This is a genomic window from Neobacillus sp. plas4 (assembly GCF_057221695.1).
In genome coordinates this window covers 866,897-1,097,582 of sequence record NZ_CM170152.1, presented here as the reverse complement: position 1 = coordinate 1,097,582, position 230,686 = coordinate 866,897, and the positions used below count along the sequence as shown (strand labels likewise).

Genomic DNA, 230,686 nt, shown 5'->3' with positions numbered 1-230,686 from the left:
TTCATCCAGCTCATGAAGGACATATCTTCGATTCGAGCCTTGGGATTTGTCCTTCATCCAGCTCATGAAGGACATATCTTCGATTCGAGCCTTGGGATTTGTCCTTCATTCAGCCTATAAAAGACACCCCCTACTCCTTCCTTATACCAATTTAAAAAACGGATTACTCTGCACTGGCACCCATAATTCAGATTGTTCAAGCATCCCAGCCATAGAATATAAAAGGTCTTCCCTTCCTTTAGCAGCCATAAATTGAACACCCACTGGCAGTCCCTCTTGTGTGAGATGGAGTGGTACTGTCATCGCCGGCTGTCCCGTAAGATTTGCTAATTGTGTAAATGGGGTTCTTTTTAAATTATTTTCAGCAACTTGTTCAACAATACCCGCCTTTTTCAAAATCCCTCCAAATCCCAAGCTTCCGCTAACCTGCATAGCAAGTTTTTCGTATGGACTTGGATCGAGCTCACCAATTTTTGCTGGTAGCATTGCGGTTGTTGGTGTCATATAAAAATCATATGTTTCATGAAAAATTTCCATCTCAAGTGCCGCTTTATCCCATTCCCTTAGGCTTAATACAAACTCCTTCGCAGACGTTGCCTTTCCAATTAAACCTACAATCCATGTGGTCATTTCCACATCATTCATTTTTACTTTACGCCCCAGTATTTCCTCAAGGGAAGCTAGGTGTGCTGCAACTTCACCAAAATACATCGTTAAAAAGCTATAAACTATTTTCCTTCCATCAACAGGAGCTTCTTTTTCAACGACATGATGTCCTAGTGATTCCAAAAATTTTGCTGTTTTCATAACGGCTTCTTTACAATCTGGGTCTACCTTATTTCCTAATGGTGATTGAACAGTAAAGGCAATCTTTAACCTTTTATCTACATTCATTTGTAATTGTGAAAGGTAATTTCCTTCAAATGGGAGGGCGTGGAATGCAGCTCCTTTTTCATACACACTTAATGCATCCAGCATTGCTGCACTGTCGCGAACGGATCTAGATAAGATTAAATCCACTGCTGCGCCTTGCCAGCTCCTGCCGGCTAAAGGACCTACAGGCGTTCTTCCTCTTGTTGGTTTCAAGCCAAAAAGTCCACAAAATGAAGCTGGAATTCTGATAGATCCTCCGCCATCATTTGCTCCCGCAATCGGAACCATCCCACTAGCCACTGCCGCTGCAGACCCTCCGCTCGATCCGCCTGGAGTATGCTCCGTATTCCACGGGTTTCTTGCAGGTCCATAGATGGCGGGTTCTGTGATTCCCATTAATCCAAACTCTGGTATGTTCGTTTGTCCTATCAATACAGCTCCCGTTTTTCGAACCTGTTTTACGTAGTTAGAATCAACCTTTGCATAGTGGTCTTGATAGACTTTGGACCCAAAAGTAATTTTCTCACCCTCCATTTCCTGTGCTAAGTCTTTTAACAACATAGGCACGCCGGCAAAACTCCCATTTAAATCGATTTTTTCTGCCATTGCTTCAGCTTTTTCATACAATTTATTTATGACTGCATTCAATTTTGGATTATGCATTTCAATTACTTTAATCGCTTCTGCCACTATCTCTTTGGGATGCACCTCTTTCCTTTTCACCAATTCCGCAAGGCCCAGCCCATCATACTGCTGATAATTAAACCCCTCCACTCTGCTCACCCTCTCCATTATTTTTAACCTATAATTTCTATTTACGATTGCGTATTTCCTTTTATGAAACATAGGCACACTTTATGGCCTTAGCAAATTTTATTGACATATTTTTAAATAGGGTGTAATATTATTAATTGTGCTTTAGATTTTATGTAACTTGTAATAGATAGATAACGCAATGTAAGAATTTTTTCTGGCATTCTGCTTATGTTTTAAAAGTAAAACTTATTCACGCTGGATCGGCTTCGGAGCCGTAAGGATGTAAGAGAGGTAGGGCTTACATCGTTTAGGTATAAAACCATCAGGTGGAAGAGTAACCGCGGCAATTTGGTCTTTTAATACCATTTATTATATATAAATACTTACCTTGCGATGGCTGATAGTAGAAACAACCATTCACAAGTTACAATAGTGATCCACTTGGATTAAAAGCAAAAGAAGGCAGAGGAATTAAATCCTCTGCCTTCGTCTAATTTTAAAGTGTTTTATTTTTGTTCGACAGCCCCATTAGAGTTGATTAGTACTTTTACAGATACATTGACATCAGATTCTGCCAATGCTTCTCCCCAATTATTACCCACCTTTTTAAAATGAGTATATTGGTACGCACGGGCGTAAAGACCGAGTCCAATCGGATCAATTTTCTTTTTTTGGATTTTCTTTATGAGGTCTTCAATTTGTTTTTTTAACACTCTTTCAATCGCCTTTGTTAACTGATCATTATTTAGCTTCTCTTCCGGAAATATACGTTCTACAATATTGATGGTCAATTTAATGTTAATATCAAATTGAAATTTATTCTGCTTATATCCAGACTTTATCTTCGTTTTTACTTTGTTAACTGCAAAACTTATCACATTATTATGGAAGATGTTTTTCTTATCTTCATTAGGAAGAACGGGAATCGTCAGGGTGATTTCATGCCTCTTTTTATTCTGTACCATCAATAGTAGAGTTGATTCAGGCACATTAAGAAATTGAGCATATTTCCCTTTATTATCAAGAAGAGATATTCCTGCCAGCTCAATATTTTTTTCTTTTTTCACTTCCGAAATAAAAGGGGTCATACCCTTCTCGTAAATCTCCCTATGCAGTTCTTGAAGTGTACCTTTTACCGCTCTCGTTCGATCATAGTTTTTATCGATCAATGATTTCAGATGTAAAGATAATTGTGGTTTCTCCCCTGGATTATGAAAAATAACTTTTGAAACAGGACCATCAACCGTCACTACTCTTGTACTCATGGAAAATGTAGGATTTCGATAAACAGTATCCAATATTGGAAACCAATCTTCATGTTGCAAGACACGTTTTCCCACTAATAATACTTGAATTTTCCCAGCCGTTACCTCTCCTGTTGTCAAAGCGTCAAAAAGTCTTCTTGAATCTCGTATTGTTTTCGCCTTTACCTCATATGATTCAGTTCCTTTCTTTGCTTCTTTACTAAAAACTGGATTAATTTCATAAAAGACAAGGTTATTTTTATCATCTAGATCAATACCAAGGATTAAAGCAAGCGTCAAATCCTCTAAAGGAGCTTTCTTGCCGCAGCTAGAAAGGATGACGATAAGGAAAATCAAAAGAGTCGCATATAACCACCGTTTCATTTTATCGCCCTCTTTTTTAAGTGAGAATAAAGCAGGAGATATACCCATAAGCATATTGGAAAAGCATATCCAAGTAGGAAACTAATGGGTTCGCCCATTTTTTGAAGCTGAGTATTTTTGTCAAAAGATTGAGGTAAGAAAAAAACATAGACCAGGTTAAGAAGCAATAACCATCCTACATATTTACTGTGATCTTGCTTACCAAATAATTGACTGGCAGAAAATACAGTAACAAAAAAGATTGGCAGGACCGTCGTAGATATGACAAATATATACAAAGATAAATAGATAATTTCCAACCGTTCCAAAAATTTGAATTCAACTATTTTTAATAGATTTATGGTTGGTTCTTTATACTGGGTAATTTCATCTGGACTATAAAATGTAAAAGCAACGATCGTTACAATTAAAAATACGACCAATGTAAGTGTATTAGCAATGACTATTCCGATGGATGCTTTATGTTTTTGTTGCAAAAAAGGATACAGGAAAAAAGCAATTTCAAATCCTAAATAGGAAAAAATCGTTGTTTTTACTGCTGTAAGTATTGGAAACCATCCTTCTTTTATAATAGGAAGCAGGTGAAGCCAGTGAGCCTCTTTTAATGGATTGAAATAAAAGAAGAACATCCATATCGTCATAAAAAAAACCAATTCAGCATACCTGCCTACTATCGTTATATTATTTCGAACAATCAGGTAGCTGGGAATGGATAAGAGCAATAGTAAGATAACCATATTTGTTTGTGGCAAAATCCAAAATTGGATAAACAGACCTTCCCGAACAAAAATGGTAGAGCCTATAAAAGCGTAATACAAAATAAAAATAGCAGCCGCGATTTTTCCACACCATTTTCCGAAATAATTGGTGATTAGATCAATAATCGTTCCATTAGGGTAATTCTTCATCACTTGTATAATGATTAAACTCGCTAGTGTAGAAAATAACCAGCCAATAATAAGAGCGATCCAGCCATCTGTCCCTGCTTTTTCAGCTAATTCACGCGGCAATGTTAAAAGACCGACCCCAACCTGGACACCATGAATTAAAAAGATATATTGCATGAACGTAATTGGATTTTGTGTATATTTCATCAATGTTCGTCACCCTTTGGACGATTTGAATTAGCTTTTTTCCTTTGAATAGCTCTAGTGCTTTCAGGGCGCTTGACAATCGACCACTCTGGAAACCGTATAAATAGATCTTTCCAATCTGGAAAACGTAACGGAGCAAATGGACTGCCATAAGGTGTACCTAAAGATTGGAGTGCAATAACATGAGCGATTAATGTCATTAATCCAACTGCGAGTCCCACAAATCCGAATATTGCTGCTGCAATCATCATTGGAAATCGAAGCAGCCGAATGGCTGCGCCCATATCATAATTTGGAATAATAAAAGAAGCAATTGCAGTTAAGGCAACGACAATCACCATGATATTACTTACGATTCCTGCTTGTACAGCCGCTTGACCTATGACAATACCACCAACGATACCAACTGTTTGACCAATTTTTGCAGGAAGACGTATACCTGCTTCACGCAGCATTTCTAATGTTATTTCCATAATGATTGCTTCTATAAAAGGTGGAAATGGAACTCGTTCTCGAGATGCACCAATGGATAAAAGCAGCTTTAAAGGGACGATTTCAAAGTGAAAGGCAATCACAGCAATATAGGTTGCCGGTAGAAATATAGCAATAAAAAATCCAAAATATCTCATGAGGCGAATGAAGGATGCCACGATCCAGCGTGCCCCATAATCATCCATACTCTTGAAAAAAATTTCAAACGTTGCTGGTCCAATTAGGACATTGGGAGAACGATCTACTACTGTCACAATCCTACCCTGTAAAATTTCTCCAGCAGCAAAATCTGGGCGTTCCGTTAAAAATAATTGCGGAAATGGAGAATAGGGGTTGTCCTCAATATATTCTGCTAATGAGGCCGCATTTAAAATACTATCGACATCGAGTTTGTTTATTCGGTCTACAAGCTCCTTCAATACTTCTGGATTTACAACATCAGCTAAATACATTATCGTAAGCTTTAAATTCCCTCTTGTACCAACGGTCATTTCCTTCATTTTCAACTCACGGTTTTGAATATGGCGGCGAATCAAAGCGATATTAGTGCTGCCTGTTTCTGTGAAACCTAGATGTTCTCCTCGTAAGGAAGATTCAATGGTAGTATCCTCAACTGCTCTTTCTGGCCATCCTTGTGTATCAAAGATGAATGCCTTATTCCTCTTATCAATAAATAAGACACTATTTCCTTGTAATATTGCAATTTCAATGTCCTGCCAAGAATTTTTTTCTTTTACTCCCCCAATCGATACCTGTACTTCAAATTCATGCCCCTCCTTATTCACTTCAAATAAAAGCGGGCTTAAAACATGATTATGAATGGTCTTTGTATCTGTAAGACCGCTTAAATAAACAAGGGTGGCTTGGCGCTTTGTTTGTTTTATGACAAAGTTCTTCACAACTAAATCGGGAGTCTCGCTAAAAATCTTCTGAATTTCTGCCGTATTCTCCGATAAAAATGTACTTATGTGTTTGTTTGCAGGGTCATTGTTCTGTATTTGGAATGAAGTTTGTTGATTCCTTTTATTACGATATTTTCGAAAAAAAGCCATAGATAAAACCCGCCTATTATAAAATAAGATAGGTTAGTTTGTATCTTTATATGGATGGATATTCATTGTAAACCATTTTTAACCAGACCAGCTGTCAATCGAGGTTTGGGAGGCTATAAGTTGAGATTGTAATCCCACCAAATCAAAAGAAAAAGAAGGCAGTGGAAATAAATCCTCTGCCTTCATCTCATTTTCGATTGAATTACACCCGCATCGTTTTGCTTGCTCCTTTTATTTTACGGGCCACTTGGTTAATGACTTCTGAAAAAACGAGCCCAAACGCAATGGAGCCAGACAGCAAGATTACTTTTGCACCTAAGGTTAACGCTGTAAAAAAATCATCCTCTACAAATTTCCTCATCGTGTCATAAGCCAGTCCACCTGGAACTAAGGGAATAATTCCAGCGACACTAAAAATAATAACAGGTGTTTTATAAAATTTAGCGAGCTGTTGACTAACGATTCCTATAAAAAGAGTCGCCCCGAATGTTGCGAGAACCACGTCGCCCGTATAGCTTTCAGATAAATAGTAAATAATCCAGCCACCCATTCCAACCAAGCCGCATTTTACTAATGTATTCTTCGGTGCATTAAATATCACTCCAAAGGCAGCTGTTGCAAAAAAGCTTGTGAGTAGTTGTCCAATTATGTCCACTTTATGCCTCCGTTTATATAAGGGCTCTTTTCTTAAACGTTGCTACTTTTTGGAACAAAATTTCATGATTACGCAATGATTCCGCAGAAAATAGCGTGAAATTAATAAGAAAAGAGCCTGCAAACTTAATTTTTAAGCGCAAAATAACTATTTCCACGTTCAAATCGGCTTTAAGATTTTAACATCTATTTTTACAAACAGCCTATAAAAATGATAAAACAACCGCAATCCCTGACCCGATGGCAAATGCCGTTAGAACTGCCTCCGCACCCTTTGATAACCCTGACACTAAATGCCCCGCCATTAGATCCCTCACTGCATTCGTAACTAATAGTCCAGGTACTAAGGTCATTACCGAACCGATGATTATTTTATCTAACTGGTGCCCAATTCCTGATTCAATAAAAATTAATGCGAGTAACCCAATAGTGAATGAAGCTAAAAACTCCGAGAAAAACTTGATCGGGACATAACGGTGAAAGTAGAGAAAACCCAGATATCCCAAACCTCCAGTTATCATGGCTGGGATAAAGTCATTCCACTCCCCCCTAAACATGATCATAAAACACCCGCTGGCAATGGAAGCAGCTGCAACCTGTACCATAAATGGGAAGCTTACATCCAAAGCATCTAATTCTTTTAATAGAGTTAATGCTTCTTGCAGATTGGTTTCACCTGAGGTGATTTTTCGCGAAATGCTGTTTACCATGGCCACCTTTTTCAAATCGGTAGACCTCGATAAGATTCGAATCAACTTCGTTTTAGTAGGTTCAAAGCCCTCTGCAGAAAAGATAATTCCTGTTGGGGTTACATAACTATGTGTTTTTTCAATTCCAAAAGCTGCAGCGATTCTCATCATTGTGTCCTCAACACGATAGGTCTCCCCGCCGCTTTGCAGCATGATTTTCCCAGCGAGTATGCAAACCTCGATAATTTCATATGTTTCTTCTTTTTGAATTTCCATCTACCGTTCACCACATTCATTCTATCTTCCTATGATTTCCTAAGTTTAATCAATAACCGGGTTTTTATCAATTCCAATGCTGGAGGACCAATCAATAGGTGGTATTCCTTTCATTAATTTAAAAATTCGGTATTATTGTATTTAGGTACTCTAAATACCTCCAGAAAGAAGTGAAATATGACATGTCGAAATCAAAGATAGCCAAACGTAATATCGTGATTATGTGGTTTTCTAACTTCTTTGTTGCCGGCAGTATGACAATGGTACTTCCGTTTATTTCATTATACATAGAGACCTTTGGTGATTTTTCGGAAAAATATGTTCAGCACTGGTCTGGCATAACATTTGCAGTAACATTTGTATCCGCGTTTATCTTTTCACCCATTTGGGGCAAGATTGGCGACCGATATGGAAGAAAAAGAATTCTCATTATTACCGGGATTGGGATGGGATGTTCCATTTTTCTAATGGGTTATGTACAATCTGTTTGGCAGCTGTTCCTGCTTCGACTTTTGATGGGGTTTTTCACAGGTTTTATTCCAATGTCACAAGCCTTTATTTCTACCCAAACACCAAAAGAAATTGCCGGCCGTGTCCTTGGGACCTTACAAACAGGCAGTATAACGGGTTCGCTGCTTGGCCCGCTGCTTGGCGGGGTTTTAGCGGATTCGTTGGGTTATGCCTTGACCTTTAAGTGGACTTCCATTGCTATTTTTGTTTCCGGTCTGCTGGTTTTTGCAACAAAGGAATATGTAATGGAAGCGAAAAAAGGAAGCAAATCACATTATTCCAGTAAAGAAGTATTAGCACATATTTTTAAGAATCCGGTATTATTGACGGTATTACTTATTTCTGCACTTGTTCAAATCGCCCACTTCAGCATCCAACCGATTTTATCTTTATTTGTCAGCGAATTGCACGGACCTGCCAACATAGCTTTTTATTCAGGCATCGCTTTTTCTGCAGCTGGTTTAGGAAATCTATTTATGTCAAGGACGTGGGGAAAGATTGCCGATAATCATGGTTATATAAAAATCCTGGTTATCCTGCTTTTTATATCAGGAATCATATACCTTCCTGGTGCTATGGTGACGGATTACTGGCAATTGGTTATCATCCGCTTTGTACTCGGTATTGCCATTGGCGGGATTATTCCTGTTCGGATTGCTTACATTCGTCAAGAGGCGCCCATCGCCATGCAGGGGGAAGTCTTAGGCTACAATACTAGCTTACGCTTCCTTGGGAATATTATTGGTCCGCTGTTAGGCGGATTTATTTCCGGCTATTTTGGATTTTCCGCCGTGTTTATTAGTACAAGTGGATTATTGATCATAAGTGGAATCATCTTGTATATCTCCATGCAGCGTCATCCAAAGCTCGTAAAACATCATACAATATAGAAAACAGCAGGAGGGAGTTCTCCTGCTGTTCTATTTGCTTATATTATTTTTGAGATTTGAAAAATCCAAATCCCGATAATAACTGTTTTTCACCAAAATATTTGGGCCAAGGCAGGAAACAGCTGGACAATGGCAGCTTAATTCCATAGCCGTAGTGGTAGATTGCCAGTTTTCGTATGCATCGGTCAGCTTGGTATTTATGATATTTCCTAATGAAGGCGTATCACCAAAGTCAGTGACAATTATATCTCCATTAAAAATATTTACATTCAATCGTGAACGTCCATCCGGATCATTTCTGACCGTTACATTTTTACTTTGATAGAGTTTGTTTAACAGTCTTAAATCCTCAGGTTTATTACTGCATGCATAAAAAGGGAGCGTTCCAAAAAGCATCCAGACGTTTTCATTGCGGACATCTAATAAGTGATGAATGGCATATCTAATTTCATTTAGAGTTAACGATTCAAGATTACTAGCAAAATCACTTGGGTACATAGGATGAATCTCATGCCTCTGACAGAGCATTTCATCTACAATTTGACGATGTATTTTTTCCAAGTGGTGCTGCGTTCGTTTGTTTAGCATGGTTTCCGCTGATACCATTACCCCCGCCTTTACTAGTTCCCTGCTATTTTCTATCATTCTGATAAAATACTTTTCCCGCTGCTTGAAATCAGGTTTGTTGGCCATCCTAGCAAACCCGCCCTCGACGAAATCATCTACTGTACCCCAGTTATGTGAGATATGTAAAACATCCAAATAAGGAATGATTAGTTCATAGCGTCCTAAATCAAGGGTTAAATTCGAATTGATTTGCGTCCGAACACCTCGTTCATGAGCATATTGCAAAATAGGAACCACATAGTTTCTAATCGAGGACAGAGACAGCATTGGTTCCCCCCCTGTAATACTAAGGGAGCGTAAGGCTGGAATTTCATCTAACCTATTCAAAAGCAATTCAAGTGGAAGCGCCTCGGGGTCTTTTGTTTGAAGGGTGTATCCTACTGCGCAATGCTCACAGCGCATATTACATAAGGTTGTGGTCGTAAATTCGATATTGGTTAGTTGAGGCTTCCCATATTGTTGTATATCATTATATGCTTCCCACGGGTCATATTCTGGGGAAATTTTTTTAAAATCAGACATAGTAAACTCCTTAAACTCAATAATAGAAAAACCACTTCATTATAGCCGAAATACCGCTTTTATGGCTAATTTAAAGCTTTTAAAAATCTTATGTTATGAATATGTTTAATATTCAACATGCATAATTTAATGTTCCCAGAAAAACACTAAGAAAATGCTAACTGTGAATGGTGGGAATACATATATGGAAATGCAGCCGTTAAGTGAAGTGGAAAAGTTAGCCTTAAAGAAGGTAAAAATCTTTAGACAAAGCTTGTTACGATACATTCTAAGAGCCATGCTTGCCAGTATGTTTATTGGTTTTGGCGTGATTGTCGCCTTTAAGACTGGAAACTACTTTTATTTAGAACATTCTCCTTTTGCATACCCAATGGCCGCTCTAACTTTTGGATCTGCCATCATCTTAATCGCTTATGCTGGAGGAGACTTATTCACTGGTAATACCTTTTATTATACCTACACTGCACTGCGCAAAAAGATGGCTTGGAGCGAAGTAACAAAGTTATGGATTAGCAGTTATGCAGGAAATATTTTAGGAGCCGCTCTCTTTGCATTTATTATTTTTACAACAGGTCTATACGAAGAATCATCCGTAAATGGATTTTTATTAAGTGTCGTGGAAAAGAAAATGCAGGTCCCAACGATAGAGTTGTTTTTTAGAGCCATACTATGTAATTGGCTTGTCTGCTTAGCTTTTTTTATTCCACTGGGACTTAAAGGCGATGGCCCGAAAATGTTTTCAATGATTCTTTTCGTTTTCTGCTTTTTCATTTCAGGTTATGAACACAGTATTGCCAATATGTGTACCTTTGCTATCGCTCTTGTGTTGAATCATCCAGGAACAATCTCTTGGGGTGGAGTCATCCATAACCTGATACCGGTAACGATTGGCAATTTATTTGGCGGAAGTATTCTAATGGCATGGATGTATTATTTTGTGAATAAGCCGTTTTTGGATGATTATCAGGAATAAACAAGAGCCCTATTTACTTAATATGGCTCTTGTTTTTCGACAAATTCCCGGGAAATAAGTCGACAGATGACAGGAATAATTTGAGATTCTATTTTTTCTTACTTATAAAATAGAGATAACCCTTTATCATAAAATAACTTACCTCTTCCGGTAACAGCTCTTTAATGGGCTTTAGCCGATCTCTACCTGCCTCTTCAACTGCTTTTTCAATTAATTTGAGATATTCTTCAGGAATAAGCCTGTTGAAATCTACTTCCATCCCTTGTTGAGCACACTGAATTAAATGACTTTCAACAGTGCTGTGCGCCAGCTCTCGTTTATCAGCAATTTCCTCTATGGATAAGTTTTGCTGGTGTAACTGAAAGGTCTCTAGGTGAGAATCTCCAACAGCCTTTTTGGCCGCCTTTTTAGGAGCAGCTCCCTGGATTAACTCTGGCTGGCGATCTGGATGGGCTTCACAAAACTGACGAATAGCTTGTATAAAATCAAGGCCATATTTTTGCAGCTTGTGTTCACCGACACCACTTACACGTAAAAATTCCTCATTCGTCTTCGGTAATTTTGCGCACATATCCTTTATTGCGGCATCGGAAAAAATGACAAATGGAGGCACATTTTCAGTTTCTGCAATCGCTCTTCTAACTTCACGTAACGTTTCAAATAGCGGGTCATCCTTTGAAATCTCTCTAACTTTAACACTTTCCCGACGATGGACATTTTCTTTTCCTACCAAGACGTCTTTCCCTTTAGAAGATACATAAAGTGTTGGAAATTGTCCTTGTTCAATTGCAATTAAATCTTGTGAAATTAGAAACTCCATGAAATCGGTGACTTCTTTCAACCCTTTTTCCTTCATGATTCCATATGTTGTTAGTTTGTCAAAACCCATTTCTGTTACTTTTTTATTTTTTGAACCTGTCAAAACCTGAGCCGTCAGGGTTTTGCCAAATCGCTGCCCCATCCGAATCACACAAGACATTACCATTTGCGCTTCTTTTGTAACATCGACGCTAGAGCGCGAATCGAGGCAATTCCCACAATGCCCGCATGTTTCCGTCTCGGTTTCTCCAAAATATTTTAATATAAATTCTTGCAGGCAGTCCTCGGTATGGCAGTAATCCACCATTTGCTGCAGCTTTTCAAGTTCCTGTGTTGTCCGGATTCGGTCGCTGGACTGATCGATTAAAAAGCGCTGAACCTGCACATCTTGTGAGGAATATAGGAGAATACATTCACTCTCGAGCCCGTCTCGTCCAGCACGCCCCGCCTCTTGATAGTAGCTCTCCATATTTTTGGGGAGTTGGAAATGAAGAACATATCGAATATTGGACTTATCAATTCCCATCCCAAAGGCTGAAGTTGCTACCATAACAGATGCTTCATCTTTTAAAAACCGCTCCTGCTCGTGTACACGCTCAGCATCCCCCATCCCTGCATGATACCTGGCAACATTGATATTATCTTTCTTCAGTCTTTCGTAAAGCTGGTCTACGTTTTTTCGGGTGGCAGCATAGATGATGCCCGCCTCTTTTTCATTCTTTTTTAAATAATCCTTTAAAAAATGCAGCCTGTCTTGGCCTTTAATAACGGAAAAAGTAAGGTTCTCTCGTTCAAAACCTGTAAGAATTGAATTCTCTTGGTCAATATCTAATGTTTCACAGATATCTTCCCGAACCCTTGGTGTGGCAGTGGCAGTAAGTGCCAAGACGTTGGGTTTCTGCGGCAGACTGTGGACCATTTGCTGGATATGCCGGTAGCTTGGGCGAAAATCGTGCCCCCATTGTGAGATACAGTGGGCTTCATCGACAGCAACTAACGGAATGTCCATTTGTTTCAGATCTTCAATAAATTCTCTTGATTCTAACCGCTCGGGGGCTATATATAGGAGTTTGTAAATACCTTGCTTTGCTTCCCAGATTCTTTGATTTGCTTCGCTAAAGCTTAATGAACTATTAATAAAAGCTGCAGGAATTCCTACCTGTACGAGGGCGTCGACTTGATCCTTCATCAGTGAGATTAACGGGGAGATTACAATCGTAGTACCTGGCAGAACAAGTGCAGGAATTTGATAACAAATAGATTTACCGCCGCCAGTGGGCATGACACAAATCGTATTTTCACCGGCTAATACAGATTGAATTGCAAGCTCCTGCCCATTTCGAAAAGATGAATATCCAAAATGAGATTCTAATAACTGTTGGGCTTTCTCAAACAACAAAAACGTCTCCACCCTTCTACTAAATAATCTTCTATCATTATACCTCTTTTTAGATGAGTTCGATGCAATTTTTGATGACCGCAAGTATTTCGCGCTATCCGAGAGTATTTTCCGTTATTCGAGAGTATTTTCCGTTATCCGAGAGTTTTTCTTGCTATCCGCCAGTATTTTCCGCCATCCACCAGTATTTCTCGCTATCCGCCAGTATTTTCCGCCATCCGCTAGTATTTCTTGCTATCCGCCAGTATTTCTCGCTATCCACCAGTATTTCTCGCTATCCGCCAGTATTTTCCGCCATCCGCCAGTTTTTCTCGCTATCCGCCAGTATTTCTCGCTATCCGCCAGTATTTCTCGCTATCCGCCAATATTTTCCGCCATCCGCCAGTATTTTCCGCCATCCGCCAGTATTTTCCGCCATCCGCCAGTATTTTCCGCCATCCGCCAGTATTTTCCGCCATCCGCCAGTATTTTCCGCCATCCGCCAGTATTTTCCGCCATCCGCCAGTATTTTCCGCCATCCGCCAGTATTTTCCGCCATCCGCCAGTATTTCTTGCCATCCGCAAATAATTATAATAAAAAGCTGCCGAGACATATCCCGGCAGCCCTCTCCTATCATCTACCCTGTGTAAACAGCTCTTCTAACTGTTTCCGCAAAACAAATTTTTGGATTTTCCCACTTGCATTCCGCGGCAATGCTTCACAAAAAATGTATTTACGTGGACGTTTATAGTTCGCTAGATTTTCACTGTTTTTACAATAGTCTTCTAGGTCTTGTTCAGTCAGCTTAGGATTTTTTCTCACTACAAAAGCGGTAACCGTCTCACCCCAGCGGTCATCTGGCTGGCCAACGACAGCAACATCGAGTACACCTTCATGTGCATGTAAAATATCCTCAACCTCACGCGGATAGATATTCTCCCCGCCACTGATGATCATATCATCCACCCGGTCATTGACAAATAGAAAGCCGTCTTCATCTAGATACCCTATATCACCAGAATGGTACCAGCCTTTATACAGCGAATTTTCAGTTGCTTCTATACGGTTAAAATAGCCGATCATCATGCATGGGCCCTTCACAATAATTTCACCTGTTTCTCCCACTGGAACGATATCATTAGGATCAGATGGTCCGTCCTCTCTTGTACGAACCACGCGAATATCATGATTATATGCTGCTTGCCCAGCTGATCCAGCCTTTCTAAGCTGATCCTTCTCGGATAAGAAGGTGATAGCGGGACCCATTTCTGTCATTCCATAGGCCTGAACTAAGCGGATACCGAATTGATTGTGGAGAGCGTGGACAAGCGTCGGTGCCATTGGTGCAGCACCATATAAACCAAGCTTAAGACTTTTCGTATTATACTGGCTTAGATCTTCCTGCAACAGCATGTTCCACATCGTTGGTGCAGCAAAAAACTTCGTGATTTTCTCTTGCTGAATTAATTGTAAGATGACTTTTGGATTGAATTGATGGAGAATGACGTTTCGTGCTCCAGCCTGAATTCTTGGCAAAAAGGCACAATGTAGCTCGGCACAATGAAACATAGGAGCGGTAACAAGTCCAACATCCTCCGAATCTACCTTTTGAGCAGCAATACATAGTATACTTTGGTCAACCATATTTCGATGACTATGCATAACCCCTTTTGGCCTTCCCGTTGTCCCGCTTGTATAAATGAACGCATAAATATCATTTTCATTAACATCCGCATGAATCTCTTCAATTGACGAACCCGCAAGTTTATCATGATAACTTACTGCGTAAGCTGGCGTTTCTTCATCAATAAACCAAAAGGCAGTAGAATCATAACGATTTTCAATCGCAGAAATGACAGGCTCTAACGCCTTTTCAAACAGAACTACCTTTGGAGTTGCATCTGATAGAATAAAAGCCACCTCCTCAGGCATTAAGCGGAAGTTTATTGGATTGAAGATGGCACCTATTTTGGCACAGGCAAAAAGTACAGTTCCTAATTCTTCGGTATTAAACATGAATGTGGAAACACGGTCACCTTTTTTTACACCTTCGTTTGACAATGCATTTGCAAGGCGATTTACCTGATCATTCCACTCTTTGTATGTATAACGAACATTTTTTCTAACATCGTAAATAGCTTCCTTGTTCGGGTATCTTTTTACAGTTAGTTCAAAAATTTTCCCAATAGTGGTTGTCATCTAATCTCCTCCAATTTACAAACCTAGATTTTTTGCAATAATGGTTTTCATGATTTCGTTGGTACCAGCATAAATGCTTGAAACTTGAATATCACGGAATCTTCTTGCTATCTCATATTCTTCCATATATCCATAGCCGCCATGAAGCTGCAGGCATTCACCCGCGATTTTCTTTGCAGTATCTGTCAGCTTCCATTTTGCCATTGAAACCTTGGTCACCACATTTTGACCATCCATATGCTCTGCTATTAGTTGGTCTAAAAATGCTCTTCCCATCTCAACTTCTGTCGCCATTTCAGCCATCTTGAACTGTGTATTTTGAAAATGGCTAATTGATTTTCCAAAGGCTTCACGGCTTTTCACATATTCCATCGTCACCTGAACCATAACCTCAGCTGCAGTTTGAGCCGCAATCGCAACCACAAGCCGTTCCTGCTGGAGTTTATCCATCATATATATAAATCCTTTACCTTCTTCACCAAGCAGATTCTCCTTAGCTACTCGGCAATCTTCAAAAATCAACTCAGCAGTATCCTGACTATGAAGACCAACTTTGTTTAGCTTTCTTCCCCGTGAAAATCCCGGAGTATCCCGCTCAACTAAGAGCAAGCTGACACCTTTATGCTTTGGTACCGCATTCGGGTCCGTTTTACACGCTACAAGGATGAGATCGGATTGAATTCCATTTGTAATAAATGTCTTTTGTCCATTTAGTACATAGTGGTCCCCATCAAGTTTGGCAGTTGTTTTAATATTAGCTAGGTCTGACCCCGTTCCGGGTTCTGTCATTGCAATGGCAGTTATCATTTCTCCGGTCACACACCGAGGCAGCCAGCGCTGCTTTTGTTCCTCTGAACCAAACGCATGGATATAAGGAACAACAATATCATTATGCAGCCCAATACCTACTAAGCTAGAGCCTACCCGTTCTAATTCCTCATTAATGACAACGGAAAACCCCCAATCAACACCGCTGCCACCATACTTCTCGTCTAAATCAGGACACAGGAATCCCTGCTCCCCCATCTTTCTCCACAAGGAACGGGGAATCATTCGATCTTCTTCCCATTGATCATAAAATGGAACAGCCTCTTTTTCTAAAAACTTTCTTAATGACTTTCGAAATATTTCATGATCGTCCGTTAAATATGGATGCTTCATGATGGTCGCCTCACTTTCCGCTAGTAAATAAAGCGCTTTCAATAAAAGGGATAGCTTACGTTTTTTCCTCTCCAATCGTAATTACATCTTGGACATTACTTCCCCAACCTATTGTACCAAACGTAAAGAATATTTTGAATATTAAACTAGAAATTTAATACATTTATTTCTTTCTATATTCTTAAAGTCATAGGTCTTTTTGCATAAATTGTAGAATTATACATATTGAATATTCAAAAAACAGGAGATTATAATAGAATTTGGCAATAGAAAATAATAGTTTGGAGGATTTAAAATGAAGTTTAAAAGATTTTCGATTTTATTAACACTCATGTTAGCCTTTAGCACCTTCTTTTCCTCATTTGCTTTTGCAGATGAAAACGTAGAAAAGCCTAATCTTGTTGCATTAGGGGATTCGATTACTTATGGCTGGAATCTTGATGATACAAATGGAAATACAAAAAAATCATCAAAGTCATTTCCAAACTTAATACTAGAACAAGGATTTTTCAATGTAACCAATATTAGCGGCGGAGGATGGACCTCTTCAAACATTTTAGCACAAGTTAATGATCCTGCTAATGAAGCAGCAATTCAAAATGCCGATGTATTTACACTGAATATTGGCAGTAATGATTTAATGGGAGCCGTAGGTCTTAAGACTATTATTGATAATGGAACTCCAGTAGACCCAGCTGCACTTCAGCCTAAAGTTGAAATAGCTGCAGCACAGTTAGGTCAAAATTTGCAATCCATTTTTGGAAAAATTAGAAGCTTAAACACTGATGCACCTATTATCCTATATAATATTTACAATCCTTTTGTTCCAAGTACTGACAACCAATTTAATGCTTTCCTACATAGTATTGGCGAGCAAATTGTAACGGGTGTAAATACAAATATTATTTCGCCTTTTTCAAATGTACCTGGCACTTTTGTTGCAAACGCAAAAACTGTATTTGATAACAATCAAACGACATATATTATTCCCGGCGACATCCATCCTACTTCAGTAGGGCAAGCTGTACTTGCTGGATTAGCAACAGAGATACTCATTCCATTACTTCCTGAAGAACCTACTGTTGAATTAACTCCAGCTCAAACGGAAGAAACAACTGGTCCTGTTACGATCGAAGTTCTTACTAATACAGAAGAAGTTCTTTCAATGATGTGGTTGGAAGGAACCTTAACAGCTGATAATTTCTACAATGAGGATGGTTTCCCAATAGGAACAGCAATCATTGAAAATAAATTCGAGGTAACCAAAAATGGAACCTACACTATTTATATCCTAGATGGAAACGGCATTGAAGTAGTTCAAACGATAACAATTGAAAATATTAAAGAAAAAGTGCCGGCTGAAAATCCAACACCGACACCGCCAGTTAAAGAACCTACACCGACTCCAACACCTGTATCAACTGCAGTAAAAGCAACTGGATATGTTATTCCAAACACAGCTTCTCCTGCCTACAACTTTGTTGCAATAGGTTCAGTAATCCTTTTAGCAGGTTTTGTTACATTACAAATTCAAAAAAGACGTAGACAAGGAGTTTAATTTTAAAAAAAGGTCAGACCCTCTAATTTAGAGGAACTGACCTTTCTTTATTAAATAGAACTTTCCTTTGGAGTGACTCTTTTTTTCCGTACCTCGATTACCGTTAGTATGATCGCTGCTATCAGAAATAGACTTCCTATGCGGAAGAGGCTGGCTGTATCGACGAATTGAGCCAATAAACCAAAAATTACACCGCTTAAGCCAATCCCTAAATCAATCGATGAAAAGAACATCCCATTGGCTACACCTCTTCGATTGGATGGTGTTATGGAAAGGGTCCAGGATTGTAAGGTTGGTAATGCACAGCCAAAACCAAGTCCAAACAACCCTCCAGCTATAGCAAGCATGAAATTGGTTTGCGCGTAAGAAAGAACCCACAATCCAACAAATGTAGCACAAATACAGAAGTAAACAATGGCGACCGGACCCTTTTCATCAAACCACTTTCCTGCAAACGGTCTAGCTGCCGAAGCAATAATCGCATTAAGAATGTAGAATAAAAAGATTTGGTCCATGCCTCTTTCTTCCCCAAAGATAACGATAAAGGTTGAAACCGAGCCATACCCAAGACAAATAATGATGGTAATAAGTGATGGGTACCAGCTCGTTTTCTCCACTAATGAACCAAGGTAGGAAAATTTAAGATTCTCCTTTTTAGTTTTAATAACGGCTTCTGGTGTTTGGTAGCGAACCAGTGCAAGCAATACGACAGAAATAAACCCTAATAGGCTTGAAATTACAATGAGATTCGTAAATGTAGTGACATTATATAGAAAGATTCCTAAACTAGGGGCAATGATATATCCAATCGTGGTTGATAGCCCAAAATAGCCCATTCCTTCACCAAGTCTAGAAAATGGAATGACATCGACTGCCGCTGTACCATTCACGGTTGTTGACCAACCCCAGGCAAGACCATGGACAAAACGGATAAGCAGGAATATCATGACGATTCTTGATAATGGATAAAGAATAGTAATAGCTAAAAGAATAACTGCCCCAATTAAGACAAGTGATTTCCTGTGTTTGTATTCAAGCATATACCCAATAAAAGGTCTAATAATTACAGCACCGAATGCAAACAACCCAGTAACAAGTCCAATTTCTAATCCTGATGCACCGATAGATTTAATATAAGGCGGTAGAGTAGGAATAAGCATTTGAAAAGACATGAAAACAAAAAGATTCCCAACCATCAACATAACAAAAGATTTAGTCCACAAACGCTCCTTCAATGTAACACCGCCTATCTATCTTCCTACTGAAGATTTGAATAATTATGTTTATTTCGTTTCACTAAATAATAGCATACAACCAATTAAAAGAAAATTATGAAATCAGCGAGAATCGTTATCATTTTTTACTAAATTCCGTTATCATGAATATAAGTAAACGATATCAATATGGAGGAACCTATGGGAAAGAGAAAAATAGTCATTACCCAAAACATAGAGCAGAATCTTATCGATCAAATAAAAGAAATTATTCCTGATTGGAATATTATTACTGGAAAAGATAAAGAGATTTGGCAGAATCATTTATCTGATGCAGAAATCATAGCGGGCTGGAAAAAGGGTATAGAGAAAGAATGTCTAGCACCTAATTCAAAGCTTAAATGGCTTCAAACTTGGAGTGCAGGTGTCAATAGCTTACCTTTAGAACTCCTAGAATCAAGAAATATTACTGTTACAAGTGCGAATGGAGTACATGCCTATCCAATATCCGAAACTATTCTTTCCTTCATGCTTGGTTTAACACGTAAGGTTCATACCTATTTAAGAAACCAACAAGCAAGGAAATGGGACCATTCGGGAATGAAGCTGGAAATGCATAAAAAAACGGTTGGAATCATTGGAGTGGGTTCCATTGGAAGAGAAACCGCAAAAATTGCAAAGGCATTTGGAATGAAGGTGCTTGGCGTTCGCCATTCCGGAAGACAGCAGGAATTTGTCGATGAGATGTATACTACAAATCAATTAAATGAAATTCTTCCCCGATGCGATTATGTAGTGGTCACATTGCCTCTTACTAAGGAGACCCACCGTTTATTCGGCTCCGAGCAATTCGACCTTATGAAACCTACTGCGTTCTTTATTAATATTGGACGTGGCGAAATTGTTCATGAGGAAGCTTTGATACATGCATTACGTGAGGGGATCATTGCTGGTGCGGGTTTAGATGTATTTGAACGAGAACCACTCAGTGTGGATAGTCCATTGTGGGAGATGGAAAATGTAATCATTACCCCTCATACCTCTGGTTCAACTGAGCATTATAATCAAAGAGTGATTGAAAATATTCTCATCCCAAATTTACTAGACTATCTCTCTGGTAAACAGCCTTCTGTTAATCTTGTTGACTTTTTAAAGGGCTATTAGAAGAGGTTCAGTACGATGCAGCCAAGCAATATAGAAAAAGTGACAAGAGGGAATAGAGTATTTCTCTCTTTTAAGATGATGGTTTCTGCGATCATTATTTTCCTTTTGGTGATAAATTTATTCCCAGTTAAAACGATTGAACAAAAAAGCTTTTTTAATCAAAAGCGTCCATTAGTCATTGCCCATCAAGGCGGGGAGCTGTTAGCACCCTCTAATACCATGACAGCCTTTAAAAATGCCGTTAACTTGGGGGTTGATGTCCTCGAAACGGATATACATATTACCAAAGATGGTCACTTAGTTGCTATTCATGACCCAACGGTCGACCGAACAACAAATGGAAAAGGTGCAGTGTCAGACCTGACCTTAGCAGAAATTCAAGGGCTTGATGCTGGTTATCATTTTACTGATTTAGAAGGCAACTATAGCTTCCGCGGTAAGGGTGTCTATATCCCAACGGTCGATGAAATGTTTCAAGCATTCGGAAAGATGAAAATAGAAATAGAAATCAAAGACGACAATCCTCCTGAAAGAATAAACGAAATTGCTTCAAAATTATGGAGCCTGATTGAGAAATATCAAATGGAAGATAAAATGATCATTGCAGCTTTTGACCAAGATATTCTAACAACGTTTGATAAATATGCTAAAGGCCGGGTCGCCTTATCTGCCGGAAGACAAGAGGTTAAAAGCTTTGTGATCTTTCATAAATTCTTTTTACGAAATCTTTATGTACCGAAAGTAGATGCTTTTCAATTACCTGTGGAAGACAGTGGCTTTGACTTAACTGACAAAAGATTAATCAATGGGGCGCACCAGCTCGGAATGAACATCCATTACTGGACCATTGATGATCCGAAAACAATGGAAGAACTCATTGACACAGGTGCTGATGGAATCTTGACGAATCGACCTGATTTATTACTAAAGCTTCTTAAAGAAAAGGGCTTATGGAACTAGGTTGATAATACAGATTAACGTTTTATATTGAATTTAACTTATGTTAGAATTCACTGAATACTATAAAGGGGTACTTGGAATGGATTTTTCAAATATAAGTATATTTGCCATTATTTTAGCAGTTATCGCAAATATGATCATTGGAGCACTCTGGTACTCTCCAGTACTTTTTTCTAACATATGGATGAAAGCCTTAGGTAAAAAAATGGAGGATATTGATCCGAAGGGTGCCTACGTGGGTTATGGATTAACCACACTTGGAGGAATTTTCACCGCAGTGGTTATTTCTTTGTTCATTCAATTATTGGACAGAGTTACGATCTTAGATGGAGCATTATTTGGCTTTTTAATCGGTTTAATTGCTGCTTTTAGGGAATTATCCCCAACATTTTTTGAAGGCCGAAACTATACTCTATTCTTCATCAGTGCAGGCTATCACATCGTGTCCTTAACGATTATGGGAATCATCATTGCTGCATTTGTCTAATAGAGAAAGGGTGCCTCATGTATAATCTGAGGCACCCTTTTTCTATTAATTAATACGCGGTTTGTACTCCCTTTCCTGCGACTGTAGTCCATTCAAATTGACGAAGTCTTACCTCAAATAATGTTAACGGATCGCGGAACATTTCGGGATTGGTATTCATTTTTTTCAATACATCTTGATTGGTAGATATATGCAAAAGTGATTCCTCGATTGCTTCATTAAGAATATTCATTGGCTGTCTGAAAAACATGGTGATGTCTCGTTCCAATGATTTTTCAAATAGCTCAAACTGTTGGAAGAACCGTTCCGTGACAATTGCAGTTGGTTCTGAATAGTTATCATTTTTAACAAATGCTTTGTATTTGTTATAAAGCATAGCTTTATTTTGAGATAAGGCGCCAAATAGTTTCCCTGCACTTTTAAATAAAAATTGTGATGGAGTGTTACGAAGCAATATATTGACCTTTTCTAATTGGACCCTGCTCGTCATTCTATCCGTATCACGGCGCCAATCATCCAGAACTTTAAAGTCGCATTCTATCTTAATTCTTTCTTCCCCATACAAGCTATTCAAACCTTCTGCCATTTCATTTAAAAATTCCTGACCTTGCTCAAATTCTTCTTTACTATTAATAATCCATTCTTGGAGTAATGTATAGTATTTTGCCATTACCTCTTTCTCCAAGAAATCTTGTATTCTACTGTTCATTACATCATTGAGCTCCATATGAATCGTGCTAAGATTGCTGTCTTCCTTAATTAACTCGGAACATTCTTGCAGCAGCTTCGGTACAGAGTTCGTAATTTCGTTTTGGATGGATTCTTTAATGGTCCGGAAAGATCTTGTAATAACTTTTATCTTTTGTGACTCCGCATCTTTAAATTGGTTAAGTGCCCCATTTAACTTCATTACCACTTCTTCATTCCAACGCACAGATTCAATTAATTGATTTTCAACATCAATTCTCTTTTGCAACAGTCTGGAAATTGTTGTCCTGATAAAGTATAAAAGCTTCGCCAACCGTTTATCTGCGAGATTTCTAGTATCTTTAATCGATTTAAGGAAATCTTTCATATCGACTAATTGCTGTCCCCTTTCATATTGAGAGGAGAAAGCAAATACTTGAGCCTCAGGTAAATAACTATGAATCTTTGAACTTGTTTCATCGAAAATTCTAATTGCTTCCTGTTCATTCGCAATCGTATCCATTTTATTCAAAAGAAAATGGACTGGAATATCAGGAGCAAGCTCCTGAATTTGTGAAAGAGCAGCTTTCTCTTTATCCGTAAACGAAGCATTTGCATCTAAGACAAATAATAATGTATCTGCCATTTGAAGATATTGTAGCACTTCATAACGATCTCGGTGGTTTCCGCTTAAACCTGGTGTTTCAATTAATGCCAGTTTCTGCTCATACAAAAAAGGAAACGGCTGTTGAAATTCAAAAATCGAATCCAGGGCATTTCGGCGTCGGTCCATTCTCTCTTGAAATTGAGTAAAGTCTTCGAGTGAAAGGGTTTCTTGATCAGTTATTTCTAGTATATTTACGTCCTCGTTGTCCTTAAACATCACGAGTGAAGAAGTAGGGCTATCCTGCAGTTCTTCTCCAAGAATGGTATTAACAAAAGCAGATTTACCACTGCCGGCTAATCCTGTAATGAACAAGTGATGGGTTTCAAAATCGTTCAGTTGGTTTACAACCCAATTCAAGCGATTATTTTCACCCATATCATGCATTTGCGCCCAATTCGTTATTGCTTCAAATAGAGCTAAACACTCTTCTAATTCATCGATATGGCATTCTGTTTCACCAATAAGATTTTCAGCCTCACTGACAATTGCCTTACTAATGCTTGTAGGGAAAAGTTCATTCCATGATAATACTGCAGCTGAAACCATAACGGTATGCTCTCTGACAGATAATCGAAGCCAATTTGTTAATAGTTCTGGTACAAGTTCCTCAAGAGTTTTAATAAAGTAGTTTCCATTTAATAAACTAAAATAGGATTCGTGATGCAGATTTGATAGCAATTGCCATTGATCATTGCGGCTGATATCAAGATTCAGCAGAAGCTGATTCAATTCTTTTAACCACGTAAAATAGGATTCTTCATTTTTGTAGCTGTTCCAAAGGGATGTTGTCAGTTCTTCAAACGTCCCCTTATCTAAATGATAAAGCTCAAATAGGGCTTGTAAGAAATAGGTTGGATGTAAATTGGTTGTAACCCCTTTTTGAACATAAGCATTCACGATATCAAACCATTCAAGAGAGCTAGTTCGTTTCGCTTCATTTACCGCCAGCTCAATGGCATTTTCCCAGTCCTGTTGTTCCTCAAAATAGGCACGGGCAATTGATGTCACATTAGGATAATCTGGGTTTGAATCAATCGTCTTTTTAATAATCTCTACTGATGCCTCTTGCTTGCCTCGTTCAATATAAAGAGAAAACAGCTGAAGTGCCACTTCCGTTTTTAAGGTAAGATTGTTTGTATCAATAGACAGGTAAAGGTCCTCCGCATTAGAAAGAAGCCCTGATTCATAGTAAGCATCCGCTATATTTTTCCGCGCCCAAAGTTCAAGGTCTCCTGCAATGTTTTCCCATTTGAATATAGCTGCTTCAAAATCTCGATTGTGAAAATAAATTTCACCCTGTGCAAAGCGGATTGAAGTTAAATCAGGTAAATCTTTCTGGAGTTCTTCCTGATACGCGTCACCCAACACACGTATCGGCTGCGCCTTTTCATGTTCATTTATATACATTTGATAATATGTTTTGTTGATTAACTGACTTTCCAATGTCATGTCTGATACCCTCCCGTTTCACACTTCTTTGCATTCATATGGAAAAGAGGCAGATTTATTCCTCTATACATTTCGAACAAAGTATCCATTTTTAGTCCTAATTATAAGATTCTACCAAACGTTTTTATTATTCTTATTTCAATTATATATCAATTTGAATACAAAGCCTTAAATTACTTAGCAAGATGGACAAAATAAGCGGAGGCATTTCTGCCTCCATCTTTTACTTTCATCATTCTGTGGCGAGCTTCCTTTCCTCCAGTGGTTAGGGATATAGGTTGCTCAACATAACTTTATATTTCTTATTTATTATGGGCTACTTAGGCGTTGGCCCACACTCTCCGCATATACCTACATAATCTATAGGGTATTAAATCAAAAAGGGAGAGTTGCCCAATGTATCCTTATGGCTATTATCAAGCACCGCCAGTTCAGTATGATTACAATTCGTATGATCCATACGTCCAACAAGACCAGTTTGTCCTACAAGATCAGTTTGATCCTGATCGACAACCACAACAACTTGAGCGCAGAGTCAATCAGCTAGAAAGGGAAAATCAACGTCAAGAAAGAGAAATCAATCAACTTCAGCGCCGCTTGCAACGTGTCAACCAACGTCTGCGTCAAGTGGAAAGACGCTTTAACTTCCCATTCACCCCTTTTGATGGAGAATATTAAGAAAGAAAGTTAAAGAACCGAGCCAAGCTCGGTTTTTTTATTATGAGGCGTAAACCTAAAACAATGTTAGAAAATCTAACATATAATATTGTAAAGATTCAAAATTGTATTAAAATAAACAAAAGGAGAGGTGAGGAAATAAATGACAAATGACTTTTCCTATAAAGATAAAAAGGTGATAACGATTGGGATTGTAAGGGACCTAACCGGCCTTTCAGAGCGGCAAATACGCTATTATGAGGAACGAAGATTAATTTTTCCTGAAAGGTCTGCAGGCGGAAGCAGAAAATATTCGTTTGCAGATGTTGAGTTATTAGTGGAAATTGCGAACAAGATCGAGGATGGTGTTCAAACACATGAAATTAGAAAAGAAATGCTTCGGGCTCAGAAAAAGCAAAATGAGAAGGATATTACAAGAAAGATGATTCAAGGACAATTGAATGCACAATTCGGCATACGAAAAGGTCCATCTTCTTAAGCAGAAGGTGGATTTTTTCTATTGATTTATACATCTCCTCAAAAACCATGGTAGGAAACCTTACATAATTGTAGATTCCCTTCTGCATCCATGTAAAAATACAAATACGCCGAACGGTAAGAATGTTAACACGAATTCAAAGGGGGAAAAAGAAATGGATACTTTATTCTTAATGAATAGTTTATGGGTAATGGTTGGAGCAGTACTTGTCATCTTAATGATCGGAGGATTCATTCTGCTGGAAACTGGATCTACTCGCATGAAAAATGCAGGCCATGTAGCCGGAAAAACGATACTTACGTTTGGAATCTCATCAATCGTATTTTGGGCAGTAGGTTTTGGGTTAATCTTTGGTGAAGGAAATCCACTTATCGGACTTTCGGACTTCTTCTACTCTGGATACGGAATCAAAGGTTTGGCACTTTCCGGTTCTGTTTTCTTTTTATTTCAATTAGCCTTTGCAGGGATATCATTAACCATTGCCTTTGGAGGCTTTGCTGAAAGAGCAAAATTAGGAGCATACCTCGTCTTCGCTGTACTATTTTCCGTCATTGTCTACCCACCGATTGCCCACTGGATTTGGGGCGGCGGCTGGTTAGCAAATCATGGCAAGCAAGATTTCGCAGGTTCGACAGTGGTTCACTTAACAGGTGCGATGGCAGCTTTTGCAGCTACTTTAATCCTAAAACCTCGTATCGGAAAATATAATAAAGATGGTTCTGCCAATAATCTCGCAGGACACAACCAAGTATTCACAGCCTTAAGTGTATTAATATTATGGGTTGGCTGGTTTGGTTTTAATGCAGGAAGCACAGTTTCCGTTGATGGCGCATTCTTTGGTTTCGTTGCACTAAACACAAACTTAGCGGCTGGTGCCGGCGTGATTGCAGCGCTGATAATTTCCTGGATTGTAATGGGCAAAGCAGATGTTCCAATGATGTTAAATGGAGCCTTAGCAGGATTAGTTGCCATCACAGCCTCCTGTGCATTTGTAGATACTTGGGCCGCAGTCTTAATTGGTTTCATTGCAGGATTTTTAGTATTTTATAGCATTCGATTTTTTGAAAGCAAAGGAATTGATGATCCTATCGCTGCCTTATCTGTGCACGGCACAGCAGGGATTTGGGGAACCTTATCAACAGGGTTGTTTGCAACACCAGAATTGGCTGCAGTTGGTAAGCCGGGTTTATTTTACGGCGGCGGGTTACACCAACTTGGTGTTCAGGCACTCGGTGTTGTAACGAGCGGGGCTTTCGCCTTTATTGTCTCCTTTATCCTCTTAACCATTATGAAGGCAGTCATGAATGGTTTACGTGTTACTGAAGAAGAAGAAATTATCGGTCTTGACATGAGTGAGCATGGAAGCTACGGTTACCCTGAAATGGTAAAAATGGATAAAACAATAATTCCTTCAGATTCAAAGCTAAATGCTTAATAAACAGTCTTCTATCCCCTTTCTGAGGGGATAGAAGACTGTTTATTAAAAAGGAGGTACGGAAATGGATGACTAGCTACTTAGAGATTAGAAGATTTCGTGATGACCAAATCAACTGGGTCTCTGATAATCCTATTCAATTAAATCATCTTCACAATGAAATCATACAGCGCGTCATCTCTGTATCCGTAAAACAAACGGAAGAAAAATACGGCTCCCTTCCCTGCCCCTTTACTTTTTTTATGATGGGCAGTGCTGGACGGTTTGAGCAATCACTTTGGAGTGATCAGGACCACGGCATTATCTATCAGCAGCGAGGCACAGAAATAAACGATTATTTTTTGCAATTAGGAAAAGAAATTGCCTGCGGCTTGCTGCTAGCAGGGTATGCTTATTGTGATGGAGGTGTTATGGCAAGTAATCCTTTATGGTGTAAATCACTTCCCGAATGGAGACAACAAGTAACAAACTGGTCCAACAACTCAAACTGGGAATCCATTCGCCATTTATTGATATTTATTGATGGACGATCCCTTTATGGTGAAGCAAGCCTTCTAAACAATGTAAAGCTAGAAGTTTATCAGTTGATCCATAAAGAGGACCTCTTAAAAAAAATACTTAATAATACACTATACCGAAAGAAAGGAATTGGTGTACTTGGTCAAATTCTAGTGGAAACACACGGACCACATACAGGCTCCTTGAATATAAAAGAGACAGCCCTCTTTCCATATGTAAACGGTATTCGTCTATTGGCTTTAAAAGGGAATATAATGGAAACTTCTACTCTTACAAGGCTGGAAAAACTGTCAGAATTTGAACTGTCATTTAATATGAAAGAATTATATAAACAGCAATTTATGAAATTACTTATCCTTCGTCTATCATTATCACAATCTGACAATTACGAAAATAGTCATTATCTGCCTATCTCCCCTCTTTCCAAAAAGCAAAAGGAGGAAATAAAGGAAATACTAAAAAATGGGGCAGCACTGTATCGTTATGTACGAAATTTAATAGAAAAGGAGGATACCTAATGGGAATGAATGAAATGATTCAATTTTTTAGACAGATATCAGGCAGACTTAGTTCCAACATTTATGCTGGTGTACAAGGGCAAACCAATATGCAAAATATTTCCTTCATCAGACATCTTCAAAAAGAAATGAAAGAAAACAACTGCTTAGACACCACCCTCCAAGATTTAGAGGTTGTAGTATTTGATCTAGAAACTACTGGCTTTTATCCCGAAAAAGGAGATCGAGTCATATCCATCGGTGCGATCAAAATGAAAGGCTGCCAAATAGTTAAAACAGAAACTTTTTATTCATTGGTACATTCTCCATACCCTATCTCAGTTGAAATAACTGCCTTAACCAACATTTGCAATGAAGATTTACATCTTGCACCTACAGCCTCAGATGTATTAATAGATTTCTTCAAATTCGTTAAGTATCATCCTCTTGTTGCCCATCACGCCAGGCATGAACAGTCATTTATACAAAAACTAACATGGGATGTATTAAAAACTAGATTCGAACACAGAATCATTGACACCTCCTTTCTGATGCGTTTATCAAATCCTATAATTCGATCAATTCCACTAGAAGAGGCATGCGAACAATGTGGAATTGAAGTAATCAACCGGCACCATGCCCTGGAGGACGCAAAATTGACTGCTCATGTCTGGGGCAATTATTTAGGACTTGCTCAGTCCCTAGGTTATAAGAATTTACGAGAAGTATATGAATACCTGGCAAAAATTAAGTAGCAGCACGTTAAAAAATAAGTATAGTAGTAAACTATTGTTCATATCAATATTTATTCATTAACTGATTAATCCAAGCTGTTTTATCAGTTGATTATAGTAGAATCCCCTCGCTAGATTCCTCCGATTCCCCTGTACAATAAAACCTCAAAAAAAATTTTTTTACTATTTTAATTTCTTCCCAACCTTAATTTATCAACGTTGTAAACGCTACCAGTTTATCCGATTTATTTGAATTGTCAGATTTCTATGTTGACCAAGATTTAGATTGGGTGTAAGATAACTGAAAATATAATTTGTATTAAAAATTCTTACAATCAAATATGCCTCGAAGCATCCCTTACATAGGAGATAAGGCATAGATATTTTTTTACAAACAGTTTTTAACTATCTAATGCGTTTCATCATTAAAAGGAGTGGTTAGGTTGGGAAGTCAATGGATATTCCTTGACGATAAATTTGTCAAGAAAGAGGATGCTGTAGTTTCAGTTTTTGATCATGGATTTTTATATGGAGATGGAGTATTTGAAGGCATTCGTGTTTATAGCGGAAACGTCTTTCGACTCGATGCCCACCTAAAAAGACTGTTCGAATCAGCACAATCCATTATGTTGAATATTCCTTATACAAAGGAAGAAATGACACAATTAATTGTCGATACGATTAGAAAAAATGAACTGGACAGCGCCTATATTCGTGTTGTTATCTCACGAGGTAAAGGAAACCTCGGACTGGACCCTTCCTCCTGCTCAAAGCCAAGCGTTATTATTATCGCTGAGGTACTAACCATGTATCCAAAGGAATTTTATGAAAATGGAATTAAAATTGCTTCGGTGCCCAGCAGAAGAAATCGCCCGGACGTCTTAAGTCCACAAATAAAATCATTAAACTATTTAAATAATATTCTTGTTAAATTAGAGGCCAACCAAGCTGGTGTCCAAGAAGCTTTAATGCTCAATGATCAAGGCTACGTAACAGAAGGTTCTGCAGATAATATATTCATCGTAAAAAATGGAGTAATTTTCACACCTCCTGTTTACTTAGGGGCGTTAGAAGGTATTACCCGAAACGCTATTATTGATGTAGCAAGGGCGAAAGGCTATGAGGTTAGAGAATCTCCTTTCACTCGGCACGATGTGTATGTTGCAGATGAAGTGTTCCTAACCGGAACAGCTGTTGAGGTCATTGCCGCGATAAGTGTCGATGGCCGCAAGATTAGTGATGGAAAGCCTGGAGTCATTACAAACGACCTTTTAGAGGAATTCAGAAAAATCGTAACAACGGACGGAGTGGCTTGTTACCCAGAATCTACAAACCACGCAGTTGTTAGTTAGGAGATAAAACAATGAGAAGCGATATGATTAAAAAGGGGATCGATCGAGCCCCCCACCGCAGCCTATTATACGCAACTGGGGTAACAGTGAAGGACCTAGACAAACCATTTATCGGGGTCTGCAACTCATTTATTGAAATTATCCCTGGACATAAACACCTTAATCATTTCGGTGAAATCGTAAAAGAAGCCATTCGAGAGGCTGGCGGAATTCCATTTGAATTCAACACCATTGGTGTTGATGACGGAATCGCAATGGGACATATCGGAATGAGATACTCCCTTCCAAGCCGTGAAATTATAGCTGATAGTGCAGAAACTGTCATTAATGCACATTGGTTCGATGGTGTTTTCTACATTCCGAACTGTGACAAAATTACACCAGGAATGTTAATGGCTGCAGTTAGAACCAACGTCCCTTCTGTCTTTGTATCAGGCGGGCCGATGGAAGCAGGTGTATCCTCTACCGGAAAGAATCTTTCTTTGACTTCTGTCTTCGAAGGTGTTGGAGCCTACCATAGCGGAAAAATGACTCAGCAGGAGCTGCTTGATATTGAAACTGCAGCATGCCCTACTTGCGGATCTTGTTCTGGAATGTTTACTGCAAACTCAATGAACTGTCTAATGGAAGTATTAGGAATGACGGTTCCGGGTAACGGAACAATCGTTGCAACATCTGAAGAAAGACATGAGTTAATTCGCCAAGCAGCGAAACACTTAGTTGAATTAGTAAAAAAAGATATTAAACCACGTGATATTATCACTCGTGAAGCAATAGACAATGCATTTGCTTTAGATATGGCTATGGGTGGATCGACAAACACCGTTCTTCATACCTTGGCTATCGCTCATGAAGCAGGCATTGAATATGATTTACGAGAAATTAATAAAATTGCTGAAAGAGTTCCATATTTAGCAAAAATTATGCCTGCGTCTGATTACTCTATGGATGATGTACATCGCGCTGGAGGAGTTAGTGCCATTCTTAATGAGTTATGTAAAGTGGAAGGAGCACTCCATCAAGATTGCTTAAGTATTACAGGAAAAACGCTTGCTGAAAATGTGAAGGATGCAACAATAACAAATGAAGCTGTCATTCGGACAAAAGATAATCCGTATAGCCCTGTTGGTGGACTATCCATCCTATACGGAAACATTGCACCAGATGGCGGAGTTATCAAAGTTGGAGCTGTAGATCCATCAATTAAAACCTTTTTAGGTGAGGCAATTGTTTTTGAATCACAAGATGAAGCTCAAGAAAACATTAATAATGGCACAGTAAAAGCTGGGCACGTCGTAGTTATTCGCTATGAAGGTCCAAAAGGCGGACCCGGAATGCCAGAAATGCTTGCCCCTACCTCCGCTATTATGGGTCGCGGTTTAGGTAAAGAAGTTGCTTTAATCACTGATGGACGCTTTTCAGGCGCAAGTCGAGGAATCTCCATCGGTCATATCTCACCGGAAGCAGCGGAAGGCGGACCTATTGCACTCGTTGAAAATGGTGACAAAATCCTAATTGATCTAGAAGCAAGATCTATCGAACTAATTATAGATGATGAGGAACTGGCAGAAAGACGCCGTCAATGGCAAAAGCCAGAACCAAAAATCAAAACCGGCTACCTAGCCAAATACGCAAAGTTAGTTACATCTGCCAACACTGGCGGGGTTATGAAAATTTAAAAAGAAAAGTGGAAGCGCCTTGCCCAGAGGCGACAGGCATAAGCCGAGCCGGCGAGAAGGTTGCTTTTTAACCTTCTTGATGGATTGGCTTATGACCCCGAGCCTCTAGGCGCTGGAACTAGACATTAAAAAAAATTGCTGCCGCTTTAACCTATTCAGGGTTTAGGCTCCCTTTTAATAGCCGAGGTTAAAGACCTATCAGTAGTTTTTGAAAAGTTTATAGTACAAATCGATGACGGGAATAAAGGAATAAGAACATGTATTTTCAGAGAGCTGGGGTTGCTGGAAGCCCAGTAATACACCTTATTCCGACATCATCCCTGAGTATTGAGCTGAACAGTCCTATCTAATTAGGCTCAATCGGGTGACCAGTATGGCACCTGTTACAAAAAGAAGCGGTTTTAGAATGTGTTAATCGCTTCAAGAGGCAGTATTCGTGAGAATGCTGTAAAACCGGGTGGTACCGAGAAATGGAAGGCCATTTCTCCCCGATCTATTCTGCTTTTCTTTTTTGACTGCAGTTTATTTGGGGAGATTATGGCCTTCTTTTATTTTGTTAGAAATCTTACCTTTTTGGTTTTTATCACCAAATTCAAATTTTTTGACAAATTCCGATATTTTTCAGGTATAATCCTAAATATATTTTCGAAAAATTAAAACATTTACAAGGAGGGGTACGAGGTGAAAGTAGAAGCAAAGCCGGACTCCCAAACAAGTACGGCATCAAAAACTGGTGCAGACCTGCTCATTGACTTATTAATTAATGAAGAAGTAGATACCATTTTTGGGTATCCAGGTGGTGCCGTTCTGCCAATATACGATGCAATTTATCGTGCAAGAGGCAAAATCAATCATGTCCTTTTCCGTCATGAGCAAGGAAGTATTCACGCTGCTGAAGGGTATGCCCGCATTACTGGAAAAGCCGGTGTCGTATTAGCGACTTCGGGACCTGGCGCAACCAACTTGGTTACCGGAATTACAGATGCAATGATGGATTCTTTACCACTAGTGATTTTCACCGGTCAGGTTGCACGAAGTGTCATTGGAACAGATGCATTCCAGGAAGCGGATGTTATGGCTATAACAACACCCATCACCAAACATAATTACCAGGTACAAGACATTTCAGACTTACCAAGGATTGTAAAAGAAGCCTTTCATATCGCTTCGACGGGCCGTCCAGGTCCAGTGTTAATTGATATTCCAAAGGATATCTCTGCTGGAGAATTATCTAAGGTGCCTGAAGTAGGAACGATTCATCTTCCGGGTTACCAGCCGACAACAAAACCAAATCCGCTGCAAATCAAAAAACTTGCTGACGCGATTGCAAAGTCAAAAAAGCCGGTCATTCTTGCAGGTGCTGGCATTCTTCACGGAAAAGCATCAAAAGAATTAACCGCTTTTGCAGAAAAGCATAGGATTCCAGTTACAACCACCCTTCTTGGTCTTGGGACTTTCCCAGCAGCCAGCCCTCTCTCTCTTGGAATGGCCGGCATGCACGGAACGTACACAGCTAACATGTCATTGTACGAAGCAGATTTACTTATTAATATCGGTGCCCGCTTTGATGACCGACTCACCGGGAACTTAAAGCACTTTGCTCCAAATGCGAAGGTTGCTCATATTGATATCGATCCTGCTGAAATTGGTAAAAATGTTCCAACTCAAATTCCAATTGTTTCAGATTCAAAAGAAGCATTAGTTGAACTAATGAATCAGACAACGGAATCACCAGATTCTGAGGATTGGTTAGAAACATTAACGAAGCTAAAAGAAGAATACCCATTATGGTATAAGCATGATCCAAACGGAATGTCACCGCAATGGCTGATTGAAGCCATTCATAAAGTAACCAATGGTGAAGCCGTTGTTACGACAGACGTTGGTCAGCACCAAATGTGGGCAGCACAATATTACAATTTTGATAAACCTCATCGCTGGGTAACTTCTGGCGGACTTGGAACAATGGGCTTCGGGTTCCCTGCAGCAATTGGAGCACAAATGGCTTCTCCGGACAGCACAGTAGTAGCCATTGTCGGTGACGCTGGTTTCCAGATGACGTTACAGGAATTATCCGTCATTTATGAACAGAATCTTCCTGTCAAAATCATTATCGTTAATAACGGTGCCCTAGGTATGGTTAGACAATGGCAGGAATTATTACACGGCAACCGTATTTCGGAGTCCATCCTTCAAACGCAGCCTAACTTTGTGAAGCTTGCTGAAAGCTATTCAATTAAAGGCTTAAAGATTGAGAGCCAAGAAGAATTAATTACAAAGCTTCCTGAAGTATTTGCTTATGACGGTCCTGTTTTAATGGATTGCCGAGTGCTTCAGCAGGAAAAAGTATTCCCAATGATTGCTCCTGGCAAAGGTATACACGAAATGATTGGGGTGAAACCTTCATGAAACGGATTATTTCCTTAACCGTTCAGGATCGAAGCGGTGTCTTAAATCGAGTCACTGGTCTATTACTAAGACGACAATTTAATATTTCAAGTATCTCAGTTGGTCCAACTGAAACGGAAGGGATATCAAAAATGACCCTAGTCGTTGAAGTCGAGGATGAACAGCGGCTTGAACAAGTTACAAAACAACTAAACAAGCAAATTGATGTTTTAAAGGTTTCGGATATTACCGATAAAGCCATTGTCGCACGTGAACTTGCTTTAATTAAAGTAGCGGGCAGTTCACAGCTTCGCAGTGAGATCAACGGTATTATCGATCCATTCCGTGCATTGATCATTGATGTAAGCAAAGAAAGCTTAACGATTCAGATTACAGGGCGCCCAGATAAAATTGACGCATTGATTGATCTGCTTCGTCCATATGGAATTAAAGAGATTGCTAGAACAGGACTAACCGCCTTCTTGCGCGGACATCAACCACAGGTTAACGAGTTAACTACCTACTCTCAAATAAAATAAACATTTTCGAAGGGATGATTATAATGGCAAAAGTATTATATAACGGAGATATTCAAGAGGCAGTATTACAAGGGAAAAAGATTGCAGTAATTGGTTATGGTTCACAAGGTCATGCACATGCATTAAACCTAAAGGAAAGCGGATTTGACGTTGTTGTTGGTTTACGTGAAGGAAAATCTTGGGATAAAGCAGTTGAAGATGGAGTTGCAGTTACATCTGTTGCTGAAGCAACTGCACAAGCTGAAGTTATCATGGTTTTACTTCCAGATGAAATGCAGCCTAAAGTATATGAAGAAAGCATTAAACCAAACCTTGAAGCTGGTAACTCATTAGTATTTGCCCATGGCTTCAACGTTCATTTTACACAAATCGTTCCTCCTGCTGATGTTGACGTATTCTTAGTTGCTCCTAAAGGTCCAGGGCACTTAGTACGTCGTACGTATACAGAAGGCGCTGGTGTTCCAGCACTTTACGCAGTATACCAAGACTATACAGGTCAAGCACGTGAACTTGCTCTTGCTTATGCGAAAGGAATCGGTTCTGCTCGTGCAGGTGTATTGGAAACTTCTTTCCAAGAAGAAACAGAAACAGATCTATTCGGAGAGCAGGCAGTTCTTTGCGGCGGTACTACAGCCCTTATCAAAGCTGGTTTCGAAACTCTTGTTGAAGCTGGATATCAGCCAGAAGTTGCTTACTTCGAGTGTTTACATGAATTGAAATTAATCGTTGACCTTCTATATGAAGGAGGATTAGAAAACATGCGTTATTCAATCTCTGATACTGCACAATGGGGAGATTTCGTTTCTGGACCACGTGTTGTTAACGAAGATACAAAAGCACGCATGAAAGAAGTATTAAAAGATATCCAAACTGGTGCATTTGCGAAGGGCTGGATCTTGGAGAACCAAGCAAACCGTCCACAATTTAACGCAATTAACAACAGTGAAAACAATCACCAGATTGAAGTGGTTGGCCGTGAGCTTCGTGCCTTAATGCCATTTATTAAAAACCCTGTAAACCAAAAGAAAGAAGTGGTGGTAAATGGTTCACGTTAACATCTTTGACACGACACTACGTGATGGTGAACAATCTCCTGGGGTAAATTTAAATCAGCTTGAAAAACTAGAAATCGCTAGACAACTAGAAAAGTTTGGCGTGAATATTATGGAGGCCGGATTTCCGGCTTCCTCCCAAGGGGATTTCGAGGCAGTAAGAGCAATTGCCAGGGCGATTAAAAATAGTTCTGTTACTGGACTGGCAAGAGCAACCAAATCGGACATTGACATTGCGTGGGACGCATTAAAAGATGCTGCAGAACCAAGGTTGCATGTTTTTCTTGCAACCTCCCCTATTCATATGAAATATAAGTTGTTTAAAACACCTGAGGAAGTCATTCAAACCTCTGTCGATATGGTAGCCTATGCAAAACAAAGATTCCCTCATATCGAATGGTCAGCAGAAGATGCTTCTCGTTCTGATCTAGATTTTCTTGTCAAGATCATTACGAAGGTCATCGATGCCGGAGCAACCGTCATTAACCTTCCTGACACTGTAGGGTATGCAACTCCATCAGAATATGGTTACATGTTCCGTTATATCAGAGAAAATGTTCCAAATATCCACAAGGCTTCGTTATCTTGCCATTGTCATGATGATTTAGGGATGGCCGTTGCCAATTCACTTGCAGCAATTGAAAACGGAGTTACCCAAGTCGAAGGAACGATTAATGGTATTGGCGAGCGTGCAGGAAATGCCTCACTTGAAGAAGTAGCTGTTGCTTTAAATATTAGAAAAGATAAGTACCCTTATACTACGAACCTTGTTTTAAAAGAAATCAAGCGTACCAGTGACTTAGTCAGCCGCTTTACAGGAATGATTGTTCCTGGAAATAAAGCGGTCGTAGGAAAGAATGCCTTCGCCCATGAGTCGGGAATTCATCAAGATGGTGTATTAAAAAACACCTTAACCTATGAAATTATTACTCCTGAAATGGTTGGGATTCAATCAAATGATTTAGTTCTCGGTAAACATTCAGGACGTCATGCATTTAAGGATAAAATTGAAAATATGGGCTTCACATTATCAGCTGAAAAGCTTCAAGAAGCATTCACAGCTTTTAAACAGCTCACCGACCGGAAAAAGGAAGTAACCGATGAAGATTTGTTTACCATTTTAACAGACATCCAAACTGCCGTTGCTGATGTTAAAAAATATGAGCTTTTGGCTTTCCAGGTCCATTATGGTTCTGCCAACCTCCCTACTGCAACAGTAGCACTCCACACCCCAGAAGGTGTTCGAGTGGAAACTGCCCGTACGGGTTCAGGCAGCGTTGAAGCTCTAATGAATACTTTGGAAGCTCTAATTAAAGAAGAAATTCATCTTACTGATTATAAATTAAATTCAGTTGGTCAAGGGCGAGACGCATTGGCCGAAGTACATGTAAAAATGACGGTCGATGGTGCACAAGTAAGCGGCCGTGGATCGGCTCAGGACGTATTAGAAGCTTCGGCTAAAGCGTTCTTGAACACTGTAAATCGAGTGTTTTTTAACCAAAAAGCTGTTGTGCAAGTTTAAAAGTCTTTCTGAGGCGATGTAAAAAATGATGAGGAGGTTGCTTCGAATGAAAAAACGTATTGTCTTACTACCTGGTGATGGGATTGGCAAGGAAGTTATTAATTCTGCGAAAGACGTTTTGAATGCAATTGCAGATGAGTTTAATCATAGTTTTACCTTCGAAACCCATGAAATCGGAGGGGCAGCCATTGACCAATACGGCACTCCGCTGCCAGAATCAACAGTTGAAGCTTGTAAGCAGGCAGACGCTGTATTATTAGGTGCAGTTGGCGGCCCTAAATGGGATAACAACCCCTCCCATTTACGCCCTGAAAGAGGATTACTTGGTATTCGAAAAGCACTTGATTTATTTGCAAATTTAAGACCAATTAAAGGATTTAAAAATTTACTGCATGCTTCCCCTCTTAAAGAGGAAATTGTTGCAGGTAGTGATTTATTAATCGTTCGCGAGCTGACAGGCGGGATTTACTTTGGTACCCCAAGTGAAAGACGCGACAACGGTCAAACAGTGGTTGATACACTTGCTTACACGCGTAAAGAGATTGAAAGAATCGTAGACAAAGCATACCAAGCAGCACAAGGACGGCGTGGACACCTAACCTCTGTTGATAAAGCAAACGTCTTAGAGTCAAGTAAGATGTGGCGCGAAATTGTCGAAGAGAAAAAAGCTCAGTATCCAGATGTTACTGTTGAGCATGTCCTGGTTGATGCAGCTGCAATGAAACTGATTACAAACCCTACAAAGTTCGATGTTATTGTTACTGAGAACATGTTCGGTGATATTCTTAGTGATGAAGCCTCTGTTCTAACAGGTTCATTGGGAATGCTTGCTTCAGCTAGCTTGAGTGAAGATGGTGTTGGTTTATATGAACCTGTTCATGGTTCAGCACCGGATATTGCCGGCAAAGGGATTGCCAATCCAACTGCAATGATTTTATCAACTGCATTAATGCTGCGCTACTCTTTCCAATTAAACGATGAGGCGAAATTAATCGAAGATGCCGTTCAGTCGATTTTGGATAGTGGAGTCCATACAGCAGATCTTCATATTCCTGAAGGCAGACAAGTGGGCACAGATGAAATGACTCGTCTAATTGTTGATTATATTAAGTCGCAAAACGCTTCTAAATGTATCATGAGCTGTTACGTATAAAATATAACGGGGCGATTAAGAAGCCGTCGGGCTCGAGCAGTCCGGCGGCTTCTCCCCTACCTATAAGTTTTCTATCGCTGATATTTGTTTTGTCGCCGATATATTTGATTTAGCGCTGATATAGCGGATTAATCTCCAGTATATTTGGTTGAATAGTTTTTAACTAAATCTATGAACGTGAGGAAGGACATTATGCAAAAACCAAAAAATATTATCCAAAAGGTTTGGGACCAGCATGTTGTATATCAAGAAGAAGGAAAACCAGATTTACTCTATATTGATTTGCACCTTGTTCATGAAGTAACCTCTCCTCAGGCATTTGAAGGATTACGAATGAACGGACGCAAAGTGCGCCGGCCGGATCTTACGTATGCAACGATGGATCACAATGTTTCTACACGTGACAGGAATGTTATTAAAGACCCTGTCTCGAAGAAACAAATTGATACATTAAAAGAAAACTGTCAGGAATTTGGTGTCGAGCTTTCCGATCGTCAGCACCCAGACAATGGGATTGTTCACGTTATTGGTCCTGAGCTTGGTCTGACACAACCTGGTAAGACGATTGTTTGTGGTGATAGTCATACTTCTACACATGGTGCGTTTGGTGCTCTAGCATTCGGAATTGGGACAAGTGAAGTGGAGCATGTCCTAGCGACACAAACACTTTGGCAAGCACCTCCAAAAACAATGAATGTAAAAGTAAATGGAAAGCTTGGAACTGGCGTAACTGCAAAGGATTTAATCTTAGCGATTATCGGTAAATTCGGCGTTCAATTTGGAACTGGCTATGTAATGGAATATACAGGTGAAGCGATCCGCTCCCTTTCAATGGAAGAGCGTATGACCGTATGTAATATGTCCATTGAGGCTGGTGCAAGAGCAGGTTTAATTTCTCCTGATGAAACGACTTTTGAATATATGAAAGGCCGCCGTCATGTTCCAAAAGATGAGGCCTTCGAAGAAGCAGTGGCAAAATGGCGTTCCCTTGCTACAGATGAAGGTGCCAACTATGATGCGGTGGTTGAAATTGAGGCATCTGAAGTGGAACCACAAGTCACTTGGGGAACAAATCCAGGTATGTGTATTCCGATTACGGCTTCTGTTCCAAATCCAGAAGATGAAGAAAAAGCTAATAAAAAAGATGAAATTTCCCGAGCGCTTCAATATATGGGCCTTGAAGCCGGCCAGCCGATTTCAAATGTAGAGATTGACCATGTTTTTATCGGTTCATGTACAAATTCTCGCATAAGTGATTTACGCAAAGCAGCAGACGTAATTCGTGGGCACAAAGTTAATCCTAAGGTAAAAGCAATTGTTGTTCCTGGATCTTTTAGTGTTAAACTTGCTGCTGAAAAAGAAGGTATTGATCAAATCTTTAAAGAAGCAGGTTTTGAATGGCGTGAAGCTGGCTGCAGTATGTGTCTGGCCATGAACGATGACATTGTTCCTCCAGGCGGACGCTGTGCTTCCACTTCTAACCGAAATTTTGAAGGTCGTCAAGGAAACGGTTCACGTACCCACCTTGTCAGCCCTGAAATGGCAGCAGCTGCCGCTATTGCAGGCCATTTCGTAGATGTTCGTCAGTTCACAGCTCAGGAGGTATTATAATGGAACCGTTACGCATTCATTCAGGAATCGTTTGCCCGTTAAATCGGAGTAATGTTGATACAGACCAGATAATTCCAAAGCAATTCCTTAAAAGAATTGAACGAAGCGGTTTTGGTCAATTTTTATTTTATCACTGGCGCTTTGATGACGAAGGTAACCTTCGTAAGGATTTTACGATGAATCACCCTAAATATCAGGATGCCTCTATTTTGGTAGCAGGTGAAAACTTTGGCTGCGGCTCCTCTCGTGAACATGCCCCATGGGCGATTCAAGATTTTGGTTTCAAGGTTATTATTGCCCAAAGCTATGCAGACATTTTTAAAAATAACTGCGTCAAGAATGGGATTCTTACAATTGTAGCGAGTGAAGAACAAGTTCAAACTATTATGCGTAATGCTGAAACGGAAGGCTACGCGCTGACTGTGAATCTCGAAGACCAAGTGGTTACCGATAATCAGGGGTTGGAGTTTTCATTTGATATTGCTCCGTATCCTAAGGAAATGCTGCTAAATGGTTGGGATGAGATTGGTGTTACTTTAAACTATGAAGATAAGATTTCTCAGTATGAGTTAGCACATAAATAAAACGATGAGCTTGGATATCCAAGCTCATTTTCTATTGTCTTGGTGCCAATAATATCACCAAAACACCTATTAAACATATTCCGCCGCCGATCCAGTCATATAAATCTGGAGTCTTTTTATCGATGCCCCATCCCCACAAGAGTGAAAGCACAATGAATACTCCCCCGTATGCAGCATAAACTCGTCCAAATGATGGAAAGGCCTGAAAGGTTGCTATTACGCCATACAAGGCCAACACGACTCCGCCAATTAGTCCCCAGAAGGATGGCTTCCCCTCCCGCAGACATTGCCAGATCAAGTACCCTCCTCCTATTTCTGCTAGTCCTGCTAGAATAAACAATACTGTTGCTTGAATCATTACCATCACTTCCTTTTGACTTTGATTACCTTTTACCTTTGAAAGTCGTTCTTAAGGTAATCTGGTTCGGCTTCTGATTACCGTTTTACCTTAAAGGTCACTCCTGAGGGAATCAGATTCGGCTTCTGATTACCGTTTTACCTTAAAAGTCACTCCTGAGGGAATCAGATTCGGCTTCTGATTACCGTTTTACCTTAAAAGTCACTTCAGCGGTAATCAGAGAACTGCCCCGATCTAATTTGATACAGCCGCTCGGTATAAAAAAGTTTACATATCATAGTGTTAATAATAGACATGTTAAGGAGTGGTGTTATTTGCTTAAACTAGTGTTCATTATTCTACTCATACTTCTCTCCATAACTATACTCTTCTTAATCTTAACAAATAATAAGCAGCAAATGATTCAGACCTATTCAATTTCGACATTTATGGGAGCAAGTACTGATAATGAAATTCTGGAACCTAAACAAACTATCATTGAAAAAATTAATTATTTTTTCAATGATAGTAATGATGATGATAATGACATAGACTATGGTGGCGATGACCCAGGAGAGTAGCAAAATGCTGAATCGGAAATATCGATTAAGCATTTTTATTTTCTAACTAAGTTCATTTATGTAGTTGTTAAATTCCTTTTTAAATAAATATGATTCCTCTAGGAATGGATAATGATTGCTATTATTAAAAACAACTAGCTTTGAATCAGGTATTAATTCATTCATTTCTAATGAGTATGGCAGTGGGCATTGAACATCATATTTTCCACACAAAATTAACGTTGGGGTTGAAATGAGCGTTAATTTTTTTGTAACATCAAAAATTTGAATTTCTCGGCTAAAAAAATTCAGCCGGGAAGCGGATATTTTCTTCCTTATGTTTAAATTAAAGAACTCATCATATCCCTCCGGATTATGTAATGATAATTTTGTTCGTTCACCTGAAAGCTTGTTTCTTTCTTCCAAAGATAAATCTGAACGTTTCAACACTTCCATCAATTCTTGCATTCTTTTGTACTTTGGATGATTTTTATTATAAATACAACCTGAGGAAAATGTCGAATATTCTCTAGCCGCTGCACCGACAATAACATTAAATTTCAGGCTGCTTGAATAAAAGATTCCATAAATGACTCCTAACATTCCTCCGGTAGAATGACCAGCAAACCCCCACTTTTCATATCCTAATGTTTCACGAATTGCTTCTAAGTCAAAAATGGTTTCTAGCATACTAAGTTGATAGGGTTCTATTGCCTTTACTGAATTCCCTGCTTCACGTAAGTTCACTAAATAAACTTTGTGTGTCTTTGTAAAAGTTTCAGCAAAATAATCTCCCGTCACATTAAATTCAGAATAATGATGGGTAACACAGATAGGTTCCCCCTCACCTTTCGTAAATATCTCAAAAGTTCCGCGCTCAGTGCTAACAAGCATTTGATTCCAGCTTTTCATTATGTTTTCCCCTTATATATTGTATTGGAATAAAGCCACTTCAATATTCGATATACATATCCATCTTTCCTCCTTCTTTTAAATTTCAGGAATGAATAAAGCTACCAAGTTTGATAATAAGTAACAAAAAGAAAGGGAGGGATTTATATGGATGGAAAATATAATACGAACGATGATGCAAGTCAGGAAATGAAAAAGGCGCTAAGCAAAACTACTCCTAGGAAGAACCCAAATATGAGCGAAGCCGAGTATAAGATGAAATACCAAGGGAAGAAAAGCTGACTTAATAACAGATAAGCATGTTTTCATATTGTTGAAGGACAAGCCCTTTTAATATTTCATTGGTTCTGTCCTTCATAACACCGATGAAGGACAAATGTTTATAATTTCCCATTAGTTCTGTCCTTCATAACACCGATGAAGGACAAATCTTTATAATATTCCATTGGTTCTGTCCTTCATAACACCGATGAAGGACAAATCTTTATAATATTCCATTGGTTTTGTCCTTCATAACACCGATGAAGGACAAATCTTTATAATATTCCATTGGTTCTGTCCTTCATAACACCGATGAAGGACAAATCTTTATAATATTCCATTGGTTTTGTCCTTCATAACACCGATGAAGGACAAATCTTTATAATATTCCATTGGTTTTGTCCTTCATAACACCGATGAAGGACAAATCTTTATAATATCCCATTGGTTTTGTCCTTCATTACACTGATCAAGGACAAGACTTAATCCAAATGGAATACTATATCAAGACCAGTTGGTTTGCCCTTGAAATAGTCATGATATTCTTTAAATACTAGCTTAAGCCCAGAAGTATCATCTGGAATGGGTGGAGATACAATATAATTTTGTCGGAAGTGTCCTTCAGAGCCGCTTCCACTATCTTGTCGGCATTCGTAATTTTCTCCTAAACTTAGCTCGAGAAATGGGTGATGACTCATGTGCCGCAGGTGGTGACGGTCATCTATATCTTCCGCTCTTTCTTCCCAATCAATATTTAATTGGACAACGCTGGCATTCTCGAATTGTCGAATAAAAGTGATCGTGTACAACTTATCATTTTTTTCAACCGATTTTAGGATTGGTAAATGCTTGATAAAATTCTCAGGCTCAACTCCAGGTTTAAATTCTTCTTCCATTCTTAATGTCGAAAATATCGAATTTAATACATCCTCATACTGATTGTACTTTATTGCCCATTCCTCAATTTGTTCTGACGGGGGAAATCCTGGATTATAGTTAGATACATCCTTTCTCTCCTTCAGTAATGCACAAATTTGCTCATCTATTGAAAGGATACGTTTATCATAATGTTCTGTTGGTCGTTCAAAGGGCATTCGTTTCATACTAACTCCTCTACTTTTATAATTTTATAGTTATGTCCTCATTTCTGTTACTCAGGGTTTCACTCTATTTATTCTTTTTACTTTTTGCTTCTGCCTTCACCTTGTTTTCTGTAACCCGAAATTTGACGATTTCACTAATTATTTCATATGGTAACGGTTTGTCTTTAGGAAACTGGACGGCTCCTTTTGAACATTTATATTGTGATAATTCCTGTTTAAAAGACTCGATCCCACTAGGGGCTGGATAGAATCCAATGTGATTTTTATTGGCTGCGAAATGTACTAGATTTCCATGTAAGTAAAAAGTCGGCATTTGATAACTTATCTTTTCTACTGCCTCTGGTGCTGACTCCTTGATCACATCCCTTAACTTTTGTAGTATTGCTTGCACTTCAATGGGAAATTGAATGATGTATTCATCGATAGAATTAATTGTTTTTTTTGCTTCCATGGTTGTTCCTTCCTTATTGAAATTCATATTGATATATTTATAATTCTATCCAAAATCTCTTTATAATGTTTCCATCTTCTTCAATAAAGTCGGTATCTGGTATTCCTCCATTATAAATTATCGTTTTAATGGAACCTGTATTCTCTTCATCACATACAACAAGGGCTTTTCGTATCCCTAACTCTCTTGCTTTTTCAAGAGACAATGACAATAATTTGGTCGCAAAACCTTTCCTTCTCTCTGACGGGCGAATACCATAACCAATATGTCCTCCACGATTTAAAAGAAAAGGTGTTAATTGATGTCTTATATTTACAGCACCAATTATTCTTTTGTCTTGGTTTATTAACCAAAACGTTGAATCAGGCACCCAGCCTTCTGGCAGATTACGTCCTTGCTCATTACCCTTTAGAAATTGGACCATTGCCTCAAAGTCCGATGGATCCTTTTGAATAACCCATGGGACCATATCTTCTTTGCTTTCTACCCATTCGTTATAGAATGCGAGATATTCATTCTTTAACTCCACAGTTGGTTTAATTAATGATAAGTGATGGTTTGATTCCAGTAACAATCTTTCATATGTTATAGTTTCTTTCTCTATTTTCAAAAGAAACACATCCGGATTTCGTAAGTTTCTCCAATTTTCAAAGCCGAATTGATGGTGATAATGATTTAAAAGTAAGGACAGTAAGTTTCCATGTGTGACAATGATGGTATTTAGCTCTTCACTTTGTAGAACTTCATCCATTACTTTTATGATTCGCTTCTTTGCTTCATTACTAGACTCTCCGCCCTCAAATTTCAAATCAAAATCATCAAAGGTGGCTTCTAGTTTTTTAAGCCAATCAGAAAGATTTTTGGAACTAAGTACACGTTCTGTTAATAGCTCGTTAGTTTCAAGCTCAAGATTCATTCTTTTTGCAAGTGGCTCTACGCTTTGCACAGCACGCTTATATGGACTGGAAATAATGCGATCAATCGGAACCCCTCTAAAGAATTCAGATAAATGGTTAGCTTGCTTGTAACCATTGTCTGTTAATGCTGATTCCGCCGGCTGCCCTTCAGCCTCACAATGCCTGATAAGATAAATTTTCTTCATAATGTTTTCGCCCCTATTCTTCAAATGTTTTTCTAAACCCGTAAAATGGCCGATATCCCTGAGCCTCATAAAATGTATGAGAGGTACTTGAAGCAAGAAGTTCCATTCGAGTACTTGGATATTGAGCATGAACGTATCGGAGTAACTCTCTGCCAATACCCGTACCACGGTACTTTTTATCAATTAGCAATTCACAAATATATAGAGTGATACGCGTGTCGGTGAAACCTCTAATATATCCAACTATTCCTTCATCTTCTGCTTCCACAACAAACGAAACATTTGAATTTTTCCATGCTTCTTTTGTATCTTCGTTCTTTTCTACTAAGTTACTCCAGCCCTCTTCCTCGTTTAACTCTTGAATTCTATTAAAATCACTCTCTTGATACTTTCGGATATGTATGTGATTCATTGGTTAATCCCCCCTATTATAATACTGATAATACTTTAGATGAAAAATTCAAGATATCGACTATAATAATTTGTAAAAGATTCGAAAGGAAGTATTCTATGCTTAAAAAATTTACGGTAAAAACAAACACCCGTGATCAAATGATAGAAATCACCGATCAGGTTCAGGAATTCATTTCAGAAAATAACATTCAGGAAGGATCTGCTATTGTGTATTGTCCGCACACAACTGCAGGCATTACCATTAATGAAAATGCAGATCCGGATGTGAAACGCGACATGATTCGGCGCTTTGACGAAGTCTATCCATGGCACCACCAACTTGATCGCCATATGGAAGGCAATACCGCAGCCCATATGAAAGCTAGTACTGTCGGGGCTTCACAATATATTATTATTGCAAACGGACAACTGCTGTTAGGTACGTGGCAGGGTATCTATTTTTGCGAGTTTGACGGACCACGCACACGAACTTTTTACGTGAAAATACTCTAGCCTAAAATATATATAGCAGAAATAGTAAATTCTTTATTACATCGCTTTTTTCCTTCTTTTGTAAATGTCTCTTTTCTTAACTTTGTAGTTTAAATCTACTGATGAAAGGAAATATAGTAGGTAACATGAGAAACCGGACAAGTTCGGTTTTGCAAAGAAAGGGATTTACGAGAATGATTGTACTAGAACGGAAACAAAACTATTCTTTGGTAACTCAGAATGACCACGCAAAAATTGCTGGCGTTATTGCCCGAAATTGCAAAGGGGAGTATTTCTTTGATGATAATCATACCCAAGAAATACTCCTTGCAATCGAAGAACATGACCGAGGCTGGATTGAGTTGGATTCGTCTCCGGTATGGAATGATCAAACCGAGAAACCATACTCTTTTATTGATTACCCACTATCACTCAAAATTACTTTTTATAAAAAGGGATTAGATGAGGTAGAAAAAATGAGCAAGTACGCAGGGTTATTATGCAGCTTGCACTATACCTCGTTCATTCAGAATCCTAGCGAGCCAGCTGTCAGGGAATTTTGGAAAGAAGAAAAGCAAAGACAGGAAAGGCTTTCAAAGGAATTACAATTAGCCGGTAATGAGCACAAACAAGAAACCCTGATGTACCACTTAGATCTATTAAAGTTTTGTGATTACCTATCCCTGTTTATCAGTCTAAATGAACCTGGCGATAATAAAGGGATCCACCCTTTTTTTCGCAATGGATTTCCACAGTTATTTTCCTTTGTTACGGAACAACCAATTGTCGCTCATTGGGAAAACCAAGAAAGTGTTTCGCTTTCCTTCTCCCCTTTGAAAGGTGAAATGGAAGTAGAATTGCCCTTTAGAGCTGTAAGCAAAGAACAAATTGAGAAAAATGGCGTTTTACAAGCATACAAAGATACCCCTGTTTCTATTAGGAAGATAGTTTTTAAATAAATTTCAAAAATGCTTTACTCCATTATGGAGTAAAGCATTTCTCATAGGTTGTCTAATATATTTTGATTTTGTGGATTTTCGCTAAAGATTAATACATCATCAACTGGTTCGTAGGATTCCCCATAAAAATGTCGATCCTTATAGGTATGTATCTTATCATACGTTTTTCTCATCGCTTCAAAAATTTGCTCTTCAGACTCGTTATTTGGTGCCCAATAGAGGATTTCCATTTTATTAAGCTCATTAGTAGCTAACGATCTTCTTTCGTAACCAACAGAATTTGCGTGTTCAAAGCCCTCTCGCTTATAAAAATGAAGCCTTTTTTCGCTATCGCTGTCTTCATAGTTCACTGGTTCAACTTCGAGGATAATGGGCTTTCCTTTATGTTTCATTTTTTCGATCAACTTATGACCAAGTCCCTGGCCACGGGCATTTCCTGAAACAAAAAGATAATCAATAAATACAAAATCATCCGATTCAGCATACATCAACACATGATTAGGTCCCTCATCTTTATGATAAATATCAGAACGCTCTTTTAGCAGTGTTTCCATATGCTCTCTCGATTTCATTTCCTCAACGGGAAAATACTGATTTAATTTCTCATACCAATGCATTGTTATACTCCTCTATATTAAGTCATAATGAGGAAAGTATGTGTAAAATTAACCCATTATATGTGGTATTTTTTAACGTTTTCGCACAATATGATACAATTGTCTTATTGGCTATTGAATGAGGAGTGTTTGAAGTTGACAACTGAAAAAGAGAAAATGCTGGCTGGTGAACTTTATAATCCAGCAGATCCTGAATTATTACAAGGACGTATAAATGCCCGAAGACTTACCAGATTATATAATCAAACGATTGAAACCGATGAGGAGCAAAGGACTATTCTATTAAAAGAACTATTCGGTTCAACTGGAAAAAGTCTTTATGTAGAACCAACATTCCGATGTGATTATGGGTACAACATCCATATTGGCGAGAATTTCTATGCTAATTTTGATTGTGTATTTTTAGATGTTTGTGAAATTCATATTGGTGATAACTGTTTTATTGCCCCTGGTGTACATATCTATACAGCAACCCATCCAATAAATCCAACTGAGAGAATTTCTGGAGCCGAATATGGAATTCCGGTTTATATCGGCCACAATGTCTGGATTGGCGGGAGCGCGGTCATTAATCCTGGGGTTAATATAGGCAATAATGTCGTTATCGCCTCTGGTGCAGTCGTGACGAAAGATGTACCAGACAATGTTGTCGTTGGCGGGAATCCAGCAAGGATTATTAAAGAAATTCAAATATAAAGAAAATGAAAAGAGCTTAGTCTAAGCTCTTTTTTACTACTTTCCTATGGAAAAACCTTGGAATAGCCTTCCGCCAAATGGCTGCAGGATATCATCAACCAATGCAATAACCTTATTTTTATCCCCAGTTCTATAAAAAGTATCAAAGGCATTCACAAAACACTCTGCAAACTTTTCATCATAGTTTCTCAATGAACGGATTACCCATTTAGAAGCACCAATCCAGTGTCGATTCGTTCTCAAGACAAATTCACTAACTAATTCAGCAAGTGTATTCGCTATAAATATTTCTTCCGCTCTATCTGTACAACCTATAAAATCATCAAGAGCATCTGTTATAAAATAACGCTTGATTCTTATGGTTTCAGCTGACCATTCTTGGGGACCGTTTTCTAATAAATCTATTGCCTCTTGTTTAATGTGCTCCATGATTCCACTATCTTTTAACACGATTCCTTCTGAAACCATTTTAGGCAAGGAAGGCCTCGCTCTTTCACAATCACTTGTAAAAAAATCCTTATAAGAAGTTAAGTTATGTACAAAAACCTCTATATTCCAGCCAAATTCAATGACAGATTCTCTATATGCTGATTTAAGATACTTATCAAATATCACGATATCAAGGTCAGATGTTTCGGTGGCCTCACCTCGAACCACACTCCCGGCTAATAAAGCTCCATGACAATTCGGAAATTGTTTCAAAGTAAATAGTTCCGCTGCTTTGTATGCGTCGATTCTATTAATCTTCCTCACTCCCATTTTTCAAACGTTCTTTTTTTTATCCGCACCCTCTATAAAATAAAATTCAAAGATCCTAGATGAGTTGTATCCCCTTCTAATACAAGCTTATAACCACTCTCATCCATTTCAACAATCGTAAGACTCGTATCATGAATATAAGGCGGGTCCCATAAGGCTTCGATTGGTGAATTCTTAAAAAATGAATACAAACATTTGATGACTACAGAATGAGTAACAATTAATATATTTCCAGATTTATATTCTCTTTTTATTCGATCTAATACCTGAATGGCTCTTGCTCGTGTTTCTTCAAACTTTTCTCCTCCAATAGTCGTAAATAGATGCGGGGCATTCCAGTATGACTCAAACTCTGTGGGATACATTTCTTTAATGGATGAATGAGTCTTACCTTCCCATTGACCCAGTTTAATTTCCCTCAAGTTCTCATCATAAATTACAGGAATATTTCTTTCTCCCCGTATCAAGCCGGTAGTGGCTTTCGTCCTCCCGCTTGGACTTGAGAAAATAGCTGTTATCTCTGTTTCTTTCAATCTTTCACCTAAACATACCGCATTTTTTATCCCGCTTTCGGTTAAGTTTGAATCCAGCCAGCCTTGCATTCTTTTTTCAGTGTTCCATTCTGTTTCTCCGTGCCTTGTTATGTATAGTGTGATCATAATCAGTCTCTCCTTATTTCACTTATTGCTTTAATTAGTTTTCTAGTTGTCTCTTTTAACTTTGTTTCATCTTCTATAATAATCTCATCTTCTAAATAAAAATTGGCAAATGATTGATCTTTATTTCTAGGCACCACGTGCATATGATAATGCGTTAATTCATTAAATATCCCGCCATTTTGACAGATGGTGATCCCATCTGGATGAAACAATTTTTTTATTGCTTTTGATAACAGAATGGATGCTTTCATAATTGAATTTGCTGACTCACCATCAAGTTCTTCATGGTCACAAATATGTTTCTTCGGCAAAATTAACACGTGACCTTCATTGTATGGTTCATGATCCAAAAAACAGCAAACAAAGTCATCCTCGTAAACAACATAGACTGGCAGAATCTTATTAGCCAAATTACAACCTAAGCAGGCCATTTTAAACACAACCTTTTTGAAATTCTAATACTCTTACTCTAACAAAAAAAGGCCTTAAATCTCGACCTTTATAATATATTTTGCAGCATTTCTAAAATTGTTAAAAAGAATTGATAAATCAGTGAAATCAGCTGTTTTATAAATTCAAATAAGGAGTCTAACATCACACTCACTCCCTTCAAAATCGTTCTATATTATTTAATGCTTTATTGGACGAGTTTGAAATGGATAAGCGTGTACTTTTGTTATAGAAAAATAGAAATAATCTTTTGACTCACACTTACGATAATCATACTTTGACCCAAGCCGCTCACGATGCCAGTTGATAATCTTAATGAGTTATTGCTTATTCTGTATTTCCTTTTTTGTGTCCAGCCATCAATCACCATTGGAAGGTTTAATACTATCCCCAGCCATAAAGGAAAATTCAAATTCAGGATCAAAAAAAATGGAAAAAATAAATAGCCAGCTAAGATACCTGTGCATCTTGCGCATAATGGCAGTGTATATCCGTTAATGGTTAGACTCCTTGATTTCATCCGGTGACAAGGAACAATGTCGGTTATCCGCTTTAGATTAATTGCAATCTGGTCCACAATCACAATCAGGTCCTCCATCACAATCTGGGCCACAATCACAGTCTGGCGTACAGTCATATTTCTTTTTTCGGTACTTCTTCCTTCCATAATAAATCAATACAGTCAGCAGCAATAGAATACCTGCGCCAGTCACAATCGAACCATATAGGATTTCACCTTTCACCAACAATGTAGTTCCGACCACAAATAGAATAATCATTCCTGTGAGCAAAAGAAAAAACATAAATGTCACCTTTCATTCTTTAAATCTCGTATTCTTTAACATTAGGATTCCTACAATCAGTAGAAGAATAGGTCCTATTACAAAAAATTCAAATACACTAGGTGTGGCTAAACCATACAAACTAAGCGGCAATGCCCAGATAGAACATACCAATAGCAGTTTGGCCTTTCTAGAAATACTAGCATAAATTGCAACCATAACAGGCATTAAGTACATTATAGTAAAGGAAATAAACACATCTGGTTCCACACTTGAATGGGTATATGGGTTTTGAAGTAAAATGAAACTACAAAATAGAAAGCTTCCAATCGAAACAACTGCCCCAATTACTCTCAAAATCCTCACTGCTTATCCCCCTAAGAAGTACTTTTTTAATTATATTCCATTTATTAGGCAAAAAACCTTTTTCTATTAAACATGTACGTGTTTTTTATTTTTGTAATAAAAGAAATGGCTCAGTTTATAAGACTGAGCCATTTCTTTTATTGCCATCACTGTTATTAACTTTATTCAGCCGTGTTTTCATTAATTGATTTAAACTATTGTCTGATCTAATTTCACTAACACATGTAGAACCTAATAGCAGTACACCACCAAGCATTTGAACAATTGTCATTTGTTCTTGCAGGATAATGGCAGAGATCAAGATAGCTACAAATGGATCCACATAACTGAGCATAGCTATACTCTGTCCTCTTAATCCTTTCATACCAGAGAAAAACAACCAAAACCCAATCCCTGTATTAATAATCCCTAAAATTAAAATAAAAGGAATGGAAGAGCTTGATACTTCAAAAATACCAAAGCCAGAGGTCACGAAAACATATGGCATTAGAAGTAAAGTGGTTGTTCCAAGCTGAATGATGGTCAGCTCTAACTTTCCCATATCTTTAATAAATTTATTTAAAAGTAATAACGCAGCATAAAATGCAGCTGCGATTAATCCAAAGGTTAGTCCAAGTAGATCTTCTGATCCGGAGGCACTCACGCCTTCTCCTAAAATCATTAACATCCCAATGATCGCTACACCAATACACACCATTTTCTTGATGGATAGCTGTTCCCGAAGTACAAAGGGAGAAAGAATCATTACAAATACAGGTGCAAAGTAATAACCTAGGGTTGCATTGGCAATTGTCGTATGGTCATACGATTGATAAAGAAAAATCCAATTTCCTCCCAAAGCAATACCTGAAAGAATCAAACATAAAGCATTAGCTTTAACTAAATTCCATGATATTTTTTTCTTCATCATGAAGAATATTAACAGTAAAAATAAGCAACCTATGAAACTGCTTAGTAAAGCTCTTTCGCTCGAGGATAGATCAATATATCGAACCACTAAACCAATCGTACCGAAAATCATCATGGATAATATAAACTGAATTTTTGATTTCATCATTTCCCCCAAAAACATCTGTGAAACAACTATTTCGCAGATGCTTAACCTTTTCCTTTCCGAACTTGAATATTTAATAGTAAAAATATATCATTATTACACACATTACAAAAACGAATGTTTATCATGAGAGGTATGACAAAATCAGATGGGATGAGAAAAGAGAAATGAATATCCAAAAATATATGGCATTTGTCAAAGCAGTAGAATACGGTAGTTTTACAAAAGCGGCCGAAATATTGGACTATTCACAGTCTGGGATTAGCCGTATGATTAACGATTTAGAAAAGGAATGGGGAATTTTCCTTTTTGAAAGAGGACATGCCGGTATCAATTTAACCTCTGATGGATTAAAGCTACTGCCCCAATTAAAGCGAATTTGCAATGAGTATGAAATCTTAATGAAGCAGATCGAAGACTTACACGATATGGAATCTGGAATGATTCGTATTGGGACCTTTTCCAGCGTAGCATCTCATTGGCTCCCTAACATGATTAAAATTTTTAAGAAGGATTACCCAAAGATTGATTTCGAATTTCTTCTAGGTGATTATACAGAAATTGAAAACTGGATCATAAATGGACGTGTTGACTTTGGATTTTTGCGGCTGCCTACAACAGCAGAACTTGAAACTATCTTTTTGGAACAAGACCGTTTGCTGGTAGTGATTCCACAAAATCATCCTCTTGCTAATTGCGAAAAGTTTCCCATTAACGGCTTACTGAATAGTCCGTTTATGCTGTTGGAAAAGGGAGCAAAAGCAGAAATCTCTGAAATTTTTAAGAAACACGAAATTTCGCCACATGTAAATTTTACAACATGGGATGACTATGCCATTATGTCCATGGTTGAAAATGGACTAGGAATCAGTATATTACCGGAATTGATATTAAAGCGTATTCCTCACAAAATTATAGCGAAAGAGCTTGAAGTTCCTGCTTTTAGGAATATTGGTGTTGCCATGAGAGAACAAAAATCACTTTCACTTGCATCCAAGAAATTTCTAGAATATTTATCATATAGAAACAACAAAGAAAAATGAGTGCCAAATCCTACAATTCGGCACTCATTTTAATTTACATTCTTAAGGCTTACCAACGGAATATGTTGCCATTTTATTTCCACTTAAAATTCCGGCAGTTGATCAAGATTGTTTTCTTTTATCCCGTCAGGTTCACTGCGGATGATATCTCTTCCATATTTGTGGAAAACATCAACATGGGCAATCTGACCTGATTTTGCCTCTGTTAGGGCGGTGATGTAATCAAGCTCTCGGCCAGAGTTTGTTTTAAAAGCGATAATGTCTCCATCATCATTCTTTCGCACAGCAACAATTTCCTCTTTACCACCTGGGTTAGTATGATTCGCCTCAAGGCGGGCTTGCTGCTCACTTTGCTGCTTGTAATCTTCATAAATTTCCTCAAAATTTTTCTCTTCCATCCATCCACCTCCGAACGTATGTTAGTATTTTGAGGTTAACTGCGAAAAAATATTCAAATGTACACAAACCTACAAAAACTCCCCTAATTCTAGTGTGGTATGTAATACACCTAACTGGGGGCTTTTCACCGTAAGACTAACTTATCCAAGTTTCTTTTGCCTCTTCTATTTGCCATTTTCCATCCTTAAAATGAACGGTAATTTCTACTCCTATTGCGCCTAATACGGAATGATATTTGGAACCTTCAAAGAATACGCTATTATTATAATTAAAAATCACTTTTTCAAAACTGAGAAGCACGCCTTTTAATGCCATTTTTTCTGAATCGTATAAACCTTGCTCTTTAAGTTTCTCCAAGTCAGCATCCATGACCTGCACCTTATACTTTTCTTTGAAATAATCTATTATTTCTTCTTTATCTTGTCTGCTTAATTCAGTCATGTTGCCCATATTGATTGCTATAAATTCCAACTCACTATTTAAAGCATGATCTTTTTCCATCATAGCTTCCAACGCGATACTGTAAATCTCACCTAAATGTTCTTTTGATTTTTCTTTACTTGTACAAGCAGTAAGTACTAGTATTAGAATGAAAAGAATCTTTATTTGTTTAATCCTCAAACATCATTCCCCCTTTATTTTTATAGACGGAGTTGAAATCATTTTGTTTCATAACACTCTTCATCACTAGAGCTTTTTTCCTTATTTAGGTGAAAATAATTCTACAAAGTTGAATAATTGGAGTGAGTTTGTATGCTGTATTTGGATAAATATCATGATCCTCGAAAAAATGGAGAACTGTTAGTGAAAATTACTGAAAAACAGCTTGATATCGAAGCCGTCATTAAGGAAACGGAACAGCTTTTCCAGAAATGTAGTGAGCATGAGCCTCGTCCTCAGATAAACCATAAATTTACTCCCGTTCCTTTTTATAAGAAGGTGCTTGAGGGGTTTTATCGCTGTTTTGCAAAACCCTTCATCCTGCTAGAACCAACTCAGATTCTGGTTGATTCTGTTGGAAATGTATACCCTAAGTGGAAAACTAAGCTGGATGACGAGTATAGTCATTTGCTAAATACCATTAAGAAAGAAGTAAACATTCTAGACGTTGGCGGTATAGGTGATGGAAAAACAGACAATACGGAAGCTTTTAAAAGAGCGTTTGGAAATGGAAGAGTAAAAGTTATCGTTCCCGAGGGTGTTTTTATTACAAAAGGTATTTGCATGCCTTCTTGGACCATTCTCGTTGGTGCTGGAAAAGGCAAAACAACAATCAAGCTGCATGACCAAGCAGCAAAGGAAACCAGACTCATTACCAACGCAAACCACAGGATAGGAAATCATCATTTATTTGTGCAGGGAATGAGTTTAAACTGGAATGTTGAAAGGCTTGGGAATGTAACAAAGACTAGTACCTGGGGTAACTATTCCAGCTGTTTAACCTATGCAAATGTCACCTATGGCTGGGTAAAAGATGTAGAAGGCATTAATCCAGGTCTGCATTGCTTTGATATTTCCTCTACCTTGTACAATTATGCTGGAGATGGCTACAGAGCACGTGGAGGCAGTAAGTACGTTTGGCTCGATAATCTAAATGGTTATGGTTTCGGAGATGATGGGATTACTACCCATCATAGCGATTACATTTTTATTTCTCGCTCTCATATGTGTGACCCAAGCGGTCGCGCTCACCAGAAAGATTTTTCTAATTCAAATGGGATTGAAATTGATGATGGTTCCAGGAATATTTTATTAGTTAATAATTCATCTGCGAGGTGTTTTGGCGGAGTTGAAATTAAGGCTCACCAAGATTCGTCTGCCGCTTCGAATGTGCAAATTGTTGGGCATATTTCTTTAAACGATAACCGCAGTTACAATTTCCGTCATATCGGACACCACAAAAGCACAGATTCAGAGTCTAAATCTGCCTACAATATTTCAGCAATAAACCTTGCAGCAATTGCACCAATTTTTACAGATCTATATAAATATTCCACTCCACGGTGCTTGGTTGTTTCTGCCTATAAAAATGTTGTGGTTAATTACTTTACATGTATCGGTGACCCGGAATACGACTATAATGGAAACCCTGTTATTGCGATTCAGTATCGCGCTAGGAATGTTGTTCTAAAAAACATCTCAATCAAGGATTTTAAAAGTGCTAGTGCAGCCATAAAAATTTACGGAGGAAAAAACCTTGCGGACTCTGTCAAAATAAGTAACGTTGAGGTTCGTAATTCTGGTACAAAAGCAATTGATATTGGTGCAGGTGTACAAGATATAATCGTTGAAAATGTGAAAGAACGATAAAAGCGTCAAAGATTTAATCATCGATGACGCTTTTCTTCTTTTTCTACAACAATTTCATCTACCAGCTTTTCTGCGACTTTTCGATATAAATTACTCATATGTACAAGCGAAGAAATCATTAGCACCTGTTCTAAATACGGAGAATGCTTTTCCCCCATTTTCGTTACTTCCTCCTTAACATCGTTCACTCTCTCATCGATATCCTCATTGAAAACCTCTACATTTCTTTGAGAAAGAGATAAGTAACTCGTATAAAAAGAATCTAACTCGATATCCTCTTTAATAATCTTTTTGTTAACACCATCAAGCGTTACTTGAATATCGTTAATCGACAGAGCACCTTTAAGCTGATAAATTAGGCTCATCAAAATCAAATGTTCCTTGGAATACTTCTTATTTTTTATTGGAAAAATAAGCTTCCCTTTCGCATAGTTATTGATCATTGTTTTGGTTAGAATTTTTTCCTCATCATTTCGCTTAGTATCTCTAAATTTATTTTCAAATAACTGAATGACCTGGTCCATATATAAATCAATATTCGGTATTTCATCTAACAGTAGGTTTGCCTCTAGAGCAAGTTCTTCCATAATTTCATGGATTTTTTCCATCGTAAAACCTCGTTCCTGCATGTTCTTCTTACTAGTATATCCCAAGAAATATCTATTGACTAGATGTTGAATTACCTTTATCATTATAAGTAGTTATTAAAACTACATGTTGTGTTAGGAGGGTTTTATTTTGAGCAATTATATTCGGGAACCAATTAATGGACTTACGCATTTAACAGGGGCGCTGCTATCGTTCGTCGGACTCCTCGCAATGCTGGTGAAAGTGTCAAGCACAACCACTTCAGCGATGGCAATTGCTGCGGTTATTATTTTTGGCGTCAGCATGATCCTCCTTTATTCTGCATCTGCCACTTATCATATGGTAATTGCACGTGATCACGTTATCGCGTTTCTAAGGCGGCTTGATCATTCGATGATTTTTATTTTAATCGCAGGTACTTACACACCTTTTTGCTTTATTAGTTTGAATGGCACCACGGGTAATATTCTATTTTCAATCATTGCCGCGGTGGCTTTAAGCGGAGTGGTGTTCAAGATGGTCTGGTTTAATTGCCCACGCTGGATTTCAACGGCATTGTATCTTGTAATGGGCTGGATGATTGTATTTTTCTTCTCTCCTTTAGCAAGTAGTTTAGACCCGGCTGGCTTATTTCTATTAATACTGGGAGGCATTTTCTATACAATAGGCGGAGTGATTTACGGAGCTAAACCAAAATTTCTTCAATTAAAATATATGGGCTTTCATGAGATTTTCCACATTTTTATTATGCTTGGCAGTTTGTCTCACTTTTTATGTGTGTTTTTATATGTTATCTAAAATGGAAAATGCCTCTGTTGTTGCAGAGGCATTTTCCATTTTCATTATAGAATTTACTACCTCCCAAGTATTTCCCTACGTATAGATTGAACGTAAATTACATAAGCCATGACTCGTTTTCGCATATTAAGTAAAAAAGGAGTTGGAAACCGTGAGAATCCTATTTATTTTTATATGCGCAACAATGACTTTCTTCCCAAGTCCTTTATATACAAGCTATTTTAACAACACTGCCTATGCCCAGCAAAAGCCTATTCCTTCTTATGCCAAGTGGGGGCAACTTGCAGTTAAAGAAACACAAAAGAAGTATCCCAATGTGCAAGTAGTGGATTATCTTCATATTGGAAAGGTACCGGGCGAAGTTTCATCAACAGAAAAGTTCAAACTATGGTTAAAAGGACCCCAAAAGGAATTTGGCGTCTTTGTCGATATAGAATTTAATAATCAGACCCAAAAAGTTATTAAGGTCACCTATAAAGAAACACCTAGATGATGGTTTAACGGAAAGTTCTACGAGAGAAGCCTCCCAATCCATGGAGGCTTTTCTTGTAGTACCTTGAATTAAAAGAAATTTCTATTTTTGAACAATCGCATCAGGGGCTTTGTCGGATACAAGATTCAAAATAATATTATGCTCAAGGAGCGCCTTTAACCCGCAGAGGACCATCGTGTATCCACCCATTGAGTCAATGGCCTGTGCAGTCATTTCATCTCCGCTACCTGAAAAACCTGTGTTGGTAATCGATACAAATGTTTGATTGTCGTTTCGGGAAGTAAATTTCCACTCTACCTTTGTTCCGTCAGACCATTCAATGCGAATAAGCTTGTTTGGGTCTATTTCTTTTACATCTAATTCGTCTCCAACACCATACATCTCCCAATCCCATCTGATTCGCTTTCCCTCCTCCAATCTGCCGCTGCTTTTGGTGAACCAGAATTTTGTCGTGATTTCAGGGTTGATAAAAGCTTCATATACTTCCTCAACTGGTTTGCGAATAAGCATTTCTGCTTTTACAATGGGTTTTTCGTTTAGTGTTATCATGCAAATACTCCCTTTTTCATTAATCATAGCTTATTTCACTATGGTTTCTAATTTGATGATGATTTAATACTCATTTCCTTTAATACTTTTTCAGATAATCGATTAGCAATTAGTTTATAGCCAGCAGGATTGGGATGTAGGGAATCACTGAAATAGGTGCTTTTGGGCTTATCTTGAAATAGGTCAAGCGTGGAAACAAAGTAAGTGCGATCAAAATGACCTGCCACTTGGACAATTTCATTGTTCCAATCTTCAATGGTGCTTAGGATTTCTTGGCGGTTCGAGTATTCTATATAGGGTTGATATAAACCTAAAACAAAAATAGGAGCCACAGAATTGTCTTTCCTAACGATTTCAAGGATTTTATTAAGGTTTGTAGTGAAGTTAATTTTACCCTCATTTACTTTTTTTACATCAAGTGGGTTAAATTGATGGTTTGCGCTCTTTCTAAAGTCATTCGTTCCGATATAAAGAATAATATAATTTGCATTTGTTATTTGCGCATTGATTTTTTTATCCTGCAGTTGCTCGAGAACTTTATCAGTTGAATATCTAGGTATAGCAAAGTTACTCACCTTGACGGGAGTATTCTGTACATCCTCCAATAATACTTTAACGCCTTCAATGTACCCCTTTTTTGCAGGGTCCCCTACTCCATGTGTGATAGAATCACCGAGGGCTACAAGGTTAATAACCTTTGTACTGGCCGAAGAACTACGAATACCGGTATACATACCGAATACTACTAAAATAATACAGAAGAAAAGGATATAATTTTTCATTTCATTTTAAACTCCTATTTTTGCTGATTTATTTAGGAGTTTTCCCAGTTACACCCAGACTCATGTTGGTAGTATCTGTGAGTTTAACTCCAAGATTGTATATCCTACATATTCAAGAAATTTGTGTAATTATCCTCTTAGAAATAGAGAGATATAAATAAAAAAATGAGCCCCTGTTTATCGCGGAGCTCCTCATTTTAGGCTTTTAATTCATTATAATTCTGTTTAGCTCTTCTTGAATTACAATCGCATGATTATATACAGGATCTTTAGCACCATAAAGAAGAGTAACTCTCCCCTTTGAAGTCATGGCTATGATTTGATTGATTATCATCTGTTTTTGTTCATCTGTACGTAATTCCTCAATGTATTTTACTCGAAATTCCTCAAACAACTCAGGCTTATGACAAAACCACTTTCGAAGCTCAGGACTAGGAGCGATCTCCTTTTCCCATGCCGTCAACTTGGCTGCATCCTTCGAAATCCCACGCGGCCAAAGCCGATCCACCAAGATCCGAAAACCATCCAACTCATCAAATGGCTCATAAATCCTTTTCAGGAAGAGATTATTCAGAAGGGTTCCCTCCTTATTTATTAGTCTTCTGATAACAGTGTCCATTCCACGTGGACAGTGTCCACGGGCGGTGACAGGCACCAACTCACCAACTCACCAACTCACCAACTCATTTAGTCCTCATCTTTTATATCCAGGTCTTCGGGGATGGGTTCGTTTAGGATTTCTTCGATTAGGTGTTTGTATTTTTCTATTTGTTTTAGGTGGGTGTTGAATTGTTCTTTGTTGATGATCCAGTTTTCTCCGTCATGGATGGCACGGATTTTTTTTTGTTTGATTAGGTCTTCGATGGTTGATTCTGGCATTGATAAATATTCTGCTGTTTCTTTTATGGTTAGATACATATTTATTTCATTCCCCGTCCGTAAAGGTGATAGTATTTACTACTCTTCCTGCTCTTCCTTTTGTGGTCACTGCCTGAGAAAGTGAGTTTAAAATGGCTTCCTCGGCAGCTTCAGCTGCTCCAGTAAATAACTGGTTCATTTGAGGATGATCTTCTCGCAATTGAATTCGCTGTTCCGTACTTACTTGAGAAAAATGATCAATTTTATGTGCTGTTGAAAAGGCGATTACGATATCACCGCTGCCATGGCTAAAGTGGCTTCCAGTTCTGCCCAGTCCGATTCCACAGCGCTTTGCGACACGCAAAAGCTGTCTGTCACTCAAAGGAGCATCTGTTGCCAGCACCATAATAATGGATCCATCTGCAGTCTCCGAAAGTCCCTCCACTTCAGAAAAACGAAACCCTTGATATTCTTCCTTCTTTCCAAAGTTTGTGAGAACAAGGCATCCAACTGTATATTCACCGGTGGTACGTGAAGACGTACCAATCCCGCCTTTGTAACCAAAGCAAATCATCCCTTTGCCAGCGCCAACAGCACCTTCCTCAACCTGACCACCCGAAGCGTTACGAATTGCTTCAATCGCATGCTCCGGCTTAACTGGAAATTTCCGAATCGAATTCAAATAACTATCATTGCACTCGCCGACAACAATATTAATAGTGCCTGTTGTTTCACCAATTTCAGGATTTTCATCCAGCATATATTCTAAGGTTCCTTGGGTAACAGCCGGAACAGCGAACGTATTTGTTAACATAATCGGTGATTCGATTTGTCCTAATTCATTAACTTGAACGAGCCCTGTCGTTTTTCCAAAGCCGTTAATAATATAGCTTGCTGCTGTTACTTTTTGTTTAAATACATTCCCTTGATGAGGGAGTATCGCGGTCACTCCTGTACAAGCATATTCCTCACCAGCAGCATCTAATGGGTAATCCAAGGTTACATGGCCAACCATTACACCCTCGACATCTGTAATACAATTTTTCATACCTGTCGGCAGCTTTCCTACAGTTATACCAGTTTCTCTAATCTTCATCCTAACACACCTGGCCGATGGTCGAGGAAGTTTTGATAGGCAAACCCTCGTACTTCATCCTCTTTAAAATGCTTTAATAATTCATTGATTAGATTTTGAGTTTTCGAGGCGTCCTCTAAATCTTTAACAAAGATGGATATTCCATCAAAATCCGAACCTAATCCAATATGCCTGACTCCACCCAATGAACAGAAATGATCAATGTGTTTCACAAGGTCATCGATGGTGACTTCCCCGGATTCCTTTATAAAAGGGGGGTAATAAACCACATGAATCATTGCGTTTCTTTTAAACATCGCCGTTGCCTGTTCATCCGTAACATTTCGAAGATGGTTACAGAGAGTACGTGAATTAGAATGGCTGGCAATGGGGTATTTAGCTAATTCGATTACCTCCCAGATTCCCTTGTCACTTAAATGAGAAATGTCCGTAAGAATCTGGTGCTCGTTATTAAACTTTACAATCTCTTTTCCAAACAGCGTCAATCCGCCACCGCGCGGTTCACCCGCTCCGTCGGCAGCTAAATTCGCATTATTCCATGTCAACCCAACGGAACGAACCCCCAGCTGATAAAGAATATGAAGCTTCATTAAATCATTGCCAATGGCATCGACGCCCTCAAGGGTTAACATAGCACCAATTTGGCCGATATTGATTCGTTCAAAATCGGACCATTCTTTAATATGAATGATATCTGGATTTTTCCCGAGGACTTCCTTGTAAAAATAATCTATTTGTTCAAGCGCCACCTGAAACTTCAGGTCCGATGGGATGGCTGGCTCAATAAAGATTGCAAAACATTGAACCTTAACCTGCCCTTTATGTAAACGAGCTTTGTTTGTCTGCAATTCTTTCGCATCAGCAAAACTCAGCGTGCCATTTCCCTCAGAAAGCTTTAATAATGCGTCACAATGCAGGTCAATTAGTTTCATTGAGAGCTTCCTCCTTTTGTAAAAAATTTTATCATAAATAACAAGGAAAGGTTAAATGAAGGAAAAACTAAACACTCAAATACCAGCAAGCAATTATACAGTAAATAATACTAGTGGAAATAGCATTTAGAATATTAAAAATTACCTATGAATACAAGTAAATAAATAGTAAAATTTATGTATAAACTAGATTGATGGAGGTGAATTTACCCATGACAAATAACCCAATTCATTATGATGGAAGTATTCAAAACAATGAAACTTCCGCTGCTAATTCTGCTGTAAATGAGCCGTTTACAATAACGGATGAAATGCGTGCAAACATTAGTGGAAACCCCTACTTCAGCGAAAATAATAACTAAAAAATAAAGGGAGTTTGCAAAGCGCAAATTCCTTTTATTTTTGGTCTGTATCTGTTTTTGTATCTGCATAAGATTTACCTTCATTACACAAACTAGAATGCATGCTAGATACAGAAAGGATCGATACGAAAATGACAAAAGTATTATACATAACAGCTCATCCTCATGACGATACACAGTCGTATAGTATGGCAGTTGGGAAAGCATTTATTGATTCTTACAAAGAAGTAAATCCTGATCATGAGATTATTAATATGGATCTTTATAAAGAAGATATCCCTCAACTTGATGTCGATGTCTTTAGCGGCTGGGGAAAACTCCGAACAGGTTCAGACTTCGAACAACTTTCCAACGAAGAAAAAGCAAAGGTTGGCAGGCTATCCGAGCTTTGTGAGCAATTTATTACTGCAGATAAATATATTTTTGTAACACCATTATGGAATTTTTCCTTTCCACCTGTCATGAAAGCCTATATAGATGCAGTATCGGTTGCAGGAAAAACCTTCAAATACACGGAAAAGGGACCAATTGGTCTATTAACAGACAAGAAGGCCCTTCATATCCAAGCGCGTGGCGGCATTTATTCCGAAGGGCCTGCTGCAGCAATGGAAATGGGTCACCGCTACCTTGAGATTATCATGCAATTTTATGGAGTCCCATCATTTGAAGGATTATTTGTAGAAGGTCACAATGCAATGCCTGACAAAGCCCAAGAAATTAAGGAAAACGCGATTGCTCGGGCGAAAGATTTAGCACATACCTTTTAATACACAAAGAGCCAACGAAATCGTTGGCTTATTTTATTGATGATAAAGTTTACGTGTAATTTTTTACGTACGCAACAAATCATAAAGTGTACAAGCAATGATCTTTGTGGCAGCCTGTAAATCGGAAAGACGAATATTTTCATCTGCCCGATGTCCATTTGCCTCTTCTAACGCTTTCGGACCGACACCAAACATAATGGTAGGAATTCCTGCCGCAAAGAAATGGCGGGCATCGGTATATAACGGTACTCCGTGGACTGGTAACTCTTCGTCCTCCTGTAATATTTCTTTCCAATTGGCAGCCAACGCTCGAATCAATGGTGTATTCTCTGGAACGGGGCCAAAGCTCTTGGCATGGAGGATTTTTCTTATTTCTACATTAATCCCGTGAAGATCCGAAATAGCTTGATAGACGAGTTCCCGAAACTCAGATTCTGCTTCAACAAAATCCTCTTCCGGTATTAATCGTCTGTCCACTCGGATGGTGCATTCATCTGGAACGACATTGGTATTAATTCCACCTGAAATCATCCCTATATTCAATGTTGGATAGTCAATTCCTGGAATCGATGATTTTTTTTCCGCCAAGTTCTTATGATAATCATATAAAGCCGATGCGATTTTAGTAGTTGCCTCAATGGCATCCACTCCTGTATGCGGCAGGGCTGCATGTGCAGACTTTCCGATCGTTTTAATTTCAAAGTGCAAACAGCCGTTATGGGCATTCACAGCTGAATAGCTGAATCCCGCGACAATGGCTTGGTCAGGTTTGATATGACCGTGGTCGATAAGCCACTTCGGACCAATTTCTCCTCCTGTTTCTTCATCGAATGTAAACGCAAGGTCCACTCTTCCAGACAGTTTTTCTTTGACCTGTTTTAATGCAAGTACGGCATAGGTGTAAGCTGCAATATCAGACTTTGACACTGCTACCCCACGCCCGTACATTTTCCCATCCACAATTTCTCCTCCATACGGGTCGACACTCCACCCTAACCCAGGAGGAACGACATCTCCATGTGCATTTAATACAACATTGCTCCCTTCACCAAAGACTGTAGGAGCAAGGACATTGGCCATACTAATCATCCCGTTGGCTTTTACACTCGCCTCGTCTACTTCTAGTAAAGCTACATCTTTAAACCCAAGCTCGGAAAGCTGTACTTCTAGAACTTTGGCTATCGGCAAACAATCTCCAGCTGGATTATCGGATGGCGTCTGGACTAATTTTTTTAAAAAAGCGATTAGGTCCTCCTCATGGTCCTCTATCCACTGCACCAGCTTTGCTTTATCATCAGTCATAAAATCACTCCTCAGCGGTTGTACGCTAATTGATGTAAAAATTTAATGAGTACCTCTAAACCTGTTTCTAAATCCTTGGTTGAGGTAAACTCCATTGGCGAATGGCTAATCCCCCCCTTACTGGGAACGAAAAGAATAGTTGTAGGACAAATGCGAGCAAATAGCTGTGCATCATGGCCGGCACCACTATTCATCCAATGGGAGGCAATACTGCTGCCAGTACAAATGCTGTCTATCATTTCATTTAGTTTACGATCCATCTGGGCCGGATGAACCTCATGCCACATCTCAATCTTTATATCTAGATCATGTTTTTTGGCATGGGTTTCAAACCTACTGGTGAATTGCTGGCAAAAAGAGCTCAAGACCGATTCGTTTGGATGTCTGGCATCGACAGTAAACTGCACATGATTAGGAATAACGTTTGGTACATTAGGCTCCACAAATAACTGTCCCACACTTGTGACAAGATCTTCATCGTATTCCTTTACACCTTCATATAAGTCATGAATCATGTTGATTGCTCCGTGGAGAGCGTCTCTTCTCCATTTCATTGAAGTTGTACCAACATGGTTCGATTCGCCGTTCACTGTGATTCGAAACCGCTTTTGACCGACAATTGCCTTGACAATACCTATTGATTTATTAACTTTTTCAAGGGTGGGCCCTTGTTCGATATGTAGTTCAATAAAAGTTTGGATATCATCCCGGACCCTGTATTCAGAACGTCCAAATCCTGCTGCCATCATCGCCGTCTCGAAGCTGATGCCCTCTGAATCCCTGATATCACGAATATCTTTATATGAATAAACCCCCGTCATCATCCCTGAACCCCAGAGAGCGATTGGAAAGCGGCTGCCTTCCTCTTCACAAAAAGAAACCACTTCAAGATTGATACTTGGCTGCCCGAACTGATTTTTCAACTGAATTAATGCTAGAATTCCAGCAATGATTCCATAAGCCCCATCATATTTACCGCCAGATTTAACAGTGTCGACATGTGAGCCAATCAAGATCGTTTGGTCATTCGGGTTCGATGAAGGCAATTTCCCAAATAAGTTTCCAACACAATCATAATTTGTGAGCAGCCCTGCTTCCTCCATCCAGCCCTTTAAGTTTTGCTGGGCGTCTTTCCAAGACTGGGAATAAAGTGTCCGAGTTACACCTCCATCCGGCTCACCTCCAAATGAGGCCAGCCATTCTATTGCCTCATTTAGATTAGTGGGGAACTGAGCCATCTGCTTCCTCCCTTAGCTGTATATATTGACCATACTTTTTTGTGGCTGCTCCGGTTTGATCGTCGTAAATTACATTGCCTCGCAGCAGCGTTTTTTTTATTTTCAACAGAAATTTTCTATTTTCATAGGGGGAATATTGATTTCGAAATGCAATACATTGTTGATTTGCAGTCGTGGTTTCATCTAATGAAATCAGGGCTAAATCCGCGTCCAAGCCTGTTTGAATCCTTCCCTTTTGTCCCGATATTCCAAACCGATCTGCAACATTAGCAGTGCCAAGAGGAAGGATATCTTTAAATGGAACACTCCTTTTCATCGCCTCATCGAGTAAGGCAAGCCATGTAAATTGTACTCCTTGGATTCCACCCCATGCTTCCCAAATTGAGTTCGTGTTTTTCATGTAATAAGGACAGGGGGAATGATCAGATCCAACCGTATCAATCCAGCCATTTGCAATACATTCCCATAGTCCCTCTACTACTTCTCTTGACCTGAGCGGCGGGGCACATTTCAGGATGGCTCCGGTTTGAAGGAAATCTTCTTCATCAAAAAGTAAGTAATGTGCGCATGTTTCGACTGTCACATCCATTCCACTTTGTTTTGCCTGTTGAATGAGTTTAACAACCCTCGCAGAACTGATATGAACGAAGTGGAGTGATGTACCATATTTCGCAGCCTTCTCTAATGCATAACTAACCGCCTTTTCTTCCGCAGAAATCGGCCTGCTTGCGAGAAATGCCTTACGCTCATTGGTGCTATTTTGTCTTTTATAAAAAGCGGTAAGGGGTTGAATCTCTTCCTCCCATTCCGCATGCAAGGCAAGGATCTTCCTTTGTTGTGCTGCGATTTTCATTGCCTGCTCCAATTGGCCAGGTGATACAAAGGGAAAATCATCGATACCGCTCTCAGACATAAATGCCTTCCATGCAATAATGCCCTCACACATCTGGTCTAGTTCCGCTTTGTTTTTCACGGAATCACCAGTCATTCCGCCCCATAGAGCATAATCAACATGTGATTTAGAGGTTAAGTACGCTGTTTTACTTTGTAAATTTTTCAAGTTTGTTATGGAAGGAGAACAATTTAGGGGCATATCAAAAATCGTTGTGGTGCCGCCAATGGCTGCGGCACGGCTGCCCGTTTCAATGCCTTCCCACTCGGTACGGCCGGGATCGTTAAAATGAACATGTGCATCGATAAATCCAGGAACGACTAGGCAGCCACTTGCATCTATGGAATTTTTGTTTTCTTTTATTGGCTCAGGTTCGCACTCGTATAGAGCATCGATCTTGCCATCTATAATTCTTATACTTGCATACCGAAACCCTTCTTCTGTAAAAACATATCCGTTTTTCACCCAAAGTTCAGTACTCATTTTCCCTCCTAACTCCCTCGGTAGGTACTGTACCCTCCCGGTGAGATCAAAAGCGGTACGTGATAGTGGGAACCCGGTTCAGAAATACCAAATCGAACGGGAACACAATCCAAAAATGAGGGGTCTTCAGTGAATGTTCCGCGACTTCGGTAATAGTCTCCGACATAAAAATGAAGTTCATAGATCCCCTTTTTCATAGTATCTCCCTCTAAAAGAGGGTGATTTAATCTGCCATCTTCATTGGTATAATCAGTTTGGATGGTTTTTATTTTTTTGTCTGGACCGACCCGTACTAACTCGACTAACACACCGACAGCGGGTTTCCCTATGCTGATATCAAGGACATGTGTTGTCAGCTTTCCGGTCATTTGCTTGACTCTCCTTCACTTTCGAGGTCAGCATGTGTCATGGAAAAACATTGGAAGCCAAATGGTGGACGAGGTTCAGTAAACACTTTCCCCTCCTGCGGGGCAGAAATTTCGTCCAGCACCGTTTCCCAAGTTCGGTTATTGGATTCAAAGGTGACCTCTAGTAATTGTGGAAAACGCTCTAGGATTCTACTGCCAATTCGGTAAATAAGATTTTGGATGGATGGAGAGTTCTCCTCATGAAAGACGGTATAGGCAATATCTCGAACCTGTTCTGCTGCCACATACCTATCAGGTTTATCTCCTCTTGCATCTTCGATATCGTTATATTTCCAATCAATATTTAGAAAAATAAACAGCGGGCGGTCAAAGGATTCCGGCAATGTGGTATATTCATCCTTCACATAGCCATAGAAAGAGCTGCCCTTAACTTTAATAAGCTTAAGACCTTTCAAACTGCTTACATGATTCGTCGTCTGGATTTTATCCTTTTCCCGTTTCACTTCAATTGAAGCAGCTGCCTGTTCATTTACTGAGTAGCGAAATACAAGCGGACTTGGTTCGAAGCTGTTATTTGCTGGGACAGGAAGCTCTTCAAAAGAAATCTGTTCAGCTGAAATACTAACTCCCGTCATATGTGAATATGTCTCAAGAAAACGGCGGGCGACAAACTCAAGAAATCCTTCCTGGGTGGCTCCCTGATAATCACCTGCATGCTTAAGGATAAAGTTTTTCATCGAATCGGTTGCAACAACCAACGTGTTATCACCATCTGTAAAGGAGGATAAAAATGCTTCTCCTTCTACGGCGATTTTTACATTCATCCCAAAGAGAATGTTTTTCCTTCCTGAAAAGGTGGATTCGGGAATGGAACGAACCCCGGTTAACGGCTTTGCGTATGTTCGATAGACCCACACATCTGCTTTCCCATAGCTCATTGTTCTTTTCATATTAAGTCAGCCTCCTTTTGATGTTGATCGTCAAAACGCATCATGGTCGGCAATAAAGATTGTGCCTGTAAATATGTTAAACGGGGATTACAGGCACAATTCAACCGTAATTGTGCCCGTAAATTCGGTTCTGCGAGATTATGGGCACAATTCATCCATAATTGTGCCCGTAAATTCGGTTCTGCGAGATTATGGGCACAATCTTACCTCTATTTTTTAAACTTCGGTCACCATGACCCTTTCATCCTATGAAAATATCACTCAATCGAAAGCCAGCGATTTTATACACCTCTTGTAAGGCTATGCTATATTCTTCTTCGTAAGAATGAAGAACCCTTTGTTTCATCTCGGATAAAATCCTTTCCTTGCTTTGCCCCTTTACAGCCATAATAAAAGGAAAATTGAACTTGGCTACATATGAGTTATTAAGCAAATGAAACTCTGTATATTCCTCCTTTGTAAGCTTATCAAGCCCCACACCAGCCTGTTCTTTCTGGGAGACCTCCGAAATTTGCAATCTTGTTCCTAAATCTGGGTGTGCACGGAGCAATGCCATCTGCCTGGATTCGTCCGCACTTTGAACAATAGAAATCATTCTTTGCAAGAGGTTTTCATGTGATAGAAACGGCTGATGTCCCCAGGCCTCCGCAGCCACCCAAGGAGAATGTTCAAACACCCAGCCAACTTTTCGAACAAATTCCTCTTTGTTCATTAGATTGATATCGTCTATTGAAAACACAGCCCCGTCTCCCCTATTACTTTTTATTAAAACTATATATATTCTAGACCTCCTAAAAATACCCACCTGTTCTATCTCTAATTTTATGAATCTTTATAAATGGCTCGTCTATTTGTCAACTGTCGTGGTACAGCTAACTTGTCCTGCCAATTTTCACCATAATATCGAATTGCTGAAATAGTATCTACATTAGTGTCATATAATCTAACAAGTTATTTTATAACCGCTGATAAAAAAATCATGTAAACAAACCTGCCAACATTGAAGCATTTCTATCGATGATAGAGAATAATGAAATAACTTATATACCCAGCCACAAATTAATTCATAGGATTACATGCCTTAAAAACTAACACAGAATGGAGAGGTTATATGTCCGAAATTCATTTTATGAAAAAGGCAATTGCAGAAGCGCTCGATAATGTCCTCACCAATCACGGCGGACCATTTGGGGCCATCGTAGTAAAGGACGGCAAAATTATTGGAGTAGGACGAAATGAAGTGACTGCCTCTAACGACCCAACAGCACATGCTGAGGTCCAGGCCATTCGTGCAGCCTGTCGTTATTTAAACAACTTTCAACTAACTGATTGTGAAATCTATACGAGCTGTGAACCTTGTCCCATGTGTATTGGTGCAATTTACTGGGCAAGACCAAAAGCTGTTTATTATGCCTGCACTAAACAGGACGCAGCAAAAATAGGGTTTGATGACCAATTCATCTATGATCAGCTTGAACTTCCAATGCAATCTAGAAAAATATCAATGAAACAGATTTTCACAGATGATGCCAATCTTCCTTTTCAAACATGGGAAAGTTCGAGGAATAAAGTAGATTACTAATCAGACAATAGAGGGTGTTTAGAATGGAGAGAAATCAATTAACCCGCAGAATTTTAGTCGCCTCAGGAAAAGTACCTGCCGATACTGTCGTTAAAAACGGAAAAATTGTTGACGTTTTTAACGGAGAAATCATTGAAGGTGATATCGCCATAGTGGACGGTTATTTCGCAGGTGTCGGGAAATATGATGGAAAATATATTGTGGATGCAAAGGGAAGTTATGTTGTTCCTGCCTTTATTGATGGTCACGTTCATATTGAATCGTCCTTGGTCACACCTAGTGAATTTGCAAAAGTTCTTCTGCCCCATGGTGTAACGACCGTGATTGCCGATCCCCACGAAATTGCCAATGTCTTAGGTACTGCCGGCATTCAATACATGCTTGATTCTTCCGAAAACCTTCCCTTTGATATTTATATTATGCTTCCTTCTTGTGTTCCAGCTACAAGCTTCGAAAACTCTGGTGCTTCTTTGAGCGCAATTGATTTATTTCCCTTCTACCACCATCCACGCGTCTTAGGGTTAGCTGAAGTTATGAATTTCCCTGCAGTTCTTCAGGCTCAGGATGATATGCTGAATAAATTATCTGACGCCAAACGATTCGGTAAAAAAGTAGATGGACATGCGGCGGGGCTTAGAGGTAATGATTTAAATGTCTACATGGCTGCCGGCATCCGCACAGATCATGAAAGCACCGCGGCTGAAGAAGCCAAAGAACGCCTTAGGAGCGGAATGTATCTAATGATTCGCGAAGGCACTGTTGCAAAAGATTTAATGAAGTTAATTCCCATCATAAATCATCACAATGCGCGAAGGTGCCTTTTTGTTACAGATGATAAGCATTTAGATGACCTTGTGCTTGAGGGCAGTATTGATCACAATGTCCGGCTGGCAATCCAGGGTGGAATATCCCCGATAACCGCAATTCAAATGGCTACCATCAATGCAGCAGAATGTTTTGGGCTTGAAGATAAGGGTGCGATTGCTGCAGGCTACAAAGCTGATTTTTCCTTCGTCGATGACCTAGATAGTGTCAGGATATCACATGTATATAAGGACGGGGTTGCAGTCGTACAAGATGGCAAATTAATCGTTGATTGTAGTAACAAGCATACACATGGATTGGAAAAATCAGTTCATTTTGATGAAATTCAGGCAAGCCATTTCACCATTTCCTTACCCTCAAAAAAAGGCAATATCATCGAAATTATCCCGAATAGTCTTATCACTCAGCATATCGTGGAAGAGGTGGATATTTGCAGTCAAGGATTCTTCCAACCCTCAATCAGTGCTGATCAGTTAAAGCTTGCCGTAATCGAGCGGCACCATTTGACCAAGCAAATAGGTTTAGGCATTATCAAAGGCTTAGGTTTAAAATATGGTGCCATCGCGACGACAATTGCCCATGACTCACATAATCTCATAGTGGCCGGGACGAATGATGAAGATATGGTTTTAGCTGCAAATACCATTAAAGAAATGCAGGGCGGACTTGTTGTCATTAAAAATGGCCAAATTCTGGCATCATTAAATTTGCCCATTGCAGGATTAATGTCTGACAGCTCATTTCAGGAGGTTTATGCTAAACTCAATAACCTTCACATCGCCCTTGAACAGCTGGGGGCAAACGATCAATTCAATCCCTTTTTAACTCTTTCCTTCTTAGCTCTGCCAGTCATTCCAGAATTAAAACTAACCGACAAAGGTTTGTTTAAGGTATCAAAGTTCGAACATATTGACATAAGCTGCGTTTAAATTTTGTGATTTTTAGACAAACTATCATGCGAGAAACCTAAAATGGTTGCTTTCAATGCCATTACCTGTCAAACTAAAAAAGGTAACAAAGCTTAAGAAATGAGCCCTGAAAATTGATTTCAAAGAAAGTAAATGTAGGTGACCAACATGATAGAAATAAAATCTTCACAGCTTAGTGACGGAGAGTTCAATAGAGGCGTATTTGCGACACGTGATATAAAAAAAGGCGAACTGATCCATGAAGCACCTGTTATCGCATATCCAAATGCAGAGCATGAACACATTGAAAAAACATTACTTGCCGACTATGCATTTGAATATGGCATTAACCATACATGCATTCTCTTGGGATACGGGATGCTATTTAACCACTCGTATCAGCCAAATGCCACCTATGAGATTAATTTTCCAAACCATACGTTTGATTTTTTTGCTTACAAAGATATTAAAGCAGGCGAAGAGCTACTGATTAACTATAATGGTGATGAAGAAGATCAAGAACTGCTTTGGTTCGATAAAGAAAAGCAAGAAAAATAACAGCCCCGAATTGGGCTGTTATTTTTTTGCACTATGATAGGGTTTACTGATTGCTGCCCTTTACGAGAAGTCGCTGCTCCTTTTTGAGAAGGGTTCTGTTTTGCATGTGCTGTAATTGGATACTTTTCGTAAAACAAATATCTTCGCATAATGAACAGTCTAAACATTTGGCAGGATCGAGTGTGATCGACTTCCGGTTATTGTCCGTATCCATTTTCAACGCTGCAGTTGGACACAGAATCGTACAAGCACCGCAAAAATTACAATCATCCGTAATAGTTGGCAGCCTGATATCCTTTTGTTTTTGCAAGTTTTCATTTTCCTCTATTTGAATCAAAAGAAAAAATCGTTTATTCATATAAGGAAGAGCAGATTCACCGGTCATCTTCTCATATAAATGATGAGACACACCCGCCAACTCTCTTTTAACTTTTGAATGTGTATTCTCCTGCCTTCTTTCTTGGTAGGATGAAACTTCAGGACTTCCTAATAGTTCTTTAATCGCTAACTTATTCGTGGCCTTGATTTCATTAAAAAAGCCGGATAGGAAGGCCCGTCGATCTTGATCAAACGATTTGTGCTTCGCAGAATAAGTGATATCGGAAGTAATTTCTATAGAAGAACCTGCCATCTTCTCTCCAGCATGAAGCTCTTTTTTCCAAACACTTTCACCAGTTGTGATTTCACAGGAAGTACAACCTGAATCAGTATGGTAGATGCTAAGATTTTGACACTTTTTCAAGATGGTAACCCATGCTTCTCTTGGAATCATTCCTAAACACGGCACCGTTAAAGATGTCACATTCCTATCTGTTACGGTCATTTTTTCACAATGCAAGTACACTTTTTCATTTTGTTCACATAGATGAACAAGTTCTGAAATGACTTGATTGAGAGGGGGGCGATTAAATAGCAGTGCATTCGTTGGGCAAACGGTTGAACAAAGCCCGCATTCCAAGCAATGATCATCTATTTCAATCTGTTTTTTCGAAAAAGAAATGCTTTTTGTTGGGCAATGGTCAACACAGCTTTGACAAGTGCTTTTCGGGGATATCAAATGCGCACATAAATTTGGCTCGACCCTCAATGACGTCATTTTTTGATCCATTACCTTTACCCATTTTAACAAATCCATTCTGCCAACCCTCCTCGCAAACAGTTACCTACAAATGAATAGCTGTTTCATAAAATAAAACCCTGCCTAAAAATTCACTAACGAGTAAAACTGCAAATGCTAGAGAATAGATTTTTACATTTCTCCATTTGCTATTTTTATAAGATAGGAATAATAACGCAGAAGCTGCCATGAACATCGTAATCCTTATCCAAAAGAATACATGTTTGAATGTTAATCTAGCAGTTTCAACTGCCTCTGGCAGACCAGCAAGCAGTGATGAAAAATAACCAACCATCACCACAGCTGAAACAACTAGCGACAAAATTAAAAACCCCGTAATATTAACGTTTAGTTCTCCTCTAATTGCTAAAAAGGCAGCCACGAATAGCGGACCTAATAAAAGCGATGTTAGAAAGAAAGCAAAAAGAGTACTGACTCCAGTCCAAGCAGGAATGGCTGCAATCATATAGATCTTGGCTGATGAAAAGATGGCGATAGCCCCAATAATTGAAGAGATCCAGCCAAGCATGCTGCGCTTTGCCCGATCTTCCTTGTACCAAAACCAAGTATAAAATAATAGTAACCCTACAAATGCTCCATAAAATGCTACCTCACGACTTAGCCATGAGACTCCAATATTTAAGATTGCACGATACGCGAAAAAAGGTTGACCTAAGTGGAGCATGGAAACTACTAGTGAAAGACCGCCAAGGATAAGCAAAGAAATCGATATCAGTAATCCCGTTTTTTGCGATATACCAGCTTTTTTTCGATCTATCCACCATAGTGTCACAAATCCGCCTAATATAAGCTGTGACAAAATGGTAAAGATCACAAGTGGAAGATCATGCATGATTATACCCTCCTAAACTGTTTGCCCGGTTTTGGCAAAATAAAATGAGTAGTTGGATGAGTAATGGAAGGATCGGCAAATGTCGGCACCACGTTCACCGCACCAGAAAGTTTGGCTTCATTGTAATCCACAATTTCAATGGCCTCCATCGGACACTTTGATACACAAATTGGAGATTCACCTACATCTAATCGGTCATAACACATGCTGCATTTGTCCATTTTTTTCTTAACAGGATTGTATTGCGGCACACCGTATGGACATGCCTTTCCGCACATTTGACATCCGATACAAAGATCTTGATTATGAACAACAATTCCATCCTCTTCACGTTTCGTATAAGCTCCAACTGGACAAGCCTTTTTACAGGCAGGCTCATCACAATGGTTACAAGCAGTTGATACAAAAGCACGGACGGGAGAACCCACAAGATCCTCCGGCAGCTCCCGTACTGTTCTCCGTCTCATAGATGGTTCAAGCTGGTAAAAGCTTTTACAAGAAATTTCACAAGCATGACAGCCGATACAACGTTCAATATTTACTAAAAAACCTAGTTTTTTCGCCATTGTTTCTCCCTCCTCTTTACGCTTTTTCTATTTTGACAAAATTATCATGGAAGGCGATTCCAAGCTGGCCTTTTTTATAGTTACCCATATCCGAAGGCAATGCCTTTACATTAAAGTTTTCGGTATAATTTACATCTTTCCACCAGCCCTCATACATCACAACCGTATCTGTCGGAATGGTCTTTGTTAGTTTGGCTGGAAGGGTCAAATACCCTGCTTCATTTAGGATGTTGACCATATCATTTTCACGAATGGAATGTTTCTTGGCCAAATCCAGGTGCATTTCAACAAAAGGGTGCTCTTGGATGGCGCCTAACCAATCGATATGCTGAAATTGACTATGAATGCCTAATTTCCAGTGTGGTGAAATACAGCGAATCGGATATTCTTTTGGTGCTTTATATTCCTCTACAAATACCGGAAGTGGATGGTGACCATATTCAACGGCCTTTTCTGAGTAAAATTCATATTTACCAGATGGAGTTCGGAAGTTTAAGTCCTCCCAGGCAACGGTTACCTTGTCGTTTGCCTTAACTGTTCCACCCTTTTTTCGTAATTCATCCCAGCTTTTAACGCCAAACATTTCCCTAATGTCATCGTTAAATTCTTTTTCAACCCATTCAACAAGATCTCCTGAAACTGGGAATGTACAGGAACCTGATTCTAACTCATTCAATTTCTTTGAAAGCCCCATGGCAATCTCTAAATCACTTTTCGCTTCATATAGCGGTTTGATCGCCTGCTCATTCACATTCATCCAGTAATGCCAGTAACTCACATTGATTCCAACCGTCTCAAACGGAGTTGTGACAGGTAAGACAATATCCGAATATTCTACTGTTTGATTCATATATAGATCTGCTGTAACTATCAAATCCATTTGATCAAATGCCTTTTTGACTACATTTGGCTCAGGGTCCTGAGCAATTGGATTACGGCAGGCAATCCACATCATCTTAATCGGAGGATCATTAGCCTCAAGGACTTGTGCACCAAAGTTGTTCATATTGACATAACGATCAGCTTCGCCTGCGGTTCCTTCAGGTGCTCCAAAGCTCATTGTATGGTAATTAAATCCCCATGTTTCCCCGCCGATATAATTGACACCGCCGCCTTTTTTACCGATATTTCCTGTTATAGCAGCAAGTGCGTCGATCGCGCGAACCATAGAACCTCCGTTTGTATGACGCTGCATTCCGAAACCAATCCAAATATTAGCAGGTTTCGAAGTCGCATATTCACGGGCAATTCGTTCAATCAGGGATTGTGGTACACCTGTTTTTTCAGCTGCCCATTCAACGGTAATATTCTTTTTTACATATGACACAAATTCATGAAACCCAATCGCATGGTTATTTACCCATTCTTCGTCATATAAATGTTGATCCATAATATAACGAATCATTCCAAGGGCTAGGGCCCCATCTGTACTTGGTTTAATTTGAATATACTCATCCGCCTTTGAAGCGGTTTGTGTAATCAATGGGTCAATGACAACAAGCTTTATCCCTTTTTCTTTAGCCTGCTCAATAAAATACATTGAGTGGGCAGATGTCCAAGCTGGATTCGCTCCCCAAAGAATAATATACTCTGCATCCATAAATTGCTCAGGATCATTGTTATAGGCTGTCCCCATATCAAATGCTTGGGCATCCGAACCGGCTGGATCACAAGGAGTTCCTTGAGCACGTGTGGTATACCCAATACTCGAAAGCATTCCTTCCGTTGCATAATTTAATATATTGAAGTTTCCAGAATACTTATTTAAGCAAATTGGCAGTGTGTTTCCGTACTCTTTTTTGATGGAAAGAATTTTCTTGGCAATGATTGTGTAAGCTTCATCCCAACTAATTCTTTCCCAATTTCCCGTTCCGCGCCCTTTCTGCCTCATAGGGTACTTAATTCGGTCAGGAGAATAGACGATTCGTGGATACGTATTTCCTTTTACACAAAGTCTTCCTTTTGTGTAATGGTTTTTTTCGTTCCCAGTAACAAAGGTAATTCTGCCGTCTTCTACCGTTGTGACAATCGAACATGTGTCATAACAATTTCGGGGGCAGGCATTGAAAAATTGTTGTTTTTGGCTATTGGACTTCGCAGCTGCTGTTGGGACAAGGCCATTCGCTGCTTTACCTCCGATGGTCCCAAGTCCTAAAAGGGTACTTAATGCTGCAGAACCTTTTAGAAAAGTTCGACGAGAAACATTTTGAGTTAACATCTTTATTCCCACCTTCCATCATGTTGTTCCATTTGTAAAAATTCTTTTAATATAACGGCCATCGCGTATGTGATGGGATTTTGACTATTTTGTAGGATTCGCTCACAATGCTTGAATCCCCATTGCAAGAGATGCTTATCTAAAAACATTTTGTAGATTTGTAGATTTTCGGTTGTTGGTTGACTTAATACGTGCAGCATGAATTCCAATTCAAATTGGATGTGATCATCTGGAACCTGTCCTTCATTCGCCACTTGAAGTCCAACATAACGGTAAAAGTTCCTTACATTCAACGTTTCCTGTTGCAGCACGTTTCCTTCAAAGTTTCGGTAACTAGATTCAAATGGTGACGCTAATAACTTATTGGGACCCACAAATAAACGATTAAAATCATATTCAAACGATTGAAGAGTGCTCTCTGTTACTTCTTCCAACACCTTTAAGCTTTGAGCCATTTCGTCTAGTAAACTAGGATTTTGATATTCTTTTATCATCCGGACAACCTGTTTCCACTGATCTCGAGTCAGTTGAAGTAAATCCCCTCGATAGTAATGACAAAATATCTGATAGAATAATAATCGTTCTTCAAGTTTCATTACACTTTCTTGTTTGATAGTCATATTATTCAACCTCGTTTTTAAACTGGATTTCCTTCTGAAGCTTCTCGAATTCTATCTTTTCCTCATCCGTTAATTTCATTTCTTTCTTTACATCAGGATTTGGGTTACCTAGATATTCTTCATTTGGCACCATTTGAATTTTTTCTTTTATGCTTTCTTCTGCTTGCTGCTCACAGCCTAACAGGGATACGGCAATCATTACATTTATTAATAGGTAAAGAAAATTTTTCATATCTCTTTAACTCCCTTCTAATTTTGTTTTAAAAATAATTTGTGAAGTAGTGAGCAAATGAATTGATCTAAATAAACTTTAAGCTCCAATGGTGTAGAATAATGAATTTTAAGGTATAAACCAACATTTTCCATAATTTTATAATGTATATAGTACAATTACTTATGAAATGAGTATATATTAAAAGTCTTAATTATAAGGGCGAAATAATGGCAAAATCGTGTAGATATTATGAAAAAATTATGTTTTTTAATTTATATAGAAAAATGTTTAGGCTGTCGCACTTGAAAAATTCACACAATCAATGACGCCTCCAAAAAGAAAAAAGCCGCCCTCATTCAAAAAATGAGAACGGCAAAGTTTAATTTTCTGAGTTTCCAGCAAAAGTTAAAGCCAACGTCTAGTCTATACCATTATTTTACAGATATCATTTGTAAATTCAACAGGGTCTTGGATTGGCAATCCCTCAATCAGAAGCGCTTGATTGTAGAGTAACTTCGTATAAAGATCCAGCTTCCCTTTATCCTTTTCAAAAGCTTCTTTTAAAGATTGGAATACTTCATGATTTTTATTAATCTCAAGCACCTTGTCAGCTTTGATATTTTGATTATCAGGCATGGCAGCAAGGATTTTTTCCATTTCGATAGAGATGTCACCTTCGGTAGCCAGGCAGACAGGGTGAGACTTTAAGCGTTTTGAAACGCGAACATCCTTGACCTTACCCTCTAAGATACTTTTCATATAGTCAAAGATTTCTTTGTATTCCTTCTCTTCTGATTCGGAATCATTCTTGGTTTCTTCCCCTTCGATTCCTAAGTCACCACTGGAGATAGATTTAAATTCTTTCTCCTTATAGTTCATTAACATTTTGATGGCAAACTCATCGATATCCTCTGTGAAGTAAAGAATCTCGTAGCCTTTTTCAGAAACAAACTCAGCTTGCGGAAGTTTATCGATTCGTTCAATCGATTCACCAGAAGCGTAATAAATATATTTTTGATTTTCTGGCATTCTTGAAACATATTCATCCAATGTTACTAACTTCTTTTCTTTAGATGAGTAGAACATGATGAGGTCCTGTAAAACTTCTTTATTGGCACCAAATTCACTATAAACCCCATATTTCAACTGGCGGCCAAATGAGTTATAAAATTCTTCATATTTCTCTCGTTCATTTTTTAACAGGCTTTGCAATTCGCTTTTTATCTTCTTGTTAATATTTTTTGAAATCAACTTCAATTGACGGTCATGCTGGAGCATTTCTCTTGAAATGTTAAGAGAAAGATCTTCCGAGTCAACCATTCCTTTAACAAAGCTGAAATGGTCTGGCAGTAAGTCTGCACACTTGTCCATAATTAAAACGCCATTTGAATAGAGTTCTAAGCCCTTTTCAAATTCTTTTGAATAGAAGTCAAATGGAGTTTTTTCTGGAATATATAAAATCGCATTGTAACGGATTGAGCCATCAACACTGATGTGAATATGTTTAAGCGGCTTATCAAATCCGTAACGTTTTTCTGTATAGAAATTCTCATAATCAGCATCTGTTAATTCGCTTTTATTTTTTCTCCAGATTGGAACCATGCTGTTTAGTGTTTGTTCTTCCACATAGTCCTCGAACTCGTTTTCACTGCCTTCTTTTGGTCTACTGCTGGACACGTCCATTTTAATTGGATAGCGGATGAAGTCTGAGTATTTTTTGATAATCGACTTTAAACGATACTCTTCTAAAAACTCATCGTAATTCTCATCTTCGGTATTTTCTTTGATCTTTAAGACAATCTCCGTTCCAACCGAATCCTTTTCAGCTGGTTCAATGGTGTAACCCTCTGCGCCATTTGATTCCCACTTGTAGGCTTCCTCGCTTCCTAATGCCTTACTCGTTACAGTAACCAGATCTGCCACCATAAATGCAGCATAGAAGCCGACGCCGAATTGACCAATAATGTCATAGCCATCCTTTAGTTCTGTTTCCTTTTTAAAAGCTAAAGATCCACTTTTGGCAATCGTACCAAGGTTTGTCTCAAGCTCTTCCTTCGTCATCCCAATACCGGTATCGATAATTTTTAAGGTTCTTGTTTCCTTGTCAGCCATTACTTTAATAAAGTAGCTGTCCTTATTGAAGCTTAAGGAATCATCTGTTAATGCTTTGTAATAGATTTTATCAATTGCATCACTTGCATTTGAAATTAACTCTCTTAAAAATACCTCACGATGGGTATAAATAGAGTTAATCATCATTTCTAACAGCCTTTTAGACTCAGCTTTAAACTGCTTTTTTGCCATTGAAATCTCTCCTAACTTATTTGGATTCAATTATTTTTTAACGATTAGCACTCTCGACTTTAGAGTGCTAACATCGACACTAATTAAATATCATAAATTCTATGACGATGTCAATAAAATAGCGGCACACTTTTGTATGTGCCGCCTGTCTTTTTTTTGACTTTGGATTGGAATATGCTTAGTTTCTACAACTTTTCTCTTCCAACGGCTTCCTGCATTTACCCATTTGCTGATCCCCCATGCTCTTCGGTCACTCCATGCCTCCTGCATTGACCCAAATGCTGTTTCTGAATGCTCTTCGGTCACTCCAGGCCTCCTGCATTGACCCAAATGTTTTTTCTGAATGCTCCTCGGTCACTCCATACTTCCTGCATTGACCCAAATGCTGTTTCTGAATGTTCTTCGGTCACTCCAGACCGCCTGCATTGACCCAAATGCTGTTTCTGCATGCTCTTCGGTCACTCCAGACCGCCTGCATTGACCCAAATGCTGTTTCTGCATGCTCTTCGGTCACTCTAGGCCTCCTGCGTTTACCCAAATGCTGTTTCTCTATGCTCTTCGGTAATCTTTAAATCTCTCATAGTTACCCAAGCCCCTTATGATTCCACCTCTCGGTCACTATAACCTTCTCATAGTTACCCAAGCCCCTTATGATTCCATCTCTCGGTCACTATAACCCTCTCATAGTTACCCAAACCCCTTATGATTCCATCTCTCGGTCACTATAACCCTCTCATAGTTACCCAATCTCCTTATGATTCCATCTCTTGGTAACTATGAACCTCTCAAAGTTACCCAAACACCTTAATATTTCTTCATTTAGTCACTATAAATCTACACACAAAAAAACCGACATTACTTTTTGTCGGTTTCTTCTGATTTGATTACCTGCAGCCTTTGGTCTTCAGGGTTTTCAACAATATGCTTAAGGATAGATAGCTTGTTTTCCCAAAATTTTTCGTAGAAGGCTAGCCATCGCTTAAGCTCTGTTAACGGCTCTGGGTGCAGCCGATAAATTTTTTCTCTCCCAACCTTTCGCCCGCTCACCAATTCCGCTTCGGAAAGAACTTGAAGATGCTTGGCAATAGCTGTTCGGCTGATGGAAAAATGAGATGTTATTTCTGATATCGGCAGCTCTTTTTCCGCAAGTAACTTTAGTACTTCTCTCCGAGTGGGATCAGCAATCGCTTGAAATACATCATGCTTTTGTGCGGAGGATGACACTTAGCTCTCCAAAAGAGTACGAAGTTTTTGAACAATACCAGCCCAGCCCTGAGACATATGCTCTCTAATATCAGAGGCCTTTTGGTTAGCCTTGCCAATCATTGCGTCAGATTGAGGCCAGCCGCCATGGATAACGGTGAATTCAGTCTTATCACCCAAATCCTTTAAGCTAAACGATAAAAACCAGCCCTCTGTATCCCACTTGAACGAAAGTGAATGAGGAGGATTAAACTCAGTCACTTTACACGGAGATGGACCGAATGGGGATTGTAAATGAAACTCTGCTCCCACTTCCGGTTTGAAATCATTTGGCATAAACCAGGCAGAAATGCCCTCTGCAGAAGATACCTGCTCCCAAACCTTTTGAATAGGCGCGTTAATGACAACTGTTTGTTTAATATCTTGTAATGTATTTTCCAATGATTTCTCCTGCCTTCACAATAAAATATAAAACCTTTTGGTTTCGCTTCTTGAATTATATAAAACCTTTTGGTTTCATGTCAATACAAAATTTTCTCATTTACTTTTCCCGTTAAAACCGTTTGCCATACAAAAAGACACCTCCAGAAGGAAGTGCCAAAATTTTAAATCCTATGACTCTGCTCAAAATAAATGGTCTTCTTGTCATAATAACGGGCTAAAAAATTTCCCGTTAAGGATGCGAGGATTTGCTGGAATAGCATTCCAACCACTACCGGTACAGCAACGGCCGGGGAAAAATAGGTAACAGCAATAACAGCACCAGCGCTGATATTTCTCATTCCACCAGAAAAGGTCAACGATACAATTGTATCCCGATCACTTCTGATTAGTTTACCTAGTAGAAATGAAAATAAATACCCCGTTAAGGCAATAAAAAAGACCACTACAATAATACTAATTAGTTTTAAATTTATATTTTTTAAATAAGGTGCGATTACTGCACCATTTAACATGACCACAACGCCTAGGCAGATTTTTGAAAAAGGTGCCAATGCAGCGCTTAGTTTTTTCACCGTGTTACCTTTTGACCTCTGATTTAACCACATTCCTAGAAGCGAAGGCAGCACGATCATTCCAACTAATCCTTGCATGATACTCATAAAGTCCATTTCAATTTTTTCACCGATTAGGAATGACAGACAATACGGAACAATCAATGGAGAAAGGATGGTATCAATTAGAATAATCGAAAGGGTCAACGGGATATTACCTTTATAAATGGAAACCCAAATAAAGCTGGTTATCCCAGTTGGAATCGCCATACCCAGCACAATGCCAGTAATCGTAAAAATATCCCCTTGAAACGTTAAATGACCAACACCCCAGGCCCATATTGGCATCAGGATATGTAATAACACCATCGCAACAAGTATGGGAAGCGGATGCTTGACCACATCTGATAAAGATTTGAAATTCGAGTTCAAACTTCCTGCAAATGTCATAAACGCAAAGATCCAAGGGATTAAATATGAAAAGTCTGTTATATATACAGAAAGTAACACTCCCAATACGACACTTGTGGGAGTGATTAAGGGCATGATTTTTTCTAGTTGTTTATTTATCTTCTGCAGCATTTCGGTTATCTCCAAACTTATTTTCTATATTCCTTCCAAGCCGTAAGACCGCCTTCTAAGACTTCGACTTGGTAGCCGAGACCGTCCAGAATATCAGCACATTTCGTTGCGGAATTTCCAGTGGTGCAAGTAACAACAACTGGTTGTTCCTTCGATATTTGTGCCAGCACATCCCCTTCTTCAAGATTGAAAATCACTGTTTTCGGGATGTTCAGAATTAGACACTTCTGATCTTCTATATGGTATTCATTATATTTTTCTTCTGATCGAACATCTAGAAGAAGCACTTTCTCTTCACCTTGCATTCTCTCATGAAGTTCTTTTAGACTAATTTTTTTCAATGGTAACACCTCCATTACAAAGAATATCACATTTTTAATCTTTCGGTATTTGAAAAGTTTATATTGATATTAATGTCTAAATACGTCTCAAGTCTTAGTAATAAATAAATCTCAAGTTCATTCGTATTTTTCAGGAAATCCCATATGATTAAGCTATAAGAAGTAAAGGCAGGGGATTTATGATGAAGAGAATTGTGGTTCTCCTATTAATTATCACAGGGTTATATATTGTTTTTTATCAGTCATTCCAGTTTGATGGTTTTGCTTTTGGAGGAAGTAAAGATGGCAGGGCTGCGCTGTCAAAAACCATAGACAGTATTGATATTAATGTGGGCAGCGTTCGGACTACGATTATTCCTGAAGACCGAAATGATGTAGAAGCGGTGTTAACTGGCAAAGGCTCATTAACCGTTAAAGAAACAGGCAACAGGGTATTAGTTGAAACGAAAAAGAAAATGTTTAATTGGTTCTCCTTTTCAGAAAAAAGGCAGCTAAAAATCTATATTCCAAAAGACTTTAACCGGAATATGAACATTCAAATTGGTTCAGGCAGTTTGGATTTCTCCGGCAAATCAATGAACTTAAATAAACTATCTTTGGATATTGGTTCAGGGAATGTAAATCTCAATCAGTTAGAAGTGGATGAATTTACACATGATGGTTCTTCTGGCAATGTTGAAATTGACACGTTAACTACAAAAACAGGTACCTTCGATCTTAGTTCTGGAAATTTAGATATTAAACACTATACCGGCCCTCTTACTGCAGATGTTTCATCTGGAAAGTTCACCGTACAAATGGATAAATTAAATGATTCAATTGATATTGATCTTAGTTCTGGAAATGTGAACCTTGATTTGCCCGATAACGCTGATTTTACTTTAAATGGAAACGTAAGCAGTGGAAATATTTCGAGTGAATTTCCTTTAACCACTACCAGCAGTGATAAGAAAAGCCTTAAAGGAACCCATGGTTCTGGTATGCATAAGATAGATATTTCCGTTTCAAGCGGCACTGTTACTATTAACTAATTCTATAAAAAGCGCATGGACTTCATCATCCATGCGCTTTTTACGTGTAACCAAAAAAGTTCACTTGTCATAACGTATAATGCCTCGTGCTTTTACTATGGAAGGAGCGTTATGATGTACTATTACCATTATCCAAACCCACCAAACACTCAGCCGCCCGTTTACCCCAGTAATCAATATTATCAGCCAATGCACCGCCAATATCCGCAGGTGGATCCAAATGTTTTCAAGAAGTCCATTAAGACCTATCGGCTATTAATGGACCAAGGTAGCCTCCTGTTAGACAGATTAGGCGATCCAGGCTTTGATGTTAAATTAATGACAGCTGCCCAGCAGGGAAACAATTCAGAAGTGGATAGGTTAATTAAATCGATTGGACTAAAAGTGCCTGTGAAGACAATATATACGCCAACTGGGGTTACATTTGAACTTAAAGCACACACAGATCCACATGCACCCCCGAACTGCTGTACCTTAAGAGTAGAATTACAATGGGGAAGCTAACAGACCTTCAAATGAAGGTCTCTTTTTTGGGACAAAAAAGGACGGAAGTTCTCTTGTAATTGCCGAACAAAAACATTTACCGCTATGGGAAAATCGTCATAACCAGCGTCCTTCCACGCCTTCCTCTGCTTCACCATCAGGACGAATAATATGATAGAGGCTTGTGACCGTTTCTTGCATGGCCAGTTTCCGCCCTCTTTCCTCAAGTACATGTAAATCCCCTGGATAAATAACTTCTTTCCATAGGTTTGTATTGTCATAAAAGTTTTGCAGCTTATAGCCATATAGTTTTTCTATTCCTGGTGTTATTAATATTTTTTTGGGTGTTATAAGTTATATAAATAGCAAATAACTGGATAGATAACAAATCTATTATTTTTCCATATGCAGATCATTTTAGCCTGTTAAACTATTATTTTACTATTTCTAATTCCATCCTATAGGAGTAAAATAAAACATAGTTTATAAAACGACTTAGGACTAGGAGAATCTCGTGCAGGAACAAAATAAGAATCTTAAAGAACAAACACTTTTTACGATTACATGGCCGCTCTTAATTGAGCTGTCGCTTCATATGGGAATGGGAATTGTGGCTACATTGATGTTAGGTAATTACTCCGATCAAGCAGTGGCCGGTGTTGGTGTAGCGAACCAACTGTTAAACGTCTTTATTTTGGTATTTAATGTCACATCCATTGGTGCAACTGTTTTAATCAGTCAAAATCTTGGTGCTGGAAAACTTAAGCGCGCAAGGGAATTATCTTACTCCGTTTTTGGATTGAACTTCTGGTTTGGAATTTTGATTGCCATTATTGTTTTTGTTTTAGCAGAACCGCTGCTTCGTCTTTATAATGTTCAAGGAGTGGTTTTTGACTATGGGCTTACCTTTGTACGAATATGTGCACTATCACTCTTTTTCGAATCTATTTCTTTGGCCTTAAGCGCAATCCTTCGCAGTAATGGATTTATCAAAGAATCCATGATGGTCACCGTTTATATGAATCTAATAAGCATTGGCGGAAATATTATTGCCACTACCGGTATATTTGGGCTGCCGGTTACAGGTGTGACGGGTGTATCCTGGGCGATTTTTGCAGCACGGTTCTTTGCTGTTATCGCTCTATTATATTTGTTGTATAGCCGGCTTTCTTTAAAAATAGTTTTCAAGGACATATTCAACGTAAAAAAAGCAGATATTCGAGGATTGCTCCAGATAGGAATTCCGTCCGCAGGGGAAAATCTCTCTTACCAATTATCCCAGGTGGTTATTACTAGCTTTGTAGTTACAATGGGTACAGCCTCATTAGCTGCAAGAGTTTATATATTGAATATTAGCATGCTATGCTTTTTGTTCACACTCGCGCTTGCACAAGGTACCCAGCTTCTAGTCGCACGCTATATTGGGGGGAAACAATATGACCGTGCCTTAAAACGAGGAATTCGTACATTAAAAATCGCAATGATTGCATCCACCCTTGCCTCACTCGTCTTGGCCATAGGCGGGGGGCCAATATTAAATGCATTTACGAAAGACCCATCCATTATTATGATTGGTCTTCCTGTTTTATGGGCCATTGTCTTCGTTGAACCTGGCAGAGCCATGAATATTGTCTTAATGAGTTCATTAAAGTCAGCTGGTGATGTTCGATTTCCAGTTGTAATTGGGGTTATTTCTATGTGGGGAGTAGCCGTTCTTCTTAGCTATTTATTTGGTGTTCACTTTGGCATGGGACTCTTAGGAGTATGGCTTGCTCAAGGAGCAGATGAATGGCTGCGCGGCTGTTTTGCCTTAAGGCGATGGCAGTCCAAACCTTGGGAGCGGTTTAAAAAACTAGCATTAGATTGGTAATAGAATAACATACAAAAAACGTAAGGGGCTTCTACTCCTTACGTTTTTTGTATGTTTTATAACTAATAAATATATTTCTTAATAGATCTCTGCCGATCCTGATTTCACTTCAGTAAATATACTCTTGTTTCATAAGGCTTAAGTGTAAATTCCTTCCGCAGTTTTTTATCAGCGGTTTGATAATTATGAAGGACGAGTTCCGACTTAGAATAAGACACACTCTTTGGAACCTGGAACCTTGTTGATTCACCACTAAAATTATTGATGACGATCGCCTTTTTCCCTCCTAATTTACGGGTATAGATAAACAATTTAGGATGATTTGGCAGCAATAATTCATAGGTTCCATATACAAACAATGGATGATTTTTGCGTAATTGGATCATCTCTTTATAAAAAGATAGAATAGAATCCGGGTCATCCCATTGTGCTTCAACATTAATCTCACAATAATTCGGATTAACGGCCAGCCATGTTTGATCCGCCATTGTAAAACCGCCCATATTGCCGGCATTCCATTGCATAGGGGTGCGAGCATTATCGCGGCATTGCTCCCAAATAATCTCCATGATTTCATCATGAGACCTGCCCTTCGCTGTTTCAACCTTATAGAAGTTAATCATCCCGACATCATCGTAATCCTCAATAGAAGGAAATTGGACATTGGTCATCCCTATCTCCTGGCCCTGATAGATAAACGGAGTCCCTTTCATAAGGAAATACATAGCTCCAAGCATTTTCGCGCTTTCCTTCCAATATTTCTTGTCATTTCCCCAGCTTGAAACCCGGCGAGGCTGGTCATGATTTTCGATAAACAAGGCATTCCAGCCCTTACCATCCAATCCTTTTTGCCATTTGGTTAAATTCTTTTTTAACGCACGAATATCAACTTCACCTTTTGCATTTTTTTCCCAAAGGCCTAGAAATTCAAATTGAAAAATCATGTTAAAATAACCGTTTTCTTCGCCTACCCATTTATCGGCGTCATCAAGCCCAACACCATTTGCTTCTCCAACCGTCATAATGTCATAGTTTTTAAGGGTTTTCTGAGAAAACTGAGTTAACCATTCATCAATTCCATCCACATTCATCATGTAAGGAAAACAAGGTACATAATCTAAGTTTTCCGGATTTGGCATGTCAGGAAATCCTGGTTCTTTTCGGATATGTGAAATGGCGTCAACTCGGAAACCGTCGATTCCCTTGTCCAGCCACCAGTTCACCATATCGTATAAAGCATTGCGAACCTCGGGGTTTTCCCAGTTTAAATCAGGCTGCCTTTCTGAAAAAATATGCATGAAATATTCCTCAGTGGCAGCATCATATTTCCATGCTGAACCGCTGAAAATTGATTCCCAGTTATTCGGTTCCTTCCCATCCTGGCCCTCACTCCAAATATACCAATCTCGTTTTGGACTGTTTTTTGAAGAGCGGGACTCAATAAACCAAGGGTGCTCATCACTCGTATGATTGATGACCAAATCAAGAATCAATTTCATTCCCCGGCTGTGAACGCCTTCAAGCAGTTCATCAAAATCTGCCATGGTACCGAATTCATCCATAATATCTTGATAGTCTGATATATCGTAACCATTATCATCATTAGGTGATTTATACATCGGTGACAACCAAATCACGTCGATTCCTAATTCTTTTAAGTAATCTAATTTAGAGGCTACTCCTTTTAAATCTCCAATCCCATCGCCATTGCTATCCATGAAGCTTCTGGGGTACACCTGATAAGCAACACTTTCTTTCCACCACTTTTTATTCATATCTGCACCCTTTCCTTGATGTCTGTACCTATACCCACCACATTTGCGAAACAGGCTCTTCAATTAAAACAGACTTCAAGTTGGCTACCGCACGTTTGAAGCCTTCTTCAATAGACATGATTGCATCCTCATGCTCAATACTAACAACATAATCATATCCATAGGTCCGAAGCGCACTCATCATATCTGACCATTCTTTTATACTATGTCCACAGCCAACTGATCGGAAGGTCCACGCGCGCGTTCTTAATTCTCCATAAGGCTGCATATCCGTTAATCCATACATATTCACATTTTCCTGATCAATGTATGTGTCTTTCGCATGAAAATGGTGAATTGCATTTTCTTTTGCTAATATTTTGATTGCTGCAACGGGATCAATCCCCTGCCACCATAAATGACTTGGGTCTAAGTTTGCACCAATGGCGTCACAAGTTTCCTCTCGAAGTTTTAAAAGTGTGTAAGGTGTGTGTACTAAAAAGCCCCCATGAAGTTCCAGCCCGATTTTTACATTGTGTTCCTTCGCATATTGGCCAACTTCTTTCCAGTATGGGATTAATTTTTCTTCCCATTGCCATTGTAAGACTGAGCCATATTCGTTCGGCCATGGGGTGACCGGCCAGTTTGGATATTTCGCTCCTTCATGATCTCCAGCAGTACCGGAAAAACAGTTAACAACTGGTACACCCAAAAGTGAAGCTAGTTTAATGGTTTTTAAGAGTGTTTCATGAGAATTTTTGGCGAATGCCTCTTCAGGTGAAATAGGATTGCCATGACAGCTAAACGCACTGATTATTAGATTCCGTTCCTCGACTTTTTGAATGAATTGCTTGCGGGCTTCCTCACTCTCTATTAATCCGTCTAAATCACAATGACTGTTTCCAGGGTAACAGCCAGTTCCAATTTCAACTGCATGAAGGCCTGCTTCCTTAACAGTATCGAGCATTTCTTCAAACGACTTTTCCGCAAATAGGACGGTAAACACCCCTAGTTTCATAAATGATTTCCCCCGCTCTCATATATTCGATCAATGATCTGTGAAACCTGAAGTGCCTCTTCTGGCTTCACTACCAACTCTTCAAGACCTAGACAAGTATTGATAAAATTCTTTGCTTGAAGAAGACCTGGTTCATCATCACCAGGTAACCAAGCTGGCTCACTATTAAATAGCATTCCGTTTTTCGTAGTGTAAAGTTCAAATGGAAAAACACTTAGGCCTCCGTCTACACCTGAAATACTGAGGTGCTCGGCGTCATCCTTTATGTTGGCTGCCCATGATGTTTCAAACAACATAGAAGGTCCACCTTCAAATTGAATATAGGCAGTCACATGATCATCGACATTAAAGGTTTCATGATTAAACGAACCCCATTGATTGACTTGATTAGGTGTCTTACTTAACGTGTTATAGACGGTGCCTGTCACCGTGAGATGTTTTGGATTGCCCATCAGCCAAAGAGCTAAATCTAGCAGATGACAGCCATAATCAATTAAACTGCCGCCTCCCTGCAAGTCTTTATTGGTAAACACTCCCCATCCGGGTACTTTGCGGCGTCTTAATGCCTGAACCCTTACCACAAGCGGTGTCCCTACATCTTGCATGACCTTTTGGGCTGCTTGGGCTTCCTTCATAAAACGGTAATGGTAGGCAATGGCAAGAACTTTATCTGCCTTTTTAGATGCGGCGACCATCTTCTCACATTCCTCCGTACTTAACGCCATCGGCTTCTCACACAATACATGGACTCCCGCTTCAAAAGCAGCAATTGTGATTTCTGCGTGGAATTTATTTGGTGTGCAAATACATACTGCATCAACCTGTGAAAAAAGATAATGATAATCCGCAAAAACTTGAGGGATGTTATATTTATCTGCAGTTTCCTGTGCTCGTACAATGTTAATATCACATAGTGCTGTAATTTCACAACAATCATTTAGTTGAATAAACGCAGGGATATGGCGGCTTTGAGCAATACCGCCAACCCCAATGATTCCAATGCGAAGTTTTTTCATCGTTCTTTCACTCTTACAATTTGTTTTGTTTTGTTGGACTCGAGTGCTGCCAAAATAACCTCCAATGATTTCATACCTTCCTGACCGGTTACAGGTACATCTTGATTATGAACAACTGAATCCACAAATTTATCAATCACATGTGAATTTTTCTGACCACCAGCGTCATTGGACTGAATTTTGCCAAGCTGATAATTCACTACTTCACCGTTCGCAAATTGAACCACTAAAGAATTCGTTGGGTCATCTTCTAAACGAAGAATGGCCTTCTCTCCATAAATAATCGTAGAGTTATCTTCCTTGCTTACATAAGCCCAGCTTGCCGCAAGGGTTCCGATAATACCACTTTCGGTTTTTAGGACACATACCGCATTATCATCAACATCAGCGAAATCTTTTGCGCTTGTTTCCACAAAAGAACCTACTTCTGTAATTTCTTCACCTAGAACATAGCGAAGTAAATCGGTCTTATGAACTCCCAGGTCACCCATGGCACCAACAAATGCTTTTTCTTTTTGAAAAAACCAGCCTTCTTTACCCTCGACACTCCAGCCTTCTGGTCCTCCATGACCAAATGCTGTTCGGAAACTATAAATTTTACCGATTTCTCCGTCCTCGATTAACTTGCGTGCCCTTTGATGAGATGGTACAAACCGCTGATTATGCCCAATCATTAACTTTTTGCCGCTTTCTTTTGACGCTGCAATCATCGCTTCAGCTTCTTTTTTTGAAGTAGCCATTGGTTTTTCACATAGAACGTGAATACCTGCATTTAATGCAGCAATCGAAATTGGGGCATGAAGATAGTTTGGTGTGCAAACACTGACTGCATCCACTGAACCGCTGCTTATTAACTCTTCGTAGTTCGTATAGGCTTTAACACCATATTTTTCTGCCACGCTAAGTGCACGATCCTCATTGATATCACAAACAGCAATGAGCTTCACATTTTTATTCGATTGATATTCAGGTAAATGACGGTGCTGGGCAATGCTGCCACAGCCTATTACACCTACTCGTAACTTTTCCATATTTACTTTCCCCCAATTACTTCAAGTGGTTTAGCATTTCCATAAACCGGACGTTCACGCTTTACCGGCGCTGCCCATTTCACCGCATTGGTAATGACACGTTGAATGTCTGTATTGTGGTAAGTCGGATAGGTTTCATGACCTGGACGGAAATAGAATACTTTTCCGTTCCCGCGTTGGTATGTACATCCGCTCCGGAACACTTCTCCTCCTTCAAACCAGCTTGTAAAGATCAGTTCATCTGGCTGCGGGATATCAAAATGTTCCCCATACATTTCTTCTTTTTCTAATTCAATATACTCAGAGATACCTTCTACAATCGGATGACTTGGATTTAAGACCCAAAGTCTTTCTTTTTCGTCTGCTTCCCGCCATTTTAAATCACAGCTTGTTCCCATTAAGGTTTTAAAGATTTTGGAGAAATGTCCGGAATGAAGAACAATCAGACCCATGCCGTTAAGAACACGCTGCTGAACCTTTTGAACGATTTCATCCTTTACTTCACCATGTGCTAAGTGCCCCCACCAAACTAATACATCTGTATTTTTCAGAACTTCATCCGTTAAGCCATGCTCCGGTTCGTCTAAGGTTGCTGTTCCTGCAGAGTATCCTTCGGCCTTAAGAAATTCAGCGATTGCACCGTGGATGCCGTTAGGATAAATATCCCTTACAACTGGATTTTTTTGTTCGTGACGGTTTTCATTCCATACTGTTACGTTTACCATAATAAACATCTCCATTTTCAGTTTACTTTATCTCTCATTTTAATAGATTAAACAATTATTGAAATGGCTTACATTGACACGTAGGGTGGAAAATATTGAACTCAATACCTACTTATCCTTCAATAATTTTAAGTAATTCATGCTGATTTCAATGCTTTCAAAGGGTGAACGGCGGCAAACATCCTGCTCGATTACCCACCACTTGACTCCGTTTTCCTTTCCTTTTTGGATCACGGCTTCAATATCAACACCACCAGTTCCAAGCTCAGCAAAAAACTGTTCATCATCTGTCGTCATGTCTTTCAAATGAATAAGCGGTGTTCGATTTTTATAACGATCCATCCACTCAACCGGATTTTCACCCGCTTTCGTCAACCAATACACATCCAGCTCTGCCTTTAGATTGTTCGCGTTTGTTTTATCAAAAATAGTTTCAAGGATTGTTCTGTCATTGAATATGCGCTCTAGTTCAAAATCATGGTTATGATAGGAAAGGATGATGCCTTCCTGATGACAGGTTTCACCAGCTTGATCTAGAAATGTTATTAGTGCTTTGTAATCCTCTTTCGTGCGGCGATCTGGCAGCAAGTACGGACAGACCACATAGTTACTTCCTAATATTTTCTGATTTTCAATAACTTGACACAGATTGTTTTCCAATTCTTCCAGCGGCACGTGGCTGGCTGCTGCCCTTAGCCCAAATTCATTCAATAACCCCTTTACCTCTTTGGCAGTCAATCCGCCATACCCCGCAAATTCAACACCATCAAAACCAAGTTCAGCTACTTTTTTTAACGTTCCAGCAAAATCTTGTACACACTCTTCCCGCAAGGTGTACATTTGGACAGCTATTGGAATGCTGGTCATAACTTCTCCTCCATTTCTTGGAACCTTCCTTATTTGATTACATCTTAACGGCTGTTTCTGTAATTAAACATAGATGATATAATTAAAACATCTATTATTTTGCTATTTTTATAAAAAAAGAGGAATGGTTATGACCACAAATATACTTTTTTGCGGCTACTCGTTTCACAGAAATGGATATCATTCGCAGCATAAATCCGGATACCCCTCTTATCTATTCCGCTTGCAAACAGATGGACTTTGTGAGGTAGTAGTGAAAGGTAGAAAAATGAAGCTCGAAAAAGGGGACCTGCTGCTTATAAAGCCAGGGGATCACTATGAACTTCTAGTAAATGCAGGCCAAAAAAGTGGCGACTATCACTTAGTCTGCGAAGGCACATGGATAGACGAATGGTGGAACACTTCCGAAAAACCGGATGTCTCCAGTATCGATTTGGATGATAAGCTGCTAGTTCTATGGCGCCATATCATGATTGAAAAACGTCGTCCCTCTTCCAGCCAAAACGAAGAGCTCACAAGCTATTTGCTGCGAGCTCTCTGCTTAACTTTAGAACGGGCCATTAATGAAACAGTGCCTTCTTTCAACGCTCCCTATTCTGTGACAAGGATGATGCGATATATAGAAGAACATGCTACGACCTCACTTAAAGTCGAGGATGTGGCTAGGCATGCTGGTCTTAGCATCTCGCGGTCCGTTCATCTTTTCAAAAGCAGCGTTGGAAAAACGATGATTGAATATGCCCTTGAAATCCGTTTATCCGCTGCAATTGAGCGAATGAAATACACATCCTTGACACTCGAGCAAATTGCCGTGGATTGCGGCTTCGGCAGCTATCCATACTTTCATAGAGTATTTCATAAGAGATATGGCGTTGCTCCCGGGGTATACAGACGTCAAGAATATTAGAAAAAAGAGGGATGAAAGCTTTCCCTCTTTTTGTAATAGTTTGTCCTATTTTCTTGGATCTACATAATCAGGATAATCGGTAATAATTCCGTCCACGTTCATATCTAAAAGAAATTGAGCTGCTTCATGGCTGCGAACTGTCCAGGATTGGATTTTCATTCCAAGAGAGTGCACTTGATCAACCAATTCTTTTGATACGATTCCGTAGCTTGGGTTAAAGTAATCCGCATAGGTTGCAAATTCTTTCAACGCTTGTTCTGTTGTGTGGGCTCTATTGGATGTAAGGACACCAATCGGTACCTTTGGAAGCAAGCTGTTTGTTATTTTCATAGATTCAAAATTAAACGATTGAATAATGATCTTTTCATTTTGAGGTTTATCGAGGTTTCGTTCTTTTAATTTCTGTGCCACTTGTGCTTCAATCCCTGGATAAAGCTCAGGTGCCTTTAATTCTATTAAAATCCCAACTTTTCCACGATAACGGTCAAGAACTTCATCGAAAGTAGGGATTTTTTCTCCTTTAAATTCTTCACCTTTCCAGCTGCCAGCGTCAAGGCCTCTGATTTGTTCAAAGGTTAAATCCTTAACATTGCCTGTACCATCAGTTGTTCTGTCAACCGTTGTGTCATGAATAATGACCAATTCCCCATCCATGCTTCTTTGGACATCAATTTCAATATAATCTGCTTTCATTTCGACGCCTTTATCAAAAGCGGCAATCGTATTTTCCGGTGCATACCCTGTTGCTCCGCGGTGGGCAACAAGATCCACTTGTCGTATTTCCCCAGTTGTTTCTGCTGCAAAAGCCTGTTGAAAAGGATTAAATAATAAACTAAAAGCCAGGCTCGCTCCAATTACAAATGCTTTTTTCATTTTTCTCCATCTCCCTTTTATATGCTGTTACTACAAATAAAATTGTACGGGAGAATTGTTTAGCCAATATGTAGTTACCATTTAGACTTAATTAAAGTCATGTAAATAAACATAGTGAATTACTCATAGATAAATTTACAAAAAATTCATTCTATTTCCTATTGTAAAAAAAATAAGCAGAGCATAGAATCCTATCTCTGCTTATCACTGTTTCACATATTCTGCACGATATTCATTTGGCGTAATGCCCTCAACCTTTTTAAATACCTTTCGAAAATACTTGTCATCCTGATAGCCAATCATGGCAGCAATTTCATAGATTTTTAGCTGACTATTTTTTAATAATGATTTTGCCTTTTTCATTCGGATGCTTACAAGATAATCGGAGATATTCACTTGGAATTCTTGTTTGAATTTCCTAGAGATATATTCTCTGCTGATGTAAAACTGCTCAGAAATTTCCTGCAGCTTTACATCTCGGTCGAAGTTTGCCTGCAAATATTTTTCTATGTCATAAATAATGTTACTATTTTTCTGGATCGAGCTTCGCTTTACTTTTTTCAAAAAAACCACTATCTCACGCTTAATTCGCTTCACAAGTTCTTCCAGCTGAAAGGAACCGTTTTGATCGAAAAATATATCGACTCGTTTTTCGATCTGGTCTGAAATTTCAATCGAAATATTGAAATTCTTATACCAGCGGCGACTTATAACGAGATATTCATTTTCAAAATGGAGCAGCTGATGGAGGGATAGGTACCCGTCTTTGGTAAAATCTCCAATGATTTGCTGGATCACGTCACCAAAAGCCTCAATTTCTCCCGCTTGTACCGCGAGCTCGATACTTGAGGAATACGCAATTAGGCTTCTTAAGGACGGGGAAGGTTTCGTATCCGGCATGTAAACTCTAGTTTCCTTAACTATTAAAATATTACTGTTTAATAAAACTTTTTTTGCATGCTCATAGGAATCCATTAACATAGAACTATTGTTCACCTGTTTCCCAACAGCAATCGGACAGGAGATTCCCAATCCATTCTTTAGCGTCCTATAGATTTTGATTAAAAGCTTTTCTATTTGCGGGAACTTATCCCAAAAGATAATCACAATTTCTCCCTTATTGGATAAGTAACGAAAGCCAATCCCACATTCATTTTCCATCAAAATTTCATTAATGATATTTAGAACGGTGAAGTAGGCTAAGTCCCGGTCACCTTGAAACGTCTCAATCGTTTTTCCGCCTACTCGAACCAGTGCCACGGTATAATTATGAGATAGATGAAAACCAAATTCTTCATAGGAAGCTTCCTTTAAAACTAAGCTATTCATCAACTGGGTTAGCTTACGATCACGATAAACAGGCTTCATTTCATTGATTAATTGTATACTGCTTACTTTGCTATTCCGTTCCGCTTCTTCCTTTTTCCATTCCTTTACCACTTTTTCCAGCGTCGCATTTAAAATACTAGGGTCAACTGGTTTTAATAGATAATCGGAACTGCCAAAATGAATAGCCTTTCGCATATACTGATAATCATCGTAACCGGTGACCACAATTGTCTTACTATTAGGATGGTGCTCTTTTATCCACTCAAGAAGCTGTGTCCCATCCATTTTTGGCATTTTCATATCTGAAAAAATAATCTCAGGCTTTAACTTTTCAATCAGCAAAATGGCTTCTTCACCATTTCCTGCTTCATAGATTTCACAAATTCCATTCTCTTCCCATTCTCCAAGCAGCCTAATACCTTCCCGAACATGTTTTTCATCATCAACGATTAACACTTTCATGAGTGCTCCACCTCTTTTGGCATTTCCTTTGGAATTTGGATGGTTACCGTAAAACCACCTTCCTCATTCCGGTTAATTATCAGGTTTGCCTGATTGTGATAATAAATCTGCAAACGATCATAAATATTTTTTAACCCTATTGATTCTCTTTGCTTGTCTGTCTTTGAATTACCATGAAACAGTTCCTGGCGGATTTTTTCAAGTTGATCATTACTTGGACCAATCCCATTATCCTTCACATGGATAACAACTCTATTGTCATTCTCAAAAAGGGCCTCAATTTCAATCCATGCATTTTCTATGCGCTGATCAAATCCATGCTTAAAACAATTTTCTACGATGGGCTGTAAAATCATTTTCGGAACATGTATCTCTTTGACTTCTTCCTCGATATTCAGTTTAAATTCAAACTGCTCGTCAAATCGCTGTTTTTGTAAGGATAGGTAGGATTTCACATGGTTCAGCTCTGATCCAAATGAAACAATATCGTCCTTCATATTCATACTGTATCTCATAATATTCGATAACGATGTCAGCAAGGAATACACAGGGACCGCATTCGACTTGAGCGCTAACGTTCCTATTGATTGAAGGGCGTTATATAGGAAATGAGGATTGATTTGCGATTGCAGCACCCGCAGCTGTGACGCCTTATTTTCTATCTCCAATTTATACTCACTCTCAATCAACTCATCCATTTTCGCAAGCATTAGTTTAAAATGCCTTCCAAGCATTCCGATTTCGTCGGTACCTAATGAATCGAAATCTGCCTTCAATTCACCTTTCTCGACTTTTTTCATATTGCCAATTAACACTTTTATAGGAGCTGTAAGCTTAAAGGAAACAAACATGGTCCCGAGCATTGCAAATACGAGTGTAGCAAATCCAATTAAAATGTTAATTAGGGCAGTTTCTCTAGCTCCTTGATAAAGCACATCGTATGGGATTCTTTTCACAATTGACCAGTCCTTAAACGAATCCGTAAATTTCCCGTAAACGATGACGCCGGAAAAATGATCATCCTTCCACTCAAGGCTTTTCCCGCCTTCCGGCTCCTTTTTCACTTGCTCAAACCACTTTTCTTTATTTTCCATTCCAATTTCATTTTCATTGGAAGAGTAAATAATCATTCCCTTTTCATTCATAATATAAAGATCTTCGACGTCTTTCGTATATAATCGATCGGCTATTGCACTAATTTTAGAAAGATTGATATCGATTGATAAAAACCCTAATACATCTGCTAATGGTACATCCTGAATCACATTGTGGAAGCTTAAAACATTGACCTTTTGAGAATTAGGAATAACGGATATATTGTTATAACTATAAATCTCATGCGGAGGTTCAATAAGAGAATAACCATCAACTGCGGTTAACCGTCCATAGTAGGGGTGGGAAAATATATTCTCATACTTTGCCCTGCCGCTGATTCTTGAATGATAGTTGGTGTAGGACTCCTTGTCTTCATGAATATATAAATGCATTTGTTCAATTTCCGGACGTGAATTAAACAAATAAGCTAGCACCCTGCGGACTTCTTCTTGATTTACAACTAAGTTCGAGGAGACCCCATTACGCATCACATTAATAAAAGGAGTGTACCGATATAGGACAGATGACATTTGGGCAACATCATCCAAATATACGGATAGCTCTTCCTGACCTTTTAACATCAAATCATGATTCAATGTTACAGACCGATCATTAAGTGACTTCGTTGTATAAAAATAAGTTACGGTAATGGCCGTCCCAAAAGGGAGAACTGTTGCCAACAATAAAAAGAAGATTAGCTTTTTTCTTATACCCCATCTCATTTCATCACGGTTACGAACCTTTCCCCCTTGTGTCATTTTTTAGAACATTGTAGCACAACATTTAGCTCTCTTTCATCGTGCAACATTTTGACCTGTTCAATATTTTCCACCCTAGTGGTCAATGTAAGCCATTTCATATTTTTTTGCAATCACTAAAATAAGGGTATGGAGGTGCAGGGAATGAATAACGAAAGTAAGCTGGATACAGTTAAGGGGGCGGCCCTCGCAAATCAGAAAAATACGAAAGCAGCTGAGTCTGTTTCTTTTCTGAATAAGAAGAAATGGAAGGAAGCAGGGTTATTTACTTTATTTGTAGGACCTGTTTTATTAGCTTTTATCCTTATTGTTTTAATCCCTTTCTTTACAGGCATTTATTATGCCTTTACCGATTGGAACGGAGTTACAGGTTCGGTCAAATGGGTGGGTCTGGATAATTTCAAATACTTATTTACCGAGGACAAGCAATTTCAACAGTCCTTCATTCTTACGACAAAATATACAGTCGTTGCCATTATCTTAACAAACCTTATCGGGTTTGGATTGGCCTTACTAGTAGCGCAGAAGTTAAAAACTAAGAACGTTTTACGTACTGTGTTCTTCATGCCTAACTTAATTGGTGGATTGATTTTAGGATTTATCTGGCAGTTTATTTTTGTAAAAGGTTTTGCTTCCATTGGTGAGTTAACGGGGATCCCTCTTTTTGAGCTAGCATGGTTAGGGGATGCCAAGACTGCATTTTGGGGAATCGTTATCGTCAGTGTTTGGCAGGGTGCAGGTTACATTATGATTATCTATATCGCTGCCCTCCAGAACGTACCGCAGGAGTTAATCGAAGCAGCAAGAATTGACGGAGCGAATCGCTTCCAAGTCCTTCGTCATATCACAATGCCGCTTGTTGCACCAGCCGTAACCATTTGTTTATTTTTAACCACCGCATCATCCTTTAAAGTCTTTGATGCAAACCTGTCATTGACAAACGGTGGTCCATTTAAGTCAACAGAAATGCTGGCGCTTAACATTTATACAGAAGCGTTCGTTAATAACCGCTACGGGATTGGTGAGGCAAAAGCATTAATTTTCTTCATTATTGTAGCAGCGATTACCATTCTTCAAGTTACGATTTCTAAGAAAAGGGAGGTTGAATCCTAATGGGCAACAGGTACACATGGAGAACATCTATTGTTGAAATCCTTGCAATCCTGCTCGGTCTTATTTTCTTAGTCCCATTCTATTATGTGTTTTCAAACTCCTTGAAACCATTTGCTGAGATTTTAACCAACACATCGGCCTTGCCTAAAGTGTTAATGTTTGATAACTATGTAAACGCATTCGAAAAATTAGAGTTTTTAACCGTATTTAAAAATTCATTAATCATTACCATTGGCAGTAATATCGTTCTCGTAATCTTTTGTTCGATGGCTGCGTATATGCTCGTTCGAACCAAAAAGAAAATCAGCAATATCATTTTCATGACATTCGTTGCTGCGATGATCATTCCATTCCAATCGATTATGATTCCGCTTATAAAAACGGCGGGGAACTTGGGACTTTTAAACAGCTTATGGGGACTTATCTTTATGTACCTTGGCTTTGGCTCTGGAATGACGATCTTCTTGTATCACGGTTTTATCAAAGGAATTCCGTTAGAGCTTGAAGAAGCTGCCATTATTGACGGCTGTTCACGGTTTGGCGTGTTCTGGAGAATTGTTTTTCCATTATTAAAACCAATTACGGTCACCATTGTTATCTTAAACAGCTTATGGATTTGGAATGACTTCTTATTACCATCCTTAGTGCTTCAAAATCCAGAGTTAAGAACGATTCCATTGGCAACTTTCTTCTTCTTTGGGCAGTATACAAAGCAATGGGATTTAGCACTTGCAGCATTAGTAATCGGAATTATCCCATTATTAATCTTCTTCTTTAGTATGCAAAAACACATTATCCAAGGAATTACCAGCGGTTCTATTAAGTAATTTGTTCGGGGAACACCTTTTTGCTGTCTTAAATAACAGACAGCAGAGATATAAAAATATATCATTATTATTCTAGGGGGAAAACCAAATGGCATTCAAAAAGTATTCAATCGTTGCAGGTTTACTATCCGCTTCACTACTTTTAGGCGCATGTTCTAGTGACAGTACATCTGGAGATAAAAAAAGCAGCGGTGGTAAGGACGATAAAGTAGTAGTTGATATCTTCCAAGGGAAAGTTGAAATTGCCGACCAGTTAAAAGCTTTAACTGATGAATATACAAAACAAAATCCAAACGTGACGTTTAATATTGAAACAGTAGGCGGCGGTGCGGATGGTTCTGCAGCTCTGAAAGCTAAATTCGCATCTAATCAAGCACCTGATATTTTTACAAATGACGGTGACCAAGGAGCTCTAGTATGGCAAGATAAATTTGAAGATTTATCTGACCAGCCTTGGATAAAGGATACCTTTGAAGGTACTTTAGATGGAATGACAATCGATGGAAAAGTATACGGTATGCCTTTTAATATGGAGGGATATGGTTTTGCATACAATAAAGAGTTATTTAAAAAAGCCGGGATTACGAAACTTCCAACGACATTTTCTGAGTTAGAGGAAGCTGCGAAACAGCTTGATGCAGCAGGCATTACACCATTCTCAATTGGATATGCTGAATGGTGGGTATTAGCTAATCACGGGATGAATGTTCCATTCGCATACCAAGAAGATCCAGATTCTTTTATCAAAGGTTTAAATGAAGGCACTGCTAAAATAGAAGGAAATAAAGAATTCGATAATTTCTTTAAGCTATTAGATTTAACAATGAAATACGGCAACAAAAATCCTTTAACCACAGACTACAACACTCAAGTAACACTATTTGCTACAGGTGAAGCGGCAATGATTCAGCAAGGTAACTGGATTCAGCCAATGCTAGATAAATTAGATCCAAACCTAGAAGTTGGTTTCATTCCATTAGCACTTAGTGATGACCCAGCTCAATCAGATAAATTAATGATTGATGTACCAAGCAACTGGGTTATCTATAACAAAGCACCGGAAGCAGACAAAGAAGCTGCCAAAGATTTCTTAAACTGGATGGTTACATCTGAAGAAGGTAAAACAGCATTGACGAAGGAATTTAAATACATTCCAGCCTTTAAAACAATTGAAGCAGCCCCAGAAGATATTGGTGCTCTAGGTGCGGACCTTCTTAAATATTCAAAAGAAGGAAAAGCCTACCAATGGCAGTTTATGAAGTATCCTGATGGAGCAGGTCAAGAATTTGGTGCAACCCTGCAAGCATATGTAGGCGGCCAAAAAACAAAAGAAGAAGCCATGAAAGCACTTGATGCAACCTGGGCTAAATTGAAAAAATAAAAATACTAAAAAAGCACATCAATAGAGTCTGATGTGCTTTTTTTTCAAGCTATCCACATTAAAATCATGCATCCGAAACCAAATTTAGCTATGCGCAACTAAATTCAGTCATCCGCAACTAAATTTAGCCATGCGCAACTAAATTCTAGACATCCGCAACTAAATTCAAGACATCCGCAACTAAATTTAGCCATGCGCAACTAAATTTAACTATCCGCACCTATAATCATCAGACTTTAAGGGAGGTATTTTTATCTATAATCTAAATGGCAATATTGCATTAATTACAGGAGTCAGTAATGAAAATGGGATTGGAGCAGCTATTTGCAAAAAATTAGCTTCTGAAAGAGTAGATATATTCTTTTCTCATTGGGGTTCTAGTACCGATTGGGTAAAACACTTTAAAGACAGCATCAGAGAATATGGTATTCGTTGTGGAAGCTTAGAAGTCGATTTGTCTGATCCAAGTGCACCATATAAGTTGCTGGATGATGTTACTGCTGAACTAGGTTCTCCTGCCATTCTCGTTAATAATGCAGCACATTCAACAAGAGATGGTTTTTTGAATTTAGACGCTAAAACCCTTGATGATCATTATGCTGTAAATATGAGAGCCACCTTTCTATTATCAGTTGAATTTGCACGTCGTTTTAGACAATCCCAAAAAGCAAATGGCAGAATTATTAATCTTACATCCGGGCAAGCACTTGGACCAATGATAGGTGAATTGGCATATGCAGCAACTAAGGGGGCTATTTCTGCCTTTACTCTTACCTTATCCGCTGAGCTTGCCCCTCTTGGTATAACTGTAAATGCAGTAAACCCTGGTCCAACGGATACTGGTTGGATGAATGAAGAAATAAAGCATGCATTGATGCCAAAATTCCCTTTAGGACGAATTGGAATTCCTGAAGACGCTGCTAGCCTAGTTGCATTCCTTGCAAGCGAAGAAGGTCAATGGATTACAGGACAGGTATTGAATTCAGAAGGAGGTTTTTTAAGAAGCTAGGGTTTTATTAACAAAAAAGGGTGACCAAGTTTTTTGGTCACCCTTTTTATAGGCTGTCGAGAAAATAATGACAGTCACGATTTTGTTTATAAATTAATTCACTGCGTATTATATAGGTGGATCGCACTGATTTGTCCTAATCCTTCTAGCGGCTCGCAACGATTTGTCCTCAAGACCCCCTATTAAGGACTAATCCTTCTGGCGGCTCGCAACGATTTGTCCTCAAGACCCCCTATTAAAGACTAATCCTTCTGGCGGCTCGCAACGATTTGTTCTCAAGACCCCTTATTAAGGACTAATCCTTCTGGCGGCCCGCAACGATTTGTCCTCAACCTGCATTTACAATATTAAATAAGTAATCGAGAAAAACACCATTTCTCGAAAACCTAAATTGACCATAGAGGTCTATTCAAAGTACTTTAGTAATTCGTCGCTCAGAAAAAAGGGTGACCAAGTTTTTGGGTCACCCTTTTTACTCTATTCTTTATCCGGACTATTAACCATTATTCCAGCTACCTGCGTTAACCGATCATAAAAAGCGAGCCCTGCTGGTTGATCATAAAGGCCAATCTCTTGAAAGGCTTCCTTCATACAGCGAAGCCAGCATTGTGCTCTTCTTGGAGTAACCTCAAAAGGAAGATGACGATGTCTCATGGCGGGAGGACCGAATTCCTGGCTATACAGAGCAGGACCACCTAGAAATTGCGGAAGAAACATTCGTTGCTTCCTCATAATTTCCTCCATATCCCCTTCGAACAACGGTCTTAATTCAGGATCCGCATATACCCTAGGGTAAAAAGCAGCTACAAGTTTATCAATGGTTTCCTGCCCGCCGATTTCACTATAAAGTGATTTAAAATTATATTCCATACCCACACCTCTTTAATTCATTGCTTTCTTTAGATTATAAAGATAAGTGCGACGGTTTTTCGTGATTTATATCACACTTTTTTTAATTTTCGCTTGGTGCTACTAGTTCTACTTTGATACGATCTGGATCTTCAAAATAAACAGCGTAATACTCGTTTCCTCCCGCGTATGGATGCTTGTTTTGATATAAAATTGGGATTCCTTTCTCTCTTAATATCTCGGTTATTTCATTAACATGTTCCTTAGACCTAGCATGAAATGCAAGATGGTTAAGCCCTACTCTGCAGCGATGATAGGGAATGTCCAAAAATCTTTCTTCGGCTTGTACAAAGACAAGATAGGTTTCCCGGTATTTCCAGCTAATGCCGGACTCCCATTTTTGAAATTGTTCGTATCCTAATTTAGGTAACAACCAGCCCCAAAATTCGATACTTCTAGGAAGGCTTGATACATATATCTCAACATGATGTAACATACTATTCCCCATTTATCGTTCATTTAACGTCTTCTCAAGATTGAAGATATTTTAGCATTAAAATACTCATTAAAAAAGGGCTAACCTGTACTCACGTCCAAAAGTGACAGGTTAGACCCTTAAAAAGTTTTATAATTTTTCACCGCTAGTAGCAATGACATCCTTATACCAGAAGAATGATTTAAAAAAGGATGCAATTCATTAATCTACAAAACGGTAAAACACGGAAAGAATACTGGATTATAAATCCTCTGAAATTCTAGATTTTTTCCGTTTACCAATTTGTTTCCATGCCAAGACGACAGCTAGTGTCACAATTGTACCTACGATGGCTTCAGGAATCCCACTGGTAAGGGCAACCGTCCAAGCTACCCCGGCCGCCATATAACCTCTCACGACAGCCATTGTTAAAACGAGTGCCGTATTTGTTAAAGTTCCTAAAAATGCTGCGGCACCAATGGCAAGATACTCGCTTTTCTTGCGAATCCCAACGTACACAAGCCATGCAATAACCCCAATAAAAAGCCGCGGCAGTATGGCAACTAATGGATCCTTAAATAAGGGCACCGTTGCATTTAAGAAAGATGAAACACCAAATATTAGTCCAACAATTGCACCCACAACTGGTCCTTGCATAATCCCCCCAATAATAGCAGGAATATGCATGATGGTGGCATTTCCAGCCGCCGTAGGGACAGGAATATATCCAATACGGGTTACCCCTAAAAGAATAGCAATCGCTCCAAGGACACCAGCAATAACAATATTTCTAACCGTTAATGAACCCTTCATTCTCTTTCTCCCCTTAAAATTTATCTAATATGGAAATGGATAAAATAGTAATAGTAAAGATACTAGTATCCCAAAAATTAATATAATATAATCTCGTCCAAGTGCTTTGTAAACCGAATAGGCACTTCTATCATTCCCGGGTGTATAGCAGCGGGATTCCATGGCTAAGATGAGATCCTCTGCTCTGGATAACGCAATCGTAAATAAAGGGATAATAATCGGAAACATATCCTTTGTCCTTTGAATGATTCTCCACCATTCACCGGAACCGAAATCTGCTCCTCTGGATGCTTGTGCCTTCATCATTTTTTCCATTTCAATCGCAAATGTTGGAACAAACCGAATTGCAATGGTAATAATTAATGAAATTTCATGGACAGGAAACTTCACCTTTTTCAAAGGGCTTAAGAGACTTTGAATGGCATGGGTTAACTCCGTCGTTGAAGTTGATAATGTAAGAACACTGCTTAGTAAAATAATTTCCACAAACCGTACGGCTGAAACAATCACCAAACGAATACTCTCACTCGTAATCAAGATAAATCCATATTCAAAGAATACTGTTCCGCCAGAAAAAACATTTCCTTGGAAGATCAGCTGCAGGACAGCTAATAGAATGATAAAGGGAATAGCCGGCTTGATACCTGATAAGCCATAACTGATTGGTATTTTGGATGCCCAGAATAAATAAATAGATAATAGCAGACCGAAAGCATTTCCCAAATAACTAGTATTGAGAGCTATGGCTAAAACCAGAATGGTGAACACGAATAGCTTTATTCTCGGGTCCAGCCGATGGATAAAGGAACCCGTCGGAACGTATTGACCAATAGTAATATTTCGTGATAGTTCAAATTCACTAGCCATGATTCTCCACCTCTCCACCATTGGTGAGAACCTTTACAATTTCGTTTGCTGCTTCTGAGACCGTAAAAGCAGCAGTGTCTACATGGTAACCCAAGTCTTTTAACCGATATAATACCTGTACCGTTTCAGGTGTTCCAATTTGATATCGCTGAAGGTTATCCTTGTCAGTAAAAATTTCCTCTGGCGTCCCTGATAGCACATCCTTACCATTTGCCATTACATAAACTCTGTCTGCTAAATAAGCGACTTCTTCCATATTGTGTGAAACGAAGATAACCGTTAAGTTTTCGATTTTATTTAAGGATTTTATTTTATCCAACAACTCATTTCGAGACCTTGGATCAAGGCCAGCTGTCGGTTCATCAAGAACCAAAATCTTAGGCTTTAACGCTAAGATTCCAGCGAGTGCTACTTTACGTTTCTGCCCTCCGCTTAAGGCAAATGTTTGCCTGTCCTTCATTTCATCAAAATTCAGGCCGACCATTTCCATCGCCCATTTAACTCGTTCCCTTACTTCCTTCAAGGGCAAACCAAGCTTAAACGGTCCATAGGCAATGTCATCACCAATCAACTTCTCAAATATTTGGTCCTCAGGATTTTGAAAAACAAGGCCAACCTTTCTTCTTAACGCTTTTATATCAAATCGTTTTTTCGATAAATCTACTCCATCAATGATGACTTTCCCTGAATCAGGACGGATTAGACCATTAAAATGCTGAATTAAGGTGGATTTCCCTGATCCGGTATGCCCTATAATCGCAATGCATTCCCCTTCATTGACGACCATACTTGTCCCCTTTAGAGCCTTATGCTCCATCGGAGTTCCTTTCATGTAAGTATGACCTAGATTTTCTATCTCTATCATTGGCTTTCCAGGCATCAAACCATCTCCCTGCTCCTTGCTTGTGATACTCTATTTACTTCTTTAATCAGTTCATCTTCTTGGATTAACTCATTTGAAAAAGATGAAATTTGCTGATGGACCTTTTCAGCCATCTGGTTAACGGCTGGTACATCAAGCTGCAGATCCATAAGTACTTGTTTATGTTTAAAAATATCACGAGGTTTACCGTCCATTACAATTTTACCATCTTCGACCACAATAATCCGGTCTGCTTCCGCTGCCTCGGACATGCGATGGGTTACGGTAATAATCGTCATTCCCATCTTATTCAGCTGCCGTATCGCCTGAAGGACTTCATTTCTGCCAAACGTATCGAGCATGCTTGTAGACTCATCAAATACGATGCAATCCGGTTTCATCGCGAGCACTCCCGCAATAGCCACTCTTTGCTTTTGTCCTCCAGATAGGTGGTGCGGTGGTCTTTTTCGGAATTCAGACATTTTTACAACCTCTAACGCTTCATCAATTCTTTGTTTCATCTCTGCCCTTGGTACTCCAGTATTTTCTAACCCAAAGGCTACGTCTTCCTCCACGATGGTCGCAACAATTTGATTATCTGGATGCTGAAACACCATACCAACACCTTTACGAATAGCGAGCTTTTTGCTTTCGTCTTTGGTATTATAGCCTTGCACCCAAACATCGCCCGAAGCCGGTGTCAATAGCCCATTAAAATGCTTGGATAACGTTGACTTACCAGATCCGTTATGACCAATAATCGCTAAATATTCACCTGGGAAAATGGAAAAAGAGACATTTTTTAAAACATCAACAGCAGAGTTTTCATTGATCTTATATGAAAAAGATACATCATCAAAAACAATAATCGGTTTCATCCAGTCCCCCCTCTCACTTTACTTTATTAATATTCTGAATATTATTCAACCATAGTTATGTTTTCATTAGAAATATAATAGCACGAAGTCTTCAATGGGGGTATTCTGAAGTATTAAATTATTTTTTAAAATAGTAGCAAATCATAATGTTTTGAGCTTCCTATCGATAATAAGTTACGAAAAGATTCTTGTAAGCAGTGATTTCGTTTTATTAGGTGCTACTTTGCTGTCTATCAGCCATTGAAATCCATACATAACGACGGCATTGGCTGTTAATAAAAGTAGAGCTTGATATTCTTTCAATTTAATCAGAGATACAACGCCTAACTTTTTTAACCAAGCGACAAAAATATAGACATGAAAAAAATCTACTCCAAGATTAAGGAACGTATAACGCAGAAATTTACCATATGTATATTTTAGGATCCATATTGCTCCTACAAAAAAAGGTCCTGCGATAAATGGTATTTCCGCCATTGAATTCGGGAATATTTTTGGATAAACTCTCCACCAGCTCTTTCGGTGAGCATAAACACACTGCCCCCCAAATAAAATGCCAATAAACAGTGAAGTAAGGGAAAATCTTTTTAATGCCTGCCTTCCAAGGAATGGTACCGTCATCCACGGCAATATCATGATAACCAGCAAAAGCTTCCTTCTAAAATCCATCGATCACAAATCCTTTTTTACCTTTTAGAATGCACAAAAGGGGAAAATTTATCCAGAATTTTTACATAAAATATACTTTACTAACATAATTTATTAAATGAGGATAAACTTATAACTTCTTGTTGACTAGTAGAATGATATATACTAGTATAGTATTTTGTCAATAAAACGTGGTTCGAGAACCTCCCACGTAAAAAAACTAAGGAGATAATTGAATATGAAATTAAAAACACTTGTCGTAAACGCGATTTTGGCAGCTTTATATATTGCTGTATCCGGATTAATCGCACCCTTCGGCTTCACAAATGTGCAATTTCGTGTATCCGAAATGTTTAACCATCTAGTCGTTTTCAATAAAAAATACATCTTCGGAATCGTTTTGGGTGTATTTTTTAGCAACCTATTCTTTTCACCAATGGTTGCCTATGACCTCATTTTCGGTGTCGGACAATCGGTAATTGCCTTGACCATTACCATCCTATCCGCACGTTTTATCAAAGGAATTTGGACCAGAATGGTGCTCAATACGGTAGTATTCACCTTCACGATGTTTATTATCGCCTTTGAATTAAACTTGGCATTTGAATTGCCATTCTTCTTTACCTGGCTCACTGTAGCAGCAGGAGAATTTGTTGTCATGGCGGTGGGTATGCCAATAATATATTTTATTAATAAACGAGTTAATTTCGAAAAAAGGATATAGATAAAAGAGATGCTGCTTCAGGGAATGAAGCAGCATCTCTTTTTGGATTCAAACTATAGTTTTGAACTATTTTTTTACGTTTTCACCGGCATGGTCAGGTTTACCAACAGCTTTTCCGTTGTTGCCATCGCTGTAAGAAAGACCAAATCCGTATTCATATTTGTCACCATTTTTATTTACATATTCGAAATCTGCATATTCTTCAGGTGCAAAGCTTGGAACATCTCCGACTTCCTTTTCTACCGCTTCTGCACTAGCTGGAATAGCGAATGGAAGTTTTCCTGCAGGTTTGAATTTTCCAGTGATTACATCAAATACTGCCTCTTGCAGAGTACCAAAAGTACCAATTAATGCAGCAGCATTTGGTTCAAGTTCGTTAATTAACCATTGGTTAGTAAAGTTTACCGCAGTAATTGTTGGAACAGCTTTTTGAATTTCAATGATTCGATCTAATTCAAGAATACCTGTTGTTTCATTAACATCAATACGTGGGTTATTATCCCAGTTAGATTGAGTTGGTTTAATATATAAATATGCATGAGTTGCTTGATCAACACTATCTACTAACGTAATGTTAGGGAATTTTTCTTTGAGCATTTTCTTTAAGTCCGCATTAAATGCAGCAGTTTGTTTTGCTGATTCTTCATTAATAGTTTTTTGAGGATTTGGATTATTTCTTCCTGGAGCAACTCCAATAAATCCTTCAACATATAGTTTAACATCTTTTAACTTTCCATTCGTTAATGGTAATAGTTTTTTACCACCATCGATTTTATCATTACGCATGAGAACGACTGACTTTTGATGTGCTTCATATGCTAATGCTCTGTGTTCTTCATTGTTCGCAGCAGCAATAGCTTCAGCAGGATTTACATATGGGTCTTCAAATAAACCTAGTGTCATCATTTCTGATAGCGTATACGTAATGGATTCGTCAACTTTTGATACATTTACTAAACCTTTGTTAATTGCCTCAATTACATACTCTGGATTTGCACCACCTGAAATAATATTGGTTCCTGCATTTAATGCTTTGGCTACTTTTTGTGCATTAGGAATTGGATTTCCATCTTCATCAACTAGGAAGCCCCATGCGCTACCCGCAACTGCACCCGAGTCAGAGTTAATATATCCTTGGAAACCAAGACCTTCACGTAAGTAATCTATGATTCCTTTATTTAGAGTCATACCAACTTCTTCAAATTGCTGAGTTTCACTATACGGTTCTAAACCTTGATCAGCACTATCGTTACTTGGATATGCGTAATAAGGCATTACCGATGCTACACCAGCTTCAATCGCTCTCTGGAAAGGTGGAATGTGATACTTTTCCATGCTTCCTTCAGTAGGGTAAATGTTAAAGCTGCCGTTTGCAAAGTGAGGATCTTGTCCATCATCACGAGCTCCACCGCCAGGGAAGTGTTTAACTGTGATAGCTACACTGTCTGTACCAAGTTTTTCAGTTTGGAACCCTCTGACGATCTCATAATTCATGTCACCAACTAATTTTGGATCTTCGCCGAATGTCTCCTCAATTCGTGCCCAAAGTGGATCTGTTGCAACGTCAGCCATATATCCATAAACCTTACGAATACCAGCAGCTCTCCATTCCTGACGGGCAATTTCCGCAAACTCACCAACAGCTTCTACATCCCGTGCCGCTGCTAAACCTAATGTTCCTGGCCAGAAAGTATGTTGATCCTGAACATTCGTAATATTTGTATAATCTGTTGAGGCAGAGTTTCTTGGATTTGAAGTAATCACAACCGGAATACCTAATTCTAGACCCTCTGCTAATTGTTGCATTTGGTTATTATAATTGGCAATATCGCCTAAGTTTTGAGTTAGACGGTATATAACATGGCGCATTTGCTTGTTAATAACATTATTTGCATTTGCTTCGGTTACAAATTTCCCATCTGCTCCTGGATCAGCCACTGGAGTGTGAGTAGTGATATACATCAATCCAGCTTTTTGCTCAAGTGTCATTTTACTAATCAAATCCGCTACACGCTCCGAAACTGGCTTTCTCCAGTCTTCGTAACCATCTAAGCTTTTATTTCTATTTGCATCTCTAAAATATTTGCCGTTAATTTCAAGAATAAGATCTTGAGTTGCTACTTCAATTTCTGGTTGACCTTCAGCTTTTGGAATTTTATAAGTTGTAATTGAACCCCGGCCAGCATAAGGAGTAGCTTCTCCTTCTTCACCTGTGTACCCTTGGTCATCTGCAAAAATTGCCTGTGGTCCAATAACTGGAGCAACTAATGATAGAGTTAGTGCGGTTGCGAGAAGCTTTTTTCTTAGTTTAGAAGATTTTCTAATTTGTTTTGATAATGAAGCCATTTTTCTTCCCCCTTTTTTATATTGAATGCGTTTACAAATTATGTCTATGTTCAATATATAATTAAGATTAGACGACCAAGTAGTGAGTTTTTTTAGGTATATTTGTAGTTTTTTTATATTTAGAATATTTAGATAATAAGACCTATGACTATCTTCCTTCTTATGCAAATGCTGTAGTTATATTTATCTATTGAGTTCCTCTCTACTAAAGAAAGCTTCTTTTTAACACAGCCTAAAAAAAGGCTGTTTTCGTAAACTTTGTTGCTTTCTGTACGATTTACCATTAAATTAAAAGGCTACTTCTAAAAAGGTTTGATGAATCTAAGAGGCATGTATCGAACCAGAAGTAAACAGACAAGCTTGATCAAATTCCGAGTCAAGGTGTCCGAACCAGAAGCAACTTCAGACAAGCTTGATCAAATTCCGAGTCAAGGTGTCCGAACGATATGCGGCTTAAACAAAAATAATAAATTAATAACCTATAATAAAAACAACAATCTTTGCCAAAACAGTCAAAAAAAGAATCAGAATATAAGTTTCTGATTCATCTTATCTTATTTAATTTTCCATCACCCGTTTTGCTTTTGATATTGCGATACTCTGATGGAGAACATCCCACTATTCTCTTAAAATTATTACTAAAATAGGCTAAATCAGAATATCCTACTCTTTCAGCGATTTCTGACATCCTTAAGGTTGTATGATGCAATAAACGCTTACTCTCTTCGATTCTTAATTCTGTTATATAATCAACAAATTTTATATTAAGCTGTTGTTTAAACAGCTGGCTAAGGTAGCTGGGATTGATATGAATACTCTCCGCCACTTCTTTTAACGTGATTTGATCTAAAGGCGTTTTCTCTATATATTCCAAGACACGGTCAATCGTCGATAATGGGAGATTATCTTTTTCAGAAACAATCGTTTTACTCGTTAATTCTTCATTGCTAATTTTAGTTAACCATTTCTCCAAACAAACCTTTAATTCCGTTTCTTCAATTGGTTTAAGGAGATAATCCGTAACACCACTCCGCATTGCTTGCTGGACAAACTGAAACTCATCATGGACAGAGATTACAATAACATCATATGCCCCGTTTAGACTACTAAGTTCCTTAACCAAAGTAAGTCCATCCATAATCGGCATTCGGATATCCGTTAGTACTAGGTCCACCTCATTCACTTTAATCCAATCCAAGGCTTCCAATCCATTTTGACATTCGTGGACTACTTCCAAGGGAAGATTCAATTTATTTATGGTCCACTTAAGAGCAGTCCGTACCCATCTCTCATCGTCAACTAACAAGATTCTTTTCATTACATCTCACCTTCATCACTCATTTCCTTCATAGGCAGCACCATCTCTACCACTGTTCCTACTCCCAATTGACTCCTAATACTTAGTCCATAATCTTGGCCAAACACGTGATGAATCCTTTGCTGAACATTTAAGATACCGATGTTTTGTCCATCATAGTTTGCTGTTTTTTGATTAATTTTTTTTGTAAGATCATCTAAAATATGGTTTGGTATCCCAGTACCTGTATCTTCAATTCGAATCATAAAAGAAGACTCAGAATGGAGAACGACGGAAATGGTAATCCTGAATTTTTGAATAAATTGACCATAGGCATGAACAAAGCAATTTTCAACTAATGGCTGAAGTGAAAATTTTACAACCTGCAGCTGAAGCGCCCATTCTGGAATATTTATTTCATACTCAAATCGTTCCTCGAAGCGAAACTTTTGAATCTGCAGATACGTTTTACAAAATTTAATTTCCTCCCCTAGACTTACAGTTGACGAATCATTTTTAAGATTATAGCGGAGAAGCTTTGCCAAAGAAAATGACATAATGGCAATATTTTCCTGATTTTCTTCTAATGCCATCCCTCTAATGGTTTCTAAGGAATTGTATAAAAAATGCGGATTCATTTGGGACTGAAGCATCTTAATTTCAATCTCCTTTTGTTTAAGTGACATTTCCGTTTCACGTAATTTAGAAACATATACTTCTTCAAGCAGGTTAGAGAGTTTTTCAACTGTATTATTAAAACCCGCTGATAGCTGCCCAATTTCATCATTTGATTCCACTTGTACCCTGCCGCTTAGATTTCCGATTTCTACTTCCTTCATAAACCGCTTTAGGCGCCGGATAGGGCGAATGATGCTGGTGGCAAAAACAAAACCAATTGAATAAGCAATGGTCAACGAGATTAAGATTGTCACGATAATGGTGTTTCCAATTTGTATAATTCCCCCCGTTAAATCTTTATAGGGTACTGCTGTAAAAAAGCCCCAGCCTAGATTCGGGGAATATGTATAGGTAACAAAATCCTTCCGCTTATTCTTTAATATTTGTGTCCTGCTTTCTTTATTTTGAAGTTGTAAGAGCTGGCTGAACTCAACCTTTGTGCCTAGCTTTGTATAATCGGGATGATAGACATAATGCCCTTTGGCATCTAATATAAAGAAATATCCGTTTCTACTAATGGTTACTTTGTTTGAAATTTCTTCAATTCTTCTAAAATTTATATCCATAATGAGCATTCCGACAGGGAGCAGAGTATCCGGATTGTATAATCTTCTGACAAGTGAAATCACAGGCTGTTCTTTATCCTTAAGTTTAAGAGTTCGGGTTACTAACATTGGCATTCCGTTTAACGGTACAGATGAATACCAATATTCTCCTTTTATTTTTACCGAAGGATAGAAATTCCTTAGCCCGAGCGTATCAATGACAATATCATCATCCACTAAAACGGTGATATTCGATATATCCGCACGAGAATACGCTGCATATTTCAAGGTATTCCGTGCCGCTTCCACTACATTAGCATTCTTTTCATTTTTAAAAAGACTTGATACTTCTGGAGAGTTAATAATTTTTAAGCTAGTAATCTCAAACTCCTGTAAATAATATTCAATATGGGATTCTACTTGTTCAATAACTTGTCCGCTGTATTGTCTATGCTCATTTTCCAATTCAACTGATGAACGGGCATATGAAATGATTGCCACGGAAAGGACAGGAAAAATAACGAGAAAGCTGGAAAAAATACAAAGCTTCGTCATTAGAGATTGATTTTTCAAGAGAATATATCGTTCAATAAAGTCATCTAATTTCTTCCGCCGCGTCTGCATTCTTCCACTTCCTTATTTCTATTCTTACCTATAATAAAAACAGAAAAGACCCAGCTGGTAAATGGAGAAAATAACCAGCTAGGTATTTCTGTACCTACAGATTATGGACGAGCTTTTTCAATCGCATCCATTACCTCTTTATACTCTTTTGAATATTCATCAATCATAGGCTTTACAGCATTTGTCCAAGGTTTAAGATCTTTAACCTCAGTAAATGTAACACCTGCGTCTTTTAATTTCTTTGTAGATTTCTCTTCATATTTATCCCACTCAGCTCTTTGTGTTTCTACTGAATCAAGAGCTGCTTGTTTAATGATCTTTTGATCTTCTTTGTCAAGCTTATCCCAAGCTACTTTACTAATTAGAAGGACTTCAGGAATACGTTGGTGATGATCTAGAATCAAGTTCTTAGCTTCTTGATAGTGGTTTGATGAATCTAAACTTGGCAGGTTATTTTCTGCTCCATCAATGATACCTGTTTGAAGAGCACTGAAGACTTCTCCATATGGCATTGGAGTAGCACTTGCACCTAAAGCAGCCATGAAATCAATATTGATTTTACTTTGCTGAACACGAATCTTTAATCCTTTTAGATCCTCTACACCTTTAAGTTCTTTCGTAGAATAAAAACTACGTGAACCTGAATCGTAATAAGCTAATCCCTTCATCTTAGATTGCTCAAGACCATCTAGTAATTTTGTTCCCATATCCCCATTTAAGAAATTCCATAGGTGATCTTCGCTCTCAAAGACATAAGGAAGTCCGATTGGAGTAAATTGATTATTGAACTCGGCAAGCGGGCTGGAGTTGATACGTGTAAATTCGATAGCTCCAAGTTGAACCTGTTCAAGAACTGATTTTTCATCTCCTAATTGAGCAGATGGATAAACTTCAATTTTAATACGTCCATCCGTTCTTTCTTCCACTAATTCAGCGAACTTTTTGTCACCAAGGACAGTTGGATAATCAGGCGGCTGATTGTCCGCTAAACGGAACGTATAGGATGGTTTCTCCTCTTCCTTAGTACCGCCATTGCTCGGCTTTGCTTCCTCTTTCCCACACGCTGCAAGGATTGTACCCATTAATAACGATGCAGCTAAAATGCCAGTAACTTTCTTTTTTAACAAAATCAACACCCCTTTAAATTTTTTTATATAATATTCACCATTTTCCCAGATTACTTGGCTAACATATTTGGAAGCCACATAACAACCTCAGGAATATAGGTGATAATTAACAGAACAACAAGTAACGCATAGAAAAATGGCATCATAGCCTTCGTGCCCTGTTGGATGGATACTTTACCTATAGCACACCCAACGAATAAAACGGTTCCAACTGGCGGTGTCAATAAACCAATTCCCGCATTTAAGATTAAGACGATTCCAAAATGGACAGGATCCATTCCAAAGCTCGTTACCACTGGAAGCAGGATCGGTGTCATAATTAATATCATTGGTGCCATATCCATTGGTGCACCGAGTAATAGCAATAGAATATTAATAATTAATAAAATGATCAGCGGATTATCTGAAATACTTAAGAACAGATCGGTTACCATAGCAGGAATTTGCAGATACGCCAGTATCCAGCCAAATGAAGCGGAGGCGGCGATTAAGAAAAATACCATAGAAACCGTTCTCATTGTTCTTGTTAATATTTTTCCAATACTTGAAATGGGTGCTTCTCTATAGACAATGAATGCTAGAATAAAAGAATATAAGCATGCTAATGCACCTGACTCAGTAGCCGTAAACCATCCGCTCATGATTCCGCCTAATATTATGACGGCAGGACTTAGTGATAGCATTCCATGAAGGATAATTCCTCCGATTTGTGACTTTGGAACAGGATCCGCTTTCCCGTATCCTCTTTTTCTAGCAATAATATAGCCTGTAATCATGAGTGAAATTAACATGATGAATCCAGGAACGATACCTGCCATAAATAGACTCGCAATGGATACGCCCCCTGCTGCTAAAGAGTATAGGACGAGATTATGACTCGGTGGTACTACAACACCTTGGATGGCGGAAGCGATGGTAACCCCAACAGCATAATCTGCTTCGTAGCCCTTCTTTTTCATCATGGGAATCATAACGGATCCGACGGACGAAACATCTGCTACAGCTGACCCAGAAATATTTCCAAAGAACAAAGCTGCCACGCTGTTTACCATTGCAAGTCCACCGCGGATTCTACCAACTAGTAAACTCGCAAAATTTACGATTCTGAGTGCTAATCCACCCTCGCTCATTATTTGTCCAGTTAGGATAAAGAATGGGATGGCAAGCAAGGAAAAAGAGTTCATTCCTTGGACCATTTGCTGACCGATAACCGGCAGCGGAATTTTCATATAGATTACTGTTAGCAAGGATGACGCCACAAGCGTAAGAGCAATCGGAAAGCGAAGCAGCACTAAAATAACAAAACTGGAAAGTAAGATGATAATTCCGATTGTATTTGTATCCATTTTACATATCCTCCTCCAAATCCTTATGTCTAGATGTATTAATGTTAAAGAATTGCAGGAGCGAGTAACCACAAATCATAATACCTGTGACCGGCATCGCCACATATGTGACACTACTTGGAAGTTTTGTTGCGGGTAGAGTCGATTCCGCCGTCAACAATGTAAACTCCCACCCCTGAACTACGAGGTAAAAACCAAAAGCAAAAACCGAAGCATGAATGATTTTATCTAAGACTTTATTAAAAGATTTAGGAAATAGGTTGGTAAAGGAATCAATTCCTAAATGAATATACTCCCTAAAGCCTATCGCTATAGCCATAAAGGCAAACCATGCAAGCAGTAACAGTGTAATTTCTTCGGACCAAAAGAATACAAAATTAAATAATTTCCGTGTCATAACCTGTGTGGTTACAACTAAAATTAACGCCACTAAAGACAGTAAAGTGAATTTTTCGAAAATAGTGTCTATAGCTTTAATTAACTTCTTGATATAATCCAAGTGAATCCCCCCTCTTCTTTGAAACCGTTTACTTACTTATCATTTTACGAATTAGAAGGAACATTTAAAATGTTGTTTTTTTAGAAGTATTTGTGATTTTTTTAGGTTTGGAATTTCCGGAAAGCCTTTTCATTTTTAATTACGCTCTATTAATTCGTTTTTTTGTTTTTGTTTGTTTAATAAACGAATTATCAAAAATCAGTTTAGCATTCAAGTTCTTTCCCGTCAATAAAGGTTTAGATTATGTAATATAAAATTCAAACTTAAATAAGGCTGCCCCCGATTTGGACAGCCTTGACCCTATTTTTAAACTATTACTCCTTGTTATTCAACGCCTGCCAAACCTGTTCATATACCTTTTTTAACGGGATGTTGTGGAGTTGTGCCAGGCTTTTACAATCCTCATACTCAGGCGCCCGCTGCACAACTTGACCATTTAGTATACCTTCTTTTACGGTGACGGGTCCCCACCTTGTGTCAGCTTTACGGAATACCCTTTCTAACCGGTGAACGGTTAATGGGTAATAACGCACACCCAGCGTAGTTGTTTCCCTGAAAAGGACCTCTTTTATTTTGTTAACATTCTCTAGAGAGCAGAGTAACTGGAGCAAAATAGCCGGTCTGTTTTTCTTCATATAAATCGGAGTATAAAAAACATCATTGGCACCCGCCTCGAAAAGCAAGTCCATTACATAACCAAGCCATTCACCAGGAATATTATCCAGATTTACTTCCATTTTCATCATCTGGTCGTCTATATGTTCATGATTAGGAGGGTGAGCATTCATTCGGATACACTCCTCTTACTGGTTGTTTTTCAAAATTATCGGTAATTGTCTTTTTGGGTATCTCTATAGTGATCGGAAACTTGATTTTGAAAGAGTTTGGGTCACTATAGCATGTCTATAGTGACCTTGAGCTTGTTTTCAAATGGTTTTGGGTAACTATAAAGAGTTTATAGTTACCGTAAACTTCCTTTTGAAAGAGTTGGGGGCACTATAGCATGTCTATAGTGACCTTGAGCTTGTTTTCAAATGGTTTTGGGTAACTATAAAGAGCTTATAGTTACCGTAAACTTCTTTTTGAAAGAGTTTGGGGCACTATAGTATGTCTATAGTGACCTTGAGCTTGATTTCAAATAGTTTTCGGTAACTATAAAGCGTTTATAGTTACCGTAAACTTCTTTTTGAAAGAGTTTGGGGCACTATAGCATACCTATTAGGACAGGAAGCCTTATTCACCGATGATAACTCTCACAACATTAGGATGGTCTTTAAAAGTTTTCGTTCCAGCACCATAGCCAATGGAACGAACTTTCATAGAAGGAATTGAGCCAAATTCCTCTGCAAGTACCGCAACAATCGCTGCACCCGTTGGCGTTGTCAGCTCAAATCGAACCTCTGAATGTTCAATAGGAACACCTTTCAAAATCTCGAGTGTTGCAGGGGCCGGCACTGGATAGAGACCATGGTCAATACGAATTTTTCCTGTTCCAACAGGAATTGGTGAAGATTTGATAGCTTCTATTTCTAACTGATGAATCAGAATCGCTGTTCCAATTATATCAATAATGGAATCTACGGCACCGACTTCATGGAAATGAACTCGCTCCAATGGAACACCGTGAATGAGTCCTTCTGCTTCACCAATTTTTTTAAAAATCCTCAATGCAGTATCTTTCACTTGTTCCGAGAAATCAGCTTCTTCTATTAATCGTACGATATCTTTATATGATCGATGGTCATGGTGGTGATGATCATGGGTATGTACGTGCTCGTGATCATGGGTATGAGTGTGTTCGTGCGTATGTGTGTGTCCGTGATCATGATCGTGAGTGTGCGAATGCGCGTGTTCGTGATCATGATCGTGAGTGTGCGTATGCGTATGCGCGTGTTCGTGATCATGATCGTGAGTGTGCGTATGCGCGTGTTCGTGATCATGATCGTGAGTGTGCGTATGTGCGTGATCATGGGTATGCGTGTGCCCAAGGTCATGCGCGTGATCATGTGTATGCTCATGCTCGTGGTGATGATTTTTTAGCAGCACATCGAATTTTGTACTCGTAATCCCATTCTTAACGACCTTTTTCCATGTCAATTCATATTCATCTTCAATGTTTAACTTTTTTAGTTCTTCTACTAATTTGACCGGGTCAGCACCTGCGTCAATAAGTGCTCCGATTACCATATCTCCGCTTACGCCTGAAAAACAATCAAAATATAGTGTCTTCATTTCTTTCCCCTTTTTGTGCAAGTTGATGAATTAATACTGCGTTATACCCACCGCCAAAGCCATTATCTATATTAACAACACTAATTCCTGAAGCACATGAATTCAGCATCGTCAGTAAAGCTGATAACCCATTAAAGTTAGCTCCATAACCGACACTTGTAGGAACGGCGATTACTGGATGTGATACGAGTCCGCCAACAACACTCGGCAGCGCCCCTTCCATCCCAGCAACAACCACAGAAACGGTGGCGTTTTGAATTTCTTCAGCATGATTCAAAAGACGATGAATACCAGCAACGCCTACATCATAAATACGGTGGACAATACTGCCCATTATTTCCGCTGTAACCGCTGCTTCTTCTGCAACCCGTAAATCAGAGGTTCCTGCAGCAACAACAGCAATATAACCATGAGTGTTTTTCAGCGCTTCCTTTTGGTCCTTCCAAAAAAGAATCTGAGCGATTTCATGATAAGTAAATTCAGGGCAAGCCTGTCGTACGATTGATGCTTTTTCTTCAGAAATTCTAGTTACCATTACTTGATTGTTTCTTGCCCTTAATGCCTTAATAATTGAGATTATTTGTTCAGCCGTTTTCCCTTCACCATAGACCACTTCCGGGAAACCCTGGCGTTTCTTCCGGTGATGATCCACCTTTGCAAATCCCAAATTTTCAAAGGTGGCTAATTGATCTTTTGCTTCCGCAATACTGAGGGTTCCACTTTGAACTTGTTTTAAAATATCTTCAAGCACATGATTCCCCCCTTTAAATCTTAGTGTAATTCTATAATTTGGCTTTGATGAAGGACAAATCCCCCGGTTTCTCAACGAGTTTTGTCCTTCATAGCCTGGATGAAGGACAAATCCACCGGTTTCCCGACGAGTTTTGTCCTTCATAGCCTGGATGAAGGACAAATTCACCGGTTTCTCAACGAGTTTTGTCCTTCATAGCCTGGATGAAGGACAAATCCACCGGTTTCTCTACGAGTTTTGTCCTTCATAGCCTGGATGAAGGACAAATCCACCGGTTTCTCTACGAGTTTTGTCCTTCATAGCCTGGATGAAGGACAATTAACTCGGTTTCCCAATGAGTTTTGTCCTTCATAGCTTGGATGAAGGACAAATCCACCGGTTTCTCAATGAGTTTCGTCCTTCATAGCCTGGATGAAGGACAAATCACTCGGTTTCCCAATGAGTTTTGTCCTTCAGAGGCCCTTTTTAGAAAAACTTCACCATATCCTTAGCAAGCTTTTCGTAGTTTTCGTAAATTTCTTTATAGACTTTGCTGTTTTCTTTATTTGGTAATACGGCTTCTCCCATTGGGATATTCTTTTTGATTTCTTCAAAAGAATCTACCTTGCCAATACCAACTAAAGCGGTCCACGCCGCTCCCCATGCAGCACTATGATGGCTTTCAGGAACATAAATTTCCGCATTAAAGACGTCGGCCATCATTTGCAGCCAAAGCGGAGACCTTGCCAATCCGCCGTTCACATAGATTTTTTCCGGCGCGCCCGCTATTCTTTCCAGCGCTTTACCGATTTGATAGAGATTAAACGTGATACCTTCAAGTACTGCACGGATAAAATGTTCTTTTTTATGCGTAATCGAAACTCCGTAAAAATTGCCTTTTGCCTGCTGGTTCCAGATTGGTGCTCTTTCTCCATTTAGATAAGGAAGGAAAAGCATTCCGTCTGCACCAGGAGCAACCTTGTCTGCGTCGGCAAGGAAATCAGAAAAACTTCGTTGATCGTGAAGGAGATCTTTTAACCATTGCAAGACGATTCCACCATTGTTTGTCGGTCCGCCTACAATAGACGTATCTGCTGTAAAGGAGTAACAGAAAGTTTCTTGATTTTCATCAATTTTTACGCCTTTGTTGAATTGTCTAATCGCTCCGCTTGTCCCAACAGAAACAGCAACTTCTCCTGGTAAAATAGCGCCAATTCCTAGGTTTGCCAACTGACCGTCCGCTGCCCCCATAACAAATGGCATTTCTTGATTAATTCCCATTTCCTCAGCAATTTCTCTCTTTAGGCCTGTCAGTACCTTCGTTGGAGAAACAATTTCCGAAAGCTGTTCCTTGGAAACTCCAGTCATTTCTAACGTCTCAGGCTCCCAATCAAGGGCAGCTGGATTGAATAATCCAGTAGCAGACGCCATAGAGTAATCAATGACTCTTTCGCCAAACCAGGACTGGATGACATACTCTTTAATGGACATGAAATAGGCAGCATCTTTATAGGGTTGATAGTTTGTTTCTTTCATCCATAATAATTTATTAAATGGTGTCATAGGATGAATTGGTGTTCCTGTTTTTGCATAAATGCTGCTTCCAATTGTCTTTTTCACAGCTTCTGCCTGAGGATAACTTCTTCCATCTGCCCAAATAAGTGCAGGTGAAATTGGACTGCCTTCTTCATTCACACAAATGAGTGAGTGCATGGCAGCCGAAAATCCTATTGTAATCAGCTTATCCTTATCAATGGCAGCTTTTTGGATGGCCCCTTTGATGGCCAATACAGCAGATCGTTCGATTTCAACCGGATCTTGTTCAGACCATCCTTGCTCTGGATAATGAAAGCTGTTCATTTTCTCGTATTCTGATATTAATTTACCATTGATGTCAAATATGCATGCTTTCACGCTAGTGGTACCAAAATCTAGTCCCATTACAAACTCTCTTGACATATACATCTTCCTTTTCCACTATCATGTTGTCATTTTTATTAGTAGAGGCTGTTTTCGTAACGATTGTTGTTAAAATCTTTTAACGTGGCAATAGTTATTTTTGCGCCTTTGAATTAAATTTGCAAGCTCTTTTCTTAATAAACTTTTGCTATTTTCTGCGAAAATACAGCGCAAATATTATTTTGTTCCAAAAAGCAATAAGGTTTAAGAAAAGAGCCTTAGTAGAAAAGGCTTTGGAAATTTCCAAAGCCTTCTTCTTTAATTTTACGATAAAACTTTGTTCATACTGCCGCTTTGATAACCAAGTAAATCCAAAGTGATGTATTTATATCCATACTCTTGAAGTTCCTTGACGATCAAATCATGATTTTCAAGAACCGTTTTCATATCATTCGGTTCTACCTCAATTCGTGCTATTTCATCATGTGTTCGAACTCGTACTTGGCGAATTCGAAGACTTTTTAAAAAGCCTTCGGCTCTCTCAACCTTCGTCAGCTTTTCCTTTGTTATATACTCACCGTATGCAATTCTGGAAGAAAGACAGGCGAATGAAGGTTTATCCCATGTTGGCAGGTCGAACTTCTGAGAAAGCTCTCGAATTTCCTGTTTAAACAAATTAGCCTCTAGCAGCGGACCTCGGATTCCCTTCTCCTTAGCCGCTTGCATTCCTGGTCGATGTTCATTCATATCATCGGCAATAACTCCATAAATCACATTTTGAAATCCCTTTTCTTCCATAACCGGAATCAAATGATCAAATAAGCTGCTTTTACAAAAGTAACACCGATTTTTATTATTCTCTGCATAGCCAGGAATCGCTAATTCAGATGTTTCAATCACTTGATGCTTAACGCCTATTTTATTCGCTAAAACCCTAGCCTCTTCCAGCTCACTAGAAGGATACGTTTCTGAATCCGCTGTAACGGCCAATACACGTTCCGCACCTAATGTTTCCACAGCTGCCTTTAGCAAAAATGTACTATCCACACCACCTGAGAATGCTACAACGACTGATTCCATGTCACGGAGAATAGACTGTAATTTATTATATTTCTCTGTTAGCAAGGTCTCATCTCCCCACGTACTTTCTAAATAATCCCCTATTTTAACATATTAATTGGACAATAAGCTTATGTCCAAGAATTAAATTGTCATAGCTCCAAATCCGCCGTCAACACGGAGTAATGAACCTGTAACAAAGCTGGATGCTTTATCTGATGCAAGGAAAACGGTAGCACCTTGAAGTTCTTCCGCTTCTCCAAAGCGTTGCATAGGCGTATGGCCCATGATGGATTCAATTCTTTCTTTGTCTAAAATTTTACGATTTTGTTCAGCCGGGAAGAATCCTGGAATAATCGCATTGACACGGATGCCGCTAGTAGCAAATTCACGTGCTAAGAATTGAGTTACACTATTAAGCCCAGCTTTTGAAACAGAATACGTAAATACTCTTGATAATGGAGTTGTAGAAGAAACAGAAGAAATATTAATAATACTTCCTTTTCTTTCTTGTTCAATCATGCGTTTCGCAAAGATTTGGCAAGTCATTACAATTCCTTTTAAGTTAATATCCATGATTTTATCATACTCATCCATGTCTAAATCAAAAAACGGAGTTGGGCTGTTTGTCCCTGGAGCATTCAAGAGGATATCCCAGCCGCCAGACCATTGTTCAATATCGTTTGCAACTTGTACTAGAGAATCCTTTGAGCTAACGTCTGCTGAGAATGCTTTCGCTTCGCCGCCATTTTCAATGATCTCCTTAGCTACCTTTTCAGCAGTTTCTAAGTTACGTCCGACGATTGCTACTTTAGCCCCGTGCGCAGCTAAACCTTTCGCCATTGCAGAACCTAATACACCATTTCCTCCAACTGCTACCGCTGTTTTACCTGTTAAATCGAATAAATTTGTCATGTTTGTTCAACTCTCCCTAGTTATTAAAATAAATTTCCGTTTTCATCAAAAGGTAAATCATAAAGTTCTGAGACTACTTCCATATTTGGATGCTGTTTCACATAGTCGAGTAAAGCTTCTGATACTTCAATCTCACTAAGCTCTAATGTATTTTTAATACGAACCATTTTCACTTTTGCAAAGTCTAAAATATTGCTTGTTTTTACTGCAGCCTGAATGGCTTCACGATCATTCGGCAGTGTAGTCGCAATTTTAGTCGGTGCTACTACTGTTGAAGTTAAGCCGTTTGCGTAAGTTACTTCTAGGTCCATCCTGTCAACTAAACGCTGCGTTGTAAAATCAGCTGTTCCAACACCATTGGCATTTCCCTCTGTTTGCGGTGTTAAGCCAAGAACAACCATTTTATTTACATCTGGTCCCCCATGGGCATAAGGAGTTGGATATCTACCGGTAATATTCGGATCCATACCGTCGCCAGAGATATTCTTGCCAATTTGGTCAATAACAAGAACTTCTAGTTGTTCAAAAAAGAGCTTTGGCAATAATTCTTTTGCCTTTGCTTGTAAATCAGCTTCTCTTTCAATAATTTCTTCAGGTGATAGAACATCAACGACTGTGACTTTATCAAAGGCGTTTTCAACGGTTGCCACCCCGAACAAAAATGGCTTTTTCTCCATAATCATTTTTGCCATCGCAGGTACATTTTCCGCCATATACTTAAAGCCTAATTGATGACAAGCTTCAGCACCTCTTTGCTTACCTAAACCAATACTAATCATTTTCATAATTCCACTTTCAACTGGGCCGCGGAATGCAGTATGCGGCTTCACACGATTGATTACCACGATCCCGTCTGCCTCTGAAGCATATTTATCGACATAGACTGGCAAACCATTTGGCAGCTCCCCGATTTTCACTACTTCCATTGAAGAGCGAATCTCACAGCCGGCACTTTCTTCTGTTACGCCAAGATGCGCTAATACTTCCCGCTGCCCTTCCGCTGTCGCTCCGCCATGGCTTCCCATACTTGGCACAATAAACGGTTTCGCTCCTAAGTCTTTTAAGAATTTAACCGTTACTGCCGTTAATTCTACAAGTCTGTCAAGCCCGCGGCTCCCAACAGCAACAGCAATTTCCATTCCAGGTTTGATTTGGGTCCGTATATGTTCTTGCTGTAACTTTTCTGTTAGGACTGGTTCTAATTGATCGATTTTCTGATCATCAAACTTCACTTTCACTTTTGCCATCTTTGGCACTGGAATATCTTTTAATAAGTCCTGAAGAATTCCCATAACATTACCTCACTTTTTTTTATACTACTAAGTGTTCCACAGGGAATTAAATTCCATGTATGGTAATAACACTAAATCCAGGATTATTGTTTCCCTGTAATCCCTTTCAAAATCTACTATGTACTAAAATTTTATGAAAATATTTTAATTTGTTTACCAAACAAACTAATTACCTGTATAATATCATTATGGTTAGTTTACGTCAATTAATATGCAGCCATTAAAAACCAATATTTTTTAATCTTATTATATTGAAATTTTCACAAGGAGGTGCTTTATATGGTCACTGGAGACGCGGCATTTATAAAAAAGATAAATCGTTCACACATCATTTCAAAAATCATTGAACACGGGATGATCTCAAGAGCAGACTTAGCAAAAATAACTGGCCTAAATAAAGCTACCATTTCAGTCCAAGTAGCTGACTTATTAGAGGAAGAATTAATTATTGAAACCCAGCAAGAGCATAAGAATTTAGGCAGACGGCCCATCATGCTTTCGATTAACGAACAAGCCGGATACTCTTTAGGGATAGACCTTGATAAAAACAATGTTTCTTTCACATTATGCAATTTAAATGGAACTCCGCTTGAGTCGAAATCATTGAAAATGAACACCACTAATTATGATGTGATCCGTGAGATGTTAATCAAAGAGATTAAGAACTATAAACAGAAATGTTCTAAAGAACGTTATGGACTAATCGGTGTGGTCATTGGAATTCATGGAATTGTGGATAATGATGAAATGATCTATTTTGTCCCTCATCATCAATGGCATAACAAAGTTCTAAAATCTGAGCTTATGAATGAAACCGGTGTCAATGTTTACTTAGAAAATAATGCAAACCTCTGCTCTTTTGCCGAGATTGTCTATAAACATTATCAAAGCAAGAACTTATTATCGGTTAGTTTATATTCAGGAATCGGTCTAGGAATCATGGTAAATGGTAAATTACTAAAAGGGTTTGACGGCTTTGCGGGTGAGATTGGTCATATGATTGTCGTTCCCGACGGGCGTCCTTGCAGGTGCGGAAATTTAGGCTGTTGGGAACAATATGCCTCTGAGTCAAGTTTTATCAAACAATTAGCTGAGAGACAAAATAAGGAAGAGATCACTTATGAGGAGATCCACCATTGGCTCAAAACGAAAGACCCCATCACCACCACACTAATGGCAGAATATATAAAGTTCTTGTCAGTAGGTCTTAATAATATTATTAACCTTTATAACCCAGAGATTCTAGTAATTAATAGTGAATTATTGCAAATGTATCCGGACGCTTTAATAGAAATAAATACGCATCTGACCTCTACTGTTGGTCATTATCGGAAGCTGCTAATTTCTGATTTCGGCAAAAAGGCATGCAGCCGCGGCGCTTGTGCATTGGCCATCAAGAGGTTTTTAGATGTTTCTGAGTTAAGTTTGACTCAATGAATATTTCAATTTGAATACGGATAAGCAACTAGAAATAGCTCCTGATAAGGACTATTTCTTTCCTTTTTTTGGGCTGGAATTTGAAAACGAGAGAAAATCAGAGAAAAAAGGCGAATGAGTGAGATAATAAGGGGTGATCTACGCTTTCACCAACATTGTTCTCGTTTTCACGGTCATTGTTTACGTTTTCAGCAACATTGTTAAAATTCTCCTAATCCTCCATAATAAAGGTATCAAATCACTAGGAGGAAATGAACATGAAAAAATTATGGCAAACGATTATCGAGACAATTGAATGGGTTAACTACCTTCCACAAGAAAACCATAAACAAAAAGAAACCAATTCACACAAGTAAAAAGTGAATTGGTTTTTTTCATAAAAAAACCCCAGCATTCGCCAGGGTTCCAAATTTCTTCTTTTTTAAACGGCAGCAGATTGATCCTTATTTCCTTTTGCTTTCATTTCTGCAATACCAGATTGAATGTTTTCCATTTGTTTTCTATCTAGTTTATAGAATTTCATTGCTGTTATTGATACGACCAAACATAGTGCTGGTAAACCGAATGCTACTAATAACGTCATCGCAAACAATGGTGATGTTAAAGCTTCCCCAACCTCAGGGAATTTTTCCTTGTAACCAATGATACCTACCATAACACCAACGATGGTTGGAGCTAATGATGAAACAAGCTGATCAATGAATGAGAAAATCGTGCCCATCATTCCAGGTACATAACGGCCTGATTTATGTGTTTCATAGTCTGAAACATCAGCAATCATTGGTACAACAAGCGTTGTTGGAATTCCTGAGAAGCCAACAGCTAAGGAATATAACACTAAGAATAGTATCGTAGTCATTCCAATATTAGAGAGTGAAATGGCTGCAGGATCAATGAGTAAGAATAGGGCAATCAATGCCAAGTAAGATAGCATTCCAATCCAGGCTGATGTAACATAAGATTTCTTTAAACCTGTCTTCCTTGCAATTCCAACTACTAAGAAAGTAATCAACAATGTTGGTACCAATGTAATGAGTCCGATTTTACCGCTTAATGCATAATCCCCTAGCAAAATACCAAACAACATAACTCCGACTACAGAATAGCGAGCTATACTAGTTGCTAGTTTATCAAAAGACGCCGATAAAGAAAGTAATTGTAATGGTCTGTTTCCTTTAATAACACCCCAATATTCACGAAGTGTAGTTTGTGTTCCTTCTTCTGCTAATCCATAGTATTCTTTCTTATCTTTTGACCAAATACCTACGATTGCTAGTACCGCAAATACTGCTGATAGAATAAGTCCATAGGTATTTAATTCTGTAAACAACCCGAGATTAAAGCCACCGTGTTTTGCCATCAATGTAGAAGAAACCCAAATTTGTCCGCCAGTGAAAAGTGCTGCATTATAGACTCCATCAAAAATTGCATATAGTGGACGCTGCTTTGGATCATTAGTCAAAACTGTTTGTGCTGCCTTTGTAACACTTGTTTGTAATGAATAACCAATTTTGTTTACAATTAACATGGCTGTAAAGAAAAGAAATTGTGCAGACGCTGGTAAATGATGTGTCACATTATAGATAATGAGTATTGTACCTGCGGAAATGATATTGCCTATAACAATTAGCGGCGTAAACTTACCAAATTTCCCCTCTGTTTTATCAATGATATAGCCAATCGCCGGATCGATAATTCCATCAAATAACCGCGCCGCCATTAATAACGAACTTACCACCATTACGGCGAGGCCAGCTATTCCAGTTGCATAATAAGTAACAAAACCTAATACAAACAAATGGAGGTTTGTTGAAGTATTATTTAGTGTAAACAAACCAATTTGCCATAATTTCGCTGTGTTGTATTGATTCCCTTTTTCCACTTTTACATTTGACATGATTTCGCCCCCTTGAAGTTAAACGTTTTCATTTTGTTGAATTTTAGAAAAACTTTCCCCACTTACCCCTATTTAATCCAAAAACTTAATCCAAAAACTTAATTCACAACCAATACTTCTACTTACCTGTTCTTTCAATTGGAAACCCTTTCATTTAAATTCTAAAAAAAATTTCCAACCTTTTAATCTATTTTCTTTAATAGAAAATATTATTCTATTTCATAATTAGTTTAATAAACTAATTATGAATAAAGGATAACATCTACTATTTATCACTGTCAATAGATTGTCACATTTCAATAAATTATTTTCTTAGAATAGTAATTTTCTATTGACACCACTTCATGTAACTCCTTGGCAGATTACTCGAAATATTACAAAAATTTATAACCCGCTAATCCCCTGATTCCAATCAACATCACCAATTAAACAATAACTTTTACTTAACCTCTCCCTTTTTTGAAACCCTTTTCATAAACAGTTAAATAAATATTTAATTGCATGTAAACTATTATTCTATTTTTTAATTAGTTTAATAAACTAATTATTAAACATATAGTAACATCTCTGCAATATTGAGTCAATAAGTTTTTAATTTTTTGAAAATTATGTTGATAGAATAGCTTTTTTCGTATAAAAATACCTAAAAAGGCGATATACGAACCAAATTTCCCCATGCAAAAAGAATCGAAACTTTATTCTTTTACCATATTAAAAACAAACAGATTACCCTAGCTCTCTTAAGTGATTAGCAGAGAGTCTTAAGACAATCAAATGGATCGCGTCCATACATATCATCCTACTCTACTAAGAAGTGGTTCTGGTTCGCAATATTCAACTGACAATATCTTACAGCTGGCAGCTATTTCTTTATCAGTTTGCATATTGTCATTATATTGCACCAAGATACATTAATCATTCTCTAGTCCTGCTTTATAATTCAAATTTTTTAACTCATATTGTTTTCAATTGATAATACAAATTAAAACCAATTCAGAAAAATATAATGCGGAAGGGCATATTTATATCAAAAAAATCCCTTTGAATTTCTTTTACTATCTTTCAACAACGCAAAAGGCAGTGGACACCCACTGCCTTTTCTATTTCAATTAATTAAAACCAGTCAGCAAACCCTAGTTTTCTTAAGTGGTTAGCTGAAACTTCCAGGCATTCGAATGGGTCACGTCCGTAGGTATCGTCTTGTTCTACCAAGAAATACTGTGCACCACTATCAAGTCCCGCTTCCATGATTGCTTTGAGATCAAGGTTTCCTTCACCAAGTTCAGCAAATTGAATTGTATTCGTGAATCTGTCAAAGAATTTAGCCATATCCTTCTGGAAGTCAACATCGGTTAAATCCATTTGTCCAATTCGATAATCCTTTAAGTGTAAGAGTGAAATACGGCCGGTATATCCTTTAACAAACTCTACAGGATTGACGCCTGCTCTTTGAATCCAGTGAACATCTAATTCAAACCCAAGCTTTGTCGTGTTGTTTTTAATAATATCCAATAAGTATTCACCATCAAATTTTTGGAATTCTAAGTGATGTGTATGGTAATACAATTCAATTCCATGTTCTGCTAATCTGTGAGCCATCTCTTCAGCTTTAGCAATAAATTCCATAATTTTATCTTTATTCCCCATAGCCATTAACGGCATCATGCCAATTCGCAAATAATTACAATCAAGTGTTTTGCAATCGTTTACGATTTTGTCAAAATCACTTGTCAATGTCTCACCAGGCATTCCAGGAAGCATTGGCTCTACAGCAGCAGACATTGCCGCAATTTTAATATCAAAATCTGCACTCGCCCTTTTTATCTCCGCTACGTTCTCAGCCGTCATTGGGATTTGAGATACTTCAACAGCGTGATAACCAAGCTCACTAACCTTTTTCATTGTCTCATAGGCACCTAGTTCTTCGACTTTGCCTTTAAGCATCATCATTTGAACGCCGATTTTTCCCTTTTTCATTGAAATACCTCCATTTGTATTGATTGTTTTTTCTCTGATGACAAGTGAATTGCATCAATGATCGCAATGGACGCTAGCGCATCTTTTGCATGGATATAGTCTTCAGTGTTTTCGGTAATAGCGGAATAGAATTGATTAATGGTTTTTGCATGACTTGCCCCATAATAATGTTTTGAACCTGGCAGCTTTGCGTCCTCCATCAACTCTTCCTTTTCCCCTGCTTCATTCACTCTTGTCAGAATGCTATCTTTAATAATGAACCTTTCTTTTTCAAAAAGAACCTCAAGTTCAACACTAGAATTATCTGCATTTGCATTGGTAGCGAAGAATAATCCCTTAGCACCATTTTTAAACTGGATACGGGCAGAAGCTGTATCTTCCACTTCAATGTTATAATCCAATAATTGATCTACTGAGCCTCTGATTGACTCAATTTCACCGCCAACCAACTGCATGAGGTCTAACGTATGCAGTGCTTGATTGATCATCACTCCACCGCCGGCATATTTCCACTGCCCGCGCCACGGCTGGACGTCATAGTATTGTTTTGGTCTAAACCATGCAACGAGACCCTTAACCCCTTTAATAGGGCCATATTCATTAGTGCTGATGATTTCTTGAAGTTTTTCAAATGATTCATTATTGCGATTTTGCAAGCAGACACCAATCTTAACGTCCTTAGACTCTTCCTCTAGTTTCACCAGAGCCAGCCCTTCATCACTGTTCAGGCCCAATGGTTTCTCTAGAAAAACATGAACACCTTTTTCCACACAAGCCTTGGTAACAGGGTAGTGCAGATAATGAGGCAGACAGATATGAACACAATCTAAGTCCTCGTTTTCTAGCATTACTTCATAGTCACTGTAAAAATTTGCTCCTGGTACTGAATTTGATAATGATTCATTATTATCACAGACAGCCACCAACTTAGCATTTGGGTTTGCTTTTATTGCTGGAATATGGATGTGTGAAATGGTTCCCAACCCTATAACTGCCACCTTCAGCATTTGCTTCTCCCCTTTTTTGAAACAAACTCGGAAGCGCATTAGCGCTCCGAGTTCGTTTCATGTGTATGATTACTTTCTAACCGGATATTTGCCTTCTTCTGCAATTCGTTTATTTAATTCTTCTAGGAATAAATCTTCATCAAATGGTACTTCGATTTCCTTGCCTAACCAGCTTGATAGGTGCATAGCATTTGCAAGTCTAACACCATTAATACCGTCGCTGCCTGGAGCTAATAGTGGTGTACCATTGACAATCGCTGAAGCAAAGTCCTCTAATACATCAGCGTGCTGTTTGCCCCAAACGCTTTCAAATTCAATTACTTCTTCAGTGAATATATCACCAGCACCGCCGCCCATAAACAGCTTCATAACATCTGACATATCCATGGAATCGCTCATTTCCTTCTCAGATTGTTTCAGGCGTTTGATGGTAACTTTCTTACTATCGTCTACAACGATTTTTCCTTTATCACCATGGATTTCTAAACGGTCTGTCCCCATTACATCATGTGTCTTTGTTACAAATACTCCAGTAGCACCATTTCCATAATCAAATACTGCAGTTACATCGTCTTCAACAACGATATCTCTTTGATAGCCATAGTTTACTTTTGCATATACTTTTTTCGGCATGCCGCAAATCCATTGAAGCAAGTCAATTTGGTGAGGCGCTTGGTTTACAAGAACACCGCCGCCTTCTCCGCCCCAAGTTGCTCTCCATTCACTTTGATTGTAGTACCCTTGAGGTCTCCACCAAGTCGTAATAATCCAGTTGGTACTGCGAATGCTGCCAATCTCACCATTATCAATAAGTTCTTTTAGTTTTTTATAAAGTGGATTTGTACGCTGGTTAAAGAAGATTGCAAATTTAAGTTCAGGTTTTGTTGCTGCAAAGTCATTTAACTCTTTCACTTGTTTTGTATAAACGCCAGCTGGTTTTTCCACTAATGCATGAAGGTTACGTTTTAATGCTTCGATTCCCATTTCAGGATGTAGATAATGCGGAACAGTTGTAACGACTGCATCAACATCACCGCTTTCAAGCATATCAATATAATTATCATAGAAAGGAACACCAGGATACTTCTCTTCTGCTACTTGTTTTTTAGCAGGATCATTATCACAGATCGCACCAATCACCATATTTTTAACTTTGCCTTCAGTAATCAAATTAGCGTACATACCACCTTCTGCACCTAATCCAATAATCCCTAATCTTACATCTGCCATAATTAAATTCCCTCGCTTTCAATTTTGTTAAGAATTTCTAATAATGCTTCATATTGAAGCTTGTAGCCGCCGGCACCATCCAGCCCTTTGTCGTCCTTAATAATCTCTGTTGCATCCTCAAGCTCTAAATCCTTTAAAGAGTCAAAAAGCACAAGGTGTGGCTCAAGAGTTAAAAAGCCTTTGTAGCCGCTCTTAATAAACTGAGCTAGTAGTTCAGGTATTTTACCCTCACCCGTTCCACAGACAACGTTTTGACTGTCTGATGTTACAGCATCCTTTATGTGTATATAAACAATCTCATCTTTTAAGAGATCGTAACACTCCTGTGTATCCTCACCGCACTGAACGAAATTCGCAAAGTCGAAAATTCCTTTAAAATACGGAGAGCCAACCTCTGTCAAAATCTCATGACAGCGTCTGGCGATATCACCAAAGATATCCTTTTCATTTTCATGAAGCAAAATTACATTGTATTTTTCTGCAATCGCAGCAAATTCCTTTAACTTACTGACAACTTGACTGCGATATTGATCTGCATCCTCACCCTTAGGAATATAGAAGCTGAAAATTCGCATATATTTACAATCGAGCAAGTTGCTAATTTGGCAAAGCGTGTCCAACATTAGTTTTTGCTTCGCAAAGCCTTCTTCGTCATTGATGAATACCTTTCCGATTGGCGAACCAATGGAGGAAACACCAATTCCTGCTTTTTGCAGTCTTGGCTGAACATTTTCTTTAATTTCACCGACAGTAAAATCACCAATATTCTTCCCATCAATGCCGCGTAACGAAATATATTTCATACCTAAGTTTGATACCACCTCAAGCTGGGTATCAAAATCAGATGAAATTTCATCTGAAAATCCTGAAATCATTAAATCTTGATTCATGTAAACGAATTCCTCCTATATTAAGGGGCTGCCGGTTGTGAGTTTATTTTTTCGATACTTGGAAGGGGTTAACCCTACTTTTTCCTTAAAGTACCGGCTGAAATGGGCGAGACTTTCAAAACCCGAAGAAGACGATACTTCAGCTATACTAAGGTCTGGTTCCATTTCTAATAGGTACTTAACTTGGTTTAATCTGCAGCCCATTACATATTCCATTACAGTAAAACCCGTAACTTCCTTAAAGACATGCGAAACATAATATTTGCTTAAATTAAGTTCAGACGAAATACGATCTAAACTAATTTTCTCCTTAAAGTGGTCTCTTATCCAGGATGCAATTGCCTCTGCATGTAATTCTTTTTCTGTTTTCTTATTAGTAACCTGCGCTAAGTCCTGCTGGCTCATTTTATAAATACATAAGAGCAGCTGAATCAGTTCAAGCTTCACCTCAGCTTCTAATAGTTCATTCTTTTTACCCGTACGCTGAAGCTCTTCATCGATTTCCGATAAAAGACCCGAAATCTTTTTCATCTGCCTGTCCACATATTGGCCATTTTCATCATAGCGTGTACGTAGAAGCGGATTATTCAGTTTCTTAAACGGATCTAGCAAATTGGGTAATCCGAGTGTGGATATCAAATCAGACAGCCATGTTGGTGAAAAATGAAGCGCACTTCTTGTATAGGTACTCTCGCTCCTAGGGTTGGCTTTATGCAGGGTCATGCCATCTAAAAGAATAATATCACCGGGCACTAATTCATAGATCCGATTGTTAATTAAATACTTGCAATCACCACCGCCGAAGAAATAAATCTCATACTCGTGATGTGAGTGAAACTGGAAAACATAGGAATGCACTCCCTGCATTCGATAACTTGCATAAATCCATTCATCTAATACTTTTCTTTTATAAGGCAGGTTGAATAAATTTTCCACAGCCCTCACGCCTTCCTTAAGCGTTATTAAGCTTACTTATATTTTACCCCTGCATGATAAAAAAAGCATTCACTGAAACTGCTTTCATTTTTGAAGTTTTTGACTGGTATTGCTTTTATAATTGTTATATCAGCAAAAAAAGAGACAAAACTGACCAATTCCCTGGCAGTTTTGTCTCTTTTTAGGAAAACAAGGAATCTTACTCCATCCAGTTTGTATGGAATACTCCCTCTTTATCAACACGTTGATACGTATGTGCACCGAAGTAGTCACGTTGTGCTTGTAAAAGATTTGCAGGTAACGTTTCTGTACGGTAGCTGTCATAGTAAGCAATTGCGCTTGCAAATGATGGAACTGGAATTCCACGTTCAATTGCTACTGCAAGAACTTGACGCAATGGCTGTTGATAATTTTCAACGATTTCTTTGAAGTAAGGATCTAATAATAAGTTTCTTAATTCAGGATCGCGATCATATGCGTCTTTAATTTTTTGTAAGAATTGTGCACGAATGATACAACCGCCGCGGAAAATCATCGCGATATCGCCGTAACGAAGATTCCAATCGTATTCTTCAGACGCAGCACGCATTTGCGCAAATCCTTGAGCATAAGAAACAAGTTTGCTCATATATAAAGCTTTACGAACAGCTTCAATTAGTTCTTCTTTGTTGCCATCAAAAGCCTTAACTTCAGGTCCATTAAGAACCTTACTTGCCTTAACACGCTCATCCTTCAAAGCAGAAATAAAGCGGGCAAATACTGATTCTGTGATAATTGGAAGTGGAACACCTAAGTCTAAAGCATTTTGGCTTGTCCATTTTCCTGTTCCCTTTTGACCAGCAGTATCGAGGATTAGGTCAACCATTGGTTTACCTGTTTCTTCATCAACTTTTGTAAAGATATCTGCCGTAATTTCAATTAAATAGCTGTCTAGTTCGCCTTTATTCCATTCAGCAAAAACCTCATGAAGCTCTTTCGCTTCTAATCCAAGAACATTCTTTAGAATAAAATAAGCTTCACAAATTAATTGCATATCACCATATTCAATTCCGTTATGGACCATTTTCACATAATGACCTGCGCCGTTTGGACCAATATACGTACAGCAAGGGTCGCCCTCTACTTTTGCAGAAATGGCTTCTAAGATCGGTTTAACAAGATTATATGCTTCTTCTTTGCCGCCTGGCATGATAGAAGGTCCTTTTAATGCGCCTTCCTCTCCGCCTGAAACGCCTGTTCCAATGAAATGGAATCCTGCAGTTTCTAATTCTTTATTACGTCTGATTGTATCTTGGAAGAAAGTATTTCCGCCGTCGATCAGGATATCACCTTCTTCAAGAAATGGTTTTAAAGAATCAATCGTAGCGTCTGTTGCAGTACCGGCTTTAACCATTAATAAAATTTTGCGGGGCTTTTCTAATGAATTAACGAATTCTTCTACCGTTTTAGCACCAACAAAGTTTTTTCCTTCTGCCTCATTCTTTAAAAACTCTTCTGTTTTTTCATAAGAACGGTTAAAAACAGCGACAGAATACCCTCTGCTTTCAATATTTAACGCAAGGTTTTTACCCATTACGGCCAAACCTACTACACCGATTTGTTGTTTAGACATTTGATAATCCCTCTTTCTTTTAGTCAAAATTCAGTAACTCACGCCATCCATAATACCGATTAAATGTGAGAACATCAAATAATTCGATAATTTTTTCTACTTCTAGTGTAGAGCATAAGATATAGCTCTCAACATTAGCTTGCTCAAAATAAAAACATTTAAATCCTATGTAAGAAAGCAGGTGAGCCCTATAAAAGGGCCCTCCCTCTGCCTAATTAACGCTCCAAGAAATATTTTTCTGCGTTATTGTAACCAATATTTCTAACCATTTGTTCGAGGTATTCCCAATCATCTGGCGCTAATCCTCTTTCTACCCAGTCACCTAAAATATTGCAAAGGATACGACGGAAGTATTCATGGCGTGCATAAGATAAGAAGCTGCGGGAATCTGTTAACATTCCAATAAAGTGGCTCAAGAGTCCTACATTCGCAAGATCCTTCATTTGTCTTTCCATTCCATCGATATGGTCATTAAACCACCAGCCGGAACCGAATTGAATCTTACCCGGAACGCCTTCTTCATAGAAGTTACCCATCATACCAGCAAGTACAGGATTATCCTTAGAATTTAGGTTAAACAATACTGTTCTTGGTAATGCATTCTGCTGTTCTAACGCATCAAGGAATCGGGACAAACCTTGAGCAAAATTAGATTCACCGACAGAATCGAAGCCGGTGTCTGGACCAATTAGCTCTTTCATTCTTGTATTGTTGTTTCTAATTGCACCCATATGAAGCTGCATAACCCATTGTTTTCCGGCATACATTTTTCCAAGCTTCGTTAATAAGAAGCAGCGGTATGCATTGATTTCATTGTCGGAAAGCTGGTCTCCGTTCAATCCCTTATTGAAGATTCTTTCCGCTTCTTCTTGCGGTGTTTCTACATATACTTCTAATTTTTGAATATCATGATCGGATGCTCGGCCGCCATTTTCATGGAAGTAATCAACCCGTTGCTGCAGCGCGTTCAAGAAGCCTTCTAACGTGTCAGCTTTAATCCCAGAAACCTGCCCTAATTTTTCAATCCAGCTTGCAAAGGTAGGTCGCTCAATAAAAAGAGCTCCATCTGGACGGAAGGTAGGTGCAATGATTGGAGTAAAGGATTCATCATTTTTCAATAATTTATGATATTCCAATGTAGAAATTGGATCATCCGTTGTTCCAATAAACTTCACGTTTGAACGATTAATAAATGCTCTTGCAGTGAAATCACTTGTTTTAAGCTTTTCATTACATTCATCGTAGATTTCTCGTGCTGTAGCTGGGCTCAGCCTTTTTTCAATCCCGAAATACATTTTTAATTCCATGTGCGTCCAATGATAAAGTGGATTTCCAATTAAATTTGGTACAGTTTCAGCCCACGCTGAGAACTTTTCCCAATCACTAGCATCACCGGTTATGTATCTCTCACCAATACCATTCATACGCATAGTACGCCATTTGTAATGGTCGCCGCCCAGCCATAATTGAGTAATATTTTCGTAAGACTTATTTTCCCATACTTCTTGAGGGTCAAGGTGGCAGTGGAAATCAAAAATCGGTAATCCCTCTACTGCATTTTCATATAACCTAACGGCAGTTTCTGTATCTAGCAAGAAGTCTTTGTCTAAAAAGTTTTTCATTTTAAATCCTCCTTCTATTTTAGTATTTCACTGAAAACCCTTACAAATCATAAAAATTAATTTTATCTTTTCTTAATTTGTTTAGTAAACAAATTAATGATATTTTTAACTTATCATGTTTATTTTGTTAAGTCAATTGACAATTTATGAATTAATTAAAAAGTAACAAGACCCTAAGAGAATTACCTGTTATAATATTGATATAGGAAAGCGTTTACTTAGAAATGGGGGAAATAAATGATTACCGGTGATGCGGCATATATAAAAAAAATCAATCGCTCGATTATTCTTAAAGAAATTGTTAAAGAGGGTTTAATATCTAGAGCCGATATATCGAAGGTTACAGCCCTTACCCGAGCGACCATCTCGGCACAGGTAGCTGATTTAATTGATGAAGGTCTTATTATAGAAAAACAACTTGATCACTTTACAGTTGGCAGGAAGCCAATCATGCTTTCCTTGAATTGTGATATCGGGTTTGCGATTGGCATAGATCTTGATTACGATCATATATCTTTTACTGTTTCTGACCTTAAGGGTACTCCGGTCCGCTCTACTAGAACGGAAATCGATACGGACGACTATTCTGAAATAGTAAAAATCCTAATTAACCAAATTGAAGAATATAAAGCAGAATTTGCTGAAAGTCGTTATGGGATTATCGGGATTGTGATTGCCATTCATGGTCTAGTCGGAAAAGATGAAGTGATTCACTATATTCCACGACTAAAATGGAATAATATCCCACTAAAAACAGACCTTGAAAGACAAGTTGGAATCAACGTATACCTCGAAAACAATGCGAATTTGAGTGCATTTGCTGAACGGGTATTTGTTCATCACGAAACAGATAATTTATTGTCCGCCACTCTCTACTCAGGAATCGGACTCGGAATGATGATGAATAATGACTTTTTCCGCGGTCATGATGGCTTTTCCGGTGAGATTGGGCATATGATTGTTGTTCCAAAAGGTAAACCATGCAATTGTGGAAACAGAGGCTGCTGGGAGAAATACTCCTCAGAGTCCAGTATTTTTGAATATCTATCTAAAAAAAGACAAATAAAGAATTTAACCTATCAACACATCCAAGAATGGCTGGATGAAGGTGATGAAGAAGTTCATGCCTTAATGGAAGAATTTATTTTTTACTTATCCATAGGGTTAAATAATATGATTAATATGTACAACCCAGATGTGCTTGTATTAGATAGTGAGCTCCTGCGGATGTATCCGAATGCACTTGAAAAAATAAAGGAAAATCTTCATTCATCTATTAGTCATTATCGGGAATTATTGATCTCTTCTATTGGAAAAAAATCATGTGAACTTGGTGCCTGCGCTCTTGCTATCAAGCATTTCTTAGGTGTTCCAATGTTAAATTTACCACTTGAGAATCAAGAAAACTGAAACCGCTTCCGCCGAAACCCCTTTCAATTATAATTGAAAGGGGTTTTTCGTAAAGAAGAAAGGTTGTTAAGCCCCAGCTTAACAACCTTTCCTTCTAATAATATTAAGCTTTTCTATTTTTAGCTAAATCAATTGCAAGTTGTTCCGTACGCTTCTTGTTTAGTGGGTATAGGAAGACGATTATTAGGAAAACAGCGCCTAGTGTAAGTGCAGGTACTAAAGTTGCAAGTGTATGAATTCCTTGCAGCGTTTCAGCTGATTGTGATTCGGCACCAGCATGGTAACCAACTGCCGCAATCGCTGCACCCCCGACACCTCCGGCAACGGCTTGACCAATCTTACGTGCCATTGAATAGATTGAATAAACAGTACCATCTTCCCTGAGACCTGTTAAATACTCGTGATAATCGATCACGTCTGTAACAAACGCCCAAACTACAAGGTTAAAAACACCATAACCAAACATCGCAACTGTTAATACACCGATAAATTGCGTTGCTGTTAAATTCGGAAGGAAATATAGAACTCCGTATACAAGCGCCGCGACTAATAATCCACCGGAAGCCACTTCTTTTTTACCAAATTTCTTAACCAATGGTTGAATAAATGGCATGGCGATAAATACCGCAACTGCTTGAAGAAGCCCAACCATACTCAATGCTTTAGCATTAGCGAAATAGTCCTTAAATAAGTATACGTTTACCGTACCAATTAACATAAAGACAACCATGAACGCCAATGCAGCTACAAGGAACACCATTAACGGTTTGTTTTTCGTAAGCCCCTTCATGGTTTGGCCAAAATTGACCTTTTGTTTATTGGTTTCATCTAAGACAACACGTTCAACAGATAATTTATAACAAGCCAAGTAACAAGCAATCGCAAGACCACCGAAAATTAATGCTGCAATAATGAAGCGAGTCGCATCCGGTTTATTATTCACAAATAAAATAATCGGTCCAACTACGTTAATAATTAAACCTGCTAATTGCCCGCCCAAAGTTCTCCAGCTAGATAGTGAAGTACGTTCTACTGGATCAGCTGTGATCACTGAAGCCATCGAGCCATAAGGAATATTAACAGTGGAATATAATGTACCCCACAAAATATATGTGACATATGCATAAGCAAGGTAGAACCCTTGAGACATACCGGGTATCTTTACAAACATCAATATACCCATAATTACTACTGGAAATGACATTCTTAAAATCCAGGGTCTAAATTTGCCTTGTGCAGTTGTTTTTCTAGTATCTATAAAACGTCCCCATGTTACATCAGCAAATGCATCCCAAAGACGAGCGACTGTAAATAATAGTCCGACATGAGCAGGATTAATATGAAAAATATCCGTATAGAAAACCATCAAGAAAGCGGCGGCTAGAGTAAAGAAGAAATCGTTTCCAAAGTCACCAAACAAGTACCCTAATTTATCCTTGAAACCAAATGGACGTACTGTTTTCCCACCTGATTGTGGGGTTTCTTCTTTCTTTTGCAATGCTTGAACCATTTTCTTTCCCTCCCAATAAATAACCTAAAATGTCATTAACACTATTTTGTGTAACCCCTTACTTAAATACTCTTAACAAAAGTCTTAGATCACGTAAACGTTTACTGAATCTATTAATTTGTTTAGTAAACTAACAAATTAATTGCATAATTTAGGATATACCCATTTTTATTATTCGTCAATAATTTTGTTTGCGTTTTCTTGTGTTTACAGTTCCTGATTTTGAAATTTAAAGTTCATTTAGGAACATTAGAAAGATCGTCAGCAACTTCCGGTCTTCGTCCAAGTAACCTTAATCCCCTTTGTAAAAATAGAATATAAAAAAGGAAGCAAACAGTGTTTACTTCCTCTAGCTTCAAATAAAATTTATTTTCTTCTTGCAGCTAAATCAAGCGCAAGCTGCTCCGTACGTTTTTTGTTTAATGGATATAGGAATACAAGCAACAGGAACACAATACCAAGTGTAATGGCAGGCACTAAAGTTGCAAGTGAATGAATTCCTTGCAGAGTTTCGGCTGATTGTGCTTCGACACCTGCAGTGTAACCTACTGCTGCAATCGCTGCACCACCAACACCACCGGCTACTGCTTGACCGACTTTACGAGCCATTGAGTAAATAGAGTAAACGGTTCCGTCTTCACGAAGTCCAGTTAAATACTCATGGTAATCAATAATGTCTGTTACGAAAGCCCAAATGACAAGGTTGAAAATTCCATAACCAAACATACCAACTGTTAAAACTGCGATAAATTGCGTTGCTGTTAAGTTTGGAAGGAAATATAAAACTGTATATACAATTGCTGCAAGTAAGATACCGCCTGAAGCCACTTCTTTTTTACCAAACTTTGAAACTAACGGTTTTACCAGCGGCATACCAACAAATACTGCTACTGATTGAAGAAGACCAACCATACTTAATGCTTTAGCATTTACGAAGAAATCTTTAAATAAATACACGTTTACAGTACCAATTAACATGAAGCAAATCATGAATAATAAAGAAAGAACAAGGAAAATAATAAGTGGCTTGTTTTTACCAAGACCTTTTACAGTTTGACCAAAGTTTGCTTTTGGTTTATTTGTTTCATCCATTACAATACGTTCAACAGATAATTTATAGCATGCCATATAACAAGCGATTGCAAGAATACCGAAAATAATAGCGCCTAAAAGGAATCGATTTGCATCTGCTTTATTGTCAACAAACAAAATCATTGGTCCTACCACATTAATGATTAACCCGGCTAAGTTCCCCCCTAATGTTCTCCAGCTAGATAATGCCGTACGTTCAACAGGATCACCTGTGATGACAGAAGCCATAGAGCCATAAGGAATATTAACAGTAGAATATAATGTTCCCCAAATAATATAGGTTACATATGCATACGCAAGGTAAAATCCATGAGACATACCTGGAATATGAACAAACATTAATATACCAGTAATGACAAGCGGGAATGACATTCTAAAGATCCAAGGTCTGAACTTTCCATTCTTTCCTGCTTTCCTTGTATCGATGAAACGGCCCCATGTAATGTCAGCAAATGCGTCCCATAAACGTGCGATTAGAAATAGACCACCAACAGCAGCTGGATTAAGACCATATACATCCGTGTAATAAACCATAAGGAACGATGCAACTAGAACAAAGAAGAAATCGTTTCCAAAATCACCAAATAAATAACCTAGTTTATCTTTTATCCCAAAAGGACGAACTGCTTTCCCACCTGATTGTGAGGAATCTACTTTCTTTTGTAATGCTTGAGCCATTGTTAACCCTCCCATAAAATCATTCTAAAATAATAATAATGAATTAAAACCCTTACATAATTTCGAATTGCTATGTTGCTTATTTTGTGTAACTCTTTTCTAAAATACACAAAAACAAATATTGTCATCTAGAGAATGGTTGGTGATTGCAATTAATTAGTTTAATAAACTAACAAATTCTGCTGTGTACTTAGAATATACCTTTATTAATTATTCGTCAATAATTTTTGTAAGCGGTTAGCATGGGAATGTTTACTATTTTTGAAAATTGTCAAAAGTGACATGTAAGTCTTAAGCATCTTCCGGTTTTAGCATTTAACCTTTGATCCCCTATAAGCAAAAAAGGGATTTTTTAGATAGAAAAAGGCAGCAAACAGTGTTTGCTACCTTTTTGATAAAAAATAGTTTTATTATGCTTTTCTTCTAGCTGCTAAATCTATTGCAAGTTGTTCCGTACGTTTTTTGTTTAATGGATACAAGAATACAATCATTAAGAATATAACCAACAATATCACCGCTGGTACTAATGTAGCAAGTGTATGAATTCCTTGCAGAGTTTCAGCTGATTGAGATTCGGCACCCGCATGGTAACCAACCGCTGCAATCGCTGCACCACCAACACCACCAGCAACGGCTTGTCCAATTTTACGAGCCATTGAGTAGATAGAGTAAACAGTTCCATCTTCACGAAGTCCTGTTAAAAACTCATGGTAATCAATGATGTCTGTAACGAAAGCCCAAATAACTAGGTTGAAAATTCCATAACCAAACATACCAACTGTTAAAACTGCGATAAATTGTGTTGCTGTTAAGTTAGGTAAGAAATATAAAACCCCATATACAAGTGCTGCAAGTAAGAGACCAGCTGAAGCCACTTCTTTTTTACCAAATTTTGAAACTAATGGTTTTACCATTGGCATACCAACAAATACTGCCACTGATTGAAGAAGACCAACCATACTTAATGCTTTAGCGTTTCCAAAGAAATCTTTAAATAAGTATACGTTTACAGTACCAATTAACATAAAGCAAACCAAGAACAGTAAAGAAAGAGTAAGGAACACAATGAGTGGTCTGTTTTTACCAAGACCTTTTACTGTTTTCATAAAGTTCGCTTTTGGTTTATTTGTTTCATCCATTACAATACGTTCAACAGATAATTTATAGCATGCCATATAACAAGCGATTGCAAGAACACCGAAAATGATAGCGCCTAAAAGGAATCGATTTGCATCTGCTTTATTGTCAACAAACAAAATCATTGGTCCAACCACGTTAATGATCAATCCAGCTAAGTTTCCTCCTAATGTTCTCCAGCTTGATAATGCCGTACGTTCAACAGGATCACCTGTGATGACAGAAGCCATAGAGCCATAAGGAATATTCACAGTAGAATATAATGTTCCCCAAATAATATAGGTTACATATGCATACGCAAGGTAAAATCCATCAGACATTCCTGGAATATGAACAAACATTAAGACACCAGTAATGACAAGTGGAAATGACATTCTAAAAATCCATGGTCTGAACTTCCCATTCTTTCCTGGTTTCCTTGTATCGATGAAGCGGCCCCAAGTAATGTCAGCAACTGCGTCCCATAAACGGGCGATTAGGAATAGACCACCGACAGCAGCTGGATTAAGACCATATACATCGGTGTAATAAACCATAAGGAACGCCGCTACTAGAATAAAGAAGAAATCGTTTCCAAAATCACCAAATAAATAACCTAGTTTATCTCTCATCCCAAATGGACGAACTGCTTTTCCACCTGATTGTGAGGAATCTACTTTCTTTTGTAATGCTTGAGCCATTGTTAACCCTCCCATAAATCATTCTAAAATATTTAATTAAAACCCTTACATAATAATGAATTGCTTTGTCGCCTTTTTTTGAAACTCTTTACCAAAATATTTATAACCATATCATCTCGAGAATGTACAATTAATTTGTTTAATGAACTAACAAATTAACTGTAAACATAGAATATCATCCTCGACAATATTCGTCAACAACTTTTTGTAAACGTTTTTTTAATTATTTTTCCACCCTAAGAAATCAGGTCTTAAGAGGTAATTAACAATCCAAAGTTTTCGATGTATGATTAAATGGTGGAAGAGAATGGGAGGCTGCAATGCCCCATAATAAATTCACCATTATGTAGTAATGGAAAGGGGAGAATGGAAAAATGCTTCAACGTCCTACGAAAAATGAGTATCCTGTTTATTATGTACCTTATGTAGATCTAGTTCCTGAAGCTGATTTAGTTCAGCTGCTGCAAGAGAATCTCCAAAAGACGATCACACTTTTTGAAGGCATTTCAGAAGAGGTTAGTTTACATCGATATGCTCCAGGAAAGTGGAGTATTAAAGAAGTGTTAGGGCATATTTCCGATACAGAAAGAATTATGAGCTACCGGTTATTACGTGTGGGTCGCGGGGATCAAACACCTCTAGCAGGATTTAATGAAAGCGACTATGTCCAAGCAGCACAAACAAATAACCTGCCTTTGAAAACCATCCTGGAAGACTTCAAAGCAGTTAGAAACGCAACCATCACCCTAATTCAGAACCTGCCAGATGAAGCATGGGAAAACAAAGGCAACGCAAATGGAACAGAAATCACCACAAGAGCCATCGCCTACATCCTAGCCGGTCACCAAATGCACCACTGCAAGATTGTGGAAGATAGATACATATAATTTTATGTAGTTTGGTGCCTGTCACCGGGGGATGTCACCGCGGTGACACTCCCCGGTGACAGGCACCGCTCGTGGACACTGTCCACCTCAGGTGGACAGTGTGTTGTTAACGCACTTAAATCAGAAAAAAAGGTAGAAATCCCAAATATCTTAGGGCTTCTACCTCTTTTTGATCTATAGTAGTATTCCTTGAGTTTTCATCATTCTTATGAGTGACCGTCCCTTCCCCTTTTTGTGGGTTTCGGGCTCTCATCCCTCTTATGAATGACTGCTCTGAATGACTGCTCTGAATGACTGCTCTTTTTCATTTTGCAGGTTCCCAGTATAATTATCCCAATCTAGATCGTGTGGCTGCTGGCTGGTATTTTCTCATCGGGCCATTTTCGAGTACTTCTTGTAGATACAGGTTTCCATTGGGACTGGTTTTTCTGAGTAAGTCCATGAGGTATGTAATATCATCAAGTGCCCTATGTGTTTGATGGTTTGTGATTTGATGCGCTTGTAAAAGGGTTAAGAGTTTACCATTAGGGAAACCATAATTCTTCCATTTGACCCCTCTCATTGTACAGTACCACTTTAAATCATTTATTTCTGGGTACATCTGATAAAGAAAGCTTCTGTCAAAAGAGGCATTGTGTGCAAAGACAGTATCAGCACGATGGAAATAGGTCTTAATCTTTCCATCTAAGAAACTCTTCCCTTCTACTAATTCATAGGGAATTCCATGAATTTGGTACGCACGGTCATAGTTTCTTCTAGCAGTACTGGAAAGTGGTTCTCTTAAAAAAGATTCTTCTTCGATAATCTCTTGAATTTCTCCTGTATCGGCTCTATAAGAAAACAATTTCACTGCAAGTTCAATTACTTCATCCGTAGTCGGGCCCAGCCCAGTTGTTTCAACGTCCAAAACTAAGCCAAACTTATCAAGTTTACTCATATATCTTCATTCCTTTTTGATCTAAATCTTAATATTACTATCATTATAACATCATTATTCATAAAGAAGACTTGCCAATTTAGCAAGTCACTTGAGATTTGTAGTTTGGGTTAACGGATATCTGCGTTAAAGTGATTATATTTGCGGTAAAGTGATTATATCTGCGGTAAACCATATATCATGATATCAATTACAGCCGAAAACGACCCCTAGCTATTACGCATCCCCTTAATAAATGCTTTAATGATTACTTCTAAACTCACATTTAAATCCAAATCCATCTTAAATCCACCGCGCTGTTCTAATGCAGAAAAGCCGTGTAGGATGCTCCTCAACCCTCTAACTGCATGTAAAGCATGATCGCCATCTAATTCGTATGCCTGCAATACCCGAACAGATAGTTCAACCACCTTAGCACCTGCCTGTTGCACATCTCTATCCTCCATATCAGGTGCCATTAAGGTTGCTTCATATATACCCGGATGTTTCCGGGCGAAATTCACATAGGCTGTACTAACTGCCAGTAATGCCTCATCTCCAGACACGCCAATAGCAGCTGTGGTTAATTCTTCATAAAGACGATTTATTCCATAAATGGCCATTTTTTTTCGTAAGCCTCCAAGACCATCAAAATGGTTATATAACGAAGGAGGCCGAATTCCAAGTTTTTTCGCCAGATTTGCCAATGTAACTTCCTGAATCCCAAAAACATCGGCAATCTCCCCTGCTGCTTCTAGAATTTCATTTATTTCTAGTCCTAATTTAGGTCTTGGTGACATTGCTCAAAACTCCTTAGTTTAATTTCTTCTCAAGACTGCGAATTGCCTGCTCCATTACTCCAGTTGGATTCTTCACTAGTTCCCCATGTCCCACCGCGAGAAGATCTGGCTTATAGTCAGCTAATTTCCTTGCACTTTCCAACGCAGTTTCTTTACTCCAAGTTCCAAACACTGGAAAAGGAAACCATGGCTTGACATCCCCAGCAACTGCAATACCACCTCGTGTTTGAAAAGCGTCCCCTGCGATCAACGCATGTGTACGGGTATCATAAAAAGACATCGATCCAGGTGTGTGTCCAGGTGTTTCAATGGCTGCTAATGATCCAACAAGATCCCCTTCCTTCAATAGTACATTCGCTCTGGTTTTCAACTTTTTTGGAACTCCGCCTTTTATCGGGGTTTGAGGTTCATGCTGATCTAAGGAAAGGTCACCATTCATAATTCTATTATCCCTAACAGAAATATAAACAGGCACATTTGGCAGCTTCTCTTTTATTCTATCTAGCGCACCAACATGATCCTCATGTGCATGCGTTAATATAATTTTAGTGATTGGCTTTTTAATATTGTCTGCCGCCTTACATATACCGTCCATACTAAAGGGCAGTGCAGCGTCAATCAGGGTTAGTTCTTTCTCTTCCTCCACCAAATAGCAATTAACAGGAAAAAAATTCGGCAAAAATGTGACTTGATATAAATATCCATTCTTGATCACTCTCATTGCGGCCATCCCCTTTAACTAATATCATTAGTTTAACATTAACTAATGATGTTAGTTTTGTCAATCCCTCCCGTGTTCGCAATTTGTTCACAACTTTTTTACAAATATGTGAATCAATGAACAATCTACACTGAATTCGAGATTAATTTGATATATTAGCAGTGTAATAAATATTGAAAACGTAATTAACAAGGAGATGGCTTAAGAATGTTTATGAACTTTTTAAGAGAAAATAAAATTGCGGCTGGAATCATAACAGTCTTACGTATATATCTTGGTTATGCTTGGTTCACTGCAGGGCTAGGGAAATTACAAAGCGGTGCATTTGACGCTTCTGGCTTCCTGACGAATGCTGTAGCAAATCCAGTTAAAGGTCCAGATGGCAACATGGTTTACGGCTGGTATGTAAACTTTCTAGAAAGCTTTGCGTTACCGAACATTGATGTCTTCAACTTTATCGTTCCTTGGGGCGAAACATTAATTGGTTTAGGCCTTATGCTTGGATGTTTAACAACAGCTGCAATGTTCTTTGGATTGGTAATGAACTTCTCTTTCTTCTTAGCAGGCACAGTATCTCATAACCCAACGGATATATTCTTAGGATTTATAATCTTAACTGCAGGATTTAATGCTGGTCGTATCGGTCTTGATTACTGGGTCGTTCCATTTCTTCGTAAGACAATGAGAGCAAACGGTTTGAAAGAAAAAGTAAAATCAGCTGCCTAAAAAAGGTTGTTCAAAAGTTTGACAAAACTTTTCTAACAAAATGTGAACTTATCACTACACTCATGTAGTTAACTTAAAAAATCTTTTATAGTGTAACTATCAAATACAAATTAATTAATTTTGAAGGGCGGAATGCTTTATGTTTAATAACTTCTTAAGAGAAAATAAAATTGCAACTGGTATTTTAACAATCTTACGTTTATATCTAGGATATGCTTGGTTCACTGCAGGACTAGGAAAATTACAAAGCGGTGCCTTCGATGCTTCTGGCTTCTTAAAAGGAGCAATCGCTAATCCAGTAAAAGGCCCTGATGGCAGCGTGGTCTACGGCTGGTATGTTAATTTCTTAGAAAGCTTTGCGTTACCAAATATCGATGTGTTCAACTTCATCGTTCCTTGGGGCGAAACATTAATCGGTTTAGGTCTTATGCTTGGATGTTTAACAACAACTGCAATGTTTTTTGGTCTAGTAATGAACTTCAGTTTCTTCTTAGCAGGAACAGTATCACATAACCCAACTGATATCTTCTTAGGATTCATCATCTTAACAGCAGGTTACAACGCTGGTCGTATTGGTCTTGACCGCTGGGTGGTACCATTCATCCGTAAAACCGCTCTTAAAGGTAAAGAAACAGCAAAACAACATGCATAAATAAAAAAGCGCAAGCGCCCTCGGACCAAGCCAAAATGCAGCTTGGTCCTGCGATGATTATTCGAAGGAGCTTTCCTTAGTGTTTAGCGGCGTATGGCCTCCTCGTAAAAGCTAACGCTTTTCCTTCGTGCGAAGCCTATGCTGCCGAAGCGTTCCCTGTGGAGCGCTCCAACTGAGATAAAGGAAACACGAAGGGCCGGAGGCGCATTCGTGCTTGACTTCGTAGGTAGGTAAAAATCCTGAAGGGATTTTTACTCGCGGAGAGCGAAGGACACTAGCCGCTAGGGCGCTGGAGCTGGACAGTAAAAATGCCTCAGTCACAATGTGATTGAGGCATTTTTATTTAATAACTATTGTCTTCACCGTGTTCAAATCCTACGCGATCTTGATACCAATTTGTAATTTGAGTGAGTATAGCAAATACAAAAAAGAAATTCATAGCCCATACGTTAATGAAAGGTGCTAAGCCTCCGAACTCAATTCCATGATACCCTTTTATTTTCATTACAATCATAGATTCAATGAAAATTAGAATAAAACCTACAACACCCGCAACAGCCATTCGAATCATTTCTGTTCCCCTCCATACCAGCTCTTATATTTTATTTTATTTCCAAATTAGAAAAATATATTTTTGACAATTTTGTGAACGTTTATATATCTATTATAGGGCAAATTTTACAGGAAAAACAACATTAAACATTTATTTTCTTAGATTTTATTTTGGTGAATATAGATTGGATTGTTTTAGGAAACAAATAGTACTATTAGGAGGTTTTGTGAATGAAAGAACACATCTTAGAAGTACTCAACCAAATCGAAATTGAATATGAAGTTAAAATCCTTTATGCATGTGAATCGGGAAGCCGTTCCTGGGGATTTCCATCGATGGGCAGCGACTTTGATGTTCGATTTATTTATATTCATAAGAGGGATTGGTACCTCTCGATTGATCAAAGGCGTGATGTGCTGGAGGTTCCAAAGCATGATAGGCTTACAATTTCAGTGGACAATCTCCTCGACCTAAATGGCTGGGAACTTGCCAAAGCCTTGCGGTTATTTCGCAAATCCAATCCGCCTCTTTTGGAATGGCTCCATTCAAATATTATTTATTATAAGCAGTACTCTGCCATACAAAAAATCCAAGGGTTGAAGAACCACATTTTTTCTCCTGTTTCTTGCATTCACCACTATTTAAAAATGGCAAAAGGTAATTATCGTGATTATTTGAATCGGGACGAAGTCAAAATTAAAAGATACTTCAATATATTCCGCCCGCTTTTGGCAGCTAAATGGATTGAAAAACACAAGGAATTTCCACCTGTTTCATTTACAGTGCTGGTGGAAGAAATCCTTCCAAACGGCGAGATTAGAAAGATAATTGACGCCGCTATTAAGCAGAAAATAGCGGGGAATGACCTAGACCTTACTCCACAGCCTGCAATCATGAATCCATTCTTGGAAAATGAAATGGAGCAGCTAGAGAAATATGTAACGGAATTAACAGTCAATCAACCCGATCCTACCGAACTCTTAAATCAGGTATTTCGTGAAACCCTTATTGAAGTTTGGGAATAAAACAAAAATTTTGCCTTTCCACCACTTCAAATTTTTCTTCCATGAAAGCTTGAAAATCACATTGAAAACGAATATTATATAAAAGTTGTCAAAAAATGTTCGTGTTTTGGAGGAACCACTATGTTTAAGCTAAAAGAAAATCAAACAAGCACAAAAACGGAACTACTCGCAGGGATTACCACCTTCTTCACAATGGTTTACATTGTTGTTGTGAATCCAGTCATTCTTGCTGATGCTGGTGTCCCCTTTGAACAGGTCTTCACGGCCACCATCATTTCCGCAGTTGTCGGGACACTCTGGATGGCATTATTTGCAAATTATCCTATCGCCATCGCACCGGGAATGGGACTAAACGCATACTTTGCCTATTCCGTTGTCGGCGGTCAGCAAAATATTACCTATGAAACAGCCTTCGCGGCAGTTTTTATAGCGGGGATTATTTTTGTCATCTTGTCCTTAACACCTTTTAGAGAAAAATTAATAGATGCAATACCAGAAAACCTTAAGCATGGGATATCAGCGGGAATTGGATTATTTATTGCTTTTATTGGATTAAGACTTACACATATTATTACTGCTCATCCTACTAATTTGGTAGGATTAGGGGACCTGCGCTCGCCATCTGCCTCGCTTGCGGTAGCAGGATTAGCCATTACGCTAATTCTTATGGCACTTCGAATCAATGGAGCATTATTTATTGGAATGATTATTACCGGCTTAATTGCCCTTTTTACCAACCAGCTTTCCTTTGATCAAGGTTTTGTATCCTTACCTTCTCTCCCCGATGGATTAATGGTAAGCAATCCCATTACGGCTTTGTCAGATGTGATTCAGAATAGTCTCTATGCAGTCGTCTTTTCATTCATTCTCGTAACCATCTTCGATACCACTGGAACCATGATTGGTGTTGCCAATCAAGCGGGTTTAATGAAAAATGGAAAATTGCCGCGTGCCCGCCATGCGCTGCTTTCCGACTCTGTTGCAACATCCATTGGTGCCATTTTTGGTACAAGTCCAACAACTGCTTATATTGAATCTACTTCAGGAGTTGCGGCTGGCGGCCGGACAGGATTAACATCCCTTACTGTAGCAGTTTTGTTTATGTTATCGGCGTTTTTCGGACCTCTTGTCAGCGCAGTTTCAGGTATTTCTGCCATTACCGCTCCTGCCCTTATCATTGTCGGCAGTATGATGATGGGCAGCATTGCAAAGATCAAATGGAACGAAATAGATGAAGCTTTTCCGGCATTCCTTGTGATTCTGAGCATGCCGTTAACATCCAGCATTGCCACTGGAATTGCACTTGGTTTCATCAGCTATCCGCTTCTAAAAATTGTAAAAGGCAAATGGCGTGAGGTACACCCGCTTTTATATGTTTTCGCCGTACTATTCTTTTATCAACTTGCATTCTTACCGCATTAAAAAATGGAGTCCCAACAAGAAGTTGGGCTCCATTTTTCTTAAACTTTGTTGCTTTTTAACAATTTCCACGAAAACAGCCTTTTTAAAACTTATTTGGGAACTGCTTGATAATTCCGTTTGTTAGGAAATCTGCCAAATGCATTAAATGATCTTGATTTTTATCTAAGGCCGTGATATTCGCATTCCAATCCTTATGAAGCTTGGCAACCACGCCATCTGTGATTAGTTTTAAATGCGTATACATCATATTTTTTAATTCTTGTTTATTGTAATTTGGATTTGCAGCAGTTAAAAAGTTTGTAATATCGTCTGCATTTTTATACCAATCCGTATTGTATTTTTTTAAGTCAGCCTGATTCCCGCTTTTCGCTGCTTCTACAACCTTACCGGCAATCAAAATATGCTCTCTTAACAATTGTGCAAGCTTGTTACCTGCTTCCTCTCCGTAATATGGCTTAATTGCATTCCCAAGATCGTCCTGGTTTTTCAATAATCTTTCAAGTACCGGTTTTTGGTCCTCTAACCCGGCAATTGAACTTGTTACAAACTTTTCTGTCCAAAATGCATGTTCAGTCCAAAGTTCTCTCAAATTAACCCTAAGTTGGACAGTTTTCTGACTTAGCGGCCGTTCTGCGGTTACCCGCTCCGCCTGTCTGGTCTCTTCCGCATTCATGGATGCTGGGAAGATTAATACAAATGAAAGGAACAAAAACATAAATTTGGATAAATGCTTGTTCAAAAAATCATCTCCTTAATAAATCGAATCTGGCAAATTTATTATTCGATTTTTTGTCCATTTTCACTCTACTAAAAATAATTTTTTCATCTTCATAATTTCCACATAAGTTCTCTATAACTTCTTCAAAAGTTTATCTTATTATAAAGATAACTTATTTGAGACTTAGGTTTTAGGAACCTTATTCTTAAAAACTTCCCATAATTTTGCCTGGTACTTCTAGTACCAGGCACTTTTTTTGTGTTATTTATAAATCTTTCCCTAATTCGTTTCTTTGTTTTTCCATACGTACAAAGTAATGGTAAACTATCACTGAAACTACTTTTGAGGGGAAGATTTTTTTGTTTTCAAAACACCAGTTGCAATCCATTTCAAAGAAGTTACTCATATATATTGTCATTACCCTAATCCCTTCGCTGGTAATTAGTTACTATTTTGCCCAGCACGAAGTAAAAGTTGTTGAGATTTCAACTAAAGATAAAGCCCAGAAATATGCAAATTTTCATGCGATGAATCTGGAAAAATTTATGGGCGAAACCGTCGGCAGGCTAGAAATGCTTGCTTCCTCCATTAAAACTCAACATAGCAATCTAATTAATATTGAAACAATCCTTAAGGAAACCCAAGCAAAGGATTTACGTTTTTCTGGGTTCTATTTTGCCAGTTCAACAGGTAATTTGCTCATAAGCACAAACCCTACTTCCTCATTAGTCAATGTTGGTGATCGAGACTATTTCCAACAAGCGATTAGAACAGAGCAAACCAGTATATCAGAACCCCATATTGGACGGGTCACAGGGCGATATGTCATAACTATCGCTACGCCAATAGTTGAACATGGTAATATAAAAAGTGTTCTATTGGCTAGTTTGCGAATTGATGAATTTGAAAAGTCGATGATAGGGTTAATCAACGATGAACAAATCATTGTTGCTGATCAAAAAGAAGAGACCTTAATTCAGGCAGGTAAAAAGCTGCCTTTAGAAAATACCGTGAAATCAAGTATACACATGACCCAAGTTCCTTGGACCATTACGGCCATGGTTGTTCCTGAAAGTAAACATATATTTAGGAATACCTATTTCCAATACTTTTTTATTTTTCTTATACTAACAAATATTCTTTATTTGCTAGCTCAATATTTACATTTAAGAAAAAAGGTAGAACAAGAAAAGAAACAAACAGAATTGCAAAAGCTTGAGTTGATAGGAAATCTTGCAGCAAGTACTGCTCATGAAATTAAGAATCCCCTAACAGGAATAAAAGGTTTGGTTACACTGTTAAGTGAGGAACATTCTGATACAAAATCGCAGTATTACTTCCAGGTGATCCAGCAGGAAATCGACCGGATTAATGCAATTGTTAGTGAACTGCTTGTTCTTGGAAAACCTACAGCCTATAAATTAAACACTTGTGATGTAAACACGATTGTGAAAGAAATCGAGCCAATTATCCTTTCAGAAGCCAATTTCATGAATGTAGAGCTTATGATTCATTATGGTGATGTTGATTTGCCGATTTCTTGCGTGAAGGACAATGTGAAGCAAGTACTTCTTAATCTAGCAAAAAACGCCCTTCAAGCCATGCCGAATGGGGGCAAATTGACTATTGTTCTCAAAAAAAACGCTGAATCTTGTGTGATTCATGTAGCAGACACTGGAGTCGGAATGGGAAAGGAACAGTTAAAAAAAGCATTTACTCCATTCTATTCAATGAAAAAAGAGGGTTCAGGTCTTGGATTAACCATATGTAAACGAATAATTGAAACGTTTGGCGGGAAAATTTTTATTAAAAGCAGTCTAAACGCCGGGACACAAGTAGAGATTACCCTCCCGCTGTCTTACGAATGAAATCCTCCGCCCCATCCGATGATAAAAAGGGTTAGTGCCAGTGCACTAACCCTTTTTATCTAATATAACTAACTTGATTTCTACCACAATACTTGCAATGATATAGCCCTTTATCTGCACGATTCAATAAAGAATCAATGTCATCCCCTGCTTTGGATTCGGTGACTCCAAAGCTAGCAGTAAGATGTCCAGCCCCTTTAAAAGAATGGTTTGCAACAACCTTTCTGAGCCTTTCGGCAAGCTTTACCGTTTCTTCTCCAGTTGAAGGAGAGATGATAATAAACTCCTCCCCTCCCCAACGACCAAAAAGCTCTCGATTGGAAAGGCGGCCTTGGATGAGTTCTGCTAACTCTACTAAGACTTCATCACCAATTTTGTGCCCATAGTTATCATTTACTTCCTTAAAGTGGTCAATATCAAAAAAAATGACTGAAAATGCCTCATGCTTTTCTGCGGATAGCTTTAGTTTCTTTTCAAGCCATTCATCAATCTGCAGCCGATTCGCGATTCTCGTTAATGAATCATAATAGGCATGCTTTCTAAACATTTCTAGATCTGCATAGGTCTTAAACACATGTTGAGCATAATAAAGAATAATAATATATACGAGATTGGCAAAGTAATATTGCCCTAAAGAATCAATCGATTCTGATGTTAGATGGTTTAAATACATACTTCCCATTGCAAAAGTTGTTAGAAATATAACAATTGAAAAGTAGAGTCCCCGCTTAGTCCCCAGCGTTAAGAAAAAGAACAAAGTAATAATCGGCATCCAAATGATAAAATCACCCAGAGAACCTCCGTCAACAACCATATAGTTGCGTACCGCGTCAAAAAAGGTCGTAACATGATAAAAACTGACTAAAGCTAAATTGGAGTATTCTGTGAACTGAATAAAAAATCGCTTATATAGTAAAATCCAACTGATAGAAAACCAAATAGTGAGGGTATTATTAATCGATAAATTAAATGTACTTGCGGCATGAATATTTTGTAAAAGTGTATTAGAGATGAGAGAAATAATAATACATGGCACAACCCAAAGATAAATGCGGATCTTAAGCTCATTTAATGATTCAAACCTTTTTACCATCTGAATTTTTCATCCCCCAACTAATCTAAATCGATTAGTCCTGCCTGCTGTATGAAGCTGACTGAAATAATCACAGCTGTGACCATAGCTCCTATCTTTATATGCCTTTACGAAAAAAGCAGCGGCCAAAATAGGACACTACTTCTTTAGAACTATTATATCAAACATAGTGTAAGTAAAACTATAGAGTATGAATGGTTAAAAGTGTTAATTTATGAACCCCAATTACGGCGTTTTTTATGGCTGCAGGTAAACGCTGTTTTGAGTTTCATGAATCTAAACATGGTATTGGCGTGCCGGCCCTTTTGGGTTCGAGGATTTCTTTTGGGGTATAGGCAATCCATAAATCGCTTATCACAGTAACAAGGGGAAAAACCAATTTCTAGACAGCGGTCATGTTTATAACAACAGGAATCCACATCATTTATCGGAGCTCCTGGTCCGCTGCATCCTGGCCCGCACCATTTGTATCCTGGAAAAACACAGAAAGAAGGACGGTTTTTTCGACATCTCATATTTACTCATCTCCTTTATATAAGGCTCTTTTCTTATACTGTGTTGCCTCTTTGGAACAAAATGTTAATGATTGTGCTAAGTTTCAGCAGGATTATAGAATCAATTTATAAAAAAAGAGCCTGCAAACTAGATTCTAAAGTGCGAAATAACTATTTCCACGTTAAAATCGGCTTTAAGATTTTAACAACAATCATTACGAAAACAGCCTTTATATAAAATATGAAGGATTGAGCCAAACGGAAACAGCTTGTACATAAAAAAGAGGAAATTATTTCTGATAACAGGTTCCCTCACCTATCGCAAACATTAAATGAAGGAAGAATTTTAGTATAGTGAATAACCATAATGGTTTATCTCTTTTTTTGTACAAAAATCATTATGATTCATTCCTTCTAGCAGTCAACCTAAAAGGAAGTGAGATCATTTCCATCAATCGTAAAAATTAGAATAATATATCTTATATTTAAACATACTTAAATTAATAAACCTTGATGGAGGAACAAAGAATTGAAGGTTAAAGAACCGTTAAGTTCATCAGAAATAGGAACACTCTGGCTTACATATCAAGAAAAAACGATGATACTAAGAATTTTAGAATACTTTTTAGAAAAGTCGGATGATCAAGAAGCAAAAAATATCATGGGTATGTTGTGGCAGGAATTGGATTATTACGTGGAATTAATTCAAGGGGTTTTTGAAAGTGAAGGAGTGGTTATTCCAACAGGATTCAAAAAAGATGATGTAAATTTAGAGGCCCCAAACTTATTCGATAATGGATTCGACATTATGTTTCTTCGAATATTAAAAGAAGTAAGTATGGGTATGTACTCAATTAATATGAATATGGCATATAGAATAGATGTAATGACGATTTACGAAGGCTTAACCACTGTAACCCACAAGGTTTATAAATTGGCTAACGTGTATTTACTAAAAAGAGGAATTTTAACTCGTCCTCCTATAATAACGCCGCCTAAAAGAACTGAATTTATTGAAAGTAAAAGGTACATGAAAGGATTTAAACTATTTAATGAAAAAAGGGCATTAAATGCAATTGAGTTAGGTTTTCTTCATCATGGAATTGAAACGAATAACATCGGGATGCAGCTTATTACAGGATTTGCGCAATGTGCAAAGGATAAAGAGGTAAGACAGTATTTTGAAAAGGGAAAAGAACTTTCAAAAAAGCATATAAAAACATTTCAGGAAATTCTTTTAGATAACGATACACAGAGTTCGGCTACCGCTGGAAGTACGGTAACGACATCAACGGTTGCCCCATTTTCCGACAAACTTATGGTATATTGCATCGACCTACTAAATGGATTTAGTATTGTTGGGGAAAGCTTCGGAACATTCTTTACTTTGAGAAATGATATATCCTTAAAAACAGCTTTACTAGCAAAAGATGTCTATTTTTACGGTCAAGAAGGCCTTGAGATTATGTTTAAAAACGGATGGTATGAAGAACCACCGCAAACAGAAGATAGAGGTCAATTAATAAATAGAAATGAATAATAAAAAATGTCTTTAAACAGATACTAACATTAGTGTTAAATTAACACTAAATTTCAATGTGGAGGAAAAACTTTGAATCTACTTCTTAGCTTATTATCAGCCTTAATTACTTTGTTAGTTAAAGCTACATTCTTTTTTGACAAGATGGATGCTAAATTAAAGTCCTTGTTAAGAAAGCAAATTTTAACATAAGCATTGGGTATTTCATAAAGTATCTTCTACATTCACATTGATATAGAAAAAGGCAAGCAAATTATTTTGCTTGCCTTTTTTATATGAACCCTTATAATCCATCATCCTAAGCCATCTTCCTGAAAAGCCTATCTACTTCTTTTTGCAATTCTTTTAATAAATCAAAGCTGGATTTGGTGCCTAAGCTTTCTACGATATTTGTGTAGTACCACTTTTGCTGTTCCTTTCCTGCATTAAACCTCTTCCAAACTGCCTCACCCACTTCCTCATAATCACTTAAGATAGAACGGATATTATGAAGTTTATCTGCACAAACCACAGCCCGAACTTCTTCTGAAGCTGTTTTTAAATATTCTATGGTGTGCTTCTTCCTATCCTTCCAAGGAAGTGACTTATCAGGCTCTGAACACCCTTCAACAATACTTGCTATGTTATGTCCATATTCCTTCTCTATCTCTTCCAGTGTAAGCGAAGTATCTTCAACAGTGTCATGGAGGATTCCTGCCGCGATCAGTTCCTCACTATACCCTGCTTTCAACAACATCATTCCAACACAAACTGGGTGTGTGATATAGGGAATATCTGTGTTCTTCCGGTACTGACCTTCATGATATTTGCTTGCTGTTTGCAGTGCTTTTTCGATTACATCCAATTCTTAACCCCTCCATTTTGAATTCTTCTAGTAGCTCTATTTTTACCATATTTCAACAAAATTCAACAAATCTCCTTGGCGGATGGAAGAAATTTGTCTTATTGCCCAATCACATCTATTTGTACAAGCATAATTTATAGTACAAGTTGAAAGGAGGGATATAGAATGTGTAATTGTGGAAGACGTCGTGATGATAATGTCGCAGGTGTTAGTGATCGCAACAGAAGACGTCGTAATAATCGCAGAGATGACAGAAGAGTGATCAATGCAGAAGAAGTTATTATCCGTGCTGATAGAGTTATCATTGTTGACGAGAATGATAGAAGAAGAGATGACAGAAGAGGATTCTGGTCTTAATTGATTCTTTAAAGGGATAATTTCAATTCCCACAGGCTGGTGAGATAAATAGGTCTCGCAAGCTTGTTTATTGTTTCAAACAAATACAAAAAATGGTAAAATTAAAATAAAAAATTACGAGAATAGAAGGTAAAATAAATGCTAGAGAAATTTAATTTTTATATGTCATCCCTTAAACAAGAAAGAATGATACGCGTATACTTACCTGATAGTTACAAAGAGTCCAATAAACGCTACCCTGTTCTTTATATGCATGATGGACAAAATGTTTTTGAAGATGAAGGTGCTATTAAAGGGGTTTCTTTAGGGTTAAAGGATTATTTAGATAAAAATAATCTAGAAATAATCGTGGTCGCCATTGATTTAAATCCCGAAGGTGAAGAACGTTTTAACGAATACTGCCCATGGGTGACGGGTGCAATCGCAGAGAAAATGATTGGACATCCAAGTTCCGCCGGAGGGAAAGGTGAGCAATACTTAGACTTTATTGTAAACGAACTGAAGCCATTGATAGACCGTAAATACCGAACGCTAGAAAATCAGACTTCAATGGCCGGAATTTCACTAGGAGGACTTATCTCTACATATGCAGCTTGCCGCTATCCTCGTATTTTCAAGCGGGTTGCTGCGATCTCACCAGGTTATTATCGGAACCAAGAGGAACTTGAGATATTTGTAAAGAACTCCGACTTATCAGGGGTAGAGAAGTTTTATATGGATTTTGGTACCCATGAAATCGCTGATGATAAGGAACGGAACAAAGAGTTCACAGAAATGATTCAAACCATTTATGAAATCTTGGACAGTAAAATAGCAGATACCCTCTATCAAACAATTGAAAATGGCGAGCACAACTATACTTCATTTAGAAAGAGGATTCCTCAGGTGTTAGCCTATCTTTTTTCGGATCACTGTTAAAAAATGAATCCAAAAACCTTATAACTTTGAAAATATTTAGGGGGAGTAATATTGTTTTCCTTTAGAGTAGAAAAAGAAATATCAATCGAATTATTACAGCAGCACCATAAGGAAGAGTTATATGAACTCATTCATACAAACCGTGAACATCTAAGAAAATGGTTATTATGGGTTGATAAAAGAAAATCATCAGAAGACTTTGAACCGATAATCCCTATCTGGATAAGAAATTACGCAGATAACAACGGTTTCGATGCGGGTATTCGATATAATGATAAATTAGTTGGTATGGTAGGGCTTCATTATATTGATTGGAAAAATCGTTCAACGAGTATAGGTTATTTTCTTTCTGAAGAAGCTCAAGGTAAAGGGATCATCACAAGGTCTGTGTCGGCATTGCTGAGCTATCTCTTCGGTACGATGAATATGAATCGAGTGGAAATCCAATGTGCTGTAAATAATCATAAGAGTATTTCTATTCCAGAACGGCTTGGTTTTGTCAAAGAAGGTATCAAAAGGGAAGGGCAATGGCTATATGACCATTATGAAGACTTGGTTACTTACAGCTTATTATCAAAGGATTGGAATGATATAAAAAAAGCTCGCCAATTTTGACGGCTTTTTTATATCTATTTGAAATGTTTTTTCTGATTTTATCCACATTACCAAACTACCTAAAATAATCGACTCCTATTAAAATGGTTTCAAAATCATCAAGGCAATAATGATAATAAAAATTACGTTTGCTAGGTATTCATAACGGAACAAAATTTTTGATAATCGGAAATACTCATCTGGAATTTCCTCACCCTTATGTGCTGCTAACAATTCCTTTACCGGTTTGGACCTTGGTGATAATAAAAGTGGACCGCTCGCAAGCGCTGCTAAAAAAAGGATTAAACTAGTAACATACCAACCCATCCGAAATAGGCTCGGATTCATAAAGCCCATGATTAATCCTGTTACGAGCAGGAGTGTGCCGCCTACCATAACAAAGATATGCAGTTTATGTCTAAGGGCGTAGGAATGTCTTAATTCTGTCATTGTTTTTCCGGATTTTACAACAGTTGTTAAGATAAAACCTGGTCCCATTCCTAAAATCGCAGAGAAAATATGTATAACTACAATTATTTTATAAAAAGTAATCATTTTTACGATCAACCCCCTTCTTCTAGACATCACTATTTTAACATAATGGTGGTTAAAACGGTTTTAATGTACTTAATCTGTCATAAAACTTCCTTTTTTTTAGTGATATAATAAAGAGAAACCTGGTCGAAGGGGGTAACTTACTTGAAAAAAATCGTTAAATTTGTTTATATCATCATCGGATTTATATCCCTGGGTTTAGGGGTTGTGGGACTTGTACTGCCTGTTTTGCCGACAACTCCCTTATTGCTATTAGCATCCTACTGCTTTGTAAAAGGATCAAAACGATTTGAAGTCTGGTTTAAAGGGACAAAACTTTATAAACGCCATTTGGAGACCTTCGTAAAAGAAAAAGCAATGACGTTAAAACAGAAGCTGACGATTCTGTTATTTGCAGATGCGATGATTGCCATTCCCTTCTTCATCCTTGATAGCTTGATCGTCAAAGTGTTGCTCGTACTAATCGTATTTTATAAATATTATTATTTTATTTATAAAATAAAAACGATACGTGAAGCTCCTGCTACTAGCCATTAAAAAACACTTGTCATACAATCATGACAAGTGTTTTTGGTTCAATAAAATGGAACGCCAATACCTCAATGATAAGTAGTTTTCTCCCTCTGCATTCCCATATCCATGTTGTTCATGTTGAAAAATAAATCCTCTTGCTTCATAAAAAGGAATCCCCTTGTTGTTCCCTTTTTGGACGGAAACCCATTGCTCTCTTGCATGAAATTCATCTTTCTGTTGTTTCGTAATAGCTTCTAACAGCCTGGATCCAATTCCTTCATTACGCCGGTTAGGATTCAGATACAACACAAAAACTTCACCTGCAGAATCGCTAATCATCCCGCCGCCGCCGGCACCAATTACCTCGCTATTTTCGACCGCTGCAAAGTAACCTCCCCAATGTCTGCTAGTGTTTGATACCTCATTTAGTATTCTTTCTATGTTGTAAAACTCTTTAATGATTCTCTCAATATATTCTCGAGAATGTGTTTCACTGTATGTGGCTCGATATCCATCACTACAAACTTTAGCTATTCCTTGTACATGCTCTGGATTTGCTTTACAAATTTTGATCATAAATATACTCTACTTATTAAAAGTGAGCCGGTAGGCTTTAACAATGATTCCATCATTAGCAGGCTCGAAATCATATTGTGGCAATCGCTCAAAACCTAACCGTTCATATAAACTCATCGCACTTTTCATAAAATCCGCTGTATGAAGACCAATTTCCTTATGCCCTTTCTCCTTAGCACGGTTGATACACTCTGAAACCAAGGCAGCCGCTACCCCTTTGCCTCGTACTTCTGGTGAAACCGCGAGCATTCGGATTTCAGGATAGTCCAACTCCTCAACATACCCCTCATAGGCATCGGTTTTTGCCGGAAACAATGCTACACTGCCTACAATCTTACCAGCCTCCTCCGCGACGAGCAGTTCAACTCCTGACTGTATATCTGCAATGGAGGAGATTCCTTGCTTCAGAACCTGCCAATGACCTTCCGGGATTTTTACTGCATGCTCCTGATAAGCGTTGACCCTCTGCTCTCGAATGAAAGCTAATTCACTTTCTACAGCTTCACGAATAATCAAATTTTCCTTAATAAGAAACTTTTCTTCCTTATTACTAAGTGCTTGACGGTTATGCTGGGATAGGAGTCCAGATAGATCCGGCCCCTTTGGCAGAATGCTATTATGCCCCTTTTGGTCATTACTTGCGATATGGTTTGATAAATGATAATGCCTTTTAATGGCGTCGAAATCAGTTGTATCACCAAAACCTGGCGTTTGATATAAATCTCGCAAATAACCCCATAGGTTTGGAAAGTCAATAATCCGATTTCGATTTGTTTTAAAAGCAGAGTAATACGCCGCATCGAAACGAACCAACGTAGCATAAAGACGAACATCGGAGTCAGTAATATAATCTCCAAATAAGAAACGCTGTTTCGATAAACGTTCCTCTAATTCATCTAACCTGGCAAACAAGGTATCATATGCGAATTCATAGGCTTCCTGCGTTTGCGCAAAGCCGCATTTATAGACCCCATTGTTCACATCATGGAAGATGACATCATTCAGGGCATCTATCTCTTTCCGTAGAGATTCAGGATACAAATTCGGTGCATTTTCCTTATGGAATGGTGCCCAAACTGTTTCTAGATAGTTTGTTAGTTTGAAATAATCATTGTTCACAACCTTATTTTCCTTCACATCTACCATGACAGGAACAGTGGGTCTGCCTGAATAATCAGGATCGGTATTCTTATATATTTCACTCATATAGCGGATTCCTAAGACAGGGTCTACATTATTTTCATCCAATGAGAATTCCCAATCTACATGGTGCAGCTTTGGACGCATGGGACTTGCAGTACCTAAACTGATTACCTCCTCTAAACCTAGCAATCTTCTAACAATTACCGAGCGGTGCGCCCATGGGCAGACTGCAGACCATAAAAGACGATATCGTCCTGCTTCAACTGGAAGGTCACCATCCTCGAATCCAAACGGAGTATTAAATCTATTTTTTTGGCGATTAAACGAACCATCAGCTTTGATTTCAGCCGCAACGCTTCCTTGCCCATTTTTTGTCATTATACTTACACCCCTATTTTATGTTCTTTTTAAATGCAGCACCATATGTTCATCGTCCAAATAGACACCATTTAGTTTCATAGCTTTTTCTTCAAGTCCATATACTTTAAAGTCCAAACTCAAATATAGCTTTTTTGCAGCCTCATTCGTTGCAACCACCGATAAATTAATTTTCTCAATTACTTCAATTGATTTTGCTTTATTTATCGCTTCTGTAAGCAATGCTTTGCCTACACCTATTCCCTGCTTCTTTGGTGTGACGTACATCGCATAAATGTTTGCTCTATGCCGGATTTTTTCCGCTTTTTCTTGTAAGAGTGTTACAACACCAATTAGCTTGTCACCTTCGAAAGCCCCAAACGTATAATTTCCTTCATCTGCGAAGTTCCCTGCAACTTGCGTGACCGGATTCTCTCTTTTAATGGCATCCTCATAACTAGTCAAAAACGCCTCCGGGGCTTGCTTCAAGGCCTCTAGCCTTAGATCCCAGTATTTTTTTGCATCCAATGAGGTTAGTTGTCTAATTTCCATAGGACACCCTCCCTTTCCACTTAAATGGTATATCTACTATATTACTAAAATTTCAAATAGATAGATAATAAATTCAACGTCCTTTCATGGTGACCACTTCTCCCCATACAAAAATATGCCACAGTAACAAGTCCTGTGGCAGTGACAAATTTATTCTTATTTTTTTAAATAGAGGTTTGGCTCTACTCAGAATCCTTTTACGTATCCAATTGATCATCATTTCCTGCGAGGTCATTCCTATTTTTTCCTTCTGTAATAACACGGTCAATATCCAGATAAGGTTTACCGCGCAATGCGTCGTTTGAAATAATCGTTGAAGTTTCATTATTAGTATTCATATTGACTGCCTCCCGATTGACTAATTTTGCCTCAAGAGGTAGTTTGTACAATTAGAGCGAAAAATAGTAAAAGTAATTGGACTCTTTTTTAAAGCCGATTCTTTCATATAAACTCTGTGCAGTTATATTATCGTTCCCTGTCTCTAATGATACTCCTTTTGCACCTGTTTCCTCTGCAAATGCTATCGCTTTATTAATTAATTTATCTCCATGTCCCTTTTTACGAGCAGATGCCTTTACATATAGATCGTTAAGGATCCATGATCGTTTCATACTTACAGACGAAAAGGTTGGATATAACTGAACAAAACCTACCGGATTACCCTCATCAAAAGCAATAAAAACCACCGAATCCCCGTTCGTTAATCTTTCTTTTAAGAAATTCTTTGCACCTTCTAGATTCGATTCCTGCTGATAAAATATTCGATAGGAATTAAATAGTTCTGCTAAAGAATTAAGATCATTTATAGTAGCTCTCTGAATACTCATGGTATCCCCCCTTTATGAATAGTAAATAATTAAATCTCTTAAAAGCTTATCTAATGTTGTAAATTTGTATCCCAATGACTGAGCAAGATCCGTATTCACAGACCAAGAACCAGGAAAATTATAAGGTGATAGCTCACCATCCTCACGTAGAATTGCTTTAACGGATACAAGTTCTTCTATTAAAGAAATTAGTTCGCCTAAACTGCAGTCTCCTTGTGATCCTGGATTGATACTTCCATGAAAATCGGATTGAGCGATACAATATAAAAACGAAGCTGCTTCACCAGAATCAATAAAGCTATACCTTAAATCAGGATTTTCGATAAACATTGCTTTTCCATCTTTCACATGCTCTACGTGGAATTTTAAGCGGTTCGTATAATCGTCTTGGCCTAAAATGATTGGAAAACGCACCGCAGTCACAGGAATTGCAGCTTTTTGAAATAGAATTGCCTCTGCTGCACGCTTTGCTTCCTGATAGCCAACATACCCTATGTACTCTCTCCTAGTTTTTAAAACTGGGGTAAATTCTAAAGGGTTAAAACCCTCTTCTTTATGATTGATGCCAAAATCATATACTGCCTGACTCGATGTAAAGATATACTTTTGAACTTTTCCTGTTAATGCGTTCAAAGTATCAAGTGCTTCTTGAGAGGAATAGCACGTTTGATCAAATACTACGTCCCACTCCTTATCTTTAAAAGCTGTATACAGAGACTCTGAGTCTTCTCGGTTGATTATCAATCGAGAAACTTGATTACCAAAGGCATCAGCTGTCAGACCTCTTGTTGCGATAGTAACTTCAACCCCGTCATCGATTAATAATTGTACCAGCCTCTTGCCAACAAATTGCGTTCCCCCGAGTATTAATACCGATTTCATACCAAATCTCTCCTCTGTCCTTTCTATTTATTTTAACTTAATTTACCAGTGGAATGATACTCAAAATACAGCAATAGGGCCTTACTTACGATGAAAAGTAAGTAAGGCCCTATATAGTAAAATTTTTTAATTAGAATGCACCTAACATGACTAACAATTGGCGAAGACCTTCTAAAGCAAATCTCCCTATAAAGCTGTAAGCTAATATCGCAACGATTGGTGAAAAATCAATCATTCCAAGCGGCGGGATAAATTTCCTAAAGATAGATAAGTAAGGGTTAACGAGTCTTCCAACCAGCATCCCTATTTTGGATGTTTGAAATTGCGGGAACCAAGAACCAAAAATACTAATCAAAATTAACCAATAATAAATATCATAGATATAATTTGCTATTACCAAAATATTTGTGCCCAAATTTTTTCTTCCTATCTATAAATTTTTTTCAATTCCTCTACTGTTCATATACGTATTATACTCAATAAGGTTTCAAATATATCTATATTTTTAACTAAAACTGTTTTATTACTTAAAAGTGCAAAGAGTCTAAAAAGTTCAGAAAGAATTCACCGTTCTTCCTTCCAGAAATTAGTATTATTAAACTATGAAATATCTTTGTTTTTACTAATTCTAAGGGGAACACTATTTGTTACAAGGATGCTAAATAAGCATCCTTTTTTATTTGCCACTTTTTGAACGAAAATGAATGTTTTTGAATTTTTATGATTGATTTTAATCACTTTTAATTGTAAGATGAAAGTAGAAAAACTTGAAAGCGTTTTAGGAGGCATTGATTATGTTAGAGCCGGATCGCCATCAAATTATATTAGATGCATTAAAAATAAAGAGTTCTGTAAAACTTCAAGAACTCGTTGAATTAACAAATTCCTCTGAATCAACAATCCGAAGAGATCTTATTCAGTTAGAACAAGGGAAATTTCTCAAGCGTGTGCACGGGGGTGCTGCCAGGCTACAAGGAAAGCTCCAGGAACCTAGTATGAGTGAGAAATCATCCAAAAACCTTCAAGCAAAACGTCAAATCGCCCAATATGCGGCGGGTTTAGTGAACGAAGGTGACTGCATTTATTTGGATGCAGGTTCAACAATCGTTGAAATGATCCCTTTTCTTCCCGATAACATTGTCGTTGTAACAAACGGACTATCACATGCAAATGAACTTCTGGAAAAAAATATTAAAACATTTTTAATAGGCGGTTACGCAAAACCAACCACTAAAGCGCTGATTGGGCGCGGTGCATTAGATAGCCTGGAACATTACAGATTCGACAAGTGCTTCATGGGAGTAAATGGAATCCATTCACAATTCGGTTATACAACTCCCGACCCTGAAGAAGCAATGGTCAAACAACTGGCCATTTCATTATCGAGCGAAGCATATGTCGTGGCAGATGAATCAAAATTCTCAGAAATTGCTTTTGCAAAAATTACCGACCTTCATCTGGCAACAATTATTACCAATGAGTTAGACCCTGATACGAAGGAGCAATACCATAGTAAGACTAAAATTAAGGTGGTTTCATCATGATCTATACTGTTACGTTAAACCCATCACTTGATTACATTGTAGAAGTTGATCAAGTTACCCTTGGAGAATTAAATAGAACAAAAAAGGAAACTAAATTTCCAGGTGGAAAAGGAATCAATGTTTCCCAAGTATTAAAACGATTAGATGTTGACAGTCGTGCCCTCGGATTTATTGGGGGTTTTACCGGAGATTATATTGAGAGATTCCTATCATCCAAAGGAATTCACACTGACTTTGTGAATGTTGCTGAGGATACACGAATCAATATAAAGCTTAAGTCTGAAAAAGAGACAGAAATTAACGCAAAAGGCCCCAATATTTCCGAAGAAAATTTTGAAGCCTTAAAAGATAAAATTAGGAATCTTACAAATGAAGATATCCTTGTTCTCGCTGGCAGCATTCCATCCACTATGCCAGAAAGTACCTATGAAGAGCTTGTAAAACATTGTTATGAAAATGGCGCGAAGTTTGTTGTCGATGCGGAAGGTGAATTACTTAAGAAGGTACTTCCATTACACCCCTTCTTAATAAAACCAAATCACCATGAACTTGGTGACTTATTCAATACAGTTATTACATCTTGTGAAGAAGTCATTCCCTATGCGAAAGAGCTTGTGAAACAAGGTGCGCAAAACGTGATTGTATCCCTTGCTGATAAAGGTGCTGTTCTCATCAATAAGGACATAGCCTTGATTGCCACAGTCCCTAAAGGTGAAGTAAAAAGCTCTGTGGGTGCAGGAGATTCCATGGTAGCTGGTTTTATTGCAACCTATGAAAAAACAAAATCACTCGAAGAAGCCTTCCGTTTTAGTGTGGCAGCTGGCAGTGCGACTGCTTTTTCAATCGGATTATGCACACGCGAAAAAATGGAAGGCTTACTCCCTCAAGTAAAAATAGAAAAGACAAACCTAAGAGGAGAATGACGATGAGGATTACAGAACTCTTAACAAAAGAAACCATTAACCTTTCTTTAACAAGTACCACTAAGATCGGTGCCATTGAAGAGTTAGTGACGTCTTTAGATCACGCAGGCAAGTTAAACAATCGCGCTGAATATAAAGCCGCCATTATAAAAAGAGAAGAACAAAGTACAACTGGGATTGGAGAAGGCATTGCCATCCCTCATGCGAAAACAAACGCAGTTATGCATGCGGCGATTGCCTTTGGAAGATCGAAAGCTGGCGTAAACTATGAAGCTCTTGATGGTCAGCCTTCCCACCTCTTCTTTATGATTGCAGCAACAGAAGGGGCAAACAATACACATTTAGAAGCACTTTCAAGACTTTCAACGATTCTATTAAAAGATGAAGTACGCAAACAGCTTTTAGAAGCGAGTACCGCTGATGAGGTTTTATCCATTATTAATTCTCATGACCAAGAGGAAAAAGAAGAAGAACAGTCTATGGCTGGCAAGAAACAATTTATTGTTGCGGTAACCGCCTGCCCTACAGGCATTGCCCACACCTATATGTCTGCTGATTCGTTAAAAGCCAAAGCAGCAGAAATGGGTGTTGATATAAAAGTTGAAACAAACGGCTCTGGCGGGGCAAAAAATGTCCTAACAGCAGATGAAATTGAAAATGCTGTAGCAGTTATTGTGGCCGCGGACACAAAGGTTGAAATGAATCGTTTCAATGGCAAGCATGTATTAGAAACACCTGTTGCTGATGGGATCCGTAAACCAAAGGAACTCATCGAAAGAGCTTTAAAGCAAGATGCTCCTATTTATAGCGGCAGTGGAAAGTCTAATCAGGAAAGTGAACAAACAAGCGGTAGAGGAATTGGATCAACTATTTATAAGCACTTAATGAACGGTGTATCGAATATGCTTCCATTCGTTGTTGGCGGTGGTATTTTAATCGCTATCAGTTTTATGTTTGGCATTAATTCAGCAGATCCTAATGACCCAACTTATCATCCGATCGCTGAGGCGTTAATGACGATTGGCGGCGGAAATGCTTTTGCCTTAATGGTTCCCATTTTAGCAGGATTTATTGCAATGAGTATTGCGGATCGCCCAGGTTTTGCTGCGGGTATGGTCGGCGGTATGCTGGCAACTAGCGGCGGTGCCGGATTCTTAGGAGGACTTGTAGCAGGTTTCTTGGCAGGTTATTTAGTGGTTGGTTTGAAAAAGGTATTGGCTGGTATGCCTTCTTCCTTGGAAGGGATTAAAACGATCCTGCTATATCCTTTATTAGGTATCGCCTTAACCGGATTTATTATGTTGTTTGTTGTGAATAAACCTGTTGGTGCCTTGAATACTGCTATCTCTGAGTGGTTATCAGGTCTAGGTACGGGAAATGCGGTTTTACTTGGCATTATTTTAGGTTTAATGATGTCGTTTGATATGGGCGGCCCGGTTAACAAAGCTGCTTATGTATTTGGAACTGGATTACTGGCAAATGGTGTTTATGAACCAATGGCTGCAATTATGGCTGCAGGGATGGTTCCTCCATTAGCAATCGCCATCGCTACAACACTCTTTAAGAAGAAATTCAGCAAACAAGATCGGGAAGCAGGAAAAGTAAACTATATTATGGGACTATCCTTTATCACAGAAGGAGCAATTCCATTTGCAGCAGCTGATCCCATTCGTGTCATCCCTTCTGTCTTGGTCGGCTCAGCCATTGCAGGTGCATTATCGATGATGTTCAGTATTGGACTGCGTGCTCCCCATGGTGGATTGTTCGTTATCCCACTCGTGGATGGCAGCTGGTTGATGTATTTACTTGCAGTAGTGATTGGTGCACTAGTTTCTGCATTTTTATTGGGCTTCTTGAAAAAGCCAGTTTCTAACGAATAATTAATAGCCCAATTTCCCTTCACTAATGGGAAACTGGGCTTTTGATTATATTACGATTGTTGCTGTTTGAGGATTTAACAAATGACGAACTGCATAGGCAAAACCATCTTCGTCGTTAGACTTTGTAACGATGTTTGCTCTTTGCTGTACATGAAGCGGGGCATTTGCCATTGCAACAGAAGTGGACGCTACCTCGAACATAGCAAGATCATTACCACCATCGCCAAAGGCAATAATCTCCTCAAAGTTCAAATTCATCATTTTCTGATAGCGTAATAACGCTTTTCCTTTATGTGCCTCATTTGAAGTGATTTCCACGTTATTTGGGAACGAAGAAGCCATGGAAATTTCAAACTTATCCCCTAATGCATTCTTAACTTCTTCCACTTTTTCTAGTTGATCATGGTGTGTCAGAGCAATGAGTTTATAGATTTTCAACTGATCTTTTTCAAGAATTTCGTCATAATTGAATTCCTCAAAAAGAGTATTGAGTTCTTCTTTGCTTTTTTTATGAAGCGGAGGCAATGTCGATGGAAAGCCGCCATAATTGGTGTAAACTAAAATTCCTACACCTAATCCCTTTAATATCGGAAACAGTTGTTTATACGTTTCAATCGATATCGTTGCCTCATAGAGCAGCTCTTTTTTTTCCGAGAATAATACCGATCCATTCACACAAAATATCGGAATCTCTACATTTTCTAGTGCTTTAAGTTTTATAACATCGGCATATGCCCTGCCTGTATTTAGAATAACTGCATGACCTTGTTCACGCAACTCATTGATGGTTTGTAGGTTAGCTTCAGATATATCATGTTCAGAATTTAATAATGTACCGTCTAAATCAATTGAGAAACATTTCATCGTGTAGTCTTCATCTCCTCTATCTTTCTAAAAGACTACTATATCAGATATTCAATGAATTAAAAAAGTTTAATTCTGGATGCAAATAATAAGGAACATTAAGAATTAGAATGACCCTTATTATTTGCATTTCCTCTTTCTTTTAATATATCTTGGATGATTTCCATATGAAAAGCAGCCCATGCTTTCTCGCGAAAGTGAAGAATCACACTTACCGCAAGGGCAATGATATAAACAGTACTAAATACAGCCCACAACCATTTCCCCTCTTTAAACAAATAGGCAGATAATTGCTTTGAAAATAACAGTAACAACCAGGGAGCAGAGGAAACCAAAATAGGAATCATTCCCGACCCGTTGTATTCTTTAATCATACGGTAATGTATCAATTGCAAGGTATTGCTATCAAGTGACCGATAAAGAGATTGTATCTCATCAATCTCCTTATATTCCTTCATGTCTATTATGGTATCGCCATTATGTAATGTTCTTTTCAATCGTAAGAAAACTTTGTGAGCATCCCCTTTTAAAGAAAACATCACCTGCACATCCCATCTATCTATAGAGTTCCCTAGAGGACTAATCCTTTATAAAAAATTAACTCAACGTTCGTTCGCACTCGTCAAATTTTAAAGTTGCAGTGGTTCTACTATTTGTTCGCCATTTATCCCCGCGTAAGTAGCCTTTTTTTCAGTAATATTTACGTTATACGCTGCAATTCCTGCGTTACCAATTTCTCTTAGAAAATCTAAAAATGGAAGTGTAATGTTTGTGATTGCTTGTATTGCCTGATTTCTATTGAATTGACTTGATATTACAAAGTTCACTTGGGGTTCTGTTTTAATATCTGAGAGCTCGCCTTTATATGTGGCTTGACCTGTGGCAACATCAATATCGTATTGAATAATTCCAATTTTATATAATTCCTTCAAAAACTCAGCAAAGCTTGTCTTTCCTGTGCTTCTTCTTTCAATAACCTCATGTAACTCTTTTTCCGTTGGTTTTTCACTCATGAAAGCCCCTCCATCTAGAGTATTTTCTACATCATTTTAACCGCAAAGCTGGTTCTTATTCCTTACTCACGATGTTAAATAAAACTTTTAAAATAGAAAAAAGGCTCGAATCCCATCGAGCCTTCCTTCCTTTTACACAATCATTCAATGAACATATATGTAATTCCTATGGAAAGTCGTTTACTCTCCTTCATTCACGATAATTTTATATCCTTCTTGCTGTGGTCCATTTTCGTATACTTCCCGTGATACGATGTAGTATGTTTCCTCTTTACTATCAGTGATCACCATTTCACTTGGACTCTTATCGACTGCTGCTGCATCAAGGCTAAAATAACCCATGCCTAACATAGAAATATCAAATGCCACTTTCATCCCTCTTTTCTAGTTTTATTGAATTTTAACCTTTTTCTCATATGGGGACAAGCTTAAGTTTTTGATTATTATGAAACCCTTTGAATATATCATGCGTAAATATATGGAATAGTTTAAACAGGGGGGATTTGCAATGAGCCAAAAAGGTTGTATAAAATGCGGTTCTAGAGATACGGGACAAAAAGAAGTGGCTATGACTGGAACTGGCATTTCCAAAATACTTGATATTCAACATAACACATTTATAGTTATCTTCTGCAAAAACTGTGGTTATTCCGAATTCTATAATAAAAAATCATCTAAGGCTTCCAATATCCTTGATTTATTTTTTGGTGGATGATTAAAAGAACAAGAAAAAGGGGCGGGATAGTCTCCATTAAGCTATATAAAGCGGCTTCTAATATAGAAGCCGCTTTTTTTATGTATATCTTTTAAAATCCAATGTAAAAAGGATGCTGTTTCTCATCTAAACAATATTCAATCCTTTGTCTAAAGTTATTCCATGTGACCATTTCTAAGGCTTCATCTAGTGGAAAGAAACCTACTTCCAGGCTCTCTGGACTGGTCGTCAATTCTCCGCCAATCGGCTTCCCTAAGAATAGTGTGTTACAGATGGAGTCCCCTATATTTTGAAAAATCCCACAAAACTTTACAACCTCAATGTCTATCCCTGATTCTTCCTTTGTTTCTCTGATTACGGCATCGGTTATGGATTCCCCTTCTTCTACCTGTCCCCCAGGCATTTCCCAGCCTCGTCGCGGACCTTTTATTAATAAAATTTCATTCTTTTCATTTAATACAATGGATGCCGCTGAAACGATATGTTTTGGTGCTGCCATTTTTTCTCCCCCTACTCATAACAAGTCCCATTTTTTGTATTTGTCATTTACTTTTCAAGCATACTATGACATGGAGGTGTTAATCATGTCAAAGAATAATCCAATCGAATATACAGGGAAAGTCCTAAATCAAAGAAACCAGCTCACGGGTCCGGATGATGAAGGCAAGGCCTCCTATCCACAACGACCGAAGAATGTATCGATTAAGGACCCTAACAGTAAAGGGCAACATTAATCCCTAGTAAAACGACGTTTGATTCGTTCTGCAAAACCTAATTTACCATAACTTGCAGCAATCCAATCAAACGTTTCGTTTTTTCAAACAGGAACAGATCAAAGTTCATTTGAAACTACATCATTTATTTTGAATGAACTCTAAAAATTGGGAGACGCCGGCTTTGTTAAAGCGCTGGGGTTTTTTGACCAGCCATAATTTTCTCATGATTGTAACACCATCTATGTCTATATCACGGAGAAGATTAAGTTGAAGCTCTCTTTCTACTGTTAATCTTGGAAGAATACTAATTCCTAGGCCTGCTTCTACAGCACTTTTGATTGCCTGGGTACTGCCTAATTCCATATAACTATCGATTTTTTCTAATATTCCATTTTCTCTTAACATGTTTTCGACGATCAATCGTGTTCCCGAACCCGATTCACGCAATATCATACGTTCTGTTAATAACTCTTCTATTTGAATCTGTTTGTCCCAAGTATGGTCAGGTGAACATACAAGAATGAGCTCATCATCTGCAAATTCCTCAACAATAAAGTCGTTCCTCTCAACAATCCCTTCCACTAAAGCCATATCGATGACATCATTGGCTAAATCCTCTAACACACCGGGAGTATTTTTGATTGTCAACGTTACCCTTATTTCAGGCTGTTGTTTTTTAAACTTCCCTAACAAACTGGGTAATAAATATTCTCCAATGGTAAAGGTTGCACCTACATTAAGGTTAGACTGGTTGTGCCCCATTGCCTGCTTAATGACTTCCTTAGAACGGCTATAATCACCAACAATTGCTTTTGCAAAAGGGTATAACATTTTTCCCGCCTCAGTTACCCTGAGCTTTCCATCCGTACGGTCAAATAACAATGTTCCATATGAGTCTTCTAATTGATGAATCTGCCTTGTAACCGCAGGCTGAGAAACAAAGCTTAATCGAGCGGCTTGACTAATACTGCCCTCATCCACCACTAAACAAAACATTTTTAAGCTTTCAATATTCAACAGAATTCCCTCCAAAGACAACTATGCTTTTATAGTATCATAATCAATGGTTTAGAATCAGTTGAGCTATACGTTTTTGTTATAGCCTATAAATTTGTTGCAATTTCACATCTAACATTTTTCTGGTAACGTTATAGGTAGAAAGAAACTCAATCCATAAGTAGATATACATTTCTAAAAAGTGAAAAGGAGGGTGTATAGAATGCGGGAATGGAAAAAACTGTTTTACATTTTTTGGACCTTTTTCAAAATTAGTCCTGTTACGTTTGGCGGGGGCTATGCAATGGTACCATTAATCATAAAGGTTATTGTTGAAAGAAAAAAATGGCTCACGTACGAGGAAGTTACAGATGTGATAGCTTTATCTCAAACAGTCCCTGGAGCGGTTGCGGTTAATTCTGCAACATTTATTGGCCACAAACTTGGAGGCATAAAAGGGGCAATAGCAGCTATGATTGGTGTATCGCTTCCGACTTTTTTAATTGTTCTAACATTAGGGATTTCCTATTTATACATTCATGATAATCAAAAGCTAGAAGCTGCCTTTACCTCCATTAGAATTACCATTGTAGCGATAATTGGCTATGCAGCTATTAAAATAGCAAAAACAGCTATTGTTGATAAGACCACCTTTTGTATTATGATTGCAGGAGTTCTCGCACTTTTCTTCATCTATCCAATTGTCGCCATATTTCTTGGAGCTTTAATCGGCTTAGCAGCGACTTTTATTAAGAAAAAAATGGGCCGTGACACCAAGGAAATCAAACATAATAAAAAAGACGATCATTCTAATTTCCCTGATTATTTTATGGGCGCTGGAATCTAAAATAAAACCAAGGAGATATGAAAATGGATTGTGAGAATCCAATTTTCTCCGCCCTTTACTGTCCACCCGAGGTGGACAGTTGTACTTTAGTGGTGCCTGTCACCAAATTATAACTATTATCGTTTATATTTGTTATCATTTACATTTGTTGCCATTTACCGTTCCTCTCTATTTTGGTACCTTTATAATAGACTGCTAGAACTATTTACTATATTTATAGGTTGAATTGGATGTTTGTTCTAAGGCCTTTTGGAAAGAAGGGTATTGATGCACGTGGAATGGAAGTTGTTGTTTTATATTTTTTGGACTTTTTTTAAGATTAGTCCTTTGACGTTTGGCGGGGGTTTTGCCATGATCCCGGCTCTTTTAAAGGAAATTGTAGATAAGCGAAAATGGTTAACAAATGATGAAATGAGCGATGTGATTGCCCTATCTCAAACTGTACCGGGAGCGGTTGCTGTAAATACAGCAACATTTATCGGTCACAGAATAGGTGGAATCAGAGGGGCACTAGCAGCTATGCTGGGGGTTTCGCTGCCGACCTTTTTTATTGTTCTTACATTAGGTGTTTCCTATTATTTCATTCACGATAATCCAAAATTAGAAGCAGCATTCGTATCAATACGAGTGACAATTGTTGCAATCATTGTATATGCCGCGATTAAAATAGCAAAAACAGCCATTTCCGACAAGACTACCTTCTTTATTATGGCTGCTGGGGTGCCTGTATTGTTTTTCATCCATCCGGTAATCGCCATTCTTTTTGGAGCCATAACTGGATTAATTATTGTCCCCCTTAAAAGAAAATTGGGCTACAGCATTGACATGCAAAAGAGGAAGGAAGATGATCCAACCATTAACCCCGATTATTTCATGGGTGCTGGAATCTAAGGAGAAGGAGGTGCAAAGAAATGGTATTATGGGAACTTTTTAAAACATTTTTTATCACGGGCTTTGTCTCCTTTGGAGGGGGCTATGCGATGATTCCAATTATTGAAAAGGCTGTAACGGAATACGGATGGATGTCTGCAGAAAAGCTGACAAATATGTTTGCAATTGCAGGAATGTCCCCGGGACCAATCGCCGCGAATAGTGCGATTCTTATAGGATATTCAGCTGCAGGCATCAGAGGGGCTATTGTTTCAGCCATTGGAATTTTGCTGCCCTCCTTACTCCTAGTCACCACGGTAGCAGCGTTCTTTGTTAAATTACATCATAATCCTTTGGTCGAAAGAATTTTTTATGGATTGAAACCTTTAGTTACAAGCCTAATCATTTTTGCGGCAATAAAATTTGCACTTGCCAATAACATGATAACCATGGGTATCACTTTCCGTTCAATTAGCTATGTCATCATCTTTGGATTATCTTTATTTGCCTTATTAAAACTTCGTTGGAATCCTGTTTATGTTATTTTACTTTCAGGGCTGGTCGGAATAGCCCTTTACTCTTAAAACAGCCATTATTAACAAAAAGTGGATCACCCACTTTTTGAAGGATACATAAATCACTTCTTTGCCTAAAATAAGTTAACTAACAATATAGAAACCTAGAATAGCTAATCATCTGGTTATCCTAGGTTTCTTTTCATTAACTTTTAGTTTTAACCAATTCTTTTTTAGTGATTGTAATCTGTATTTCTATTCTCAATTGTTTCATTAATAACCCACACGATACCATTACTGTTCCAAACCAAATAAGCAATAACAGGCCTGCAAGAATTGGTAATAAGGTTAACTCAAAAACAGTCTGACCTAATGCAGTTTGGATGCCGATTAGTAAAATGGACAGCATCCAAGCCATACTGCCAGTTTGGATCAGCCATTTTTTCAAGCGGTCCTGTACATGGACTTTTTCCAAAAGCCATGCAGGCAAGATTAATGTCTGAAGCGCGTGAAAACCTAATCCATGCAGGATAATGATATTACCTCCATCCTGTGTAAGGCGGTCCTGTAACAAAATCATCCATATACCTGCCATATTTGCTGCAAAGACAGAGAGAAATGCATATCGAATTCCCTGTATAAGCAAGGGTTGTTCATAAGGCGGTTTCATCTTTAAGAATTGGATCATAAGCACAATGGCTAAAGTTACAAGTACTAATGAAATAACCCCAAATAGCATTCCTGCACCTATATCGACTACCGTTCCTTCACGAGAAAACCTTGGATTAATGCCTCGGAAGTTCTGAATGGTTTCAATAGCATAGGAATACATGGTTGCTATGATAAAAAAAAAACGTACAGTCTTCCTTTTCCTTGATCCAAATCCCGCAAGCGGCATGATTGCAGCTATCGATAGTATAAACATGCCTATCGCAGCATTAAAGGAAAAGGCATCTCTCATATTTCCTTCTGGTGCAATGGCATGCCCGTTAAAAAAGATAAAAATAGCAATGCCAGCTGATAGGATAAAACCAATTAAACCCGTGATTACTAGAGCTTGTTCTCCTTCAAAAAGCTTAACAGATGGTACACCTTCTTTTACATTAGCCTTCAAAAACTTCAACATAAATAGTCCCTTCTCTCTTATATTATTTATTTATCAATCAATAAATAAAAAATCAAAAAAATTTATTTATTAATCAATAAATGCATTATTAAAAAAAGGAGAGCAAGATTGCTCCTATTTTTAACAATGATCTTTTCCAGTCGTTAATTGCGGCAGATTTAAAACTTCTGCAACTGTAATTAATAATCCTGTGCCAATAAAATGTGCGGCTGTCTCTTTGGCATTTGGAATACCCGCATTTTCAAACTTATATGTTAATGATTCAAACATTTGGAGAAATAAGCTCCTGACGTGTTCGCGAATGCCTGTATCGGAAATAGCGTGAGCTTGCATGACCATTAAAACCTCATCACGATGTGTTTGGATAATTTGTTCAAATGCTTGCCCCATCGTTTCGATTAATTGGTCTGCTGGTGCATGCACTTCCTTAAAAGTATCATAAATACGGCCAAATGCAGTATCAATAACGGCCTTGAATAATTCTTCCTTGTTTTCAAAAAAATGAAACACATACGGCTGTGTCACTCCAGCAGCTTTTGCAACCATTGCTGTAGTTGCTTTATAGTACCCCCTCTCAGCGAATACCCCTACTGCATTTTCGATAATGATTTCTTTCTTATCTTCTCGGACTGCCACGTTTGCTACCATCCTTATCATGATTTATTTATTTATTTATTGATTAATAAATAAATCATAATGAATACACTCCTATTTGTCAATGGTTGGAAACCAATTAGGCAGGTAAAATAAAATGCCCCTCATTTAGACCTGAAGGACATTCTCTTTCTAAACTTAAGCTCCATAAAATGGGGAATACGAATCCACTCTTGCCCTCTAAACTGTGTTTCATCTTATCGGTCCTTGCCTCTATTTCGTGAAATTTTATTTTCCACTTAACAGATTTTTCTTCATAAGTTCAGCAATTTGTAGATTATTTTGATCTAAGGAATTTTCCAGTTGTTTAATGACTAATTCTTGTCGTTCAACTGGATGATTTTGACTAAGTTTTGCCTTCCCCTCTATTTTATTTATTTTGATTTTAAAACCGACAATTCCTTTACTCATTCCCTTTATGTACTTGTCATCAACATCCTCTAAATGATAGGAACTGCCTGGTTTTTCATATTTATTTACCATATCCAGCAACGATTCATAGACTTCCTGCTCATTTTCGACAATCTCCAACTGACCATAAACATGTATAGCAACATAATTCCAAGTTGGTACGGCTTGATCGGTTTCATACCAAGATGGTGAGATATAGCAATGAGGGCCTTGAAAGATTACAAGAACATTTTGATTTTCAATATCCTTCCACTGCTCATTCGGACGGGCAAAATGTCCATACAAAAAACCTTCTTCTTTATTTAAAAGCAGAGGCAGATGAGTGGCATAAGGTTCACCATTATGCTGAGAAAACAAGGTCGCAAAACTATTCTTTTCAATAAAATTATAGATAACTTCATCATTATCAATTTTAAAATGTTTAGGTATATACAAATCTATCATCTCCACTCTATAAGTAGTTAAATTGGTTCTCTTTCAGTTAAATATAACCTTCTTTTCCCCATGATTACAAATCATAGTTTAGAAAAAAGAAAAGGACTGAGAATAGTAAACTCAGTCCTTTAATCGCTCGTTTAAAACTCGATCGTCATTATTAATATGTTGAATCATCAGCTTTCATTATCCATTTCCAATTGTGTTTTCAATTCATCCTGAAGTCGCTTTTGTTCTGCGAACGTTACAATTCCATAATAGATATGATCAATCATTTTTCCTTCTGAATGGATTGCTAATTGCTCAATGTTTTTACTAGCATCTTTATAATTCTTTTGGATGGAAATCATCTCTTCAATGGTAAGATTTGTTTTGACATTACTGCCAATGGCCTGGAGAATATCTGGGACTTTTGATAAGCTAGATATGCTTGCACCCTCACTGATTACGGCTTGAATGATCTGGCGCTGGCGTTCTTGACGTCCGAAGTCCCCATTCGGATCATCGTATCTCATTCTTGTATAATTTAATGCTTCCTCGCCACTCAGATGAATCTTACCGGCAGGAAAAGTATATCCATCCACTTTAAAAGCAAAATCATTCTCGACATCAATTCCGCCAACAGTATCAACAATATCCTTAAAGCCTTCCATATTGATTTTCACATAATAATCAATCGGAATATCAAGGAAATTCTCCACCGTATCTACCGCCATCGAAACCCCGCCAAATGCGTAAGCATGGTTAATCTTGTCCTCTTTCCCCTTACCAACAATCTTTGTTCGGGTATCCCTAGGTATACTCAGCATTTTGACTGAATGATTGTTTGGGTTTACTGTTAAGACAATCATCGTGTCGGAACGGCCTTTATCTCCTTCCCGTTCATCAACACCCAGCATTAAAACGGAAAAGGGTTCTTTCTTTTTTAAATCTTCAGGCTGCTTCTCCTTACGTTGTTTGCCATCCAGCGGTTCATGCATGGTTGCTGCTGCCTTATTAAAAGATTTATATACAGAGAACCCATAGACGCTCCCGACGATAAGTATAATAAATAGGAACAAACCTATTATATTACGCCAGTTAAGCCTCCTCCTTTTTCTCCTTCTCATTTCATGGTCCTCCTTAAGAAAATCCGCATTTTATCATTAGATTACCAAAGAGTTGTGTCATTGAAATTACAGGAAGATGTCGATTTGTGGTAATTTCCTTTACATATTTGCTAGTTTATCGGCATAATTCCCCTTAACTATTTGAAAAACGAGCTTTTGTTTATTTCCTGGAAAATATCTTGTCGAATAAGAGGTCCTTTACTGCTTCCAATTAACCTACAAACATTGCAAATAGATTCACATTTGCTGCTAATTTCATATAAAAAGCTTGGGGAATACTTACCCCAAGCTAAACGTTTTATTTACCGATAAACTCCTGTGTCCAATAGTTACCTTGTGAGACATAACCAACACCAATATAGTTAAAGTTTGAGCTAAGAATGTTTTTGCGGTGGCCTTCACTATTCATCCAAGCCTTGACCACTTCTTCCGGAGTCCGCTGTCCCATCGCAATATTTTCACCTGCAGTACGATAGGTAATTCCGTATTTTTTCATCATATCAAACGGTGAACCGTATGTTGGGCTTGTATGGCTAAAATAGCCATTTGCAGACATATCACGAGACTTTTCACGTGCCATTTTGCTAAGTGTTAAATCAACTTTAAGCGCAGGTAGACCATTTTTTGCACGCTCTTGATTGGTTAGGTCAACCACTTTTTGCTCATATGCACTTAAAGTACCTGTTGCTTCTGGTGTAGATGGTTTCGGTGCTTTTACAGGTTGTTGCTGCTCCGGTTGTGGAGTTGTTGTCTGTGCAGGTTGTGTTGGTGCTGGTACTGGTTGAGTTGTTTGTGCCGGCACTGGCTGCTTTTTGACAGTTTGTGGAATTGTTATGCCAAAACTAGCAAGATATTTTTCAATGATACTATTAATCTCATTCAGATTTGAGCCTTGATAAACATACACCTTTTGCTGAACTTCTGGGTTATAGGAAGCAGCCTCTGCTTTATTTAATGATGGATTTGCCATTAGTACAGCTGCAGCAGCTGCTACGGTTAGAAGTGCTTTTTTCTTGATCATGATAACATCCTCCTAAAATAAATGCCGTATTTACAGATTCATCGTACCATACGATTTTTGTCATATTTATGGGAGGAATTTACAGACAAAAACACTACTTGCTCTTTTTACTGACCCCTAAATTGTATTTAGACTATAAAGATAAGCCTTTACAGTTATTTTTTAATCAAAAATCTCCTATTTTAGCATATAATAATTAATGGAAAATCTACCAAAAATTATTACCATTTAAGGACTTGACAACATTTTGATGAGTGGCTGTATTTAACAAATATTTCAGATAAGTATCATTACTAACAGAAATATTAATAGGTCGACAATCTCAGTGCCTGTGTCACTACTCAACTTTTATCGTTTCATAATGATATTCCACGCCTATATTTTTTTGAAAATACAAAAAAGTGTCCACCACAAAAGTTGGACACTCATTTTATAATGCGAACAGTTCCTATCACATACGCGACATCATAGTCGTACATCTTCCGAAGATTCCAAATAAGTTCAGCTTAAGAATAATTAGGTAGTAGTTGATTTCTACTTTTTCCTTTCACCCCTTCTTCTCTCTTATTTGAATAGCTTTTTAATCAATTTAAAAATATCAAACGTTGTACGATTATAAACCTTGTTATAGACATACTTTTTGGGGTTTCTCAGCCATCCATAACCCCGAGGCATTTTCAATCCTGCCCGATGGACAATCTGTCTCTTGATACTCGTTCTAGCTGAAATTCTTTTCTTCAAGCTTGGCTTCCTGATTCCGAATTTCATAAAAGCATCTCCTTAGGATTCGATTGGTACTCTAATTTCACCGGACATCCTCCGGTATGCAACCAGCCTTTTCATTTTATAGCAGTATACAGCCTCTCTACTAGCATTAGCAACACACATTTAAACTTGTCTGATGTATAAGATCCCCTGAAACCTCAAAACCTATTGTTGCAAAGACTATGTTTTTTATTCAATTTAAGTCTACCTGTCGTGTCCTGAGGAGGAGTATTATGGATAATGTATTTGATTATGAAGATATTCAATTGGTTCCGGCCAAAAGTATTGTAAAAAGCCGTTCTGAATGTGATACATCGGTATCCTTTGGCGGCCGTAGATTTAAGCTCCCAGTGGTGCCTGCAAATATGCAGACGATTATTGACGAAAAGATCGCCATTTATTTAGCAGAAAATAATTACTTTTATATTATGCACCGTTTCGAGCCAGAGAAGAGAATCTCTTTTATAAAAGATATGAATTCTCGCGGGTTATACGCTTCTATTAGTGTTGGAGTGAAAGAGGAGGAGTATAAATTTATCCAACAAGTAGCAGATGAACAACTTTCTCCAGAATACATAACGATCGATATCGCACATGGACATTCTGATGCAGTAGTAAAGATGATCAAACATATTAAGCAATACCTTCCTAATAGTTTTGTAATCGCAGGAAACGTTGGAACCCCGGAAGCAGTCAGAGAATTAGAGAATGCAGGGGCAGATGCAACCAAAGTAGGTATCGGTCCGGGGAAGGTATGTATTACAAAGATTAAGACTGGATTTGGAACGGGAGGCTGGCAACTAGCGGCTCTAAGATGGTGCGCAAAGGCTGCTAGTAAACCGGTGATTGCAGACGGTGGTATCCGTACCCATGGGGATATTGCTAAATCCGTCCGATTTGGGGCGAAGATGGTGATGATTGGTTCCTTATTTGCTGGTCATGAAGAATCTCCAGGAGAAACATATGAGCAGGACGGGAAGCGCTATAAGGAATACTTTGGCTCGGCCTCCGAGTTCCAAAAGGGTGAAAAGAGAAATGTAGAGGGCAAAAAAATGTTTGTTGAATATAAAGGTTCTTTACAAGATACACTGACCGAAATGGAGCAAGATCTTCAATCCTCTATTTCCTATGCTGGGGGAAATAAGTTGGAAGCCATTCGCTATGTTGATTATGTCGTCGTTAAAAGTTCCATCTTTAACGGGGATAACATATATTAGTCTACCTTAAATAAGAATTGAGAGGGAATTTGAGTGGTACCCTGCTCATCTTTTCTCTTCCTTATTTAAAACTAGTTTGATTTTTACACTTATCAACATCGAAATTTAAGTGGGTTGTTTTTCATTGGTTTGATTTGCACCATAATGACTGTTTTTCATATGTGTGACTACCCAACAGATATCCGTTACATGTTTCATTCCTCCAACACTACTAAAATTAGAAACTATCATAATTATTCCCATTAGCATAGGAACCTAATTATCCATGGACACACAAATATAAGCCTTAAACTTCCTAGTTCAAAGTTTAAGGCTTCATTTTTGAATAAAATACTAATGTGCTACGATGATTATTGTGTCTAAATCCACCTCATGTGCAGATGCATTAAGGGTTTTTGATAAGGAAAAGCTAATCTTTTGCAGTGTCTCTCTATTCTCCGTAATAAAAACCGGTGCACCACCAGGCATGATATTCTCCTTTTTTGTTGTAATAACCGCAAGAATTTTCGTTGGTTGCCCCATGTTGTTGCTCCTTCTTCTCTTTTTCTTTTAACTGCTTCCTTTTCCCTTATCAGATTGACGTGGTAAACGAATGGCGCTATCAAGGATAGGAACATGTTTTAAAACTTCTTTAATTTGTTTAAAATCTTTTTCTTTTGGTAGGAAAAACAAGGCAACTCTTCCATCATCCATATTTCTCTTGGAAAGGGGAATCAAATCCGGTTCTCCTGAATCAAGATAGGAACCTAGTACATTTGCCAAATGGTGCAACATGGCCTGTCTCTGCCCAAGATGAGATAATGTTACAACGCTATTTTCATTTTCAGGGGTAATAATAGCCCCAACTGCTCGTTCCATAATAACCTTGCGGCTTTCCTCTAATCCAACATTTTTAATATGAATATCACTTACAAACAAATTTGGGCCCTCAAACCGAATATCACCCTCTGAAATATCGGCCATTTCCATTAACAGTTTCCCCTTTATCCTAGTTCTTACAAATAGTACAAGGATAAGTCCGATTATGATTCCAAACCAAATATTATAACAGAAAACAATGTGGCAATAAGAGCAGAAAACATAACTATGTAATTTCGACCTTCAAATGCCTGTGCCATCCCTTCAATAAACCCTACCCCACGCTTTACCAATTCCATGGAGTCTATCTTTTCAAGTGTTTCTCTTTCCATCTTTCGTACTTCCCGAAACTGTGTAGCAGCAAGTCCCAAAAATGTGACGGCAGCCCAATCTGATTCCATAATAGATGGTACAGCTACAGCTCCAATAAATGCAGCGATAAATCCAAACGAAAGGTGTATAATTCTCCCTGTCGGATATGAAGGGTATTGACGGAAATCTGTACGTAACAATATGATCCTTGCCACAAAACCCAACAAGGTGCCAACTATAACTGGCAGTATATATTTATCCATCCCTTTCCTTCCCTTACATCTTATTTTGTCTCCATGGAAAATTTTAAAAAAACATAGAGACAGGATATATGTTTTACCGTTTTGCAAGAATTTATGATTTTAATATAAACTTACCTTAACCAAGCAAAATTCTATATGTAAATTGACTCTTTAGGACTGTTTTTCTTTTTTGGTCAGTAATAGAAGTTTATAACTCAATATTTAGTCAGTATGTTCTCGCGTAACAGCGGAAAGTTAACATCATACAATCGCCTGCCATTCAGGTAAATTTGAAAGGAGCGGAACCTATGAATTACAAAATTGTGGAAAAGGGAAGTTTTAAAGTCGTTGGCGTAAAGCGTGAGTTTTCATGTATCAATGGAGAAAATCAAGTTATGATACCAAAAATGTGGGCTGAAGTTCATCAAGATGGAACCAACGATCTATTATTCCAGTTGAATAATGGACAAATCAAAGGAGTTCTTGGCGTATGTGTGGATAAACGAGATTCAGAGTCCCAATTAATGGATTACTGGATTGCAACAGATCATGCTGGTGATGCACCCGAGGGTCTGTTGGAGCTGCAGATTCCTGCGTCAAAGTGGGGAGTTTTCGAAGTTCACGGAGCTATGCCGGACGCTATGCATCATGCCTGGAAACAAATATTCTCGGAATGGTTTCCATCAAGTCATTATGAGCATGCTGGTACACCAGACTTAGAGGTATATTCATCTGGAAATCCATCTAGTCCTGAATACTACTCTGAGATTTGGATTCCACTAAAAACCGAATAATTATTTGAAAAATAAGCGGAGAAATTCCGGTTAAATTGGGAAATACCCATATTTCCCTAAAAATAAGGGGAGTTTTTCCGCTTATATCATACAAATCATTGGATTTTGCCTTATTTAGAGTTGTTAAGCGGAAATTCTCCGCTTATTACTGCTATTTAAGCCTCCCCTATATACATTAGCCGGAAATACTCCGCCTATTAATCCTCATGCCCTCTCCACCCTTCTCCCATTATTGTAAATCGCCTCCATTTATATTAATACCTTATCCCATATCTAATAACATACCCTAATCAAATCCTTTCGGCGGTAGACACTTAACACTACTCCTATTACGATTGCATTAAGAACAGTAGGCATTAAACCGTAACTCATAAACGGCAAAGACATTGATGTTAGTGGAAATAATCCCAAAGCCATACTAATATTGCTGGCTAACTGTACCCCATAAAGGGCCATTCCACCAATCAGAAGAAGCCTGCCATATGAATCTTTTACCTTTGGAAGGATGACCATCATTCTTGCAGCAAATAGTAAAAGAATGACTACTAGAGCAATGGCAAAAAGCCAGCCATAATAATACGTAAAGCTCACAAAGACAAAATTAGTATGAGCCTCAGGAATAAATTCCCCTGACACAGTGCTTCCAAACCAGCCTGCTTTGGACCGAAGTTCCTGAATCTTAAGAATCATAAATCCCGCTCCATCTGCATACTTTTCCGGATCCCAAAAGGCCAGCAATCGTTCAGCCTGATAAGGCCTAATAGCGGGTGCAGCCAATAGGCACGCCAATACGATAAAGCTAATTGTTCCAGTGGAAATGAACCATTTTACCTTTTTACTAAACTTACTCCACCAAAGCATGACGAATACCATTACAAAGTAGATGTAAATGGTTGAAATACTCGGTAATGAGAGAAAGAGGAAAATAGGGAATAAGAATAGAACAAGAAATTGCCAGACCTTAAAGTTTTTATTATTAAAGAACGCAGCCCAAGCGAGAAAGAAGAATGGTAATGCCATAAGACCTTCGATTGTAATCGGTCCTATCTCCAGAAGGTGCAGCCCATTTTTCATACTGTTGGAAAAAAGGCGCAAAATCAGCAGCAGGGATACTCCTATTACATAAAATAACCACCCGAATTTTTGCCACTTCCGATAATCAATCAACATCAAGGTGACCACTGTTGCAAAACCAATACCCGCAATAAGGCTCTTGAAAATAATAAAATAGGAATGATCCATATAACCAAGTGAAAACATCGGAAGAAAGCTCAGCCCTATGGCTGCTGCTACCAAGATGACCAGCCACCAATCCACCTTCGGACGATGCAGCTTGTTCATCTGGATTCCCAGTTTTGTCGGGCTGCCCATCTGCTCAACGGCTTTTTCTTCCGCCTCACCCTCTGGTAATCCCTTCTCCACCCACATCCTTTTTGTTTCATTTAAATGATAATTTAATTCGTTCGCCACATAATTTTTGGCTTCCTTTGATCGTATTTGATTAGTAACCTCATTTAAGAAAATCTGTTTTTTATTACTCTTCATGATCACTTACCCCTCTAACAATTCCTTAAATACAAATCGTCGTTTTGTTCGCTTTTGTTCAGCCTTGTTTAATACCTTCCTGCCTTTATCCTTTAACCAATAATATTTAGCAGCTGACTCGTCCCAGTTAGTTTCAATGCACCCAGACTGCTCTAGACGATGTAACAGGGTATACAAAAAACCTTCGTTATTCTCGAATTTTTGTATTCCTCTTGCCCGAAGAAGTGAAGTTAATTCATGTCCTGTTTTCTCTTGAACAAGAAGCTGCATAAGTGCTAACAGAATTTCCTCATCACTCACTTCCAATTGATTTATCTTTTTGTGAATTGCCTTTTGGTGCTTGTCTGAAAAGTTCAAGTCTGTAAATGTTCTTTTATCCATTACTTTCTTTAAATTCTTTAAGCGATCTTCCACACCTATTCCTCCAATTCTTCTTTTAGAAGTTCTTTGGCCCGTCTTAGTCTGGTTTTAACGGTATTCACCCCAACATCAATTACCAGTGCGATTTCCTTAAGGGGAAGCTCTTCATAATAAAAGAGGTAAATCACTTCCCGATATTTAATCGGAAGATTCATTACTGCAGCTAATAATTCATCATCTTCTTCCTTTTGAATCACTGTCTGCTCGATTAGTTCTCTTTTCGTACTGTTAATAGCTATCTCTTCACCCGCTATGACCACATTCTTGTTGTACCAGCTTCTATGGAAATCTTTGCAATGATTAATGGCAATCCGCCACAGCCATGTTCTCAATTTAGATTTACCACTATATGTATGGAGGCTTTTATAACATTTAACAAAGATGTCCTGCGTTAAATCCTCCGCAATTGCTCTATTATTAACATAGGAATAGGTCAGCTGTAAGATCTCCTGTCCATATTGGTTCATAATCTCATCCATTAGGAGTTCTTTATCTTCTGTTAAAAGCCCATCTATAATCAATTCTTCCACTACCTTCACTCCTTCCTATACTTAGACGATGTGTCAGGGTAGGAAGTTTTTAAGTTCTTTATTTTTCTCAAAAAAAAAAGCCAAGAATAAGGTAACCTTATCCTAAAGCTTCTTTTGTCTCCAATAAATAAGGCTGTTGATTTGCGCTCCAGTAAAGTAACCAGCGATAGTAAAAATAAGCTGAGACTTTCCGGTTAAATGCAGTGGGTACATAACTTCCTTCCTAGACTAAAATCTAATTAGCTTTTCTAAATATCACTTTTTTGGTAACTATGTAAATCGGCATAAAGATTGCAGCGTAAATACCTATATCAATCAATAATGATAAAAAGTTTAATTCATCCCTAAACAACTCATAATTAAAACCCATACGAGTCGTTATCCCTTCGTAGATAAGAACTGTTAATGAAATACTAATTATTCCTAAAAGGAAGTCTTTCAAATGGTCCACCCCTAATAATTTCCTTAGTTCAAAAATACATCACTATTATATTCAAACTTTAGCTATTCAAGTAGCAGTCTTGTTTAATATAACAGAAAAGTGAGGCTGCCTGCTTATTAAGATTTCATAGATTTGTCCCTAGTTTTTCTTTTGCATTCGTAAAGTATAAAGTTGGAAAAATTCATTCAGCAAAAAAACTCGGCATTTGGGGCCACTTGTCAACAGCCCCAGATCCGAGTTATTTTAATTATTATCCCACCGCAAATCTACTAATTACTTCTTCCCTTTTTTTAAATAATCATGAATGATTTCTTTATGGATAGCAGGATGGCATGTTAAAGTTGCTTCATTCATCAACATGTTGACAGGATTCCCATCCAATTTGGTTGTAACAGCGCCCACTTCATTAGCGATAATCATTCCTCCCGCTATATCCCATGGGGCAAGTTTCTTGGTCAAATAACCATCGACAATCCCTTCTGCAACGTAAGCAAGTGCTAAAGCGGCACAGCAATACGATCTTGCTCCGCGAATTTTTTCCACTAACAATTGCATGACAGTTTCATCGATTACATCATTTTCACATAACAAATAATGATTAAAATCGAGAATCGATTCTTCAAGCGTAAGATTCGGAGCTAAATCAGGTAGTCTTTCACCATTTTTATAGGCGCCATTCCCCCTCAAAGCTGTGTAAAGATTCCCCCCCATACAATCATAGACCAAACCAATTTCACCAATTCCGTTATAAAAAATCCCAATCGAGATCGCGAAATTTCTTTTTTGCTTTACAAAATTCATCGTGCCATCAATAGGATCCACAATCCAGACGACACCATCTAACGTTTTTAAATCTTCGCCATAGCCTTCTTCACTAAATAAATTATGATCTGGGAACGTGCTCTTGATATGCTTTGCCAGAAAATATTCCGTTTCTCTATCAATTGCTGTAACAAGGTCCTTAGGATTTGACTTTGTCTCAACAATCAATGGTTCGTTAATTTTATTACGGATTAATTCCCCTGCCTCTAAAATCCATTTTTGGGCATGAGAATAGATATCTTCACGTCTTTCTTCTTTCATGTTATACCTCGCTAATAATACTCTTCTAACTAACCTTATCTTCTTGCTCAGACTCTGCCCACCCTTTGCAAACATCCACCCATTCTTTCGCATATGAATAACGATAAATCTCTTCATTCGTTAGTTCAATTGCAGAATTGGTGCTGCCACATGCTGGGAAAACTGTATCGAACCTTTTCATGGAAACATCTAAGTAAACATCTAGTTCATTTTTTAACCCGAATGGGCAAACTCCACCGATTGCATGCCCGGTCTGATCAAGAACTTCCTCGGGAGTCAGCATTCTGGCCTTAAACCCAAAGGTATGACGGAATTTCTTGTTATCGATTTTCGCGTCTCCTGCAGCGACAATCAAAACAGCCTTTTCCCCTTCACCTCTAAATGACAATGTTTTTGCTATGCGGGCCGGAATAACTCCAATTGTTTCAGCTGCTAAATCCACTGTTGCACTCGATGTGTCAAATTCCATCACATCTTGTTCTCTGTCCCATTGTCTGAAATGGGCTTTTACACTTTCGATTGACATCCTGTCCATCCTTTCCTACTTGTTGTTATGGAAAATAATAACACACTTTAGTTAGGAAAAGCGAAAAGATGCCTCACTACCCATTCATACCTAATAGTTCCTGAAGATCCATCAATGCAAAACTGCCTAACAGCTGCAGGTCCCAAGCTTACAAATACGACTTTGGCAATCAGATTAGCAGATCATATTGTAGGACAGTCTGGATCCATTCCAACCATTTCTAATCATCTTTGTTCTAGAAAAATCGTGCTATGTTGAAAAAGATCACGCCAACCTCATTTGGATGGCGTGATCTTAATTTTTATCATATAATTTTGTCTTTACAAACAGATTATCGGTTAAATTACTTACCTTCTTTAGCTCCAAACATTTCTTCTGCGTACTGTATTCCTAATCCGTATGCCCCACCATGTTCTTTCGCAATCGCCATTACTTCATCATAGGTCTCTTGGTTGGCCCAGTCACGTTGTAGTTCCAGCATATATTGCATCCAAGTAATTGGTGTTGCACCAGCTTGAATCATTCGTTCAACAGCCATATCATGTGCTTCTGTTGTTACCCCACCTGATGCATCCGTAACGACATAAACTTCATAACCATCCTCAAGTGCGTCTAGCACTGGCATAACTACACATACCTCAGTCCATAAACCGGCTACGACCAATTTCTTCTTTCCTGTATCTTGAACTGCTTTCACCACATTGCTATCATCCCAAGCATTCATGGATGTACGATCAATTATATTTTGATCAGGAAATACTTCTTTAATCTCCGGGAAGATTTGACCGCTAAATGTATCAGCCGCTACGGTTGATAATATTGTTGGAACATTAAATGTTTTAGCAGATTTAGCTAATCCTGCTACATTATTACGAACTAACGTCATATCATGCGACACAGTTGCAAAAGCCATCTGAGGCTGGTGATCAATCATTAATAACGTATGGTTTGATGGAGTTAATATATCATTTGTAGATTTATTATCTGCCTTCTTTACTTCGCTTTTTGCTGCTTGTGTAATAGAACTATTGGTTACAGCTACTGTCCCTATGGCACCGAGTGCCACTGTTAATGCCATTCCTACTGCTGTTAATTTTTTCATTACTGAATTCATTGTAAAAACACTCCCTATTTTTTTATAATTTGAACTTTAGATATCTTTAATTAAAACCTCTCAATTTCGAGATATACTGCGAAAAAATTTTACTTACCTTCTTTAGCTCCAAACATTTCTTCTGCGTACTGTATTCCTAATCCGTATGCCCCACCATGTTCTTTCGCAATCGCCATTACTTCATCATAGGTCTCTTGGTTGGCCCAGTCACGTTGTAGTTCCAGCATATATTGCATCCAAGTAATTGGTGTTGCACCAGCTTGAATCATTCGTTCAACAGCCATATCATGTGCTTCTGTTGTTACCCCACCTGATGCATCCGTAACGACATAAACTTCATAACCATCCTCAAGTGCGTCTAGCACTGGCATAACTACACATACCTCAGTCCAAAGACCAGCAACCACTAGTTTTTTCTTGCCAGCTTTATTAACTGCATCGATAACTTTTTGATCATCCCAAGCATTCATGGAAGTACGATCAATAATTTCTTGATCAGGAAAAACTTCTTTAATCTCCGGGAAGATTTGACCGCTAAATGTATCAGCAGCTACGGTTGACAAAACAGTTGGTACATTAAATGTTTTCGCTGTTTTTGCTAATCCAGCTACATTGTTACGAACTAACGTCATATCATGCGACTTTGTCGCAAAAGCCATCTGAGGCTGGTGATCAATCATTAATAACGTATGGTTTGATGGAGTTAATATATCTGATGAAGTTTTTGCTTCTACCTTTTCTGTTCCATTTCCCGCTGCTTGTGTACCCGTAATAGTAGTAAACGATGTTGTCCCAATCACTCCAAGTGCCATAGATAATGCAATGCCTGCAACAGTTAACTTTTTAAATAATTTTTTCATTCTCTTCCACTCTCCATATTTAATATTTTTCTATCTTTTAATCTATAGCTTTGGTAAATTTTAAAAGAATTTAAATCTTTTAGTCCTTTATCACCCCCTTTCACTATTATCAATCCAAAATTTTTTTCGTAAGTTTTAAAATTACCTCGATTTAATAATTCTCTAATTAAATTATCTTGTATTCGAGATAATAGTAATTCAACCTCAACCGGTTGTCAAATATTTTTAATTAAAACATCTCTAACTCGAGATATTTTACTGTCAGAAACCCATGTGCAATCATTATTTTCTAGCGATTCTTTGTTTTGTTAAATCTATACTAAGCTGTTTCATCCGTTGCTTCGTTAATGGATATAGAAAAACTAATATAAAGGAAATCAATAGATAGATAATACCAGGCACGATGGTAGCCAATGCATAGATTCCTTCCAAGGTACTCTCTGTTTGTACTTCACGAGCTGAATGATAGCCTATGGCTGTAATCGCAAACCCGCCTATTCCACCAGCAATAGCTTGTCCCACTTTCCGGGCAAAGGAATAGAATGAATAAACCGTCCCATCTTCTCTTAATCCGGTTAAAAATTCATGATAATCGATGACATCTGTTACAAATGCCCATATCATGATATTAAAGAAGGCATATCCAAACATCCCTATAGCTGTTAACGAAATATATTGGGTTGTGGTTAAGTTTGGAAGAAAGAATAATAAAATATATACAGCAGCTGCAAGTAGCATTCCTACTGTTGTCGTTTCCTTTTTACCAAATTTACTCACTAATGGTTTTACGATTGGAATGGCAATGAATACGGTGACCGTCTGAATAATTCCAACAATACTTAATGCTGGAGTATTGTTAAAGTAATCTTTAAACAAATATACGTTAACCGAACCAATCAGCATCGTACTCATCATGAATATTAGTGATGCCCCAAGGATTGCAATTAATGGTTTGTTTTTTAATAGCCCTTTTATTGTATGACCTAGTTTTGCCTTTGGCCCTTCATTTTCCTCCAGCACGATCCGTTCAGTAGATAATTTATAAGACGCAAGGTAACTCGCGTAAGCAAGAATTCCAAATATGACTGCTGCCATTAGAAATCCATTTGCACTTGCCTTATTGTCAACAAATATAAGTAAAGGTCCAACTGCATTGATGATTAAACTTGCCAACATCGCACCCATCGTCCTGTATGTTGATAAAGATGTACGCTCAATTGGATCATTGGTAATGACCGAGGCCATTGAACCGTAAGGAATATTTACCGTACTGTATAACGTTCCCCATAGGATGTATGTGACAAAAGCATATGCTTCATAAAACCCAGTTGACATTCCTGGGATATGAACGAACATTAATACTCCAGAAACAACGAGAGGTAATGACATTCTAAAAATCCAAGGTTTAAATTTACCATGTTTACTAGGTTTTCTAGTATCAATAAACCGTCCCCAGGTGACATCCGCAATGGCATCCCATAAACGTGCAACTAGAAATAGAACCCCAACAAAAGCTGCACTAATCCCATAAACATCGGTATAATAAACCATTAAGAACGAGCTTACTAAAATAAAGAAGAAGTCATTCCCAAAATCTCCAAACATATAGCCAATTTTATCTCTAAATCCAAATGGCCTAATCTTGATATTTGAAGAGATTGTTTCTGGTTTTATCATTTTTTGACCAACACTTTTCCCCAATTTAATCCCTCATTTCTAAAGATCAAAAAAACGATTATCGTTTTTGATCCAAACTATGTTGTCCTTCAATAAATCGAACTGTCCTTGTTTTTGCACGCATAACCACTGAATGTGTTGTTCCAATTTTCCCTTTATATTGCACACCTCTTAAAAGCTCCCCATTGGTTACACCTGTTGCAGCAAAATAGGCATCATCGCCTTTTACGATATCATCCATTAATAAAACTTTATTAAAATCGGTAATGCCCATTTTAATTAACCGGATTTTTTCTTCTTCCGTTTGTTGAATCAGCTTGCCTTGAAAGTCTCCACCCAAACTCTTGAGTGCAGCTGCTGCTATTACCCCTTCAGGAGCACCGCCAGAACCAAGCATGATATCAACACCTGTATTATCAAATGCTGTATTGATTGCAGCAGCAATATCACCATCTTGCATCAGCTTAATTCTTGCACCAGAATAACGGATTTCCTCAATCATTTTTTCATGCCTTTCTCGATCCAATATAGCTACAACTAGATCTTCGATATCTTTATTTTTCGCTGCTGCAACAGCCTTTAAATTGTCAATGACAGGGGCATTAATATCGATTTTCCCTGCTGATTCAGGACCCACAGCAATCTTTTCCATATACATATCTGGGGCATGTAATAAATTGCCTCGCTCTGCTACTGCAATGACAGCAAGAGCATTCCAAGAACCTGCCGCAACAATATTTGTTCCCTCTAAAGGGTCTACAGCAATATCTACTTCTGTCCCATCACATGTTCCTAATTGTTCTCCAATATACAACATCGGAGCTTCATCCATTTCCCCTTCCCCGATAACAACCGTTCCTCTCATTGAAATTGAATTAAACATTTCTCTCATGGCTTGTGTAGCTGCAGCATCTGCTTCATCTTTCTTACCTCTGCCCAACCAACGTCCAGCAGCCAGTGCTGCAGCCTCAGTTACTCGAACCAGTTCCATTGATAAATTTCTATCCATTTTTATTACCTCCCATTATTGTTAAAAATGATTTCTACTTTCGTTAATCTTAATTCTAATTATCTCGACTTCGAGATAACTCACAAAAAAATAATACCTATTTTCCGTGTTTATAACTCCCAAATCCATTAACTTGCCTTTCGTATCAATCCACTCTTCGAATGGAGATTAAATACTTTTTTATACTGGATAGAGATATGAAAAGCTAATAGAATACTTACAATCGCTACTCCAATATCAAAAACAAATACAGAAGTAACACTAAAATATTTTGTTAACAATCCTGTGAGAAAGGGGATTACAATGAATGCTGTACTGGATGCCATACTGACATACGCAGAACTGGATCCTTTTTTATCAGGAAAAAACTCTGCCATTAACGCAACCGCCAATTGAAATATCCCTGACGTAGAAACCCCTAGCATAAAGGAACAAACCATCACCACAATGGGGTTCGGGAAAGCTAACAAGAACAATAAAGAAACAAGTGATATACTAGGATAAATAATCAATACCGTAATCGTTTTGATTACTTTTTTCAATAGCACAGCTAACAGTATGACTGAAATAAATCCTCCTATGCTATAGAAGCTTAACAACCCTACACCTTCAGTTTTACTTAACCCCACTACTTCTTGCCCGTAAGTTGGCAGCCAAACTTGAATAACCATTAATAAAGCAACCGAGGTAAAGCCAGTAAGAATGATCCCTAAACCTTCTCTCCACATCTTGGGCTGAATGGAAAAGCCCCTGCCTATAGAACGATAATCCTTTACATAATCTTTGATATTATTTGCTTTATGATTAGGGAATGGAGTTGATAGTAAAACCATTCCATTAATAAAATAAATTGCGGCAGGCACGAAAAAGGATAATCCATAGAATAAATCATGAGAAATTAAAAATACAATCATTATCGGTAAAAGAGTTGCCCCTACTGAGATAAACGCCTTTAGCAAAACAGTTGCTGAGCCTGAATTCTTTGGAAAAGCTTCAACCAAGGCTGGAAACGTCCCTGAATCCATAATAGAATAACTAAAGCCTGCTATTAATGCCAAAACAAATGCTACTTGGAAGTTAGGGGCTAATGGAATACCTGCTAAAAAAATAATATTTAGAAAAGTTGCTGTAACAATAAGCGGTTTTCTTCCCATTTTATCTGAAAGCCTTCCTGAAAAACCTAATGTAACAAGTTTACCCAGCCCGATTGCTGAAATTAATAAGCTAATTCCAAGAGAATCTGTACCAAATTGTTTTGACAGGAAACTCATATTCGATACTAAAATGATATTCATCATCCCTAATAACAAATAATTCATATACAAGCTTGTTGCCATTCTAAAAAATGGACTTCTCATAATGACCTCCTTTTAATGCTAATAGGTAATCTCAATTACCCTTAATTAAATAATCTCGAATTCGAGATTATTTTCAAAAAAAATATTTCTTTTGTACTCTAGTTCCATTAGATTAATAATTTACTAATAAATAACCAGGTAACTTTATGTAACTATAATAACTTTTTAAAATTTAGCTGTCAATTAATATGTGTCAAATTCGTGAACGAAAAAGAACAGATTCTATTCATTTGGTAATTTTGTTCCAGTAAATACTTTATTTTAACAACCGATTTTGTTATCATTAATTTAAGTTATTAAAAATAACCAAGATACTATTAGAGGGTGTTCATAGATGGATACAGAAAATAAATTATGCAGCAAAGTAGAAGAGTGCTATCATATATTAGGAAAAAAATGGGTGGGTCTTGTTATTCACACACTAATGGATGAACCTAAAAGGTTTAGTGAAATTCATGCCTTCATACCTGACTTAAGTAAAAGAGTATTAAATGAACGGATGAAAGAGCTCGAGGAAAATGGGATTGTGTTAAGAAATGTCATTGCAGACCGTCCAGTACGGACCGAATATTCTTTAACCAAAAAAGGGACAGAACTTGGACGGTCGCTCAAAGCTCTAGAGGAATGGGCAGATAAATGGTTATAAATTGAAAAACCTCTCTAAAATTTTTTAGAGAGGTTTTTCAATGCATTTTATTTTAATACCTTTTCCTTATTCACCATAGCTTTGAATTAAATTTGCTAAATGAGCGTATGATCCTCCTGCAAGTAAAGCAGACGTAACCAATATTGCTTCTCCAAGCTCTTCATTTGAACATCCAAGCTTTACAGCATTTTTTGTATGGACATCAATACAATATGGACATTGAGTAGCATGAGCAACTGCCACGGCAATCATCTCTTTAAACTTCCCACTTAAATTTCCGTCCTTGAACACTGTTCTACTAAACGCTGAGTAACTCCTAAAGCCCCCAGGAGCAAATTTATTTAGTTTTATAAGTTTTTTAAGATTAGATCGTCGATAAAGGGAATCATCTGCTTCTGAATCCATCGCATTATGTATATGAGTACTATGAGTGACAACTCCACCTGCTTCTACACCAGCTACGACAAAGACCGCTTCTACTAATTCTTCCAGTGATGCTCCTTCCGCTTTTGCACGACGAGTGTGAGAATCAATACAATAAGGGCATTCTGTTGCATGGGCAATGGCAACCGCTATGATTTCTTTTTCCTTTTTACTAAGTGCTCCTTCTTTCATAACTGCGGTATTAAATTCCGAGAAAGCTTGCAGCTGTTCTGGTGCTAATTCTTTAAGTTTACTTAGATTTTGTAAATTTCCTTTATCATAAAAATTATTTGTCATTGGAGCCATCCTTTATTATTTATATTGCTATTAATATTTCAATCAACTCATTCCTCTGGCCTTGGCCCTGGTTCCAGTCCTGAATTTTCCACTGTCATTATTGGGATAATTTCTACATCTCCATCTACTCGAACTTGACAAGAGAGTCGTAAATTATCATCAATAATTCCCTTCTTATTAAAGGCGTTTTTTTCTATCGTTGTTTCGGCACAAATTTCACCACTCATTATTTCTACTCTACAAGTTGTGCATTTTGCTTTTCCTCCGCATTGGTGGAGGATATTCACACCGTTGTCTTCTAATGCTAGTACCAGCTTTCTCCCTTTTTCAGCTTCAAAAGTTCCATATCCAAGAACGGTGATATTGGGCATTTCTATTCCCCCCTAAAAAAAATTGAATTTTTCTTAATGATTGATAATCCGGCGAAATTCTTGAAGTTGGTATGTTCGGAATTTACGTGGTAAAAATCCACGGACTTCTTCCTGATTAAAATCTTGCTTGGCATCTTTTCAATTGCTCTCACTTTTTATTTCATATATATATTATGTGTTATCGAATTCTTTTATATGAAGAGGCAAATTGAATCAAAATCTTTTAACCGTTTTAATCATTTAAGAGCATAATAAAAACCCTTAAAAAGGTTTAAGGGTCCAATACTAAGCTTTCATATCAATATGAAATTTAACATTCTCAAATTGTACATTTAACAATTTTTCTAACTGTACCTGTTTTGCATCGATTTCATTCTCTTCCTTTTCACAAACTACATTTTCATGTTGAAATTTATTAAACATAGTTGAGACCACTTCTTTAAAAAAGGAGGATTTAGTTAATACATACATAATTAATTCCGTAACTGCATTTTTTTCCTGTTCGTTCTTTGTGGAAAAAATACTATGTTTATCCGGTTCAAAAACGATTAAAGATTTCATATGATTTGTAAAGCGAATACCAAAATACTTTGTTTCCGTTCCAAAATATTCATTTTCCCTTATACGAAGAAACTCTAACCCAATCATAAATTCATAATAGGGTAAGTCCTTTTCAAGAAATTGTAATATCTTTATTTCAATGTTTGAGCTTTGATCAATAAATATTTCTTTTTCTAACTTCGTTTGGATAACTTTGGCCTCTAACAAGTTCACTTTGATTACCTCACGTTTATTTTAATTATGCTATTCTAATACTTTCTTGTTCATCACCATCATTGCTTGAACATGGTGCCGGAGTTGTTAATAATTATCTATTTGTATAGGTTGACCTGTCCGTGCGGATTGATAAATAGCTAATATGATTTTTAGTGGTTTTAATCCCTCTTCACCATTCACAAGTGGTTCTCTATCCTCCTGAATGGCATTAATCATATCGATAAACTGTAAACGGTGAGAAGCACCATCAAGTGCAGCAGGATCAACAGATGCATGATCCAGCTCTCCTCCATTAGGATTTTCCACTTCAGCTAAGTTGATTGCTTCCGTTTCATGATTTGAATTTCGAAGATAATGCTTCATTAATTGATCATTCTCAATCACAGCTGTACCATTCGTACCGATAATCTCCAAGCGAGCTGACAGACCTGGATAGGCAGCTGTCGTTCCAACAATGGTTCCTAACCCGCCATCTTTAAATTTCACGGTAGCTACAGCCACATCCTCCACTTCAATTCCTTCATGAGCTAAAATGGCTGTATGTGCGTAAACACTTTCCACTTCTCCCATGAAGTACTGAAATAAATCTATGGTATGAATAGCCTGATTGATTAATACGCCGCCTCCCTCCATTTTCATAGTTCCCCGCCACTTACTAGTATCATAGTAGCTTTGAGGTCGATACCAATTCACAGCTGCTTGCCCAAGGACCATTTTTCCGAATCGTCCTGAATCAATATCCCCTTTAATTTTTACAGTTGATGGATCAAACCGGTGTTGAGAAATAACGCTTAATTTCACATTATTCTCACGGCATACGTTAATCATTTGCTGTGCTTTTTCAAGGGAAATATCCATTGGCTTTTCAACGATTACATGCTTTCCTGCCCGTCCAGCCTCTATTGCCATGTCAGCATGAGTGCCGCTTGGTGTAATAATCGATACGATATCAATCTCTTTTCTCTTTAGCATTTCTTGATAATCTGTATACCAATCAGCACCTGCTTTTTCTGCAAGTGATTTTGCCTTTTCTTCCTTACGGGAGTAAACAGCAACCACTTTTGCTCCTTCAATCGCTGAAATTTGCTCATAATGCGTGGTACTAATAAGCCCAGTTCCGACAATAGCAAACCCAAATTCCTTTTTCATTTCAATTCGCTCTCCCTATAAGTATCTTCTCTTTTTGATCTCTTATTTATTAATATTCTTATTGAATAAAGACGCATCAGTATAAGTTAACCACATTGTGATACAGTAGTATCATATCGTGGTTGCCACAGTATAAATTATATTACAATAACCTGTCAATTATTCTCTCCTGATAATTTTGCAATTATTAATCTCTGTATTATTGTATTTCCCCTATTTTCCACAAAATTCAACACACACAAAAAACGCGCCTGGATGATCCAAGCGCGTTTCTTGTTAATTTATTTTTATACTGCTACTGCTGATAATTTCTTTGCAACTTCTTTTACTTTTTCTAGTCCTTCAGCAATGATCGTTTCAGCTTGAGCCGGCATCATAGCATGACCTTCAATAATAACTTCGTCTACGATTTCCATACCGAATACGTGACCAACCACGTTTTTAATATAAGTAGCAGACATTTCCATTGGTGCTGCTTCCGGTGTTGAGTAAACTCCACCACGTGCACTTAGGATAATTGCCTTTTTGTGTGTCATTAATTGTACTGCTTGACCATTTTCATCGTATTTGAATGTGAAACCAGCTTGGTATACATAATCAATAAACGTTTGTAATGGCGCTGGGATTGTTAAGTTCCATAATGGGAATGCGAATACAACTAAGTCAGCTGCTGTAAGAGCATCCATTGCTTTTTGTTTTGCAGCAAGAAGACGTTTTTCTAAGTCTGTCATTTCTTCGCCTGATTCTAATTTCCCAAAAGCGTTAAATAAATCTTGACCAAAATAAGGCATATCTTCAGCGAAAACATCGAAAGTTGTGACGTTCACACCTTCTATGTTCTCCATAAAAGTTTCATACATTTTACTTGATACAGCCTCTGAAGCTGGACGATTGTTTGCTTTAACTACTAATATATTCATTTATATAAATCTCCTTTTTATTTCGAATTTGATTATTTTAAAATTATTTATCTCGAATTAATAATATATTAATCTAGTATTTTTGTCAATGAAACTCGCATAGTAGATATTTCCTGTTTATATTGTGAAATAGCTAATAAAAAAGTCTGATGGACTAATCATCCCATCAGACTTATGTAGTCATTCAACTCCATTGAGTAAACTATGCTGTAAATACTATTTTATGATGTGCAAGGATGATCAATTGATTTTCATAAGGTTGAAAATATATTTGTGAATCAGATTCCTTGGTATTAATTTAAGCAGGTTCTGCATGAGAGCAAAAGGTCGCAATGAATAAAAAATCAATATCTATTAAAAAGTTCAAATAGGATAATAGGTCTATAAGAGGTTAGTACTTCCGCAAAATTATAAATAGAATGGACTATAGACCTTTGTCCTGTTTTTATGAAAAGTAAAAAAAACACAAAAAAACCTGAAAAAATCCCCTATTAGACAGAAGATTAAGAATCATACAATCATTTTATGAAAGCGTTATCTTCTAGGTTTTTTGGCAGCACTTCAATTGAAAAGGAGGATAGGTGTCGAAAACTATTATTTTGCTTTTTAAATGATTATTTATAAAAGGGGATAGTATGATGGCGAAATCGTCCAAATGGAAAAAGGTTACGATTATGTTATTATCAGCGTTGTTATTCGTACCACTCGTCATTCCGCAAGCGAGTGCAAACGAGGATGTAATCGTAAAGAATGTAGAAACGAAAGCAAAGCCAATTTTAGAAGTAGATGGCAAAAAATTTAAAGATTTAAATGCGAATAGACAACTCGATAAATATGAAGACTGGAGATTACCAGTAGAAGTAAGGGTAGAAGATTTATTAGGGAAAATGACCACTGAAGAAAAAGCTGGTTTAATGCTCATTTCCTCACAGTTTATGCAGGGTGGCGGCTTTGGCACAACTAAATGCCCTCCAGAAGAAGGTACACTCCTTTGTGAGACAGATACATGGAGTACAACAAATATGTGGGCACAGCCTGGTGACGAAAATTATCTATTTGATGAGCCAGTGTTAGATGCTTCTGCAGCGACAACAGGGATTCTTGATCGAAACTTGCGCTATTTCATCATTCGCGATAATCCAAAGGCTGATGTATTAGCACAATGGACAAATGAACTCCAAGAAGTAGCTGAAAGCTCAAGATTAGGAATTCCGGTTGTGATGACGTCTAATCCACGAAACCATATCAATAATAACTTGGCATTTGGGTTCGCGGAAGCAAGTGGAGTATTTTCAGTATGGCCTGGTGAACTTGGTTTAGCAGCTACAAGGGATGCTGAGTTGGTTAAGAAATTCGGTCAACTTGCTGCAAAAGAATGGAGAGCTTCTGGAATCCAAAAGGGTTATATGTATATGGCTGATATCATTACAGACCCAATCTGGGGTAGAACAAATGGAACATTTGGTGAGTCCCCTGAACTTGCGGCAGATATGATTTATGCAATTGTGAAAGGATTCCAAGGGGATCAATTAACTTCAAGTAGTGTTTCTTTAACAACGAAGCATTTCCCAGGCGGTGGAGCACGTGATGATGGGAAGGACCCACATTACTTATATGGGAACTTTAATCCATATCCAACAGAGGGAAGCTTACTTAAGTACCATATCCCTCCGTTTAAAGCTGCTATTGAAGCAGGCACGACATCCATTATGCCTTACTATGCGTACCCAAGCAATGAACATAGTGCACCAGGACAATTAGGCACTGATGAACCGTTCGAAGAAGTTGGTTTTTCTTATAATAAAGCGATTATTGGCACTCTTTTACGTGACCAGCTCGGTTTTAAAGGCTATGTGAATACGGATACAGGTATTACAACTGCACAGGCTTGGGGTGTTGAAGATTTAACACGTGCCGAAAGGGTTGCCTATGCGTTAAAAGCTGGAGTGAACATTTTCTCTGGTGAAGCAGATCCTAAATATATACTTGATGCAATCGCGGCTGAACCTGAATTAATCGAATCTGTGAATGATTCAGTTGAATTCTTACTAACAGAAATGATGAAATTAGGATTGTTTGAAGATCCGTATGTGGATCCTGCAAATGCAGTTAAGGTTGCGTCTAATCCTGAATCACAAAAAATTGCTGATGAAGCACACCGTAAATCAGTCGTTCTTTTACGTAATGACGAAAAACTACTTCCACTAAATAATGGCCAAATCAAAAAGGTTAAGCTTTATGTGGAAGTATTCACAAGAAGTAATGCAAAAGGTAGTTCAGAAGCTTTAAGACAAACGATAGCAAACTACGACCCATCGATTCAGGTTGTCGATAATTTGGAGGATGCAACACATGCATTAGTTTGGGTACATCCAAACACTACAACAGCAAATCCATCTATTAAATTAGGACCTGAAACAGGAATTGCAAATGTGGATCGCATCGTAGAAATTCAAAAAACAGTTCCTACCATTACAGCGATTAACATGACAAATCCATGGTTAATTGATGAAATTGAACCAAATGCTGCTGCGGTCATTAGTACATTTGGAGTTAAGGCGGAAGCATTGGTTGATGTGATTCGTGGTAAATTTAATCCAACTGGAAAGCTACCATTCACAATTCCTGCTGACGAAGAAGCAGTAGCAAATGAGAATGGGGACATTCCTGGATATGAAGAAGATCCATCTTATGTGTACAAAAACAAAGCTGGACAGGAGTATTGGTTTGGATTTGGACTTTCCTACAATCAAGGAAAAGCGGTAGGAAAACCTGATCATGCCGGCGAAACAGGAACACCTGATCATGCCCAAAAATCCAAAAACAAATAAACTAGATAAAAATAAATTAAAACTATTTGCAAATGCTAAATAGTTTGACCCAAATAAAAAAGTCTGGTGGTGTGATTATCTCATCAGACTTTTTTATTTTCATTCAACTTAATTGAGTTAATCACTATACCGGGTAGACGGTTTTATGATCTGCAAGGATTACCAATTTATTTTCATTAGGTTGAAATTTTACTTGTGCATCAGAGGAGTAATACCAAGTCTTTTCCTTTTCCTTTGCATCAAATATATTTAATTCATCCTGAAATTCTAACACTTTTGAAGCTGTTTCCTCATCAATAGGAAGTGAAATCTGCCAGTGGCCATCCTTTCTTTCAATATCGTATACATTCGTCTGACAAAGCAAACGGCTGCCAACAGTGTGACGAATCATCAACATCAGAAGTCACCCCCTGGTAAATCAATTAATAAAAAGAAACTATCTTGATTTCCCTGTATTGTAATTTCATGAATGTCTGTGATCCGGGCAGCATCCTGGGACTTTAAAACAGTATCTCCATTAATTGAAATTTCCCCTTCTATCGTAAAGACATAGATCCTCCTGCCTGCCTCCTGTTGGAAATTCAAACTCTTCTTTCCATCTAATTTTGATAAATACAGAGTTAAATCTTGATGGATTCCAGCCACCCCTTCGGAGCCACTATGGGACAACACAGGTAATAAGTTATTTTTTAATTGTTCAACATCATAAGAAATATCTTCATAGGACGGTGTTAACTTTTTTTCATTTGGTGTAAACCAAAGCTGTAAAAATCGTACTTCTTCATCACTAGAAGCATTGAATTCTGAATGAAGTACTCCTGTTCCAGCACTTATACGCTGAATATTTCCATTGCCGATAATTCCTGAGTTACCCAAGTTGTCTTCATGTTTGAGCTGTCCCTTCAATACGATAGAAACAATCTCCGCTTCTCGATGCGGATGAATACCAAAGCCGCGTCCAGCTTGAACGGTGTCGTCGTTAAAAACACGCAGTGGACCAAATCGGATATTGGAAGTATCATAATATTCACCAAAAGAAAAACTTAAATTACTCTCCAGCCATTCATTTTTTACTGTGTATCTTGTGCTCGCGGGAAAAAGTTGGATCAAATTTTAACACTCCTATCTAATTTTTATCGATTCTTCAAAAAAACAAAAAGTTGGAAAATATAACAGGATTTCTTCTGCTATATAATCCAACTCCATCTTACTTAGCCTTATGCTTGATATTTTTTAATCAAATCCACAAACGCATGGACGAATGATTGTAAGAATTGGACTGTTCCGTCATCTTTAATTTTGCCAGTTTCATCAAAAAGTGCTGAAACATTGCCAATATACGCTTCCGGCTGTTGTACAATTGGCATATTTAAGAAAACTAAAGATTGTCGCAAATGGTGGTTTGCCCCAAATCCACTCAAGTTACCAGGAGACTGACTGATAATGGCAGCAGGTTTGCCGTTCCAAACACTGGCTCCATATGGACGGGATCCTACATCTAGTGCATTCTTAATGACAGCTGGTACCGAACGGTTATATTCAGGAGTTACGAATAAAATTGCATCCATTTCCTTAACTGTATTACGGAAAGTAGTATATGCTTCCGGTACATTGTTTTCATCATCATAGTCCTGATTATATAAAGCCAGATTTCCAATTTCGATAATATCTGATTTATAACCTTCAGGGAATAACGTTGCAACATTCTCAGCAAGTTTTTTAGAAAAAGAATCTTTCCTTAGCGAACCAAGTAAAATACCAATTTTAGTCATTTTCTATCACCTATCCATTTTTTTATTTTTAATTCGAGATAATTGTATTCGAAGTAAATTTTATTGTCAAAAAAAGCTTCTCCAAACTGATAAATTCATAAAATTTGAAATGCGTTAACCTAACTATAATATTTTAGTTGGTCTCTCGTTTCTTTAGCTGCATATAGAGCTTGGTCTGCATATTTTATTAACTTTTCGCCTCTCGTTCCATCCTTAGGGTAAATAGAGATTCCAATACTCGCTGTTGTTTTAATAGAATGTTCCTTAATTTGATAAGGCTGCTGAAGTGCTTTATACAGCCTCTTTGCAATTTTATCAACATTTTGGTAACTCTTAATATCTTTTAACAGGATTAAAAATTCATCGCCGCCTATACGTCCAAGGACACTATTTCCCCTTACATTATTAATTAATCTGTTAGCAAATTGTTTCAGGAGCTCATCACCTATTTCATGCCCTAAAGTATCATTTACTTCTTTGAACTTGTCCAAATCCATATACAATAAGGCAAGCTGTTCTCCCTTTTTATTTGCAGTTTCAATCGATAGTTCCAACAAATCGTGGAAGCTTCGTCTATTCCTGAGCCCCGTAAGAGAATCATAGAAGGCCAAATTTTCTAACTCTGTCTCAATCTTTTTTCTATCCGTTATATCCTTGATTAGAATTTGCATGACCGATTCCCCGTTAAAAACCATGGGAATAGCGGTAATTTCTGCATAAAACTCCTTATTGTCACATCGAATCAATCTTTCTTCAATAGGCTCCGGTTTAGCTCCATCGTTTTTCTCAACCATTTCTATTAATTTGGAATCCACACTTTCTTTGTTTTCCGAATCAATAAACTCCCAAATCGATCTGCCAATCATGTAATTTGAACTTTCTTGTCCTAAAAGCTTTACACCTGCAGGATTTACAAGGACAATATGATGTTTATTTTGAACAATCACTGCATCAGGTAAAAGTTCAACAAGATTGCGATAACAGCCTTCACTTTCCTCGAGCTTTCTCTGAACTTCCATTTGTTCTGTAAAGTCTTTATACATACCTACAGCAAGAATCTCACCCTTGTTAATGGCGCGGTAGGTTGCTAGGATATCCAGTATTTCCCCATCTTTGCATCTTCTTTTTGTAAGACTATAATTAACATTTTCTCCTTCTCTTAATTTATTTAAAAATGCATCCTGTTGTTCTTTCGTCATATTATGCAAGGATGGAGGCAGAGTCATTCCTTTCAATTCCTCGAGTGTCCAGCCAAGTATATCTGTAAAAGTAGGATTTGCATGGAGAATAGCTCCATCTTGACCAATTAGAAAAATAGCATCATTGGTGTTCTCCCAGATTAGTTCAAATGCTTCTTCCCCAATTTTCGGAATATCTAAAATAAGACTAGTCATTTCATTCTCCCCATTTCTTCTATTCACCTTTGAATTAGCTCTCTATAAATTTCTATGCACTCTTTACTTTATCTAATTTTTTTAACAACCCAACTAAACCTCTTATCGTAAACAAAGTGAAATTTACGCTTGCAAAAGTATGAAAAGGTGTCCATTTTTTCCATTTAAATAATTTGGAATTCTTTTCAAAGTACCATTGACCGATACTCATCGGAACACTAAATAGTAAACTTTTCAGAAGTATTTTTCCAAAATGATCGTTATAAGAAAGTTTTACCCAGATGACACTTAAAAGTGGAAAAAACAATACTGTATAGATGATGTTCGTCTTAAAAATCTTTGGAAAAGGACGGACTGGATATTCTAGTCTTTTGGTACCGACAACATAAGCATCAATTAAAATCGCAATAACGCCTTTTGAAAAAAATATAACTAGATTTTCTCGCATTTTAGATCCTTTAAATAGAAATGGCAAGGAAACTAAACACAAAGCAGTAAGTAAATTCAACAGTTTCTTTTCCAAAAAAACATCCTCCAAAAAAACTAATCGAAAGTATCGATTAGCTCTTTCAATCTTTTAGCTATTCCCTTTTTTCACCCATTCCGCGACTGTGACGGTACGTTTTGCCTGATGCTTAACGGCAGCTTGAACAGCAGAAAAGTCTTCTACCATTTTGCCATTCTGATCAACCGTTACACTCGTTCCATAGGGGTTTCCTCCGGCTCCAAATATTACTGAATCTGTATAACCTGGAGTGGCAACAATCGCACCCCAATGGTGCATCGTGGTATATAGTGTTAAAATGGTTGCCTCTTGACCACCATGTGGGTTTTGAGCTGATGTCATTGCACTTACTACTTTATTTACTAGCTTTCCATTAAACCATAGACCTCCCGTTGTATCTAAGAACTGCTTCATTTGAGCTGGCATGTTTCCAAATCGAGTTGGTACACTAAAAATAATGGCGTCAGCCCATTCTAAATCTTCGAGCGAAACAGTGGGTACACATGCTGCAACTTCTTCAGAATAATGTTTCCATGCAGGGTTTGAATCAATTACAGATTGAGGTGCTAGTTCCGGAACTTTTAACACCTTTACTTCGGCCCCAGCTTCTCTTGCCCCCTCAGAGGCCCACTGTGTTAACTGATAATTTGTACCTGTTGAGCTATAAAAGATAATTGCAAGATTTACATTTGCCATTCATGCCAGTCTCCTTTTCAATTAAGAAAAATTTTCAATTGAATTAAATGATAGACCTTTATTAAAGCGATATAAGTTATTCAACCACCTCTAGAGTAACATCAATATTCCCTCTTGTTGCCTTTGAGTATGGACAGAATTCATGGGCCTTTTGTACAAGATCTTCTAATTTTCCTTTTTCAATCCCATGTCCTTTTACTTGTAACGTTACAGCAATTTTAAATCCTTGATCTTCTTCATCTTTTAAGAAACTTACATTTGCCGTTACTTCAGAATCAAATTTGACACGCTCTCGCCTCGCTATGTTTTGTAAAGCCCCATCAAAACAAGCAGAGTAACCACAAGCAAACAATTGTTCAGGATTTGTGGCATTTGGTAATTCCTTTGCTCTTGGTGTCCCTGGCATGGCTAAATCTATTTTTATATTACCCTCAGCCGTTTCCACTCTTCCATGTCTCCCCCCAACAGCTGTTGCAGAGGACGTAAATAAAGGTTCCTGTTTAGTCATCGTTCTTCTCCTTTATTATTAAATGTAAGCACAATAAGATTTATAAAATGTTTCCTAAAAACCTGATTGTTAACCATAATTTCCTACCTATTATTTCATTGGGTTGTATTTATTATTCCTTAGAGTTTTAAAATATTTTTATGTAATTAAAAAACTAATCGAATGGCTTCGATTAGCTTTTTATATTGATTAGGATTTTATTGGTTCGCTTTTTTTACCCATTCTGCAACTGTTACAGTACGCTTCGCTTGATGTTTTACAGCAGCTTGAACATCTTCAATCATTTTACCGTCCTGACCAACTGTAACACTTGTCCCATATGGGTTACCGCCAGCCCCAAATGTGACGGGATCTGTATAACCAGGAGCTGCAACAATAGCACCCCAATGATACATCGATGTATAAAGAGATAAAATAGTTGCCTCTTGACCGCCGTGAGGGTTTTGTGCAGAAGTCATGGCACTTACCACTTTATTCGTTAGTTTTCCATTAAACCAGAGACCCCCAGTTGTATCTAGGAATTGCTTCATTTGAGCCGGCATGTTACCGAAGCGAGTAGGCACACTGAAAATAATCGCATCTGCCCATTCTAAGTCATCTAATGTAACCTCTGGTACATCTTTTGTTTTTTCAACTGTAGCTTTCCATACAGGATTTCCTTCGATAGCAGATTGCGGAGCATGTTCAGGCACTTTTAATACTTTTACTTCGGCACCAATTTCTTTTGCACCCTCTTCTGCCCATCTTGCTAATTGATAATTTGTTCCACCCATACTGTAATAAATCACGGCTAATTTTACATTTGTCATTTTTTCTTCCTCCTTTTCAGTTTTATTACCAAATAATCGAGATAAGAAACCCATTTTGTAACACCACCTATTGTTTTCTTTTTTTAAAATTTCCATTCACTATTAAGCTGCTCTTTTTATCTCATTCGATTCCTTTTTAAAAAACAATTGACCAACTGATAATAGCTTGCTCCCATTGATTGCAAGGTAAACTGCTATTGCTAAAAATGCTAAGTCTAATTCATAACCTGCCATTTGACCATTTCCTAAAAACCCAACTGCTAGTTTTACTTTTAGTGTTGCTCCAATCATTAATAATGCAAATAAAGCTCCTACAAGTCTTGTTGCCAATCCAACGATTAATAGAATGCCCCCAACTATTTCGAGTAAAGCAACACCGTATGCAGTTACTCCTGGTAAGCCAAGACTTTCAAACCAGCCAGCCGTGTTTTCTATTCCGCCTTGAAACTTTACAACTCCATGAATAAAAAAGATTGCTCCTAATGTAATGCGTAATAAAAGTGCTCCAATTTCATGTTTTAACATCTAGTATTTCCCCCGTTAGTTTTTTTATTTAGTTATAAAATGCTTTTGATACCAAGCTGCAGCAGCCTCTACTTCTTCTCTCGTTAGTTGATGCCCTCTATTTTCCCAATGAAGTTCTACCTTCGCATTTGCCTTTTCTAATAAAGACTGAAGCTCTGTAGATTCCATCGGAGAACAAATCGGATCATTCGTCCCGGCTGCAATAAAAACTGATTTCCCTGTTAAATCAGGCAGGTCAATTCCTTTTCGCGGCACCATTGGATGGTGCAGAATCGCTCCCTTTAATGCATGTTGATAGTGAAATAATAAACTCCCAGCAATATTCGCGCCATTTGAATAGCCGATTGCAAGAATATTATTGCGGTCAAAATCATACTTTTCAGCTGCTTCATCTAAAAACTCGTTTAATTCTTTTGTTCGAAAAATTAGATCTTCCTCATCAAAGATACCTTCTGCCAATCTGCGGAAAAATCGCGGCATTCCATTTTCTAATACATTCCCACGAACGCTAAGTACGTTTGCTTCATCATCAATCATTCCTGCAAGTGGCAGCAGGTCTAATTCATTGCCTCCAGTGCCATGAAGTAATAACAGCGTTGGTTTTGTTGGATTTTGTCCCTTATTGAATATATGTTTCATTATTTATCTCCTTCCAGAACTCGAACCTCTACCGGCGGTAAGGTCTCTTCTAATTCTTCTCGTTTTGACTCTAGCCAAGATGGCAGCATAAGTTTTTCTCCAAGTACAGCGACTGATTCATCCACTGAAAAGCCTGGCGGGTCGGTTGCGATTTCGAAGAGGATGCCCCCTTCTTCATGAAAATACACGGCTTTAAAATAGTTTCGATCTCGTATTTCTGTTGGATAGTAACCTTTGTCTTGGAGAAGTGATCTCCATCGGAGTAAATCAGCTTCATCCTTTGCTCTCCAAGCTATATGGTGAACAGTGCCAGCCCCCATTAAACCTCGGACAGTTGGATTCAGCTGAATATCCACAGTGTTTCCGAGTTGACCCTCTGCCTTAAATCTTAGAAATTCACCTTCTTGGCCTATACATTCTAATCCCATCACATGTTCTAATACATCTGTTGTTTTATGCGGCTGAGCAGAGTAAAGAACTGCACCGCCAAATCCTTTAATGGCAGTTCCTGCTTGGACACCACCAAAACTCCAAGAATTGATCGGTCCTTCATCTCTTTCCACAAGTTCCAGAAGCAAGCCATCTGGGTCTTGAAATGTAAGGTATGTTTCTCCAAAGCGAATGGAGACATGCGTTTCAATGTTGAATTTTTTGAATCGATTCTCCCAAAAAGCAAGACTGCCCTTGGGGATCATGTAACTTGTTACACCAACCTGCCCTTTTCCAATTCGTCCTTTTAACTGCTTCTCCCAAGGAAAGAAGGTGATCACTGTTCCCGGCTCACCCATTTCATTTCCAAAATAGAGATGATACACTTCAGGACGATCGAAGTTGATTGTTTTCTTAATAAGCCTTAACCCAAGTACACCAGCATAAAAGTCAATATTTCTTTGAGCGTCATTGACCATCGCTGTGATATGATGGATGCCAGATGTCTTCTGCATTGTATTCCCTCCGTTTCACCTCAGGCCTTTTTACTATTTTATTTAGGTCTTTTAATAGAAAACAGCTCGCCGATTTTTGCATAGTTGGTTCCAGCCAGCCGGCTCACAGCCGCTAAGCCCCTAGGGTCAATTCTTCCCTTTTCATAAATTTCATTTTCAATATGAAACTGAACAATTCTTCCTATTATAAGGTCACACCCAGGTGAATCCAAACCGCCTAATTCAAGGGAATGCTCTAAAGAACATTCCATACGAATTTTGGCCTCCTTTACGCCGGGTACAGAAATTTTCACACTTTCTATAGGTGTTAGTTGAGCTAATTCTATTTCACTCTCATCAGCAGGAAGACTTGCTGCTGTTTGATTAATTTTTTCAACATTTTGTTCATCTACGATGTGAATCACAAATTCTTTGGACTCTAGAATATTTCTCGCTGTATCTTTTGGCTGCCCCTCTCTTCGCTGAATCGATAACGAAATCATCGGAGGGTTTGACGAAACGATAGTAAAATAACTAAATGGTGCACCATTTAAAATTCCATCTTTCGATAGCGTGGTAACAAAAGCAATCGGTCTTGGAATAATACTCCCGATTAGAAATTTATAATTTTCTCTTTCGGACAATGAGGCTGGATCAATTGAAAGCAAGAAATCATACCCTTTCCTAATAAAATTAGTCTAGTTCTCTTACTTGAAATGATAGCAACCCACGTTCAATTTGTCCTCTATGTGGCTCATACTGTTCAGGCAGCATTAATTTCTCGCCCATTGTTTCTTGTGATTCATCATGCGCAAAGCCTGGAGGATCGGTTGCAATTTCAAATAAGATTTCCCCATGTTCTCTAAAATAAATGGCATTAAAATAATTTCGGTCCTGTACTGGAGTGACGCCGTAACCATTCGCTGCCACATATTTTTGCCAATCCAATTGATCCTGGTCATCAATAGCCCGCCAAGCAATATGATGTACAGTTCCTACACCCATTTGCCCGCGTCCATTAACAGTTAATTTTAGATCAATGACATTTCCGATATCAGCTGAAGAACGATAACGTGCAAATTCTCCTTCTTTTCCCACGAGTTCAAGGCCCATAACATTTTCTAACAAATCAGCCGTTTTATTAGGCTGAGTGGATAATAAAGTGGCTCCGCCAAACCCTTTGATGGCAACTTCTGGAGTTACTTCACCAAAATTCCAATGATTCACTGCTCCTTCTTCTCTCCCTACAATTTCAAGATGAAGGCCATGTGGATCATCAAATTGCAAATATTGTTCGCCGAATCGAGCTGTTTTCTTAAAAGGAATTTTAAACTTTTCTAATCTTGTTTCCCAAAATTCAAGGGCTCCTTTAGGAACAACATAGGAGGTAACTCCAACCTGACCACCGCCGATTTTCCCTTGACGAGCTCCAGCCCATGGGAAGAATGTAATGATGGTTCCAGGTTTTCCACCTTCATCACCGAAATAGAGGTGATACGTGCCAGGATCATCAAAGTTTACCGTTTGTTTTACTAAACGCAGCCCTAGAACGCCTGCATAAAAATCAACATTCTCCTGTGGATGACCTACAATCGCAGTAATATGATGAATACCCATTGTTTTTTTACTCATTTTTAAAACACTCCTTTTTCTATTATGATGTCTATTTCTAGATTAAATTATCGATAAATGCTGTAAGCTAAGATTCTCTATTTCGAGATATTTTAGAATAATAAAGCATCCAATGCATATTGACCTGGTCCGATTAATGCTATACCTATGACAACAGCGATGATTGTTAAATTATATTCATATCCATTTTGTGTTGACCAATAACCATTTGGAGCATGAACCTTAACAATTGCCATGACCATTGTACCTGCAATCATGATCGCTGCAAGCGTGGTAAGGAATCCTAAGGTAAGCAATAATCCTCCTATTAATTCTGCCAGACCAGCCATGAGAGCCATTGTCACACCTGGTTTTAATCCGAGTGATTCCATCCATCCTCCTGTACCCTTTAAACCATAACCGCCAAACCAGCCAAATAATTTCTGTGCTCCGTGAGCCATGAACGACAGCCCAATCACTAACCTAATCATTAATAATCCAATACCTATCATTAAATTAGACCTCCTATTTTCTTTTTATCTTGATTCCGAGATATTTACCAAAAAAATATACGATTAAACTTTGTTATTTACTTTTTTTAAAGCGTTGACCAATAACTCGGATTCATCATCTGTTAAATTTCCAAAAAAAGAATCAACCAATTCTTGATACTTCGGCATGATGTTTTCCATCATGTTCATGCCATCAGCCGTTAAAGTAATATGAATAACCCGCCTGTCTTCTCTACAGTCATTTCGTTTTATAATCCCTTTTTGTTCAAGTTTATCTATTACATATGTCATAGAACCGCTAGAGATCAAGATTCTATTTCCAATCTGCTGAATGGTTTGTTTTCCTTGGTAAAAAAGTGCTTCTAAGACTGAAAACTCTGTAATGCTTAGATTAAATTTGGACATTTCATCTCTTAGCCGTTCCTGTATGGCTTTTGAGGTTTGCATGAGCAGTAAAAAAGGCTGATTTGTACATTTCCTTTCCATATTTACACCTCCTGATTAAATATCCTTAATTAATATATCTCGAATTAAAGATATTGTCAATACATACTTACAAATTGCTGTTATCTAATTTTCTCTATTGAGCTTCTTCAAAATTATAGACATCATCCAGATGGAATACACGCATTTTACGCGGCAAAAAGCTCCGGATTTCTTCTTCATTAAAGCCTACTTGTAATCTTTTTTCATCAAGGATTAAAGGTTTTCTTAATAGCCCTGGATTCTCTTTGATAAGTGTATACAATTCTCCAAGTGAAATCGTATCGATATTTACATTTAACTTTTGGAATGTTTTTGACTTTGTCGAGATAATTTCATCGGTGCCATCTTCTGTAAAACGAAGGATATCCTTTATCTCATCAACTGAAAGCTTTTCAGAAAGAATGTTTCTTTCTTTGTAAGGAATTTGATGTTCGTCAAACCATGCCTTTGCTCTTCGGCATGAAGTACAACTAGGTGATAGATATAAAGTTACCATTATGAACACTCCCCTATTATGTTTTTTCGTCAGTTCGACTTCTATCCATTAGCTTTACCATTTATCTTAAATCAGCGTATCTCGAATTAATATATCTCGAATTGGAGATATATTTATTATATATCATCTTATACATTTGTCAACGGCAAATAATAAAATAATAATAAAAGCCCCCTTTATGTAATTTTTCATAAAGGGGAGCAGGTTTATTGCACATTAAATTCCTCTAGCAGTATTTTCTCCGTTTGAGGCATTGTTAAACCTAAATGCCAGCATCCCATTCCACCTAGTCCATATTGTCCAACTAACCGAAACTTAGTAAGCAGGCTTCTTGGGTCTTCAAACCACACTTCATGTAAGATCCCTTTATTGTCTACATAACGAAACCACGGTGCTGCTGCCTTTTCATCATAATGGACAGTACTTTGGTAGCCTGTTAATAAATCTAAAGCATGCTGAGTAGAATAAGCTTTTCCAGACTGTTTCTTCTCTTTTATTGTCCAATCATACGCATACTGAGGAATTCCTAGCATCAACTTTTTTCTATCTACAACGGATACAGCATAATCAAGTGTTGCTTTTACTTCATCAATTGGAGCGATTGGGCCTGATGGGCCTCCTGGCCAATGCCAATCATACGTCATTAAAAATAACCTATCCAGATACTTTCCAAGTGTTTGATAATCATAACCTGCTGAATAGGAGGGCTCCTTGTCTCCTTTTTTAGGAGGGACGGCCATCATGACCTCCATTCCTGCTGGATGGAGTTTTTCTGCTAATTCTTTAATAAATTGGTTAAGAAGATTTCGATCTTTAGGTCTAACTTGTTCAAAATCGATAACAACACCTTTATAGTGGTGGCTATCCAATAGGGAATAGATATTGTTAATAAATTTTTGTCTCAGCCAATCCGTACTAAATAATGTATGGATTAGCTCAGGATCAAATCCCTTTTCGCTTAAATTGGATAAAGTCGCATATGGAGCCAGATTCTTTTTCCATGCGATTTTATGTGCTTCATTCTCTTTCACTTCAATCAGATTGCCTTGTACATCAGGTTTATACTCAAACACAAAAATACTAGAAAGGGTACTTTTATAATTATTAATCATCCAAGTATTCGCACTCTTATCTTTTGGAACAAAGTAGGTTCCAGTCCAAACATCCACTTTGGGTGGACGGGGGATCGTCAATTTTTGTCCAGGAACAATGACTCGACTTTTCAACCCATTTTGGTTCATTAACGTTTGTTCACTAATTGCATGTCGTTTTGCAATCTCCCAAACGCTGTCTCCTGGCTGCACGATGTATGTGGAACCCGGTATTAACATTGCCTGCCCAGGAACTAGTCCTATATTTTTTGCTAAACCATTGAGCTTTACAAGTTCGTCTTTGTTCATTTTATATTGTTTTGATATTTTACTTAAGCTATCTCCATATTTCACTTCATGTATGACTTGTGCATTTGTCAAATTCGGGGTCAACAGAACGATACAAACTGAAACAAATAACAATTTAAGGTTTTTTACCATAAATAAATCTCCTTAAGTATTTGAATTATGTTTTTACCTTTAAATCCTTTTGAGCTTTAAAACAAAATCGGGTTTCTTGAGTTTATAGGAAATAGTTTTCCATCTAACGCAAATGAAATTTTACCAGTTTCTTCAGAAACAACAAGAGCAAGTGCATCGCTCTTTTCGGATATTCCTAGGGCTGCCCGGTGGCGTGTTCCAACTTTCTTGTCTCCAGTTACTACTGTTGTCAGCGGAAGAACATTTGCTGCTGAGATGACGGTATTTCCCCGTATTAATACTGCTCCATCATGTAATGGATTTCCAGGATAAAAAATCGATCCCAATAATTTTGGTGTTACCTGTGCTCCTATTGTTGTTCCCTTTTGGATAAGGGTGTCTACAGAATCTCTACGTTCTACTACAATAAGTGCACCATGTTTTTGTTTCGACAGGATTTGAGCGGCGATAGATATATCATCATAAGTATCTGTAAAGGATGATAAATAGCAATTTAAATAAAAGGAGGCTGCCATCGATTCAATTTTTATTAGATGTTCTTTTACATCCTCTAGACTTCCTAATACACAGTAGTTTTCATTACCTAGGAGTTTTAAATTGGTTCCGAGTAAATCAATTATATTTTTAATACCCTCCTCCACATTTTGCTTTAATGGTGAAAAATCACAATTACTATCCATATAGATATTCCTCCAACTATATGCTAAAAGCCTCTTCATTCCGCTTTTCTTTTGATTAACGGTACTGTTAGAAATAGTATTCGTTTGGCGATTGTAAATTATTTATGAGCATTTAAACTCAAGTAACTTTAATTGATTTGTTTTTTCATGTTTATTATAATTTAAATAGGTTACTTAAAGTATACACGTTACTTTTTATATAATCATATTTTAGAAGCGAGGTAAGGAAAATGAATATGTTAGAATCAAAAGTAATTCAAACTAGATGTGAAAAAGAAATATTTATAGAAGAAAAATCAAACATTGAAATGAAAGAGTTTCGTACGCTTGATAAGAACACTCCTTTTTATGAATTTATGATAGGACTTGATCTCATTCGAATAAGGGATAATGAGTATTATGGAAATAAAACAAGTTACGTTAATATAAGAATTTCAGAAGATTTACAATCTCTTTTTGTAATAGAGCCTGATGCTCAAAGCCTTTTTGCTGTCAAAAACAAACAAGAAAAAGAAGCAGCAATTGAACTAATTCATTATTTATTGGTTGATTCACAAACCTTTAAACAAGTTGTCTCAGAAATGATAAGTAATCTAAAGAAGGAAGATGTTATGAATGTTTTTGAAGTCGAGGAAGCAAACATTAAGTTGGCTGTGCTAGAAAGATTATTATACGTTCGTAATGAAGATATAAAATTCATGATTAGATTGGAAAATATAGCTTAGAAATAAAAAGGGAGAGAAAGCCTATCAAACGGCTTTTTCTCTCTTTTTTTGAATATTCGTTTTTAGTTATTTAGAATCTCATTAATAATTTGTAATTCTTCTTTAGATATATTAATTCCACTTGCCTGAACGTTTTCACGGATGCGCTCTTTTCGTTTACCTCCTGGTATGACTGCATCAACACCCTCTTGAGTGAGTAACCAAGCTAGTGCTAAGTTAGGTAGGATTGTTTCTTTTTGGGCAGCAATCTCTTTTAGTTTTTCCACTATTTCAAGTGATCGTTGGAATTGTTCACCTTGGAATAAAGGAACGGAATTACGCCAATCTTGTGGATCCAATTTAGACTCTTTTGTGAAGCCTCCGCCAAGTAATCCAAATGCTAATGGACCATATGGAATAAAGGAAATATTATTTTCAATACAATAAGGTAATAATTCTGCTTCCGCTGATTGATCCAACATATTATAGGGTGATTGCAAAACAGAAATATCACCATTAGCATTTGCCTCTTTTAATTGCTCTAGCGAAACATTCGAGATTCCAATTGCTCGGATTTTCCCTTCCTCTTTTAGTCGAGCTAACTCACCAATCGACTCTGCAAAAGATGTTTCATTGTCTGGAAAATGCAAATAATACAAGTCTACATAGTCTAATTGCAACCTCTGTAGACTCTTTTCAACTGCTTCTCGCAAATATTCAGGACGATTATCCGTTCTTACAGAGCCATCAGGAAACCAATGCTGCGCTCCCTTCGTTGCAATCACAATGTCATCACGCTTAAATTCTTTTAATACTTCCCCTACTAATTCTTCAGAACGGCCAAGACCATAAATATCAGCTGTATCAATAAAGTTTACCTCGTTTTTTAATGCTTCCCTTACAAAATCTTTTCCTTCTTCTTCATTTAAGTTTTGAAACAAATTATGTCCGCCAACTGCATTTGTACCAAGTCCAATTACGGATGCTTTAAGATTAGATTTTTTTAATGTTGTATATTTCATTTTTTTCCTCCTAAAAGTGATTAGTCCTATCTTATTTTTTAAAAATGAAACTTACAAATTTCATTAAACAAGTTTCATATAATGAAACTCATTCTGTATAGTTTGAGATAAAAAAATAAAACATCTATACTATCGGAGACTGAGGTGATGAAATGGCACGGAATGAAGTATCGACATTAAAAAAAGGACTTCTAGTATTAGAATTAATAAAACTACATAAAGGCATTACATTAAGAGAAGTGATGGACGAACTGAATTTAAGTAAATCTACAGCTTTTCGGATTTTAACAACCCTAGAAGAAATGGGGTATGTGTATAAACTTCAAACTCAATTTTTTATTCATCATAAAATGTTTTTCGAAAGCTTTGAAAAGCGTTCGGAAATGGATTGGGCTTCATTACGTTCGATTTACCAGGCGGCACAAAATGTACAGATGAGTACCTATATAGGAAAAGTGGACGGGACCGATCTTGTTATGACACAAGTATTACACTCCCCATATGAGAATTCAGCAGACGAAGAAATTGGAAATCGTTCAAAACTACATCAGTCCGCTTTAGGTAAAGTGATCTTAGCTAATTTAGATGAAGAATTACTAGCTTCAATATTTGATAAATTATCACTTGAACGTGCAACGAAAAATACATTTCAAGACTCACAACTATTTCGTTATCATTTAAAGGCCATTCGTGAAGATGGTTATGCATTTGATGATGAGGAACGTATTGTCGGTATCCGTTGTGTAGCTGTACCAGTATTTCGTAATAAGGAAGTAATTGCTGCCCTAGCAATCGCTGCACCTGCAGAGCAAATTTCACGCAGCAATATTAAACAGATTGCTGAAAAGCTAAATACAGGCAGCAAAGCCATTACAAAAGAAATTGAAACTTTAAATCAATGAATGAACTATTATCGGAGGATTCCCATGAAAAGTAATTATCAAAATTTATTTCAAGACTACATATTTAAAAGTGGTGTTCACGTAAAAAATCGTCTTATGATGGCACCAATGACCACATTTTCTGCAGATGAAAATGATTATGTTTCACAGGAAGAACTTGAATATTACAAAGAACGTGCAAATGGTGTTGGTACAATTATTACTGCTTGTGCATATGTTTCAAAAAAAGGTAAGGGATTTGACGGTCAAATGGGTATTGATCATGATGGTACAATTGACGGTCTTTCAAAATTAGCAGATGTTATTCACTCTGGTGGTGCGAAGGGAGTCGTTCAACTGTATCATGGCGGCCGTTTAGCAGTCCCAAGACTTATTCCAAATGGAGAAACTGTAAGTGCAAGTGCTGTAGCTCCCCTTGGAGATCGTGGATTTTATAGTATCGGGCAAACACCGAGAGCATTAACTACTGAAGAGGTATTTGAAATTATAAAGGACTTTGGTGACGCAACACGCCGTACAATTGAGGCTGGATTCGACGGAGTAGAATTGCACGGTGCAACCGGTTATTTATTACAGCAGTTTGTTTCACCACACTCGAATCAACGAACAGATGAGTTCCAAAATCGCTATTTATTTGCCATTAAACTAATTGATGAAGTGAAGCGTGTGATCAAAGAATACGCAACAAAACCATTCTTAATTGGTTATCGTTTTTCACCTGAAGAACCCGAAACACCAGGAATCACCATGAAAGAAACATTTGAGTTACTTGATGAATTAATGAAAGCAGATATCGATTATATTCATATTGCCACAACCAATGCTTGGGCTAAGCCGCGTAGAGGAATGGATAGTGAAAAATCTCGTACAGAGTTAATTGCAGAATATATTAATGGGCGTGTGCCAGTCATTGGTGTTGGAAATATTCATACCCCAGATGAAGCAGCACTTGTATATGAGAAAGGAAAAACAGACTTTGTAGCACTCGGACGAGCAATAGTGGTTGAGCCTCATTGGGTAGAAAAAGTACAGCATAATGAAGAAGAAACTATTAGACACCAACTAACAACTACTGATCAACATCAAGCAGTTATTCCAACTCCACTTTGGAAGTTAATTTTAGAGGTCGAGGGTTGGTTTCCAGTTAAACGATAGGAGTATTTGTAAATGCAAAACGAATATCAAGCACTATTTTTACATAGTGTTTGATATTCGAATCACAATTTTGGCTTTTGTTTGTATGGTTTTTTGTAAAAACTGTACGCTTTTTTCTATTATAATTGACCTACCCATTAAGGAGGATAATAACTCATTTTCCTCCTAACCTAACATTTTACCTTTTTTCAACTCTTCCATCCGCATGGCGTGCGAATCTTCCTGACTCACGCTTATTTACAGGATCTGGACGGTCCCACGGCCAGCCCCCAAATTGTGTAGTTTGATAATCCTTGAATGCATCGCGAATTTCCTGCTCCGTATTCATTACAAACGGTCCATAGCTTACGACAGGTTCTTGTATCGGCTCACCCTCTAGGAGCAGCAAATAACTATCAGATGAACCATTTGTCATCGTGATTTCCTGATCACCGGCAAGCTTTACACGGTGGTACGCTTCAATCGCTGTTTCGTCTATATTTAGTTTATCTCCTTGATAATAGTAAATATTTCTAGTCATTGTCGCTGAAACGGATGGCAGGGTGAAGACTGCATCTGGCTCCATATGAATAACGTAAATCCCCACATGATGATTTTTATCGTTTGCCCAAGAAGCAGAGTTTGGTTCTAAACCAGACTTGCCCATCACACTTCCGGCAATCAATCTTACCGTCGTTTTCTGTCCATTCGCAGCGGCTGATTGTACTTCCGGTATATCTTCAGCCCATAACATTTTATATTCAGGTTCAGCAAATTTATTTTTTGCAGGCAGATTCAACCATATCTGAAAGAATTCAAGTGGATTGCCTTTGTCCTGATGGACGAGAGGAAACATTTCAGTATGCTGGGCACCCTTACCTGCGGTCATCCACTGAACATCTCCATTCCCAAAACGTCCTACAGACCCATGTGAATCAAAATGATCAATAAGACCTTCGAGAACAACGGTAACCGTTTCAAAACCTCTGTGGGGATGTACAGGAAACCCCGGAACCGTTTTGCCATGATACATTCGAAAACCATCACGCAATGTAAAATCCTCGCCAAGATTTCTGCCTTCCAATGAAACATTCGGACCCTGCTCGTCATTTCCTGGTGGATATGCATCTTTATGATGTACGGTCATAAGGAATGGATCTTCTGTCTCCCATGGAAATCCTAATTTTTGTATTTTCAAGATTTTGCTATTCACTTCTAATTCCTCTCCTATTCTTTGACGAATTCCTTTGTACTTCTCACTGTATCAATAGGACGTACTAATTTTTCTATTTCTTCACGTTTAGGATCTAAGAACGGAGGTAACGATAATTTTTCCCCAAGTGTTTCATAAGGTTCGTCACCCATAAAGCCAGGACCATCGGTAGCGAACTCAAATAAAATTTGCGGTGCCACTCTTGCGTATAATGACTCAAAAAAGTGACGATTTACATAACCAGAAGTTTGGAATCCAAAACTACTTAGACGCTGAATCCATTCCTCTAATACTGAGCGATCCTCTACACGGAATGCCGCATGGTGAACCGTACCAAAACCTTGTCGGGCTTGTGGAAGAACCGCATTATATTCTACAATAACCGAGGCACCATTTCCTCCTTCGCCCACTTCAAATAAATGGAATGATCCGTCATGTGCAGTCTCTTTAAATAATAAAACTTTTTCCAGCATTTCTTTAAAATAATCAAAGTTCGCAATACGAACAAATACAGGACCTAAACCAGTTATGGCATATTCCAGTGGAATTGGACCTTTTTGCCATGGTGTACCTGATTCCACGCCTTTATTGAATTCATCTGAAATCAATTGATATTGCTGGTCGTCAAAATCAACGAAGGAGAGTGTTTTCTTGCCAAATTGCTCTTTGATTCCAGTATGTTTGACTTCTAAACGATCAAAACGTTTTACCCAATAGTCTAATGCTGCATCACTCGGTACACGGAAAGAGGTTTTTGAAATCTCGTTTGTACCATGTACACCCTTCGGAATGCCTGGGAAATCAAAGAACGTCATATCTGTGCCTGCGCTGCCTTTATCATCAGCAAAGAATAAATGATAGGTTTGAATATCATCTTGGTTGACTGTTTTTTTAACTAAACGCATACCTAAAACATAAGTAAAAAATTCATAGTTCTTTTCTGCACTGCTTGTAATCGCAGTTACGTGGTGTACTCCTTTTAGATGGTTCATTATAATTTCCTCCTAAAAAATTCAAATTTTATAGTTCGTTCATTAAAACTTCTCAATCGGTGTTAGATTTTTTTCAATTTCATCCCTGCGGTCTTCTAAAAATGGCGGTAAATCTAATTTTTCTCCTAGTGTTTCAATATCTCCATCAATCGTGAACCCTGGCCCGTCGGTTGCAATTTCAAATAGAATCCCGTTTGATTCGCGGAAATACAGGCTCTTAAAGTAAAAGCGGTCCACGATGCCAGATGAATGGAAACCGCGTTCTCGTACTTTCATATCCCAAAATTCGAGTTCTTCATCGTCTTTTACACGAATCGCTAAATGATGAATACTGCCGCGACCTGGTTTTTCAGAAGGGCCGTCTAAATATTTCACTACGATTTCTCCAAAAACCTCTCCTTTAATGGATTGAAAAATCGCTTCGTCATCTGTACGGCTTGTCTCGGTATAGCCAAACATGTCTGTAAGTGTGCTTGCTAGTTTATCAAGTCTTCGTACCGTCATTTCCACCGAGCCCATTCCTTGAATTTGATGCTGGGTGGGAACATCGGATTTTTCCCAAGTTTCCCAGTGGTCTACTTTCGCACCGTTTGAGACAAGAAGTACCATACGTAGGCCTTCAGAATCTTCAAAGTGTAATGCTGGGTGATTGGCATACGTTGTAATGTCACTATTGGTTACACCGTGTTCCTCAAAACGTGCTTTCCAATAAGTTAAACTCGCTTCTGATGGTACAAGTAAACCAATTTTTGTGATAGCATTTGTACCACGGTGTGTATGACCAACTAGTGGTATTTCAAAAAACGATAATTCAGTACCTGGGCTACCTGTTTTATCTCCGAAAAATAAATGATACATCGATGGATCATCTTGGTTCACGGTTACCTTCACACGACGTAACCCAAGCACATGCCGGTAAAAGTGATTATTTTGACTTGCATTTTTTGTAATCATTGAAATATGATGATGTCCTGGAATTTTATACATAGATGATTCCTCCAATCAGTTAACTAATCAAGTGATAAGCAAAAAATTAATAGACCCGCATTTACCACTAGTAAAAGAATCCTATTTTTCTAATTTATTCTCAGCATGTTTTTGTAGCTTAGTCATCAGATTGAATAGTGTTTTTTGCTCATCCTCTGTTAAACACTCATTGAGAATGGACGTTTGGAAAGTAAGTTGATGTTCAAAAACTTCATGCATTTTATCTTCCCCTTTCTTCGTCAAGGTTATCCATTTGGTTTTCCAGTCCTGCTTACGTTGTATATATCCCTCTTGCTCAAGTCGAGTGAGCATACGTGAAATTCCACCCTCCGACACCGTTACTTTCGTGGCAAGTTGACTTTGTGTGATCGGCTGATAAGTCGAAACCTGGTTTAATACATCAAACTGTGCAGCTGTAATCCCAAACTGTTTTAAGAAATCATTCGATAATAAATTACTTTGATGTGTAAATCGAGCAATACGCAACCAAATTAGTGAACCAAGTGTATTTTTTCTCAATATGACTCACTTCCTTTCGTTACTTTCACTTTACACCTCAAGTTAATAAAAGGCAATAAAAATATCTCGAATTAAAGATATTTTTATTCCGTCTATAAATTTCATGCTGAACTTTTCTTCTCCTATAATACGAGAGAATAAACTTGCAGTTAGGATTTCCAGGAGATTAATTGGTATATAGGATAAACAGTAGTACATACCTTTTAATGAAAAGAAAAACATGAACAGGGAGTGACTATTGTGGTAATACGATATGCGAATAACTGGATTCCAACCAAAACTCTCAGTGAAATGTCAGTCTCAGAATATGATGTTCTAATTGTAGGTTCTGGTCCTGGAGGGGGAGCTGCTTTACAAAGACTTTGTCAGCTGTGGAAAAACCAAGGAGCAAAAAAGATTGGAATATTGGAAAAGGGAGATAAGTTATTTCATTCCCATGGACAAAATATCCCTACACAAAATGTAAACACGTCACGTGATCAACTTATTGCATACAATTCCACACCTCTAGGTAAGCGCCTGCCTCAATTTTCTGGCGCTACGATGATATATGCTTTAGGAGGAAGGTCGTTGCTTTGGAATTGCGCAACTCCGAGACCGATTGATGAAGAACTGAGAGAATGGCCAATTAATCGCCATGAACTAGATGTTTATTATAGGATGGCAGAAAGATTACTAAATGTAACAACTGATTGGGCGAAAGGTTCATCTTTACAAGAACGAATGTTAAGGCGGCTCCATGCTGCTGGAATTTTGGAAGCAAAAGATATGCCGCTTGCTCTTGATTTAGCACCTTCCAGGCAGGGAGAAGTTCATTCCAATGCTTGGTATAGTTCGATTAATGCGATGGCTGCCGCCTTGTTTGATCGCCCTTATGATCTTGCTGTAGACGCTTATGTTTATCGAGTCAGAACTCAGGGTGCAAAAGTGTCTGGTGTCGATGTTTATGACGCTAATAAAAAATCCCATACGATTCGGGCAAAAAATGTAGTGGTTTCTGCAAGTACTCTAGAAACTCCGCGTTTATTGCTTAACTCTAACATAAAAGGGGATGCAATCGGTCGTTATTTAACAGGTCATGTATCGATGATTGGAATAGGAACAGTAAGTCGAAGAGAGTTTTCTGATAGACTCGGTAATTTATCGATATTGAAATTTGAGACTGAAGAGGATCCTTATCAAATTCAGATTCTTGGTCCTGACCAATATTGGTCCTACCAGCAATTCGAAGATAAAGAGTTGAAAGACCAGTTGATGATTGTTTATGCAACCTTTGGAAGAGTAGAACCTAGACGTGAAAACCGTGTATATATTGAACAAAGTCAAAAAGATGAATATGGTGTACCAATGCAGCAAGTGCAATATTCATTAAGTAATAAAGATCGTCAAACAGCTGAACAAGTGGAACAAGGAATTAGACGATCGGCAGCAGCTATGGGAGTGACTCTTGATGAGTCTTCATTAGTGCTCCGACCTCCGGGTGCTGATATGCATGAGGCCTCCACATGTCGAATGGGGAATGATCCTGCAACATCGGCAACAAACCGTCATGGCCAAATACATGGAGTTCAGGGTCTGTATGTTGCAGATAACAGTGTTCTTCCAACCCTTACAGCAGCTGGTCCCACACTTTCTGGCTCTGCTTTAGCCATTAGACTTGCAGATCATATATTTCGTCAGTCTAGTTGAGTGTTGAACTAATAAATGTTATAAAATTCTTAGTTTTATAAAATGAAGAATTGAGATTATATTAATAGATTTATAAATGTATTTATCATTATCTTAGCATTCAATCCTCTCATATATAAAGCAAAAAGAAGAATTCCCGTCTTCCTTTTGTTTCCTCTTTAGAAAATTTTTTTGTCTTAAAACGATAACCAATATTTTTTTAAATTTCCTATAACATCAAGTTTTGTTTACTAAAAAATTAGACGTTTTTTAAACATCTGATTCTAAAAAGTTCTGCAATAAACATCAGTTGAAATCAATTAATCGATCTTCCACAATCGGGCGCTTTCCTGTAATAAGGAAAGTGCTTTTTTCCATTTTAGGGCCAGATTGTTTAGGAACGCTTATCAAGATTAGAGGAGTTTGAGATCAATCATAATTTTTGAGAGGTATTCTAAAAAGTTGGGGCTCTCCCCCATTTTTATCTTAATAAATCTAAATATAATACAAATAAATTGGAGTAACTTTAATATTACCCTTCGAATATTTAAGTATTTAATTATCTCAATTATTTTTCTATACTAAATCTTCACCGAATATTCACCAAATCAAACATGTGTTTACATATATATTCTTAATTTTCTTGAAATGTATATAATCCCAAATAAGTTGAAAGATAACAATAGCCTTATGTCATTTAATGGAGAGGATAACAGTTGGATATAAGAATGAATACTAATGAATTAGGAGAATTGTGTTTACTTGCTGGAAAAATTATGTTAGAAAGCGGAGCAGAGACATATCGAGTTCAAGATACAATGATGAGAATTGCTAGTTCTTTTGGGAAAAACAACCCAAACAGTTATGTGACACCGACTGGAATTATATTTTCATTAAGTGGAACTGAACAAACCAAATTAGTACAAATTTCAAATCGGTCTACGGATTTATACAAAGTCATTATCGTAAATAGTATATCCAGGAAAATTAGCAGCGGGGAAATCTCAGCAGAGGAGGCCTACTCTACTTTAAGAAAAATCGAGAAAGGAAACCTAAAATATCCTTTATATGTAAAGATTATTTCAGCTTCCATCGTGAGCGGCTTCTCCCTCGTCATGTTTAATGGGGAATGGAATGATTTTTTTCCCGCATTCCTCGCCGGTGGTGCAGGTTTTTCATGTGTGAGTTATATTCATCGTTTAGTAGATATTAAATTTTTTACAGAATTTTTAGCAGCGCTAATTGTGGGTCTAATGTCTTATTTCTTCAAATATATTGGTTTGGGACAGGACCTATCTAATATTATAGTCGCAAGTATTATGCCGCTAGTACCTGGCCTTCTGATTACAAACGCTGTAAGAGATTTAATGGCAGGGCATCTTGTTTCTGGATTATCAAAAGGTGCAGAGGCAGCCTTAACTGCATTTGCCATTGGGGCTGGTGCTGCGATTGTTTTTTCACTCTTTAAATAGATCGAGGAATAGATGGACATGATTATACAACTATTGAGTACTTTTATTGTTTCAGGGGCCTTTGCTGTAATATTTAATATACCAGAAAAGAATATCTTGCAATGTTGCATTGTTGGTATGGTAGGCAGACTTTTACACAGTACGTTGATGAACCATGATTATAATACAGTGCAAGCTACCTTAATCGCCTCCTTTTCCATTGGCGTAATTAGCCAAATATTTGCGAAGATCTACAAGACTCCTGTTATTGTATTTAGTATTTCAGGTATCCTTCCTTTAGTACCTGGTGGCTTAGCCTATGATGCAACAAGAAACTTTGTTGAAGATCATTATAACTTAGGAATTCAGATTGGCGTAAAAGCCATTATGACAGCAGGTGCCATTGCTGTTGGCCTGGTGCTGTCAGAAGCGGTCATGCGGATTTTAACAATAAGAAAGAAAATTCATTTAAATGGTTTTCACAAGTAAGTTATTGAAAAAAGGAAAAAAGAGCCTACTAATTGATGTGACCCCCAAAAGTTAGAGTTTTATATTAAGCAGCTATTGGCGGGTATAGTTACGGTATTGAACCGGACTCATACCTGCCAATATTTGCTTTATACGCTTGTTATTATAATAATTGATATACTCTTCAATTCTCTTTTTTAATTCCTCAAAAGAGCACAGTGGTTCACCATAGTACATTTCTTGTTTCAATAAACCGAAAAAATTCTCCATGGGCGAATTGTCTAAACAGTTTCCTTTTCGCGAGATACTCTGGAACACCTTGTATTTTTTAAGAGTTTTTACCTACCTAAGGATTCTCTTTTAGTAAAGTTTTACGGTTTCAACCTTCCCCCTAGCTTTAATACTACATTCTAGGCAAGCTGACACAAAGTCGAACACATGATAGTTAATATATGTCTGACTTATTTTGTGCCTCATCTATTCGTGGTTTAGTCATCCACTGGGAACCAACTGATACATTTAAAAGCATGCTAAACACATTACGGAACCATTTGGTCGGTGATTTTAAGGGTTTATATCTTTGGCAGGTATTCTTCTAATTGATCAAAGGTACCGGCATATCCTTCCTGAGCCAACTCTTTCGAATCCTCGAAGGTTTTGATCTCTTCCGCTGTCGGGGATACGGGAACCACAGCCATTGTTAGTGTTGTTTTTCCTTCATCCTCGTTGAGTGTAATGGTATTCAGGGTTTCCATGGGCCAATTTGGGTGAAAGGGTGCACGTACAATGTTACCTTCTTCATCAGAAAAAAAACTGGTGTAAACGATTTTCTCTGGCGCACTAATATCACGGTATACAAATTTAACCCACATTACGCTGCCGTCAGCAGGTTTCTGGCTGTAGTGAAAAACACCGCCCGGACGGAAATCTGAATTAGAAACCTCGAATGTCCATCCTTTTGGTCCCCACCAGTTCTTTAGATGCTCTGATTCCGTTAATGCCTTAAATACAAGTTCACGTGAAGCATTGAAAGTATGAGTGATATTGATTTGAGTTGACATGGTAATTCCTCCAGTATTCCTAGTTTTCATTCTATTGGGTATAGTTTTCCCATTAATCAACACATCAATAGCTTTATATTCTGGTTCTAATGTTAATTTTTAAACATGTTGTTCGATTGCCTCTCCTTGTGTATTCGTTTCATCTAACTTTACTTTTAATTTGTTTTAATTCTTTGTCAATTAGTCTACAAATCATCTAAAGCTATAACCTCTCCGTTTGACGCTATCACGCCATAACTAGAATCTAACTTTCCACATAAAACGTATTGTTTTTGTTTAAAGTCATATACATAGTAAGGTTTAAGCTCAAACAATTCTTTAAGTTTTTCATACGCTTCTTCTTTTGTAATTGTTGCATTATCAGGTGCTTGAAATTGGTCAAAAACCTCTAACATAGGTTTATTATCCATATAATTTACAACTCGAAGACTCTTTGCTTCAATCATGATCACCAATTTTCTTTTAAAAACACGATTGTCTTGCTTGTTTGCTCTTAATATGGCATGAATGTACCCTTTATCACGATGAAGTGTTTTTAAAATCCAGTTTCCACTATCTTTCGGATATTCCTGTCGTAAAAAGTCTTTGACTGCAAGATCACATTTCTCTTGTTCTACTTTTGTTATTGGGAATGATACAGGGCTTGGTTCACATGAAAATGCCTGTTCTGCTGATACGTCTTCAATCCAACTAATCTCTTTTCGTTCAAATGGTTTATTA

General features: G+C 38.0%; 237 protein-coding genes, 5 pseudogenes and 1 riboswitch (2 of these 243 cut by a window edge). Of the genes and pseudogenes, 74 read left to right on the top strand and 168 right to left on the bottom strand.

Going from position 1 to position 230,686, the window contains the following annotated elements; genetic code table 11:
* The 7 genes from AC2TFD_RS05530 to AC2TFD_RS05500 form a co-directional block, all read right to left on the bottom strand.
* Nucleotides 1-66 carry the 5' portion of a hypothetical protein gene (locus AC2TFD_RS05530; protein ID WP_484675205.1) on the bottom strand. It extends 99 nt beyond the left edge of the window, so the window shows 66 of its 165 coding nt (coding positions 1-66); the start codon lies at nucleotides 64-66; its stop codon lies off the left edge, out of view.
* A gap of 75 nt (nucleotides 67-141) precedes the next feature.
* Nucleotides 142-1,647, bottom strand: coding sequence for an amidase family protein (locus AC2TFD_RS05525; protein ID WP_484675204.1), 1,506 nt, complete (start codon nucleotides 1,645-1,647; stop codon nucleotides 142-144).
* A 488-nt stretch (nucleotides 1,648-2,135) separates the two neighbouring features.
* A complete protein-coding gene (locus tag AC2TFD_RS05520; RefSeq protein ID WP_484675203.1) occupies nucleotides 2,136-3,257 on the bottom strand; it encodes a Ger(x)C family spore germination protein in 1,122 nt (373 codons plus the stop codon).
* Nucleotides 3,254-4,351, bottom strand: a complete 1,098-nt coding sequence (locus AC2TFD_RS05515) for a GerAB/ArcD/ProY family transporter (RefSeq protein ID WP_484676275.1) — start codon at nucleotides 4,349-4,351, stop codon at nucleotides 3,254-3,256. The genes AC2TFD_RS05520 and AC2TFD_RS05515 overlap by 4 nt, the downstream gene beginning before the upstream one ends.
* On the bottom strand, nucleotides 4,351-5,895 hold the full coding sequence (locus AC2TFD_RS05510; protein ID WP_484675202.1) for a spore germination protein: 1,545 nt from the start codon (nucleotides 5,893-5,895) through the stop codon (nucleotides 4,351-4,353). Before AC2TFD_RS05510 ends, AC2TFD_RS05515 begins: the two co-directional genes overlap by 1 nt.
* A gap of 202 nt (nucleotides 5,896-6,097) precedes the next feature.
* Nucleotides 6,098-6,550: a threonine/serine exporter family protein gene (locus AC2TFD_RS05505; RefSeq protein WP_420489059.1), complete on the bottom strand. Its 453-nt coding sequence runs from the start codon at nucleotides 6,548-6,550 to the stop codon at nucleotides 6,098-6,100.
* Between the two features lie 202 nt (nucleotides 6,551-6,752).
* Nucleotides 6,753-7,514 (bottom strand): threonine/serine exporter family protein, encoded by a 762-nt coding sequence (locus tag AC2TFD_RS05500; RefSeq protein ID WP_484675201.1) that lies wholly within the window; start codon nucleotides 7,512-7,514, stop codon nucleotides 6,753-6,755.
* Nucleotides 7,515-7,696: 182 nt separating this feature from the next.
* Between AC2TFD_RS05500 and AC2TFD_RS05495 the strand changes: the two genes are divergently transcribed.
* On the top strand, nucleotides 7,697-8,914 hold the full coding sequence (locus tag AC2TFD_RS05495) for an MFS transporter (protein WP_484675200.1): 1,218 nt from the start codon (nucleotides 7,697-7,699) through the stop codon (nucleotides 8,912-8,914).
* Between the two features lie 30 nt (nucleotides 8,915-8,944).
* Here the strand turns inward: AC2TFD_RS05495 and yfkAB are convergent, their stop codons facing one another.
* Nucleotides 8,945-10,063: a radical SAM/CxCxxxxC motif protein YfkAB gene (gene yfkAB / locus AC2TFD_RS05490; RefSeq protein WP_484675199.1), complete on the bottom strand. Its 1,119-nt coding sequence runs from the start codon at nucleotides 10,061-10,063 to the stop codon at nucleotides 8,945-8,947.
* A 184-nt stretch (nucleotides 10,064-10,247) separates the two neighbouring features.
* Here yfkAB and AC2TFD_RS05485 point away from each other — a divergent pair, with 184 nt between their 5' ends.
* Entirely contained in the window at nucleotides 10,248-11,036 is a 789-nt protein-coding gene (locus tag AC2TFD_RS05485) for a formate/nitrite transporter family protein (protein WP_484675198.1), read from the top strand.
* Nucleotides 11,037-11,124: 88 nt separating this feature from the next.
* On the opposite strand, the gene recQ is transcribed toward AC2TFD_RS05485, so the two are convergent.
* From recQ to AC2TFD_RS05465, 4 genes are all read right to left on the bottom strand, one after another.
* Nucleotides 11,125-13,251 carry a DNA helicase RecQ gene (gene recQ / locus AC2TFD_RS05480; protein ID WP_484676274.1) on the bottom strand — a complete coding sequence of 709 codons (2,127 nt, stop codon included), beginning with the start codon at nucleotides 13,249-13,251 and terminating at the stop codon, nucleotides 11,125-11,127.
* Between the two features lie 317 nt (nucleotides 13,252-13,568).
* Nucleotides 13,569-13,847, bottom strand: coding sequence for a hypothetical protein (locus AC2TFD_RS05475; RefSeq protein ID WP_484675197.1), 279 nt, complete (start codon nucleotides 13,845-13,847; stop codon nucleotides 13,569-13,571).
* A 20-nt stretch (nucleotides 13,848-13,867) separates the two neighbouring features.
* The gene (locus AC2TFD_RS05470; protein WP_484675196.1) at nucleotides 13,868-15,433 is read right to left on the bottom strand and encodes a fatty acid--CoA ligase; all 1,566 of its coding nucleotides are present in this window, start codon (nucleotides 15,431-15,433) and stop codon (nucleotides 13,868-13,870) included.
* A gap of 15 nt (nucleotides 15,434-15,448) precedes the next feature.
* A complete protein-coding gene (locus AC2TFD_RS05465) occupies nucleotides 15,449-16,594 on the bottom strand; it encodes an acyl-CoA dehydrogenase family protein (protein WP_484676273.1) in 1,146 nt (381 codons plus the stop codon).
* A 295-nt stretch (nucleotides 16,595-16,889) separates the two neighbouring features.
* Between AC2TFD_RS05465 and AC2TFD_RS05460 the strand changes: the two genes are divergently transcribed.
* Complete coding sequence (locus AC2TFD_RS05460; RefSeq protein ID WP_484675195.1) at nucleotides 16,890-18,152, top strand: GDSL-type esterase/lipase family protein; 1,263 nt, start codon at nucleotides 16,890-16,892, stop codon at nucleotides 18,150-18,152.
* A 50-nt stretch (nucleotides 18,153-18,202) separates the two neighbouring features.
* Here the strand turns inward: AC2TFD_RS05460 and AC2TFD_RS05455 are convergent, their stop codons facing one another.
* The gene (locus AC2TFD_RS05455; RefSeq protein WP_484675194.1) at nucleotides 18,203-19,387 is read right to left on the bottom strand and encodes an MFS transporter; all 1,185 of its coding nucleotides are present in this window, start codon (nucleotides 19,385-19,387) and stop codon (nucleotides 18,203-18,205) included.
* A 180-nt stretch (nucleotides 19,388-19,567) separates the two neighbouring features.
* Between AC2TFD_RS05455 and AC2TFD_RS05450 the strand changes: the two genes are divergently transcribed.
* The 3 genes from AC2TFD_RS05450 to AC2TFD_RS05440 all read left to right on the top strand — a co-directional run bounded on the left by AC2TFD_RS05450 (nucleotide 19,568) and on the right by AC2TFD_RS05440 (nucleotide 21,977).
* On the top strand, nucleotides 19,568-20,530 hold the full coding sequence (locus tag AC2TFD_RS05450; protein ID WP_335514731.1) for a D-2-hydroxyacid dehydrogenase: 963 nt from the start codon (nucleotides 19,568-19,570) through the stop codon (nucleotides 20,528-20,530).
* Between the two features lie 15 nt (nucleotides 20,531-20,545).
* A complete protein-coding gene (locus AC2TFD_RS05445; protein ID WP_484675193.1) occupies nucleotides 20,546-21,490 on the top strand; it encodes a glycerophosphodiester phosphodiesterase family protein in 945 nt (314 codons plus the stop codon).
* A 79-nt stretch (nucleotides 21,491-21,569) separates the two neighbouring features.
* Entirely contained in the window at nucleotides 21,570-21,977 is a 408-nt protein-coding gene (locus AC2TFD_RS05440; RefSeq protein ID WP_335514739.1) for a DUF1761 domain-containing protein, read from the top strand.
* A 49-nt stretch (nucleotides 21,978-22,026) separates the two neighbouring features.
* Here AC2TFD_RS05440 and AC2TFD_RS05435 read toward each other — a convergent pair whose 3' ends face one another.
* The gene (locus AC2TFD_RS05435) at nucleotides 22,027-24,780 is read right to left on the bottom strand and encodes a dynamin family protein (protein ID WP_335569102.1); all 2,754 of its coding nucleotides are present in this window, start codon (nucleotides 24,778-24,780) and stop codon (nucleotides 22,027-22,029) included.
* Nucleotides 24,781-25,176: 396 nt separating this feature from the next.
* On the opposite strand from AC2TFD_RS05435, the gene AC2TFD_RS05430 reads away from it, so the two are divergent.
* From AC2TFD_RS05430 to leuD, 14 genes are all read left to right on the top strand, one after another.
* A complete protein-coding gene (locus tag AC2TFD_RS05430; protein WP_335513622.1) occupies nucleotides 25,177-25,458 on the top strand; it encodes a hypothetical protein in 282 nt (93 codons plus the stop codon).
* A gap of 142 nt (nucleotides 25,459-25,600) precedes the next feature.
* The gene (locus AC2TFD_RS05425) at nucleotides 25,601-25,936 is read left to right on the top strand and encodes a MerR family transcriptional regulator (RefSeq protein WP_335569101.1); all 336 of its coding nucleotides are present in this window, start codon (nucleotides 25,601-25,603) and stop codon (nucleotides 25,934-25,936) included.
* Nucleotides 25,937-26,090: 154 nt separating this feature from the next.
* Nucleotides 26,091-27,371 (top strand): ammonium transporter, encoded by a 1,281-nt coding sequence (locus AC2TFD_RS05420; RefSeq protein ID WP_484675192.1) that lies wholly within the window; start codon nucleotides 26,091-26,093, stop codon nucleotides 27,369-27,371.
* A gap of 68 nt (nucleotides 27,372-27,439) precedes the next feature.
* The gene (locus AC2TFD_RS05415) at nucleotides 27,440-28,408 is read left to right on the top strand and encodes a DUF294 nucleotidyltransferase-like domain-containing protein (RefSeq protein WP_484675191.1); all 969 of its coding nucleotides are present in this window, start codon (nucleotides 27,440-27,442) and stop codon (nucleotides 28,406-28,408) included.
* Entirely contained in the window at nucleotides 28,408-29,142 is a 735-nt protein-coding gene (locus AC2TFD_RS05410; RefSeq protein WP_484675190.1) for an exonuclease domain-containing protein, read from the top strand. Before AC2TFD_RS05415 ends, AC2TFD_RS05410 begins: the two co-directional genes overlap by 1 nt.
* 422 nt (nucleotides 29,143-29,564) lie before the next feature.
* Nucleotides 29,565-30,473, top strand: a complete 909-nt coding sequence (ilvE, locus tag AC2TFD_RS05405) for a branched-chain-amino-acid transaminase (RefSeq protein WP_335513613.1) — start codon at nucleotides 29,565-29,567, stop codon at nucleotides 30,471-30,473.
* 11 nt (nucleotides 30,474-30,484) lie between these two features.
* Nucleotides 30,485-32,152 carry a dihydroxy-acid dehydratase gene (gene ilvD, locus AC2TFD_RS05400; protein WP_335569097.1) on the top strand — a complete coding sequence of 556 codons (1,668 nt, stop codon included), beginning with the start codon at nucleotides 30,485-30,487 and terminating at the stop codon, nucleotides 32,150-32,152.
* A gap of 681 nt (nucleotides 32,153-32,833) precedes the next feature.
* Nucleotides 32,834-34,561, top strand: a complete 1,728-nt coding sequence (gene ilvB, locus AC2TFD_RS05395; protein WP_484675189.1) for an acetolactate synthase large subunit — start codon at nucleotides 32,834-32,836, stop codon at nucleotides 34,559-34,561.
* Nucleotides 34,558-35,079, top strand: a complete 522-nt coding sequence (ilvN, locus tag AC2TFD_RS05390; protein WP_484675188.1) for an acetolactate synthase small subunit — start codon at nucleotides 34,558-34,560, stop codon at nucleotides 35,077-35,079. The genes ilvB and ilvN overlap by 4 nt, the downstream gene beginning before the upstream one ends.
* A gap of 23 nt (nucleotides 35,080-35,102) precedes the next feature.
* Entirely contained in the window at nucleotides 35,103-36,134 is a 1,032-nt protein-coding gene (ilvC, locus tag AC2TFD_RS05385; RefSeq protein ID WP_335513605.1) for a ketol-acid reductoisomerase, read from the top strand.
* The gene (locus AC2TFD_RS05380) at nucleotides 36,121-37,653 is read left to right on the top strand and encodes a 2-isopropylmalate synthase (protein WP_484675187.1); all 1,533 of its coding nucleotides are present in this window, start codon (nucleotides 36,121-36,123) and stop codon (nucleotides 37,651-37,653) included. Before ilvC ends, AC2TFD_RS05380 begins: the two co-directional genes overlap by 14 nt.
* Nucleotides 37,654-37,699: 46 nt before the next feature.
* Entirely contained in the window at nucleotides 37,700-38,806 is a 1,107-nt protein-coding gene (gene leuB / locus AC2TFD_RS05375; protein WP_335513601.1) for a 3-isopropylmalate dehydrogenase, read from the top strand.
* Between the two features lie 192 nt (nucleotides 38,807-38,998).
* Nucleotides 38,999-40,417 carry a 3-isopropylmalate dehydratase large subunit gene (gene leuC / locus AC2TFD_RS05370; protein ID WP_484675186.1) on the top strand — a complete coding sequence of 473 codons (1,419 nt, stop codon included), beginning with the start codon at nucleotides 38,999-39,001 and terminating at the stop codon, nucleotides 40,415-40,417.
* On the top strand, nucleotides 40,417-41,001 hold the full coding sequence (gene leuD / locus AC2TFD_RS05365) for a 3-isopropylmalate dehydratase small subunit (protein WP_335569094.1): 585 nt from the start codon (nucleotides 40,417-40,419) through the stop codon (nucleotides 40,999-41,001). The genes leuC and leuD overlap by 1 nt, the downstream gene beginning before the upstream one ends.
* A gap of 31 nt (nucleotides 41,002-41,032) precedes the next feature.
* On the opposite strand, the gene AC2TFD_RS05360 is transcribed toward leuD, so the two are convergent.
* Complete coding sequence (locus tag AC2TFD_RS05360) at nucleotides 41,033-41,359, bottom strand: YnfA family protein (RefSeq protein ID WP_484675185.1); 327 nt, start codon at nucleotides 41,357-41,359, stop codon at nucleotides 41,033-41,035.
* Nucleotides 41,360-41,673: 314 nt separating this feature from the next.
* Here AC2TFD_RS05360 and AC2TFD_RS05355 point away from each other — a divergent pair, with 314 nt between their 5' ends.
* Entirely contained in the window at nucleotides 41,674-41,919 is a 246-nt protein-coding gene (locus tag AC2TFD_RS05355; protein WP_484675184.1) for a hypothetical protein, read from the top strand.
* A gap of 42 nt (nucleotides 41,920-41,961) precedes the next feature.
* On the opposite strand, the gene AC2TFD_RS05350 is transcribed toward AC2TFD_RS05355, so the two are convergent.
* Nucleotides 41,962-42,810, bottom strand: a complete 849-nt coding sequence (locus AC2TFD_RS05350) for an alpha/beta fold hydrolase (RefSeq protein ID WP_484675183.1) — start codon at nucleotides 42,808-42,810, stop codon at nucleotides 41,962-41,964.
* Between the two features lie 147 nt (nucleotides 42,811-42,957).
* Between AC2TFD_RS05350 and AC2TFD_RS05345 the strand changes: the two genes are divergently transcribed.
* The gene (locus tag AC2TFD_RS05345) at nucleotides 42,958-43,092 is read left to right on the top strand and encodes a hypothetical protein (RefSeq protein ID WP_335569092.1); all 135 of its coding nucleotides are present in this window, start codon (nucleotides 42,958-42,960) and stop codon (nucleotides 43,090-43,092) included.
* Between the two features lie 461 nt (nucleotides 43,093-43,553).
* Here the strand turns inward: AC2TFD_RS05345 and AC2TFD_RS05340 are convergent, their stop codons facing one another.
* The 5 genes and pseudogenes from AC2TFD_RS05340 to AC2TFD_RS05320 all read right to left on the bottom strand — a co-directional run bounded on the left by AC2TFD_RS05340 (nucleotide 43,554) and on the right by AC2TFD_RS05320 (nucleotide 46,139).
* On the bottom strand, nucleotides 43,554-44,174 hold the full coding sequence (locus tag AC2TFD_RS05340) for a hypothetical protein (protein ID WP_335513587.1): 621 nt from the start codon (nucleotides 44,172-44,174) through the stop codon (nucleotides 43,554-43,556).
* 64 nt (nucleotides 44,175-44,238) lie between these two features.
* On the bottom strand, nucleotides 44,239-44,625 hold the full coding sequence (locus AC2TFD_RS05335; RefSeq protein ID WP_335513585.1) for an iron chaperone: 387 nt from the start codon (nucleotides 44,623-44,625) through the stop codon (nucleotides 44,239-44,241).
* 37 nt (nucleotides 44,626-44,662) lie between these two features.
* Nucleotides 44,663-45,193, bottom strand: a complete 531-nt coding sequence (locus AC2TFD_RS05330) for a GNAT family N-acetyltransferase (RefSeq protein WP_484676272.1) — start codon at nucleotides 45,191-45,193, stop codon at nucleotides 44,663-44,665.
* Between the two features lie 27 nt (nucleotides 45,194-45,220).
* Nucleotides 45,221-45,727, bottom strand: a pseudogene (locus AC2TFD_RS05325) (histidine phosphatase family protein); the annotation flags it as partial.
* Nucleotides 45,728-45,740: 13 nt separating this feature from the next.
* Nucleotides 45,741-46,139, bottom strand: coding sequence for a GNAT family N-acetyltransferase (locus tag AC2TFD_RS05320; RefSeq protein WP_335569090.1), 399 nt, complete (start codon nucleotides 46,137-46,139; stop codon nucleotides 45,741-45,743).
* A 98-nt stretch (nucleotides 46,140-46,237) separates the two neighbouring features.
* Here AC2TFD_RS05320 and AC2TFD_RS05315 point away from each other — a divergent pair, with 98 nt between their 5' ends.
* On the top strand, nucleotides 46,238-46,633 hold the full coding sequence (locus tag AC2TFD_RS05315; protein WP_335569089.1) for a secondary thiamine-phosphate synthase enzyme YjbQ: 396 nt from the start codon (nucleotides 46,238-46,240) through the stop codon (nucleotides 46,631-46,633).
* Between the two features lie 173 nt (nucleotides 46,634-46,806).
* Entirely contained in the window at nucleotides 46,807-47,571 is a 765-nt protein-coding gene (locus tag AC2TFD_RS05310) for a DUF3891 family protein (RefSeq protein WP_484675182.1), read from the top strand.
* 41 nt (nucleotides 47,572-47,612) lie between these two features.
* Here the strand turns inward: AC2TFD_RS05310 and AC2TFD_RS05305 are convergent, their stop codons facing one another.
* Entirely contained in the window at nucleotides 47,613-48,188 is a 576-nt protein-coding gene (locus AC2TFD_RS05305) for a GNAT family N-acetyltransferase (protein WP_335515135.1), read from the bottom strand.
* A gap of 135 nt (nucleotides 48,189-48,323) precedes the next feature.
* Between AC2TFD_RS05305 and AC2TFD_RS05300 the strand changes: the two genes are divergently transcribed.
* Nucleotides 48,324-48,884, top strand: a complete 561-nt coding sequence (locus AC2TFD_RS05300) for a maltose acetyltransferase domain-containing protein (RefSeq protein ID WP_335515132.1) — start codon at nucleotides 48,324-48,326, stop codon at nucleotides 48,882-48,884.
* Between the two features lie 36 nt (nucleotides 48,885-48,920).
* On the opposite strand, the gene AC2TFD_RS05295 is transcribed toward AC2TFD_RS05300, so the two are convergent.
* From AC2TFD_RS05295 to AC2TFD_RS05265, 7 genes are all read right to left on the bottom strand, one after another.
* On the bottom strand, nucleotides 48,921-49,643 hold the full coding sequence (locus AC2TFD_RS05295; RefSeq protein ID WP_484675181.1) for a nucleotidyltransferase domain-containing protein: 723 nt from the start codon (nucleotides 49,641-49,643) through the stop codon (nucleotides 48,921-48,923).
* 32 nt (nucleotides 49,644-49,675) lie between these two features.
* Nucleotides 49,676-50,302: a histidine phosphatase family protein gene (locus tag AC2TFD_RS05290; RefSeq protein WP_484675180.1), complete on the bottom strand. Its 627-nt coding sequence runs from the start codon at nucleotides 50,300-50,302 to the stop codon at nucleotides 49,676-49,678.
* Nucleotides 50,303-50,304: 2 nt separating this feature from the next.
* A complete protein-coding gene (locus tag AC2TFD_RS05285; protein ID WP_484675179.1) occupies nucleotides 50,305-50,733 on the bottom strand; it encodes an HIT family protein in 429 nt (142 codons plus the stop codon).
* Between the two features lie 245 nt (nucleotides 50,734-50,978).
* Nucleotides 50,979-51,335 carry a DUF2085 domain-containing protein gene (locus AC2TFD_RS05280; RefSeq protein ID WP_335569084.1) on the bottom strand — a complete coding sequence of 119 codons (357 nt, stop codon included), beginning with the start codon at nucleotides 51,333-51,335 and terminating at the stop codon, nucleotides 50,979-50,981.
* The gene (locus tag AC2TFD_RS05275) at nucleotides 51,310-51,555 is read right to left on the bottom strand and encodes a hypothetical protein (RefSeq protein ID WP_335569083.1); all 246 of its coding nucleotides are present in this window, start codon (nucleotides 51,553-51,555) and stop codon (nucleotides 51,310-51,312) included. Before AC2TFD_RS05275 ends, AC2TFD_RS05280 begins: the two co-directional genes overlap by 26 nt.
* A gap of 12 nt (nucleotides 51,556-51,567) precedes the next feature.
* Nucleotides 51,568-51,900: a hypothetical protein gene (locus AC2TFD_RS05270; protein ID WP_335569082.1), complete on the bottom strand. Its 333-nt coding sequence runs from the start codon at nucleotides 51,898-51,900 to the stop codon at nucleotides 51,568-51,570.
* Nucleotides 51,901-52,015: 115 nt separating this feature from the next.
* Nucleotides 52,016-52,954, bottom strand: coding sequence for a DMT family transporter (locus AC2TFD_RS05265; protein ID WP_335569081.1), 939 nt, complete (start codon nucleotides 52,952-52,954; stop codon nucleotides 52,016-52,018).
* Between the two features lie 167 nt (nucleotides 52,955-53,121).
* On the opposite strand from AC2TFD_RS05265, the gene AC2TFD_RS05260 reads away from it, so the two are divergent.
* Nucleotides 53,122-53,997 carry a LysR family transcriptional regulator gene (locus AC2TFD_RS05260; protein ID WP_335569080.1) on the top strand — a complete coding sequence of 292 codons (876 nt, stop codon included), beginning with the start codon at nucleotides 53,122-53,124 and terminating at the stop codon, nucleotides 53,995-53,997.
* Nucleotides 53,998-54,080: 83 nt separating this feature from the next.
* Here AC2TFD_RS05260 and AC2TFD_RS05255 read toward each other — a convergent pair whose 3' ends face one another.
* Both AC2TFD_RS05255 and AC2TFD_RS05250 read right to left on the bottom strand, forming a co-directional pair.
* On the bottom strand, nucleotides 54,081-54,395 hold the full coding sequence (locus AC2TFD_RS05255) for a DUF3892 domain-containing protein (protein WP_484675178.1): 315 nt from the start codon (nucleotides 54,393-54,395) through the stop codon (nucleotides 54,081-54,083).
* Between the two features lie 136 nt (nucleotides 54,396-54,531).
* Nucleotides 54,532-55,017, bottom strand: a complete 486-nt coding sequence (locus AC2TFD_RS05250; protein WP_484675177.1) for a peptide ABC transporter substrate-binding protein — start codon at nucleotides 55,015-55,017, stop codon at nucleotides 54,532-54,534.
* Nucleotides 55,018-55,149: 132 nt separating this feature from the next.
* Between AC2TFD_RS05250 and AC2TFD_RS05245 the strand changes: the two genes are divergently transcribed.
* Nucleotides 55,150-56,706, top strand: a complete 1,557-nt coding sequence (locus tag AC2TFD_RS05245; protein WP_484675176.1) for a glycosyl hydrolase family 28-related protein — start codon at nucleotides 55,150-55,152, stop codon at nucleotides 56,704-56,706.
* Between the two features lie 17 nt (nucleotides 56,707-56,723).
* Here the strand turns inward: AC2TFD_RS05245 and AC2TFD_RS05240 are convergent, their stop codons facing one another.
* Nucleotides 56,724-57,314, bottom strand: coding sequence for a DUF1836 domain-containing protein (locus tag AC2TFD_RS05240; RefSeq protein WP_484675175.1), 591 nt, complete (start codon nucleotides 57,312-57,314; stop codon nucleotides 56,724-56,726).
* Between the two features lie 130 nt (nucleotides 57,315-57,444).
* Between AC2TFD_RS05240 and trhA the strand changes: the two genes are divergently transcribed.
* Entirely contained in the window at nucleotides 57,445-58,092 is a 648-nt protein-coding gene (gene trhA, locus AC2TFD_RS05235) for a PAQR family membrane homeostasis protein TrhA (RefSeq protein ID WP_484675174.1), read from the top strand.
* 151 nt (nucleotides 58,093-58,243) lie between these two features.
* The gene (locus AC2TFD_RS05230) at nucleotides 58,244-58,585 is read left to right on the top strand and encodes a DUF3889 domain-containing protein (protein WP_335512267.1); all 342 of its coding nucleotides are present in this window, start codon (nucleotides 58,244-58,246) and stop codon (nucleotides 58,583-58,585) included.
* A gap of 81 nt (nucleotides 58,586-58,666) precedes the next feature.
* Here AC2TFD_RS05230 and AC2TFD_RS05225 read toward each other — a convergent pair whose 3' ends face one another.
* From AC2TFD_RS05225 to AC2TFD_RS05200, 6 genes are all read right to left on the bottom strand, one after another.
* Nucleotides 58,667-59,134, bottom strand: a complete 468-nt coding sequence (locus AC2TFD_RS05225) for an SRPBCC family protein (protein WP_335512268.1) — start codon at nucleotides 59,132-59,134, stop codon at nucleotides 58,667-58,669.
* A gap of 47 nt (nucleotides 59,135-59,181) precedes the next feature.
* Complete coding sequence (locus AC2TFD_RS05220; protein WP_484675173.1) at nucleotides 59,182-59,916, bottom strand: GDSL-type esterase/lipase family protein; 735 nt, start codon at nucleotides 59,914-59,916, stop codon at nucleotides 59,182-59,184.
* Nucleotides 59,917-60,121: 205 nt separating this feature from the next.
* A complete protein-coding gene (locus AC2TFD_RS05215; RefSeq protein ID WP_484676271.1) occupies nucleotides 60,122-60,571 on the bottom strand; it encodes a DUF488 domain-containing protein in 450 nt (149 codons plus the stop codon).
* 32 nt (nucleotides 60,572-60,603) lie between these two features.
* A complete protein-coding gene (locus tag AC2TFD_RS05210) occupies nucleotides 60,604-60,834 on the bottom strand; it encodes an excisionase family DNA-binding protein (protein WP_335512270.1) in 231 nt (76 codons plus the stop codon).
* A 7-nt stretch (nucleotides 60,835-60,841) separates the two neighbouring features.
* Complete coding sequence (locus AC2TFD_RS05205; RefSeq protein ID WP_484675172.1) at nucleotides 60,842-61,870, bottom strand: DmpA family aminopeptidase; 1,029 nt, start codon at nucleotides 61,868-61,870, stop codon at nucleotides 60,842-60,844.
* Nucleotides 61,867-62,802 carry a dipeptidase gene (locus AC2TFD_RS05200; RefSeq protein WP_484675171.1) on the bottom strand — a complete coding sequence of 312 codons (936 nt, stop codon included), beginning with the start codon at nucleotides 62,800-62,802 and terminating at the stop codon, nucleotides 61,867-61,869. The genes AC2TFD_RS05205 and AC2TFD_RS05200 overlap by 4 nt, the downstream gene beginning before the upstream one ends.
* Before the next feature lie 212 nt (nucleotides 62,803-63,014).
* Between AC2TFD_RS05200 and AC2TFD_RS05195 the strand changes: the two genes are divergently transcribed.
* Complete coding sequence (locus tag AC2TFD_RS05195) at nucleotides 63,015-63,164, top strand: hypothetical protein (RefSeq protein ID WP_484675170.1); 150 nt, start codon at nucleotides 63,015-63,017, stop codon at nucleotides 63,162-63,164.
* A 131-nt stretch (nucleotides 63,165-63,295) separates the two neighbouring features.
* Nucleotides 63,296-63,931, top strand: coding sequence for an FMN-dependent NADH-azoreductase (locus AC2TFD_RS05190; RefSeq protein WP_484675169.1), 636 nt, complete (start codon nucleotides 63,296-63,298; stop codon nucleotides 63,929-63,931).
* Nucleotides 63,932-63,994: 63 nt separating this feature from the next.
* Here the strand turns inward: AC2TFD_RS05190 and AC2TFD_RS05185 are convergent, their stop codons facing one another.
* The 6 genes from AC2TFD_RS05185 to uraD all read right to left on the bottom strand — a co-directional run bounded on the left by AC2TFD_RS05185 (nucleotide 63,995) and on the right by uraD (nucleotide 69,903).
* Nucleotides 63,995-65,233, bottom strand: coding sequence for an ArgE/DapE family deacylase (locus tag AC2TFD_RS05185; RefSeq protein ID WP_484675168.1), 1,239 nt, complete (start codon nucleotides 65,231-65,233; stop codon nucleotides 63,995-63,997).
* 11 nt (nucleotides 65,234-65,244) lie between these two features.
* A complete protein-coding gene (locus AC2TFD_RS05180; RefSeq protein ID WP_484675167.1) occupies nucleotides 65,245-66,471 on the bottom strand; it encodes a M20 family metallo-hydrolase in 1,227 nt (408 codons plus the stop codon).
* A complete protein-coding gene (gene allB, locus AC2TFD_RS05175; RefSeq protein WP_484675166.1) occupies nucleotides 66,452-67,846 on the bottom strand; it encodes an allantoinase AllB in 1,395 nt (464 codons plus the stop codon). Before allB ends, AC2TFD_RS05180 begins: the two co-directional genes overlap by 20 nt.
* Nucleotides 67,847-67,854: 8 nt before the next feature.
* Complete coding sequence (gene uraH / locus AC2TFD_RS05170; protein ID WP_335569067.1) at nucleotides 67,855-68,214, bottom strand: hydroxyisourate hydrolase; 360 nt, start codon at nucleotides 68,212-68,214, stop codon at nucleotides 67,855-67,857.
* Nucleotides 68,211-69,164: a factor-independent urate hydroxylase gene (gene pucL / locus AC2TFD_RS05165; RefSeq protein WP_335569066.1), complete on the bottom strand. Its 954-nt coding sequence runs from the start codon at nucleotides 69,162-69,164 to the stop codon at nucleotides 68,211-68,213. The genes uraH and pucL overlap by 4 nt, the downstream gene beginning before the upstream one ends.
* Before the next feature lie 241 nt (nucleotides 69,165-69,405).
* On the bottom strand, nucleotides 69,406-69,903 hold the full coding sequence (gene uraD, locus AC2TFD_RS05160) for a 2-oxo-4-hydroxy-4-carboxy-5-ureidoimidazoline decarboxylase (RefSeq protein WP_484675165.1): 498 nt from the start codon (nucleotides 69,901-69,903) through the stop codon (nucleotides 69,406-69,408).
* Nucleotides 69,904-70,275: 372 nt separating this feature from the next.
* Between uraD and AC2TFD_RS05155 the strand changes: the two genes are divergently transcribed.
* From AC2TFD_RS05155 to AC2TFD_RS05145, 3 genes are all read left to right on the top strand, one after another.
* Nucleotides 70,276-70,746, top strand: a complete 471-nt coding sequence (locus tag AC2TFD_RS05155) for a nucleoside deaminase (RefSeq protein WP_484675164.1) — start codon at nucleotides 70,276-70,278, stop codon at nucleotides 70,744-70,746.
* A 23-nt stretch (nucleotides 70,747-70,769) separates the two neighbouring features.
* Nucleotides 70,770-72,500 carry an adenine deaminase gene (gene ade, locus AC2TFD_RS05150; RefSeq protein ID WP_484675163.1) on the top strand — a complete coding sequence of 577 codons (1,731 nt, stop codon included), beginning with the start codon at nucleotides 70,770-70,772 and terminating at the stop codon, nucleotides 72,498-72,500.
* A 147-nt stretch (nucleotides 72,501-72,647) separates the two neighbouring features.
* On the top strand, nucleotides 72,648-73,037 hold the full coding sequence (locus AC2TFD_RS05145; RefSeq protein WP_335517461.1) for an SET domain-containing protein: 390 nt from the start codon (nucleotides 72,648-72,650) through the stop codon (nucleotides 73,035-73,037).
* A gap of 43 nt (nucleotides 73,038-73,080) precedes the next feature.
* On the opposite strand, the gene AC2TFD_RS05140 is transcribed toward AC2TFD_RS05145, so the two are convergent.
* The 12 genes from AC2TFD_RS05140 to AC2TFD_RS05085 form a co-directional block, all read right to left on the bottom strand.
* On the bottom strand, nucleotides 73,081-74,172 hold the full coding sequence (locus AC2TFD_RS05140) for a 4Fe-4S binding protein (protein ID WP_484675162.1): 1,092 nt from the start codon (nucleotides 74,170-74,172) through the stop codon (nucleotides 73,081-73,083).
* Between the two features lie 28 nt (nucleotides 74,173-74,200).
* Nucleotides 74,201-75,007, bottom strand: a complete 807-nt coding sequence (locus tag AC2TFD_RS05135; RefSeq protein ID WP_484675161.1) for a dimethyl sulfoxide reductase anchor subunit family protein — start codon at nucleotides 75,005-75,007, stop codon at nucleotides 74,201-74,203.
* Between the two features lie 2 nt (nucleotides 75,008-75,009).
* A complete protein-coding gene (locus AC2TFD_RS05130; protein ID WP_335517468.1) occupies nucleotides 75,010-75,573 on the bottom strand; it encodes a 4Fe-4S dicluster domain-containing protein in 564 nt (187 codons plus the stop codon).
* A gap of 16 nt (nucleotides 75,574-75,589) precedes the next feature.
* Nucleotides 75,590-77,791, bottom strand: coding sequence for a molybdopterin-dependent oxidoreductase (locus tag AC2TFD_RS05125; RefSeq protein WP_484675160.1), 2,202 nt, complete (start codon nucleotides 77,789-77,791; stop codon nucleotides 75,590-75,592).
* A gap of 2 nt (nucleotides 77,792-77,793) precedes the next feature.
* Entirely contained in the window at nucleotides 77,794-78,411 is a 618-nt protein-coding gene (locus tag AC2TFD_RS05120) for a TorD/DmsD family molecular chaperone (RefSeq protein ID WP_484675159.1), read from the bottom strand.
* A 1-nt stretch (nucleotide 78,412) separates the two neighbouring features.
* Nucleotides 78,413-78,643: a hypothetical protein gene (locus AC2TFD_RS05115; RefSeq protein ID WP_484675158.1), complete on the bottom strand. Its 231-nt coding sequence runs from the start codon at nucleotides 78,641-78,643 to the stop codon at nucleotides 78,413-78,415.
* A 405-nt stretch (nucleotides 78,644-79,048) separates the two neighbouring features.
* Nucleotides 79,049-80,929: a molecular chaperone HtpG gene (gene htpG, locus AC2TFD_RS05110; RefSeq protein ID WP_484675157.1), complete on the bottom strand. Its 1,881-nt coding sequence runs from the start codon at nucleotides 80,927-80,929 to the stop codon at nucleotides 79,049-79,051.
* 99 nt (nucleotides 80,930-81,028) lie between these two features.
* Nucleotides 81,029-81,235, bottom strand: coding sequence for a hypothetical protein (locus tag AC2TFD_RS05105; RefSeq protein ID WP_484675156.1), 207 nt, complete (start codon nucleotides 81,233-81,235; stop codon nucleotides 81,029-81,031).
* Nucleotides 81,236-81,784: 549 nt separating this feature from the next.
* A complete protein-coding gene (locus AC2TFD_RS05100; RefSeq protein WP_335513031.1) occupies nucleotides 81,785-82,153 on the bottom strand; it encodes an ArsR/SmtB family transcription factor in 369 nt (122 codons plus the stop codon).
* Entirely contained in the window at nucleotides 82,154-82,573 is a 420-nt protein-coding gene (locus AC2TFD_RS05095; RefSeq protein WP_335569055.1) for an SRPBCC family protein, read from the bottom strand.
* 164 nt (nucleotides 82,574-82,737) lie between these two features.
* Nucleotides 82,738-83,709: a bile acid:sodium symporter family protein gene (locus tag AC2TFD_RS05090; protein ID WP_335513035.1), complete on the bottom strand. Its 972-nt coding sequence runs from the start codon at nucleotides 83,707-83,709 to the stop codon at nucleotides 82,738-82,740.
* Nucleotides 83,710-83,726: 17 nt separating this feature from the next.
* Entirely contained in the window at nucleotides 83,727-84,059 is a 333-nt protein-coding gene (locus AC2TFD_RS05085; protein WP_335513081.1) for a rhodanese-like domain-containing protein, read from the bottom strand.
* A 173-nt stretch (nucleotides 84,060-84,232) separates the two neighbouring features.
* On the opposite strand from AC2TFD_RS05085, the gene liaG reads away from it, so the two are divergent.
* On the top strand, nucleotides 84,233-85,081 hold the full coding sequence (gene liaG / locus AC2TFD_RS05080; RefSeq protein ID WP_484675155.1) for a LiaG family protein: 849 nt from the start codon (nucleotides 84,233-84,235) through the stop codon (nucleotides 85,079-85,081).
* Nucleotides 85,082-85,195: 114 nt separating this feature from the next.
* On the top strand, nucleotides 85,196-85,585 hold the full coding sequence (locus AC2TFD_RS05075; protein ID WP_484675154.1) for a YuzC family spore coat inner layer protein: 390 nt from the start codon (nucleotides 85,196-85,198) through the stop codon (nucleotides 85,583-85,585).
* A 96-nt stretch (nucleotides 85,586-85,681) separates the two neighbouring features.
* Here the strand turns inward: AC2TFD_RS05075 and AC2TFD_RS05070 are convergent, their stop codons facing one another.
* Nucleotides 85,682-85,894, bottom strand: a complete 213-nt coding sequence (locus tag AC2TFD_RS05070; RefSeq protein WP_484676270.1) for a PAS domain-containing protein — start codon at nucleotides 85,892-85,894, stop codon at nucleotides 85,682-85,684.
* Between the two features lie 184 nt (nucleotides 85,895-86,078).
* Here AC2TFD_RS05070 and AC2TFD_RS05065 point away from each other — a divergent pair, with 184 nt between their 5' ends.
* Nucleotides 86,079-87,434, top strand: a complete 1,356-nt coding sequence (locus AC2TFD_RS05065) for an MATE family efflux transporter (RefSeq protein WP_484675153.1) — start codon at nucleotides 86,079-86,081, stop codon at nucleotides 87,432-87,434.
* Between the two features lie 104 nt (nucleotides 87,435-87,538).
* On the opposite strand, the gene AC2TFD_RS05060 is transcribed toward AC2TFD_RS05065, so the two are convergent.
* From AC2TFD_RS05060 to AC2TFD_RS05035, 6 genes are all read right to left on the bottom strand, one after another.
* The gene (locus AC2TFD_RS05060) at nucleotides 87,539-89,209 is read right to left on the bottom strand and encodes a glycoside hydrolase family 13 protein (RefSeq protein WP_484675152.1); all 1,671 of its coding nucleotides are present in this window, start codon (nucleotides 89,207-89,209) and stop codon (nucleotides 87,539-87,541) included.
* Between the two features lie 28 nt (nucleotides 89,210-89,237).
* Complete coding sequence (locus AC2TFD_RS05055; RefSeq protein WP_484675151.1) at nucleotides 89,238-90,206, bottom strand: sugar phosphate isomerase/epimerase family protein; 969 nt, start codon at nucleotides 90,204-90,206, stop codon at nucleotides 89,238-89,240.
* On the bottom strand, nucleotides 90,203-91,222 hold the full coding sequence (locus tag AC2TFD_RS05050; protein ID WP_484675150.1) for a Gfo/Idh/MocA family protein: 1,020 nt from the start codon (nucleotides 91,220-91,222) through the stop codon (nucleotides 90,203-90,205). The genes AC2TFD_RS05055 and AC2TFD_RS05050 overlap by 4 nt, the downstream gene beginning before the upstream one ends.
* Complete coding sequence (locus tag AC2TFD_RS05045) at nucleotides 91,219-92,253, bottom strand: Gfo/Idh/MocA family protein (RefSeq protein ID WP_484675149.1); 1,035 nt, start codon at nucleotides 92,251-92,253, stop codon at nucleotides 91,219-91,221. The genes AC2TFD_RS05050 and AC2TFD_RS05045 overlap by 4 nt, the downstream gene beginning before the upstream one ends.
* 2 nt (nucleotides 92,254-92,255) lie before the next feature.
* Entirely contained in the window at nucleotides 92,256-92,978 is a 723-nt protein-coding gene (locus AC2TFD_RS05040) for a ThuA domain-containing protein (protein WP_484675148.1), read from the bottom strand.
* Between the two features lie 108 nt (nucleotides 92,979-93,086).
* A complete protein-coding gene (locus AC2TFD_RS05035) occupies nucleotides 93,087-93,845 on the bottom strand; it encodes a sugar phosphate isomerase/epimerase family protein (RefSeq protein WP_484675147.1) in 759 nt (252 codons plus the stop codon).
* 130 nt (nucleotides 93,846-93,975) lie between these two features.
* Between AC2TFD_RS05035 and AC2TFD_RS05030 the strand changes: the two genes are divergently transcribed.
* On the top strand, nucleotides 93,976-94,752 hold the full coding sequence (locus AC2TFD_RS05030; RefSeq protein WP_484675146.1) for a helix-turn-helix domain-containing protein: 777 nt from the start codon (nucleotides 93,976-93,978) through the stop codon (nucleotides 94,750-94,752).
* Between the two features lie 45 nt (nucleotides 94,753-94,797).
* Here AC2TFD_RS05030 and AC2TFD_RS05025 read toward each other — a convergent pair whose 3' ends face one another.
* The 3 genes from AC2TFD_RS05025 to AC2TFD_RS05015 form a co-directional block, all read right to left on the bottom strand.
* Nucleotides 94,798-95,625, bottom strand: a complete 828-nt coding sequence (locus AC2TFD_RS05025; RefSeq protein ID WP_484675145.1) for a glycerophosphodiester phosphodiesterase — start codon at nucleotides 95,623-95,625, stop codon at nucleotides 94,798-94,800.
* A 204-nt stretch (nucleotides 95,626-95,829) separates the two neighbouring features.
* Nucleotides 95,830-97,416: a response regulator gene (locus AC2TFD_RS05020; protein WP_484675144.1), complete on the bottom strand. Its 1,587-nt coding sequence runs from the start codon at nucleotides 97,414-97,416 to the stop codon at nucleotides 95,830-95,832.
* The gene (locus tag AC2TFD_RS05015; RefSeq protein ID WP_484675143.1) at nucleotides 97,413-99,269 is read right to left on the bottom strand and encodes a sensor histidine kinase; all 1,857 of its coding nucleotides are present in this window, start codon (nucleotides 99,267-99,269) and stop codon (nucleotides 97,413-97,415) included. Before AC2TFD_RS05015 ends, AC2TFD_RS05020 begins: the two co-directional genes overlap by 4 nt.
* 144 nt (nucleotides 99,270-99,413) lie before the next feature.
* Between AC2TFD_RS05015 and AC2TFD_RS05010 the strand changes: the two genes are divergently transcribed.
* From AC2TFD_RS05010 to AC2TFD_RS04995, 4 genes are all read left to right on the top strand, one after another.
* Nucleotides 99,414-100,382 (top strand): carbohydrate ABC transporter permease, encoded by a 969-nt coding sequence (locus AC2TFD_RS05010; protein ID WP_484675142.1) that lies wholly within the window; start codon nucleotides 99,414-99,416, stop codon nucleotides 100,380-100,382.
* Nucleotides 100,382-101,209: a carbohydrate ABC transporter permease gene (locus tag AC2TFD_RS05005; RefSeq protein ID WP_484675141.1), complete on the top strand. Its 828-nt coding sequence runs from the start codon at nucleotides 100,382-100,384 to the stop codon at nucleotides 101,207-101,209. The genes AC2TFD_RS05010 and AC2TFD_RS05005 overlap by 1 nt, the downstream gene beginning before the upstream one ends.
* 88 nt (nucleotides 101,210-101,297) lie before the next feature.
* On the top strand, nucleotides 101,298-102,590 hold the full coding sequence (locus AC2TFD_RS05000; RefSeq protein ID WP_484675140.1) for an ABC transporter substrate-binding protein: 1,293 nt from the start codon (nucleotides 101,298-101,300) through the stop codon (nucleotides 102,588-102,590).
* Nucleotides 102,591-102,843: 253 nt separating this feature from the next.
* The gene (locus AC2TFD_RS04995; protein ID WP_484676269.1) at nucleotides 102,844-103,599 is read left to right on the top strand and encodes an SDR family oxidoreductase; all 756 of its coding nucleotides are present in this window, start codon (nucleotides 102,844-102,846) and stop codon (nucleotides 103,597-103,599) included.
* A gap of 477 nt (nucleotides 103,600-104,076) precedes the next feature.
* Here the strand turns inward: AC2TFD_RS04995 and AC2TFD_RS04990 are convergent, their stop codons facing one another.
* The 7 genes from AC2TFD_RS04990 to AC2TFD_RS04960 all read right to left on the bottom strand — a co-directional run bounded on the left by AC2TFD_RS04990 (nucleotide 104,077) and on the right by AC2TFD_RS04960 (nucleotide 109,012).
* Complete coding sequence (locus AC2TFD_RS04990; RefSeq protein WP_484675139.1) at nucleotides 104,077-104,469, bottom strand: globin domain-containing protein; 393 nt, start codon at nucleotides 104,467-104,469, stop codon at nucleotides 104,077-104,079.
* A gap of 82 nt (nucleotides 104,470-104,551) precedes the next feature.
* The gene (locus AC2TFD_RS04985) at nucleotides 104,552-104,956 is read right to left on the bottom strand and encodes a VOC family protein (RefSeq protein ID WP_484675138.1); all 405 of its coding nucleotides are present in this window, start codon (nucleotides 104,954-104,956) and stop codon (nucleotides 104,552-104,554) included.
* A 228-nt stretch (nucleotides 104,957-105,184) separates the two neighbouring features.
* Nucleotides 105,185-105,736: an ECF transporter S component gene (locus AC2TFD_RS04980; protein WP_484675137.1), complete on the bottom strand. Its 552-nt coding sequence runs from the start codon at nucleotides 105,734-105,736 to the stop codon at nucleotides 105,185-105,187.
* A gap of 24 nt (nucleotides 105,737-105,760) precedes the next feature.
* A complete protein-coding gene (locus AC2TFD_RS04975) occupies nucleotides 105,761-106,603 on the bottom strand; it encodes an energy-coupling factor transporter transmembrane component T family protein (protein ID WP_484675136.1) in 843 nt (280 codons plus the stop codon).
* Nucleotides 106,596-107,483: an energy-coupling factor transporter ATPase gene (locus tag AC2TFD_RS04970; protein WP_484675135.1), complete on the bottom strand. Its 888-nt coding sequence runs from the start codon at nucleotides 107,481-107,483 to the stop codon at nucleotides 106,596-106,598. Before AC2TFD_RS04970 ends, AC2TFD_RS04975 begins: the two co-directional genes overlap by 8 nt.
* Nucleotides 107,483-108,343 carry an energy-coupling factor transporter ATPase gene (locus AC2TFD_RS04965; protein ID WP_484675134.1) on the bottom strand — a complete coding sequence of 287 codons (861 nt, stop codon included), beginning with the start codon at nucleotides 108,341-108,343 and terminating at the stop codon, nucleotides 107,483-107,485. The genes AC2TFD_RS04970 and AC2TFD_RS04965 overlap by 1 nt, the downstream gene beginning before the upstream one ends.
* A 174-nt stretch (nucleotides 108,344-108,517) precedes the next feature.
* Nucleotides 108,518-109,012, bottom strand: a complete 495-nt coding sequence (locus AC2TFD_RS04960; RefSeq protein ID WP_484675133.1) for a hypothetical protein — start codon at nucleotides 109,010-109,012, stop codon at nucleotides 108,518-108,520.
* 164 nt (nucleotides 109,013-109,176) lie between these two features.
* Nucleotides 109,177-109,221, top strand: a riboswitch (PreQ1 riboswitch).
* A gap of 8 nt (nucleotides 109,222-109,229) precedes the next feature.
* Between AC2TFD_RS04960 and AC2TFD_RS04955 the strand changes: the two genes are divergently transcribed.
* On the top strand, nucleotides 109,230-109,715 hold the full coding sequence (locus tag AC2TFD_RS04955) for a QueT transporter family protein (RefSeq protein WP_484675132.1): 486 nt from the start codon (nucleotides 109,230-109,232) through the stop codon (nucleotides 109,713-109,715).
* A gap of 66 nt (nucleotides 109,716-109,781) precedes the next feature.
* On the opposite strand, the gene AC2TFD_RS04950 is transcribed toward AC2TFD_RS04955, so the two are convergent.
* From AC2TFD_RS04950 to AC2TFD_RS04890, 13 genes are all read right to left on the bottom strand, one after another.
* A complete protein-coding gene (locus tag AC2TFD_RS04950; RefSeq protein WP_484675131.1) occupies nucleotides 109,782-112,061 on the bottom strand; it encodes a glycoside hydrolase family 3 protein in 2,280 nt (759 codons plus the stop codon).
* A gap of 544 nt (nucleotides 112,062-112,605) precedes the next feature.
* Nucleotides 112,606-113,379 (bottom strand): response regulator transcription factor, encoded by a 774-nt coding sequence (locus AC2TFD_RS04945; RefSeq protein ID WP_484675130.1) that lies wholly within the window; start codon nucleotides 113,377-113,379, stop codon nucleotides 112,606-112,608.
* On the bottom strand, nucleotides 113,379-115,205 hold the full coding sequence (locus AC2TFD_RS04940; RefSeq protein WP_484675129.1) for a sensor histidine kinase: 1,827 nt from the start codon (nucleotides 115,203-115,205) through the stop codon (nucleotides 113,379-113,381). Before AC2TFD_RS04940 ends, AC2TFD_RS04945 begins: the two co-directional genes overlap by 1 nt.
* Before the next feature lie 101 nt (nucleotides 115,206-115,306).
* Nucleotides 115,307-116,332, bottom strand: a complete 1,026-nt coding sequence (locus tag AC2TFD_RS04935) for a TRAP transporter substrate-binding protein (RefSeq protein ID WP_484675128.1) — start codon at nucleotides 116,330-116,332, stop codon at nucleotides 115,307-115,309.
* Nucleotides 116,333-116,382: 50 nt separating this feature from the next.
* Entirely contained in the window at nucleotides 116,383-117,678 is a 1,296-nt protein-coding gene (locus tag AC2TFD_RS04930; RefSeq protein WP_335512933.1) for a TRAP transporter large permease, read from the bottom strand.
* A 1-nt stretch (nucleotide 117,679) separates the two neighbouring features.
* Entirely contained in the window at nucleotides 117,680-118,177 is a 498-nt protein-coding gene (locus AC2TFD_RS04925) for a TRAP transporter small permease (RefSeq protein WP_335512931.1), read from the bottom strand.
* Between the two features lie 314 nt (nucleotides 118,178-118,491).
* Nucleotides 118,492-118,965 (bottom strand): nickel pincer cofactor biosynthesis protein LarC2, encoded by a 474-nt coding sequence (gene larC2, locus AC2TFD_RS04920; RefSeq protein WP_484675127.1) that lies wholly within the window; start codon nucleotides 118,963-118,965, stop codon nucleotides 118,492-118,494.
* Nucleotides 118,966-119,410: 445 nt separating this feature from the next.
* A complete protein-coding gene (gene larC, locus AC2TFD_RS04915) occupies nucleotides 119,411-120,409 on the bottom strand; it encodes a nickel pincer cofactor biosynthesis protein LarC (protein WP_484675126.1) in 999 nt (332 codons plus the stop codon).
* Nucleotides 120,390-121,160, bottom strand: coding sequence for a nickel pincer cofactor biosynthesis protein LarB (gene larB, locus AC2TFD_RS04910; RefSeq protein ID WP_484675125.1), 771 nt, complete (start codon nucleotides 121,158-121,160; stop codon nucleotides 120,390-120,392). Before larB ends, larC begins: the two co-directional genes overlap by 20 nt.
* Before the next feature lie 465 nt (nucleotides 121,161-121,625).
* Nucleotides 121,626-123,098 (bottom strand): gluconokinase, encoded by a 1,473-nt coding sequence (locus tag AC2TFD_RS04905; protein WP_484675124.1) that lies wholly within the window; start codon nucleotides 123,096-123,098, stop codon nucleotides 121,626-121,628.
* Nucleotides 123,099-123,362: 264 nt separating this feature from the next.
* Nucleotides 123,363-124,163 (bottom strand): ATP-dependent sacrificial sulfur transferase LarE, encoded by an 801-nt coding sequence (larE, locus tag AC2TFD_RS04900; protein ID WP_484675123.1) that lies wholly within the window; start codon nucleotides 124,161-124,163, stop codon nucleotides 123,363-123,365.
* A gap of 78 nt (nucleotides 124,164-124,241) precedes the next feature.
* Nucleotides 124,242-125,012 (bottom strand): SDR family oxidoreductase, encoded by a 771-nt coding sequence (locus AC2TFD_RS04895; RefSeq protein WP_335517607.1) that lies wholly within the window; start codon nucleotides 125,010-125,012, stop codon nucleotides 124,242-124,244.
* A gap of 23 nt (nucleotides 125,013-125,035) precedes the next feature.
* Entirely contained in the window at nucleotides 125,036-126,304 is a 1,269-nt protein-coding gene (locus AC2TFD_RS04890) for a nickel pincer cofactor-dependent isomerase, group 22 (protein ID WP_335517604.1), read from the bottom strand.
* 279 nt (nucleotides 126,305-126,583) lie between these two features.
* Here AC2TFD_RS04890 and AC2TFD_RS04885 point away from each other — a divergent pair, with 279 nt between their 5' ends.
* A complete protein-coding gene (locus tag AC2TFD_RS04885; RefSeq protein ID WP_335517602.1) occupies nucleotides 126,584-127,741 on the top strand; it encodes an ROK family transcriptional regulator in 1,158 nt (385 codons plus the stop codon).
* A gap of 421 nt (nucleotides 127,742-128,162) precedes the next feature.
* Here AC2TFD_RS04885 and AC2TFD_RS04880 read toward each other — a convergent pair whose 3' ends face one another.
* The 8 genes from AC2TFD_RS04880 to uxaC form a co-directional block, all read right to left on the bottom strand.
* Nucleotides 128,163-129,638, bottom strand: coding sequence for an MFS transporter (locus AC2TFD_RS04880; RefSeq protein WP_484675122.1), 1,476 nt, complete (start codon nucleotides 129,636-129,638; stop codon nucleotides 128,163-128,165).
* A gap of 1,113 nt (nucleotides 129,639-130,751) precedes the next feature.
* Nucleotides 130,752-131,615, bottom strand: a complete 864-nt coding sequence (locus AC2TFD_RS04875; protein WP_484675121.1) for a sugar phosphate isomerase/epimerase family protein — start codon at nucleotides 131,613-131,615, stop codon at nucleotides 130,752-130,754.
* Nucleotides 131,612-132,622 (bottom strand): Gfo/Idh/MocA family protein, encoded by a 1,011-nt coding sequence (locus AC2TFD_RS04870; RefSeq protein ID WP_484675120.1) that lies wholly within the window; start codon nucleotides 132,620-132,622, stop codon nucleotides 131,612-131,614. Before AC2TFD_RS04870 ends, AC2TFD_RS04875 begins: the two co-directional genes overlap by 4 nt.
* Before the next feature lie 69 nt (nucleotides 132,623-132,691).
* Nucleotides 132,692-133,852, bottom strand: coding sequence for a Gfo/Idh/MocA family protein (locus AC2TFD_RS04865; RefSeq protein WP_484675119.1), 1,161 nt, complete (start codon nucleotides 133,850-133,852; stop codon nucleotides 132,692-132,694).
* 2 nt (nucleotides 133,853-133,854) lie between these two features.
* A complete protein-coding gene (locus AC2TFD_RS04860) occupies nucleotides 133,855-134,742 on the bottom strand; it encodes a sugar phosphate isomerase/epimerase family protein (protein WP_484675118.1) in 888 nt (295 codons plus the stop codon).
* 15 nt (nucleotides 134,743-134,757) lie between these two features.
* Nucleotides 134,758-135,678 (bottom strand): AraC family transcriptional regulator, encoded by a 921-nt coding sequence (locus AC2TFD_RS04855; RefSeq protein ID WP_335519087.1) that lies wholly within the window; start codon nucleotides 135,676-135,678, stop codon nucleotides 134,758-134,760.
* Nucleotides 135,679-135,877: 199 nt separating this feature from the next.
* The gene (gndA, locus tag AC2TFD_RS04850) at nucleotides 135,878-137,290 is read right to left on the bottom strand and encodes an NADP-dependent phosphogluconate dehydrogenase (protein ID WP_335569028.1); all 1,413 of its coding nucleotides are present in this window, start codon (nucleotides 137,288-137,290) and stop codon (nucleotides 135,878-135,880) included.
* 215 nt (nucleotides 137,291-137,505) lie between these two features.
* Entirely contained in the window at nucleotides 137,506-138,912 is a 1,407-nt protein-coding gene (gene uxaC, locus AC2TFD_RS04845; protein ID WP_484675117.1) for a glucuronate isomerase, read from the bottom strand.
* Nucleotides 138,913-139,149: 237 nt separating this feature from the next.
* Here uxaC and AC2TFD_RS04840 point away from each other — a divergent pair, with 237 nt between their 5' ends.
* The gene (locus tag AC2TFD_RS04840; RefSeq protein WP_484675116.1) at nucleotides 139,150-140,322 is read left to right on the top strand and encodes an ROK family transcriptional regulator; all 1,173 of its coding nucleotides are present in this window, start codon (nucleotides 139,150-139,152) and stop codon (nucleotides 140,320-140,322) included.
* A gap of 103 nt (nucleotides 140,323-140,425) precedes the next feature.
* On the opposite strand, the gene AC2TFD_RS04835 is transcribed toward AC2TFD_RS04840, so the two are convergent.
* The 3 genes from AC2TFD_RS04835 to AC2TFD_RS04825 all read right to left on the bottom strand — a co-directional run bounded on the left by AC2TFD_RS04835 (nucleotide 140,426) and on the right by AC2TFD_RS04825 (nucleotide 145,419).
* Nucleotides 140,426-141,832 (bottom strand): MFS transporter, encoded by a 1,407-nt coding sequence (locus AC2TFD_RS04835; RefSeq protein WP_484675115.1) that lies wholly within the window; start codon nucleotides 141,830-141,832, stop codon nucleotides 140,426-140,428.
* A gap of 366 nt (nucleotides 141,833-142,198) precedes the next feature.
* Nucleotides 142,199-143,602, bottom strand: a complete 1,404-nt coding sequence (locus tag AC2TFD_RS04830; RefSeq protein ID WP_484675114.1) for an MFS transporter — start codon at nucleotides 143,600-143,602, stop codon at nucleotides 142,199-142,201.
* 410 nt (nucleotides 143,603-144,012) lie between these two features.
* Complete coding sequence (locus tag AC2TFD_RS04825) at nucleotides 144,013-145,419, bottom strand: MFS transporter (protein WP_484675113.1); 1,407 nt, start codon at nucleotides 145,417-145,419, stop codon at nucleotides 144,013-144,015.
* Between the two features lie 374 nt (nucleotides 145,420-145,793).
* Here AC2TFD_RS04825 and AC2TFD_RS04820 point away from each other — a divergent pair, with 374 nt between their 5' ends.
* Nucleotides 145,794-146,306: a DinB family protein gene (locus tag AC2TFD_RS04820; protein ID WP_484675112.1), complete on the top strand. Its 513-nt coding sequence runs from the start codon at nucleotides 145,794-145,796 to the stop codon at nucleotides 146,304-146,306.
* Between the two features lie 328 nt (nucleotides 146,307-146,634).
* Here AC2TFD_RS04820 and AC2TFD_RS04815 read toward each other — a convergent pair whose 3' ends face one another.
* The 3 genes from AC2TFD_RS04815 to AC2TFD_RS04805 all read right to left on the bottom strand — a co-directional run bounded on the left by AC2TFD_RS04815 (nucleotide 146,635) and on the right by AC2TFD_RS04805 (nucleotide 148,743).
* Complete coding sequence (locus AC2TFD_RS04815) at nucleotides 146,635-147,243, bottom strand: exonuclease domain-containing protein (RefSeq protein ID WP_484675111.1); 609 nt, start codon at nucleotides 147,241-147,243, stop codon at nucleotides 146,635-146,637.
* Between the two features lie 209 nt (nucleotides 147,244-147,452).
* Nucleotides 147,453-148,022 (bottom strand): TetR/AcrR family transcriptional regulator, encoded by a 570-nt coding sequence (locus AC2TFD_RS04810; RefSeq protein WP_484675110.1) that lies wholly within the window; start codon nucleotides 148,020-148,022, stop codon nucleotides 147,453-147,455.
* 13 nt (nucleotides 148,023-148,035) lie between these two features.
* Entirely contained in the window at nucleotides 148,036-148,743 is a 708-nt protein-coding gene (locus AC2TFD_RS04805; RefSeq protein ID WP_484675109.1) for an MBL fold metallo-hydrolase, read from the bottom strand.
* A gap of 207 nt (nucleotides 148,744-148,950) precedes the next feature.
* Here AC2TFD_RS04805 and AC2TFD_RS04800 point away from each other — a divergent pair, with 207 nt between their 5' ends.
* Nucleotides 148,951-149,469 carry a DoxX family membrane protein gene (locus AC2TFD_RS04800; RefSeq protein WP_484675108.1) on the top strand — a complete coding sequence of 173 codons (519 nt, stop codon included), beginning with the start codon at nucleotides 148,951-148,953 and terminating at the stop codon, nucleotides 149,467-149,469.
* A gap of 139 nt (nucleotides 149,470-149,608) precedes the next feature.
* Nucleotides 149,609-150,121 carry a DoxX family membrane protein gene (locus AC2TFD_RS04795; RefSeq protein WP_484675107.1) on the top strand — a complete coding sequence of 171 codons (513 nt, stop codon included), beginning with the start codon at nucleotides 149,609-149,611 and terminating at the stop codon, nucleotides 150,119-150,121.
* A 343-nt stretch (nucleotides 150,122-150,464) separates the two neighbouring features.
* Here the strand turns inward: AC2TFD_RS04795 and AC2TFD_RS04790 are convergent, their stop codons facing one another.
* Complete coding sequence (locus AC2TFD_RS04790; RefSeq protein WP_335511168.1) at nucleotides 150,465-150,692, bottom strand: hypothetical protein; 228 nt, start codon at nucleotides 150,690-150,692, stop codon at nucleotides 150,465-150,467.
* Nucleotides 150,693-150,904: 212 nt separating this feature from the next.
* Between AC2TFD_RS04790 and AC2TFD_RS04785 the strand changes: the two genes are divergently transcribed.
* Both AC2TFD_RS04785 and AC2TFD_RS04780 read left to right on the top strand, forming a co-directional pair.
* Nucleotides 150,905-151,699, top strand: coding sequence for a nucleotidyltransferase domain-containing protein (locus AC2TFD_RS04785; protein WP_484675106.1), 795 nt, complete (start codon nucleotides 150,905-150,907; stop codon nucleotides 151,697-151,699).
* Nucleotides 151,700-151,819: 120 nt separating this feature from the next.
* Nucleotides 151,820-153,121 (top strand): NCS2 family permease, encoded by a 1,302-nt coding sequence (locus AC2TFD_RS04780; RefSeq protein WP_484675105.1) that lies wholly within the window; start codon nucleotides 151,820-151,822, stop codon nucleotides 153,119-153,121.
* Nucleotides 153,122-153,203: 82 nt separating this feature from the next.
* Here AC2TFD_RS04780 and AC2TFD_RS04775 read toward each other — a convergent pair whose 3' ends face one another.
* Entirely contained in the window at nucleotides 153,204-153,860 is a 657-nt protein-coding gene (locus tag AC2TFD_RS04775) for a glycosyltransferase (protein WP_484675104.1), read from the bottom strand.
* A gap of 338 nt (nucleotides 153,861-154,198) precedes the next feature.
* Here AC2TFD_RS04775 and AC2TFD_RS04770 point away from each other — a divergent pair, with 338 nt between their 5' ends.
* Nucleotides 154,199-155,707, top strand: coding sequence for an ATP-binding protein (locus AC2TFD_RS04770; RefSeq protein ID WP_484675103.1), 1,509 nt, complete (start codon nucleotides 154,199-154,201; stop codon nucleotides 155,705-155,707).
* A 55-nt stretch (nucleotides 155,708-155,762) separates the two neighbouring features.
* On the opposite strand, the gene AC2TFD_RS04765 is transcribed toward AC2TFD_RS04770, so the two are convergent.
* Nucleotides 155,763-156,800: a GGDEF domain-containing protein gene (locus AC2TFD_RS04765; protein WP_484675102.1), complete on the bottom strand. Its 1,038-nt coding sequence runs from the start codon at nucleotides 156,798-156,800 to the stop codon at nucleotides 155,763-155,765.
* 1,023 nt (nucleotides 156,801-157,823) lie between these two features.
* On the opposite strand from AC2TFD_RS04765, the gene AC2TFD_RS04760 reads away from it, so the two are divergent.
* Nucleotides 157,824-158,834, top strand: a complete 1,011-nt coding sequence (locus AC2TFD_RS04760) for a DUF3231 family protein (protein WP_484675101.1) — start codon at nucleotides 157,824-157,826, stop codon at nucleotides 158,832-158,834.
* Between the two features lie 298 nt (nucleotides 158,835-159,132).
* On the opposite strand, the gene AC2TFD_RS04755 is transcribed toward AC2TFD_RS04760, so the two are convergent.
* Complete coding sequence (locus AC2TFD_RS04755) at nucleotides 159,133-159,678, bottom strand: HD domain-containing protein (RefSeq protein WP_484675100.1); 546 nt, start codon at nucleotides 159,676-159,678, stop codon at nucleotides 159,133-159,135.
* 165 nt (nucleotides 159,679-159,843) lie between these two features.
* Between AC2TFD_RS04755 and AC2TFD_RS04750 the strand changes: the two genes are divergently transcribed.
* The 3 genes from AC2TFD_RS04750 to AC2TFD_RS04740 all read left to right on the top strand — a co-directional run bounded on the left by AC2TFD_RS04750 (nucleotide 159,844) and on the right by AC2TFD_RS04740 (nucleotide 161,568).
* Nucleotides 159,844-160,035 (top strand): hypothetical protein, encoded by a 192-nt coding sequence (locus tag AC2TFD_RS04750; RefSeq protein ID WP_484675099.1) that lies wholly within the window; start codon nucleotides 159,844-159,846, stop codon nucleotides 160,033-160,035.
* A 138-nt stretch (nucleotides 160,036-160,173) separates the two neighbouring features.
* A complete protein-coding gene (locus AC2TFD_RS04745) occupies nucleotides 160,174-160,953 on the top strand; it encodes an alpha/beta hydrolase (protein ID WP_484675098.1) in 780 nt (259 codons plus the stop codon).
* Between the two features lie 51 nt (nucleotides 160,954-161,004).
* Nucleotides 161,005-161,568: a GNAT family N-acetyltransferase gene (locus tag AC2TFD_RS04740; protein WP_335511147.1), complete on the top strand. Its 564-nt coding sequence runs from the start codon at nucleotides 161,005-161,007 to the stop codon at nucleotides 161,566-161,568.
* Nucleotides 161,569-161,646: 78 nt separating this feature from the next.
* Here the strand turns inward: AC2TFD_RS04740 and AC2TFD_RS04735 are convergent, their stop codons facing one another.
* Complete coding sequence (locus AC2TFD_RS04735; protein WP_335511186.1) at nucleotides 161,647-162,102, bottom strand: DUF2269 family protein; 456 nt, start codon at nucleotides 162,100-162,102, stop codon at nucleotides 161,647-161,649.
* Between the two features lie 144 nt (nucleotides 162,103-162,246).
* On the opposite strand from AC2TFD_RS04735, the gene AC2TFD_RS04730 reads away from it, so the two are divergent.
* Nucleotides 162,247-162,639 carry a DUF454 family protein gene (locus tag AC2TFD_RS04730; RefSeq protein ID WP_335569012.1) on the top strand — a complete coding sequence of 131 codons (393 nt, stop codon included), beginning with the start codon at nucleotides 162,247-162,249 and terminating at the stop codon, nucleotides 162,637-162,639.
* A gap of 18 nt (nucleotides 162,640-162,657) precedes the next feature.
* On the opposite strand, the gene AC2TFD_RS04725 is transcribed toward AC2TFD_RS04730, so the two are convergent.
* The 8 genes and pseudogenes from AC2TFD_RS04725 to AC2TFD_RS04690 all read right to left on the bottom strand — a co-directional run bounded on the left by AC2TFD_RS04725 (nucleotide 162,658) and on the right by AC2TFD_RS04690 (nucleotide 167,367).
* Nucleotides 162,658-163,191, bottom strand: coding sequence for a GNAT family N-acetyltransferase (locus AC2TFD_RS04725; protein WP_335511143.1), 534 nt, complete (start codon nucleotides 163,189-163,191; stop codon nucleotides 162,658-162,660).
* 9 nt (nucleotides 163,192-163,200) lie between these two features.
* Nucleotides 163,201-163,557, bottom strand: a pseudogene (locus tag AC2TFD_RS04720) (GNAT family N-acetyltransferase); the annotation flags it as partial.
* Nucleotides 163,558-163,713: 156 nt separating this feature from the next.
* Nucleotides 163,714-164,712 (bottom strand): annotated as a pseudogene (locus AC2TFD_RS04715) (glutathione S-transferase family protein); the annotation flags it as partial.
* 18 nt (nucleotides 164,713-164,730) lie between these two features.
* Complete coding sequence (locus AC2TFD_RS04710) at nucleotides 164,731-165,243, bottom strand: GNAT family N-acetyltransferase (protein ID WP_335511141.1); 513 nt, start codon at nucleotides 165,241-165,243, stop codon at nucleotides 164,731-164,733.
* A gap of 197 nt (nucleotides 165,244-165,440) precedes the next feature.
* Nucleotides 165,441-165,581 (bottom strand): hypothetical protein, encoded by a 141-nt coding sequence (locus AC2TFD_RS04705; protein WP_335511139.1) that lies wholly within the window; start codon nucleotides 165,579-165,581, stop codon nucleotides 165,441-165,443.
* Between the two features lie 51 nt (nucleotides 165,582-165,632).
* Nucleotides 165,633-166,070, bottom strand: a complete 438-nt coding sequence (locus AC2TFD_RS04700; protein ID WP_335569010.1) for a GNAT family N-acetyltransferase — start codon at nucleotides 166,068-166,070, stop codon at nucleotides 165,633-165,635.
* Nucleotides 166,071-166,082: 12 nt separating this feature from the next.
* Complete coding sequence (locus AC2TFD_RS04695) at nucleotides 166,083-166,952, bottom strand: NAD-dependent epimerase/dehydratase family protein (RefSeq protein ID WP_335569009.1); 870 nt, start codon at nucleotides 166,950-166,952, stop codon at nucleotides 166,083-166,085.
* Nucleotides 166,953-167,082: 130 nt separating this feature from the next.
* Nucleotides 167,083-167,367 carry a YggT family protein gene (locus tag AC2TFD_RS04690; RefSeq protein WP_335511134.1) on the bottom strand — a complete coding sequence of 95 codons (285 nt, stop codon included), beginning with the start codon at nucleotides 167,365-167,367 and terminating at the stop codon, nucleotides 167,083-167,085.
* A 379-nt stretch (nucleotides 167,368-167,746) separates the two neighbouring features.
* On the opposite strand from AC2TFD_RS04690, the gene AC2TFD_RS04685 reads away from it, so the two are divergent.
* From AC2TFD_RS04685 to AC2TFD_RS04675, 3 genes are read left to right on the top strand one after another with little or no spacing between them, the layout of a single operon-like run.
* The gene (locus AC2TFD_RS04685) at nucleotides 167,747-168,496 is read left to right on the top strand and encodes a DeoR/GlpR family DNA-binding transcription regulator (RefSeq protein ID WP_484675097.1); all 750 of its coding nucleotides are present in this window, start codon (nucleotides 167,747-167,749) and stop codon (nucleotides 168,494-168,496) included.
* The gene (gene pfkB, locus AC2TFD_RS04680; protein ID WP_484675096.1) at nucleotides 168,493-169,419 is read left to right on the top strand and encodes a 1-phosphofructokinase; all 927 of its coding nucleotides are present in this window, start codon (nucleotides 168,493-168,495) and stop codon (nucleotides 169,417-169,419) included. The genes AC2TFD_RS04685 and pfkB overlap by 4 nt, the downstream gene beginning before the upstream one ends.
* A 2-nt stretch (nucleotides 169,420-169,421) precedes the next feature.
* Complete coding sequence (locus AC2TFD_RS04675) at nucleotides 169,422-171,299, top strand: PTS fructose transporter subunit IIABC (protein ID WP_484675095.1); 1,878 nt, start codon at nucleotides 169,422-169,424, stop codon at nucleotides 171,297-171,299.
* Between the two features lie 45 nt (nucleotides 171,300-171,344).
* Here the strand turns inward: AC2TFD_RS04675 and AC2TFD_RS04670 are convergent, their stop codons facing one another.
* The 4 genes from AC2TFD_RS04670 to AC2TFD_RS04655 form a co-directional block, all read right to left on the bottom strand.
* Nucleotides 171,345-172,163, bottom strand: coding sequence for an HAD family hydrolase (locus tag AC2TFD_RS04670; protein WP_484675094.1), 819 nt, complete (start codon nucleotides 172,161-172,163; stop codon nucleotides 171,345-171,347).
* A gap of 98 nt (nucleotides 172,164-172,261) precedes the next feature.
* Complete coding sequence (locus AC2TFD_RS04665; RefSeq protein ID WP_484675093.1) at nucleotides 172,262-172,702, bottom strand: hypothetical protein; 441 nt, start codon at nucleotides 172,700-172,702, stop codon at nucleotides 172,262-172,264.
* 90 nt (nucleotides 172,703-172,792) lie between these two features.
* Nucleotides 172,793-173,176, bottom strand: a complete 384-nt coding sequence (locus AC2TFD_RS04660) for a DUF1398 family protein (RefSeq protein WP_335516479.1) — start codon at nucleotides 173,174-173,176, stop codon at nucleotides 172,793-172,795.
* Nucleotides 173,177-173,356: 180 nt separating this feature from the next.
* A complete protein-coding gene (locus tag AC2TFD_RS04655; protein WP_335516476.1) occupies nucleotides 173,357-173,545 on the bottom strand; it encodes a hypothetical protein in 189 nt (62 codons plus the stop codon).
* A gap of 139 nt (nucleotides 173,546-173,684) precedes the next feature.
* Here AC2TFD_RS04655 and AC2TFD_RS04650 point away from each other — a divergent pair, with 139 nt between their 5' ends.
* Nucleotides 173,685-173,891 (top strand): zinc ribbon domain-containing protein, encoded by a 207-nt coding sequence (locus tag AC2TFD_RS04650; protein WP_335516473.1) that lies wholly within the window; start codon nucleotides 173,685-173,687, stop codon nucleotides 173,889-173,891.
* 91 nt (nucleotides 173,892-173,982) lie between these two features.
* Here AC2TFD_RS04650 and AC2TFD_RS04645 read toward each other — a convergent pair whose 3' ends face one another.
* A complete protein-coding gene (locus AC2TFD_RS04645; protein WP_335516470.1) occupies nucleotides 173,983-174,390 on the bottom strand; it encodes an NUDIX hydrolase in 408 nt (135 codons plus the stop codon).
* Nucleotides 174,391-174,475: 85 nt separating this feature from the next.
* Between AC2TFD_RS04645 and AC2TFD_RS04640 the strand changes: the two genes are divergently transcribed.
* Entirely contained in the window at nucleotides 174,476-174,625 is a 150-nt protein-coding gene (locus AC2TFD_RS04640) for a hypothetical protein (protein ID WP_335516467.1), read from the top strand.
* A 120-nt stretch (nucleotides 174,626-174,745) separates the two neighbouring features.
* Here the strand turns inward: AC2TFD_RS04640 and AC2TFD_RS04635 are convergent, their stop codons facing one another.
* The gene (locus AC2TFD_RS04635; protein WP_335516463.1) at nucleotides 174,746-175,624 is read right to left on the bottom strand and encodes a LysR family transcriptional regulator; all 879 of its coding nucleotides are present in this window, start codon (nucleotides 175,622-175,624) and stop codon (nucleotides 174,746-174,748) included.
* A gap of 202 nt (nucleotides 175,625-175,826) precedes the next feature.
* Here AC2TFD_RS04635 and AC2TFD_RS04630 point away from each other — a divergent pair, with 202 nt between their 5' ends.
* From AC2TFD_RS04630 to AC2TFD_RS04620, 3 genes are all read left to right on the top strand, one after another.
* Nucleotides 175,827-176,450: a chromate transporter gene (locus AC2TFD_RS04630; RefSeq protein ID WP_335569006.1), complete on the top strand. Its 624-nt coding sequence runs from the start codon at nucleotides 175,827-175,829 to the stop codon at nucleotides 176,448-176,450.
* 267 nt (nucleotides 176,451-176,717) lie between these two features.
* A complete protein-coding gene (locus AC2TFD_RS04625) occupies nucleotides 176,718-177,341 on the top strand; it encodes a chromate transporter (protein ID WP_484675092.1) in 624 nt (207 codons plus the stop codon).
* Between the two features lie 20 nt (nucleotides 177,342-177,361).
* Entirely contained in the window at nucleotides 177,362-177,904 is a 543-nt protein-coding gene (locus tag AC2TFD_RS04620; protein WP_335509772.1) for a chromate transporter, read from the top strand.
* Between the two features lie 136 nt (nucleotides 177,905-178,040).
* On the opposite strand, the gene AC2TFD_RS04615 is transcribed toward AC2TFD_RS04620, so the two are convergent.
* From AC2TFD_RS04615 to AC2TFD_RS04590, 6 genes are all read right to left on the bottom strand, one after another.
* The gene (locus AC2TFD_RS04615) at nucleotides 178,041-178,961 is read right to left on the bottom strand and encodes a hypothetical protein (protein WP_335569004.1); all 921 of its coding nucleotides are present in this window, start codon (nucleotides 178,959-178,961) and stop codon (nucleotides 178,041-178,043) included.
* A 120-nt stretch (nucleotides 178,962-179,081) separates the two neighbouring features.
* Nucleotides 179,082-179,597 carry a TetR/AcrR family transcriptional regulator gene (locus tag AC2TFD_RS04610; RefSeq protein ID WP_335509768.1) on the bottom strand — a complete coding sequence of 172 codons (516 nt, stop codon included), beginning with the start codon at nucleotides 179,595-179,597 and terminating at the stop codon, nucleotides 179,082-179,084.
* A gap of 246 nt (nucleotides 179,598-179,843) precedes the next feature.
* The gene (locus AC2TFD_RS04605) at nucleotides 179,844-180,461 is read right to left on the bottom strand and encodes an FMN-binding negative transcriptional regulator (protein ID WP_484675091.1); all 618 of its coding nucleotides are present in this window, start codon (nucleotides 180,459-180,461) and stop codon (nucleotides 179,844-179,846) included.
* Between the two features lie 176 nt (nucleotides 180,462-180,637).
* Complete coding sequence (locus tag AC2TFD_RS04600; protein WP_484675090.1) at nucleotides 180,638-181,570, bottom strand: LCP family glycopolymer transferase; 933 nt, start codon at nucleotides 181,568-181,570, stop codon at nucleotides 180,638-180,640.
* Between the two features lie 298 nt (nucleotides 181,571-181,868).
* Entirely contained in the window at nucleotides 181,869-182,591 is a 723-nt protein-coding gene (locus AC2TFD_RS04595; RefSeq protein ID WP_484675089.1) for a CAP domain-containing protein, read from the bottom strand.
* Nucleotides 182,592-183,155: 564 nt separating this feature from the next.
* Nucleotides 183,156-183,359, bottom strand: a complete 204-nt coding sequence (locus AC2TFD_RS04590) for a hypothetical protein (RefSeq protein WP_335509760.1) — start codon at nucleotides 183,357-183,359, stop codon at nucleotides 183,156-183,158.
* 230 nt (nucleotides 183,360-183,589) lie between these two features.
* Here AC2TFD_RS04590 and guaC point away from each other — a divergent pair, with 230 nt between their 5' ends.
* On the top strand, nucleotides 183,590-184,573 hold the full coding sequence (gene guaC, locus AC2TFD_RS04585; RefSeq protein ID WP_484675088.1) for a GMP reductase: 984 nt from the start codon (nucleotides 183,590-183,592) through the stop codon (nucleotides 184,571-184,573).
* A 333-nt stretch (nucleotides 184,574-184,906) separates the two neighbouring features.
* Here the strand turns inward: guaC and AC2TFD_RS04580 are convergent, their stop codons facing one another.
* Entirely contained in the window at nucleotides 184,907-185,095 is a 189-nt protein-coding gene (locus AC2TFD_RS04580) for a capping complex subunit for YIEGIA (RefSeq protein ID WP_484675087.1), read from the bottom strand.
* 27 nt (nucleotides 185,096-185,122) lie between these two features.
* Nucleotides 185,123-186,006 (bottom strand): annotated as a pseudogene (locus AC2TFD_RS04575) (YIEGIA family protein).
* Nucleotides 186,007-186,293: 287 nt separating this feature from the next.
* Here AC2TFD_RS04575 and AC2TFD_RS04570 point away from each other — a divergent pair.
* Complete coding sequence (locus AC2TFD_RS04570) at nucleotides 186,294-186,779, top strand: GyrI-like domain-containing protein (protein ID WP_484675086.1); 486 nt, start codon at nucleotides 186,294-186,296, stop codon at nucleotides 186,777-186,779.
* A gap of 273 nt (nucleotides 186,780-187,052) precedes the next feature.
* On the opposite strand, the gene AC2TFD_RS04565 is transcribed toward AC2TFD_RS04570, so the two are convergent.
* From AC2TFD_RS04565 to AC2TFD_RS04520, 10 genes are all read right to left on the bottom strand, one after another.
* A complete protein-coding gene (locus AC2TFD_RS04565) occupies nucleotides 187,053-188,324 on the bottom strand; it encodes an FtsW/RodA/SpoVE family cell cycle protein (RefSeq protein ID WP_484675085.1) in 1,272 nt (423 codons plus the stop codon).
* A 6-nt stretch (nucleotides 188,325-188,330) separates the two neighbouring features.
* A complete protein-coding gene (locus tag AC2TFD_RS04560) occupies nucleotides 188,331-188,738 on the bottom strand; it encodes a PadR family transcriptional regulator (RefSeq protein WP_484675084.1) in 408 nt (135 codons plus the stop codon).
* Between the two features lie 2 nt (nucleotides 188,739-188,740).
* Entirely contained in the window at nucleotides 188,741-189,274 is a 534-nt protein-coding gene (locus tag AC2TFD_RS04555) for a sigma-70 family RNA polymerase sigma factor (RefSeq protein WP_484675083.1), read from the bottom strand.
* A 715-nt stretch (nucleotides 189,275-189,989) separates the two neighbouring features.
* Nucleotides 189,990-190,799, bottom strand: a complete 810-nt coding sequence (locus tag AC2TFD_RS04550) for an inositol monophosphatase family protein (protein WP_484675082.1) — start codon at nucleotides 190,797-190,799, stop codon at nucleotides 189,990-189,992.
* A gap of 25 nt (nucleotides 190,800-190,824) precedes the next feature.
* A complete protein-coding gene (locus AC2TFD_RS04545; protein WP_484675081.1) occupies nucleotides 190,825-191,325 on the bottom strand; it encodes a YbaK/EbsC family protein in 501 nt (166 codons plus the stop codon).
* 343 nt (nucleotides 191,326-191,668) lie between these two features.
* Nucleotides 191,669-192,259: a hydrolase gene (locus AC2TFD_RS04540; protein ID WP_484676268.1), complete on the bottom strand. Its 591-nt coding sequence runs from the start codon at nucleotides 192,257-192,259 to the stop codon at nucleotides 191,669-191,671.
* Between the two features lie 269 nt (nucleotides 192,260-192,528).
* Nucleotides 192,529-193,119: a hydrolase gene (locus tag AC2TFD_RS04535; protein WP_484676267.1), complete on the bottom strand. Its 591-nt coding sequence runs from the start codon at nucleotides 193,117-193,119 to the stop codon at nucleotides 192,529-192,531.
* A 462-nt stretch (nucleotides 193,120-193,581) separates the two neighbouring features.
* Entirely contained in the window at nucleotides 193,582-194,976 is a 1,395-nt protein-coding gene (locus AC2TFD_RS04530) for an MFS transporter (RefSeq protein WP_484676266.1), read from the bottom strand.
* A 58-nt stretch (nucleotides 194,977-195,034) separates the two neighbouring features.
* Complete coding sequence (gene glpX, locus AC2TFD_RS04525; protein WP_484675080.1) at nucleotides 195,035-195,985, bottom strand: class II fructose-bisphosphatase; 951 nt, start codon at nucleotides 195,983-195,985, stop codon at nucleotides 195,035-195,037.
* Nucleotides 195,986-196,113: 128 nt separating this feature from the next.
* Nucleotides 196,114-197,343: an MFS transporter gene (locus AC2TFD_RS04520; protein ID WP_484675079.1), complete on the bottom strand. Its 1,230-nt coding sequence runs from the start codon at nucleotides 197,341-197,343 to the stop codon at nucleotides 196,114-196,116.
* 334 nt (nucleotides 197,344-197,677) lie between these two features.
* Here AC2TFD_RS04520 and AC2TFD_RS04515 point away from each other — a divergent pair, with 334 nt between their 5' ends.
* Nucleotides 197,678-197,989 (top strand): winged helix-turn-helix transcriptional regulator, encoded by a 312-nt coding sequence (locus AC2TFD_RS04515; RefSeq protein ID WP_484675078.1) that lies wholly within the window; start codon nucleotides 197,678-197,680, stop codon nucleotides 197,987-197,989.
* Between the two features lie 66 nt (nucleotides 197,990-198,055).
* Here the strand turns inward: AC2TFD_RS04515 and AC2TFD_RS04510 are convergent, their stop codons facing one another.
* The 5 genes from AC2TFD_RS04510 to AC2TFD_RS04490 form a co-directional block, all read right to left on the bottom strand.
* Nucleotides 198,056-198,709 (bottom strand): carboxymuconolactone decarboxylase family protein, encoded by a 654-nt coding sequence (locus AC2TFD_RS04510; protein ID WP_484675077.1) that lies wholly within the window; start codon nucleotides 198,707-198,709, stop codon nucleotides 198,056-198,058.
* Nucleotides 198,710-198,756: 47 nt separating this feature from the next.
* Nucleotides 198,757-199,080 carry a 2Fe-2S iron-sulfur cluster-binding protein gene (locus tag AC2TFD_RS04505; RefSeq protein WP_484675076.1) on the bottom strand — a complete coding sequence of 108 codons (324 nt, stop codon included), beginning with the start codon at nucleotides 199,078-199,080 and terminating at the stop codon, nucleotides 198,757-198,759.
* A 285-nt stretch (nucleotides 199,081-199,365) separates the two neighbouring features.
* Nucleotides 199,366-199,854, bottom strand: coding sequence for a hypothetical protein (locus AC2TFD_RS04500; protein WP_484675075.1), 489 nt, complete (start codon nucleotides 199,852-199,854; stop codon nucleotides 199,366-199,368).
* Nucleotides 199,855-199,941: 87 nt separating this feature from the next.
* Entirely contained in the window at nucleotides 199,942-201,006 is a 1,065-nt protein-coding gene (locus AC2TFD_RS04495) for a Gfo/Idh/MocA family protein (RefSeq protein ID WP_484675074.1), read from the bottom strand.
* 287 nt (nucleotides 201,007-201,293) lie between these two features.
* Nucleotides 201,294-201,926: an FMN-dependent NADH-azoreductase gene (locus tag AC2TFD_RS04490; protein WP_484675073.1), complete on the bottom strand. Its 633-nt coding sequence runs from the start codon at nucleotides 201,924-201,926 to the stop codon at nucleotides 201,294-201,296.
* Between the two features lie 638 nt (nucleotides 201,927-202,564).
* On the opposite strand from AC2TFD_RS04490, the gene AC2TFD_RS04485 reads away from it, so the two are divergent.
* Nucleotides 202,565-204,757, top strand: coding sequence for a glycoside hydrolase family 3 protein (locus AC2TFD_RS04485; RefSeq protein WP_484675072.1), 2,193 nt, complete (start codon nucleotides 202,565-202,567; stop codon nucleotides 204,755-204,757).
* 124 nt (nucleotides 204,758-204,881) lie between these two features.
* On the opposite strand, the gene AC2TFD_RS04480 is transcribed toward AC2TFD_RS04485, so the two are convergent.
* The 18 genes from AC2TFD_RS04480 to cdaS form a co-directional block, all read right to left on the bottom strand.
* Nucleotides 204,882-205,154 carry a hypothetical protein gene (locus tag AC2TFD_RS04480; RefSeq protein WP_484675071.1) on the bottom strand — a complete coding sequence of 91 codons (273 nt, stop codon included), beginning with the start codon at nucleotides 205,152-205,154 and terminating at the stop codon, nucleotides 204,882-204,884.
* On the bottom strand, nucleotides 205,154-205,867 hold the full coding sequence (locus tag AC2TFD_RS04475) for a pirin family protein (protein ID WP_484675070.1): 714 nt from the start codon (nucleotides 205,865-205,867) through the stop codon (nucleotides 205,154-205,156). Before AC2TFD_RS04475 ends, AC2TFD_RS04480 begins: the two co-directional genes overlap by 1 nt.
* Before the next feature lie 107 nt (nucleotides 205,868-205,974).
* The gene (locus AC2TFD_RS04470; RefSeq protein ID WP_484675069.1) at nucleotides 205,975-206,529 is read right to left on the bottom strand and encodes an NADPH-dependent FMN reductase; all 555 of its coding nucleotides are present in this window, start codon (nucleotides 206,527-206,529) and stop codon (nucleotides 205,975-205,977) included.
* 119 nt (nucleotides 206,530-206,648) lie between these two features.
* Nucleotides 206,649-207,923, bottom strand: a complete 1,275-nt coding sequence (locus AC2TFD_RS04465) for a diguanylate cyclase domain-containing protein (RefSeq protein ID WP_484675068.1) — start codon at nucleotides 207,921-207,923, stop codon at nucleotides 206,649-206,651.
* 52 nt (nucleotides 207,924-207,975) lie between these two features.
* Entirely contained in the window at nucleotides 207,976-208,446 is a 471-nt protein-coding gene (locus tag AC2TFD_RS04460; protein WP_484675067.1) for a CBO0543 family protein, read from the bottom strand.
* A gap of 54 nt (nucleotides 208,447-208,500) precedes the next feature.
* Complete coding sequence (gene wrbA / locus AC2TFD_RS04455; protein WP_484675066.1) at nucleotides 208,501-209,124, bottom strand: NAD(P)H:quinone oxidoreductase; 624 nt, start codon at nucleotides 209,122-209,124, stop codon at nucleotides 208,501-208,503.
* 76 nt (nucleotides 209,125-209,200) lie between these two features.
* Nucleotides 209,201-209,632 (bottom strand): organic hydroperoxide resistance protein, encoded by a 432-nt coding sequence (locus AC2TFD_RS04450; RefSeq protein ID WP_283953823.1) that lies wholly within the window; start codon nucleotides 209,630-209,632, stop codon nucleotides 209,201-209,203.
* A 197-nt stretch (nucleotides 209,633-209,829) separates the two neighbouring features.
* The gene (wrbA, locus tag AC2TFD_RS04445) at nucleotides 209,830-210,441 is read right to left on the bottom strand and encodes an NAD(P)H:quinone oxidoreductase (RefSeq protein ID WP_420489004.1); all 612 of its coding nucleotides are present in this window, start codon (nucleotides 210,439-210,441) and stop codon (nucleotides 209,830-209,832) included.
* Between the two features lie 102 nt (nucleotides 210,442-210,543).
* The gene (locus AC2TFD_RS04440; RefSeq protein ID WP_484675065.1) at nucleotides 210,544-210,966 is read right to left on the bottom strand and encodes a DoxX family protein; all 423 of its coding nucleotides are present in this window, start codon (nucleotides 210,964-210,966) and stop codon (nucleotides 210,544-210,546) included.
* A 24-nt stretch (nucleotides 210,967-210,990) separates the two neighbouring features.
* Nucleotides 210,991-211,605, bottom strand: a complete 615-nt coding sequence (locus AC2TFD_RS04435) for an alpha/beta hydrolase (protein WP_484675064.1) — start codon at nucleotides 211,603-211,605, stop codon at nucleotides 210,991-210,993.
* Entirely contained in the window at nucleotides 211,605-212,549 is a 945-nt protein-coding gene (locus AC2TFD_RS04430; protein WP_484675063.1) for a ring-cleaving dioxygenase, read from the bottom strand. The genes AC2TFD_RS04435 and AC2TFD_RS04430 overlap by 1 nt, the downstream gene beginning before the upstream one ends.
* Before the next feature lie 38 nt (nucleotides 212,550-212,587).
* The gene (locus tag AC2TFD_RS04425; RefSeq protein ID WP_484675062.1) at nucleotides 212,588-213,196 is read right to left on the bottom strand and encodes a flavin reductase family protein; all 609 of its coding nucleotides are present in this window, start codon (nucleotides 213,194-213,196) and stop codon (nucleotides 212,588-212,590) included.
* Nucleotides 213,197-213,221: 25 nt separating this feature from the next.
* The gene (locus tag AC2TFD_RS04420) at nucleotides 213,222-214,160 is read right to left on the bottom strand and encodes a ring-cleaving dioxygenase (protein ID WP_484675061.1); all 939 of its coding nucleotides are present in this window, start codon (nucleotides 214,158-214,160) and stop codon (nucleotides 213,222-213,224) included.
* Nucleotides 214,161-214,252: 92 nt separating this feature from the next.
* Complete coding sequence (locus AC2TFD_RS04415) at nucleotides 214,253-214,651, bottom strand: DoxX family protein (protein ID WP_484675060.1); 399 nt, start codon at nucleotides 214,649-214,651, stop codon at nucleotides 214,253-214,255.
* 63 nt (nucleotides 214,652-214,714) lie between these two features.
* The gene (locus tag AC2TFD_RS04410) at nucleotides 214,715-215,137 is read right to left on the bottom strand and encodes a MarR family winged helix-turn-helix transcriptional regulator (RefSeq protein WP_484675059.1); all 423 of its coding nucleotides are present in this window, start codon (nucleotides 215,135-215,137) and stop codon (nucleotides 214,715-214,717) included.
* 94 nt (nucleotides 215,138-215,231) lie between these two features.
* The gene (gene spxA / locus AC2TFD_RS04405) at nucleotides 215,232-215,633 is read right to left on the bottom strand and encodes a transcriptional regulator SpxA (protein WP_484675058.1); all 402 of its coding nucleotides are present in this window, start codon (nucleotides 215,631-215,633) and stop codon (nucleotides 215,232-215,234) included.
* A gap of 206 nt (nucleotides 215,634-215,839) precedes the next feature.
* Complete coding sequence (locus AC2TFD_RS04400) at nucleotides 215,840-217,165, bottom strand: glycoside hydrolase family 18 protein (RefSeq protein WP_484675057.1); 1,326 nt, start codon at nucleotides 217,163-217,165, stop codon at nucleotides 215,840-215,842.
* Between the two features lie 56 nt (nucleotides 217,166-217,221).
* On the bottom strand, nucleotides 217,222-217,845 hold the full coding sequence (gene cdaS, locus AC2TFD_RS04395; RefSeq protein ID WP_484675056.1) for a sporulation-specific diadenylate cyclase CdaS: 624 nt from the start codon (nucleotides 217,843-217,845) through the stop codon (nucleotides 217,222-217,224).
* 230 nt (nucleotides 217,846-218,075) lie between these two features.
* Between cdaS and AC2TFD_RS04390 the strand changes: the two genes are divergently transcribed.
* Nucleotides 218,076-218,570 carry a hypothetical protein gene (locus AC2TFD_RS04390; RefSeq protein WP_484675055.1) on the top strand — a complete coding sequence of 165 codons (495 nt, stop codon included), beginning with the start codon at nucleotides 218,076-218,078 and terminating at the stop codon, nucleotides 218,568-218,570.
* Nucleotides 218,571-218,632: 62 nt separating this feature from the next.
* Here AC2TFD_RS04390 and AC2TFD_RS04385 read toward each other — a convergent pair whose 3' ends face one another.
* Entirely contained in the window at nucleotides 218,633-219,571 is a 939-nt protein-coding gene (locus tag AC2TFD_RS04385) for an aldo/keto reductase (RefSeq protein WP_484675054.1), read from the bottom strand.
* A 152-nt stretch (nucleotides 219,572-219,723) separates the two neighbouring features.
* On the opposite strand from AC2TFD_RS04385, the gene AC2TFD_RS04380 reads away from it, so the two are divergent.
* Complete coding sequence (locus AC2TFD_RS04380; RefSeq protein ID WP_484675053.1) at nucleotides 219,724-220,473, top strand: IclR family transcriptional regulator; 750 nt, start codon at nucleotides 219,724-219,726, stop codon at nucleotides 220,471-220,473.
* A gap of 24 nt (nucleotides 220,474-220,497) precedes the next feature.
* Entirely contained in the window at nucleotides 220,498-221,628 is a 1,131-nt protein-coding gene (locus tag AC2TFD_RS04375) for an NADH-dependent flavin oxidoreductase (protein ID WP_484675052.1), read from the top strand.
* A gap of 178 nt (nucleotides 221,629-221,806) precedes the next feature.
* Here AC2TFD_RS04375 and AC2TFD_RS04370 read toward each other — a convergent pair whose 3' ends face one another.
* The 4 genes from AC2TFD_RS04370 to AC2TFD_RS04355 all read right to left on the bottom strand — a co-directional run bounded on the left by AC2TFD_RS04370 (nucleotide 221,807) and on the right by AC2TFD_RS04355 (nucleotide 225,318).
* Entirely contained in the window at nucleotides 221,807-222,820 is a 1,014-nt protein-coding gene (locus AC2TFD_RS04370; RefSeq protein ID WP_484675051.1) for a pirin family protein, read from the bottom strand.
* A 14-nt stretch (nucleotides 222,821-222,834) separates the two neighbouring features.
* The gene (locus AC2TFD_RS04365; protein ID WP_484675050.1) at nucleotides 222,835-223,812 is read right to left on the bottom strand and encodes a ring-cleaving dioxygenase; all 978 of its coding nucleotides are present in this window, start codon (nucleotides 223,810-223,812) and stop codon (nucleotides 222,835-222,837) included.
* A gap of 42 nt (nucleotides 223,813-223,854) precedes the next feature.
* Nucleotides 223,855-224,799, bottom strand: a complete 945-nt coding sequence (locus AC2TFD_RS04360) for a ring-cleaving dioxygenase (RefSeq protein ID WP_484675049.1) — start codon at nucleotides 224,797-224,799, stop codon at nucleotides 223,855-223,857.
* Nucleotides 224,800-224,880: 81 nt separating this feature from the next.
* Nucleotides 224,881-225,318 carry a MarR family winged helix-turn-helix transcriptional regulator gene (locus tag AC2TFD_RS04355; protein ID WP_335510071.1) on the bottom strand — a complete coding sequence of 146 codons (438 nt, stop codon included), beginning with the start codon at nucleotides 225,316-225,318 and terminating at the stop codon, nucleotides 224,881-224,883.
* Between the two features lie 240 nt (nucleotides 225,319-225,558).
* Here AC2TFD_RS04355 and AC2TFD_RS04350 point away from each other — a divergent pair, with 240 nt between their 5' ends.
* From AC2TFD_RS04350 to AC2TFD_RS04340, 3 genes are all read left to right on the top strand, one after another.
* Nucleotides 225,559-227,007: a GMC oxidoreductase gene (locus tag AC2TFD_RS04350; protein WP_335510073.1), complete on the top strand. Its 1,449-nt coding sequence runs from the start codon at nucleotides 225,559-225,561 to the stop codon at nucleotides 227,005-227,007.
* Nucleotides 227,008-227,714: 707 nt separating this feature from the next.
* On the top strand, nucleotides 227,715-228,458 hold the full coding sequence (locus AC2TFD_RS04345; protein ID WP_335510123.1) for a threonine/serine exporter family protein: 744 nt from the start codon (nucleotides 227,715-227,717) through the stop codon (nucleotides 228,456-228,458).
* 18 nt (nucleotides 228,459-228,476) lie between these two features.
* Nucleotides 228,477-228,926, top strand: coding sequence for a threonine/serine exporter family protein (locus tag AC2TFD_RS04340; protein WP_335510075.1), 450 nt, complete (start codon nucleotides 228,477-228,479; stop codon nucleotides 228,924-228,926).
* A 72-nt stretch (nucleotides 228,927-228,998) separates the two neighbouring features.
* Here the strand turns inward: AC2TFD_RS04340 and AC2TFD_RS04335 are convergent.
* The 3 genes and pseudogenes from AC2TFD_RS04335 to AC2TFD_RS04325 form a co-directional block, all read right to left on the bottom strand.
* Nucleotides 228,999-229,244: pseudogene (locus AC2TFD_RS04335) on the bottom strand (transposase); the annotation flags it as partial.
* 233 nt (nucleotides 229,245-229,477) lie between these two features.
* Entirely contained in the window at nucleotides 229,478-229,966 is a 489-nt protein-coding gene (locus tag AC2TFD_RS04330; RefSeq protein ID WP_335510077.1) for an SRPBCC family protein, read from the bottom strand.
* A 185-nt stretch (nucleotides 229,967-230,151) separates the two neighbouring features.
* Nucleotides 230,152-230,686 carry the end of a hypothetical protein gene (locus tag AC2TFD_RS04325; protein WP_335510078.1) on the bottom strand. The gene runs 737 nt beyond the window's last position, so the window shows 535 of its 1,272 coding nt (coding positions 738-1,272); the start codon falls outside the window, past its right edge; the stop codon is at nucleotides 230,152-230,154.

Bases quoted from the DNA above. Each gene is read 5' to 3' on its own strand.
- AC2TFD_RS05520 (WP_484675203.1), bottom strand. From the start codon at position 3,257: ATGAAACGGTGGTTATATGCGACTCTTTTGATTTTCCTTATCGTCATC.
- AC2TFD_RS05515 (WP_484676275.1), bottom strand. From the start codon at position 4,351: ATGAAATATACACAAAATCCAATTACGTTCATGCAATATATCTTTTTA.
- AC2TFD_RS05510 (WP_484675202.1), bottom strand. From the start codon at position 5,895: ATGGCTTTTTTTCGAAAATATCGTAATAAAAGGAATCAACAAACTTCA.
- AC2TFD_RS05500 (WP_484675201.1), bottom strand. From the start codon at position 7,514: ATGGAAATTCAAAAAGAAGAAACATATGAAATTATCGAGGTTTGCATA.
- AC2TFD_RS05495 (WP_484675200.1), top strand. From the start codon at position 7,697: ATGTCGAAATCAAAGATAGCCAAACGTAATATCGTGATTATGTGGTTT.
- yfkAB (WP_484675199.1), bottom strand. From the start codon at position 10,063: ATGTCTGATTTTAAAAAAATTTCCCCAGAATATGACCCGTGGGAAGCA.
- AC2TFD_RS05485 (WP_484675198.1), top strand. From the start codon at position 10,248: ATGGAAATGCAGCCGTTAAGTGAAGTGGAAAAGTTAGCCTTAAAGAAG.
- AC2TFD_RS05475 (WP_484675197.1), bottom strand. From the start codon at position 13,847: ATGTCTCGGCAGCTTTTTATTATAATTATTTGCGGATGGCAAGAAATA.
- AC2TFD_RS05470 (WP_484675196.1), bottom strand. From the start codon at position 15,433: ATGACAACCACTATTGGGAAAATTTTTGAACTAACTGTAAAAAGATAC.
- AC2TFD_RS05465 (WP_484676273.1), bottom strand. From the start codon at position 16,594: ATGAAGCATCCATATTTAACGGACGATCATGAAATATTTCGAAAGTCA.
- AC2TFD_RS05460 (WP_484675195.1), top strand. From the start codon at position 16,890: ATGAAGTTTAAAAGATTTTCGATTTTATTAACACTCATGTTAGCCTTT.
- AC2TFD_RS05450 (WP_335514731.1), top strand. From the start codon at position 19,568: ATGGGAAAGAGAAAAATAGTCATTACCCAAAACATAGAGCAGAATCTT.
- AC2TFD_RS05445 (WP_484675193.1), top strand. From the start codon at position 20,546: ATGCAGCCAAGCAATATAGAAAAAGTGACAAGAGGGAATAGAGTATTT.
- AC2TFD_RS05440 (WP_335514739.1), top strand. From the start codon at position 21,570: ATGGATTTTTCAAATATAAGTATATTTGCCATTATTTTAGCAGTTATC.
- AC2TFD_RS05435 (WP_335569102.1), bottom strand. From the start codon at position 24,780: ATGACATTGGAAAGTCAGTTAATCAACAAAACATATTATCAAATGTAT.
- AC2TFD_RS05430 (WP_335513622.1), top strand. From the start codon at position 25,177: ATGTATCCTTATGGCTATTATCAAGCACCGCCAGTTCAGTATGATTAC.
- AC2TFD_RS05425 (WP_335569101.1), top strand. From the start codon at position 25,601: ATGACAAATGACTTTTCCTATAAAGATAAAAAGGTGATAACGATTGGG.
- AC2TFD_RS05420 (WP_484675192.1), top strand. From the start codon at position 26,091: ATGGATACTTTATTCTTAATGAATAGTTTATGGGTAATGGTTGGAGCA.
- AC2TFD_RS05415 (WP_484675191.1), top strand. From the start codon at position 27,440: ATGACTAGCTACTTAGAGATTAGAAGATTTCGTGATGACCAAATCAAC.
- AC2TFD_RS05410 (WP_484675190.1), top strand. From the start codon at position 28,408: ATGGGAATGAATGAAATGATTCAATTTTTTAGACAGATATCAGGCAGA.
- ilvD (WP_335569097.1), top strand. From the start codon at position 30,485: ATGAGAAGCGATATGATTAAAAAGGGGATCGATCGAGCCCCCCACCGC.
- ilvN (WP_484675188.1), top strand. From the start codon at position 34,558: ATGAAACGGATTATTTCCTTAACCGTTCAGGATCGAAGCGGTGTCTTA.
- ilvC (WP_335513605.1), top strand. From the start codon at position 35,103: ATGGCAAAAGTATTATATAACGGAGATATTCAAGAGGCAGTATTACAA.
- AC2TFD_RS05380 (WP_484675187.1), top strand. From the start codon at position 36,121: ATGGTTCACGTTAACATCTTTGACACGACACTACGTGATGGTGAACAA.
- leuB (WP_335513601.1), top strand. From the start codon at position 37,700: ATGAAAAAACGTATTGTCTTACTACCTGGTGATGGGATTGGCAAGGAA.
- leuC (WP_484675186.1), top strand. From the start codon at position 38,999: ATGCAAAAACCAAAAAATATTATCCAAAAGGTTTGGGACCAGCATGTT.
- leuD (WP_335569094.1), top strand. From the start codon at position 40,417: ATGGAACCGTTACGCATTCATTCAGGAATCGTTTGCCCGTTAAATCGG.
- AC2TFD_RS05360 (WP_484675185.1), bottom strand. From the start codon at position 41,359: ATGATTCAAGCAACAGTATTGTTTATTCTAGCAGGACTAGCAGAAATA.
- AC2TFD_RS05350 (WP_484675183.1), bottom strand. From the start codon at position 42,810: ATGAAAAGCTGGAATCAAATGCTTGTTAGCACTGAGCGCGGAACTTTT.
- AC2TFD_RS05345 (WP_335569092.1), top strand. From the start codon at position 42,958: ATGGATGGAAAATATAATACGAACGATGATGCAAGTCAGGAAATGAAA.
- AC2TFD_RS05340 (WP_335513587.1), bottom strand. From the start codon at position 44,174: ATGAAACGAATGCCCTTTGAACGACCAACAGAACATTATGATAAACGT.
- AC2TFD_RS05335 (WP_335513585.1), bottom strand. From the start codon at position 44,625: ATGGAAGCAAAAAAAACAATTAATTCTATCGATGAATACATCATTCAA.
- AC2TFD_RS05320 (WP_335569090.1), bottom strand. From the start codon at position 46,139: ATGAATCACATACATATCCGAAAGTATCAAGAGAGTGATTTTAATAGA.
- AC2TFD_RS05315 (WP_335569089.1), top strand. From the start codon at position 46,238: ATGCTTAAAAAATTTACGGTAAAAACAAACACCCGTGATCAAATGATA.
- AC2TFD_RS05310 (WP_484675182.1), top strand. From the start codon at position 46,807: ATGATTGTACTAGAACGGAAACAAAACTATTCTTTGGTAACTCAGAAT.
- AC2TFD_RS05305 (WP_335515135.1), bottom strand. From the start codon at position 48,188: ATGCATTGGTATGAGAAATTAAATCAGTATTTTCCCGTTGAGGAAATG.
- AC2TFD_RS05295 (WP_484675181.1), bottom strand. From the start codon at position 49,643: ATGGGAGTGAGGAAGATTAATAGAATCGACGCATACAAAGCAGCGGAA.
- AC2TFD_RS05290 (WP_484675180.1), bottom strand. From the start codon at position 50,302: ATGATCACACTATACATAACAAGGCACGGAGAAACAGAATGGAACACT.
- AC2TFD_RS05285 (WP_484675179.1), bottom strand. From the start codon at position 50,733: ATGGCCTGCTTAGGTTGTAATTTGGCTAATAAGATTCTGCCAGTCTAT.
- AC2TFD_RS05275 (WP_335569083.1), bottom strand. From the start codon at position 51,555: ATGTTTTTTCTTTTGCTCACAGGAATGATTATTCTATTTGTGGTCGGA.
- AC2TFD_RS05265 (WP_335569081.1), bottom strand. From the start codon at position 52,954: ATGAAATCAAAAATTCAGTTTATATTATCCATGATGATTTTCGGTACG.
- AC2TFD_RS05260 (WP_335569080.1), top strand. From the start codon at position 53,122: ATGAATATCCAAAAATATATGGCATTTGTCAAAGCAGTAGAATACGGT.
- AC2TFD_RS05255 (WP_484675178.1), bottom strand. From the start codon at position 54,395: ATGGAAGAGAAAAATTTTGAGGAAATTTATGAAGATTACAAGCAGCAA.
- AC2TFD_RS05245 (WP_484675176.1), top strand. From the start codon at position 55,150: ATGCTGTATTTGGATAAATATCATGATCCTCGAAAAAATGGAGAACTG.
- AC2TFD_RS05240 (WP_484675175.1), bottom strand. From the start codon at position 57,314: ATGGAAAAAATCCATGAAATTATGGAAGAACTTGCTCTAGAGGCAAAC.
- AC2TFD_RS05225 (WP_335512268.1), bottom strand. From the start codon at position 59,134: ATGATAACACTAAACGAAAAACCCATTGTAAAAGCAGAAATGCTTATT.
- AC2TFD_RS05220 (WP_484675173.1), bottom strand. From the start codon at position 59,916: ATGAAAAATTATATCCTTTTCTTCTGTATTATTTTAGTAGTATTCGGT.
- AC2TFD_RS05210 (WP_335512270.1), bottom strand. From the start codon at position 60,834: ATGTATCTAACCATAAAAGAAACAGCAGAATATTTATCAATGCCAGAA.
- AC2TFD_RS05205 (WP_484675172.1), bottom strand. From the start codon at position 61,870: ATGAAGATTAGAGAAACTGGTATAACTGTAGGAAAGCTGCCGACAGGT.
- AC2TFD_RS05200 (WP_484675171.1), bottom strand. From the start codon at position 62,802: ATGAAACTAATTGACCTGCATTGTGACGCATTATTAAAGCTTTCTGAG.
- AC2TFD_RS05195 (WP_484675170.1), top strand. From the start codon at position 63,015: ATGACAAATAACCCAATTCATTATGATGGAAGTATTCAAAACAATGAA.
- AC2TFD_RS05190 (WP_484675169.1), top strand. From the start codon at position 63,296: ATGACAAAAGTATTATACATAACAGCTCATCCTCATGACGATACACAG.
- AC2TFD_RS05185 (WP_484675168.1), bottom strand. From the start codon at position 65,233: ATGACTGATGATAAAGCAAAGCTGGTGCAGTGGATAGAGGACCATGAG.
- AC2TFD_RS05180 (WP_484675167.1), bottom strand. From the start codon at position 66,471: ATGGCTCAGTTCCCCACTAATCTAAATGAGGCAATAGAATGGCTGGCC.
- allB (WP_484675166.1), bottom strand. From the start codon at position 67,846: ATGAGTACTGAACTTTGGGTGAAAAACGGATATGTTTTTACAGAAGAA.
- uraH (WP_335569067.1), bottom strand. From the start codon at position 68,214: ATGACCGGAAAGCTGACAACACATGTCCTTGATATCAGCATAGGGAAA.
- pucL (WP_335569066.1), bottom strand. From the start codon at position 69,164: ATGAAAAGAACAATGAGCTATGGGAAAGCAGATGTGTGGGTCTATCGA.
- AC2TFD_RS05155 (WP_484675164.1), top strand. From the start codon at position 70,276: ATGTCCGAAATTCATTTTATGAAAAAGGCAATTGCAGAAGCGCTCGAT.
- ade (WP_484675163.1), top strand. From the start codon at position 70,770: ATGGAGAGAAATCAATTAACCCGCAGAATTTTAGTCGCCTCAGGAAAA.
- AC2TFD_RS05145 (WP_335517461.1), top strand. From the start codon at position 72,648: ATGATAGAAATAAAATCTTCACAGCTTAGTGACGGAGAGTTCAATAGA.
- AC2TFD_RS05140 (WP_484675162.1), bottom strand. From the start codon at position 74,172: ATGGATTTGTTAAAATGGGTAAAGGTAATGGATCAAAAAATGACGTCA.
- AC2TFD_RS05135 (WP_484675161.1), bottom strand. From the start codon at position 75,007: ATGCATGATCTTCCACTTGTGATCTTTACCATTTTGTCACAGCTTATA.
- AC2TFD_RS05130 (WP_335517468.1), bottom strand. From the start codon at position 75,573: ATGGCGAAAAAACTAGGTTTTTTAGTAAATATTGAACGTTGTATCGGC.
- AC2TFD_RS05125 (WP_484675160.1), bottom strand. From the start codon at position 77,791: ATGTTAACTCAAAATGTTTCTCGTCGAACTTTTCTAAAAGGTTCTGCA.
- AC2TFD_RS05120 (WP_484675159.1), bottom strand. From the start codon at position 78,411: ATGACTATCAAACAAGAAAGTGTAATGAAACTTGAAGAACGATTATTA.
- AC2TFD_RS05115 (WP_484675158.1), bottom strand. From the start codon at position 78,643: ATGAAAAATTTTCTTTACCTATTAATAAATGTAATGATTGCCGTATCC.
- htpG (WP_484675157.1), bottom strand. From the start codon at position 80,929: ATGGCAAAAAAGCAGTTTAAAGCTGAGTCTAAAAGGCTGTTAGAAATG.
- AC2TFD_RS05090 (WP_335513035.1), bottom strand. From the start codon at position 83,709: ATGCTGCAGAAGATAAATAAACAACTAGAAAAAATCATGCCCTTAATC.
- liaG (WP_484675155.1), top strand. From the start codon at position 84,233: ATGAAGAGAATTGTGGTTCTCCTATTAATTATCACAGGGTTATATATT.
- AC2TFD_RS05075 (WP_484675154.1), top strand. From the start codon at position 85,196: ATGTACTATTACCATTATCCAAACCCACCAAACACTCAGCCGCCCGTT.
- AC2TFD_RS05060 (WP_484675152.1), bottom strand. From the start codon at position 89,209: ATGAATAAAAAGTGGTGGAAAGAAAGTGTTGCTTATCAGGTGTACCCC.
- AC2TFD_RS05055 (WP_484675151.1), bottom strand. From the start codon at position 90,206: ATGAAACTAGGGGTGTTTACCGTCCTATTTGCGGAAAAGTCGTTTGAA.
- AC2TFD_RS05050 (WP_484675150.1), bottom strand. From the start codon at position 91,222: ATGAAAAAACTTCGCATTGGAATCATTGGGGTTGGCGGTATTGCTCAA.
- AC2TFD_RS05045 (WP_484675149.1), bottom strand. From the start codon at position 92,253: ATGGAAAAGTTACGAGTAGGTGTAATAGGCTGTGGCAGCATTGCCCAG.
- AC2TFD_RS05040 (WP_484675148.1), bottom strand. From the start codon at position 92,978: ATGGTAAACGTAACAGTATGGAATGAAAACCGTCACGAACAAAAAAAT.
- AC2TFD_RS05035 (WP_484675147.1), bottom strand. From the start codon at position 93,845: ATGACCAGCATTCCAATAGCTGTCCAAATGTACACCTTGCGGGAAGAG.
- AC2TFD_RS05030 (WP_484675146.1), top strand. From the start codon at position 93,976: ATGACCACAAATATACTTTTTTGCGGCTACTCGTTTCACAGAAATGGA.
- AC2TFD_RS05025 (WP_484675145.1), bottom strand. From the start codon at position 95,625: ATGAAAAAAGCATTTGTAATTGGAGCGAGCCTGGCTTTTAGTTTATTA.
- AC2TFD_RS05020 (WP_484675144.1), bottom strand. From the start codon at position 97,416: ATGAAAGTGTTAATCGTTGATGATGAAAAACATGTTCGGGAAGGTATT.
- AC2TFD_RS05015 (WP_484675143.1), bottom strand. From the start codon at position 99,269: ATGACACAAGGGGGAAAGGTTCGTAACCGTGATGAAATGAGATGGGGT.
- AC2TFD_RS05010 (WP_484675142.1), top strand. From the start codon at position 99,414: ATGAATAACGAAAGTAAGCTGGATACAGTTAAGGGGGCGGCCCTCGCA.
- AC2TFD_RS05005 (WP_484675141.1), top strand. From the start codon at position 100,382: ATGGGCAACAGGTACACATGGAGAACATCTATTGTTGAAATCCTTGCA.
- AC2TFD_RS05000 (WP_484675140.1), top strand. From the start codon at position 101,298: ATGGCATTCAAAAAGTATTCAATCGTTGCAGGTTTACTATCCGCTTCA.
- AC2TFD_RS04990 (WP_484675139.1), bottom strand. From the start codon at position 104,469: ATGGAATATAATTTTAAATCACTTTATAGTGAAATCGGCGGGCAGGAA.
- AC2TFD_RS04985 (WP_484675138.1), bottom strand. From the start codon at position 104,956: ATGGGGAATAGTATGTTACATCATGTTGAGATATATGTATCAAGCCTT.
- AC2TFD_RS04980 (WP_484675137.1), bottom strand. From the start codon at position 105,736: ATGAAGGGTTCATTAACGGTTAGAAATATTGTTATTGCTGGTGTCCTT.
- AC2TFD_RS04975 (WP_484675136.1), bottom strand. From the start codon at position 106,603: ATGGCTAGTGAATTTGAACTATCACGAAATATTACTATTGGTCAATAC.
- AC2TFD_RS04970 (WP_484675135.1), bottom strand. From the start codon at position 107,483: ATGCCTGGAAAGCCAATGATAGAGATAGAAAATCTAGGTCATACTTAC.
- AC2TFD_RS04965 (WP_484675134.1), bottom strand. From the start codon at position 108,343: ATGAAACCGATTATTGTTTTTGATGATGTATCTTTTTCATATAAGATC.
- AC2TFD_RS04960 (WP_484675133.1), bottom strand. From the start codon at position 109,012: ATGGATTTTAGAAGGAAGCTTTTGCTGGTTATCATGATATTGCCGTGG.
- AC2TFD_RS04955 (WP_484675132.1), top strand. From the start codon at position 109,230: ATGAAATTAAAAACACTTGTCGTAAACGCGATTTTGGCAGCTTTATAT.
- AC2TFD_RS04950 (WP_484675131.1), bottom strand. From the start codon at position 112,061: ATGGCTTCATTATCAAAACAAATTAGAAAATCTTCTAAACTAAGAAAA.
- AC2TFD_RS04945 (WP_484675130.1), bottom strand. From the start codon at position 113,379: ATGAAAAGAATCTTGTTAGTTGACGATGAGAGATGGGTACGGACTGCT.
- AC2TFD_RS04940 (WP_484675129.1), bottom strand. From the start codon at position 115,205: ATGCAGACGCGGCGGAAGAAATTAGATGACTTTATTGAACGATATATT.
- AC2TFD_RS04930 (WP_335512933.1), bottom strand. From the start codon at position 117,678: ATGGATACAAATACAATCGGAATTATCATCTTACTTTCCAGTTTTGTT.
- larC2 (WP_484675127.1), bottom strand. From the start codon at position 118,965: ATGAATGCTCACCCTCCTAATCATGAACATATAGACGACCAGATGATG.
- larC (WP_484675126.1), bottom strand. From the start codon at position 120,409: ATGAAGACACTATATTTTGATTGTTTTTCAGGCGTAAGCGGAGATATG.
- AC2TFD_RS04905 (WP_484675124.1), bottom strand. From the start codon at position 123,098: ATGTCAAGAGAGTTTGTAATGGGACTAGATTTTGGTACCACTAGCGTG.
- AC2TFD_RS04895 (WP_335517607.1), bottom strand. From the start codon at position 125,012: ATGACAAATTTATTCGATTTAACAGGTAAAACAGCGGTAGCAGTTGGA.
- AC2TFD_RS04890 (WP_335517604.1), bottom strand. From the start codon at position 126,304: ATGGGAATTCTTCAGGACTTATTAAAAGATATTCCAGTGCCAAAGATG.
- AC2TFD_RS04885 (WP_335517602.1), top strand. From the start codon at position 126,584: ATGGTCACTGGAGACGCGGCATTTATAAAAAAGATAAATCGTTCACAC.
- AC2TFD_RS04880 (WP_484675122.1), bottom strand. From the start codon at position 129,638: ATGTCAAATGTAAAAGTGGAAAAAGGGAATCAATACAACACAGCGAAA.
- AC2TFD_RS04875 (WP_484675121.1), bottom strand. From the start codon at position 131,615: ATGAAAAAGGGAAAAATCGGCGTTCAAATGATGATGCTTAAAGGCAAA.
- AC2TFD_RS04870 (WP_484675120.1), bottom strand. From the start codon at position 132,622: ATGCTGAAGGTGGCAGTTATAGGGTTGGGAACCATTTCACACATCCAT.
- AC2TFD_RS04865 (WP_484675119.1), bottom strand. From the start codon at position 133,852: ATGGCAGATGTAAGATTAGGGATTATTGGATTAGGTGCAGAAGGTGGT.
- AC2TFD_RS04860 (WP_484675118.1), bottom strand. From the start codon at position 134,742: ATGAATCAAGATTTAATGATTTCAGGATTTTCAGATGAAATTTCATCT.
- gndA (WP_335569028.1), bottom strand. From the start codon at position 137,290: ATGTCTAAACAACAAATCGGTGTAGTAGGTTTGGCCGTAATGGGTAAA.
- uxaC (WP_484675117.1), bottom strand. From the start codon at position 138,912: ATGAAAAACTTTTTAGACAAAGACTTCTTGCTAGATACAGAAACTGCC.
- AC2TFD_RS04840 (WP_484675116.1), top strand. From the start codon at position 139,150: ATGATTACCGGTGATGCGGCATATATAAAAAAAATCAATCGCTCGATT.
- AC2TFD_RS04835 (WP_484675115.1), bottom strand. From the start codon at position 141,832: ATGGTTCAAGCATTGCAAAAGAAAGAAGAAACCCCACAATCAGGTGGG.
- AC2TFD_RS04830 (WP_484675114.1), bottom strand. From the start codon at position 143,602: ATGGCTCAAGCATTACAAAAGAAAGTAGATTCCTCACAATCAGGTGGG.
- AC2TFD_RS04825 (WP_484675113.1), bottom strand. From the start codon at position 145,419: ATGGCTCAAGCATTACAAAAGAAAGTAGATTCCTCACAATCAGGTGGA.
- AC2TFD_RS04820 (WP_484675112.1), top strand. From the start codon at position 145,794: ATGCTTCAACGTCCTACGAAAAATGAGTATCCTGTTTATTATGTACCT.
- AC2TFD_RS04815 (WP_484675111.1), bottom strand. From the start codon at position 147,243: ATGAGTAAACTTGATAAGTTTGGCTTAGTTTTGGACGTTGAAACAACT.
- AC2TFD_RS04810 (WP_484675110.1), bottom strand. From the start codon at position 148,022: ATGTCACCAAGACCTAAATTAGGACTAGAAATAAATGAAATTCTAGAA.
- AC2TFD_RS04805 (WP_484675109.1), bottom strand. From the start codon at position 148,743: ATGAGAGTGATCAAGAATGGATATTTATATCAAGTCACATTTTTGCCG.
- AC2TFD_RS04800 (WP_484675108.1), top strand. From the start codon at position 148,951: ATGTTTATGAACTTTTTAAGAGAAAATAAAATTGCGGCTGGAATCATA.
- AC2TFD_RS04795 (WP_484675107.1), top strand. From the start codon at position 149,609: ATGTTTAATAACTTCTTAAGAGAAAATAAAATTGCAACTGGTATTTTA.
- AC2TFD_RS04790 (WP_335511168.1), bottom strand. From the start codon at position 150,692: ATGATTCGAATGGCTGTTGCGGGTGTTGTAGGTTTTATTCTAATTTTC.
- AC2TFD_RS04785 (WP_484675106.1), top strand. From the start codon at position 150,905: ATGAAAGAACACATCTTAGAAGTACTCAACCAAATCGAAATTGAATAT.
- AC2TFD_RS04780 (WP_484675105.1), top strand. From the start codon at position 151,820: ATGTTTAAGCTAAAAGAAAATCAAACAAGCACAAAAACGGAACTACTC.
- AC2TFD_RS04765 (WP_484675102.1), bottom strand. From the start codon at position 156,800: ATGGTAAAAAGGTTTGAATCATTAAATGAGCTTAAGATCCGCATTTAT.
- AC2TFD_RS04750 (WP_484675099.1), top strand. From the start codon at position 159,844: ATGTGTAATTGTGGAAGACGTCGTGATGATAATGTCGCAGGTGTTAGT.
- AC2TFD_RS04745 (WP_484675098.1), top strand. From the start codon at position 160,174: ATGCTAGAGAAATTTAATTTTTATATGTCATCCCTTAAACAAGAAAGA.
- AC2TFD_RS04735 (WP_335511186.1), bottom strand. From the start codon at position 162,102: ATGATTACTTTTTATAAAATAATTGTAGTTATACATATTTTCTCTGCG.
- AC2TFD_RS04725 (WP_335511143.1), bottom strand. From the start codon at position 163,191: ATGATCAAAATTTGTAAAGCAAATCCAGAGCATGTACAAGGAATAGCT.
- AC2TFD_RS04710 (WP_335511141.1), bottom strand. From the start codon at position 165,243: ATGGAAATTAGACAACTAACCTCATTGGATGCAAAAAAATACTGGGAT.
- AC2TFD_RS04705 (WP_335511139.1), bottom strand. From the start codon at position 165,581: ATGAATACTAATAATGAAACTTCAACGATTATTTCAAACGACGCATTG.
- AC2TFD_RS04700 (WP_335569010.1), bottom strand. From the start codon at position 166,070: ATGAGTATTCAGAGAGCTACTATAAATGATCTTAATTCTTTAGCAGAA.
- AC2TFD_RS04695 (WP_335569009.1), bottom strand. From the start codon at position 166,952: ATGAAATCGGTATTAATACTCGGGGGAACGCAATTTGTTGGCAAGAGG.
- AC2TFD_RS04685 (WP_484675097.1), top strand. From the start codon at position 167,747: ATGTTAGAGCCGGATCGCCATCAAATTATATTAGATGCATTAAAAATA.
- pfkB (WP_484675096.1), top strand. From the start codon at position 168,493: ATGATCTATACTGTTACGTTAAACCCATCACTTGATTACATTGTAGAA.
- AC2TFD_RS04675 (WP_484675095.1), top strand. From the start codon at position 169,422: ATGAGGATTACAGAACTCTTAACAAAAGAAACCATTAACCTTTCTTTA.
- AC2TFD_RS04670 (WP_484675094.1), bottom strand. From the start codon at position 172,163: ATGAAATGTTTCTCAATTGATTTAGACGGTACATTATTAAATTCTGAA.
- AC2TFD_RS04665 (WP_484675093.1), bottom strand. From the start codon at position 172,702: ATGTTTTCTTTAAAAGGGGATGCTCACAAAGTTTTCTTACGATTGAAA.
- AC2TFD_RS04660 (WP_335516479.1), bottom strand. From the start codon at position 173,176: ATGAGTGAAAAACCAACGGAAAAAGAGTTACATGAGGTTATTGAAAGA.
- AC2TFD_RS04650 (WP_335516473.1), top strand. From the start codon at position 173,685: ATGAGCCAAAAAGGTTGTATAAAATGCGGTTCTAGAGATACGGGACAA.
- AC2TFD_RS04645 (WP_335516470.1), bottom strand. From the start codon at position 174,390: ATGGCAGCACCAAAACATATCGTTTCAGCGGCATCCATTGTATTAAAT.
- AC2TFD_RS04640 (WP_335516467.1), top strand. From the start codon at position 174,476: ATGTCAAAGAATAATCCAATCGAATATACAGGGAAAGTCCTAAATCAA.
- AC2TFD_RS04630 (WP_335569006.1), top strand. From the start codon at position 175,827: ATGCGGGAATGGAAAAAACTGTTTTACATTTTTTGGACCTTTTTCAAA.
- AC2TFD_RS04625 (WP_484675092.1), top strand. From the start codon at position 176,718: ATGCACGTGGAATGGAAGTTGTTGTTTTATATTTTTTGGACTTTTTTT.
- AC2TFD_RS04620 (WP_335509772.1), top strand. From the start codon at position 177,362: ATGGTATTATGGGAACTTTTTAAAACATTTTTTATCACGGGCTTTGTC.
- AC2TFD_RS04615 (WP_335569004.1), bottom strand. From the start codon at position 178,961: ATGTTGAAGTTTTTGAAGGCTAATGTAAAAGAAGGTGTACCATCTGTT.
- AC2TFD_RS04600 (WP_484675090.1), bottom strand. From the start codon at position 181,570: ATGAGAAGGAGAAAAAGGAGGAGGCTTAACTGGCGTAATATAATAGGT.
- AC2TFD_RS04595 (WP_484675089.1), bottom strand. From the start codon at position 182,591: ATGATCAAGAAAAAAGCACTTCTAACCGTAGCAGCTGCTGCAGCTGTA.
- AC2TFD_RS04590 (WP_335509760.1), bottom strand. From the start codon at position 183,359: ATGAAATTCGGAATCAGGAAGCCAAGCTTGAAGAAAAGAATTTCAGCT.
- guaC (WP_484675088.1), top strand. From the start codon at position 183,590: ATGGATAATGTATTTGATTATGAAGATATTCAATTGGTTCCGGCCAAA.
- AC2TFD_RS04580 (WP_484675087.1), bottom strand. From the start codon at position 185,095: ATGGGGCAACCAACGAAAATTCTTGCGGTTATTACAACAAAAAAGGAG.
- AC2TFD_RS04570 (WP_484675086.1), top strand. From the start codon at position 186,294: ATGAATTACAAAATTGTGGAAAAGGGAAGTTTTAAAGTCGTTGGCGTA.
- AC2TFD_RS04565 (WP_484675085.1), bottom strand. From the start codon at position 188,324: ATGAAGAGTAATAAAAAACAGATTTTCTTAAATGAGGTTACTAATCAA.
- AC2TFD_RS04550 (WP_484675082.1), bottom strand. From the start codon at position 190,799: ATGAAAGAAGAAAGACGTGAAGATATCTATTCTCATGCCCAAAAATGG.
- AC2TFD_RS04545 (WP_484675081.1), bottom strand. From the start codon at position 191,325: ATGTCAATCGAAAGTGTAAAAGCCCATTTCAGACAATGGGACAGAGAA.
- AC2TFD_RS04540 (WP_484676268.1), bottom strand. From the start codon at position 192,259: ATGATTGATCACCAGCCTCAGATGGCTTTTGCAACTGTGTCGCATGAT.
- AC2TFD_RS04535 (WP_484676267.1), bottom strand. From the start codon at position 193,119: ATGATTGATCACCAGCCTCAGATGGCTTTTGCGACAAAGTCGCATGAT.
- AC2TFD_RS04530 (WP_484676266.1), bottom strand. From the start codon at position 194,976: ATGATAAAACCAGAAACAATCTCTTCAAATATCAAGATTAGGCCATTT.
- glpX (WP_484675080.1), bottom strand. From the start codon at position 195,985: ATGGATAGAAATTTATCAATGGAACTGGTTCGAGTAACTGAGGCTGCA.
- AC2TFD_RS04520 (WP_484675079.1), bottom strand. From the start codon at position 197,343: ATGAGAAGTCCATTTTTTAGAATGGCAACAAGCTTGTATATGAATTAT.
- AC2TFD_RS04515 (WP_484675078.1), top strand. From the start codon at position 197,678: ATGGATACAGAAAATAAATTATGCAGCAAAGTAGAAGAGTGCTATCAT.
- AC2TFD_RS04510 (WP_484675077.1), bottom strand. From the start codon at position 198,709: ATGACAAATAATTTTTATGATAAAGGAAATTTACAAAATCTAAGTAAA.
- AC2TFD_RS04505 (WP_484675076.1), bottom strand. From the start codon at position 199,080: ATGCCCAATATCACCGTTCTTGGATATGGAACTTTTGAAGCTGAAAAA.
- AC2TFD_RS04495 (WP_484675074.1), bottom strand. From the start codon at position 201,006: ATGAAAAAGGAATTTGGGTTTGCTATTGTCGGAACTGGGCTTATTAGT.
- AC2TFD_RS04490 (WP_484675073.1), bottom strand. From the start codon at position 201,926: ATGAATATATTAGTAGTTAAAGCAAACAATCGTCCAGCTTCAGAGGCT.
- AC2TFD_RS04485 (WP_484675072.1), top strand. From the start codon at position 202,565: ATGGCGAAATCGTCCAAATGGAAAAAGGTTACGATTATGTTATTATCA.
- AC2TFD_RS04480 (WP_484675071.1), bottom strand. From the start codon at position 205,154: ATGTTGATGATTCGTCACACTGTTGGCAGCCGTTTGCTTTGTCAGACG.
- AC2TFD_RS04470 (WP_484675069.1), bottom strand. From the start codon at position 206,529: ATGACTAAAATTGGTATTTTACTTGGTTCGCTAAGGAAAGATTCTTTT.
- AC2TFD_RS04465 (WP_484675068.1), bottom strand. From the start codon at position 207,923: ATGACTAGTCTTATTTTAGATATTCCGAAAATTGGGGAAGAAGCATTT.
- wrbA (WP_484675066.1), bottom strand. From the start codon at position 209,124: ATGGCAAATGTAAATCTTGCAATTATCTTTTATAGCTCAACAGGTACA.
- AC2TFD_RS04450 (WP_283953823.1), bottom strand. From the start codon at position 209,632: ATGACTAAACAGGAACCTTTATTTACGTCCTCTGCAACAGCTGTTGGG.
- wrbA (WP_420489004.1), bottom strand. From the start codon at position 210,441: ATGACAAATGTAAAATTAGCCGTGATTTATTACAGTATGGGTGGAACA.
- AC2TFD_RS04440 (WP_484675065.1), bottom strand. From the start codon at position 210,966: ATGTTAAAACATGAAATTGGAGCACTTTTATTACGCATTACATTAGGA.
- AC2TFD_RS04435 (WP_484675064.1), bottom strand. From the start codon at position 211,605: ATGAAACATATATTCAATAAGGGACAAAATCCAACAAAACCAACGCTG.
- AC2TFD_RS04430 (WP_484675063.1), bottom strand. From the start codon at position 212,549: ATGCAGAAGACATCTGGCATCCATCATATCACAGCGATGGTCAATGAC.
- AC2TFD_RS04420 (WP_484675061.1), bottom strand. From the start codon at position 214,160: ATGAGTAAAAAAACAATGGGTATTCATCATATTACTGCGATTGTAGGT.
- AC2TFD_RS04415 (WP_484675060.1), bottom strand. From the start codon at position 214,651: ATGATAGGTATTGGATTATTAATGATTAGGTTAGTGATTGGGCTGTCG.
- AC2TFD_RS04410 (WP_484675059.1), bottom strand. From the start codon at position 215,137: ATGGAAAGGAAATGTACAAATCAGCCTTTTTTACTGCTCATGCAAACC.
- spxA (WP_484675058.1), bottom strand. From the start codon at position 215,633: ATGGTAACTTTATATCTATCACCTAGTTGTACTTCATGCCGAAGAGCA.
- AC2TFD_RS04400 (WP_484675057.1), bottom strand. From the start codon at position 217,165: ATGGTAAAAAACCTTAAATTGTTATTTGTTTCAGTTTGTATCGTTCTG.
- cdaS (WP_484675056.1), bottom strand. From the start codon at position 217,845: ATGGATAGTAATTGTGATTTTTCACCATTAAAGCAAAATGTGGAGGAG.
- AC2TFD_RS04390 (WP_484675055.1), top strand. From the start codon at position 218,076: ATGAATATGTTAGAATCAAAAGTAATTCAAACTAGATGTGAAAAAGAA.
- AC2TFD_RS04385 (WP_484675054.1), bottom strand. From the start codon at position 219,571: ATGAAATATACAACATTAAAAAAATCTAATCTTAAAGCATCCGTAATT.
- AC2TFD_RS04380 (WP_484675053.1), top strand. From the start codon at position 219,724: ATGGCACGGAATGAAGTATCGACATTAAAAAAAGGACTTCTAGTATTA.
- AC2TFD_RS04375 (WP_484675052.1), top strand. From the start codon at position 220,498: ATGAAAAGTAATTATCAAAATTTATTTCAAGACTACATATTTAAAAGT.
- AC2TFD_RS04365 (WP_484675050.1), bottom strand. From the start codon at position 223,812: ATGAACCATCTAAAAGGAGTACACCACGTAACTGCGATTACAAGCAGT.
- AC2TFD_RS04360 (WP_484675049.1), bottom strand. From the start codon at position 224,799: ATGTATAAAATTCCAGGACATCATCATATTTCAATGATTACAAAAAAT.
- AC2TFD_RS04345 (WP_335510123.1), top strand. From the start codon at position 227,715: ATGAATACTAATGAATTAGGAGAATTGTGTTTACTTGCTGGAAAAATT.
- AC2TFD_RS04340 (WP_335510075.1), top strand. From the start codon at position 228,477: ATGATTATACAACTATTGAGTACTTTTATTGTTTCAGGGGCCTTTGCT.
- AC2TFD_RS04330 (WP_335510077.1), bottom strand. From the start codon at position 229,966: ATGTCAACTCAAATCAATATCACTCATACTTTCAATGCTTCACGTGAA.